Source organism: Pseudoduganella sp. SL102, from assembly GCF_027856995.1.
GTDB lineage: Bacteria > Pseudomonadota > Gammaproteobacteria > Burkholderiales > Burkholderiaceae_D > Rugamonas > Rugamonas albidiflava.
In genome coordinates, this window is sequence record NZ_CP115554.1 from 3,901,237 (window position 1) to 4,131,922 (window position 230,686).

General features: G+C 64.3%; 191 protein-coding genes, 1 tRNA gene, 1 pseudogene and 1 other annotated feature (2 of these 194 running past the window's edge). Of the genes and pseudogenes, 81 read left to right on the forward strand and 112 right to left on the reverse strand.

Annotated elements, in window-relative coordinates; translation table 11 throughout:
* On the reverse strand, positions 1-513 hold the 5' portion of the coding sequence (locus OU994_RS16480) for an EamA family transporter (protein WP_281606734.1). It extends 399 nt beyond the left edge of the window; only the first 513 of its 912 coding nucleotides appear in the window; it begins with the start codon at positions 511-513; the stop codon falls past the left edge of the window.
* Positions 514-730: 217 nt separating this feature from the next.
* Here OU994_RS16480 and OU994_RS16485 point away from each other — a divergent pair, with 217 nt between their 5' ends.
* From OU994_RS16485 to rrtA, 9 genes are all read left to right on the forward strand, one after another.
* Positions 731-2,494: a tannase/feruloyl esterase family alpha/beta hydrolase gene (locus OU994_RS16485; RefSeq protein WP_281606735.1), complete on the forward strand. Its 1,764-nt coding sequence runs from the start codon at positions 731-733 to the stop codon at positions 2,492-2,494.
* A gap of 148 nt (positions 2,495-2,642) precedes the next feature.
* Positions 2,643-3,476: a p-hydroxycinnamoyl CoA hydratase/lyase gene (locus tag OU994_RS16490; RefSeq protein WP_281606736.1), complete on the forward strand. Its 834-nt coding sequence runs from the start codon at positions 2,643-2,645 to the stop codon at positions 3,474-3,476.
* 90 nt (positions 3,477-3,566) lie between these two features.
* A complete protein-coding gene (locus OU994_RS16495) occupies positions 3,567-5,012 on the forward strand; it encodes an aldehyde dehydrogenase (protein WP_281606737.1) in 1,446 nt (481 codons plus the stop codon).
* A 9-nt stretch (positions 5,013-5,021) separates the two neighbouring features.
* Positions 5,022-6,893 carry a feruloyl-CoA synthase gene (locus tag OU994_RS16500; RefSeq protein ID WP_281606738.1) on the forward strand — a complete coding sequence of 624 codons (1,872 nt, stop codon included), beginning with the start codon at positions 5,022-5,024 and terminating at the stop codon, positions 6,891-6,893.
* 22 nt (positions 6,894-6,915) lie between these two features.
* A complete protein-coding gene (locus tag OU994_RS16505) occupies positions 6,916-8,118 on the forward strand; it encodes an ABC transporter substrate-binding protein (protein ID WP_281606739.1) in 1,203 nt (400 codons plus the stop codon).
* A gap of 77 nt (positions 8,119-8,195) precedes the next feature.
* Positions 8,196-8,828, forward strand: a complete 633-nt coding sequence (locus OU994_RS16510) for a DJ-1/PfpI family protein (RefSeq protein WP_281606740.1) — start codon at positions 8,196-8,198, stop codon at positions 8,826-8,828.
* Positions 8,829-8,958: 130 nt separating this feature from the next.
* The gene (locus OU994_RS16515) at positions 8,959-11,829 is read left to right on the forward strand and encodes a carbohydrate-binding protein (RefSeq protein ID WP_281606741.1); all 2,871 of its coding nucleotides are present in this window, start codon (positions 8,959-8,961) and stop codon (positions 11,827-11,829) included.
* 120 nt (positions 11,830-11,949) lie between these two features.
* Positions 11,950-12,774, forward strand: a complete 825-nt coding sequence (rhlP, locus tag OU994_RS16520) for a rhombotarget lipoprotein (protein ID WP_281606742.1) — start codon at positions 11,950-11,952, stop codon at positions 12,772-12,774.
* The gene (rrtA, locus tag OU994_RS16525; RefSeq protein WP_281606743.1) at positions 12,767-13,345 is read left to right on the forward strand and encodes a rhombosortase; all 579 of its coding nucleotides are present in this window, start codon (positions 12,767-12,769) and stop codon (positions 13,343-13,345) included. The genes rhlP and rrtA overlap by 8 nt, the downstream gene beginning before the upstream one ends.
* On the opposite strand, the gene fabF is transcribed toward rrtA, so the two are convergent.
* The gene (gene fabF, locus OU994_RS16530) at positions 13,314-14,585 is read right to left on the reverse strand and encodes a beta-ketoacyl-ACP synthase II (protein WP_281606744.1); all 1,272 of its coding nucleotides are present in this window, start codon (positions 14,583-14,585) and stop codon (positions 13,314-13,316) included. The two genes, rrtA and fabF, sit on opposite strands and share 32 nt — an antisense overlap.
* A gap of 167 nt (positions 14,586-14,752) precedes the next feature.
* Between fabF and OU994_RS16535 the strand changes: the two genes are divergently transcribed.
* Entirely contained in the window at positions 14,753-15,784 is a 1,032-nt protein-coding gene (locus OU994_RS16535; protein WP_281606745.1) for an AraC family transcriptional regulator, read from the forward strand.
* 11 nt (positions 15,785-15,795) lie between these two features.
* Here the strand turns inward: OU994_RS16535 and OU994_RS16540 are convergent, their stop codons facing one another.
* From OU994_RS16540 to wrbA, 13 genes are all read right to left on the reverse strand, one after another.
* Positions 15,796-16,857: a DUF418 domain-containing protein gene (locus OU994_RS16540; RefSeq protein WP_281606746.1), complete on the reverse strand. Its 1,062-nt coding sequence runs from the start codon at positions 16,855-16,857 to the stop codon at positions 15,796-15,798.
* Positions 16,854-17,435 (reverse strand): TetR/AcrR family transcriptional regulator, encoded by a 582-nt coding sequence (locus OU994_RS16545; protein WP_281606747.1) that lies wholly within the window; start codon positions 17,433-17,435, stop codon positions 16,854-16,856. The genes OU994_RS16540 and OU994_RS16545 overlap by 4 nt, the downstream gene beginning before the upstream one ends.
* A 376-nt stretch (positions 17,436-17,811) precedes the next feature.
* Positions 17,812-18,189, reverse strand: a complete 378-nt coding sequence (locus OU994_RS16550; RefSeq protein ID WP_281606748.1) for a hypothetical protein — start codon at positions 18,187-18,189, stop codon at positions 17,812-17,814.
* 117 nt (positions 18,190-18,306) lie between these two features.
* Positions 18,307-19,278 carry a thymidylate synthase gene (locus OU994_RS16555; protein ID WP_281606749.1) on the reverse strand — a complete coding sequence of 324 codons (972 nt, stop codon included), beginning with the start codon at positions 19,276-19,278 and terminating at the stop codon, positions 18,307-18,309.
* 69 nt (positions 19,279-19,347) lie between these two features.
* Positions 19,348-20,811, reverse strand: coding sequence for a DEAD/DEAH box helicase (locus OU994_RS16560; protein WP_281606750.1), 1,464 nt, complete (start codon positions 20,809-20,811; stop codon positions 19,348-19,350).
* Positions 20,808-21,923 (reverse strand): low specificity L-threonine aldolase, encoded by a 1,116-nt coding sequence (locus OU994_RS16565; RefSeq protein ID WP_281606751.1) that lies wholly within the window; start codon positions 21,921-21,923, stop codon positions 20,808-20,810. The genes OU994_RS16560 and OU994_RS16565 overlap by 4 nt, the downstream gene beginning before the upstream one ends.
* Positions 21,916-23,763, reverse strand: coding sequence for an ABC transporter transmembrane domain-containing protein (locus OU994_RS16570; RefSeq protein WP_281606752.1), 1,848 nt, complete (start codon positions 23,761-23,763; stop codon positions 21,916-21,918). The genes OU994_RS16565 and OU994_RS16570 overlap by 8 nt, the downstream gene beginning before the upstream one ends.
* Positions 23,764-23,778: 15 nt before the next feature.
* Positions 23,779-24,915: a carotenoid 1,2-hydratase gene (locus OU994_RS16575; protein WP_281606753.1), complete on the reverse strand. Its 1,137-nt coding sequence runs from the start codon at positions 24,913-24,915 to the stop codon at positions 23,779-23,781.
* The gene (locus OU994_RS16580; RefSeq protein WP_281606754.1) at positions 24,916-27,519 is read right to left on the reverse strand and encodes an ABC transporter permease; all 2,604 of its coding nucleotides are present in this window, start codon (positions 27,517-27,519) and stop codon (positions 24,916-24,918) included. It lies immediately after the preceding gene.
* Positions 27,510-27,935, reverse strand: a complete 426-nt coding sequence (locus OU994_RS16585) for a DUF4124 domain-containing protein (protein ID WP_281606755.1) — start codon at positions 27,933-27,935, stop codon at positions 27,510-27,512. Before OU994_RS16585 ends, OU994_RS16580 begins: the two co-directional genes overlap by 10 nt.
* Positions 27,932-29,350: an FAD-binding oxidoreductase gene (locus OU994_RS16590; protein WP_281606756.1), complete on the reverse strand. Its 1,419-nt coding sequence runs from the start codon at positions 29,348-29,350 to the stop codon at positions 27,932-27,934. The genes OU994_RS16585 and OU994_RS16590 overlap by 4 nt, the downstream gene beginning before the upstream one ends.
* Before the next feature lie 5 nt (positions 29,351-29,355).
* Positions 29,356-29,763 carry a DUF2069 domain-containing protein gene (locus OU994_RS16595; protein ID WP_281606757.1) on the reverse strand — a complete coding sequence of 136 codons (408 nt, stop codon included), beginning with the start codon at positions 29,761-29,763 and terminating at the stop codon, positions 29,356-29,358.
* On the reverse strand, positions 29,763-30,371 hold the full coding sequence (gene wrbA, locus OU994_RS16600; protein WP_131145902.1) for an NAD(P)H:quinone oxidoreductase: 609 nt from the start codon (positions 30,369-30,371) through the stop codon (positions 29,763-29,765). The genes OU994_RS16595 and wrbA overlap by 1 nt, the downstream gene beginning before the upstream one ends.
* A gap of 48 nt (positions 30,372-30,419) precedes the next feature.
* Between wrbA and OU994_RS16605 the strand changes: the two genes are divergently transcribed.
* The gene (locus OU994_RS16605; RefSeq protein ID WP_281606758.1) at positions 30,420-31,820 is read left to right on the forward strand and encodes a YihY family inner membrane protein; all 1,401 of its coding nucleotides are present in this window, start codon (positions 30,420-30,422) and stop codon (positions 31,818-31,820) included.
* Positions 31,821-31,950: 130 nt separating this feature from the next.
* Positions 31,951-32,406, forward strand: coding sequence for a CBS domain-containing protein (locus OU994_RS16610; protein ID WP_131145900.1), 456 nt, complete (start codon positions 31,951-31,953; stop codon positions 32,404-32,406).
* Between the two features lie 241 nt (positions 32,407-32,647).
* Here OU994_RS16610 and OU994_RS16615 read toward each other — a convergent pair whose 3' ends face one another.
* On the reverse strand, positions 32,648-34,882 hold the full coding sequence (locus OU994_RS16615; protein ID WP_281606759.1) for a bifunctional diguanylate cyclase/phosphodiesterase: 2,235 nt from the start codon (positions 34,880-34,882) through the stop codon (positions 32,648-32,650).
* A gap of 220 nt (positions 34,883-35,102) precedes the next feature.
* Between OU994_RS16615 and aroC the strand changes: the two genes are divergently transcribed.
* Positions 35,103-36,206: a chorismate synthase gene (aroC, locus tag OU994_RS16620; protein ID WP_281606760.1), complete on the forward strand. Its 1,104-nt coding sequence runs from the start codon at positions 35,103-35,105 to the stop codon at positions 36,204-36,206.
* A 64-nt stretch (positions 36,207-36,270) separates the two neighbouring features.
* Here the strand turns inward: aroC and OU994_RS16625 are convergent, their stop codons facing one another.
* Together OU994_RS16625 and OU994_RS16630 are read right to left on the reverse strand one after the other, a co-directional pair.
* Positions 36,271-37,797: an HDOD domain-containing protein gene (locus OU994_RS16625; RefSeq protein WP_281606761.1), complete on the reverse strand. Its 1,527-nt coding sequence runs from the start codon at positions 37,795-37,797 to the stop codon at positions 36,271-36,273.
* Positions 37,794-39,524 (reverse strand): bifunctional diguanylate cyclase/phosphodiesterase, encoded by a 1,731-nt coding sequence (locus OU994_RS16630; RefSeq protein WP_281606762.1) that lies wholly within the window; start codon positions 39,522-39,524, stop codon positions 37,794-37,796. The genes OU994_RS16625 and OU994_RS16630 overlap by 4 nt, the downstream gene beginning before the upstream one ends.
* Before the next feature lie 560 nt (positions 39,525-40,084).
* On the opposite strand from OU994_RS16630, the gene upp reads away from it, so the two are divergent.
* From upp to OU994_RS16645, 3 genes are all read left to right on the forward strand, one after another.
* Positions 40,085-40,735: a uracil phosphoribosyltransferase gene (upp, locus tag OU994_RS16635; RefSeq protein ID WP_131145896.1), complete on the forward strand. Its 651-nt coding sequence runs from the start codon at positions 40,085-40,087 to the stop codon at positions 40,733-40,735.
* Positions 40,736-40,752: 17 nt separating this feature from the next.
* Positions 40,753-41,106 carry an Hpt domain-containing protein gene (locus OU994_RS16640; protein WP_281606763.1) on the forward strand — a complete coding sequence of 118 codons (354 nt, stop codon included), beginning with the start codon at positions 40,753-40,755 and terminating at the stop codon, positions 41,104-41,106.
* Between the two features lie 578 nt (positions 41,107-41,684).
* The gene (locus tag OU994_RS16645; RefSeq protein WP_131145893.1) at positions 41,685-41,888 is read left to right on the forward strand and encodes a cold-shock protein; all 204 of its coding nucleotides are present in this window, start codon (positions 41,685-41,687) and stop codon (positions 41,886-41,888) included.
* 310 nt (positions 41,889-42,198) lie between these two features.
* Here OU994_RS16645 and OU994_RS16650 read toward each other — a convergent pair whose 3' ends face one another.
* The gene (locus tag OU994_RS16650; protein WP_131145892.1) at positions 42,199-43,107 is read right to left on the reverse strand and encodes a LysR family transcriptional regulator; all 909 of its coding nucleotides are present in this window, start codon (positions 43,105-43,107) and stop codon (positions 42,199-42,201) included.
* A 116-nt stretch (positions 43,108-43,223) separates the two neighbouring features.
* Here OU994_RS16650 and aceB point away from each other — a divergent pair, with 116 nt between their 5' ends.
* Complete coding sequence (gene aceB, locus OU994_RS16655) at positions 43,224-44,813, forward strand: malate synthase A (protein WP_281606764.1); 1,590 nt, start codon at positions 43,224-43,226, stop codon at positions 44,811-44,813.
* Positions 44,814-45,091: 278 nt separating this feature from the next.
* Here the strand turns inward: aceB and OU994_RS16660 are convergent, their stop codons facing one another.
* A complete protein-coding gene (locus OU994_RS16660; protein ID WP_165497663.1) occupies positions 45,092-45,739 on the reverse strand; it encodes a 2-hydroxychromene-2-carboxylate isomerase in 648 nt (215 codons plus the stop codon).
* An 11-nt stretch (positions 45,740-45,750) separates the two neighbouring features.
* Positions 45,751-46,581: a hydroxyacylglutathione hydrolase gene (gene gloB / locus OU994_RS16665; RefSeq protein ID WP_281611655.1), complete on the reverse strand. Its 831-nt coding sequence runs from the start codon at positions 46,579-46,581 to the stop codon at positions 45,751-45,753.
* 182 nt (positions 46,582-46,763) lie between these two features.
* Here gloB and OU994_RS16670 point away from each other — a divergent pair, with 182 nt between their 5' ends.
* From OU994_RS16670 to OU994_RS16695, 6 genes are all read left to right on the forward strand, one after another.
* Positions 46,764-47,534 carry a class I SAM-dependent methyltransferase gene (locus tag OU994_RS16670; RefSeq protein WP_281606765.1) on the forward strand — a complete coding sequence of 257 codons (771 nt, stop codon included), beginning with the start codon at positions 46,764-46,766 and terminating at the stop codon, positions 47,532-47,534.
* A complete protein-coding gene (gene rnhA, locus OU994_RS16675; protein WP_131145887.1) occupies positions 47,527-47,967 on the forward strand; it encodes a ribonuclease HI in 441 nt (146 codons plus the stop codon). The genes OU994_RS16670 and rnhA overlap by 8 nt, the downstream gene beginning before the upstream one ends.
* 142 nt (positions 47,968-48,109) lie before the next feature.
* Entirely contained in the window at positions 48,110-48,808 is a 699-nt protein-coding gene (dnaQ, locus tag OU994_RS16680) for a DNA polymerase III subunit epsilon (RefSeq protein ID WP_281606766.1), read from the forward strand.
* A gap of 79 nt (positions 48,809-48,887) precedes the next feature.
* Positions 48,888-48,962: transfer RNA gene (locus tag OU994_RS16685), tRNA-Val, on the forward strand.
* A 360-nt stretch (positions 48,963-49,322) separates the two neighbouring features.
* On the forward strand, positions 49,323-50,072 hold the full coding sequence (locus OU994_RS16690) for an IS1595 family transposase (RefSeq protein ID WP_281606767.1): 750 nt from the start codon (positions 49,323-49,325) through the stop codon (positions 50,070-50,072).
* A gap of 326 nt (positions 50,073-50,398) precedes the next feature.
* On the forward strand, positions 50,399-50,908 hold the full coding sequence (locus OU994_RS16695) for a GNAT family N-acetyltransferase (RefSeq protein WP_281606768.1): 510 nt from the start codon (positions 50,399-50,401) through the stop codon (positions 50,906-50,908).
* Positions 50,909-50,980: 72 nt separating this feature from the next.
* On the opposite strand, the gene OU994_RS16700 is transcribed toward OU994_RS16695, so the two are convergent.
* Positions 50,981-51,970 (reverse strand): zinc-dependent alcohol dehydrogenase family protein, encoded by a 990-nt coding sequence (locus tag OU994_RS16700; RefSeq protein ID WP_281606769.1) that lies wholly within the window; start codon positions 51,968-51,970, stop codon positions 50,981-50,983.
* 116 nt (positions 51,971-52,086) lie between these two features.
* Here OU994_RS16700 and OU994_RS16705 point away from each other — a divergent pair, with 116 nt between their 5' ends.
* The 4 genes from OU994_RS16705 (at position 52,087) to OU994_RS16720 (ending at position 56,537) form a co-directional block, all read left to right on the forward strand.
* Positions 52,087-52,968, forward strand: coding sequence for a LysR family transcriptional regulator (locus tag OU994_RS16705; protein ID WP_281606770.1), 882 nt, complete (start codon positions 52,087-52,089; stop codon positions 52,966-52,968).
* A gap of 274 nt (positions 52,969-53,242) precedes the next feature.
* A complete protein-coding gene (gene xerC, locus OU994_RS16710) occupies positions 53,243-54,196 on the forward strand; it encodes a tyrosine recombinase XerC (protein WP_281606771.1) in 954 nt (317 codons plus the stop codon).
* 133 nt (positions 54,197-54,329) lie between these two features.
* On the forward strand, positions 54,330-55,349 hold the full coding sequence (locus tag OU994_RS16715; protein WP_281606772.1) for an aldo/keto reductase: 1,020 nt from the start codon (positions 54,330-54,332) through the stop codon (positions 55,347-55,349).
* 45 nt (positions 55,350-55,394) lie between these two features.
* Positions 55,395-56,537: a hypothetical protein gene (locus OU994_RS16720; RefSeq protein WP_281606773.1), complete on the forward strand. Its 1,143-nt coding sequence runs from the start codon at positions 55,395-55,397 to the stop codon at positions 56,535-56,537.
* A 171-nt stretch (positions 56,538-56,708) separates the two neighbouring features.
* Here OU994_RS16720 and OU994_RS16725 read toward each other — a convergent pair whose 3' ends face one another.
* The gene (locus tag OU994_RS16725; RefSeq protein WP_281606774.1) at positions 56,709-57,263 is read right to left on the reverse strand and encodes an FxDxF family PEP-CTERM protein; all 555 of its coding nucleotides are present in this window, start codon (positions 57,261-57,263) and stop codon (positions 56,709-56,711) included.
* A 158-nt stretch (positions 57,264-57,421) separates the two neighbouring features.
* Positions 57,422-59,716, reverse strand: coding sequence for an FdhF/YdeP family oxidoreductase (locus tag OU994_RS16730; RefSeq protein ID WP_281606775.1), 2,295 nt, complete (start codon positions 59,714-59,716; stop codon positions 57,422-57,424).
* 118 nt (positions 59,717-59,834) lie between these two features.
* Here OU994_RS16730 and OU994_RS16735 point away from each other — a divergent pair, with 118 nt between their 5' ends.
* On the forward strand, positions 59,835-60,509 hold the full coding sequence (locus OU994_RS16735) for a hypothetical protein (RefSeq protein WP_281606776.1): 675 nt from the start codon (positions 59,835-59,837) through the stop codon (positions 60,507-60,509).
* Between the two features lie 118 nt (positions 60,510-60,627).
* Here the strand turns inward: OU994_RS16735 and OU994_RS16740 are convergent, their stop codons facing one another.
* Both OU994_RS16740 and OU994_RS16745 read right to left on the reverse strand, forming a co-directional pair.
* Positions 60,628-61,098: a DUF1854 domain-containing protein gene (locus OU994_RS16740; RefSeq protein ID WP_281606777.1), complete on the reverse strand. Its 471-nt coding sequence runs from the start codon at positions 61,096-61,098 to the stop codon at positions 60,628-60,630.
* A complete protein-coding gene (locus OU994_RS16745; RefSeq protein WP_373922461.1) occupies positions 61,085-63,367 on the reverse strand; it encodes an ABC transporter ATP-binding protein in 2,283 nt (760 codons plus the stop codon). The genes OU994_RS16740 and OU994_RS16745 overlap by 14 nt, the downstream gene beginning before the upstream one ends.
* A gap of 249 nt (positions 63,368-63,616) precedes the next feature.
* Between OU994_RS16745 and cphA (OU994_RS16750) the strand changes: the two genes are divergently transcribed.
* From cphA (OU994_RS16750) to OU994_RS16775, 6 genes are all read left to right on the forward strand, one after another.
* Positions 63,617-65,794 carry a cyanophycin synthetase gene (gene cphA, locus OU994_RS16750; RefSeq protein WP_281606778.1) on the forward strand — a complete coding sequence of 726 codons (2,178 nt, stop codon included), beginning with the start codon at positions 63,617-63,619 and terminating at the stop codon, positions 65,792-65,794.
* Positions 65,795-65,843: 49 nt separating this feature from the next.
* Positions 65,844-68,414: a cyanophycin synthetase gene (cphA, locus tag OU994_RS16755; protein WP_281606779.1), complete on the forward strand. Its 2,571-nt coding sequence runs from the start codon at positions 65,844-65,846 to the stop codon at positions 68,412-68,414.
* A 236-nt stretch (positions 68,415-68,650) separates the two neighbouring features.
* Positions 68,651-70,003: an acetylxylan esterase gene (locus OU994_RS16760; protein WP_281606780.1), complete on the forward strand. Its 1,353-nt coding sequence runs from the start codon at positions 68,651-68,653 to the stop codon at positions 70,001-70,003.
* A gap of 62 nt (positions 70,004-70,065) precedes the next feature.
* Entirely contained in the window at positions 70,066-70,728 is a 663-nt protein-coding gene (locus tag OU994_RS16765) for a hypothetical protein (RefSeq protein WP_281606781.1), read from the forward strand.
* A 110-nt stretch (positions 70,729-70,838) separates the two neighbouring features.
* Positions 70,839-71,210 (forward strand): DUF2784 domain-containing protein, encoded by a 372-nt coding sequence (locus tag OU994_RS16770; protein ID WP_281606782.1) that lies wholly within the window; start codon positions 70,839-70,841, stop codon positions 71,208-71,210.
* A 52-nt stretch (positions 71,211-71,262) separates the two neighbouring features.
* A complete protein-coding gene (locus OU994_RS16775) occupies positions 71,263-72,444 on the forward strand; it encodes a tyrosine-type recombinase/integrase (protein ID WP_281606783.1) in 1,182 nt (393 codons plus the stop codon).
* A 177-nt stretch (positions 72,445-72,621) separates the two neighbouring features.
* Here OU994_RS16775 and OU994_RS16780 read toward each other — a convergent pair whose 3' ends face one another.
* From OU994_RS16780 to OU994_RS16800, 5 genes are all read right to left on the reverse strand, one after another.
* Complete coding sequence (locus tag OU994_RS16780) at positions 72,622-72,999, reverse strand: hypothetical protein (protein WP_281606784.1); 378 nt, start codon at positions 72,997-72,999, stop codon at positions 72,622-72,624.
* A gap of 118 nt (positions 73,000-73,117) precedes the next feature.
* Positions 73,118-73,699: a hypothetical protein gene (locus OU994_RS16785; RefSeq protein WP_281606785.1), complete on the reverse strand. Its 582-nt coding sequence runs from the start codon at positions 73,697-73,699 to the stop codon at positions 73,118-73,120.
* Between the two features lie 38 nt (positions 73,700-73,737).
* On the reverse strand, positions 73,738-74,139 hold the full coding sequence (locus tag OU994_RS16790; RefSeq protein ID WP_281606786.1) for a hypothetical protein: 402 nt from the start codon (positions 74,137-74,139) through the stop codon (positions 73,738-73,740).
* Between the two features lie 196 nt (positions 74,140-74,335).
* Positions 74,336-74,779 carry a hypothetical protein gene (locus OU994_RS16795; protein ID WP_281606787.1) on the reverse strand — a complete coding sequence of 148 codons (444 nt, stop codon included), beginning with the start codon at positions 74,777-74,779 and terminating at the stop codon, positions 74,336-74,338.
* A 113-nt stretch (positions 74,780-74,892) separates the two neighbouring features.
* Complete coding sequence (locus OU994_RS16800) at positions 74,893-75,345, reverse strand: hypothetical protein (protein WP_281606788.1); 453 nt, start codon at positions 75,343-75,345, stop codon at positions 74,893-74,895.
* A 170-nt stretch (positions 75,346-75,515) separates the two neighbouring features.
* Between OU994_RS16800 and OU994_RS16805 the strand changes: the two genes are divergently transcribed.
* A complete protein-coding gene (locus OU994_RS16805) occupies positions 75,516-76,298 on the forward strand; it encodes a MerR family transcriptional regulator (protein WP_281606789.1) in 783 nt (260 codons plus the stop codon).
* A gap of 9 nt (positions 76,299-76,307) precedes the next feature.
* Positions 76,308-76,730, forward strand: a complete 423-nt coding sequence (locus OU994_RS16810; RefSeq protein WP_281606790.1) for a hypothetical protein — start codon at positions 76,308-76,310, stop codon at positions 76,728-76,730.
* A 188-nt stretch (positions 76,731-76,918) separates the two neighbouring features.
* On the opposite strand, the gene OU994_RS16815 is transcribed toward OU994_RS16810, so the two are convergent.
* From OU994_RS16815 to OU994_RS16830, 4 genes are all read right to left on the reverse strand, one after another.
* Complete coding sequence (locus tag OU994_RS16815; protein WP_281606791.1) at positions 76,919-77,503, reverse strand: DUF6624 domain-containing protein; 585 nt, start codon at positions 77,501-77,503, stop codon at positions 76,919-76,921.
* Positions 77,504-77,705: 202 nt separating this feature from the next.
* On the reverse strand, positions 77,706-78,503 hold the full coding sequence (locus tag OU994_RS16820; RefSeq protein ID WP_281606792.1) for a phosphate/phosphite/phosphonate ABC transporter substrate-binding protein: 798 nt from the start codon (positions 78,501-78,503) through the stop codon (positions 77,706-77,708).
* Positions 78,500-79,465 (reverse strand): fatty acid desaturase, encoded by a 966-nt coding sequence (locus OU994_RS16825; RefSeq protein ID WP_281606793.1) that lies wholly within the window; start codon positions 79,463-79,465, stop codon positions 78,500-78,502. Before OU994_RS16825 ends, OU994_RS16820 begins: the two co-directional genes overlap by 4 nt.
* 185 nt (positions 79,466-79,650) lie before the next feature.
* Positions 79,651-80,217 (reverse strand): hypothetical protein, encoded by a 567-nt coding sequence (locus tag OU994_RS16830; RefSeq protein ID WP_281606794.1) that lies wholly within the window; start codon positions 80,215-80,217, stop codon positions 79,651-79,653.
* 86 nt (positions 80,218-80,303) lie between these two features.
* Between OU994_RS16830 and OU994_RS16835 the strand changes: the two genes are divergently transcribed.
* Positions 80,304-81,083, forward strand: coding sequence for an AraC family transcriptional regulator (locus OU994_RS16835; RefSeq protein WP_281606795.1), 780 nt, complete (start codon positions 80,304-80,306; stop codon positions 81,081-81,083).
* A 259-nt stretch (positions 81,084-81,342) separates the two neighbouring features.
* Positions 81,343-82,359 (forward strand): IS110 family transposase, encoded by a 1,017-nt coding sequence (locus OU994_RS16840; RefSeq protein ID WP_281606659.1) that lies wholly within the window; start codon positions 81,343-81,345, stop codon positions 82,357-82,359.
* 129 nt (positions 82,360-82,488) lie between these two features.
* Here OU994_RS16840 and OU994_RS16845 read toward each other — a convergent pair whose 3' ends face one another.
* From OU994_RS16845 to OU994_RS16925, 17 genes are all read right to left on the reverse strand, one after another.
* Complete coding sequence (locus tag OU994_RS16845) at positions 82,489-86,976, reverse strand: hypothetical protein (protein WP_281606796.1); 4,488 nt, start codon at positions 86,974-86,976, stop codon at positions 82,489-82,491.
* A gap of 73 nt (positions 86,977-87,049) precedes the next feature.
* Positions 87,050-89,413 (reverse strand): phage tail protein, encoded by a 2,364-nt coding sequence (locus OU994_RS16850; protein ID WP_281606797.1) that lies wholly within the window; start codon positions 89,411-89,413, stop codon positions 87,050-87,052.
* Complete coding sequence (locus OU994_RS16855) at positions 89,410-92,067, reverse strand: hypothetical protein (protein WP_281606798.1); 2,658 nt, start codon at positions 92,065-92,067, stop codon at positions 89,410-89,412. The genes OU994_RS16850 and OU994_RS16855 overlap by 4 nt, the downstream gene beginning before the upstream one ends.
* Positions 92,064-94,625, reverse strand: coding sequence for a baseplate J/gp47 family protein (locus OU994_RS16860; RefSeq protein WP_281606799.1), 2,562 nt, complete (start codon positions 94,623-94,625; stop codon positions 92,064-92,066). The genes OU994_RS16855 and OU994_RS16860 overlap by 4 nt, the downstream gene beginning before the upstream one ends.
* A gap of 5 nt (positions 94,626-94,630) precedes the next feature.
* On the reverse strand, positions 94,631-95,026 hold the full coding sequence (locus tag OU994_RS16865; protein ID WP_130189617.1) for a GPW/gp25 family protein: 396 nt from the start codon (positions 95,024-95,026) through the stop codon (positions 94,631-94,633).
* A gap of 2 nt (positions 95,027-95,028) precedes the next feature.
* Positions 95,029-95,355, reverse strand: coding sequence for a hypothetical protein (locus tag OU994_RS16870; RefSeq protein WP_281606800.1), 327 nt, complete (start codon positions 95,353-95,355; stop codon positions 95,029-95,031).
* Positions 95,352-95,927 carry a phage baseplate assembly protein V gene (locus OU994_RS16875; RefSeq protein ID WP_281606801.1) on the reverse strand — a complete coding sequence of 192 codons (576 nt, stop codon included), beginning with the start codon at positions 95,925-95,927 and terminating at the stop codon, positions 95,352-95,354. The genes OU994_RS16870 and OU994_RS16875 overlap by 4 nt, the downstream gene beginning before the upstream one ends.
* Positions 95,927-97,075: a hypothetical protein gene (locus OU994_RS16880; RefSeq protein WP_281606802.1), complete on the reverse strand. Its 1,149-nt coding sequence runs from the start codon at positions 97,073-97,075 to the stop codon at positions 95,927-95,929. Before OU994_RS16880 ends, OU994_RS16875 begins: the two co-directional genes overlap by 1 nt.
* 1 nt (position 97,076) lies before the next feature.
* Positions 97,077-97,349 (reverse strand): LysM domain-containing protein, encoded by a 273-nt coding sequence (locus OU994_RS16885; protein ID WP_281606803.1) that lies wholly within the window; start codon positions 97,347-97,349, stop codon positions 97,077-97,079.
* 50 nt (positions 97,350-97,399) lie between these two features.
* Positions 97,400-98,068: a hypothetical protein gene (locus OU994_RS16890; RefSeq protein WP_130189612.1), complete on the reverse strand. Its 669-nt coding sequence runs from the start codon at positions 98,066-98,068 to the stop codon at positions 97,400-97,402.
* Entirely contained in the window at positions 98,065-98,331 is a 267-nt protein-coding gene (locus OU994_RS16895) for a hypothetical protein (RefSeq protein ID WP_281606804.1), read from the reverse strand. The genes OU994_RS16890 and OU994_RS16895 overlap by 4 nt, the downstream gene beginning before the upstream one ends.
* Positions 98,328-100,604, reverse strand: a complete 2,277-nt coding sequence (locus OU994_RS16900) for an ATP-binding protein (RefSeq protein WP_281606805.1) — start codon at positions 100,602-100,604, stop codon at positions 98,328-98,330. The genes OU994_RS16895 and OU994_RS16900 overlap by 4 nt, the downstream gene beginning before the upstream one ends.
* Positions 100,601-101,755, reverse strand: a complete 1,155-nt coding sequence (locus OU994_RS16905; RefSeq protein ID WP_281606806.1) for a DUF4255 domain-containing protein — start codon at positions 101,753-101,755, stop codon at positions 100,601-100,603. Before OU994_RS16905 ends, OU994_RS16900 begins: the two co-directional genes overlap by 4 nt.
* Before the next feature lies 1 nt (position 101,756).
* Positions 101,757-102,602, reverse strand: coding sequence for a hypothetical protein (locus OU994_RS16910; protein WP_281606807.1), 846 nt, complete (start codon positions 102,600-102,602; stop codon positions 101,757-101,759).
* Positions 102,599-103,300: a hypothetical protein gene (locus tag OU994_RS16915; RefSeq protein ID WP_281606808.1), complete on the reverse strand. Its 702-nt coding sequence runs from the start codon at positions 103,298-103,300 to the stop codon at positions 102,599-102,601. The genes OU994_RS16910 and OU994_RS16915 overlap by 4 nt, the downstream gene beginning before the upstream one ends.
* 53 nt (positions 103,301-103,353) lie before the next feature.
* On the reverse strand, positions 103,354-103,872 hold the full coding sequence (locus OU994_RS16920) for a phage tail protein (RefSeq protein ID WP_131145845.1): 519 nt from the start codon (positions 103,870-103,872) through the stop codon (positions 103,354-103,356).
* A gap of 10 nt (positions 103,873-103,882) precedes the next feature.
* Positions 103,883-105,901 carry a phage tail sheath C-terminal domain-containing protein gene (locus OU994_RS16925; protein ID WP_281606809.1) on the reverse strand — a complete coding sequence of 673 codons (2,019 nt, stop codon included), beginning with the start codon at positions 105,899-105,901 and terminating at the stop codon, positions 103,883-103,885.
* Positions 105,902-106,328: 427 nt separating this feature from the next.
* Between OU994_RS16925 and OU994_RS16930 the strand changes: the two genes are divergently transcribed.
* Positions 106,329-107,363 carry a sigma 54-interacting transcriptional regulator gene (locus OU994_RS16930; RefSeq protein WP_281606810.1) on the forward strand — a complete coding sequence of 345 codons (1,035 nt, stop codon included), beginning with the start codon at positions 106,329-106,331 and terminating at the stop codon, positions 107,361-107,363.
* Between the two features lie 22 nt (positions 107,364-107,385).
* On the opposite strand, the gene OU994_RS16935 is transcribed toward OU994_RS16930, so the two are convergent.
* The 3 genes from OU994_RS16935 to OU994_RS16945 all read right to left on the reverse strand — a co-directional run bounded on the left by OU994_RS16935 (position 107,386) and on the right by OU994_RS16945 (position 110,298).
* Positions 107,386-108,606, reverse strand: coding sequence for a DUF4157 domain-containing protein (locus tag OU994_RS16935; protein WP_281606811.1), 1,221 nt, complete (start codon positions 108,604-108,606; stop codon positions 107,386-107,388).
* Between the two features lie 70 nt (positions 108,607-108,676).
* Positions 108,677-109,045, reverse strand: coding sequence for a hypothetical protein (locus tag OU994_RS16940; protein WP_281606812.1), 369 nt, complete (start codon positions 109,043-109,045; stop codon positions 108,677-108,679).
* On the reverse strand, positions 109,045-110,298 hold the full coding sequence (locus OU994_RS16945; RefSeq protein WP_281606813.1) for a DUF4157 domain-containing protein: 1,254 nt from the start codon (positions 110,296-110,298) through the stop codon (positions 109,045-109,047). Before OU994_RS16945 ends, OU994_RS16940 begins: the two co-directional genes overlap by 1 nt.
* Positions 110,299-110,626: 328 nt before the next feature.
* Here OU994_RS16945 and OU994_RS16950 point away from each other — a divergent pair, with 328 nt between their 5' ends.
* Positions 110,627-111,787 carry an AraC family transcriptional regulator gene (locus OU994_RS16950; protein ID WP_281606814.1) on the forward strand — a complete coding sequence of 387 codons (1,161 nt, stop codon included), beginning with the start codon at positions 110,627-110,629 and terminating at the stop codon, positions 111,785-111,787.
* A 441-nt stretch (positions 111,788-112,228) separates the two neighbouring features.
* Positions 112,229-113,398 (forward strand): class C beta-lactamase, encoded by a 1,170-nt coding sequence (gene ampC, locus OU994_RS16955; protein WP_281606815.1) that lies wholly within the window; start codon positions 112,229-112,231, stop codon positions 113,396-113,398.
* Between the two features lie 303 nt (positions 113,399-113,701).
* Here ampC and OU994_RS16960 read toward each other — a convergent pair whose 3' ends face one another.
* Entirely contained in the window at positions 113,702-114,007 is a 306-nt protein-coding gene (locus tag OU994_RS16960; RefSeq protein WP_281606816.1) for a hypothetical protein, read from the reverse strand.
* 110 nt (positions 114,008-114,117) lie between these two features.
* Here OU994_RS16960 and OU994_RS16965 point away from each other — a divergent pair, with 110 nt between their 5' ends.
* The 3 genes from OU994_RS16965 (at position 114,118) to OU994_RS16975 (ending at position 120,347) form a co-directional block, all read left to right on the forward strand.
* Entirely contained in the window at positions 114,118-115,659 is a 1,542-nt protein-coding gene (locus tag OU994_RS16965; protein WP_281606817.1) for an alpha-N-arabinofuranosidase, read from the forward strand.
* A 169-nt stretch (positions 115,660-115,828) separates the two neighbouring features.
* On the forward strand, positions 115,829-117,109 hold the full coding sequence (locus tag OU994_RS16970) for a hypothetical protein (RefSeq protein WP_281606818.1): 1,281 nt from the start codon (positions 115,829-115,831) through the stop codon (positions 117,107-117,109).
* A 121-nt stretch (positions 117,110-117,230) separates the two neighbouring features.
* Entirely contained in the window at positions 117,231-120,347 is a 3,117-nt protein-coding gene (locus OU994_RS16975; protein WP_281611657.1) for a TonB-dependent receptor, read from the forward strand.
* A 255-nt stretch (positions 120,348-120,602) separates the two neighbouring features.
* Here the strand turns inward: OU994_RS16975 and OU994_RS16980 are convergent, their stop codons facing one another.
* The 5 genes from OU994_RS16980 to OU994_RS17000 form a co-directional block, all read right to left on the reverse strand.
* Positions 120,603-122,855, reverse strand: coding sequence for a PhoX family phosphatase (locus tag OU994_RS16980; protein WP_281606819.1), 2,253 nt, complete (start codon positions 122,853-122,855; stop codon positions 120,603-120,605).
* A 344-nt stretch (positions 122,856-123,199) separates the two neighbouring features.
* On the reverse strand, positions 123,200-125,068 hold the full coding sequence (locus OU994_RS16985) for a glycoside hydrolase family 5 protein (protein ID WP_281606820.1): 1,869 nt from the start codon (positions 125,066-125,068) through the stop codon (positions 123,200-123,202).
* 141 nt (positions 125,069-125,209) lie between these two features.
* Entirely contained in the window at positions 125,210-128,281 is a 3,072-nt protein-coding gene (locus OU994_RS16990; protein WP_281606821.1) for a family 43 glycosylhydrolase, read from the reverse strand.
* Positions 128,282-128,374: 93 nt separating this feature from the next.
* Positions 128,375-129,904: an alpha-N-arabinofuranosidase gene (locus tag OU994_RS16995; RefSeq protein ID WP_281606822.1), complete on the reverse strand. Its 1,530-nt coding sequence runs from the start codon at positions 129,902-129,904 to the stop codon at positions 128,375-128,377.
* Between the two features lie 139 nt (positions 129,905-130,043).
* Positions 130,044-131,117, reverse strand: a complete 1,074-nt coding sequence (locus OU994_RS17000) for a non-reducing end alpha-L-arabinofuranosidase family hydrolase (protein ID WP_281606823.1) — start codon at positions 131,115-131,117, stop codon at positions 130,044-130,046.
* Between the two features lie 573 nt (positions 131,118-131,690).
* Between OU994_RS17000 and OU994_RS17005 the strand changes: the two genes are divergently transcribed.
* Both OU994_RS17005 and OU994_RS17010 read left to right on the forward strand, forming a co-directional pair.
* A complete protein-coding gene (locus OU994_RS17005) occupies positions 131,691-133,136 on the forward strand; it encodes a nucleoside hydrolase-like domain-containing protein (RefSeq protein ID WP_281606824.1) in 1,446 nt (481 codons plus the stop codon).
* Positions 133,137-133,692: 556 nt separating this feature from the next.
* The gene (locus tag OU994_RS17010; RefSeq protein ID WP_281606825.1) at positions 133,693-134,928 is read left to right on the forward strand and encodes a glycoside hydrolase family 27 protein; all 1,236 of its coding nucleotides are present in this window, start codon (positions 133,693-133,695) and stop codon (positions 134,926-134,928) included.
* A 782-nt stretch (positions 134,929-135,710) separates the two neighbouring features.
* Here OU994_RS17010 and OU994_RS17015 read toward each other — a convergent pair.
* Both OU994_RS17015 and arsN2 read right to left on the reverse strand, forming a co-directional pair.
* The gene (locus tag OU994_RS17015) at positions 135,711-136,298 is read right to left on the reverse strand and encodes a hypothetical protein (RefSeq protein WP_281606826.1); all 588 of its coding nucleotides are present in this window, start codon (positions 136,296-136,298) and stop codon (positions 135,711-135,713) included.
* 136 nt (positions 136,299-136,434) lie between these two features.
* Positions 136,435-136,896: an arsenic resistance N-acetyltransferase ArsN2 gene (gene arsN2 / locus OU994_RS17020; RefSeq protein ID WP_281606827.1), complete on the reverse strand. Its 462-nt coding sequence runs from the start codon at positions 136,894-136,896 to the stop codon at positions 136,435-136,437.
* Positions 136,897-137,110: 214 nt separating this feature from the next.
* Here arsN2 and OU994_RS17025 point away from each other — a divergent pair, with 214 nt between their 5' ends.
* The 4 genes from OU994_RS17025 to arsH all read left to right on the forward strand — a co-directional run bounded on the left by OU994_RS17025 (position 137,111) and on the right by arsH (position 139,971).
* Complete coding sequence (locus tag OU994_RS17025) at positions 137,111-137,434, forward strand: helix-turn-helix transcriptional regulator (RefSeq protein WP_281606828.1); 324 nt, start codon at positions 137,111-137,113, stop codon at positions 137,432-137,434.
* A gap of 109 nt (positions 137,435-137,543) precedes the next feature.
* A complete protein-coding gene (locus tag OU994_RS17030) occupies positions 137,544-138,824 on the forward strand; it encodes an arsenic transporter (RefSeq protein WP_281606829.1) in 1,281 nt (426 codons plus the stop codon).
* Between the two features lie 9 nt (positions 138,825-138,833).
* Complete coding sequence (gene arsC / locus OU994_RS17035; protein ID WP_281606830.1) at positions 138,834-139,262, forward strand: arsenate reductase (glutaredoxin); 429 nt, start codon at positions 138,834-138,836, stop codon at positions 139,260-139,262.
* On the forward strand, positions 139,255-139,971 hold the full coding sequence (gene arsH / locus OU994_RS17040) for an arsenical resistance protein ArsH (protein WP_281606831.1): 717 nt from the start codon (positions 139,255-139,257) through the stop codon (positions 139,969-139,971). Before arsC ends, arsH begins: the two co-directional genes overlap by 8 nt.
* A gap of 137 nt (positions 139,972-140,108) precedes the next feature.
* Here the strand turns inward: arsH and OU994_RS17045 are convergent, their stop codons facing one another.
* A complete protein-coding gene (locus OU994_RS17045; protein WP_281606832.1) occupies positions 140,109-140,243 on the reverse strand; it encodes a hypothetical protein in 135 nt (44 codons plus the stop codon).
* Between the two features lie 50 nt (positions 140,244-140,293).
* A complete protein-coding gene (locus tag OU994_RS17050; protein WP_281606833.1) occupies positions 140,294-140,557 on the reverse strand; it encodes a hypothetical protein in 264 nt (87 codons plus the stop codon).
* A 238-nt stretch (positions 140,558-140,795) separates the two neighbouring features.
* Here OU994_RS17050 and OU994_RS17055 point away from each other — a divergent pair, with 238 nt between their 5' ends.
* Complete coding sequence (locus OU994_RS17055) at positions 140,796-144,287, forward strand: patatin-like phospholipase family protein (RefSeq protein ID WP_281606834.1); 3,492 nt, start codon at positions 140,796-140,798, stop codon at positions 144,285-144,287.
* A gap of 140 nt (positions 144,288-144,427) precedes the next feature.
* Here OU994_RS17055 and OU994_RS17060 read toward each other — a convergent pair whose 3' ends face one another.
* Complete coding sequence (locus tag OU994_RS17060; protein ID WP_281606835.1) at positions 144,428-146,632, reverse strand: OsmC domain/YcaO domain-containing protein; 2,205 nt, start codon at positions 146,630-146,632, stop codon at positions 144,428-144,430.
* A 297-nt stretch (positions 146,633-146,929) separates the two neighbouring features.
* On the opposite strand from OU994_RS17060, the gene OU994_RS17065 reads away from it, so the two are divergent.
* A complete protein-coding gene (locus OU994_RS17065) occupies positions 146,930-148,402 on the forward strand; it encodes an acyltransferase (RefSeq protein WP_281606836.1) in 1,473 nt (490 codons plus the stop codon).
* Positions 148,403-148,531: 129 nt separating this feature from the next.
* Entirely contained in the window at positions 148,532-150,517 is a 1,986-nt protein-coding gene (locus tag OU994_RS17070; protein ID WP_281606837.1) for an LTA synthase family protein, read from the forward strand.
* A gap of 66 nt (positions 150,518-150,583) precedes the next feature.
* Here OU994_RS17070 and OU994_RS17075 read toward each other — a convergent pair whose 3' ends face one another.
* Positions 150,584-150,997, reverse strand: a complete 414-nt coding sequence (locus OU994_RS17075) for a type VI secretion system tube protein Hcp (RefSeq protein ID WP_281606838.1) — start codon at positions 150,995-150,997, stop codon at positions 150,584-150,586.
* A gap of 287 nt (positions 150,998-151,284) precedes the next feature.
* Here OU994_RS17075 and OU994_RS17080 point away from each other — a divergent pair, with 287 nt between their 5' ends.
* On the forward strand, positions 151,285-152,733 hold the full coding sequence (locus OU994_RS17080; RefSeq protein ID WP_281606839.1) for a Gfo/Idh/MocA family protein: 1,449 nt from the start codon (positions 151,285-151,287) through the stop codon (positions 152,731-152,733).
* Between the two features lie 36 nt (positions 152,734-152,769).
* Here the strand turns inward: OU994_RS17080 and OU994_RS17085 are convergent, their stop codons facing one another.
* The 3 genes from OU994_RS17085 to OU994_RS17095 all read right to left on the reverse strand — a co-directional run bounded on the left by OU994_RS17085 (position 152,770) and on the right by OU994_RS17095 (position 157,842).
* Entirely contained in the window at positions 152,770-154,365 is a 1,596-nt protein-coding gene (locus OU994_RS17085; protein WP_281606840.1) for a PQQ-binding-like beta-propeller repeat protein, read from the reverse strand.
* Positions 154,366-154,567: 202 nt separating this feature from the next.
* Entirely contained in the window at positions 154,568-156,154 is a 1,587-nt protein-coding gene (locus OU994_RS17090; protein ID WP_281606841.1) for a PQQ-binding-like beta-propeller repeat protein, read from the reverse strand.
* Between the two features lie 125 nt (positions 156,155-156,279).
* Positions 156,280-157,842: a TerC family protein gene (locus tag OU994_RS17095; protein WP_281606842.1), complete on the reverse strand. Its 1,563-nt coding sequence runs from the start codon at positions 157,840-157,842 to the stop codon at positions 156,280-156,282.
* A gap of 173 nt (positions 157,843-158,015) precedes the next feature.
* On the opposite strand from OU994_RS17095, the gene OU994_RS17100 reads away from it, so the two are divergent.
* Together OU994_RS17100 and OU994_RS17105 are read left to right on the forward strand one after the other, a co-directional pair.
* Positions 158,016-159,986, forward strand: a complete 1,971-nt coding sequence (locus tag OU994_RS17100) for a U32 family peptidase (RefSeq protein WP_281606843.1) — start codon at positions 158,016-158,018, stop codon at positions 159,984-159,986.
* On the forward strand, positions 159,983-160,474 hold the full coding sequence (locus OU994_RS17105) for an arsinothricin resistance N-acetyltransferase ArsN1 family B (RefSeq protein WP_281606844.1): 492 nt from the start codon (positions 159,983-159,985) through the stop codon (positions 160,472-160,474). Before OU994_RS17100 ends, OU994_RS17105 begins: the two co-directional genes overlap by 4 nt.
* Positions 160,475-160,480: 6 nt before the next feature.
* On the opposite strand, the gene OU994_RS17110 is transcribed toward OU994_RS17105, so the two are convergent.
* Entirely contained in the window at positions 160,481-161,356 is an 876-nt protein-coding gene (locus tag OU994_RS17110) for a M48 family metallopeptidase (RefSeq protein WP_281606845.1), read from the reverse strand.
* A 174-nt stretch (positions 161,357-161,530) separates the two neighbouring features.
* Between OU994_RS17110 and OU994_RS17115 the strand changes: the two genes are divergently transcribed.
* Both OU994_RS17115 and OU994_RS17120 read left to right on the forward strand, forming a co-directional pair.
* Complete coding sequence (locus OU994_RS17115) at positions 161,531-162,013, forward strand: hypothetical protein (RefSeq protein WP_281606846.1); 483 nt, start codon at positions 161,531-161,533, stop codon at positions 162,011-162,013.
* 76 nt (positions 162,014-162,089) lie between these two features.
* Entirely contained in the window at positions 162,090-164,546 is a 2,457-nt protein-coding gene (locus OU994_RS17120; protein ID WP_281606847.1) for a bifunctional diguanylate cyclase/phosphodiesterase, read from the forward strand.
* Here OU994_RS17120 and OU994_RS17125 read toward each other — a convergent pair.
* Positions 164,536-165,102 carry an SRPBCC family protein gene (locus OU994_RS17125; RefSeq protein WP_281606848.1) on the reverse strand — a complete coding sequence of 189 codons (567 nt, stop codon included), beginning with the start codon at positions 165,100-165,102 and terminating at the stop codon, positions 164,536-164,538. The two genes, OU994_RS17120 and OU994_RS17125, sit on opposite strands and share 11 nt — an antisense overlap.
* 336 nt (positions 165,103-165,438) lie before the next feature.
* Positions 165,439-167,547 carry an elongation factor G gene (gene fusA, locus OU994_RS17130; RefSeq protein WP_281606849.1) on the reverse strand — a complete coding sequence of 703 codons (2,109 nt, stop codon included), beginning with the start codon at positions 167,545-167,547 and terminating at the stop codon, positions 165,439-165,441.
* Between the two features lie 164 nt (positions 167,548-167,711).
* Between fusA and OU994_RS17135 the strand changes: the two genes are divergently transcribed.
* Positions 167,712-168,779 (forward strand): phospholipase A, encoded by a 1,068-nt coding sequence (locus tag OU994_RS17135; RefSeq protein ID WP_281606850.1) that lies wholly within the window; start codon positions 167,712-167,714, stop codon positions 168,777-168,779.
* Between the two features lie 31 nt (positions 168,780-168,810).
* Here the strand turns inward: OU994_RS17135 and OU994_RS17140 are convergent, their stop codons facing one another.
* From OU994_RS17140 to mltG, 10 genes are all read right to left on the reverse strand, one after another.
* Positions 168,811-169,833, reverse strand: coding sequence for a serine hydrolase (locus tag OU994_RS17140; protein ID WP_281606851.1), 1,023 nt, complete (start codon positions 169,831-169,833; stop codon positions 168,811-168,813).
* Positions 169,834-169,952: 119 nt separating this feature from the next.
* A complete protein-coding gene (locus tag OU994_RS17145; protein ID WP_281606852.1) occupies positions 169,953-170,150 on the reverse strand; it encodes a hypothetical protein in 198 nt (65 codons plus the stop codon).
* Positions 170,151-170,288: 138 nt separating this feature from the next.
* Positions 170,289-171,206, reverse strand: a complete 918-nt coding sequence (locus tag OU994_RS17150; protein WP_281606853.1) for a methyltransferase domain-containing protein — start codon at positions 171,204-171,206, stop codon at positions 170,289-170,291.
* Positions 171,207-171,364: 158 nt separating this feature from the next.
* Positions 171,365-172,093, reverse strand: a complete 729-nt coding sequence (locus tag OU994_RS17155) for an ankyrin repeat domain-containing protein (RefSeq protein ID WP_281606854.1) — start codon at positions 172,091-172,093, stop codon at positions 171,365-171,367.
* The gene (locus OU994_RS17160; protein ID WP_281606855.1) at positions 172,093-172,875 is read right to left on the reverse strand and encodes a TatD family hydrolase; all 783 of its coding nucleotides are present in this window, start codon (positions 172,873-172,875) and stop codon (positions 172,093-172,095) included. Before OU994_RS17160 ends, OU994_RS17155 begins: the two co-directional genes overlap by 1 nt.
* Positions 172,876-173,094: 219 nt before the next feature.
* Positions 173,095-173,610, reverse strand: a complete 516-nt coding sequence (locus OU994_RS17165; protein WP_281606856.1) for a GNAT family N-acetyltransferase — start codon at positions 173,608-173,610, stop codon at positions 173,095-173,097.
* 26 nt (positions 173,611-173,636) lie between these two features.
* Positions 173,637-174,026: a PilZ domain-containing protein gene (locus OU994_RS17170; RefSeq protein WP_281606857.1), complete on the reverse strand. Its 390-nt coding sequence runs from the start codon at positions 174,024-174,026 to the stop codon at positions 173,637-173,639.
* Positions 174,027-174,115: 89 nt separating this feature from the next.
* On the reverse strand, positions 174,116-175,141 hold the full coding sequence (locus OU994_RS17175) for a DNA polymerase III subunit delta' (protein ID WP_281606858.1): 1,026 nt from the start codon (positions 175,139-175,141) through the stop codon (positions 174,116-174,118).
* Between the two features lie 2 nt (positions 175,142-175,143).
* Positions 175,144-175,788 (reverse strand): dTMP kinase, encoded by a 645-nt coding sequence (tmk, locus tag OU994_RS17180; RefSeq protein WP_281611658.1) that lies wholly within the window; start codon positions 175,786-175,788, stop codon positions 175,144-175,146.
* A 71-nt stretch (positions 175,789-175,859) separates the two neighbouring features.
* On the reverse strand, positions 175,860-176,852 hold the full coding sequence (mltG, locus tag OU994_RS17185; RefSeq protein ID WP_281606859.1) for an endolytic transglycosylase MltG: 993 nt from the start codon (positions 176,850-176,852) through the stop codon (positions 175,860-175,862).
* Between the two features lie 153 nt (positions 176,853-177,005).
* Between mltG and OU994_RS17190 the strand changes: the two genes are divergently transcribed.
* Genes OU994_RS17190 through OU994_RS17200 form a run of 3 tightly spaced genes read left to right on the forward strand, consistent with a single transcriptional unit; the run spans position 177,006 to position 179,129 of the window.
* Entirely contained in the window at positions 177,006-178,013 is a 1,008-nt protein-coding gene (locus tag OU994_RS17190) for a folate-binding protein YgfZ (protein WP_281606860.1), read from the forward strand.
* A 13-nt stretch (positions 178,014-178,026) separates the two neighbouring features.
* Positions 178,027-178,314 carry a DUF4936 family protein gene (locus tag OU994_RS17195; protein WP_281606861.1) on the forward strand — a complete coding sequence of 96 codons (288 nt, stop codon included), beginning with the start codon at positions 178,027-178,029 and terminating at the stop codon, positions 178,312-178,314.
* Positions 178,305-179,129: an NRDE family protein gene (locus tag OU994_RS17200; RefSeq protein WP_281606862.1), complete on the forward strand. Its 825-nt coding sequence runs from the start codon at positions 178,305-178,307 to the stop codon at positions 179,127-179,129. Before OU994_RS17195 ends, OU994_RS17200 begins: the two co-directional genes overlap by 10 nt.
* A gap of 361 nt (positions 179,130-179,490) precedes the next feature.
* Here the strand turns inward: OU994_RS17200 and nfsB are convergent, their stop codons facing one another.
* Both nfsB and OU994_RS17210 read right to left on the reverse strand, forming a co-directional pair.
* Entirely contained in the window at positions 179,491-180,144 is a 654-nt protein-coding gene (gene nfsB / locus OU994_RS17205; RefSeq protein WP_281606863.1) for an oxygen-insensitive NAD(P)H nitroreductase, read from the reverse strand.
* Between the two features lie 83 nt (positions 180,145-180,227).
* Complete coding sequence (locus OU994_RS17210; protein WP_281606864.1) at positions 180,228-181,235, reverse strand: zinc-binding alcohol dehydrogenase family protein; 1,008 nt, start codon at positions 181,233-181,235, stop codon at positions 180,228-180,230.
* Positions 181,236-181,340: 105 nt separating this feature from the next.
* On the opposite strand from OU994_RS17210, the gene OU994_RS17215 reads away from it, so the two are divergent.
* Positions 181,341-182,267 (forward strand): LysR family transcriptional regulator, encoded by a 927-nt coding sequence (locus OU994_RS17215; RefSeq protein WP_281606865.1) that lies wholly within the window; start codon positions 181,341-181,343, stop codon positions 182,265-182,267.
* On the opposite strand, the gene OU994_RS17220 is transcribed toward OU994_RS17215, so the two are convergent.
* Positions 182,264-182,566, reverse strand: coding sequence for a hypothetical protein (locus OU994_RS17220; RefSeq protein ID WP_281606866.1), 303 nt, complete (start codon positions 182,564-182,566; stop codon positions 182,264-182,266). The genes OU994_RS17215 and OU994_RS17220 overlap by 4 nt on opposite strands.
* Positions 182,567-182,773: 207 nt before the next feature.
* Here OU994_RS17220 and OU994_RS17225 point away from each other — a divergent pair, with 207 nt between their 5' ends.
* Both OU994_RS17225 and OU994_RS17230 read left to right on the forward strand, forming a co-directional pair.
* Entirely contained in the window at positions 182,774-183,511 is a 738-nt protein-coding gene (locus tag OU994_RS17225) for a 3-oxoacyl-ACP reductase family protein (RefSeq protein ID WP_281606867.1), read from the forward strand.
* A 48-nt stretch (positions 183,512-183,559) separates the two neighbouring features.
* A complete protein-coding gene (locus OU994_RS17230; RefSeq protein WP_281606868.1) occupies positions 183,560-184,609 on the forward strand; it encodes an alpha/beta fold hydrolase in 1,050 nt (349 codons plus the stop codon).
* A 3-nt stretch (positions 184,610-184,612) separates the two neighbouring features.
* Here OU994_RS17230 and OU994_RS17235 read toward each other — a convergent pair whose 3' ends face one another.
* The 4 genes from OU994_RS17235 to OU994_RS17250 are packed head-to-tail and all read right to left on the reverse strand — an operon-like array spanning position 184,613 to position 187,168.
* A complete protein-coding gene (locus OU994_RS17235; protein ID WP_281606869.1) occupies positions 184,613-185,038 on the reverse strand; it encodes a GNAT family N-acetyltransferase in 426 nt (141 codons plus the stop codon).
* Between the two features lie 11 nt (positions 185,039-185,049).
* Positions 185,050-186,045: an NADP-dependent oxidoreductase gene (locus OU994_RS17240; protein ID WP_281611659.1), complete on the reverse strand. Its 996-nt coding sequence runs from the start codon at positions 186,043-186,045 to the stop codon at positions 185,050-185,052.
* A 39-nt stretch (positions 186,046-186,084) separates the two neighbouring features.
* Positions 186,085-186,864, reverse strand: coding sequence for an SDR family oxidoreductase (locus OU994_RS17245; RefSeq protein WP_281606870.1), 780 nt, complete (start codon positions 186,862-186,864; stop codon positions 186,085-186,087).
* Position 186,865: 1 nt separating this feature from the next.
* Complete coding sequence (locus tag OU994_RS17250; protein ID WP_281606871.1) at positions 186,866-187,168, reverse strand: Dabb family protein; 303 nt, start codon at positions 187,166-187,168, stop codon at positions 186,866-186,868.
* A 283-nt stretch (positions 187,169-187,451) separates the two neighbouring features.
* Between OU994_RS17250 and OU994_RS17255 the strand changes: the two genes are divergently transcribed.
* Entirely contained in the window at positions 187,452-189,164 is a 1,713-nt protein-coding gene (locus OU994_RS17255; protein ID WP_281606872.1) for an MFS transporter, read from the forward strand.
* Between the two features lie 279 nt (positions 189,165-189,443).
* A complete protein-coding gene (locus tag OU994_RS17260) occupies positions 189,444-189,947 on the forward strand; it encodes a GNAT family N-acetyltransferase (protein WP_281606873.1) in 504 nt (167 codons plus the stop codon).
* Between the two features lie 6 nt (positions 189,948-189,953).
* Here the strand turns inward: OU994_RS17260 and hisC are convergent, their stop codons facing one another.
* From hisC to queE, 8 genes are all read right to left on the reverse strand, one after another.
* Complete coding sequence (hisC, locus tag OU994_RS17265; protein ID WP_281606874.1) at positions 189,954-191,012, reverse strand: histidinol-phosphate transaminase; 1,059 nt, start codon at positions 191,010-191,012, stop codon at positions 189,954-189,956.
* Positions 191,013-191,040: 28 nt separating this feature from the next.
* Positions 191,041-191,919 (reverse strand): carboxylating nicotinate-nucleotide diphosphorylase, encoded by an 879-nt coding sequence (gene nadC, locus OU994_RS17270; RefSeq protein ID WP_281606875.1) that lies wholly within the window; start codon positions 191,917-191,919, stop codon positions 191,041-191,043.
* Positions 191,920-191,929: 10 nt separating this feature from the next.
* On the reverse strand, positions 191,930-193,084 hold the full coding sequence (nadA, locus tag OU994_RS17275) for a quinolinate synthase NadA (RefSeq protein WP_281606876.1): 1,155 nt from the start codon (positions 193,082-193,084) through the stop codon (positions 191,930-191,932).
* Between the two features lie 185 nt (positions 193,085-193,269).
* Positions 193,270-194,868, reverse strand: a complete 1,599-nt coding sequence (locus tag OU994_RS17280) for an ABC-F family ATPase (RefSeq protein WP_131145779.1) — start codon at positions 194,866-194,868, stop codon at positions 193,270-193,272.
* An 89-nt stretch (positions 194,869-194,957) separates the two neighbouring features.
* Positions 194,958-195,875: a muramoyltetrapeptide carboxypeptidase gene (ldcA, locus tag OU994_RS17285; protein WP_281606877.1), complete on the reverse strand. Its 918-nt coding sequence runs from the start codon at positions 195,873-195,875 to the stop codon at positions 194,958-194,960.
* 32 nt (positions 195,876-195,907) lie between these two features.
* Positions 195,908-196,486, reverse strand: a complete 579-nt coding sequence (gene tadA, locus OU994_RS17290; RefSeq protein ID WP_281606878.1) for a tRNA adenosine(34) deaminase TadA — start codon at positions 196,484-196,486, stop codon at positions 195,908-195,910.
* Positions 196,479-196,925 (reverse strand): 6-carboxytetrahydropterin synthase QueD, encoded by a 447-nt coding sequence (queD, locus tag OU994_RS17295; protein WP_131145777.1) that lies wholly within the window; start codon positions 196,923-196,925, stop codon positions 196,479-196,481. The genes tadA and queD overlap by 8 nt, the downstream gene beginning before the upstream one ends.
* A 12-nt stretch (positions 196,926-196,937) precedes the next feature.
* On the reverse strand, positions 196,938-197,573 hold the full coding sequence (gene queE, locus OU994_RS17300; protein ID WP_281606879.1) for a 7-carboxy-7-deazaguanine synthase: 636 nt from the start codon (positions 197,571-197,573) through the stop codon (positions 196,938-196,940).
* Between the two features lie 412 nt (positions 197,574-197,985).
* Between queE and OU994_RS17305 the strand changes: the two genes are divergently transcribed.
* Both OU994_RS17305 and OU994_RS17310 read left to right on the forward strand, forming a co-directional pair.
* Positions 197,986-200,016, forward strand: a complete 2,031-nt coding sequence (locus tag OU994_RS17305; protein WP_281606880.1) for an integrase arm-type DNA-binding domain-containing protein — start codon at positions 197,986-197,988, stop codon at positions 200,014-200,016.
* Positions 200,017-200,446: 430 nt separating this feature from the next.
* Positions 200,447-201,625 carry an integrase arm-type DNA-binding domain-containing protein gene (locus OU994_RS17310; RefSeq protein ID WP_281606881.1) on the forward strand — a complete coding sequence of 393 codons (1,179 nt, stop codon included), beginning with the start codon at positions 200,447-200,449 and terminating at the stop codon, positions 201,623-201,625.
* Between the two features lie 270 nt (positions 201,626-201,895).
* Here the strand turns inward: OU994_RS17310 and OU994_RS31760 are convergent, their stop codons facing one another.
* The 3 genes from OU994_RS31760 to OU994_RS17320 all read right to left on the reverse strand — a co-directional run bounded on the left by OU994_RS31760 (position 201,896) and on the right by OU994_RS17320 (position 203,499).
* Complete coding sequence (locus OU994_RS31760; protein WP_373922463.1) at positions 201,896-202,117, reverse strand: cold-shock protein; 222 nt, start codon at positions 202,115-202,117, stop codon at positions 201,896-201,898.
* A complete protein-coding gene (locus OU994_RS17315) occupies positions 202,110-203,159 on the reverse strand; it encodes a reverse transcriptase family protein (protein ID WP_281606882.1) in 1,050 nt (349 codons plus the stop codon). The genes OU994_RS31760 and OU994_RS17315 overlap by 8 nt, the downstream gene beginning before the upstream one ends.
* A gap of 145 nt (positions 203,160-203,304) precedes the next feature.
* Positions 203,305-203,499 (reverse strand): hypothetical protein, encoded by a 195-nt coding sequence (locus OU994_RS17320; RefSeq protein WP_281606883.1) that lies wholly within the window; start codon positions 203,497-203,499, stop codon positions 203,305-203,307.
* A 1,558-nt stretch (positions 203,500-205,057) separates the two neighbouring features.
* Here OU994_RS17320 and OU994_RS17325 point away from each other — a divergent pair.
* Positions 205,058-207,151 (forward strand): bifunctional diguanylate cyclase/phosphodiesterase, encoded by a 2,094-nt coding sequence (locus tag OU994_RS17325; RefSeq protein ID WP_281606884.1) that lies wholly within the window; start codon positions 205,058-205,060, stop codon positions 207,149-207,151.
* A 436-nt stretch (positions 207,152-207,587) separates the two neighbouring features.
* Here OU994_RS17325 and OU994_RS17330 read toward each other — a convergent pair whose 3' ends face one another.
* The gene (locus OU994_RS17330) at positions 207,588-207,917 is read right to left on the reverse strand and encodes a hypothetical protein (protein WP_281606885.1); all 330 of its coding nucleotides are present in this window, start codon (positions 207,915-207,917) and stop codon (positions 207,588-207,590) included.
* Between the two features lie 409 nt (positions 207,918-208,326).
* Positions 208,327-208,533 (reverse strand): hypothetical protein, encoded by a 207-nt coding sequence (locus OU994_RS17335; RefSeq protein ID WP_281606886.1) that lies wholly within the window; start codon positions 208,531-208,533, stop codon positions 208,327-208,329.
* A 422-nt stretch (positions 208,534-208,955) separates the two neighbouring features.
* Between OU994_RS17335 and OU994_RS17340 the strand changes: the two genes are divergently transcribed.
* Positions 208,956-209,249 carry a hypothetical protein gene (locus tag OU994_RS17340; protein WP_281606887.1) on the forward strand — a complete coding sequence of 98 codons (294 nt, stop codon included), beginning with the start codon at positions 208,956-208,958 and terminating at the stop codon, positions 209,247-209,249.
* Between the two features lie 255 nt (positions 209,250-209,504).
* Here OU994_RS17340 and OU994_RS17345 read toward each other — a convergent pair whose 3' ends face one another.
* The gene (locus OU994_RS17345; protein ID WP_281606888.1) at positions 209,505-210,506 is read right to left on the reverse strand and encodes a 2-hydroxyacid dehydrogenase; all 1,002 of its coding nucleotides are present in this window, start codon (positions 210,504-210,506) and stop codon (positions 209,505-209,507) included.
* Between the two features lie 88 nt (positions 210,507-210,594).
* Between OU994_RS17345 and OU994_RS17350 the strand changes: the two genes are divergently transcribed.
* The gene (locus tag OU994_RS17350; protein WP_281606889.1) at positions 210,595-212,187 is read left to right on the forward strand and encodes an aspartate:alanine exchanger family transporter; all 1,593 of its coding nucleotides are present in this window, start codon (positions 210,595-210,597) and stop codon (positions 212,185-212,187) included.
* Positions 212,188-212,351: 164 nt separating this feature from the next.
* Here OU994_RS17350 and OU994_RS17355 read toward each other — a convergent pair whose 3' ends face one another.
* A complete protein-coding gene (locus tag OU994_RS17355; protein WP_281606890.1) occupies positions 212,352-213,482 on the reverse strand; it encodes a sensor histidine kinase in 1,131 nt (376 codons plus the stop codon).
* Positions 213,483-213,629: 147 nt separating this feature from the next.
* On the opposite strand from OU994_RS17355, the gene OU994_RS17360 reads away from it, so the two are divergent.
* Complete coding sequence (locus tag OU994_RS17360) at positions 213,630-213,791, forward strand: ATP-binding protein (RefSeq protein ID WP_281606891.1); 162 nt, start codon at positions 213,630-213,632, stop codon at positions 213,789-213,791.
* Positions 213,792-213,982: 191 nt separating this feature from the next.
* Positions 213,983-214,402 (forward strand): annotated as a pseudogene (locus tag OU994_RS17365) (transposase); the annotation flags it as partial.
* Positions 214,210-214,339: a sequence feature (AL1L pseudoknot), on the forward strand. (Overlaps the previous pseudogene by 130 nt.)
* Before the next feature lie 1,803 nt (positions 214,403-216,205).
* Here OU994_RS17365 and OU994_RS17370 read toward each other — a convergent pair.
* From OU994_RS17370 to OU994_RS17385, 4 genes are all read right to left on the reverse strand, one after another.
* Complete coding sequence (locus OU994_RS17370) at positions 216,206-217,885, reverse strand: cation acetate symporter (protein WP_281606892.1); 1,680 nt, start codon at positions 217,883-217,885, stop codon at positions 216,206-216,208.
* On the reverse strand, positions 217,882-218,238 hold the full coding sequence (locus OU994_RS17375; protein ID WP_281606893.1) for a DUF485 domain-containing protein: 357 nt from the start codon (positions 218,236-218,238) through the stop codon (positions 217,882-217,884). The genes OU994_RS17370 and OU994_RS17375 overlap by 4 nt, the downstream gene beginning before the upstream one ends.
* A 307-nt stretch (positions 218,239-218,545) precedes the next feature.
* The gene (locus tag OU994_RS17380; protein ID WP_281606894.1) at positions 218,546-219,403 is read right to left on the reverse strand and encodes a Crp/Fnr family transcriptional regulator; all 858 of its coding nucleotides are present in this window, start codon (positions 219,401-219,403) and stop codon (positions 218,546-218,548) included.
* A 3,150-nt stretch (positions 219,404-222,553) separates the two neighbouring features.
* Positions 222,554-222,913, reverse strand: coding sequence for a response regulator (locus OU994_RS17385; RefSeq protein WP_281606895.1), 360 nt, complete (start codon positions 222,911-222,913; stop codon positions 222,554-222,556).
* A gap of 955 nt (positions 222,914-223,868) precedes the next feature.
* On the opposite strand from OU994_RS17385, the gene OU994_RS17390 reads away from it, so the two are divergent.
* Together OU994_RS17390 and OU994_RS17395 are read left to right on the forward strand one after the other, a co-directional pair.
* Positions 223,869-224,033 carry a hypothetical protein gene (locus OU994_RS17390; protein ID WP_281606896.1) on the forward strand — a complete coding sequence of 55 codons (165 nt, stop codon included), beginning with the start codon at positions 223,869-223,871 and terminating at the stop codon, positions 224,031-224,033.
* A 34-nt stretch (positions 224,034-224,067) separates the two neighbouring features.
* Positions 224,068-224,283 carry a hypothetical protein gene (locus tag OU994_RS17395; protein ID WP_281606897.1) on the forward strand — a complete coding sequence of 72 codons (216 nt, stop codon included), beginning with the start codon at positions 224,068-224,070 and terminating at the stop codon, positions 224,281-224,283.
* Positions 224,284-224,472: 189 nt separating this feature from the next.
* Here OU994_RS17395 and OU994_RS17400 read toward each other — a convergent pair whose 3' ends face one another.
* Complete coding sequence (locus OU994_RS17400) at positions 224,473-225,498, reverse strand: chemotaxis protein CheB (protein WP_281606898.1); 1,026 nt, start codon at positions 225,496-225,498, stop codon at positions 224,473-224,475.
* Between the two features lie 1,125 nt (positions 225,499-226,623).
* Between OU994_RS17400 and OU994_RS17405 the strand changes: the two genes are divergently transcribed.
* Both OU994_RS17405 and OU994_RS31765 read left to right on the forward strand, forming a co-directional pair.
* Positions 226,624-227,118 (forward strand): FxDxF family PEP-CTERM protein, encoded by a 495-nt coding sequence (locus tag OU994_RS17405; RefSeq protein WP_281606899.1) that lies wholly within the window; start codon positions 226,624-226,626, stop codon positions 227,116-227,118.
* A 923-nt stretch (positions 227,119-228,041) separates the two neighbouring features.
* Complete coding sequence (locus OU994_RS31765; RefSeq protein ID WP_373922464.1) at positions 228,042-228,479, forward strand: PleD family two-component system response regulator; 438 nt, start codon at positions 228,042-228,044, stop codon at positions 228,477-228,479.
* Here OU994_RS31765 and OU994_RS17410 read toward each other — a convergent pair.
* Positions 228,413-228,652, reverse strand: coding sequence for a hypothetical protein (locus OU994_RS17410; protein ID WP_281606900.1), 240 nt, complete (start codon positions 228,650-228,652; stop codon positions 228,413-228,415). The two genes, OU994_RS31765 and OU994_RS17410, sit on opposite strands and share 67 nt — an antisense overlap.
* A gap of 448 nt (positions 228,653-229,100) precedes the next feature.
* On the opposite strand from OU994_RS17410, the gene OU994_RS17415 reads away from it, so the two are divergent.
* The 3 genes from OU994_RS17415 to OU994_RS17425 all read left to right on the forward strand — a co-directional run bounded on the left by OU994_RS17415 (position 229,101) and on the right by OU994_RS17425 (position 230,565).
* A complete protein-coding gene (locus OU994_RS17415; protein ID WP_281606901.1) occupies positions 229,101-229,337 on the forward strand; it encodes a hypothetical protein in 237 nt (78 codons plus the stop codon).
* A 287-nt stretch (positions 229,338-229,624) separates the two neighbouring features.
* Positions 229,625-229,957, forward strand: coding sequence for a hypothetical protein (locus tag OU994_RS17420; RefSeq protein ID WP_281606902.1), 333 nt, complete (start codon positions 229,625-229,627; stop codon positions 229,955-229,957).
* Complete coding sequence (locus OU994_RS17425) at positions 229,933-230,565, forward strand: hypothetical protein (RefSeq protein ID WP_281606903.1); 633 nt, start codon at positions 229,933-229,935, stop codon at positions 230,563-230,565. The genes OU994_RS17420 and OU994_RS17425 overlap by 25 nt, the downstream gene beginning before the upstream one ends.
* A 78-nt stretch (positions 230,566-230,643) precedes the next feature.
* Here OU994_RS17425 and OU994_RS17430 read toward each other — a convergent pair whose 3' ends face one another.
* Positions 230,644-230,686, reverse strand: the final stretch of a protein-coding gene (locus OU994_RS17430) for a diguanylate cyclase domain-containing protein (RefSeq protein WP_281606904.1). Its footprint extends 839 nt past the window's final position; only the last 43 of its 882 coding nucleotides appear in the window; its start codon lies beyond the right edge, outside the window; it ends in the stop codon at positions 230,644-230,646.

The window sequence follows — 230,686 nt, forward strand, 5'->3', positions numbered from 1 at the left end:
CAGGCAGGCATAGGCGCCCCATGTGGCGCCGATCACCAGGTAGACCCAGTGCTGCAGTTCGCCGCTGCGCTGGATCAGTGCAAACACCGCGGCAACGATGACCGCCAGCGCCGCCTTGCGCATCACCCCCATCGGGTCGCCCAGGGCCAGGGCGCCGACGGCAATGGCCACGAACGGAGCGATCAGGTAACCCAGTCCGCTCTCGATGACGTGACCATGGATCGATGCCCAGATGAACGTGCCCCAGTTGACCACGACCAGCAAGGCCGCCACGGCATGAATGGCCAGGATGCGCCATCCGAGCCGCGCCCCGAGGTCCCGGAAGCGCCCCAGCAATGCCGTGACGAGAAGGAGGATCGCCAGCGACGACAGGATCCGGTAGCCCACCAGCGTGGCCGGCGGCAGCGCCGCCAGCGCCTTCCAGAACAGCGAGGAAAAGCCGAGCAGCAGGTTGGCGGCGACGCCGGAAAGAATGGCCAGCAGGTTGCCGGTTCCAGCGCGCGTGGGGATCATTGCCGGTGTCGCTCCGATGTGCGTGACGGCCGAGCGTAGCACGCTTGCGCGGGCTGGATACTCTCCAAATCTATCGCCAGCGGGAAGGCTCGCCGGGATGCCACGTGTTGTAAAAGTCCCGCTGTAAAAGTCCCCCTTGTCACCAGGGGGTGCCCGGAGTTACCATGAAGCTAATATCAGGACGCCTGATAACGACACCATAATGACCGGAGACCCCATGCACAACCCATCCTTCCGCACGCCCCTGACGGCGATAGCGCTCGCCGCGGCGCTGGCCGCGTGTGGCGGCAGCAGCACCCAGGCCACGTCCACGCATCTCGCCGCGGCTACCGGTGCAACGCTGTCCAGCTGCACCGACCTCGCCGCGAAGGCGGCCTTCGCCAACACCTCGATCACGTCGGCCACGCTGGCGCCGGCCGGCAGCGTGACGCAGACCCTGAACGGCGTGGCCACGCCGATGCCCGAACATTGCGTGGTGCTCGGCAAGATGAACGAACGCACGGGCGTGGATGGCCGGCCGTATGCGATCGGTTTCGAGATGCGCCTGCCGCGCGACTGGAATGGCCGCTTCTTCTACCAGGCCAACGGCGGCAACGACGGCAGCATCAGCGGCGGCAACGCGGCGTTCGGCAACCTGCCGGGAGGCGGCCCGTCCAGCAATGCGCTGCTGCAGGGCTATGCGGTGATCAGTTCCGACGCCGGCCACGTGCCCGATGCCACCCGGCCGGGCGCGATCGCCGGGCAGGTGTATGGCCTCGACCCGCAGGCGCGGCTCGACTATGGCTACAACGCGGTGGGCCAGCTGACGCCGATGGCGAAGAACCTGATCAAGGCGGCCTATGGCAAGGGGCCGGACCGCTCGTACATCGTCGGCTGCTCGAACGGCGGCCGGCACGGGCTGGTGGCGGCCAGCCGCTTCGGCGACCAGTACGACGGCGTGCTGGCCGGCGCGCCCGGCTACAACCTGCCGCAGGCGGCGGTCACGCAGATGTGGGATGCCCAGGCCCTGGCCAGCGCGGCGCCGCGCGGTGCCGATGGCCGGCCGAACATCGGCGCCGGCTTCTCCGACCCCGACCTGCGCCTGGTCGCCGGCAAGATCGTCGAGCGCTGCGATGCGCTCGATGGCGCCACCGATGGCATGGTCGGTGACACCGCGCGCTGCCAGGCCACGTTCTCGCTGGCGAACGACGTGCCCACGTGTACCGCGTCGCCGGACGGTACGTGCCTGACGGCCACGCAGAAGGCGGCGCTGCAGAAGGTCTACGACGGTCCCAAAGACTCGGCCGGGAAAGCACTGTATGCGCGCTGGTCGTGGGACCCGGGCCTGGCGGCGGGTGGCTGGCGCGTGTGGAAGCTGGGTTCGGCGACCGCGCCGGGCCTCACGGCCACGCTGGGCGCGCCATCGATGGCACTGATTTTCTCGACGCCGCCCGCGGATCCCGCCGCGCTGACCTCCAGCGGTACGGCGCTGCTCGACTACGCGCTGAACTTCAACTTCGACACGGATGCCGCGAAAATATACGCGACCACGGACCGGTTCAAGGAATCGTCGATGTCGTTCATGACCCCCGCCACGCCGGGCCGGCTCGACACGCTGCGTGGCCGCGGCGGCAAGGTGCTGGTGTTCCACGGCGTCAGCGACCCGGTGTTTTCGTTCGACGACACGGTAAAGTGGCTCGACGCGCTGAAGGCGAACCATGCCGACACGCCATCGTTCGCCCGCGTGTTCGCGGTGCCGGGCATGAACCACTGCTCCGGCGGCCCGGCAACCGACCAGTTCGACATGCTGACCCCGCTGGTGGACTGGGTGGAGAAGGGCGTCGAACCGGAGGCGATCCGTGCCACGGCACGCACGGCCAGCGCCAATCCGGGCCTCGGCACCATTCCCGCAGGCCGGTCGCGGCCACTGTGCAGCTGGCCGAAAGTGGCGACCTACGCCGGCGGCAATATCGACGACGCGGCCAACTTCGCCTGCAAATAAGCAGGCAGAAAAACAGGCAGAAAAACAGGCAGAAAAAAATACTTGTCAGGCTGCCTGATTAGGACTAGTATGAACTTCATATCAGGTAGCCTGATAAACGAGGCGAACCTGACAAACCAGACAAAGCAATGACACCGAGGAGACAGGCATGAGCAACTACGAAGGACGCTGGCAAACCGTGAAAGTGGACGTGGCGGACGGCATCGGCTGGATCACGCTGAACCGTCCGGAAAAGCGCAACGCGATGAGCCCCACGCTGAACCGCGAAATGATCGACGTGCTGGAAACGCTGGAACTGGACGACGACGCGCAGGTGATCGTGCTGACGGGCGCCGGCGAATCCTGGTCGGCGGGCATGGACCTGAAAGAGTACTTCCGCGAGACCGACGGCAAGCCGGAAATCACCCAGGAACGCATCCGCCGCGATTGCTCGCAATGGCAGTGGAAGCTGCTGCGCATGTACAGCAAGGCCACCATCGCGATGGTCAACGGCTGGTGCTTCGGCGGCGCGTTCTCGCCGCTGGTGGCGTGCGACCTGGCGATCGCCGCCGACGATGCCGTGTTCGGCCTGTCGGAAGTGAACTGGGGCATCCCGCCGGGGAACCTGGTCAGCAAGGCCGTGGCGGACACGATGGGCCACCGCCAGGCGCTGCACTACATCATGACGGGCGAGACCTTCACCGGCAGGCAGGCGGCCGAGATGGGCCTGGTCAACCGCAGCGTACCGAAGGAAGAGCTGCGCGACGCCGTGATCGCGCTGGCGCGCAACCTGCTCGAAAAGAATCCGGTGGTGCTGCGCTACGCCAAGCAGGGCTTCAAGCGCGCCCGCGAGCTGACCTGGGAGCAGGGCGAGGATTACCTGTACGCGAAGACCGACCAGTCGAACTACCGCGATCCGGAAAAGGGCCGCAAGGAAGGCCTGAAGCAGTTCCTGGACGACAAGACCATCAAGCCGGGCCTGCAAGCCTACAAGCGCGGCTGATCGCGCGCCGCGCAAGCCATCCTTTATAGTACGGGCCGGCCACAAGAGTCACGACGACCTGCCGGCCCGCGAGAATACCGAGGAGACACCATGTTCGAGACCGATCTGCTGGTGGACGGCCGCCCGTCCGCCGCTTCGAACGGCGCCGCGTTCGAGCGCCGCAATCCCGCCAACGGCGACACCGCCACCCGCGCGGCGGCAGCCACCGTCGACGATGCCCGGCGCGCCGCCGATGCAGCCCAGCGCGCCTTCCCCGCGTGGTCGGCCATGCCGCCGGCCGAACGCCGCGCCCTGCTGCTGAAGGCGGCCGACACAATGGAAAAATACCGCGCCGAGTTCGTGGCGCGCGGCGTCGCCGAAGCGGGCGGCAGCCCGATCTGGTACGGCTTCAATGTGACGCTGGCGGCCAACATGCTGCGCGAGGCGGTCGGCATGACGACGCAGATCGCCGGCGAAGTGATTCCGTCGGACGTGCCGGGATCGCTGGCGATGGGCGTGCGCCAGGCCTGCGGCGTGGTGCTGGGCATCGCGCCGTGGAATGCGCCCGTGATCCTGGGCACGCGCGCGGTGGCGATGCCGCTGGCTTGCGGCAATACCGTGATCCTGAAAGCCTCCGAACAATGCCCGGCCCTGCACCGGCTGATCGGCACCGTCTTCGAGGAAGCGGGCTTCCCGGCCGGCGTGGTCAACGTGATCACCAATGCGCCGCAGGATGCGGCTGCCGTGGTGGAAACGCTGGTCGCCCACCCGGCGGTGCGGCGCATCAACTTCACCGGGTCGACCCACGTCGGCCGCATCATCGCGCAGCAGGCGGCGAAACACCTGAAGCCGGTGCTGCTGGAACTGGGCGGCAAGAACCCGGTGGTGGTGCTGGACGATGCGGACATCGATGCCGCCGTCGAGGCGGCGGCGTTCTCGTCGTTCTTCAACCAGGGCCAGATCTGCATGTCGGCCGACCGTATCCTGGTCGACCGCAAGATCGCGCCGGCCTTCCTGGAAAAATTCGCCGCCAAGACGGCGACGCTGAAGGCGGCCCACGCCGATGCGCCGCTGGCCGGCATGGTCGACCCGGCCGCCGCGCAGCGCGTGGCGGCGCTGGTGCGCGATGCGGTGGAGCGCGGCGCGACCGTGCTCCCGGCGGTGCCGAGCGCCGATGGCAACCTGCTGCAACCGGCGATCATCGACGGCGTGACGCCGGACATGGCCGCGTACCGCGAGGAAGCGTTCGGGCCGGTGGTCTCGATCGTGCGCTTCGATGGCGACGAAGAGGGCATCCGTCTGGCCAACGACAGCGAATACGGGCTGTCCGCCGCCGTGTTCAGCCGCGATATCGGCCGTGCGATGGCAGTGGCGCGCCGCATCGAATCGGGCATCTGCCACATCAACGGGCCCACCGTGCACGACGAGGCGCAGATGCCGTTCGGCGGCGTGAAGGCCAGCGGCTACGGGCGCTTCGGCGGCAAGGCCGCGATCGCCGAATTCACGGACCTGCGCTGGATCACGGTGCAGACCACGCCGCGCCACTACCCGATCTGAGGAGGGCACATGATCGCATCTCAGATGCCGGGGCGCTGCCGCCCCGTGGCGATCGGCCGCCCGCAGGTCTCGGTACGGCGCTCGGGCGACGCCTGGTACGTGGACGCGGAAACGCCACTGGGCGAGGTGCCGCGCCGCTTTACGGATTGCCTGGTGCGCGGCGCCCGCGAGTTCCCCGAGCGCATGCTGGTGGCCCGGCGCGGGCCGGACAACGAGTGGATCCGCATCACCTATGCCGGCATGCTCGACCGGGCGCGCCGCATCGGCCAGGCCTTGCTGGAGCGCGGCCTGTCCGCCGAGCGGCCGCTGGTGATCCTGTCCGGGAACGACCTGCAGCATTACCAGCTGGCGCTGGGCGCCATGTATGCCGGCGTGCCGTACGTGCCCGTGTCTCCCGCCTACTCGCTGGTCGCCACGGATTTCGGCCGGCTCGGTGAACTGGTGGCGCACCTGACGCCGGGCGCTGTCTACGCATCGGACGGCAACGCCTTCGGCCGGGCGATCGCCGCCGTTCTCCCTCCGGATGCGGAGCTGATCCTGGATAGCGGCGACGTCGCGGGCGAGCTGTCCCCATTCCCTGCTACCCGCTTCGCCAGGCTGCTGGAGGCGGAGCCATCGTCCGTCGACGCGGCCAATGCCGCCGTCGGGCCGGACACGATCGCCAAGTTCCTGTTCACCTCCGGCTCGACGAAAAAGCCGAAGGCGGTGGTGACCACGCACGGCATGTGGAGCAGCAACCAGCAGATGCTGTTGCAGACCTTCCCGTTCTTCGGCGAGGAACCGCCGGTGCTGGTGGACTGGCTGCCGTGGAACCACACCTTCGGCGGCAGCCACAACGTGGGTATCGCGCTGTACAACGGCGGCACGCTGTACCTCGACGACGGCCGGCCCACGCCCGCCGATATCGGGCGCACGCTGGCCAACCTGAAGGAGATCGCGCCCACGGTGTACTTCAACATCCCGAAAGGCTGGGAAATGCTGACGGATGCGCTGGAAGCCGACGCCGGCCTGCGCGACACCTTCTTTTCGCGGGTGAAACTGTTCTTTTGCGCAGGAGCCGGGCTGTCGCAGGCCGCGTGGGACCGGCTCGACGCGATCGCGGTGCGCCATTGCGGCGAATCGATCCGCATCATGACCGGGCTGGGCATGACGGAGACGTCGCCATCGTGCACTTTCGGCACCGGGCCGATCGTGCGCGCCGGCTACGTGGGCGTGCCGGCGCCCGGCTGCCGGGTGAAGCTGGTGCCGGTCGGCGGCAAGATGGAGGCGCGCTTCAAGGGGCCGCACGTGATGCCGGGCTACTGGCGCATGCCCGCGCTCACGGCCGAAGCGTTCGACGAGGAAGGCTACTACTGCACCGGCGACGCGCTGCGCTTCGCCGATCCCGCGCAGCCCGACCTCGGCTTCATGTTCGACGGGCGCATCGCCGAGGATTTCAAGCTGGCCACCGGCACCTTCGTCAGCGTGGGGCCGCTGCGCGCGAAGGTGATCAGCATGGGCGCGCCGTACGTGCTCGATGTGGTGGTCACCGGCATCGACCGCAACGCCATCGGACTGCTGGTGTTTCCGCGCATGGAACACTGCCAGGCGCTCTCCGGGCTGGGGGGCGCGGCGACGCCGGCCGAGGTGCTGGCCAGCGCGCCGGTGCGGGAGTTCTTCGCCGGGTTGCTAAGGCAGCTGAACGCCGGGTCGACGGGCTCGTCGAACGCCGTGGCGATGCTGCGGCTGCAGGAAGAGCCGCCGTCGATCGATCACCGGGAGCTGACGGACAAGGGCACCGTGAACCAGGCGGCAGTCCTGGCGCGGCGTGCCGCGCAGGTGGAGGGGATGTACGAGGGTGGCGATCAGGCGACCATCCGGGCCGGACAACAAGGCAATTAAAAACATCATTGGAGGAGACACCATGAAACTTCGCATCGCATCCCGCAAGACAGCCCGCACCATCGCAGGCGCCATCGCCATCGCCTGCCTGTCGCTGGCCGGCCAGGCCCAGGCCCAGGACACCATCAAGATCGGCGTGATCGCCGCGCTGACCGGCCCGTTCGCCAACATCGGCAAGCCGTTCGAGGACGGTATCCGCACCTACCTGCACCAGTATGGCGACCAGGTGGCCGGCAAGAAGATCGAAGTGATCTACCGCGACGACGGCGGTTCCAACGCCGACCATTCGAAACGGGCGGCGCAGGAACTGATCGCCCGCGAGAAGGTCGACTTCCTGATCGGCTTTTCGCTGACGCCGAGCGCGCTGGCTGTCGCGCCGCTGGCCACGCGCGCGAAGACGCCGATGATCGTGATGAATGCCGTCACCACCGGCATTACCGACAAGTCGCCGTACATGGTGCGCACGTCGATGACGATGCACCAGATGACGGAACCGTTCGGCACCTGGTCCGGCAAGAACCGCATCGGCAAGGCGATCGGCACGGTGTACACGCTGGTCAGCGACTACAGCACGGGCGCCGATGCGGAGGCCAAGTTCATCAAGGGCTTCAGCGAGGCGGGCGGCAAGGTGGTGGGCTCGGCGCGCGTGCCGCTGGCGAACCCCGACTATTCGCCCTTCGTGCAGCGCGCCAAGGACCAGAAGCCCGATGCGCTGTTCTTCTTCGCCCCGGGCGCCGAGGATGGCACCGCGCTGCTGAAGGCTTTCACCGACAAGGGCCTGGACAAGGCGGGCATCCGGTTCCTGGGCGTGGGCGACATGACCAGCGATTCGCCGACGCTGGAAGCGCTGGGCGAGCGGGCGCTGGGCGCGGTGACGGTGCTGAACTACTCGACGGCGCTGGACAACGATGCCAACAAGGCGTTCCTGAAAGCCTACGCGGCGGCCAATCCGAAGCGGCCGGCGGCCACCTTCGTCACCGTGGCGGCCTACGACACGATAAGCATGATCGCCGAGACCGTGCGCAGGCTCAATGGCAAGGTTACCGGCGACACGGCGATCAAGACCCTGGCCGGCATGAAATGGAACAGCCCGCGCGGGCCGATCAGCATCGATCCCGCCACCCGCGACATCGTGCAGAACATGTACATCCGCGAGGTGAAGAAGGTCGATGGCAAGCTGGTCAACGCGCCCATCGGCGTGCTGGAGAACGTGCCGCCGCGCTGAACTGGCCAGCCGCTCATGGGCTGCCGCCGCGCCCGGCATGGCGATATACTGGCATGCCCTACTGACAAGGAGAATCCATGAGCGCTTACCTGGTGGTGGTCGATACGCTGGCCGATTGGGAGATCGGCTATTTGACGGCGGAGCTGCACAGCCGCCGCTTTTTCGCCAACCCGCTGGCGGACTTCAAGTTCCACAAGGTGGGCGTGACGATGGACGAGGTGACCAGCATGGGCGGCGCGGCGCACACGCCCGACCTGGCGCTGGCCGACCTGGTACTGGACGAGGGCGACGTGCTGATCCTGCCGGGCGGCGAGCGCTGGGACCAGCCGGAGCTGCGCCCCGTGCTGGAATTCGCCCGCGACGCGCTGGACGCCGGCCGCAACGTGGCGGCGATCTGCGGCGCCGTCGATGGCCTGGCCAGCGTCGGCGCGCTCGATGCGCGGCGCCACACCAGCAACGACCTGGGCTTCCTCAAGCAGGCGTGCCCCGACTATCGTGGCGAAAAGCTGTACCGGCAGGAGCCGGCGGTGCGCGGCGACAACCTCGTCACGGCGTCCGGCCTGGCCCCGCTGGAATTTTCCGCTGAAGTGCTCAAGATGCTGAAGGTGTGGCGGCCGGAGACCATCCGCGCCTGGTACCAGCTGCACAAGACGCGCAAGGAACGGTGGTATCACGCGCTGGTGGCGTCGATGGGGCCGGCCCAGGAGTGATCCGGCGCGGCGGCGGCGGCGGGGAAATTCGCTGGCGGCTTTGGCGATTTTCGTAATTGCCGCTGCGCCGCGATGGCGGGAGAATCCAGGCGGTGCGCCATGCCGGCGCGCTCCCGTCTCCAGGATCGCCATGAAGCCATTGCGTGCCGCTGCCATCATCCCCGTTCTCTTCCTTGTCGCGTTCCCGCTCGTTTCGCACCCACTGTCCGCACAGGAAAGCCGCTCCGGCGCGGAGGTCCCCGCATACGCCGTGAACGGCACCACCGGCGCGCCGCTGGGCGGCTTCGGCGCCGGCGCAGTCAAGTTCGATGCGAACACCGGCACGTTCGCGGCGATGCTGCGTCCACCGGCCGATGCCTACGATTTCGAGCGCCTGAAGCATGCCGGGTTCGCGCTGTTCACGCAGCGCGCCGGCAAGGTGGCCACCGTGGGCACGCTGAAGGCCAGGCAGGCGGACGGCACGCCGGACGACGATGCGATCTGGCCGCTGCACCGGGTGAATTTCGGGTCGACGGCCGGCATCGCCGTCCGGATGACGGCATTCGCGCCGTTCGACCGGCGCGATCCGGGCCGCATGAGCCTTCCCTACGCCTTCTATGAATTCACGCTGGTCAACGAAGGGGCGACGGCGGCGGAAGCCGCGCTGGCGCTGCGGCTCGACGTCGGGGATGCCGCCGTTCATGCCGTGCCCGGCAAGGGTTTCCGTTCCAGGGCCTGGTCCGTCTACGCCGCGGCCGAAGGCAAGCCGGCCGTCATCAGCGCCGGTGGCGAGGCGGGCTTCCTGGCGCGCGGACTGGCCAGCGACGAGGGCGCCGGCGGCGTGACCGGCACTGCGGTCAAGGTGCCGCTGGCGGCGGGAGAAACCCGGCGCGTCCGCTTCGTGCTGGCGTGGTACGAGGATTCCGATCCCGAACGGTCGTGGTACCTCGGGCAGCACCGCGATTCCTCCACCGTCGCCGATGCCGGCCTGGCGCACTTCGGCGCGCTGCGGGCGAACGCCGCGGAGCTGGTGGACCGGATGCGCGCCTCGAACCTGCCGGACTGGCTGAAGAACCAGACGCTGAACACGCTGGTCAACCTGTCCACCAATTCGATGTACAAGAAGGATGGCCGCGTGGCGTTCGCCGAAGGCCAGTGGACCTGCTTCGGCACGATGGACCAGATGTGGCACGCGCGCCAGATCATGGGCCAGCTGCTGCCGTTCTTCGCCTGGGAGGAGCTGAAGTACTGGGCGCGCACGCAGATGAAGAATGGCCAGATCCACCATGACACCAACAAGATGGACGTGGGTGCCGACCGCGCGCTGCGCTCCGTGATGGTGGACTGGGACGATACCGAGCATGCCGACTACCGCGATATCGCCAGGTGGGTGGACCTGAACGCGGGTTTCATCGTTTCCGCCTACGAGACCTATGAAGCGACGGGCGACCGCGCGCAGTTCGAGGCGATCTGGCCGAACGTGAAGCGCGCGGCGCAGCGCATCCTCGACCAGGTCGAGCTGTATGGCAGCAAGCAGTACCCGTACACCTTCGACCACTCCGAGAATTCGTATGACGCCGGCGGCGATCCGAATCCGTTCAACGCCAGCCTGTCGGCCGTCGCCTACAAGCTGATGACGCGGCTGGCCACGGAGCAGGGCGAGGCCGCGCTGGCGGCGCGCTACCAGACGGCCTACGACACGGTGGTGGCATCGTTCCGCGCGCGCTACCTGAACGAGGCGGGCTTCCGGCTGGGCAAGCACAGCGAAGGATACTTCGGCGGCCAGTGGCTGGCGCTGACCATGAAGCTGGGCGAGATCTGGCCGGCCGCGGACCACGACTTCGTGCTCGCCAGGCTGAACGACTACTACCAGCCGTACTACCGGGGCCTGGGCTACGCGGACGGCACTTATGACGAATGGACGCCGTACATCGTCACCCATTACGGCGGCCTTCTGCTCAATTCAAGGCGGGCCGGCGAGTGGGCAGCGCTGCAGAAAGACGCGTACCAGCGCCAGTACCTGGACCGCAACCATGTGTTCAATCACCCGCTGAACATCCTGCCGCTGGTGAAGACGCCGGTGCCGGTGGCGACGGAAATCCGCAGCAAGAAGCAGTACATCAGCCTGCCGGCCCTGTGGCGCAACTACTACGACATCGTCGGCTACCACCGCGATGCCCGCAGCAAGGCGCTGTGGCTCAAGCCGATCGTGCTGCCGGAGATGAATGGGCGGATGACGGAGGCGCTGTACGCGTCGCCGGACGGCTACGGCACCGTCAGCGTTACCACGAGCGGCCCGCATGGCCAGGACAAGGAACTGCTGTTCAAGCCCGATGCGCCGGTGGAGGTACGCACGCTGCACCTTGCCGACGACTTTGGCGACGATGTGTCGGTGACCGTGAATGGCCGCAAGCTGCCGGTCAGGCGCACCGGCAGCGGATATGCGAAGGAACTGGCGGTCGACTGGCATGGCACGGTCGACACATCCGGCTTGAAGGTCACCGTCTCCGGCTCGCCGGGCGCGGCGCCGCCACCGCCGCCGGCGAAGTCCACCCGGCCGGCGCCGGTCGACTCGAAGAGCCTCGCCAGGATCGATCCCTACAAGCCGGTGCAGGCGTCGAAAGCCGGCAAGTCGGCGGGAACCTCCGTGGAAGTCGATACGACCGGGCGCTCCTATGTGTCGTCGATCAACAACTTCGACTGGCTGCAGTTCTCGCGGGTGGACTTCGGCGCGGGCGGTGCGACCAGCTTCACGGCGACGGTGATGGGCGCGGTGCCCGGCGCCGGCATCGAGATCGTGCTGGACGACGTGGCCGGCTATGCGATCGGCTCGCTAGTGGTGCCGGCCGGCGCCGACGGCAAGGCCTGGACCACGGTCTCCACGCCGGTGAAGCGCGTGACGGGCGTGCACAATGTCTTCCTGCGCTTCCACGGCAGCTCGCAGGACAGCCTGATGAACCTCGACCGGGTGAGTTTCGGCGCCGCGCCGGCCGCCGCGGGTGGTGGCGCGACAGGGCGGTAGCGCATTCCGATACCGCCGGTCGCGCCTTGCGCGGCTGTATCGCTTGCCCATTTGTTCTTCCGCAAGCCGATGTGACAATTCCCGACCGGCCGGCCTTCGGCCCAGCACGGAAGGGAAGACATGAACCTCAACAGAATCGTCTGGTGCGCGCTTGCCGTGCTGGCCCTGGCCGGCTGCGGCTCGATGGCGGGCGAGCGCGGCATCCGCCAGGCGGGCAGCATCGTCGACTACCTGTACCCGGATGCCAAAGAGGCGCCGAAGCTGGAACCCACCGTGACGCGCCTCCGCCTGCCGCTGCGCGTCGGCATCGCCTTCGTGCCGGGCGGCGGCCGTAACGGCGGGTTGAACGAAACGGCGCAGCGCCAGCTGCTCGATCGCGTCAAAGGCGCGTTTGCGCAGCACGATGCCATCAGCGGCATCGAGGTGATCCCGGGCACCTACCTGCGTGCGCGGGGCGGCTTCGACAACCTCGACCAGGTGGCGCGCATGTTCGATGTCGACGTGATCGCGCTGGTGTCCTACGACCAGGTGCGCTTCAACGATACCAGCCGCCTGGCCGTGCTGTACTGGACCGTGGTGGGGGCCTACGTGATCAAGGGCGACCGGTACGACGTGCAGACGATGGTGGACGCCGCCGTGTTCGACGTGCGCAGCCGGAAGCTGCTGTTCCGCGCGCCCGGGACCAGCCAGGTGAAGGGATCGTCGACGATGATGGGCTACAGCGAGAAGATCCGTGGGGCGCAGACCGATGGCTATGCGCAGGCCGTCGACCAGCTGATCCCGAACCTGCGGGCCGGGCTGGCCAGCTTCAAGGAGCGCGTGAAAGCCGATCCGGGCATCCAGGTCGAGCACAAGCCCGGCTCGCGCGGCGCGGGCGGTACTGGTTGGCCGGTGGCGCTGGTGGTGGCCGGCGTGGCGGCTTGGGCGGTGCGGCACCGTGGCTGAACGCGTGCGCGTGACGCCGGTGCTGGCTGCATTGTGCGTGGCGGCGCATGGCCTGGGCGACCAGGTGGCTGCCGCCCTTGCCTGGGAGCGCGCCGCGATCCTGCACGGGGAGGCGTGGCGGCTGTGGACCGGTCATCTCGTGCATTACTCGCTGTCCCATGCGGCCGCGGATGCGCTGGCGCTGCTGGCGGCGGGGCTGCTGGCGGAGTCGATGCTCGGCGCGCGCCGCTTCGCCATCATCCTGGCAACCGGCGCCGCGTGGATTTCCATTGGCTTGCTGGCGTTCGCGCCGGCGTTGATCGAGTACCGCGGGGTTTCCGGGCTGGCGATGCTGGTCGCGGCGCTGGCTGGCGTGCTGGCATGGCCCGATCGGCCGGCACTGCGCTGGCCGGTTGCCTGCGCGGCGGCGGTGCTGGTGGCGAAAATCGTCTGGGAAGCAAGCGCGCCGGCTGCGACGGTGGCCGGCCTGCCGGCCGGGGTGGCGGTGGCGTGGCAGGCACACTGGCTGGGATTGCTGGCCGGCGCGTGCGCCGCGGCGTTTATATCCTGCCGAACACCAGGCTGGCGTTGACGCCGCCGAAACCGAAGCCGTTCGAGATGGCGTAGTCGGTCGACAGCGCGCGGGGCGCGCCGCTGACGATGTCGATGCCCTGCGCCGCCGGATCGGGCTGTTCCAGGTTCAGCGTGGGCGGTGCCAGCTGGTCGCGCAGTGCCAGTACGGTGAAGATGGCTTCCACGCCGCCCGCCGCGCCCAGCAGGTGGCCCGTCGCCGACTTGGTGGCCGATACGGCCGGCCCCTTGCCCGTGCCGAAGATGGCCCGGATGGCGGCCAGCTCGCTGGTATCACCGACCGGTGTGGACGTGGCGTGCGCATTCAGGTGCCCGATCTGCGCGGGGGCCAGGTTTGCCTGGCGGTTGGCCCGCTCCATCGCACGCCGCCCGCCGGCGCCGTCCTCGGGTGGGGAGGTCATGTGGTACGCGTCGGCGCTGGTGCCATAGCCCAGCACTTCGGCGATCGGCGTGGCGCCGCGCGCCAGCGCGTGCTCCAGTTCCTCGATGACGAGCATGCCGGCGCCTTCGCCCATGACGAAGCCGTCGCGCCCGGCATCGAACGGGCGGGACGCGCGGGCGGGTTCGCCGTTGAAGCCGGTCGACATGGTGCGGGCGGCGGCGAAGGCGCCGAAGCTGACGCGGTCGATGCAGGCCTCGGCGCCGCCGCACACGGCGACATCGGCTTCGCCGGCACGGATCAGGCGCAGCGCGTCGCCGATGGCCTGGGCGCTGGCGGCGCAGGCGGTGACGGGCGCGCCGAGCGGGCCGCGGAAGCCGTGGAGGATGGAGATGTGGCCGGCCGCCATGTTGGCCAGGAAGCTCGGCACCGTAAAGGGCGACAGCCGGCGCGGTCCGCGGCCATCGGTGGTGCGCACGGCATCGACGATGGCGCCGAAGCCGCCGACGCCCGAGCCTCCGACGATGGTGGCCGTGCGTTCACGGGCCTCGTCGCTCTCCGGGTGCCAGCCAGCCTGGTCCAGCGCTTCCTGGGCGGCGGCCAGCGCGAACACGCTGAAGCGGTCCATTTTCTTGAGATCCTTCGCTTCCACGGCGAGCGCCGGGTCGAAACCCCATGGGCAGTCCGGCGACAAGGGCGGCACCACGCCGGCCACGCCGGAAGCGATACCCTCGGTGATCTCGCCGGGCAATGTCACGAGCCCCGACCGGCCATCGAGGAGCCGGCGCCATACGGCCTCGACGCCACTGCCCAATGGCGACACCAGGCCCATGCCCGTCACGACGATGCGTCTCGTATTCACATGCACTCCTCTCAACCGATGAATCGGCAAAAATAGATAAAAGACGCCACACACAGGCTGACGCATGCGCGAGTCGGCATCGAATCCAGGCGCCAGTATAGGGAAGCATTGCAGGGAAGGTTGCCGTATCGCGCCAAAGAATATGCAAAATGCGCCATAATCGCCGTATGCAGCACTCTCCGCCCGGCACCCTGACCGTTTCCGCGCATTTCCTGCACGGGATGCTGCACTTCGTCCGCACCCGTCACGGACAAGATGTGGTGGCGCAGGTATTGGCCAGCGCCGCCATCCCGCATTCGCTGCTCGACCAGCCGGACGCGCGCCTCACCCGCCAGCAGTACGCGGCGCTGTATCGCACCGTCGCGGCGACGCTCGATGACGAAATGCTGGGCCTGTGGTCGCGGCCGATCCGCACAGGCACACTGAAATACCTGATGCTCAGCTTGCTGGATGCACCCACCGTGCTGGTTGCCATGAACCGTTTCGTTCGCTTCTGGAACCTGCTGCTGGACGACTACCGCCTGCAGATCTCGACCAGGAACGACCTGGTGCGGCTGGCGCTCGTGCCACGAACGGCCGGGACGCCGGTGGTACCGCTGGGGCACGAGCTGATGATGAAGCTGGCGCATGGCATCGCCAGCTGGCTGCTCGGCCGGGAGATCGGCCTGCACCGGGTGGAATTCGGATTCGCGAGGCCCAGGCATGCGGAGGACTACGCCTTCCTGTATCCGGGCGAAGTGCATTGCGATGCGGACCAGACGAGCGTCTACTTTGCCTACGCGGATTGCACGGAGGCGTTCCAGCGCGAGAAGCATGAGCTGTGGGCGTTCCTGAAACGCGCACCGGAAGACTGGACGTTTACGGCAATGCACCGTGCCTCGATCTCGGCCAGGACGCGCGAGTATCTGGAACAGAACCTGGCACGGCCGGTGACGATCCAGGAACTGGCGCAGGCGTTGCATGTGTCCGTCCGCACGCTGAACCGCCGGTTCGCCGAGGAGGGAACCCACTTCCAGGCCGTGAAGGACGGGCTGCGGCGCGATATCGCGGTGCACCGGCTGGCCAGCTCCAATACGGGCATGGCCGCGCTGGCCTTCGACCTCGGATTTTCCGACGCCACGGGTTTTTGCCGCGCCTTCAGGCACTGGACCGGCAGCAGTCCGTCGGACTACCGGAAGGGCACGCGGCAGGGAGAGTGAGCCGATTTTTGTTACGCGACACTGCCTTTGCTGGAACGCGCAGTGAGTTTTCTCATTAATAATTCTATTGGCCCATGCTCCCGGACACCTGCCCACGCGACTGAAAAGAAAGTTGCTACGAGCAGGAATATCGATGCACACCACACTGTAGTCATCAATCCGGCAGATCCGTCGAGTAGATCAAGGTATTCCAATATGCTCATTCCTATCAAAATGTGAGCTATGTACAAGGTCAGTGTCATCTTGCCTGCCTTTGCCATCCACCCCAAACAAGGCATTCTCGCAGCAAGCCAAAGGCACCCTCCGATCAGGAAACTTGCAGTGCCAATTCCCATCAGGAAATACAGTGGCCCGGGCGGCATTGGCGTTGTTGTGAACAGCCATCGGGAGGAGTAGGACTCGAAAAACGGGGCGATCCTGCTGGTGCCTGCCATCATGATGAGGCCAACTATTGCAAGGAAGACCTGCACATGATTTTTCTCGAGCTGCAAGCGCGCCAAAAGCAGGCCGAATATCAGGAAAGCAAACCATGGAAGTACTGGGTGGAATCCATTGAAGAACAAATTGCGCAGGAAGCCCGACCATGTCCAAAGGTCTTTATATTCAAGTGTTGTCCAGTTCCAGGCCGTGCTGTAGTCAAATGTGAGCTGCGCCCAGAGTGAAATCACCGTGACGACAAAAATTAATATCACTAAAATGCGTGAACGTGCGTGCATGAGAGCCAGTGCCAGCAAGAAGTACACGCCATAATAGTGGAGGATATCTGCAGGAAAGATGCATAAGTTGCCGCAGCCTGCGACAAACAGGAAAAGCGCACGCCGTGCAATCGATACACGCGCCCTGGCAGGATCCATTGAACGCGTTGCCAGTGTCAGGCTAATGCCAGCCAAAACGACAAACGTTGCAGACGCTTTCCCTTCGAGGACCTTGAACAGCGTATTCAGCCAATCCTGATGGGCTGCTTGAGCATGCATTGCTAAATGAAAATTTACGAATACCATGCCGGCGAGGGCAATATAGCGGGCTACATCGATGCCGGCTAGCCGGTTGGGGTGCCGTATTGGATCATTCATGCCAATAATAAACAGCGCAGGAGTGGGCTGGAAATAACTGCAGAGCTACTACTTTCTTCGTCCGCTATTGCGTGACGCAATGCTTCGGCCTCTACCCCATCAAGTAGCAATTGCGCAATGGCGAGCGGCTCGGCAGCTGGCCTCAAGCTGCCAGTATCCGCGCCCCGCTCGATGGCGGAAGCAAATGTATTTAACAGGAGAACCCGATTTTCGGCGAAGGCCGAGCGTAGTACCGAAGTTCGGGTCAGTTCCGCAAGACATTCCGCAGAAAGTATCGCCCATTCAGGTTGAAGATTCAGGGCCCGATACTCTGTCAGAATGCGCACGACATCTTCGATCCTCGGTGAAACAATCTCATCAAGACTCTGGAGAATCGGTGCCAATCCCTGTCGCTCCAATTCTGCGACCTCGGCGATCAACTGCTGCTTGCCCGGAAAATAGGTATATAAATTGCCCAAGCTTACATTGGCTTGTTTGGCTATATCGCGCATGCTGGTTGCATGAAATCCCTTGCGAATAAAGCAGGCGATTGCTGCTTCGATAATTTTGTCCTGTCGGGCTGGAGCCTGGTTTTTCATGCGTCGATGATGAACGAACGTTCGTTCATCCGTCAACCTTTCTTCGTATCCTCAAGGTTGTTCGAGGTCTTTCTACAACAACGAGTCGCTTCTGCGCGTCGCCGCACACTTTCGATAGGTACCACCGAGATTCTTGCGCGCGACGACCGAAGCAGCCGGCCGTCGATCCTTGCCGTCGAGCTGATCATGAGGAAAATATCGACCTGATGCTTGCGCAGGTCTCAATTACCCCTGGCGCGGCCCAGCAGTGCGAGCGCAACTGGGAGCCCTGCATTTTCGCCAGGTAACCGGCAGCGTGTGCTTGTCGTCCCATACGTTTGCGCCAGGATCCTGGACCAAAAGCGCAAGGCACCGCGAGTGTCCGGTTCAAGGCCGCCTAGCGGCTGCTGCGCTCGATCGACACCAGGTCGACATGGAAGGAACTGGTGCCGGGCTTTTGCCGGAATCGGAAAACTGCGTGCGCACGTCCCCATTTTCCCGACAGCGGCAAAGGGTGCTTCAGCAGGTACTCCGGGAAGGCCACCTCTTCGAGGCTGGGGCTGGCCGACTGCGTGAGCCCGTGCGGGGACGTAACCGGCGCATCGCCACACGCGTCCCGCAATGCACGCCGCAAACCGTCCTTGCTCCACCGCTGCGAAGTCGTATCCAGCTTGCCGAGTGCCTGGCCGTATTCGCCGCTGGCAAGGTGCTCGATGAACTGGCGGGCAAACGCGAGAAATGCCTTCCCGGGACTGTACGGGGTGCCGGCGATCATGGCGATGCCGGCTTGCGGACGTTGCGCTGGCCGCTCGACGTGGTCATGGCTGACGATACGCGAGATCCGCGACTGCCATGTTCAAGCGGTACCCGCCGCGTGAAGCTTGCGCGCTTCTCACACCGCCATCGGCGCGGTGAGCGGCGGATGGTGCCGGTAGCCTTCCAGGCTGAAGTCGGACGGTTCGATCTTTTCCAGCCACTCGGGTTCGTATTTGCCGGTGCGGGCGAATTCCGGCACGCGGTCGGCGATCACGAGGCGCGGCGCGTCGTACGGTTCGCGCTTGAGCTGTTCCTGCACCATCTCCATGTGGTTCTCGTAGATGTGCGCATCGCCGATGAAGTAGGTGAACCAGCGCGGCGTGTAGCCGGTGAGGCGCCCGACCAGGTGCAGCAGCGCGGCGCCTTCGGCGATGTTGAACGGCGTGCCCAGGCCGATGTCGTTGCTGCGCACGTACAGGCACAGCGAGATTTCCTTGGTCGTCGCGTTCGGGATGAACTGGTACAGCAGGTGGCAGGCGGGCAGGGCGACCTGGTCCAGCACGGCCGGGTTCCAGCCGTGGAACAGGATGCGGCGGCTGCCGGGGTTGTTGACGATCGTGTCCAGGCACTCGCGCAGCTGGTCGATCGCCTTGTACAGCAGGACTTTCTCGACGCCGTTTTCCACCAGAGGCGCCACCTCGCTGAACCCGTTGCGGAACGCGTCTTCCCGCTGCGCGGTATTGGCGGCGTCGACCAGCTTGTAGCCGGGCCACTGGCGCCACTGCACGCCGTAGACCGGACCCAGGTCGTCGACACCCTCGCGATAGGGATTGGCCAGCCATTGCGCATTCTCGTTGGCGTTCTGGTCCCACACCTTGCAGCCCAGCGCGCGGAAGTCCGCCGCGCTGCGCGATGCACGCAGGAAGGCGCACAGTTCGCCGACGACGGACTTGAAGGCCAGCCGCTTGGTCGTCACCGCCGGGAAGCCCTGCGCCAGATCGAAGCGCATCATCGCACCCGGCACGGACAGCGTGCGGATGCCTGTGCGGTTGTCTTGCCAGGTGCCCTGGGCAAGGACGGTCTCGATCAGTTGCTGGTACTGCTGCATGCGGTTCTCCGGCTGAAAACGGGCGATTCTATCAGGTCAGGGCGAGGTCAGTGCCCGGTCAGCGCTTGCTCAACGTTTTTTGCGGCCACGTTCCGGCCCTCTATTCGGGGGCTGCACTGGTGGCTTCGCGGCTGACTTGGCCGCCGACTTCGCGCCCCGGCCGGCCGCCACGACGACGACGCCTTGCGGCACGCGTTTCGGGGCCTTCGGCCGCTCCGGCGCGGCCGATCCGAAGCCGCCGGCAGGACGCGGCGTGACGGGTACGGCGGTTGCCGGAGCGTGTTTCGGCGCCGGGTTCGAGACCGGCCTGGAGGCCGGCTTCTTCGCCAGCGCGGATGCCGGCTTCGCGGCAGCCTTGCGCCCGCCCGCCTGGGCCGGCGTTCCCGTCGATGGCACGCGGTGATCGGCTTCGAAGCCCGCGATTTCCTCGCGCGGCAGCACTTGCCGGATCACCGTTTCGATGGCGCGCAGCAGCTCGACTTCATCGGCCGCCACCAGCGAGATCGCTTCGCCCGAGGCGCCGGCCCGGCCGGTACGGCCGATGCGGTGCACGTAGTCCTCCGCCACAGTGGGCAGGTCGTGGTTGACGACCAGCGGCAAGCCGAGGATGTCGAGGCCGCGGGCGGCGACGTCGGTGGCCACCAGCACCTGCACGTCGCCGGCCTTGAAGCGGGCCAGCGCCCGCAGGCGCGCGGGCTGCGGCTTGTCGCCATGGATCGCATCGGCGCGGATCCCTTCCTGCTGCAGCACGCCGACCAGCTGGTCGACACCCTTGCGGGTCTTCGCGAACACCAGCACCTGGCCCCAGCCGCGCTCGCGCAGCAGGTGCAGGAACAGGTCGGGCTTGGATTTCTTGTCGGTGGTGATGACGAGCTGGCGCACCGTCTTCGCCGCCGCGTTGGCGGGACTGGCCTGCACGGACAGCGGATCGCGCAGCAGGCGGCCGGCCAGCGTGCGGATCGCGTCGGGGAAGGTGGCCGAGAACAGCAAGGTCTGGCGCTCGGCCGGCAGGGCCGCGAACACCGCATCCAGGTCGGCGGCGAACCCCAGGTCCAGCATGCGGTCGGCTTCGTCCAGCACCAGGGTTTCCAACCGGGACAAGGTCAGTGCGCCCTGGCGCTGCAGGTCGAGCAGCCGGCCCGGCGTCGCGACCAGCACGTCCAGGCCTTTCCTCAGCTTGGCGACCTGCGGTTCGATCGGTACCCCGCCGTAGGCCACGCCGTAGCGCAGCGGCACGTGCGCGCCATACTTGCGGAAGCTGTTGAAGACTTGCTCGGCCAGCTCGCGGGTCGGCGCCAGCACCAGGCAGCGCACGCCGAGCGGTTCCACCGCGCCTTCCAGCGTGAGGCGGTGCAGCAGCGGCAGCGCGAAGCCGGCCGTCTTGCCGGTACCGGTCTGCGCGGCGGCCATCAGGTCGCGGCCCGCCAGCACGGCCGGAATCGCCCGCTTCTGCACCGGCGTCGGCTCGTCGTACCCCAGTTCATCGAGGGCGCGCAGCAGCGGATCGATCAGCTTCAGGGAACGGAACGTCACAGTGCCGCCTCCAGTGCCGCGTTCCAGAGCGCCAGCGCGAAGTGGACTTCCTCGTCGGGCAGGTCCAGCAGGTGATCGCCCACGTACCACTCCGTGTAGCAGGTGCCGTCGAGCTGCCCGTGGTGCACGGCATTGTGGAGCCAGATGCCGTGTTCGCGGGCGATGTCGTTGCGGATCTCCAGCGCGCGCTCGCGCTCCACCGGCAGGTGCAGGTGGAACAGGTTGGCGTGCGGCTGCAACGGATTCATGCGCAGCATCGGATAGGCGGGCAGCGCCTCGAACAGCCATTGGGTGCGGCGGAACAGCGCCGGCATCGCCGCCAGCCGCTCGTCGATCCGCATCGCCGCGGCCACCACGTACGGCGTGCGGTGGATGATGCTGCCGCCCTGGCGGCGGTACCATTCCTGCGCGCGGGCGACGAAGGCGGCGCTGCCGGCGAGCAGCGCGCCGCCGATCCCGCCGATGCCCTTGTACAGCGAGACATAGACGGTATCGAAGCCGGCCGCGACTTCCGCAGGGCTGCGGCCGAAGCCGGCGGACGCTTCCCACAGCCGCGCGCCATCCATGCGCAGGTGCGTGTTCCGTTCCCGGCACCAGGCCTTGATCGCTTCCAGCTCTTCCCAGGCCGGCGATATCCCGCCGATCTCGCGTGCAGGCAGCTCCAGCGACACCGCGCCCAGGTGGTCGGGAATGGCGTCCAGGTCGGCCATCGTGAATGGCCGGTGCGGGCTGCCGACCTGCAGCGCGTGGAAATGATCGAGCAGCTGGTGGTTGCCGCGCTCGTGCTTCAGGATGTGCGCGGTGGCGTGCAGGGCCACCAGGCGGCTGCCGCGGTCGGCGCAGGCCAGCCGCAAGGCGGTGGCCTGCGCCATCGTGCCCGTGATGCAGAACGTGGCGGCTTCCTTGCCCAGCAGCGCGGCCACCTTGCGCTCCAGCGACTGGATCAATTCACCTTCGCCGTACACGTCGTGCGCGATGCCGTGCCGCTCGCACCATGCGCCCATCGCCGCGAAGGCCTGCGCCGGCGTCTGCTGCCGGTGGCCCGGCAGGACGGTGGCGCACTGCTGGCGCAGGTCGGCCTCCGTTGCTGCCGGCTTCGCGGGATTATTCATGATGCTGCTCGACGTGGCCGTTGTGGAATTTCAGCGCCGCAATGTTGACATAGCTGCCGCCCCGCGCCACCAGCGACTTGTGGGTGCCGGTTTCGACGATGCGGCCGTCTTCCATCACGATGATGCGGTCGGCACGCTGCACGGTGGCCAGGCGGTGGGCGATGATGACGGTGGTGCGGCCGACCATGGCCGCCTCCAGCGCCGATTGCACCAGGCGTTCGGATTCGGCGTCGAGCGCGCTGGTCGCTTCGTCGAGCAGCAGCAGCGGGGGATTCTTCAGGAGCGCGCGGGCGATGGCGATGCGCTGGCGCTGGCCGCCGGAGAGGCGCACGCCGCGCTCGCCGAGGAAGGACTTGTAGCCGTTCGGCAGCCGCTCGATGAATTCATGGGCGGCCGCCAGTTTCGCAGCGTGGATCACTTCCTCGTCGGTGGCGCCGGCCCGGCCGTAGCGGATGTTTTCCATCGCGTCGGCCGAGAAGATCACGGTATCCTGCGGCACGATGCCGATCGCGCCGCGCAGGTCGTGCAGGGCCAGGTGGCGGATGTCCACGCCATCGAGGCGGATGGTGCCCTGCTGCGGATCGAAGAAGCGCAGGAACAGCTGGAACAGCGTGGTCTTGCCGGCGCCGGACGGGCCGACGATGGCCACCGTTTCGCCGGGCCGGATGTCCAGGTTCAGGTGGGCCAGCGCCGCGGACTCGGGCCGCGACGGATAGGAGAAGGTGACGTCGGCCAGGGTCAGGGCCGCGCCGTTGGCGGCGCGCGGCGGCAGCGCCAGCGGCTGCGCGGGCTCGCGGATGTCGGACTGGGTCGCCAGCAGTTCGAGCAGGCGCTCCGTGGCGCCGGCCGCGCGCTGCGCCTCGCCCATCACTTCGGACAGCGCGCCGACCGCGCCGGCCACGATCGAGGCGTACAGGATGAACTGGCCCAGTTCGCCGCCGGACATGGTGCCCGACAGCACCGCGTGGGCGCCCAGCCATAGCACGAACACGATGGTGCCGAACACCAGCACGATGGCCAGCATGGTCAGCAGCGCGCGGGCGCGGATGCGGCGCATCGCCGTGCCGAACGCGCCTTCGACCGCGCCGCCGAAGCGCCGCGTCTCGATGTCCTCGTGGGTGAAGGCCTGCACGGTCGGCATCGCGTTCAGGATCTCGCCGGCCACCGCCGACGCATCGGCGATGCGGTCCTGCGAATCGCGCGACAGCTTGCGCACGCGCCGGCCGAACATCACGATCGGCAGGATGGTCAGCACCAGCAGGGCGATGATGATGCCGGTCAGTTTCGGGCTGGTCACGAACAGCATGACCAGGCCGCCGATGAACAGCAGCGCGTTGCGCAGCGCCATCGAGATGCTGGTGCCGACGACTGCCTGGATCAGCGTGGTATCCGTCGTGATGCGCGACAGGACCTCACCGGTCTGGGTGGTTTCGAAAAATGCGGGACTCTGCCGCACCACGTGGCGGTAGACGGCGCTGCGGATATCGGCCACCACCCGTTCGCCCAGCCACGACACCGTGTAGAAGCGCGCCGCCGTGGCCAGGGCCAGCACCGTGGCCACGGCGAACAGCGCGAGGAACACGGCATTCACGTGCTCGGCGCTGTGCACGCCGGCCTTGGCGCCGAAGCCCAGGTCGATCATCTGCTTGAACGCGTACGGGATCGCCAGCGTGGCGCCGGCCGCGACGACCAGCGCCACGCCGGCCATGGCGAAGCGCGCCCGGTAGGGTTTCAGGAATGGCGCCAGGCCCCGTAACGCGGCCAGGCTGCCTTTTTTCAGTTCGCGGGCTTCAGTGGAAGACACGGATTCGCGGGCGCTGCTGGTGGTGCTGTTGCTCATTCTATGACGTCGTTCTTATAGTTTCATCGGCCGGACATAGCCGGTCAGCTCGAGGTAGCCGCGGCCGGCCGGCCTGCCGCCGCGCTTCACGGTGACCGCCCCTTCCCAGTACACCGCGCCGGTCGAGCGGCGCGAATCGAGTTCCTGGTCGGGCTGCAGCGGGTCCAGCTGCCAGCGGGTGCCGCCCGTGTCGATCGTGACGGCCACCGGGTAGTCGGCGCCCGTGCGGGGCGAGCGCCAGCGGGTGCGCGGCGTGAATTTCACGTCGCCCGGGCCGAAATGCGTGATCTTACCGGATGCGTCGCGCCACGTCGCGTGGGCCCACAGTGTAGCATCGCCGCTCTCGCCAGTGCCGGTGCCCTTGCCATTGCCGGAGCCTGCACCGCCTTTGCGGCGGATGCGGAAGGCCATCAGGGAACCGCCGTCGTCCAGGTTGGCGCCCACCCAGTCCCAGCCGGCCGCCTCGGGATCGAGCACCTGGCTGGACCATTCATGGTCGAGCCAGGTCACGCCCGTGACCGCGCTGCGCTTGCCGTCCGCGCCCACGATGGTGCCGGAGGTCTTCAGGTGCGGCTTGCTGTAGTAATAGCTGGCCTGCTCGGGGCGCGGGCCTTTCTGCGAGTAGCCGCCGCGGCCCTGCAGCAGCACCGGCTGGGTCGGTTCCAGCGCCAGTTCCAGCGTGAAGCCGGCGGCGGGTATGCTCATCCGGTAGCGCCCGTCGGCGCCGCGCACCATGCGCCAGTCGTCCAGCCTGACGTCGGTATCGGTCTCGCTGGCGTAGGCCAGGCCGAAGCCGGCGCGGGCGCTGCGTTCGTCGTGCAGCAGCTTGCCCTGCGCCGGGTCGGACAGCGCGGCATGGCCGATGACCAGCTGTTTCGGCGCGAACTTGCTGGGGTTGGCGTCATCGGTCTCCGTGCGGCTCCGGAAGAACGTGACCTGGTAGCCCACCGATTTGCCGGCGGCCGTGGTCAGCCACCCGGTGGCATACCACCACTCCGTGCGGAACGACGGGTGCGCGCCGAAGTCGCGCGGGAAGGCCAGTTGCCGGCCGTTTTCCAGCGGGACCACGGCGGAGAATTGCGGGGGCTGCGCGGCCGGTGCCGCCAGCAGCGGCGCGCACAGCAGCATGACCAGGGCCCACAGGATACGCATCTACCAGTCCTCCCGCACGGCGCGGATCGGGTCGCCGGACAGCGCCTGCCGGCCGGATGCCAGCGCCGTCAGCATGCTGGCCACCAGCAGCGCGGCGGCCACGGTGCCCAGCAGCGGCCACGGATAGTGCATTTCCATGGTCCAGTGGAACGATTGCGGATTGACGACGTGCACCAGGATCAGGCTGATCGCCCAGCCCAGCGCGAAGCCGGTGGCGATGCCCAGGCCGGTGAGCGCGCCGCCTTCGAACGCCAGGATGCCCAGGATCTGGCGGCGCGTGACGCCGATGTGGCGCAGCATGCCGAACTCGCGGGCCCGCGCCAGCGTCTGCGCAGAAAACGTGGCGGCCACGCCGAACAGGCCGATGACGATGGCGATCGCTTCCAGCAGGTACGTGACAGCGAAGCTGCGGTCGAAGATGCGCAGCGACAGCGCGCGGATGGCCGACGGTTCCTCGATGCCCAGCGTGGCGCCGAACGGCAGCCGCTTCAGCGCCACGGTCGCGTCGGCGGCGCTGGCGCCCCGGTCGAGCCACAGCGCGGCATCGCTGGCATCGTGGTCGCCCGTGAGCCGAACGTAGTCGGCACGTTCGAGCATCACGGCCCCGGAAACGCGGGCGTAGTCGCGCCAGATCCCGGCCACGAAGAACGGCACGGCGGCACCGGCCAGCGGCAGCGGCAGCGTGTCGCCCGGACGGATGCGGTACAGGTCCGCCATCGCCTCGGAGACCCACGCGCGCGGCAGTTTGCCGCCGGGCTGAGCCACCTGCTCGCCGACCAGCACCATGGCTTTTTCCGGCTGCGCCGGGTCGATGTCGCGCGCCAGCAGCGCCACGTTGGGACGGTCCGCCGCCAGCGAGACGGAGCGCAGCCGGAGGAATTCGGCGCGGGCGATGCCGGGCGCGGCGCGGATCGCTTCCTGTTCGCGCGGCGTCAGGCCCGCCGTGCCGCCCGCGCTGGCGATGCGCGCATACAGGTCGGCCGGCAGCACCTGCAGGATCCAGTTGTCGACGGAGACGCGGAAGCTGGCCACCATGATCGCCATCGCCACCATCAGCGAGAAGCTCGACAGCACGCCGCCCAGCGCGATGCCGGCCTGGCCGGAAGCGTTGGCCAGGCGTCCCAGGGTCAGCGTGGGTACCGCAGGGATGGCCCGCTGCCCCGTCGCGGCGCGGCTGGCCATGGCGGCCGTCCAGCGCTCGTGCGCGGAGCGGAACGCGGCGGCGGCGATGCGCGGCATCAGTGCGATGCCGCCCAGCAGCAGCAGGGCGATCGACAGGTAGCCGAACACCGGCAGGCCGGCCACCGGCGGCAGGCGCGACATCACGGCGGCCACGGCCAGGCAGGCCAGCGCAGGCCAAGGCCGGGCCAGCCGGGCCAGCGCCACTTCATCGGCACCCGATTTCAGCGCGATGGCCGGCGCGGCGCGGGCCGCTTCCCATGCCGGCGCCGCGCAGCCGAGCAGGGCGACGCCGACGCCGAGCGCGAAGTAAACCATGGCGGCCACGGGGGTGAATTGCGCCTGCGGCTGGACGCCCGCGAAGTAGCCGGCGCCCAGGTCGCCGCCGAAGAAGCGCAGCGCGGCCGCGGCGATCGCATAGCCGCCGGCGATGCCGAGCAGGGAACCGACGACGCCGAGCGTGGCGCCTTCGACCAGAACCTGCCGCAGCAACTCGCGCCGCTCGAATCCCAGCACGCGCAGCAGTGCGAACTGGCTGCGGCGGCGCATCACCGACAGCGCCTGGGTGGAGAACACCAGGAACGCCCCGGTAAAGAGCGCGACCAGTGCCAGCACGCTCAGGTTCACCCGGTAGGCGCGGCTCATGTTGCTGGTGCGGCTTTCCTGGTCTGCATCGTTCGGCTGGGCGACGCGGAAGCGGCCCGGATAGTCGCGCGCGAGTTCGCGCGCCAGCGTGGCCTGGAAGGCGTTGCGGTCCACTCCGTCACGTAGTTTCAGGTCCACGCGCGACAGCTTGCCGAGGCGACCGAAACGCCACTGCGCCGCGCCGATGTCCATCACTCCCAGCCGCTGGCCGACGCGGGCGCGCTGCAGCGAGCCGGCAACGCGCAGCGTGACGGTTTCGGTGCCGGTCATGAAGGCGATATTGCTGCCGTCCCGTGCATTGAGCCATTGCTGCGCGGCGGGCGACAGGAACAGCGCGTCGCTGCCCAGCGTGTCGCCGGCTACGCCGCTGGCCGGCGCGCCGACCAGGTCCGGCGTGATGAAGCCGGCACGGAACACGTCCAGACCGAGGAGCTTCAACGGTTCCTCGCCGCCCGGCAGCGAGGCACTGATTTCCAGCACGGGCGAGGCGACCGCCACTTCCGGGCGCCCGGCCAGCCGTGGATAGATGTCTTCGTCGAACAGCGCTTCCGTGCCCGAGACCTGCACGTCGGCCTGGCCGGACAGGCTTTGCACGGCGGCCGAGAATTCGTTGAACGCGGCGGCGTTGATCAGGTGGATGGCGAAACCCAGGGCGACACCGACCGTGATCGCGGCGACCGCCGTCAGCGCCCGCACCGGGTGCGCGCGCCATTCGCCCAGCAGCAGCCAGCGCATCAGGGTGCGCGTGGCGCCGGCGGTGGTTACCGGCCTCACTTGCATGCGGCGGCGTGGCGCTCGGCGGCGCGGCGGGCGGCAATGCGGGCCGTGTCGATGGTGCGGTGGCTGGCGCGGCGCACGTCGTCCTCCGCCCATTTGCGGGCCAGCTGCAATTGCGTGCAATGCTCGCGGCGCCGCGCGGCGCGCTGGTCGTGCAGGGCATCGGCATGGTCTTCCCGTGCTTCCCGTGCATGGCGTGCCGCCTCGAGCTGGGCCGATTGCTGTTGCAGGCGCGCCAGTTCCGCGGCTTCGGGCCGGCTCGCCGGGGGATCGGGCGGCGCCATCAACGTTTGCGCGCCGCGTGCGCACGGCGCTTCGCTGTACGTGACTTTCTCGCCATGTGTGCACTTGTACATCTGCGCGTGGGCGGGCAGGGCGATGGCCGAGGCGAGGGCCAGTGCGTGCAACAGCGGCCTCACAGGATCTTCCCCGGATTCATGATGTTCAGCGGATCGAGCGCCGCCTTGATCGCCCGCATCAGGTTCAGCTCCACCGGCGACTTGTAGCGCGCCAGTTCGTCGCGCTTGAGGGCGCCGATGCCGTGTTCGGCCGAAATCGAACCGCCGAAGGCGGCGACCGCGTCGTGCACCACGCGGTTCACCGCGGCCTGGTTGACCAGGAAGGCTTCGTTGTCGATGCCCTGCGGCGGCGCCACGTTGAAGTGCAGGTTGCCGTCGCCCAGATGGCCGAAGCAGACCAGCTGGCAGCCGGGAAACGCCTGCTGCAGCAGCGGTTCGGTGTGCGCGATGAAACGGGCAATGGACGATACCGGCAGCGAGATGTCGTGCTTGATGTTCTTCCCGTCCGCCGCCTGGGCCAGCGGGATATGCTCGCGCAGGTGCCACAGGCCGCGCGACTGGGCGACCGAGGTGGCGACGACGGCGTCCAGCGCGATGCCGGCCTCGAAGGCCGCGCCCATCGCCCCTTCCAGCAGCGCCACCGCATGCGCCTCCGACTCGTTCGAGGAAATCTCCAGCAGTGCGTACTGCGGCGACGGCCCCGCGAACGGGCGGGGCAGGGCCGGGAAATGCTTCGCGACGAGCGCCAGGCAGAACGCCGACATCAGTTCGAAACCGGTGAGGCTCGCGCCGGCGCGGTCCTGCGCCAGCGACAGCAGCCGCAGTGCGTGCTCCGGCGAGGGCAGCGCGGCCAGCGCGGTGACCGATGCCTTCGGCGCCGGATACAGCTTCATCACGGCGCCGGTGATGATGCCGAGCGTGCCTTCGGCGCCGATGTACAGGTCGCGCAGGTCGTAGCCGGTGTTGTCCTTGCGCAGGCCGCGCAGGCCGGACCAGATCTCGCCCTGCGGCGTGACCACTTCCAGGCCCAGGCACAGCTCGCGCGTGTTCCCATAGCGCAGCACGCCGGTGCCGCCGGCGTTGGTGGACAGGTTGCCGCCGATCGTGCAGCTGCCTTCGGCCGCCAGCGACAGGGGAAACAGGCAATCCGCGGCGGCTGCCGCTTCCTGCACGTGCTGGAGGATGACGCCGGCATCGACGGTGACGGTGCGGTTGACCGCATCGAGGCTGCGGATGCGGTCGAGGCGCGCTAGCGACAGCACGACGGCCGTGCCGCTGGCATCGGGCACGCTGCCCAGCACGAGGCCCGTGTTGCCGCCCTGCGGCACGATGGGCACGCGTTCCTCGGCGCACAGGCGCACCAGCCGGGCCACTTCGTCGACGCTGCCGGGGCGCAGCACGGCCAGCGCATTGCCCGTGAAGCGGCCGCGCCAGTCGCGCAGGTAGGGCGCCATGGCGGCCGCCGAATCCAGCACGTACTGGAGTGAATCAGCGGCGCCGGCGATCGCGCGGCAGCGGTCCAGGAATGCCGTCATGGCGCTTACTTGTGGCCGTTCCGGCTGCGGGCAACCTTGTCCAGCAGTTCGCGCGCGGCCTTCTTGGCGGCCCGCTTGTACGGGTGCACATAGAGCAGCGCGCAGCAGAAGAACACGAAGACCAGCGCCGCCTCGGCCCAGCCCAGCCAGGGCATGGTCTTGTCGCTGTAGCCGCGCACCACGCCTTCGGCCAGGTAGGCCAGGATCATCATCGACGACCATTGCAGCGTGTACAGGTCGCGCTTCAATACTCCGATCAGCGGGAACAGCAGCGGCACGGCCTTCAGCGCCAGCCAGGAACCGCCGGGCTTGAGCGGCGCCAGCACGGTTTCCCACAACAGGCACAAGGCGATCAGCGCGGCCACGCTGACCAGCGCCCCCCACCACAACACCTGCTGGCGCGCGCCGTACATTACCGGCCCCGCAGCTTGACGGCCGTTTCGGCCAGCCGCTTGCCGAGCGCCACGGCGATGCGCTTTTCCTCGTCCGTGACGGGCTTGCGGCCATCCACGCCGGCCCAGTGGCTGGCGCCATACGGCGTGCCGCCGGACGAGGTGGTCATCAGGTCCGGGTGCGTGTAGGGCAGGCCGATGACCATCAGGCCGTGGTGCAGCAGCGGGATCATCATCGACAGCAGCGTGGACTCCTGGCCGCCATGCAGGCTGCCGGTGGAGGTGAACACGCAGGCCGGCTTGCCCGCCAGGCTGCCGGACAGCCACTGGCTCGACGTGCCGTCCCAGAAGTATTTCATGGCGGAAGCCATGTTGCCGAAGCGGGTGGGCGAACCGACGGCGATGCCGGCGCATTCATCGAGGTCGGCCAGTTCCACGTAGGGCGCTCCGTCGACCGGCACTTCCGGCTCGGTGGCCTCGGTGACGGTGGACACGGCGGGCACCGTGCGCAGCCGCGCATCGCAGCCGGGCACGCTTTCGATGCCTTGCGCGATCAGCTCGGCCAGCCTGCGGGTGGCCCCATGCCGGGAATAGAACAAAACAAGGATAATCAGATTGGGCGCGTTCATCGTTGGTATTATAGAACGCTTTATCGCGTCGACAGGGACAGGAACCATTTGAAGCAACGTATCAACACCCTCTACCGTTTCGTCGTCAACCGCTGCGGCGACGGGGTGGCCGAGCTGCGCTCGCTGTCCTGGGCCGAAGTGCGCGACCTGGGCCTGTTCGCGCGGCGCCGGCTGCGCGAGGAAAGCCTGCCCCAGGTGGCCGGCGGCCTCACCTTCACCACCGTGTTCGCGCTGGTGCCGGTCCTGACGATCGCGCTGGCCATCTTCACCACCTTCCCCATGTTCATGGCGTTCCGCACGGCGCTGGAAGCGTATTTCATCCAGAGCGTGATGCCGAAGGCGATCTCGGAAACCATCCTGTCCTATCTCACCACGTTCGCGGCGCAGGCCACCGGGCTGTCGGCCATCGGGGCGGTGACGCTGGTGGCCACGTCGGCGGCGATGATGGGCATGATCGAGCGCGTGTTCAACCGCATCTGGGGCGTGAAGGCGGAGCGGCGCTGGACGCGCCGGCTGCTGGTCTACTGGGCCCTGATCACGCTGGGGCCGCTGCTGGTGGGCGTGTCGATCTCGCTGTCGACGGATGTGTTCTCGGCCACTTCCAGCCTGGTCGGCAATGTCGCCGGCGCGCTGGCGTATTCGGTCCTGTCGCTGGTGCTGGCGACGGCCGGCTTCACGTTCCTGTACATGGTAGTGCCGAACAAGGCGGTGGACTGGCGCGATGCGCTGGCCGGCGGCGTGCTGGCCGGGCTGGCCTTCGAACTGGCCAAGCGTGGCTTTGCCGTATTCATCACGGAATTCCCCACCTACTCGAAGATCTATGGCGCGCTGGCGGCGCTGCCGCTGTTCCTGCTGTGGGTCTACCTGTCGTGGCTGATCACCCTGCTGGGCGCGCTGCTGGCGGCGGCGCTGCCGGTGATCAAGTACGAGCGCTGGTGGTACGAACCGGTGCCGGGCGGCGCCTTCGTCGATGCGCTGGCCGTGCTGAAGGTGCTGCACGGCGCCAGCCGCTACGGCGATACGGCGCTGGTCTCGTCGGGCGCGATCCGGGCCCGCACGCGGATGGGCTTCGACGAGCTGCATACCTTGCTGGACCAGATGCAGGACAAGGGCTGGGTCGGCCGCGTGCGCGTGGAACCGGCGCCGCGCATGCAGTTCGGCAAGCGTGTCGACGATACGGGCGACAACTGGGTGTTGCTGGCCAACCCGGAGGTGCTGACGCTGGCCGAGGTCTACCGGCTGTTCGTGTTCGGCGGCATGCCCGTCAATGCCGGCGTGGCGCAGGAATCGAGCGACCCGCGCGACGTCGCGGCCCGGCGCGACGCGGCCCGGCTGGCACGCCATGTCGAGGATGCCGTGGAAGCGGGCCTCGGCCTGTCGCTGGCCGACCATTTCGGCCCGGCCGTGGACCGTGCCGCGGTGCCGCTCGTGCAGGATGGGCACGGATGACCGCCGATTGCCACGAATAGCCCGCAATGACGACTATTACGGTGCCACGCTGGATTTTTTCACGGGCATACGCTACATTGCGCCAGAAGGCATAGAATGAAAATCACCCATCACGGACAGGACGGCCACCATGAAAGTCTCAGAAATCCTTCAAGTCAAGGGTAACATCCTCTACACGATCACGCCGGACCAGCCGCTGGTGGAAGCTGCCACCACGATGGCCGAGAAGGACATCGGCTCGCTCGTCGTGATGGAGTATGGCGACCTGGTGGGTATGCTGACCTTCCGCGAAGTGCTCAAGGCGCTGCACGCGAACGAAGGTTCGGTAGGCGGCGGCACGGTGCGCAAGCACATGGACGACCATCCGATCACCGTGACGCCCGATACCGAGGTCAACGAAGTGCGCCGCATCATGCTGGAGAAGCACGCGCGCTACCTGCCGGTGATGAATGCCAAGACCTTGCTGGGCGTGATCTCGTTCTATGACGTGGCACGCGCCGTGCTCGAAGCGCAGAGCTTCGAGAACCGCATGCTGAAGGCGTATATCCGCGACTGGCCGGCCGAGCAGGACGAGACGACGAACTGAGCCGTTTGATCGCGCCCATGAAAAACGCTGCCTCGGCAGCGCTTTTTATTGCCTGCAAATTGAGTACGTCCCCATGGCCGCTCAGTTAAGCGTTGCCCGACACATTGAAAGCACATGCATTCACCCCAACAGCGAAGGACTGGGGTCAGACCCGGCGGGTCTGACCCCGGAATTTGCACTTGGGTGGACTCAACTTGATCGACCAGGGTCTGTCCCTATTTTTCGGGAATTTTTCCCGGTGTTAGGCGTTCTGCGCGGGCTGGCTGGCCAGCCAGCCGTACAGGTCCCCGGCGGCCATCGGCCGGGCGAACAGGAAGCCCTGGGCCAGCGGGCAGCCCAGCTCTTGCAGCACGCGCGCCTGCAGTTCGTCCTCGACGCCTTCGGCCACCACCGACAGGCCCAGGTTGCGGCCCAGCTGGATCACCATCTCGGCGATGCTGCTGCCGCGCGAGGCGCCGCTGATCTCGGTCACGAAAGCGCGGTCGATCTTCAGGCGGTCGAGGCGCAGGCGCTGCAGGTGCGACAGCGACGAGAAGCCGGTTCCGAAGTCGTCGATCGCGATGTGCACGCCGGTTTCCTTGACCTGCGCGAGCATCTCGATGAACGTGTCCGGCTCTTCCATTGCCATGGATTCGGTGATTTCCAGTTCCACATGGCGGGGCGGGGCGCCCGTGTCGGCCAGCGCATTGCGCAACACCTGCAGGAATTGCGGATGGCGGAACTGCACCTGCGACACGTTGATCGACATCGTGAAGTCGTGGTGGCCCGCCGCGCGCAGGCGGACCAGTTCGGCGCAGGCGGTGCGCAGCACCCATTCGCCGATGTCGATGATCAGCCCGGAATACTCGGCGATCGGGATGAAGCGGTCGGGCGGCACGAAGCGGCCATCGGCGGCGCGCCAGCGCAGCAGCGCCTCGGCGCCCACCGCCCGGCGCGTGGCCAGGTCGATCTGCGGCTGGTAAGCGAGGAACAGCTCGTGCTTGCTGAACGCGGTGCGTAGCGCGTGCATCATGCGCACCCGTTCGCGGATCTCGACGCCCATATTGCGCGTGAAATAGAAGTGGCCGGCGCGTTGTTGCGTCTTGGCGCGCTTCAGGGCGATATCGGCATCCTTCAGCGCATCGGTGCCGCTGCCATCGTGCTCGGCCAGCCGTACCAGGCCCAGCGTGGCCGAGACTTGCACTGTCTGGCCCTCGATCTCGAACGGCTGCTGGAACAGCGCGAGGATGGCGGCCGGGTTCACCTGCGCGGCATCGCCCAGCACGCAGAAGATGTCGCCGCCGATGCGCGCGACGGTGAGCTGGCGGTCCAGGCTGTCGCGCAGGCGCGCCGCCACGGCGGCCAGCAAGCCGTCGCCGAACGCATGGCCCAGCGCATCGTTGGTCTCCGCAAAATGGTCCAGGTCGACCAGGCACAGCGTGGCGGCCTCGCGGGCCGGGCTGGCCAGCGTGGCATCGAGGATCTCGATCACGCGCGTGCGGTTCGGCAACTTCGACAGCGTGTCGTAGAACGCCGCGTCATGCAGGTGCGACACCAGCTCGACGTTGTCGAGGCCGACGGCGACATTGGCGGCGAACACGTCCAGCAACTTGCGGTCCAGTTCCGAGGGCAGGCACGGCACGTCGATCAGCGCGGCAAAGGCGCGGCATGCCTTGCCGGCCAGGTGCAGCGCGACGGCGTCGTCGCCGAATACATTGCACCGCCCGGCCAGCGCGCGGGCCAGGGCGGGCGGCATTGGCGGATCGGTATCGGGACCCAGCACGCGGCCCTCGGTGGCCTGCCAGGTTCCACAGGCCGCGATGACCTGGGCGGTGCCGCCTTCGCCACCCACGCACAGCAGTCCGCTGGCGGGCTGGCCCAGCAGCGCGGCGGCCTGGACCAGGGCCCCGGCGGCGAAGTCGCGCATGCCGTGCAGCGCCATCAGCGCGCTGCCGGCTTCGACAATGCGGTTCAGGCCACGGCGGTTGTCGTCCAGGCGGCGGATCTGCTCGTACGAACGGATCGCCGCCGTCACGGTCGTGTACAGCTTGATGCGGGTGAGCTCGGACTTGGTCTTGTAGTCGTTGATGTCGAAATCGCGGATCGCGTCGATTTCCGGCGCGTAGCCGGGCTGGCCGGTGCGCAGGATGATCCGCACGTCGGCCAGCTTCAGCGTTTCGCGGATGTGGCGCACCAGGTGCAGGCCGGCATGTTCCTGCTCCATCACCACGTCGAGCAGGATGACGGCGATGTCGCGTTCGCGCGCCAGCAGTTCGCGCGCTTCCGCGGCCGAGTAGGCGTGCACGAACTCGAGCGGGCGGCCGCCCATGTCGAGGTTGCCCAGCGCGAAGGTGGTGGTGGAGTGCACATCCGCGTCGTCGTCGACGATCATCACCCGCCAGGCGCCGCGCGGCGCCGCGGCGGGTTGCCGGGGCGCCTCGTCCAGGAACACCAGTTCATCCTGTCCAGTGCCGATGGGTGTGCTCGTTGGGGGCATGCATCCTTCTCCAAAGGGTGTCGACCGGTCCCTTTATAGCGGATTGGGCGGGATTCCGGCGCAGCGTCCACACGCGTCGTCACATTATAATGCCGGCCCCGAATTGCTGTGCAGAAATTGTTACATTTGTGGCGCGACGGCCGCGCTTCCCGTATGTCTGGCTCGCGGCATGCTAAAGCGGTAAAATTGCCAGTTCCTTCCGCTCTTTCAGATTGATCTCATGTCCGGCAATTCCTTTGGCAAGCTGTTCACGGTAACGACTTTTGGCGAATCACACGGACCGGCGATCGGTTGCGTCATCGATGGCTGCCCGCCGGGCCTGGCGCTCAGCGAAGCCGATATCCAGCCCGAGCTGGACCGCCGCAAGCCCGGTACCTCGCGCCACGTCACGCAGCGGCAGGAACCGGATGCGGTGCAGATCCTGTCCGGCGTGTATGAAGGCGTCACCACCGGCACCCCGATCGCACTGCTGATCCGCAACGAGGACCAGCGCAGCAAGGACTACGGCAACATCGTCGAGAGTTTCCGCCCCGGCCATGCCGACTACACGTACTGGCACAAGTATGGCGTGCGCGATCCGCGCGGCGGCGGCCGCTCGTCGGCGCGGCTGACCGCTCCCGTGGTGGGCGCGGCGGCGATCGCCAAGAAATGGCTGAAGGAGCAGTACGGTACCGAATTCGCCGGCTGCATGCGCACGCTGGGCGAGATCGACGTGCCTTTCCAGGATTTCGCGCACGTGCCCACCAATCCGTTTTTCGCGGCCACGGCCGACGCGGCGCTGATCGCGCGGATGGAAAGCTACATGGATGAGTTGCGCAAGTCCGGCGATTCGATCGGCGCCCGCATCGACGTGGTGGCGCGCAACGTGCCGGTGGGCCTGGGCCAGCCGATCTACGACAAGCTCGATGCCGACATCGCCTACGCGATGATGGGCATCAATGCCGTGAAGGGCGTGGAAATCGGCGCCGGCTTCGCGTCGGTCGCGCAGCGCGGCTCGGAGCATGGCGACGAACTGACCCCGCAGGGCTTCGTGGGCAACCACGCCGGCGGCGTGCTGGGCGGCATCTCGACGGGCCAGGACATCACGGTATCGATCGCGATCAAGCCGACCTCGTCGATCCGCACGCCGCGCCGCTCGATCGACAAGGCGGGCAATCCGGTGATGGTGGAAACGTTCGGCCGCCACGATCCGTGCGTGGGCATCCGCGCCACGCCGATCGCCGAAGCCATGCTGGCGCTGGTGCTGATCGACCACGCGCTGATGCACCGCGCACAGTGCGGCGACGTGTGCGTGGCCACGCCGGATATCGGCCGCCAGGGCTGAGCGGCAGGGAAAACAGGACGGGCCGCCGGCAGGGCGCCGGCGCTTGCCGGAGACCGGCGGCGCCTCAGGCGGCGCGGCTGCTCACCAGTTCGAGCTGGTGCCGGCGTTCGATGGCCTTCACCACCAGCCCGCGCAAGTCGTTCAGCAGGGCGAACTCGGTGGGCGACAGCTGGATCTCCGGGAACGTTTCATCCCAGTCGCCATACAGGAAGCCGGTCGGCTGGCCGTTCGCCGACAGCGGCAGGATCACGAAGCTGCGCGCTTCGGCCAGGCCGGTCTTCCACCATTGCGGCAGCTTGGCCGCGAATTTCGGGTCGCGCGCGTTCTCGATGAAGATCACGCGGTCGCTGTTCAGCGCCGCATGGAACACGTTGGGTTCATACGCATCCTCGAACGACATCGCCGCCAGCTGTTCCTTCGGCAGCGAGCCGAAGCACATCCGCGCCGCATAGCGGTTCTCGCGGCGATTGCGCACGAACGCCACCGCACGCGAGAAATCAAGTCCCTTGTACACGGTTTCCAGCGCCGCCGAGACCATCTGCCCGGGGCTGGCGCTGTCGACCATGTCGCGCATGTCGGCCAGGCCGCTTTGCAGGATGCGGTTGCCGGCGGCGCGCTGGCGCGTCTGGGCCATGGCGCGGGCGCGGCGTTCGAGCGGTTTCGACAGCGGCGCGATCGCCAGCTCTTCGGCCGCGGTTTCGCGGGCCTGGGCGATGGCGCCGCGCACCTGCTCCAGCTCCAGCCCCAGCAGCGGTGAAAACACGGCACTGATGCGGGCCACCTCGGCGGCGCCCGCTTCGTCGTCGTTCCACAGCGAGGCGGCGCAGTGCCGCGACAGCGTGGCGATGCCAGCGACCCAGTCCGATGCCGGCAGCGCGGCCGGTGTGTCATTGGCCGGCGCGTCATCGGCCGGCGCATCATCGGACGGCATCGCCACGCTGCGCATGCCGGTTACCAGGTTGCCCGGCAGGTTCCAGCGCTGGGCGGCGGCCATGCCGATTTCCTCCAGCGTGATGCCCAGCAGTTCGCGCGCCGCCGCGTCTTCGTTGCCGCTACCGCCGCGCTGCTGCAGCTTTTGCCAATGCTCGGGCAGGTAGAAGGTAACCATCATGCGGCCCAGCGTGTGCAGCATCGAGCAGACCACGGCCAGTTCCGTCTGCGGGCTGCGCACGGTGGCGGCGATCTCGCGCGCCACCAGCCCGGCCAGCACGGCCTTTTCCATTTCCACATGGGCCTGGGTGGAATCGCTGGCCCCGGACGACAGTTCCTCGACCAGTTTCAGGCCCAGCGCCAGGTGGCCGATGGCTTCGGTGCCCAGCACCAGCACGGCCTTGCTGACGGTGTTGACGTGCTGGCCGAATGCCGAATACATGCTGCTGTTGGCCAGGCGTAGCACCTTGTTGGTGAGCACGGGATCGGACAGCACCGTTTCGGTCATGGAAAACTCGCCATCTTCCTCGCCGCGCATGGCGCCGAGAACGGCACCGATGGCCTTCGCGAAGGCGGGCATGTCGCCCTGGCGGCGCGTGCGCTCCCACAGCAGGGCCAGGGTCTGCTCGCCGAGGTGGCTGTTCGTCGTGCCGCCGGTCATTGCACCACCCGCGCCACGTCGCCGCGCCGGATTTCCTCGAAGTGCCGTTCGCTCAGCGCCGCGAGCGCCGCGTTGGCGGCCATCGGCTTGCCGGTCAGGTAGCCCTGCACGTAGCGGCAGCCCCGTTCGCGCATGTAGGCCATCTGCTCTTCGGTTTCCACGCCTTCGGCGACCACGGAGAGCGACAGGTGGCGCGCCAGGTCCAGCACGGCATTGCAGATCGCGCCATCCTTTTGCGAGCCGGGCAGGTCGCGGATGAAGGCGCGGTCGATCTTCAGCACCGAGATCGGGAAGCGCTTCAGGTAGGCCAGCGACGAGTAGCCGGTCCCGAAATCGTCGATCGCGATCCGGGCGCGGCGTTCGGCCATCTTGCCGAGGATGGTCTCGGCGTGGCCCGGGTCGATCATCAGCGTGCCCTCGGTGATCTCGAGCACGAGCTGGTCGCCGGACAGGCCGGAATAGGAAATGGCGTCGTCTAGCACGTCTAAAAACTTGTCACTGCGAAATTGGCGGGGGCTGATATTAACAGAGATGTATAGCGGCCGTTTCGCTGCTTCCTGGAACTGCCTGAGCTGTACGCAGGCCGCCTTCAGCGCCCACGCCCCCAGCAGGTTGATCAGTCCGTTGGTCTCGGCAATGGGGATGAAGCGCGCCGGCGACACCATGCCGAGGGTGGGGTGCTTCCAGCGCATCAGCGTTTCAAAGCCTTCGATCTCGCGCGTGCCGGCATCGACGATGGGCTGGTAATGCAGCACGAATTCGCCTTCGCGCACGGCCTGGAACATGGCCGCTTCGAGCGAGATGTCCTCCTCGGTCGGGCTCGAGTGGCGCGGGCTGTACACCACGCAGCGCGCCTTGCCCGTTTCCTTGGCGCGCGACAGCGCGGCATCGGCCAGCGCGACCAGCCGCACCTCGTCCTCGGCATGCTGCGGATACACCGCCACGCCGACCGATGCGCCGATATAGATAGTGTGCGCGTCGATCTCGAACGGCGCCTGCAGTGTGGCGAGCAGGCGGCCGGTAACCAGGCGGATCTGCTGCTCGTTGAAGGTGCCGGGCAGCACGGCCACGAATTCGTCGCCGCCCACGCGCGCCAGCGTATCGCTGTCGCGCAGCGTCTTGCTCAGCCGTGCGGCGGCCATCTTGAGCACCGTGTCGCCGACCGGGTGGCCCAGACCGTCGTTGACCTTCTTGAAACTGTCCAGCCCGATGGCGGCAACGGAGAAGCCCTGGCCGGAACGGCGCGCCTGGGCAATCGTCATGCGGATGCGGTCCGACAGCAGCAGTCGGTTCGGCAAGCCGGTGAGAAGGTCGTGCGTCGCCATGTGCCGCAGGCGTTCCTCGGCGGCTTGCTGTTCCGACAGGTCGCGGCCCACCACCAGCAGCTGCGCCGATCCATCCGCGCCGGCAAAGGTGGAAAAGCGCAGGTCGAACCAGACGTCGCTGTCGGCCGGCTGCAAGCGAAGTTCCAGGCGCGCCACGCCGCCGTTCGCCAGCCCCGCCAGTGCGCCCTGCAGGGCGGACCGATCCAGTTCGGACACGAACACCGCCAGGGCGCGGCCCACCACGGTGCGTTGCGGGCCCAGCACCGTCATGGCGCGGCGGCTGGCGAACAGCACGTTTCCCGCTGGATCGAGCCGGAACACGATATCGCCGGCTTCTTCGAGCATGGCGTCGAAAGCAAGCCGTGCGGAGTCGGGCGGTGGCGTCGTGGAACTGGAAAGCATGGCGATGCTGCGGTCTTTTCTGGTATCTCGTGCTGCGGCGGGCGATTCAACCCTGTTGATACGCGATCCGGGCGAGACGGGCGGTCACGTTGCGTGAATGTATCACTTTACCGCAAGAATTACATGAAAGTGAGCAACATTTACCCTGCTTGAGAGAAAAACTGTTGCTCCATGAACTGAAAGAAGGCATTCGCGGGGCATGGCGGCGCGCCTGCCTGCGCAGCCGTTTCGTCGCGCGACTGACGGGTGTCCCAGGATCGCCGGCACGGATGAATTCGATGCGCGCGGGCTGGCCGAGCGCATCGTGCTCGCCGTGCAGGCCGGACTGCCGCTGCTGCACGCGCCGGTATTCGTGGCGGACGCCTTCGTCGCGTCGCGGCCGGCGCGGGTGCGGGGCAGGGCGCATGGCCGGCTGCCCGCCGGCACCGAATGCACTGCGATCGTAGGGCGCCTACTGGCGAACGCTGACTTGCCCGTTCGGTTTTTTCCGCCGCGGCATGGACAGCGCGCATCGCGGGCTGTGATAATGCGGGACACAAACCGTCTGCACTTTAGTCAACATGAAACAAGATCCGCGCTTCCCGAACCTTTTCATTACCGATCATCCGCTGATCCAGCACAAGCTGAGCCACATGCGCGACAAGGCAACGTCGACCCGCACGTTCCGCGAACTGCTGAAGGAAATCACGCTGCTGATGGGCTATGAAATCACCCGTGACCTGCCGCTGACGACGCGCGAGATCGAAACCCCGCTGATGACGGTCGACGCCCCTGTGATCGCCGGCAAGAAGCTGGCCGTGGTGCCGATCCTGCGTGCCGGCATCGGCATGAGCGACGGCTTGCTGAACCTGGTGCCATCGGCCCGCGTCGGGCATATCGGCGTGTTCCGCGATCCGGCAACGCACCAGCCGGTCGAGTACCTGGTGCGGTTGCCCGACCTGGTCGACCGTACGTTCATCCTGTGCGATCCGATGGTCGCCACCGGCAATTCGGCCGTCCACGCCATCGAAGTGCTGAAGAACCGCGGTGTGACGGACGACCAGATCATTTTCCTGGCGCTGGTGGCCGCGCCCGAAGGCATCACGGTGGTGCAGAAGGCGCACCCGGGCGTGAAGATCTACTGCGCGTCGCTGGACTCGCACCTGAACGACCACGCCTACATCGTGCCCGGCCTGGGCGATGCGGGCGACCGCATCTTCGGCACCAAGTAAGCGGCGCACCGACACACGTGGCCGCGCCGCTCGATCCCCAGTACCGGCAACGGCTGCAGGCGCTGTCGGACATGTTCGCCGCCACCATTCCGGCACGCATGGGTGAGATCGCCGATGCCCTGGCCGCCGCCGGCACGGCGCCCGGCCCCCAGGAACTGGAACGGCTGCACCAGGCACTGCACACGGTAGCGGGCTCGGCCGGTTCATTCGGCTTTGCCGCGCTGGGCGAGGAAGCCCGGCGGCTGGAGCAGGCGGTGCGCGGCCAGCTGGCCGGTGAATCCGGCTGGGCCGCATTGGTCTTGCAAATCCACGCCTATCTCGACCAGGTCAGCCGGGATCCCAAGTCCCCCGCTTTTCGCGCGCACGATTGATATTAATCAAACAGCCACTGCCGATATTGTCTATAGTTACACATATGCCGAACGACGCGAGGGCACTCTTGCGAGGCGGGCATTTCGAGGGTGGTTGAAGTTAAGTTGAAGTTGGCTTGAAGTTGGCTTGAAGTTGGCTTGAAGTTGGCTTGAAGTTGGCTTGAAGTTGGCTTGAAGTTGGCTTGAAGTTGGCTTGAAGTTGGCTTGAACTTGGCTTGAACTTGGCTAGAAGTTGTACTGGAGCTGAAGTCAGCTTTGGTTCCGATGCGATTTCAAAATCAATTGTTCCCATCGATTTGTCGTCTCCCGAGCTCCGGAAGTGGCAAGAATCATTGTTCGAGAGCATTTTCCAGGCGTTTTTCCAGGATTTTGCAGCTCATTCATGTGATTCTCATCACTTTTCACTCGACAGTAGCGAATATTTTCGCAAAATCGTGCCTCACGACGTGCTTTTGGCGCTGTATTCGGTATAATGCGGGATCGTTTAGATTCAAGGGTAGTGCAGTTTGTCTGCCATTGCATACTTGCTTCAAACGATATCACGGGCGCAAGCTCATTTAACTGTAATAGGAATTGTAATGGCAACTGGTATCGTAAAATGGTTCAATGATTCGAAGGGTTTTGGCTTCATCACCCCTGACGAAGGCGGCGAAGATCTGTTCGCTCACTTCTCGGCGATCCAAAGCAATGGCTTCAAATCGCTGCAAGAGAACCAGCGCGTATCTTTCGATGTAACCGCTGGCCCGAAAGGCAAGCAAGCATCGAACATTCAGCCTCTGTAATACGCTGGATCTAACGACACAAAAAATCCTCGGTTTCCGGGGATTTTTTTTCGCCTGTCGCTGTTGAATCAGCGATCGGCAAGTGGACTTCCTTTGCGCTGGCCAGCCCATGCAACGGCCGGTTTCCGCCCTCTGCCAGCACCAGCAGTTCTCCACGTTCCGCGTTCCCCAGCTGTTTGGATGGCGATTCGTGCACCTCAGACGTTTTTCCCGCTTACTTGCCGAGTGCTGGCGTTTCATCGCTGATCTTTGGCCGCGTACTTTACCGCGTACCTTCACGGCGTACCCCTGACCACCGGCCTTTTGCGGCCTAGCCTTTTGCCCAATATCCCGGCTGTGCGTAGGTGCGCCGCAGGAAATCGACAAACGCGCGAATCCGCAGCGGCAGGTGGCGCCGCTGGGCAAATACCGCATAGATGTTGTCGTTGCCGGGCGCGGCGTACTCATCGAGGACGGTGACCAGTCGGCCCGCTTCGATGTCGACCCCCACTTCCCACATCGACCGCCAGCCCAGGCCTTTGCCGGCCAGCACCCAGTCGTGCAGTACGGCGCCGTCATTGCAGCTCATGTTGCCCGCCGTGCGGAGCGTGACATTCTTGCTGCCGTCGCGGAACGTCCAGCCGCGCTGGCTGCCGGCGCTGCTGATCGCCATGCAGTTGTGGCGCGACAGGTCTTCCAGGGTTTTCGGCACGCCGTGGCGCTGCAGGTAGGAAGGGGCGCCGACGACCACCCGGCGGTTGTCCGCCAGCTTCAGGCTGACGAGGTTGGAATCCTCCAGCGTGGCGATGCGGATGGCCACGTCCACCCCTTCGCCGATCAGGTCGACCACGCGGTCGTTCAGGTTCAGTGTGACGGTCACGTCGCGGTGCTCGGCCACGAACGATGGAATCAGCGGCGCTACATGGTGGCGGCCGAAACCCGCCGGTGCCGAAATGAGCAGGTGGCCAGTCGCCCGGGCACTGCGTTCCGCCGCGGCCGCTTCCGCGCTCTCCAGGTCCGCCAGGATACGCTGGCAATCTTCGAGGAACGCGGCGCCTTCGTCGGTCAACGCCAGCTTGCGCGTGGTACGCTGTAGCAGCTTGACGCCCAGGCGCTGTTCCAGTGCATCAAGGCGGCGGCCGATCACGGCTGGTGCGATACCTTCGGCGCGCGCGGCGGCAGACAGACTGCCCCGCGCCACCACTTCCACGAACGTGGAGATCTGCTTGAACTGATCCATAACCTCGATTTATGACAAATCCGCACAGATGAAGTGATTATTTGTCTTGTTTAGATAAGTTTGCAGTCAATATACTTCAAGGCATCCAATTTCACCAGAGCGCAAAGGAGATCGACATGAGCATCACGTTACCGGCAGGAATGGAAATCACGGGCGAGATCAAGCCCGGCTATGAAAGCGTTCTGACGCCGGAAGCGCTGGCTTTGGTGGCAAAACTGTCGCGTGCGTTCGAGCCGCGCCGCCAGGAATTGCTGGCTGCCCGCGTGGAGCGTGCGAAACGCCTCGATGCGGGCGAGCGCCCTGACTTCCTGGCTGAAACGGCGCATATCCGCGCTGGTGACTGGACGATTGCGCCGATCCCGCAAGCCTTGCAGTGCCGACGCGTGGAAATCACCGGCCCGGTCGAGCGCAAGATGGTCATCAATGCGCTCAATTCCGGTGCCGACAGCTACATGACGGACTTCGAGGATTCCAACACGCCGAACTGGGATAACCAGCTCACCGGCCAGCTGAACATGATCGACGCCGTGCGCAAGACGATCTCGCTCGAGCAGAACGGCAAGTCCTACAAGCTCAACGAGAAGACGGCAACCCTGGTCGTGCGTCCGCGCGGCTGGCACCTCGATGAAAAGCATGTGCTGGTCGACGGCAAGCGCGTCTCCGGCGGCGTGTTCGATTTCGCGCTGTTCATGTTCCATAACGCCCGCGAACAGCTGGCACGCGGCGCCGGCCCGTATTTCTACCTGCCGAAGATGGAATCGCACCTGGAGGCGCGCCTGTGGAACGATATCTTCGTCATGACGCAGGACGAGCTGGGTCTGCCGCAAGGCACGATCAAGGCCACCGTGCTGATCGAAACGATCCTGGCCGCGTTCGAGATGGACGAGATCCTGTATGAGCTGCGCGAACACAGCGCCGGCCTCAACGCGGGCCGCTGGGATTACATCTTCAGCTGCATCAAGAAATTCAAGGTCGACAAGGACTTCTGCCTGGCCGACCGCCCGAAAGTGACGATGACGGCGCCGTTCATGCGCGCCTACGCACTGCTGTTGCTGAAGACCTGCCACAAGCGCAATGCGCCGGCGATCGGCGGCATGTCGGCCCTGATCCCGATCAAGAACGATGCGGAGAAAAACGAAACGGCGATGGCCGGCGTGCGCAACGACAAGGCGCGCGATGCTACCGATGGCTACGACGGCGGCTGGGTCGCCCACCCGGGCCTGGTCGGCCTGGCCATGACGGAATTCACCAAGGTGCTGGGCGACGCGCCGAACCAGATCGGCAAGCAGCGCCCGGATGTCGAGGTGACGGCGGCGGACCTGCTGAACTTCCAGCCGGAAGCGCCGATCACCGAAGCGGGCCTGCGCTACAACATCAACGTGGGCATCCACTACCTGGGCAGCTGGCTGGGCGGCAATGGCTGCGTGCCGATCCATAACCTGATGGAAGATGCTGCCACGGCCGAGATCAGCCGGTCGCAGGTGTGGCAATGGATCCGTTCGCCGAAGGGCGTGCTCGACGATGGCCGCAAGGTCACGGCCGACATCGTGCGCTCGATGATCGCCGAAGAACTGCCGAAGGTGAAGGAGTCCGCACCGGACGGCACCAGCCCGAACTACGATCGTGCCGCGCAGATCTTCGAGCAGATGTCGACCTCCGAATCGTTCGCGGAGTTCCTCACGCTGCCACTGTACGAGGAAATCTGACCGGGGACATTTGACGGCGGGGCCGGTTCAATGCCCGCATCCGGTGGCATCGGGGCCTCTGATTCGCATCAGGGGCCCCTTTCTTATCACGGGCCCATTCTGCATCACAGGCCCATTCTGCATCACAGGCCCGTTCTGCATCGCAGGCCCGTCTCGCATCAGAGGCTTCCACTCGCATCAGAGGCTTCCACTCGCATCAGAGTCTTCCATTCGCATGAAAGGCTTCAATTCGTATGAGAAGCCTCTTTTCCTGCCACAGGGAGAGGCCTCTTTCGTGCCTAGGCCTTACGCTCCGCCAGCGCGGGGCGGGCCAGGAATTCCTTCAGCCGCGCCTCGTCGATCCGGTGCCCGGCAATGCGCCGCAACAGCAGGTCGATGCGGTCGCCTCCCCAGAACAGCTCGCCCATGTAGCTGAACGTCGGCACGCCGAATACGCCGGCCGCCGCGGCGCGCTCCGTCGCGTCGATCAGTGCCTGCTTGATCGCGGGCTCGCTTGCAGCCGCCTGCAGCGCTTCGCCGTTCAGGTCGCACTCGGCGGCCAGCGCCTTCAGCACGGCAGGGCTGGAAAGATCCAGGCCGCGCTCCCAGCATGCCTGCGACAGCATGAACGTGAAGCGGCGCCGGCTCGTCAGCGAGGTAATCGCCAGGCACATGCGCAATGCCAGCAAGGGATTGAAGGGATGGCCCGGCGGTCCGCGGAATGGCAAGCCGTGCGAATCGGCGATGCGCATCACGTCACGAAACAGGAATTCCCGCTTGGCCGGCACTTCGGCCGGGCCTTTCGTGCCATGCGCCTTCAGCAAGCCCGCGAGCAGCACGGGCTCCATCTCGAGGTGCACGCCCGCCGCTTCGATGCGGGCAATCTGTTTCGTGGCCAGCCATGCATATGGGCTGATCGGGTCGTAGTAGAAACGGACTTTTTCCATATCTGTTCCTGTCAAAAATGGTTCTTCCATTCGCGCAGCGCCGCGAAAACGGCGAGCGGGGCGGCATTGGCCGCCACCTTTCCCGCCGCGGCGAGGCGCTGTGCGATCCGTTCGTCGCGGTAGCGCAGGAAGGGATTCGTTGCGCGCTCGACGGCAATCGTGCTCGGCACGGTGGGTACACCATGTTGCCGCTTCTTCGTCTCCGCTTCCATGCGCGCCCGCAGTGCTTCGTTACCCGGTTCGATCTCCAACGCGAACCGCAAGTTCGACAGCGTGTACTCGTGCGCGCAAAAAACCTCGGTCTCGGGCGGCAGCGCCGCCAGCTTGTCCAGCGAGGCCGCCATCTGCGCCGGCGTTCCTTCGAACAGCCGGCCGCATCCACCCGCGAACAGCGTGTCGCCACAGAACAGCCAGTGCGGTCCCATGCCGGGCGCCCCATCCGCCCCGCCGGCGTAATACGCGATGTGGCCATGGGTGTGCCCAGGCACATCCAGCACGGCCAGGTCCAGGCCGATACCCGGCACCGCGATCCTGTCGCCTTCTCCCAGCGGCTGCGTGACGGCGGCGATGCCATCGTTCCGCGGGCCGAACACGGGCACGTCGAACCGCTGCAATAACGCCGGCACGCCACCGATATGGTCACGATGGTGGTGGGTGAGTAGAATGGCGGTAAGCGTCAGCCCGCGGTCGCGCAGCGCAGCAAGGATGGGTTCGGCATCGCCGGGGTCGACAACGGCCGCGTGGCTGCCGTCATGGACCAGCCACAGGTAGTTGTCGTTGAAGGCCGGCACGGGCAGCACTTGCAGCGCAGCTCCCGCGGGAGTCGATATTGAAGCTGGCATTGAAGCTGACTCTGAGCCCGGTGCGGAAATCGCAGCGCAAGTGGGGTCGATCGAAGTCATCGGCAAGACGGCGTCATGGAACGCGGCATCATGGAACACGGCATCATGGAACACGGCATCATGGAACACGGCATCACAGGGAACACGGGGTCATCCTCACTGGGGTACTACCAAGGGAACGCATGGATAGCGCAGCATCCGAAAAATCCATTATAGCGCTGGACAGCTGGCTTCAAACGCCGGCCGGCCGCTATGTGCGCGCCTGGGAGCAGAACCGCCTGGATGCGCTGACAGCCGATATCTTCGGCTATAACGCGCTGCAGATCGGCATGCCGCAGATCGATGCGCTGGCGGCCAGCCGCATGCCGCACAAGTGGCTCGCCGACACACTGCCCGGCCGCACCGTCGACACCGGCGGCCGGCCGGTCTCGCTGACGCTGGACCCGATCGAGCTGCCATTCCCGTCGCAGAGCCTGGACCTCGTCGTCATGCCGCATGTGCTGGAATTCGCGGCCGAGCCACACCAGGTGCTGCGCGAAGTGGAACGTGTGCTGATCCCGGAGGGCCAGCTGATCATTTGCGGCTTCAATCCGGCCAGCCTGTGGGGTTTGCGGCAGATGCGGGGCAGGGTGACGGGCACCCGCTACCTGCCGCGCGGCGAGCAGATTTCCATGCCGCGCATGAAAGACTGGTTAAAATTACTCAACATGGGCGTGAGCCACAGCCACTTCGGCTGTTATGCTCCCGCCTGCCGCACGGAACACTGGCTGGCCAGGTATGCGTTCATGGACCGCGCCGGCGAGCGCTGGTGGCCGTACTTCGGCGCCGTGTATCTTGTCCAGGCGATCAAGCGGGTCAAGGGCATGCGGCTGATCGGGCCGGCGTGGAGCAAGAAGAAGGCGAAGTCGCCCGTGGCGGTACCTGCAACGAACAAACACAAGGATCATGGATAAAGTCGAGATTTTTACGGACGGCGCGTGCAAGGGCAATCCCGGCACCGGCGGCTGGGGCGCGCTGATGGTGGCGGGCGAAGCGCAAAAGGAACTGTTCGGCGGCGCGCTGAATACCACCAACAACCGGATGGAGCTGCAAGCCGTCATCGAATCGCTGAACGCGTTGAAGCGGCCCTGCGAAGTCGTGCTGCATACGGACAGCCAGTATGTGCAGAAGGGCATCAGCGAATGGATCCATGGCTGGAAGGCGCGCGGCTGGAAGACCTCGACGAAGGAGCCGGTGAAAAACGCTGACCTGTGGCAGGCGCTCGATATCGCACAATCCGTCCACAAGGTCGACTGGCGCTGGGTGCGCGGCCACAACGGCCATCCGGGCAATGAACGGGCCGACATGCTGGCCAACCGCGGCGTGGACGCGGTGCGCGCGAGGTAGATGGGGAAAGGGCCCGAGGTGATGAAAAGCGCCTGAGGCAGGGAATGAGCCGAAGTGAGGGAGTAAGCCGGTGGGGCAAGCCGGCTTCTTCGCTGTCTTTCTTGCTATACTGCACGGCTCATCCAGAACAGCACTTCGCACCATGCGCCAGATCGTCCTCGATACCGAAACCACCGGTATCAACCCCAAGCTGGGCAACCGCGTCATCGAGATCGGTTGCGTCGAGCTGGTCAACCGCAAGCTGACCGGCAATAACTTTCACCGCTACATCAATCCGGACCGCGACTCGGAAGAGGGCGCGCTCGCCGTCCACGGGCTGACAACGGAATTCCTGTCCGACAAGCCGCGGTTCCGCGAGATCGCCGAGGAGTTGCGCGAGTATATCCGCGGTGCCGAGGTGATCATCCACAATGCGCCATTCGACCTGGGTTTCCTGAACCACGAATTCCGCATGCTCAACCTGCCAGCCTTCGACGAGCATATCGGCGGCGTCATCGATACGCTGGTGCAGGCGAAGGAACTGCGGCCCGGCAAGCGCAATTCCCTCGACGCACTGTGCGATCACTACGGCATCTCGAACGCCCACCGCAAGCTGCACGGCGCTTTGCTCGATGCCGAACTGCTGGCGGACGTATACCTGGCGATGACGCGCGGCCAGAACAGCCTCGGCATGGATATCGAAGTGGAAGAGGTGGCCACCGGCCTGCACCTCGAACAGGTGGCGCTGGCCGAGATCCTCGTCGTCCGTGCCTCGGCCGAGGAGCTGGCCGCGCATGAAGACCTGCTCAACGGCCTGGACAAGGCCGTGAAGGGCACCAGTGTGTGGCGTACCGCCGCCTGACGCGACGGGGGCAACGTGCCAGCCTTGCTCAGCAGGCGCTTGACCTGGCGCAAGGCGGCACCTATAATACTGCTTCTTCGGGAGGTTAGCTCAGGGGTAGAGCACTGCATTCACACTGCAGGGGTCGCAAGTTCGAAACTTGCACTTCCCACCAGGATTCGTTTGACCAGCGTGGATTGGTCAGCCAAGGCTTGCAACGTTGCGTTGCAAGCCTTTTTTGTTGGCGCTGTGAGCGGTAATTAAGCGAACTTCCCGCCGGCATCACGGTCTGACTTCCTGTTGAGATACTTCATGTATATCAGGAGGCGACATGGGCACGGCGGAGGTTCGAGTACTGATCGAAGCGTTGATGCAGCAACCGCTTTCAGAAGATCAGGTCGCATTGCTGCAGGGCTTTCTTGCGCGCGTCGAGCAACCAGGGCAGTGTCATCGCCTCATCGAGGAAGCCGCCGGAAAGCCGCCGTGTCCGCATTGCGGCCGCGAGAAGTCTCACCGTTGCGGACAGGCTAGTGGCTTGCAGCGCTATCGCTGCGTGGCATGCCGGCGCAGCTATAACGCCCTGACCGGCACACCGCTTGCCCGTTTGCGCCTGCGCGACAAGTGGCTGCAATACTTTCAATGCCTGATCGAGTCGACCCCTGTGCGCTCGGCGGCCAGCCGCGTCGCGGTGGCCAAGTCGACTAGTTTTCGATGGCGTCACCGTTTCATCGCCGCCATGCTCCGGGCGCCCCGTCCGCAGCTGACTGGCATCGTCGAGGCCGATGAAACCTACCATCTGGAATCACAGAAGGGCTCGCGCCACCTGGATCGCCCGCCCCGCAAACGCGGCGGGAAGGCCAGCCGGCGCGGCATCAGCAGCGAGCTGGACTGCATCCTCGTTGCCCGTGACCGCAACCGGCAAACCTGTGACTTCGTCACAGGCCGCGGCCCGGTCAGCGCCAGCCAGCTGATGAAACACCTGAAGCCTGTGCTGGCGCCCGATGTGTTGCTCGTGACCGATGCGGCCAAGGCGTACCAGGCATTTGCGAAGCAGGCCGGCATCACGCACGAAGCGATCAATGTGCGTGCCGGCATCCGGGTGCGCGGCGCACTCCATATCCAGGGTGTCAACGGATGGCATAGCCGCTACAAGACCTGGCTGCGGCGATTCAATGGCGTGGCCAGCCGCTATCTCGCCAATTACACCGGCTGGCAGCGCGTGCTCGATGCCGCCGAGCTGACGGCGCCGCGCCAATGGTTGCACATTGCCGTGGCGTCAGACTAGCTGATCAGCTCTCTTGTCGCGCTCGGCATGCAAGAAAGTTTCGTGCTCAACGGCAAAGCTACTCAACGCGAACAGCGCCTTTTTGTTTGCGCGAATCGGGTGCGAACGTCGCTGTGTGGCCCGGTCCGGGCTCTCACGGTCGAGGCATCGGAGCTGTACGGCGCTCATGCATATTGCCTCGAGGCGGCCAGTGCGAAGGCGGCCCCCGCCAACGGCGCACGGAAGAACATGCCACAGCAACGCCGCGGGAACTGCGGCGAGAGCCGGCGCCAAGCCTTACCATCCGGCACCGACACAAGCTTTTATCGAACAGACGGAGCGTCATCATGAACGACTTTGACTTGCGCGACGCAACCATTGCCGATGCGGGTGCGATGCTCGCGCTCCTTCGCTCGGTAGCAACCGAGGGTGATAGTCTGCCATTCATGAACGATGTGGAAAGGGGCTTCATCGATAGCCAATGGTTGGGCGCTCGGGGGTGTGTGGTCGCCTATCGGGGCGACCTGCTACTCGGCATGTACCGCTATGGCGCCAATATGCCGGGGCGCGGTTCGCATATCGCGACAGCGACCTTTTTGGTCGCCCAACAGTCGAGAGGGCAGGGCGTTGGACGTTCGCTGGTGCGGCACTCTATCGACTCGGCGCGAGCTTCCGGATTTCGCGCCATGCAGTTCAACCAGGTGTTGGCCACCAACACCGCCGCGCTCTCGCTCTATCGTTCACTGGGCTTTAAAAGGGTGGGCAGGATACCCGAAGCATTCGCCCACCCCAGGGACGGTTATGTCACGGCGTATGTGATGTACCTGGACTTGCGCCAGCCTCGCTGCGGGGATTGAGGCAGCTTTCAGTCGTGCTGGCGCTGGCCGGACGCGCCCGCGCCGGCTCGCATCCGATCCGGCGTCATGCCTTCACAGGGTAACGACGATCTTGCCGAACTGGGCATTCGACGCCATGTACCGGTGTGCCGCCACCATTTCATCGAATGAAAATGTCTTGGCGATCACGGGGCGGAAGACGCCTGCGCCGACCCCGTCCAGGATAAACCGCTGGGCCGCCGCCAGCCGATGCGGATCCGTCAGGATTTCGTGAACGAGATAGCCGCGCAGCGTCAGGCTCTTGCTGAGTACGGAAAACAGCGGAAACGGCGTTGGCTCCTTGCTGAGCCCACCGTATTCGACGAGGATACCGCCTGGCCGCATCGCCTCGGTCAGGGGATCAAAAAGCGGGCCGCCCACCGGATCGAATACGACACGCACACCGGCGGGTCCGGCGTGCGCCACCAGGGCCGCAGCCATGTCTTCGTCGTCCATGGTGACTACATGCGCTGCCCCAGCCTCCAGCAGCTCTTGCTTCTTCCGTGCCGTGCGTGTGACCGCGATCGGTATGGCACCGACATGACGAGCGATCTGGATCGCAGCGAGCCCGACGCTGCTGGATGCTGCCGTGATGACGACCTGGTCATCGGGCTGCAATTTCGCAATGTCGACCAATGCCCCATAGGCTGTCAGGTACGCCATCCAGAGCGCCGCCGCGCTCTCCCATCCCAACCCGGGGGGATGCTTGACGACATGGTCGGCAGGAACATTCACGATCTCCGCGTACGTTGGCCACCGGCTCATCGATACAGGCGGCACCACGCTGACAGCGTCCCCGAGCGCGATCGACGTTACGCCGGCACCGAGCATCGTGACGATACCCGCAGCTTCCAGGCCGAGCCCGGAGGGCAGGGCAGGCGTCTCGATGTACGTACCTTCCCGCATCAGCGCTTCGGCGCGATTGAGTCCCAGCGCCTTGACGGTGATCTGTACCTGCCCCGGTGCTGGCGGGGCTACTTCTGCCTGTTCGATCCGCAATACTTCCGGGCCGCCATGCTGATGAAACCGGATAACGCGTGCCATCGTCGACTCCCAATCGTTAGTGTGGAAATCAGTCTAGAGCTGCGCAGCATTGCGATAAACTGGCAGTTAATTTCTTCAGCAATAACCAGGAGTGGGGAATCGACCGACTAACCAGCATGGCCGTCTTCGTGCGCGTGGCCGATCTGGGCTCGTTCGCGGCCGCCGCCGACGAGCTGGCGCTGTCCGCCACGATGGTCGGCAAGCATGTACGCTTTCTTGAAGAGCGCCTGCGCGTCCAGCTGATCCATCGAACGACGCGCCAGCACTCGCTGACCGAGTTCGGCCGGACCTACTACGAGCGTTGCCGGGCGATCCTGGCGGAGGCCGACGCCGCGGACGCGATGGCGACGGATCAAACGCATGCACTGCATGGTCGCTTGCGCGTCACCGCGCCCGTCCATTTCGGCCGGCACTGCGTTTTGCCCGTCCTGCTCGACCTTGCGCGCCACTATCCCGGGCTCGAGCTCGATCTGTCGTTCAGCGACCGCCTGGCCGACCTGGCCGAGGATGGCTACGATCTCGCAGTCCGGACGGGAACGCTGGAACCGATCCCCGGACTTGTCTCGCGCCGTGTGGCCAGCCAGGCAATGATCGTCTGCGCGGCCCCCGGCTACCTGGAGCGCCACGGTCGTCCAGCCACGCTGAACGAACTCATTCATCACGATGCCCTGGCTTACCGGCGCAGTGGGCCGGTGCCGCCCTGGATATTCCCCGCCGACGGCTGTGCACTATCCGAGATCAATCCGCCGAGCCGGATTCGTCTGGATGATCTCGATGCCATCGCGGATGCGGCGGTCGCCGAAGCCGGGCTCGCATGGCTGCCGCGCTGGCTCGTGCGGGAGCGGCTGCGCAGGGGAGAGCTGGTTGACGTGTTTCCCGACGAGCCGGGCTACATGTATGACGTTCATCTGGCCTGGCAGCAGACGCCGCATCTGGCACGCCGCATCCGGGTCGCTGTCGAAGCACTGGCAGCCGCTCTTCCAGAAACGATGGCGTAGGCGGGTATGGATGGAGCCAAAGGAAGCCGGACTAACCAGTTCGCGGTCAACAGGTACAGGACACGGAAGCCTGGTTCGACAAGCACACCACGATAGACATCGGGCAGCGTCAGCCGGCCTTGTCCAGAAAATTGCAACTAACCGAAGAATAAACAAACCTCCCGCATCGAATTTTCACGACTCCCCAAGCACCAGGTCTACAAGGAAAACCTCGCATCGGCCCAGGCGACATGAACCCTGGACAATGGCAGGGCAATGGTAAGATCGCCGCACCATGAACATCTCCGCCTGGGACCGCAACCCCGTCATCGCATTCGATGAATTCCTCCACAGCGCCGCGTTTGCCCAGACGGCCAAGCGGGCGGCGCCGCCGCTGTCGACCGCGTCGGCCGAGGTGTACACCTTCATGTTCGGCCGCTTTGCCAAATGGCTGCGCGCGCACGGCCGCACGATGTCCGGGTTGCAGCCGGGGGACTTGCTGGAGTTCCTGGCCACGCGCGACGCGCGCGGGCGCCCGCTGCACAGCAAGATCGCCTACCGCTACCTGCGCCTGATCGAACGGTGCTACGAACATATCGGGCGGCTGCCCAATCCGGCCAGCGCCGCCATCGCGATGATGGCGGCCGACCGGCCGGTGCGCGATCGCGAGATGGTGGCGCTGTCGCCGGTCCAGGCGGGGCAGGTGGTGGCCACGAAACCCGAACTGAAGTCGTGGAAGCGGCAGCGCGACCGCGCCATGCAGCTGGTGATGCTGTGCGCTGGCTTGCGCGTGGCCGAGGCGATCGGCCTGCTGACTGGGGAGGTCGCCAGTGCGCCGGAAGAAGACGGCACCCTGCGCATCACGCTGACGCCAACGGCCAAGCAGCCGACCAGCTATCCGCATGAAACGTTCCTGCAGCCGCATGCCGTGCAGGAGGTGCTCGATTGGCTGGCGACCCGCGAACGGCTCGGCATTCCGGGCAACCTGGCATTTCCCGCCGATCCGGAAGGCGGGCGGCTGCATAAAAGCACGGTGTATCGCCAGGCGCGCAGTGCGTTGACGGAAGCGGGCGTGGCGATCCCGCACGTGGGCGGCCGCACCCTGCGCAATGGCTTTGCCGTGGTGGAGCTGAATGCCGGGACACCGGAGGAGGCGATGCGCAAGCGCCTGGGGCTGGCGCGCGCCCCGGCGCTAGATGCCTACCTCAGCGCCGCGCGCAGGCAGCGCGAAGGCAAGGGCTCGTCGTGAACGGGCATTTGCGTCGGGCACGCTTGTACCGGCAGGTCCCGCGCGGCGCGTGAATCGTGCGCACCCTGCCGCGGTGTAGCATGAGCCCGCGGCGAATCGCCGCGCCTCCATCAACGCGAAGAAGGGATGCACCGTGAACCAGCGTTATCGACCGCAGCGTTATCAACCGATTACGCGCCTCGGCCTGGGCGGCACCGGGTTGGGCGACATGTACCATGCCACCACCGACGCAGCCGGCGAAGCGACCGTCGATGCCGCCTGGGATGCCGGCATCCGCTATTTCGACACGGCGCCGCATTACGGCACCGGCCTGTCGGAACTGCGCTTCGGCCAGGCATTGCGCCGGCGCGCGCGGCACGAATACACCTTGTCGACCAAGGTCGGCCGCCTGCTGGTGCCGGACGTGGCCGGCGACATCGCCAGCCCGTTCGTCTCCTCGCTGCCGTTCCGGCGCGTGCTCGACTACACGGCCGACGGCGCCCGTCGTTCGGTGGAGGACAGCCTGCAGCGCCTGGCGATCGGCAGCATCGACATCGTGTACGTGCATGACCTGTCGATCGATGCCCTGGGCAACGAGTTCGAGCATTACTTCCGCATCGCCGCGGGCCCGGGCGGTGCCTTCGAGGGGCTCGTCAAGCTGCGCGAGGAAGGCCTGATCAAGGGCTGGGGGCTCGGCGTGAACACCATCGAACCATGCCTGCGGGCGCTGCGTCAATCCGATCCGGACATCTTCCTGCTGGCCGGCCGCTACACGCTGATGGAACAGACACCGCTGGAAGAGCTGTTCCCGCTGTGCGCCGAGCGGGGCGCGCACGTGGTGCAGGGCGGTCCATTCAACTCGGGTTTCCTGGCCGGCGGCAGCAACTACGACTACGGGCCAGCCAGTCCGGTGCAGCACGAGCATCGCGACCGGTTGCGCAAGGTTGCGGCCCGCCACGGCGTCGACCTCGCCGCGGCCGCGCTGCAGTTCGGCCTGGGGCATCCGGTCGTCGTGGCCACGATACCGGGCGCCAGCAGCCCGGAACACCTCCGGCGCAATGCCAGCCTGTTGAGCGTTGAAATCCCCGAACAATTTTGGCAGGAACTGCTGGCTGGAGGCCTGTTGCCGCCGGATGCGCCGGTGCCGCCCCGCACGGCGCCGCAAGACACCTGACGGAACGCCGCCCGCCGGACCGGCCGAACGCAACCGCGCCAGGCGATGCCAATCGATGCCGACTGGTATCGCATGGCAACGGCCACGCAACCAGCGATGCCGGTTTTTCCGATGCGGCGCGCCACCGTACAGCGTCCCGGCGCCGCGTTTCGCGCAAAAGTCGTACGCTACAGTATGCGCGAACATTCCTCCATTCCACCAGGACCACAAGAACCCCCAGAACCGGCCGAACCGGCCGCGCCGCCGGGAACGTCCGCGACGCGAGCGGATGCCGCGGCTGCGCCGGGAAGTCCGGCGGACCTTCCGCCATCCGGCTTCGCCACCGGTGCCGGCCATCCCGATTTCGCCCTGCCCGAAACGGCGGCATCGGCCGAAGACGCGCCGGCGGCCCGTTGGCGGCAGCGCTTGCCATGGATTTTGCTCGGCATGCTGTTTCTGGCGATCGCCGCGGCCACGCCCTCGCTGGTGCGCAAATGGCAGGCCGACCAGGCGCTGTACAAGCTTGCGCGCATGGCGCCGCTTCCAGCGCCCGCGGTGCCGCCCCCCGCGACAGGATCGGTGCCAGCGCAGTCTGGCTTGCAGGCCGCGGGCGCGCCGCCTGCGCTGCCGGCCGGTGATCCGAACGCGGCGGGCGCGCCGGCAAACGCCGTTGCGCCATCGACTGCTGTTCTGCCTGTTTCAACTCCTGGCACGCCAACCCGGGCGGTGGGAGCCGGTGCAGCAATAGCAGGCCCGCCCGTCGGCGCTTCGGCTGACGTAGCAGTGGCGGGGGCGAGCGCAGGCGTGCCCGGCAAGCCGGGTCAGGAACAGGCCGCGTCCATCACTGCCGCCCAGCCCATCGTGCCCGCGCCACCTGTGCCGCCGAACGCCGATGGCAAGGCGGCCAGCCTTGCATCGGCGGGACCAGCGGCCGGCAGCGCGAGCGTGGCGGAAGCACAAGGCAAGGCAGACACGGTGAAAGACGCTGCTCCGGAACCGCGAAAGCGCAACCGGGCCTCGCGGGCGGCAAAACGCAAGGCCGCACCCGAGCGCCGCGCCGTGGCGAAGAACACGGCGCGAAGTACCGGCACGTTCAGGCGCTGCCCGCCGCTCGGCACGAGAGGGGCCGTGATGTGCCGCTGGCATATCTGCAATGGCGGCGCCGGCAAGGAAGCCGCCTGCCGGCCCTACCTGGAGCGCCGGCCTTGAGTCCCGCGTCGCGACACGTCGAAGACCCACGCGAACGAGTACGGCAGGAGGAGTACGGCAGGAGGAGTACCGCAGAAGTACCGCAGGACTGCGGCAGTGAGCCGGGGCACGGGGCTACCGCGGTGGCCACCGCATCAAGCCACCGCTTCAAGCCACCGCTTCAAGCCACACTCAGCGCCGCCGCCGCGCCAGCATGGCCAGCACACCGAAGCCGCCGATCAGCATGCCATACGTCGCAGGCTCGGGCACAGCCGGGGTGAACGACAGCGAGATGTCGAGCGATGCGTCGCGCACCGCGTTGCCGGTCGCAACCAGCGTATAGATGCCTGGGCCCAGGCTGCCCAGGAAGCTCGAGTGCGCGAAGCCGCCGAGCACACCCGTGAACTCATCGCTGGCCACCACGGTCGATTGCGAATCGAGGATGTCGATGTTGACGCCCACCAGGCGGGGGCCTTGCCCGTCGGCTGTATCGATGATCCAGCCGGCCAGGCCGTTGAAGTCGGCGGCGCTCTCCAGCGTAAACGTGGTGATCTGGCTCAGGGCGCCGTGTTCGCTGGTGAAAGTGTCGACAAACAGGTTGTCGCCGGGTGAGAGGGGCGTGGCAACCACGGCATTCGCAGTGAGGTTGCCGTAATGGACCGATTCGGTATCGGCAAACGCGGGGCTGGCGGCGAGCGCGGCAAACGCGGTGGCTCCGGCCCATCTGGTCAGGACAGATGCGGGCATGATTCCTCCATCGAGGTAGCAGGGTTTGATAGCAGGGTTGTCGGGTCCGACGGGTGCGCGCTGACTTCAGCCTAGCTCCCGTGGACCCTTTGTCAACCTTGCGACCCTATTATTTTTTAAGGAACCTCAACCGCCCCGAGCTGTCTGGTACGACGCGGTCAATGCAGGCTGGCGCGGCGCACCAGCACGTCGATGGATTTCGCCGCCGGCACCTTGCTGTCGATCGCATGGTGCCATAGCGGAATCAGCGGATTGCATTCCGGGTAGTAGCCGGCTACGCTGCCTTCCGGGATATCGTACGGGACCACGCTCAAGCCGCGGACCAGGCGTGGCGCGTCGTCGCTGACGGCGGTGACCAGGTCGACCAGGTCGCCCGCGGCCAGACCCAGGCGCGCCATGTCGGCACCCGCCATGAAAAGCACCATGCGGCTGCCGCTCACGCCGCGGAAGCGGTCTTCATTGCTGTAGATCGTCGTGTTGAACTGGCCGTCGCTGCGCACCGTGAACAGCCGCAGCGCCGCCGGATCCCGGCTGTCGCTGTCTGGATCGACTTGAAGCGACTGCGGCACGGTGAATTCGGCCCGCTTGCTGGGGGTGTCCCACACCCGCTCGGCGGCGCCCAGCGGCTTGCGGAAGCCGCCCGGCGTCCACATCCGCGCATTGAAATCCTTGAAGATGGCGGGGTAGGTGGTCTCGATCGCATCGCGGATACGGCTGTAGTCGGCCACCCAGGCGTCCCAGTCCACCTTGGGGTTCGGCGGCAGGGCCGCCTTGGCCAGGCCCGCCACGATGGCCGGTTCCGACAGCAGCGTTGCCGCGGCCGGTTCCGCCATGCCACGCGAGCCGTGCATGCATGCGGTGCTGTCTTCCACCGATACGGACTGCGGAATGCCGTGCTGGCGGTCGATCTCGATCCTGCCCAGGCAGGGCAGGATGTACGAGGCCTTGCCGTGGATGACGTGATTGCGGTTCAGCTTGGTTGATACCTGCACCGTCAGCGGCAGCTCGCGCCAGGCCGCTTCCATCCGCACGGTATCCGGCACGGCACGCACGAAGTTTCCTCCCAGCGCGATGAAGGCCGGTACCTTGCCCGCCAGGATCGCCTCGCAGGCTTCCACCGTGTTCATGCCCGGCTTGCGGGGCGGTTCGAAACCGTATTGCTCCTTCAGCTTGTCGAGCGGCGCCAGTTCCGGCTTTTCCGTGATGCCCACCGTGCGCTGGCCCTGCACGTTCGAATGCCCGCGCACCGGGCAGATGCCGGCGCCGGGCTTGCCGATATTGCCGCGCATGAGCAGGAAGTTCACCAGCATCGTCACGTTTTGCACGCCGTGGCGGTGCTGCGTCAAACCCATGCCATACACGCCCATCACCGCGGCGGACTTGCAGTAGACATCCGCCGCCGCTTCGAGCGCGGCGCGCGGCAGCCCGGATTCCGCCTCGATGGCGTCCCACGCGCAGCCGCGCACGGATTGTTCGAATGCCTCGAAGCCATGCGTGTGCTCCTGCAGGAACGCCATGTCCAGCACGCGCTGGTCGCCGGCGGCATGGGCCGCGTCGTCCCGTGCCAGCACGGCCTTGCACAGGCCCATCAGCGCTGCCGTATCGCCGCCGGGCAGGAGCTGGTGGTACTGCGTGCTGATCGGCGTTTCCTGCCCTGTCAGCATCTCGAGCGGGGATTGCGGGTTCGTGAAGCTGACCAGGCCACGCTCGCGCAGCGGGTTGAAGGTGATGATTTGCACGCCACGCTTGCGGGCCTCCTGCAGCTGGTGCAGCATGCGCGGGCTGTTGACACCCACGTTCTGGCCGAAGAAGAAGATGCAGTCGGTGTGCTCGAAGTCGTTCAGCCCGACAGTGCCGACCGCCACGCCGATGGTCTTCTTCAGGCCGACGGAAGTGCTTTCGTGGCACATGTTCGAACTGTCCGGCAGGTTGTTGTTGCCGTACATGCGGGCCATCAGCTGGTACATGTACGACGCTTCCAGCGAGGCCCGCCCGGAAGAGTAGAACACCACGTGCTCGCGGTCGCACGCGCGCAGCGCCGTGCCGATCTCGGCGAACGCCGTGTCCCAGCCGATCGGGCGATACTTGTCGCTGGCGGCATCCCAGCGCAGCGGTACCGTGAGGCGGCCCTGGTCTTCCAGCGCATGGTCGCTCCAGCTCTCCAGCTCGGTGACCGTGTGGCGCTCGAAGAAATCGGCGCCGATCGCCTTGCTGGTGGTTTCCCACGCGGTGGCTTTCGCGCCGCTCTCGCAGAACTCGAACGGGTGCGGATTGGCCGGCTTGGCCCAGGCACAGCTGACACAGGCATAGCCATCCGGCTTGTTCTGCTTGAGCAGCAGCCGGCTGTCCTTCAGCGGCACGTGCTCGTGGAACAGGATGTTGGTGACTTCCTTCAACGACCCCCAGCCGCCGGCCGGCATGTCCGCCGACTCGACCTTCAACTTTTCGCTCATGGTATCTCCTCGATGACGACCCACGGTAGCGCGGCACTGCCGCTCGGTCGGTGCGCAACCGCACAGTGATACCCGGCGTTGTATTTCCTATCACGCGCTCCTCGTGTATCCTCTCGGGATGGAACCCGACACCCAACCATCCGGAGCGGAAACGCACGACCCGGCCTCTGCCGAAGGGGCGCCCGCATCGACCAACGCCCGCAAGATCGCCTGGGCCGGTGCCGCCGTGCTGGCGGCCCTCACCGTCGCCGCGGCGGTCTGGGGCGTCCAGGCATGGCAGACCAACCGCGCCATGGAGAGTGTCGAGAATTCGCTCTCCGGCCGGGCGCTGGCGGCGCCAGGCGCACCGGCCGCGGCCGCGGCGGGGGCGACAACCGTGCCAGCGCAGGCCGAGCCGGCAGGGGAAGTGGCGCCCGTGCCGGTTGCGCCGTCGGCCGATCGCCTGCCGCCACTGGTCTTGCCTGGCCAGCCCGTGCCCGACGCCGTGCTGCGCGACCTGCCCGACTGGGTGGCCGCCGAAGTGGCGCCCGGCCACACCCCGGCGCGGACAGCGGTGCGGGCAGCGGTGCAGACGTCCGGCGCATCCGGCGATGAATCGGCGGCGCCCGCAGTGGTGCCGGCACCAGCCAGGCCACAGCGCGAGCGCGCCGAGGCGGCACCCCGCAAGGACCGTTATGGCACCGTGTTCGCGCGTTGCCCCGGGCCCGGCGAATCGGGTGCCGTGGAATGCCGCCGTGCCGTGTGCGATGGCGCCGCGAAAAAGACGGCCGCCTGCGCGCCGTACCTGAAGTAGGGCGGTAGCCGGTCACACGGGCCGCGGCCAGGCCGCGGCTCAGCGCTTCACAGGAAGCACAGCATCCTACGAAGCACATCCCAGGAAGCGCAACACAGGAAACGCTTCACAGGAGGCTTCACAGGAAGCGGTCGAGGATTTTCTTGCTGTGCTTGTCCAGCGCGTACTGGTTCCGCACCAGGAACTGGATCCCGTGGGTATCCGAGATGAGCAGGGCTTCGGTACCGATGCGGCGGATGTCCTCTTCGCCGCGCAGCACGAAATCGGCCGTGCCGCGGTCGGTGTCCACGGTCCACGTGCATGGCGTGGCGAAGCTCGTCACATCGACGATGCGCCGGATCTCCGGCATGAACTCCCGTCCCGACAGTTCCTCGCGGATCAGCGCCGCGATCTCCGCCGGGAGGTCGTCCAGCGTATCGATCCAGATCACTTCCTTGCCATCCGTATTCACCAGGGCCAGCCCTTCGTCGGGGGCCTGGATCGGGAAAGCGCGCACCGGCGCCACGCCTTCGTGCACGGTGCCGGCGGCGTCGATCAGGGAAAGGCGGCCGAACGGGTCGCGCCGCAGCTGGAAATCAATTGTCGTCATCGCGTTGCGCATCCTTGTCATCCAGGTCGGTATCGACGTTGCGGGCCTGCGCCTGGTACAGGCGGTAATAGGCGCCTTCGTTGGCCATCAGTTCCTCGTGCGGGCCTTCCTCGACGACCTTGCCGCGGTCCATCACCACCAGCCGGTTGGCGCGCTGCAGCGTCGACAGGCGGTGCGCGATGGCGATCGTGGTGCGGCCCGCCACCAGGTTGTCCAGCGCCTTCTGGATTTCCTTCTCCGTCTCGGAGTCCACCGACGCCGTCGCCTCGTCCAGGATCAGGATGCGCGGGTCGATCAGCAGCGCGCGGGCAATCGAGATGCGCTGGCGTTCGCCGCCTGACAGGCCCTGGCCCCGTTCGCCCACCATCGAATCGTAGCCCTGCGGCAGGCGCAGGATGAAGTCGTGGGCGTGCGCGGCACGCGCCGCGGCCATGATCTCGGCGCGGCTCGCGTCCGGCTTGCCGTAGGCGATGTTCTCGGCGATCGTGCCGAAGAACAGGAACGGCTCCTGCAGCACCAGCCCGATATTGCGGCGGTAGTCGGACACGGCCAGCGAGCGGATATCGACCCCGTCGAGCAGGATCGCGCCTTCGGCCACGTCGTAGAAGCGGCAGATCAGGTTGACCAGCGTGGACTTGCCCGAACCGGAATGGCCCACCAGGCCGATCATCTCGCCGGCCTTGATCTCCAGGTTCACGCCCCGGTTGACGGCGCGGTTGCCATAGCGGAAGCCGACTTCGCGCAGCGTGATGTTGCCCTCCACCTTGTCCAGCTTGACCGGGTTGGCCGGTTCGGGCACGGAAGACACATGGTCCAGGATGTCGAAGATGCGCTTGGCGGCGGACGCCGACTTCTGCGTGACCGAGACGATCCGGCTCATCGAATCGAGCCGGCTGTAGAAGCGTGTCGAATACGTGAGGAAGGCGGTCAGCACGCCCACCGTGACATGCGACTGGGAGACCTGGAAGATGCCGAACACGTAGATCACCAGCAGGCCCACCTCGGTCAGGAACGACACGGTGGGCGAGAACAGCGACCACACCTTGTTCAGCTTGTCGTTGACGGCCAGGTTGTGCTTGTTGGCGATGCGGAAGCGCTGCGCCTCGCGGGCTTCCTGCGCGAAGGCCTTCACCACGCGGATGCCGGGGATCGTATCGGCCAGCACGTTGGTCACCTCGCCCCACACGCGGTCGATCTTCTCGAAGCCGGTGCGCAGGCGGTCGCGCACCAGGTGGATCAGCCAGGCGATGAATGGCAGCGGTACCAGCGTCACCAGGGCCAGCCACGGATCGATCGTGAACAGGATCACGCCCGTCATGATGATCATCAGGCAGTCGGAAGCGAAATCGAGCAGGTGCAGCGACAGGAACACGCAGATGCGGTCGCTCTCGCTGCCGATGCGCGCCATCAGGTCGCCGGTTCGCTTGCCGCCGAAGTACTCGAGCGACAGCCGCAGCAGGTGTTCATAGGTGGACGTGCGCAGGTCGGCGCCGATCCGTTCCGACACGAGCGCCAGCACGTAGGTCTTGCCCCAGCCGAGGATCCACGCCAGGATCGCCGAACCGAGCAACGCCGACATGTACATCGTCACCAGGCTGGTGTCGACCGGCTGGCCGTTCTGGTAGGGGATAAGCACATTGTCCATCAGCGGCATGCTGATATAGGGCGGGATCATGTGCGCCGCGGTGGACAGCAGCATCAGCGTGAAGCCGCCCGCCAGCGGCCAGCGGTACGGGTGCGCGAAGCGCCACAGCCGCAGCAGCGTCCAGGTGGACGGTGGCGTGTGCACCACCTTCGTGCAGATCGGGCATTCGTCCTGGTCCGGTTCCAGCGGGGCCTTGCAGGTGGGGCAGGCGTGCTCTTCGGGGCGCGCCACGGGCTGGCCCGTCAGCGCCGCTTCCATCAGCGGGGTAAAGGCTTCGGCCAGCTTGATCGCATGCAGGTTCTGGCCCAGCGTGAAGCGCCAGGCGGCCAGGCGGCCGTGTTCGTCGAACAGTTCCAGGTGGCCCACGCCGGCGTGGTCGTGGAGCTTGAGCAGCATGCCCTGGCGATAGGGCCAGGCCTGCCAGCCCTGGCCCGGCGCGCGGGACAGGAGACGGCGATCCGTCAGCAGAACGATGCCCTTGGCGAAATGCAGTTTGTCATCGAGGTCAACCTCCAGCGCACTTTGCACGTTTTCCCCAGGAGCAAGCTGCATCTGCGTGTCCGAATGCCAGTGTTCCGGCAATTCGATGCGGGCCAGCCCAGGGGGAAGATCGGTTCTTGTCATTGTCTGGATTGCTCCGAATAGCTTGCTGGGCGGCTTTGCCGTTTGGCAAGAATGTAAAATAGATGGGAAAATACCAGGATGTAACGGCTCAGGTTATCAATGCGCTGACACGATTAGCGCACCGGAGAGTGGGCCCGGTTTTTATTTATTGTATTCTTCAGGCACGATTCGGAAGAGGAAGCCGCTACCTTTGAGCACCATGGTGGCGCAGTGGGCGCAGTATACAGCAAGAGGTACTAGAGCAAAAACATGACAAAGAAGAAAGATATCGACGTTCTCCGCGTGACGCACCTGCGTGGCCCGAACATCTGGACCTACCGCCCCGTCATCGAAGCCTGGCTCGATATCGGCGAGCTTGAAAACTTCCCCTCAAACACGATTCCCGGCCTGTACGAACGACTGACCGCGCTGCTGCCGGGCATGGTGGAGCACCGTTGCGGCGTGGGCGAGCGCGGCGGCTTCTTCGAACGCCTGCGCGAAGGTACCTACGCCGGCCACATCCTCGAACACGTGGTGCTGGAACTGCAGAACCTGGCAGGCATGCGTACCGGCTTCGGCCAGACGCGCCAGACCGCGGAGGGCAGCGGCATCTACAAGATGGCCTTCCGCACCCGGCAGGAGAATGTCGGCCGCGCCGCGCTGGCCGCCGGCCGCGACCTGTTGATGGCCTGCATCGAAGACCGGCCGTATGACCTGCAGGGCGCCGTCGACAAGCTGACCGACATGGTCGAACGCCTGTGCCTCGGCCCGTCCACCAACAGCATCGTCGAAGCCGCGACCGACCGCGCCGTGCCGCACATCCGCCTGACCGACGGCAACCTGGTGCAACTGGGCCACGGTGCCCGCCAGCGCCGCATCTGGACCGCGGAAACGGACAATACTAGCGCCATCGCCGAAGGCATCGCCAGCGACAAGGACATGACCAAGGGCATCCTGGCTTCCTGCGGCGTGCCGGTGCCCGAAGGCGCGCTGGTCGACAGCGAGGACGAAGCCTGGGAAGAAGCCCAGGACATCGGCCTGCCCGTCGTCGTCAAGCCGTCGGACGCCAACCACGGCCGCGGCGTGACGCTGAACCTCACCAGCGAAGCGGATGTGCGCAAGGCCTTCCACATCGCCATCGAACGGGGCGACAGCTCGTCGGTGATCGTCGAGCGCTATGTGGTCGGCGACGAGCACCGCCTGCTGGTTGTCGGCCGCAAGGTGGTGGCCGCGTCGCGCGGCGAATCCGTGTGGATCACGGCCGATGGGCAGTCCACGGTCACCCAGCTGGTGAATGCGCAGATCAATTCCGACCCGCGCCGCGGGCCGAACGAGGAACATCCGCTGAACCCGGTCGAACCGGAAACCTCGCCGGAAGTGCAGCTGGTCCTGAAAGGCCAGGGCCTGGCGCACGATGCGGTGCCGGAAGCGGGCCGCAAGGTGCTCATCGCCATCAACGGCAATGTCGCCAACGACGTGACCGACCTGGTGCATCCCGCCGTCGCCGAGATGGCCGCGCTGGCCGCCCGCGCCGTGGGGCTGGACATCGCCGGCATCGACCTGGTGGCGCAGGACATCTCCCGCCCGCTGGAAGAGCAGGGCGGCGCCATCATCGAAGTCAATGCCAGCCCGGGCCTGCTGGCGCACCTGAAGCCTGCGCCGGGCGGCACCCCGCGGCCGGTGGGCGCGGCGATCGTCGAGGAGCTGTTCGCGCAGGGCGAAAATGGCCGCATCCCGATCGTCGGCGTCGCCGGCACCTGCCACACGGCGCTGATCGCCCGCCTCACCGCGTGGCAGCTGCAGGTCTCCGGCCGCTATGTCGGCGTGGCCTGCGAGGAAGGCGTGTACCTGAACGGGCGCAAGATCGCGCGCGGCCCGCTCACCGAATGGGAATCCGGCCAGCGCCTCCTGCTGAACAAGAACGTCGAATCGGCCGTGTTCGCCAACGGCAACCGCATGATCCTGACCGAAGGCCTGGCCTACGACCGCTGCACGGTCGGCGTCGTGACCGACACGCGCGGCCACGACCGGCTGGGCGAGTTCTATATCGACGAGCCGGAGCAGATGTACCGCGTGCTGCGCACGCAGGTCGACGTGATCCTGTCCGATGGCGTGGCCGTGCTCAATGCCGGCGACGACCAGGTCGCGGACATGGCCCGCCTGTGCGATGGCGACGTGCTGTTCTACGCCGTCCACGAAGATGCCGCGCCGCTAGCGGCGCACCGGGCCGAAGGCGGGCGGGCCGTGTTTGGCCGCGGCGGTTCCTTCGTGATGGCGATCGGCGCCGACGAGGTGGCCGAATTGCCGGCCAGCTGCCTGCCGAACGACGCCGACGAGTGCCGCGAAGCCGTGCTGGCCGCGATCGGCACCGGCTGGGCGCTCGGCCTGTCGCCGGACCTGATCGCCGCCGCGCTGCGCACGTTCGAATGGAAGAACCGGGCAGCATGATCGCACCGACCACCGCCCGCAAAGAAGAACACCACACAGGAATCAGTACATGGAAGTGATCCGCACCCGCGCGCTGCGCGGCCCGAACCTCTGGAGCCACCATACCGCCATCGAGGCGATTGTTTCGTGCACGCCGGAAGAACTGGCGGCCGACCGGCTGCCCGGCTTCGAAGTCAGGCTGCGCGCGCGCTTTCCCCGCATCGGCCAGTTCCAGCCGCACGGCCACTCCGAGGCCGTGCCGCTGGCGCACGTGCTCGAGCTGACGGCGCTGGCATTGCAGGCGGAGGCCGGGTGCCCCGTCACGTTCAGCCGCACCACCGCGACGGTCGAGGAAGGCATCTTCCAGATGGTGGTCGAATACACCGAGGAAGAAGTGGGCCGCCTGGCCGTGGAGCTGGCCGAGAAACTGGTCAATTCCGCGCTGCAGGATACGCCGTTCGACCTGACCGCCGCACTGACCGAACTGCGCGACCTGGACGAGGACGTGCGCCTTGGGCCCAGCACGGGCGCGATCGTGTACGCCGCCGTGGCCCGCAAGATCCCTTACCGCCGCATGACGTCCGGCTCGATGGTGGCCTTCGGCTGGGGCAGCAAGCAGCGCCGCATCCAGGCCGCCGAAATCGATTCGACCAGCGCGATCGCCGAGAACATCGCGCAGGACAAGGAACTGACGAAGAAACTGCTGGACGCGGCCGGCGTGCCGGTGCCGGTCGGCCGCACTGTCGACAGCGCCGAGGAAGCGTGGACCGTGGCGCAGCAGATCGGCCTGCCCGTGGTGATCAAGCCGAAGGACGGCAACCAGGGCAAGGGCGTGACCGTCAACATCACCACCGAGGAACAGACGCATGCCGCCTTCAACACGGCACGCGAATTCCGCGACGACATCATGGTCGAGCGCTTCCTGCCCGGCCATGACTACCGCCTGCTCGTCATCGGCAACAAGCTGGTGGCGGCGGCGCGGCGCGATCCGCCGCACGTCGTTGGCGATGGCGTGCATTCGGTGCGCGAACTGGTCGACATCGTCAATGCCGACCCGCGCCGCGGCAGCGGCCACGCCACCTCGCTGACCAAGATCCGCTTCGACGACATCGCCCGGGCGCGCCTGGAACAGCAGGGGCTGGCCGCGGACTCGGTGCCGCCGCAGGGCCAGCGCGTCATCCTGCGCAACAACGCCAACCTGTCCACCGGCGGCAGCGCCACCGACGTGACGGACGACGTGCATCCCGAAGTGGCGGCACGCGCCGTGGAAGCGGCGCAGATGATCGGCCTGGACATCTGCGGCGTGGATGTCGTCGTCGATTCCGTGCTGCGCCCGATCGAGGAACAGAACGGCGGCGTGGTCGAAGTCAACGCGGCACCCGGCCTGCGCATGCACCTGTCGCCGTCGTACGGCAAAGGCCGGCCGATCGGCGAGGCCATCGTCGGCACGCTGTTCGGCGAGGGCGAGGATGGCCGCATTCCCGTGGTGGCGGTGACCGGCACCAACGGCAAGACCACCACCGTGCGCCTGATCGCCCACCTGATCGCCTCGTCCGGCCTGCGCGTGGGCATGACCAACACGGACGGCGTGTACGTCAACGGCCGCCAGATCGACAGCGGCGACTGCTCCGGCCCGCGCAGCGCGCGCAACGTGCTGCAGCACCCGGACGTGGATGCGGCCGTGTTCGAGACGGCGCGCGGCGGCATCCTGCGCGAAGGCCTGGCCTTCGACCGCTGCAAGGTGGCCGTGGTGACCAATATCGGCGCCGGCGATCACCTCGGCCTGAACTACATCACTACGGTCGAAGACCTCGCGGTTCTGAAACGCGTGATCGTGCAGAACGTCGATGAAAACGGCTGGGCCGTGCTGAACGCCACCGACCCAATCGTGGCGGCCATGGCCAGCGCCTCGAAGGGCAAGGTGATGTTCTTCGGCGCCGACCGCTATCATCCGGTGGTCGCTACGCACGTGGCGCAGGGCCGCCGCACCGTGTTCGTCGACCGGGGCGACCTGGTGGCCAAGGAAGGCAAGTTCGAGCAGCGCATCGCGCTTGCCGACGTCCCGCTCACCCGCAACGGCACCATCGGCTTCCAGGTCGAGAACGCGATGGCGGCGGTGGCGGCGGCCTGGGGCGCCGGCATCGACTGGCAATCGATCCGCCTGGGCCTGAAGACCTTCAACACGGACAGCCACAACGCGCCGGGCCGCTTCAACGTGTTCGACTACCGCGGCGCCACCGTGATCGCCGACTACGGCCACAATCCGGATGCGATGCTCGCACTGGTGCAGGCCGTGGAATCCATCCCGGCCAGGCGCCGCTCGGTGGTGATCTCCGGCGCCGGCGACCGCCGCGACGAGGACATCAGCCAGCAGACGGAAATCCTCGGCAAGGCGTTCGACGAGGTGGTGCTGTACCAGGACCAGTGCCAGCGCGGCCGCGCCGACGGCGAAGTGATCGCGCTGCTGCGCCAGGGCCTGGCCGGCGCCACCCGCACCTCGCATGTCGACGAGATCGATGGCGAATTCGTCGCGATCGACACGGCCATGGAGCGGCTGGGCGAGGGCGACCTGTGCCTGATCCTGATCGACCAGGTGGAAGACGCGCTCGCGCATATCGCCAAGCGGGTCGCCGCGGGCTGACCGCCCAGCGCGGCGGCCGGTAGCGCCTTTCAGAGAAGCCACCCCCGGTGCAAATTCAGGGGTCAGACCCGGTGGGTCTGACCCCGGCAGTTCGTCCTTGGGGTGAATGCCTGCGCTACAGACATATTAAGGTCCCACCACTCCGCCTCGCAGCCGGCTGACTATTTGCATGCCCGGCATTGACCACGCACCGCGACGCCTCTAGGATTCCCGCATCCCGACTACCAAGGTGATCCATGATCCGTCGTCCCCTGCGCCTCCTGGCGATTGCCGCACTGCTCGCCGCGAGCCAGCCTCATTTCGTCGCGAACGCGGCACCCTCCGAAGTCCGCCTGCTGAAAGCGGCACCCGCCGCCAGTCCGCTTTCCGTCACGCTGGACCGCCCCGACTGGACCTACAAGACCGGCGAGCGCGCCACCGTGCGCATCCGCCTCGATGTGACGCCGTATCCGTCCGAAGGCATCCCGGTGCGCTACCGCCTGGGGCCCGACATGCTGGAAGGCCAGGAGCGCACCATCGTGGTACCGAAGGAAGGCGTATCGCTGCCCATGCCGGCCCAGGAGCAACCCGGCTTCGTGCGCGCGCTGGTCGAGGCGAGCATGGACGGCAAGGCCGTGAAGGCAATTGCCACCGCGGCATTCAGCCCGCTCGACATCCGTCCCGTGCAAACGGAGCCGGCCGACTTCGACGCGTTCTGGGCGGCGCAGAAGGAACAGCTCGCGAAGGTGGACCCGCAATGGACCCTGGCGCCCGCGCCGGAGCTCTCCACCGCGGCGGTGGAAGTGTCCTATCTTCATTACCAGAACGTGGGGCAGGGTGGCCGACCGACGCGCATCTATGGCGTGCTGGCCGTGCCTCGCGCCGAAGGCCGGTACCCGGCGGTGCTGCACGTGCCCGGCGCCGGCGTGCGCGGCTACAAGGGCGCCGTGGACCAGGCGGCAAAGGGCGCGATCACGCTGCAGATCGGCATCCACGGCATTCCCGTCAACCTGCCGGACGAACTGTATGAGCAGCTGCGCTACGGCGCGCTGGAAAGCTACAACCGCTACAACCTGGACGACCGCGACGCCTATTACTATCGCCGCGTGTACCTGGGGGCGGTGCGCGGCCTGGACTACCTGGTCCAGCACGGCAAATGGGACGGCAAGACGCTGGTCACGCAAGGCGGCAGCCAGGGCGGCCAGCTGGCCATCGTCACCGCCGCGCTCGACCCGCGGGTGACCGCCACCGTGGCCTCGTATCCCGCCTATGCCGACGTGACCGGGTACCTGAAGGGCCGCGCGGGCGGGTGGCCCGGCCTGTTCCGCAAGGACGATGCCGGCAACGTGAAAGACCAGCCCCTCGCGCCCAAGGTGATGACGACCGGCTACTATGACACCGTGAACTTCGCGAAGCGGCTGCGCGCGCCCGTGCTGTTCTACGCCGGCTACAACGACATGGTGACGCCGCCGACCTCCACCTTCGCCGTCTACAACGTGATCCCGTCGCCGCGCGAGATCGTGATCGAACCGGAACAGGTGCACCATACGTCGGCGGCACACCAGGCCACCCAGCAGGCGTGGATCCTGAAGCAGGCCGGCAAGCGGTAAGGGCGCTTTGTTTTGGCGGCGCGCCAATCGAAAGCCGCCATGCCGCATGAAAGGAGGCAACCATGCATCCGATTGGACGGGATACAACGAGCGGGAAGCACCGTACGGGCGGCGTGGTGTGGGACCCGGCCTATCCGCTGGACTTCTCCATGTCGGCGGCGCCGGTCTGCCTGGTCACGGATGCGGGTAGCGGGACGCTGAGCGGCTTCGGCTTCGTGACAACGCTGAACGGCGCGCCACCGTCCGTCTTCATTCCCGGCGGCGAGCTGACATTCTCATTCAGCGGATTCGTGCCGGTATCGTCATCGGCGGACCTTGCCTGGACGTCGTACATGGGCGGGCGCGTCGACTTCTTCACCCGGTTGGGCTCTTCCCATATTGAACGCAGCGATCCGCTGGCGATGAACGCCGATGCGATGGGGCAGGGGGCGCCATGGTTGAGCCTTGTCGGCAGCATCTTCAGCGGCGCGACATTGCGCACCACCGTCAACGCGGTCTCGCCGCCTAATTTGGCCTGCCTCGGCCAGTTGCTGGTCGTGGGTGGCGTGGCCGCGCCATGCTTCACGACGCATACCCAGCCCGGCGGTGCTGACCTGGCGTTTTCCGGCAGTTTCACGCAGCCGCAGCCAGGCGACACCAGCCGCGTGTTCGGCACCGCGAACTTCTTCGGCGCGACCGTGACTGGTCCAGCGCGCGAGACGGTATCGTCCGGCGCGATGCGGTAAGGTCGCATAGTTCCGTAGCAGTCGTCGATACCGAAAAACGTTACAGTCGGTATCGAGAAGCCGTGGCACCGCCCGGCCCTCGATGTACATCTCTTCCAAGGCACTGCACCATGTTCTACGCGATGGCTGCCACCGGTGTATTGGCGATCCACCTCGCCTTCATCGCCTTCGTGCTGTTCGGCGGCCTGTTCGTATCGCGGCGCCGCTGGATGGCGGCCATCCACCTCCCGGCCGCGGCGTGGGGATTCCTGGTCGAAACCACCGGCGCCGCATGTCCGCTGACGTCGTGGGAAAACGCGCTGCGCGAACGTGCCGGCATGGCCCGCTATACGGGTGACTTCGTCGAGCGCTGGCTGCTGTCCGTGATCTATCCGGATGGGCTGACCCGCAACGTGCAGTTCGTCCTGGCCGGAACGGTCATCCTGCTCAACCTGCTCATCTACGCGTGGGCGTTCCGCCGGCGCAGGCCGGAACACCCCTGAAAACACTGTATGGAATACTGTACAATACTGTTCATTTACACAGTATTTCGTGATGAGCAAATTCGCGCCAATCGACCTGCAACCGTTCGACCCGCATTCGCGCACTGCACGCGGCCACGGTGGGCTGGCCCTGCGCGATATCGACCCGGAAGCGTGGCGCGACATCCCCGAAGACGTGCTGACCGATGCTCGCACCGACAGTGAAATCGCCCGCGAGTACATCAGCCACGGCGAGCTGCGCCCGAAGTCGGTGGCCAACACGCAGAAGGAGCTGTACCGCTTTCTCACGTGGTGCCGCGAGGAAGCCGGCAAGTCGCTGCGCCAGCTGGGCGTGGCGGACCTGAACGCCTACAAGGAATTCCTCAAGGCGCCCCCGGCGGACTGGATCTCCACGACCAAGTGGCCGCGCAGCGACGAACGCTATCGCCCGTTCTCGGGCCCGCTGTCCGATGCCAGCCGGCGCCAGGCGATGATCGCCGTGAAAGGCTTGCTGGCCTTCGCCGAGCAGACCGGCTACCTGCGCCGCGATCCGGGCGCGCTGGTGAAGAACGTGCGGACCGCAAGCGCCAGCCGCATCACGCGCTACCTGACGCAGGAAGCGATCGGCCTGGCCCTCGCCACCGTGGAATCCCGCCCGGCCGAAACGCCGGCGGCGCTGCGCCGGCGCGAGCGCGACCGCTTCCTGCTGATCGCCTATGCGCATACGGGGGCGCGCCTGAACGAGATCGTTGGCGCCGGCATGGGAGCGATCTACAGCGAAGGCAATGGCCGATGGTGGATCGACGTGGTCGGCAAGGGCCGCAAGCCGCGCCGGCTGCCCGTGCCGGCCGACATGCTCGACGCCTTCCGCCGCTACCGCACCGCCTTCGGCCTGCTGCCACAAACGGGGCGCACCGATACCACGCCTCTGGTGCTGTCCAGCCGCGGCAAGGGCTTGCAGCGCATTACCGATGAAGCGGCCTCCGAAGCACTGAAAGCCGTATTCACTGCCGCGGCCAGCGCGGCCGCCGCGCGCGGCGATAGCGACTCGGCCGCCCAGCTGCGGCAAGCCTCCGCGCACTGGCTGCGCCACAGCATGCTCACCAATCACGCCAACAATGGGGTGCAGTTGAAGACGCTGCAGGAAACCGCGGGGCACGCAAGCATTGCCACCACCGCTGCCTACCTGCACAAGACCGACAATGAGCGGCATGACGAGATCATGGCGTCCGTCGCCGGGAAGAATGTTCTTTGAATCCTGCCGATGGTCGGGCCGGGAGTTGATCATTAGCCCCGGCTAACGTGTGCCTGACAAAAGGGACCAGACCATATCGCGAGGAAGTGCTTGGGCCAAGGCATCGGTTCAATTGCGAATACAGCCGTCATCTTGGTGCCCGGACCGCGGCCATTCTCCTTGCAGGGTTTCAATTGATCACGGTACGTAGACCATATGTACAGTGACGGAACAGCCACTGTCCCCTTCACGAACGCGGACCTGAAGCACAAGGTCACTACGACCTTCTTCCTCGGTCCAGAGATCGACCAGCGCGTCCCAGTGATCCTTCATCCGGATACAAACCGAGGACGCCCATGATTCTTCTGGCAAAGGGATCAGCGTTGCTCCGTACTCTTCGATGTATTCGCGAATCTGCCTGGCTGTCTCTTCGGGCAATGGAGCGACGCCAGGGATCCCGGTCAAAAGGCCGTAGTCCTGGCGAACGAATGCATCGACGATGCTCTTCAGGATTGGACGCCATGCTGACGGTATCGGCCCTTCGCGCTCGGAATTTTTGATGACCTGGCTAGTCATGTGTTCGTCTTGCGGATGCATTGGCATGGCTGGGAATCCTGTGGTGTACTTGCCGCAGTCCTGCTTCGGGTTGGTTGCTGTCGTAAAGTGCGTGTCGGCTTCCGCCCGGAATCGGTCGTTACTGATCGTAGCTTGCTAACCAGCCATCAGTTTCTCGATGCTTCCCAAGCCCAACTGTATTGAATTGATCTCTACCATCGCGCGGCCGCACACCAAGCCAGGCAAGAGCATCATTGATAGCGTTGTCTGAGATGTTGACACCCGCGCCTGTACCGTTTTTTGAAATCAGAACATGAGCTTGCGCGCCACTTCCGCCGAAGAATTCCGCCTCGATATAGGCACTGGGCCGTTGAGAACCCAGCGTCGAGTGCAGTTTCAATATGGCCGCCGGCAACTCCTCGCTGCCTTCATCTGTGAGCGGCAAAAATGGGATGCCGTAGAGCATACGTGTCGTGCTTCCGATAGGGATGATCTCCACTCCAGCATCGAGCCGGATCACTGCCAGTCCATTGGACGGATCGGCGTTAAAAGTGCCCTGCAGAGCGACGAAGGCCTGGATTGAATAACTCATAAGAAAAAAATAGAGCCTTGATATCGCAACAGAAACGCCACGACGGCTGTTGGCTGGTTGCTGCCGTCCAGGTGTACGACGGCTATCGCCGCCAAGCGGACATTTGCATGCGAGTGTTCGCCGCATCATCCCCGCTTCGTCTCGAGCCAGCCGGCGCGATAGAGTCATCAGTCGAACATCGCTAACAGATCGTTTACCAAGTCGGTCCGCCACTCTTCGTCCATCCCGGCCTCAGCAGTCATTAGAAGGAGGTCATATCCTTGTTGAACTTCCCTCGCATCCAGATAGTCGATCTTCTCCAGGATGCGCATCGCTTCGTGTGAAACCTCCCAATTCCCATGGCAAACGAGCTTTGCTAGCCAAAGAAACTTCCCTGAACAGTCGAAGCTCCCAAGACAATTGACTAAGGTGCCTCGTTCATTCGCCAGCTCGTGACGGTCAATAAGTTCGACCAGGATCTTCGGCACTGCCGGATCACCAGTTTCTGCTGCCTTAACCGCAAGAGCGTTTCTTTCAAGGCTGTTGTCCGCAGTGCTCAACTTGTCCAACAATTCGCCTAGGCTATCCATATCTCATCTCGTCACGACACGGCAGCAATGCATCAATGTCCGCTTCTGGCCGAACTCGGCAGTTCGCCGCAGCAAAGCAGGTTGCCGAACCGGAAAAGTCGCATACTGCCACGATGGGCAGCTCCCGCCCCAAAGCAGACCTTGTCGCTGCTACTGATCGGCTTACGCCCAGCGTTTAAATTCAACCATTGAAATGCTAAAACTCGACATGACGCACAGGAACGCCATGCTGCAATGCCAGAGCAAATACCTCTCTGGCTATTGCATCATCCTCGATCAGTAGCACCGTTTGGGACACCTCATTAGTTGGAAGATACCGAGGAGCCTTGATAACGGCTTCTAATACGCACAGGCCTTGTCGGCGACACGTTGCAGCAACATTACGTGCCTCATCTGACAGGAATCGTCCTAGGGGAAGAGTGTGACGGCCACGCAATTCTGCAAGTACCTCATTGAGCGGCAATGACGCGTACTCAGGCACTGTACGTCGCGCAGCCATCAGTTCGGCGTTCGACGGCCCTACGGAACCGAAGGTCAACGAAAGATCGACATAATGGCCACTGAGGCATTGCAGTACCCACCCTGGCTGAGAGCCGTCCCATAGGTATTGATAATTTTCCACGCTTGGAATTTCGTTCATGATCAGCTATTCATGCAGTGAACTTGAAGGTCCGCTCCTGGGCCGATTGCTGCCGTCCAGTGTACGGCAGCACCGCCCCCATTGCGGACATTCGCCAGTCGACAGTACCGTACCTATCGCGTCTGGGGCGTTTGCGTCTCATATGCTGCGTACGGGCCGATGAAAACGAAGTTGGCCCGCAATGCCTCGATCATCTTTGACTGCGTGGGAAACTCCGTAACGAAATCCGGCCAAGCCTCTATGACGAAGGCGTCCCACCGGTACGGGTCAAGTTCATGAATTTGGCCATCAGCAATGTCGATGAAGTTGAAGCCACGGATTCTCACGTCCGCGACTGCCTTGAACGCTGCAGCCTCACGACTATCAGCGCCTACGAAAACTGGAACATACGCTCCAATCAAGTTAGCGGGCATTTCGGTGTTCGTGCCACGTCCGACATGCAATGTCATGCGATACAACTTATCGCTTTTTACGGCAGATTTTTGCTCGAAAGATTTGAACATTTGACAAGCGAGGTAGGTATGTGAACGACTGCTCCCGGCCGGTTTCGGGAGGTCAAGCAGCATAACAGGTTGCCAAGCTGAAAAACTATCAGACTGTCACGTCAGGCCGCTCCCGACCCTGAGAGACGTTGCCGCGCTTGCTGCTGAAGCCGCTCGACGGGCCAGATTCGACCCGCCACATAAATCCCATTACCGCTTGACGTTGACGTTACGTCAGGCAATACAATGAATTTATGGCTGATCTACTTGACATCACTGAAGTCACCCGAATGACGGGGCTGACTGCGCGGGCGCTCAGATTCTATGAAGCCCGAGGGCTTTTGCAAGCTGTGCGAGATTCCTCCGGACGCCGGCAGTACGGGACAGCGCAGCTCGAATCGCTACACCGCATCATGGCAATGAAACGTGCCGGGTTAACGCTGGCGCAAATTCAATCCATGACTGCAGGCCCGCGCCCCGACTTGCATTCGATCGTGGCTGCCCAAATCCAGGTACTCGAGGCGCGCGAGCGCGAAGTCGCCGCCGCAAGAGAATTGCTTGCATCCATTTTGTCCCGCATCGAGCGTAGCGAGCCAATCGATGTCGCGACATTCTGCTCGCTGATACGACAAGGAGAAAACGCGATGTCTCAAGTAAAACTCGATGCACTGGCTTCCCAATACATGAGCCCCGAGCAGAACCTGGCGTTCAAGGAAGCAGTGCAAGCACTGCCGGCCGACTTCGATGCCGAAGCCCATGACAAGAAGTGGCAGGCGCTCAGTGCGCGGATCAAGGCAGCGCTTTCACTCGATCCAGCGAGCCCCGCTGCCCAGGCCTTCCTCGATGAATGGGATGAATTGGCTGCGCCCTACATCGCCGCATGTTCGGCAGAGGCATTGAAGGGCGTCAGCAACATGCATGAGCACATCGAGGAATGGGACCGCGAAATCGACGGGCCATTCGATGCGGAAGTGTTCAGGTTTCATCAGGCGGCGCAGAGGGCACGTGACGTGATGCACGGACCTGCGGATCGATAGGGGCGCGAAATGCGTAATACGAGTAAGACATTAAGCAGCCTTGTCGTAGGCCTGATAGCCTGGATGGCCCTTGCGGCTCTTGGTAACCTGGCACTACGCATCGGTGTGCCAGGTTACGCGCTGGTCGAACCGGCCATGCAGTTCTCGTCAATGATGCTCTGCATGCGCTTGTTGGTGGGCGTGGCCGCAACGCTGACGGCGGGAATGCTCGCGGGATACCTCGACCGATCAGGAAATGCTGGCCTTCTGCTGGGGGCATTGTTCGTGCTGCTGTTCGGCGCAAATCATGTCTACCTTTGGACCGAATTCCCTGTCTGGTTCCACCTGACTTTCCTCGCTTACCTGCTGCCCGCTACAGTAGCCGGAGCCAACGTGGGCAAGCAAATGCGCAGACAGCGCCACGCATGTCGGCAGCCTTCGCAACGAGCCTAGGTCATTGTCGATCGGATAAGCTGCCTGCTCATCGAGAGCAGGTAGCAATCGTCCAATAGCAATTTCCTCAGCAGCGAACGCCGCTTGCAGATCATTGGTCTGCTCTTGGCGGTTCGCTGAAGTCCAGCGGACCGCAGCTGCCGCCCCATCGCATATGCACTCACGAAGCCGTGCGGTATGCTTCCAGTCTATTTGCCCGGGCGCGGAGCCGGCACAGCATATTCCCCGCATATCCTGGAGACAATCGAAATGTACTCGGCCATCGTTGGCAGGCCGACCTCGGCGCGACGTTTGTCAACGCCGGCTTCGTTCTCGATCGGGCGTGGCACCCATCGGGTAGAGTCCACGCAGGTGCCCTGGGTGCCATACCGCTGCGGTTCATGGACGCGGTCATACAGGTAAGCATATTCCTTGCGGGTGGCTTCGCCGGAGTCGAGCAGTTTCTCGATCCGCGCCAGTACGTCGACCTGGAACGCCCGGTCCTGGTCTGCATGCTGGGCCAGCAACCAGGCAGCTCCCGCTGCGTCACCACCGACCAGCGAGATGGTTGGCCAGCCAACCTGTGCGACGATCTCCTTGAGCCGCGCCGTATTTGCCGCATCCACGCGTCCCATTGCCTGCGGATCCATGACGCCACCCACGCCGCGTGCGCGCTGGTCTTCTGCGCGCATGCGCAGGAGTTCCTCTCGCAGGTCGGGCCGGGCCGGCGTGTCGGCAGCATGAAGAGGTGCGGCCACTAACAGCAGACAAAACAATCCCGAAGCTTTCGTCATGAAAGTATCCTTCTGGCAACTAATTAGTGTAAGTCTGCCACAAGTCTTTTAAACACGACAGAAGTCGCCACGCTGTGCCAGCGGCAATACCGCTCAGCACACACGGTTGCTTCGTTGAAGACGCAGCCTGAAACCGGGCCCGGAAAGGTGCTGGGATAGTGGAGAAAAAGACACTGACGACCATGCGGATGATCGCGTTGATTCAGCGCAGTTCGGCGTAGCCGTGGTGGGCAGCGTCCCGTTCCAGTCCGGCGATCCTGGCGTAGTCGCTCACGCCGCGATGGGCAAAGCCCCGTATGCGCAGCCCGCTCATCGCCTCCCGCAAGCGCGGACCCGGGTCCAGCAGCGCGCTGCGCAATTGCCGCACCAAGGAATGTGGCACGGCACTTCCGGCGATCAGCGGCAGGCCCGGCGAAGCGGCGGTGAATCCCAGGACTACCAAACCAGCCAAGGCGGCCGGGTCTTCCTGCTGCAGGTAGGCATGCGTGACGCAGTCGATCGCGGCTACGTCCGCCACACCCTCGCGCACCATGCGCACGCTGGCCGCATGGCTGCCGGACCATTCGATGGCGCCGAAGAAGCGGCCGTCCCGGGCCAGCGGCGCCACCGCGTGCCGCAGCGCGTTCATCCCGCTGTTCGAATGCCGCTCGTTCACGGCGGCGACCTTGCCGCGTGCATCCTCCAGCGTACGGATGCCGCTACCGGCGCGTGCCACCAGCACGCTGGAATAGTCGCTGCCGGCGCAGCCGGGGACGTCGAAGCAGGGCGTGGCGACCAACGTCGCGTGGCATCGCAGGGCCACCAGATAAGGATAGCCGCAAGTTTGCGATACCAGCAGGTCGGGCCGGCGCCAGAAGTCCAGCAGCGCGCCGGGGTCGTCGACCAGCTCGACCGCGGCGGTTACGTCGGCCTCCACCAACAGGACTTCCAGCAGGGCGTTGTATCCCTCCCGCAGCCGGGCCGAGACGTTGTACATCGGCAGGGCGGCGCGCCATGTCATGTCGGCACTCCCGGGTGCACCGGCGCGTCGACCGGCCGCAAGCCGTAACGGCGCATCAGGCCGGCGTAGCCCTGCACGTGGAACCCGCCGCTGCGGGCCTGGTAGGCGGCGCGCCGCGCCCGGTACACGCGGGGCAGCAGATACCAGGGCAGCGACGGCAGGTCGTGATGCACCAGGTGCAGGTTATTGTTCAGGAACAGCAGCCGCAGTATCGGTCCCGCTTCGTTCAGCACGATGCGCTGCTTGTGCTGCGCGGCGGGCCGGTGTTCGTAGTACGAGCGGATCATCGACAGCGATTGCGCCGGATAGGCGATCGCCAGCAGGTAATACACGGGCGTCACGCCGAAGCTGCGGTCGATCCACCACAACAGCGCGGCCAGCATGGCGAAGTGGCCGAGCCACATCGGCACGTAGCGCCAGTCGCCGCGCAGTGGCTGGCGTACCGCCTCGGCCAGCATGGTCGCGATCGAGATCGCCGGCCCCACCAGCATGCGCCCCGCGAACGTCTTGTTGAACCAGTACAGCCGGCGCAGCGGCGTGCTCATGTCCGCCCAGTCGGCCGGCGCCACGTAATAGCTTTCGGTATCGAGGGCCGGCAGCGTCAGATGGGCATCGACGTGATGCTGCAGGTGGCTGTCCCGGTACAGGCGGTACGGATACCAGACTGCCAGCGGCGCCAGGCCGAACAGGCGGTTGACGGCGGGCCAGCTGGTCGGGTGGCCGTGGATCAGCTCATGCTGCAGCGACAGGTACCACGCGCACCACCAGATCATCAGCACCGTGCCGAGCGGTGCACCCAGCGATTGCCAGGACGCGAGCGTGCCCAGCCAGCCGCCGTGGATGACGGCGATGAGCAGCCAGGTCGGCCATTCGGCCAGCCACAGCGGTCGCGCGCGCTCCGCCGCCACCTGGCGCCGGTGGGCGTCGTCCAGGTATTCCGCGCGGTGCGGACCGGCGCACACATTGCCCCCGCGGAGCGAGAGTGGCTGTGTGGCGTCCGATCGGCCCCGGGCAAGTGAAGCTTCATCCGATTTTCCTTATGCGTTTTTCACATGTGGCGAGCTTCGCCATGTGTGGAAAAAGTATAAGTAACGGACGGCCCTGTTGAATACGAAGATTAACGCGCGTGCTTATGCGTGTTTCGGCATTAGGGCAGCGCCAGCATGCCGCCCACGATCGCCGTGCCGGCCAGTGCGCCCGCAGCGCCGGACACCAGCGCGGCCGTGCGCGCCGGCACCGCGAAGAGCCGGCCGATGCCGAGACCCGCATGCAGGCAGACGGCCGCCACCGCCAGGAAGTAGTAGGGCACGAAGAATGCGATCGCCGGCCAGGCCTGCAAGCCCGCCGCGGCAAAGCTGATATCGGTATCGAGCCCCAGGCCCAGCCGGCCCCACAGGACCGCGGCCACATGCACGAGCAGGAAAAACAACAGATAATAGCCACTGGCCGCGGCGAGCAGTCCGGCACGGCCAGCGCTCGTGGTGCGACGCCGGGCCAGCACGGGCCCCGTCGCCAGCTGCGCCAGCACCGCAGCCAGCAGCAGCGCTTCCACCAGCGGCTGGCGATAGATGCGCCGAAAGACGTCCATGAAGGCAAACGCGCTGGCCGCATCGATGGCCAGCAAGGCATGGTTGACGAGATGAATGCACACGAACGCGGCCAGCACGAGGCCGGCGCAGCGGTGGAGTACCTGGAGGGCGGGGCGGTCGGGCATGGGGTGGTTTCCGGTCATGAAGACGGAGGCATCGTATGACGGCACCAAGCCCCGGTCTTGAACGATTCCGACATGCGGAGACCGGCGTGCTGCTGCCTCCTCCCGGGCACGGCGCCGCGATACGCGCCTACATCCGGCGCGACACCGGCGCCGGATCTACCGCGCACTTGAACCGCTTCCCGGCGCAGCCGTTCTGCACCGTCACGTGGTTCTTGTCGGGCACGGTCCACGATGGCGTGTCGGCGGACGCGCCCGCGCTCGACGCCATCGTCGTCGGTGGCCCGTTCACCCGGCCGGCGAGGACCTTCAGCGCCGGGCGCATCCACGCGTTCACGGTGGTCTTCTTCCCCGACGCCTTCGCGCGCCTTTCCGGCCTCGCACCGGCCAGCCTGGCCGACCGGCTGCTGCCTGCGCGCGACGTGCTGCCGGCGGCGTGGCACGCATTCCTGGACGACATTGCCGCGGCCGGTGATGACGGCCACCGCGTCGCCCGTATGTCGGCATTCCTCGCCGCCAGCGGCGAAACGGCGCCGACGTCCCAGTTCAACTGGCTGCGCCGGTTACGCGAAGCGGCGGGATTCGACCGGCTGTGCGAACGCCAGGTGGAACGCAGGATCCAGCAAGCCACGGGCCAGTCGTTGCGGGCGCTGCGCCGGGCCGAGCGCCTGGAATTGGCACTGCTGGACGCCCGGGAGGCCGCCGCGCACGGTACGCTGCACTGGGCCACATTGGCCGGTGCCAGCGGCTATTCCGACCAGCCCCATCTCGGCCGCGAATGCCGGAAGCTGGCCGGCACCGCCCCGGCCGAGCTGGTCGACCGGCAGGCGCGGGACGAAAGCTACTGGCTGTTCCGCTGCTGGCGGTAAGGACCTGCCGGGAATTCCGCTTGGATAAGCGCACCCCAAGTGCAAGTTCAGGGGTCAGACCCGCCGGGTCTCGTATCTTGAGCGTACCGGCAATTCAGTGGATACTTCCGCTGCAGTTCCGGCCAGGCAAGGTCACACCGCTCGGGATTAAGGCTTCGAGCCTGTGGGTCAGATAGGTGGCCTTGCCTGTTTTTTCATTGAAGTCCGTACGGTATCTTGGGACGGCGTTCTTACGCTAAGCCCGCATACGAGAGAGGAAATGATGGAAATGGCAGTAACCCCGGTAGTTGGCGTTGATGTGAGTAAGAAGAAGCTCGATATTGTTCTGCTGGTCAGTGGCAAAGCGAAATCGAAGACGCTCAGCAATACGCCGGAGGGTTACCAGGAACTGGTTCAATGGTTGGTCAAGCAGAAGGTCTCTCCAGACAGCGCTCACGTGTGTCTGGAAGCGACCGGTGTCTATAGCGAGCCGCTTGCTCTGTGGTTGCACGATGCGGGCATCATGGTGAGCGTCATCAATCCAGGCTGCATCAAAGGTTTTGGGCAGTCCGAAAACATCCGCAACAAAAACGATCAAATTGACGCCGGGCTGATCGCCCGATTCTGTGCTGCGAAGAGGCCGCCAGTTTGGGTGCCACCTCCAAAGGAACAGCGTGAACTCAAGGGTTTGAGCGATCGGCTGCTTGCGCTCAAGGACATCAGGCAACAGGAAAAGAACCGGATGGAAGCTCATGATTTTGCCGGTCAGGGCGACTTGGTGAAAAACGTCGATGAGCACGTAAAATGGCTCGATCAAAAGATCACCGAGCTGGAAAAGGAGATCGACGATCACATCGACAGGCATCCTGGCCTGAAACATGACGCCGATCTGATGCGCAGTATTCCGGGCATTGGCAGCACTACGATAGCTAAGGTCCTGGGCCACATTGGTGACATTAGGCGCTTCGGATCGGCCAAGGCACTTGCGGCATTTATTGGAGTCAGTCCAAAGCAAAAAAGCTCTGGAACATCAGTGCGCGGTCGGACAAGCATGAGCAAGATCGGCAACAATGATCTGCGTAGTGCACTGTACATGCCTGGCATGGTCGCCAAGCGGTACAACACCTTGCTGAAGACCTTTGCCGAGCGCCTGAGCGCCAATGGCATGGCTCCCAAGGCCGTCACCGGCGCCGTCATGCGCAAGCTGGTTCATCTGATTTACGGCGTGGTTTGCTCTGGCAAGCCATTCGACCCGAATTTTTTGAATTCGGGCCTTGCAAAACAAGACGGTATCTGACCCCAGTCCTCCGCCGTTGGGGTGGATGCAGGCGCTTCAACCGTACTCGGTAACGCTTAACTGAAGGGCATTCGCGCTTGCCGGGCACTTCAGCCAACTTCCGCTAGACTTCCAGCCCGCCCGCGCGCCTCAACCCAATATCCGCCGCGCCAGCGCGATCAGCTGTTCCGCTGCATCCACGCCGCCGGCCAGTTCGGCCAGCACGTCCTTGTCGGTTTCCAGGATTTCCTCCACGTCGTCGATTCCTCCCTTGCGCAGTTGCTGTTCCAGCGCGGCATCGAGCTTCAGCTTGCCCAGCGCCGTGCGCCCTGGCGCCCGCGGCAGCACCAGCCACAGCCGCACATCCGCGCCGGGCGCCAGCGTCACGCCTTCCCGGCTCGTCAACACGACCTTCCCCGTGTCGTCCAGCACGCGCGGCAGCAGCATGCCCAGTCCCGCCAGGCGTGCCGTTTCTTCTCCATCGAAGGTGGTGGCGAAGTTTCCGTTGCCATCGGTAACGCCGACGTTTGCCACAGGCGCGCCTCGCGCATCGGCCAGTTCGATGCGATAGCCGGGCTGGCCCTGGTCTGCCGCATCGACCAGCCTGCCGCCCAGCGACGAGCCCTTGCCGTCCGGCGGCGCCTGCGGCGCCACGGCGGCGGACGAGACGGCCAGCACCTGCAGCGTGGCCATCGATGCTTCGGTCTGCGTTTTCACCTCCAGCACCTTCGGGTGGTCGGCGCCCAGCTTGGCCTCCAGGTGCAGCGTCTCGGCCTGGTAGGCGCGTGTCAGCGCCGCCTGCGTGGTGGCGACATGGGTGACCGACTCCACCGTATAGCGCCTGGCCAGCGGCGCCAGTTCCCTCTCTGGCAAGGCATCGGCCTCGACCGTGCCGCCCAGTTGACCGGCATGCGCCGCCAGCGCCGGGGCGGCGAACGTGCCCACGGTGGTCTGCCCGCCCGCGGCATTGCGGCAGAAGGAGGGATCGAAGATGTGGTTCGGCGCGTCGACCGTCTGCGGGACGTGCGGGCCGGTCCTGGGCGGGAAGGCGAAGATGCAATGGTCGGCCTGGTTCAACGCCGTCATATTGCCCCGTAACCCCAGGCTCAGCATCGACAGCGTGCGCACGGCCTCTTCGCGCAGGCGGCCGCCGGTGGCCCGCACGGTGTCGCCGATCAGCACCGTATTGCAGAAGAAGGGTTCGCGCCGCATCACGGAACTGGTGTTGCTGGCATAGCTCACGTCGTCCATGCACAGGATGGCTTGCGACATCAGCGAGCGATTGACGGTATCGAGCCGGGCGAAGTTATCGTCATAAATCGTTTCTCCGCCGGGCAGCGAACGTTCCGCCTGCACGCTGTAGCTGCCCGGGTTCTCCAGCTGGTCGCCCAGCAGCCGGGCGATCAGCCGGTGGATGCCGACCAGGTTGACGATCAGCACGCAGCCGAACGCCGCATCGATGAAGCCGAAGCGCCCCGTGAACTCGCTGCTGAAGTGGTTGTTGGCGACCGACACGGGACCGAACGCGAACGCCGTCAGGGCGCGCCCGGCCGGCTGGTCGACACGGTTGTCATGCACGCGCAATGCCGGCTTGCGGCCGCTGGAGGCGGACAGTTTTTCGCTGAGCGCGCCCGCGAAGCGCAGGTAGATGCCGCCGCGCAGGCCGGCACGGCGGCTGTCCTCGAAGCCGGCGGTGGTGGCGCCGTTGGCGGTCAGCGTGTTGTCGGTGATCTCCACGTCGTTGCCCCAGCCGACGAACACGCCGCACGCCGGGTCGGCCGCGCTGGCGCCGTTTTCGGTGACATGGTTGCCCGTGATGACCAGCGAATCGACGATCGCCAGCGAAATGCCGCCCCGGCCGATTTCCTGGGCCTGTTCCAGCATCGCGTCCGTGAAGGGATTGCGCAGGTTGCGGTACAGCCGGTTATTCAGGATCACCAGGTCGCGCACCGGATCGGTGGCGCGCAACAGCGGCGCGAGCGCGAGATTGAACAGTGCCGCATCGATATAGTCGAGCAGGTTCTGCTTCGGCGTGCCCGTCGGCGCGGCGCCGCCGCCCGTCGCCAGCCTGGCCCCCGTGCGCAGCGCGAAGCCGATGCCGGACAACCCCATCAGCGTGACCTTGTTGGCTTCGATGGTAATCTCGTGCAGGAAGCGGGCCCGCGGCGCGCGGTCCTGCTGGCGCGGTGCGACGACGATCACATGCAGGATGCCATTTCGCTCAGGCACCGGGGTCACGCTGACGATGCGGAAGGATGGCGCGACGGCCAGCAGGTTCGGGCCCGGCGTGGTCATGATGCCGACCCGGCCGTTCGTACCGCTCGGCGCCATGCGGGCTTCGTCGACGGTCGGTCCCACATACACGGCGACGCCGGCGAGGGCCGTCCCGGCTTCGTCCTGCACCAGGCCGCGGAACTGGCCGCGCTCGCCCGCGTCGACAGCGACCGGCGGATCGTCGTCCGGCACCGGTTCCGGGTTTGGCGGGGGTGGCGGATCGAGGTCGCCGCCCAGTACGATGCCGTCGCCGGCACCGCCGGTGATCTCGTTTTCCAGCAGGCGCACCCGCTCGCAGCCGACCCGCAGGTGGATGCCGCCCAGCGCCCGGTAGGGCTGGCGCAGCACCAGCAGCGCGAGCACGTAGGTCCATGCCAGCTGGGCATACGCCAGCACCAGGTGGGGGTGGCGGTACAGCACCTCCGGCCTGGCGCATGGATCGGCGGGGTCGCGCGTGGGATCGTCGTCGGGTCCGTCCGGACGGTCCGGCCGGTCCGTAAACGGCAGCAGCACCAGCGTGTTGCGCTCGACAAGGCTGTCGTCCGCTTCCAGCGAGATCGTCGTCAGCCCCTCGGCGGTATCGAGCAGGTGCAGGCGGTTATTGTCGATGTGGAGTCCGGCCGAGGCATTGGCGCGGATGCAGTGCAGCCGGCCCAGCATGCGCGTGGCGTCGATCCGCACATCGCGGCTGGCGTCGACGAGGATATCGATACCGTCCAGGGTGAGCAGGTCGACGGTATGCACGCGGATGCCGCTGCAGTCGACGAAGTGCAAGATCGGCTGGAAGCGTGTTTCCGTGCGCGGCAGGATCGCCGTGCGGCGCGAGCAGCCGTGGATGGTGATGTCGCGGCGGCCCTCCAGGCGCAGATTGGCGCGGTGCAGGCCGGGCAGCAGGCACAACTCGCCGCCGGCCGCCGGCAGGTGCATGGCGGCCACCTCCAGCGAGTTGAAGTCGCCGAAGGTGCGCACGCCGTCGCCGATCAGGAAGGTGCAGCAGGTCTTGCGGGTCAGCGCGCCGAAGCGGTGACGGCAGTCCTCGATGACGGGCATGAAGTTGTTGCGCGGGCCGGTCCAGTTCAATTCGGCCAGCGGCACGCGGTGGTACACGATGCCAGTGGGCGGCGCGTCGTCGACCAACACCTGCGGGTTGGCGATTTCGCCGGCGCGCACCGTGAATGTCCAGTAGTCGCCGGGCCGGTAATTGCCGGCCGCCGGCGCGTCGAACGCGAGCCGGATACCGTCGCGCAGCTCGGCCGGGTTGGCCACGTCGGGAAAATCGGCGATGTTGGCGATGCCGTTCCACAGCCGGATGAACACCGGCTCCGTGGTGGCCGGCAGGGTACCGAAGGTGGCTGGCGCGGCCAGCTCCAGGTCGTGGTCCGTGTTCAGCGTGGCCAGCGTGCCATAGACGACCTGCCAGGCGCCGATCAGTTCATCGTATTCCAGCGCTTCCAGGTAGAACTCGGTCAGCCCGGAATGCACGATCGGGGCGCGGCCCGCGTCGAGGATGATGCGATCGGGGTTGGTGCCCGTCTCGAAACGGCCGCGGCCCACCAGGCCGCCGTTCCACTGGCTCCACTTGAAGCGGGGCGGCGTGGCGGGGGGCACGTCGGCCACTTCGATGCGATACAGGTTGTGCTCGAAGCCCGTGTAGCCGCCGCCGCCCACCACCGGGCAGTCGCCGGCGATGGCCACCACCGGGGCCAGCGAAGCCGTCAGCCGGCCCTTCGATGCCGGGTCGTCCGCCAGCCGGCCGCGGATCGACAGGCAATCCTCGCCGGGCTCCAGGCGCAGCAGCCGGATGCGGAAATTCACGAACGCGCGTTCCGACGTGTCCGGCCCGCCCAGCGCCGGCTCGATCAGCCGCTGCGGATACTGGAAGCCGTGGATGGATTCTTCCGACACCTCCAGGATCACCGCATCGCGCACGCCGTCCTCGATCGACGCGGGCGTGGGCAGCGGCGTGGCCAGCGGCGGGCCGAAATAGCTGGCCAGGCGCTGCACCGGTGCCGCCGGATCGGCCGCCTCGCCCGCCAGCCGGGTCAGGATGCCGTCGGCCCACGCGTGGCCCGGCAAGAGCGATACCAGCACGTTGCCGCCGCTGACCACGGCCGACACCACGCTGAAGCCTTCCGGCTGCGTGGCCGGCACCGCGCAGATGCCGGCGCCGATGATGTCGCGCCCGGCCTGGCCGTTCCAGCCCAGTTCCAGCAGTTCACCCTCCGTCAGGTCCGCGTCGGACATCACGCGGCCCTGCTGGTGCAGCACGCCGCTGAGATTGCGCAGCACGCCATCGGCCGGTTCGTCCACGCCGCGCTCGTGCTGGTGGGGATCGAAGTTCAATACCGAGAAATCGCCTTGCATAGCATCCCCCTGTTCTGGCGCCGCCGATGTGGCCGCGCATGTGACCGCTCATGTCGATCGGTCTTCTCACTGCTCATGTCACCTGCAACACCAGCGGTCGCACGCCCACCGGCATGAATTCACGCAACCTGATCTGCAGGTTGGCCCATTTGTGCGCCTCCAGCAGGAAGCCGAAGGCCCCCATCGCGTCGTCGCCCGGCCCCAGTTCGCGCACCCGCCGGTCCGTGGCGCGCGCCAGCTGGCCGTAGCCGGGATCGTTGAACCGTTCGGAGGTGAAGACGATGCGCGCGTCCGGCGCATGCACGCAGTAGTGATGCGGCGGCAGGCGGTCGGCATCGTCGGAAAATGCCGTCCACTTGATGCAGCCGTGCTGGTTGTCGAGTACTTCGAAGCGCTGGCTGAAAATGCCGCCAAGCCCGCCCACCGCCGCCACCCGCGCGGCACCGAAGCAGGTCAGCCCGTCGAAATCGAGCCGCGCTCCCCAGCCTGTAGTCGGGTCGGTCGCCGCGCCGATTGCCAGCACACCCGCCGGCGCGTCGCCGAAACCCAGGCCGGCGTCGACGATGCTGTCGGCGATGGTGAGCCGGTAGCGTTCGTCCACGGCGATGCTGCCGGTGACCGAGCGCTGGATCACGATGTCGGGCGTCGGCACGAAATCGTCCTCGTCGCCCGGGTCGGCGAAGCCGTAGCCATTTTCCAGCCGCAGCGCGGGCTGCATGGCGGCGCGGCTGCCATCGCGCAGCCCATGCCCGCCGGGTGCCAGCGTGCAGCCGAGGATTTCCAGCCGTGCCACGGCGGCGCGATCGACCAGCGCGGCGCCGGCCGGGAAAGCGGCGCCCGGCGCCAGGTAGAGTCCTTCCAGCCGCACGGCCGGCGTATCGGGCGTGGCGTCGCCCGCCACCACCGGCCGCAGCGACAGCGGCTGCGCCAGCCGTATGATCGGGCGCTGTCCGCTGGCGGCCCGGATCGTCAGGTCGTTCGCCAGCCGCAACGATTCGGTGCCGTCGATCGCGGTGCCGGGCACCAGCGCCAGGTCGATATCGTGCACCAGGCTGTCCGCGATCTCGATGATCACTGGCGCTGTCGCGATGTCGAGGTTGTCCAGCGCCGCCTGCAGTGTGATCCCGCCGGGCACGGCGCCGACCGTGCGCAGGTCGGCCAGGACTGGCGAAGGGGCGGCGCGCCGCGGCACCGGATGGGCACCCACCGGCCCCGCCGCGCCATACGTAAAGCTGGCGAACATGCGCGACACGGCCTGGCCGCCATCCAGCACGATCAGTTCATCGGCCTGCGTGGCCGTGTCCAGCCCGACCAGCACGCGGCCGATGCGCGGGTCGACGACGATCTCGCCGCCCCGCAGCGGCCGCCGCAAGCCCGTCTCCCACGCGCACAGGTTGTCGCCCCGCACCAGCCAGCGCCATTCGGTGGCCGGCGGCACGGGCACCAGCAGCGCTTCCAGTGTCTCCGGCATGAACAAGTGCAGGCCCACGTCGGCCAGGTCGAAGCCGTCGGGCGGCGTGCCGGCGGCATTGAAGAAATCCACGGCAACGTAGGCTTCCGGATGACCGGCCGGGGTGCCGCTGTCGAGCCGCGCAGCCAGGATCGGGCCCGGCACGGCATCGGGCGCGGTCAGCGGTGCCGCCGTGCCGCCCGACAGGGCCGGCCCAGGACGCGCCGTATTGAACAGCTGGACGGGCAGGTCGAGCGGGTGCAGGTCGAAGCGCAGCGCAAAGCTGGCGGTGCCGGCCGGCGCCGGTGTCAGGTCGACGACCGGCTGGGCCAGCGGCCGGACCGGCGGCAGGCGGTAGGCGGCGAGGCGCCACAGGAAGATGGCCAGGTTGGGCAGGTTGACGTGGCGGACATCGGCTTGCGCGGCCTTCACGTCCGCGGTGTAGGCAAAAGTGTCGAACGGGGTGCCCAGCAGGGACAGCGCGGCCGGATCGCGCAACGGCGCCGTGCCGCCACGGGGAATGTGGAAACGGGTCAGGGCCGGGTCGGCATACGGCGGCCGGCCACCCGCATCGGGACGCTGGTGGTTCAGGTGCTGCGACCAGCCGAGGTTTTCGCGCAATTCGACGCAACGGCAGGCCCAGCCCGTGAGGTTGGCGGCCAGCCGCTCGATGGCGCCCAGCGTGCCCTTGCGCCGGCGCAGGGCGATGGTATCGGCCACGTCCGCACGCAGCGTGCGCGGGTCGCCCTGCAGGTGGGATGTGCCCAGCAGGTCGGCCACGTACGGGATCACCCAGTCGTCGCAGGTATCGATGAACAGGTCTTCGTACAGCTGCGCGATGTCGGCATGCAGGGCGCCGAACGGCCCCTCGACGGCGGCCAGGTAGGCGCGCAGCTGGTTGGCGGGCTCCTGTTCCGCGTCCCGCGTGCGGTAGATCTCCGGCAGACGCTCGTACAGGGGAACGGGCGGGTTCGAGGTGGTGCTCATGCGCATTCTCCCGCCGAAGGTTCGGCCAGCGCCGTCAATGTTAGGTGCGATGGCGCCAGTTGCAGCAGCTCGCGTGCGCCGCACGGCAGCACCAATCCGGCCGGGCGCGGCGCTGGCGGCAGCAGCAAGGCTTCCGGCTCGGTCGCGTTGGGCGGGAAGCGGCCGAGGGCCGTCACCTTGCACCACAGCACACCTGGCACGTTCTGCAGCCGGCCCTCGATGCGGCTGGCATACTCCCGTTCGCCCAGGCGCCGCGCGCGCAAGCCGAACAGCCCCGTGCGCTCGGCCGCCGGATCGCCCGCCAGGCCCAGCGCCGCGCGCAGGGCCGCCTCGACGTCTTCCTGGCGCCAGGAAGGGTCGCGCGCATAGCCGATGTCGACGAACACGTAGCGCAGCAGCGCCTGCTGCACGACCAGCGGGAAACGGTCCGGGCCGCGGCAGCGCTGGGCGTGGGCGAGCGTCGCCCGCACGGCCGAGAACTCGCCTTCGCGGCCCGCTTCCAGCAGCACGCGCAGGATCAGCGCCGGCACGCCCACGTGCAAATCCCACGCCGCCGCCGCCGTGACCACGCCCGGCACGCCCAGCGTCTCGGTTTCGTAGTCGCGGATGCTGACCAGGCGCCCCAGGCTCTGCACCTTGCCGGGCGCCGCCTCGCGGGCCTTGTCGGCATCCTCGGCATCGGCGCCGCCCGAGACGATGCCGGCCAGCGTCACCTTGTCGAAGCCGGGCGGGCGTTCGGCCGTGGTGGGCTTGGTGTCCGGCTTGAGCGGGCCGCGTGCGCCGGCGCCGCTGCGGTAGCGCGCCATCACGTTGCCCAGGCCCGACGGCAGGCGCGACCCGGCCTGGCCGTCGCCGAACTGCACGAAGCTGCGCCCTTCGGCATCCTCGCGCACGATGTAGACCTGCTCTTGCGGGCCATGGCCGAAGAAGGCATCCACGCGCTGCCAGAGCCGGCCATCGACGTAGATCTCCAGCGCCGGCGCCCATGGCGGCACGCCGTCGGACGACAGGAAGTAGCTCAGCGGCGTCTTGGGAATCGCGAACGTCTGCCAGCCCTGGCGGGCGTCGCCGTTGCCCAGCACCACGTCGCCTTCCGCCTTGCCCTGCGAAGCGTCGACGAGATTGCCGTACACGGTCACGGTGGGCGCCGTTTCGTCGAAATCGGCGTGGCGGAACGGCGCGGGCAGGCGGTCGAACACCAGCGGCCACATTGCCGGCGGGTCGACAGCCAGCGTTGGGAACTCGCTGGCCGCGCTGGTGCACGCCAGCTCGACGCTGCGGCCATCGTCATGCGCCAGGAACAGCCGGCGGCCAGCCAGCAGGCGCGCCTGCGCCGCCGTGCCGTAGAAGTGCAGGGTATCGTGGGTGGGCGTGAACCCGCCGTTCCTGCCATGCGCCACGGGTTGCAGGCGCAACGCGGGGCTGGTGACTTCATGCAGCCGGAAGTCGCGCACGTCGCTCGTATAGGAATACGCGATCGTTTCGTCGACGAGCGGCCGGTCCAGCGTCAGCAGCGTGCCGGGGCCATTGACGTTGCCGAAGCCGACCGTGCGGAATTCCACCGCCGTCACGCCGCGCAGCAGGCTCACGTTCACCGGCGTGCCGTCATCCCGGCTGATCCGTGTCTGGATCACCAGGCTGCCGCCGGGATGCAGGTCCGCCACTTCCACGTCGAGGGGGAACAGCTCGGGCGGCAGGCCGAGCGACGCCTCGGTATCCGTACACTCCCACGTCAGGTGGCGCTGGTACCGGGTGTCGTATTGCGTCGCCCCGGTGATGGTGCCGCTGGCCGGCGTGGTGCTGACCGTTTTCGGCGGCGCGTTGTGGCCCAGGTGGCGGAACGTGCGGTTGATCCGGTAGGCGGCCACCGGCGTGGCCCATTGGCGCAGGATGGGCGTCTCGGCCTCGACCAGCAGGCGGCCCAGCAGCCGCGTGACCGTCTTCACCTTCACGACCTGCGCGCGGGCCTGGTTCGCGGGAACGCCGCCGTTCGAAGTCCATGGCGGCTCGGGCGGCAGCAGCATCAGCCGGTCGCCCGGCTTCAGTTCGAAGGCGGCCAGGCTGGCGGAATCGGCGGCGCCGGCAACGCTGGACACTTCGAAAGTAAACGTGCCGGCGGCCAGCGTGGCCGCGTAGGCGCGCGGCCGGTACAGGTGGAAACGGCCCAGGTGCGGCCAGGCTTCCAGCGGCGCATCGGTCTGGAAGTCGGCGGGCACCGGCAGGTCTTCCAGCTCGACCTTGACGGGAAAGCCCGCGGCGATCGGCACGGGCTTGTCGCCGCGCGCCTCGAAGGCCAGGGTGGCACGGCCACGAATGGCGGGGGACAGCCGGTAGCCGGTCAGCCGCACCAGTTCGGCCACGCTGTCGCGCCACGCCGCCGTGCGCAGGTAGGCTTCGTTCGCGTAATGCTCCTGGTAGAACGTCAGGATATCGCCCAGGATCGCGGCGCCTTCCAGCAGCGCGATGGCGGGATCGTCCGCTTCCCGATGGGTCCACGCGGCCAGTTCGGGTGCCGCGTCGATGCCCCGGATCATCGCGGCCAGGAAATCGGGATAGCGGCCGATGCGGTAGTCGATGCGGGGCAGGCCGGGCCGGTTGAACGCGCGGCGCGGGAACAGCACGGGATCGAAGATCAGCGGATTGCAGGCCATCATTGCCTCCCGCCCTGGATCTCGAAGCGGATGCTGCCCCGCTCCAGGTGGGCCGGATCGTTCGCCAGCAGCAGCACTTCGTCGAACGCCATGTCGAGTACCTCCCGTCCCGGCAGGCCGGGCTGCGGCGCCGAAAAACGCTTCATGGTGATGCGCACGACATGGCGGATGCCGGCGATGTGCCCGATGCGGCCCTCGATGGCGCTGCGGTGCAGGGCCTGGCCGAAGGTCCACTGGTCCGGGTGGAAGAAGCCGCGCCGGCCATCCGGCGTCCACGTGTCCGAGAACTCCTGCTCCAGTACTTCGCGGATATCCTCGCGCCAGTAGGTATCGGCCACGCACACCACCACCAGGATTTCCAGCGGCACGTAGCGGGGCGGCCGCAGTTCCAGGTCTTCGCCGATCAGCCGCACCGCCTCCAGGTGGCTAGCGATGCGCGGCGACAGTTCCGCCCACAGCATGTCCGACACTTCGTCGCCCGCCACGGCAAAGCCGGCCGGATCGATCGCGATGCGCACCGTGCGCCAGCTGCCCGTCCACGCATAGCGGGCCACGGCCCGGGCCACGCCGGGTACTTCCTCGGCACGGCGCACATAATCCGCCAGCGTCACGGCGCGCAGCTGGCGGACCCGGAACGCTTCCGGCGCGTTGCGGCGAACCTGTTCCGCCGGCTCGGGATCGCTGCCATCCGTGACATCGAACGGATTCGTGACGGCCACCACCGCGCCGGTCAGTGCCCCGGTCAGCGCCCGGCTGTTGACCAGCTGGTCCGCGCCGATATTGCCGGCATGGCCGCCGCCTACCTGCAACTCGGCGTGGACGATGGCGCCGGACGGCAGGCCACGGCCGTTGGTGCCGTTGCCGAAGCGCAGCACGCTGCGGCGCAGTTCGTCCGTTTCCACCATGTAGTGGTCGCCGTTCTCGGCCGAGTCGTCGCTGTGCACCAGGCTTTCCACTTCATCCCAGCGGTCGCGCACGCCGCCTGGGGGCTCGACTTCCACGTACAGCGTGGAACGGGCCGCCAGCTCGCCAGCCGCGCGGATCCCCGGCGGCGGCGCCAGGTAGGCCAGCGGCACGTCGTCCGGCAGGCTGGCGAAGGCCCAGTCCGCACCATTGCCGAAGCGGTCCAGCCGGGAGTAGTGGCGATGCAGCACGGTGGCGCTGCCGGTGGGCAGCGTGCTGCCCGGTTCCTGGAAATGCACCTCCAGCAGGCGTCCTTCATGCGCCATCACGAGGTTGCCGTAGAAGACCGATACGTGTTCGACGGTCGCCGGCGGCGGCCCGGGGCAGAAGGTGGTGAAGCTGAAATCGAAGCGCAGCGCGTCTTCCGGGCGCCAGTGCACGCGCACCAGCCAGGTGCCCGTGACCGGATCGAACACGGATTGCGCGGCGCCGCGCGCGGCATCGGTACCCGGCAGCAGCCGCAGCAACTGGCGCCGGCCGCGCCGGTAGCCGGCCAGGTTGCCGGTCCACGGGTTCAGCACCTCGGCGACCAGCATCTCGCGCCACAGGCCGTCGCGCACCAGGTCGCGCAGCGCATCGGCGTCCGCCTGCGAGCCCAGTCCGCCCTCTGGCACGAGGTCCGCGCTGGTACTGCCGGCCGCCAGCGCCGGCTGCGCGTTGCGCCACGTGTGCAGGTGCAGCCGGTTCAGCAGGGGATCGAAGCGCTGGCGTTGCGCGGGCGGCAGGCGGCGCTGGCGCGTGGCGAAGAACACCGCGTCTTCCCGCGCCGGCTCGCTGCCGGTCCATACCAGCAATTCCTGGTTCGCCAGCGTGAAGGGCGCCTGGCCGGCTAGGATGTCCAGCGCAAGCCAGGTGCTGGCCTGGTACCCTTCGTGGAGGTGATAGTCCATCAGCCGGGCATGGCGCGCCAGCGAGACGCGCTTGCGCGTGGTGCCCAGGTAGGCTTCCGCAATCACGCGGTCCTGGAAGTCGCTCAGTTCATCGGCCGCCGCGGCGAACAGGCCGATCAGCACCTGGTCATGGTCCGCCTCGCTCGTGCTGGCCCAGCCGGGCACCCGCGCCGCCATCGCCACCATCAGGGCGTGACGGAACGAGTCGTAGTCCTTGGCCAGGTAGTCGATCTCGGGACTCGCCGCTGCCGGCCGCCCCCCCGGCGCGGGAGCGCAGTCGTTCGTAAAACAGCCGGGGCGGAACTTGAAGCCGATCGCACTGAAGAAAGGGTCGATCGCGCTGGCGTCCCACACCAGTTCCAGCGTATAGGTCGAATAGTCGCCGACCGGCGCCACCCGTATCGCCAGCCGTGTGGCGTCGATGGCGGAGGCGGCGATGACCTGCACCTGCCCGGTCGCGCTGCCGGCCACGATGCGGGTGCCGCCGCGGATCCGAAAAATTTGCCGGGCGAGCACCGGGTCGCCGCCGATGTCGGCCAGGATCGCCGCGAGATGCAAGTCGTTGAAGAGATGCAGCTCCAGGTCCGCATGGGGCGGATCGGCGCCGGGCGGCAGCGCCACCAGGACCAGCTTCAGCCCGTTCAAGCCGCTGCTTTCCAGCACGTCGGCCCGGTCGTCGACGTAATCGGGGTAGAGGATGGCGGTCATGGCGCTTACCTCGAATTGCGCTGGAAGCGCACGATGCGCGCGTCGGCGCTGCCGGCCGGCAGGTAGCTCACCGTGACTTCCAGCGTGGCGCCCGCGTCGTCCCATGTCACGTCGACCAGCTGCACGGTAAGCCGGTGGCCCAGCCAGCGCGTGAGCGCATTGGTGATGCGCGCCTTGACGACGCCGCGCAGCGTTTCGGAAGCCGGTTCGAACACCAGCCGGCGCACGCCGCCGCCGAATTCGGGCAGGAACAGCCGCTCGGCGGGGCTGGTCAGCAGCAGCTGCAGCACCTCGTCGCGCACGTGCGTATCGTCGCTGGCCGGCGCCACCGTGCGCCCGTCGGTGCCGATGCGGAACGGGAAGGCCAGGTGGCGGCCGTTCGACAGGGTGTGCTGTGCCATCGTCATATCCCCTTGCCCTGTTGCTGCACCTGCACCACGATCGCCGTGCCCTGCGGCGCCTGGGCGGCATTCAGGCACAGTCCCACGCTGTTCTGCAACAGCATCGGCACGCCGCGCACGCTGGTTTGCGTGGCGCCCGTGACCCACTGGATCGTCAGGCACGGCGAATAGGCCACCGGCGTGAACGGGCAGCCGACGATCGGGTGTACGTCCGTCTGCAGCAGGGCCGGCGCGCCGGCGATCACCGCATCCGTGTTGCTCGTGATGAGCAAGGCCTGGCCGCCGTGCGGGCACATCACCGTACTGGCCGTGGTGAGAATGGGGATCATGGCGGCACCCCGAACGCCATCGCGCCGTTGACCAGGCTCACGCCAGCCAGCCCCACCTTGATCAGGCCGTTATTCAGCGAGATCTCCTTGTTCGTGATCTTCACTTCGCAGGCGCCGCACGTGATGGTCACTTCCGTGCCCGTCATCTTGATCTCCGGGCCGGAGCCATGCGTCAGCAACAGCTCGTCGCTGTCGTCGTCCATCACCAGCTTGTGGCCCTTCTTCGACACGAAGACCCGCTTGCCGGGGCCCTGCGGGTTCGGCCGCTGGCCTTCGGCCCACCAGGCGCCCGACCACAGCGGCCGGTCCAGCTGGCCCGCTTCGAACTCGATCCACACGCCGGCGCCCACTTCCGGCAGCAGCACCACGCCGTGTCCGTCGCCGGCGAAGGCGGCCACCGGCAAGGCCCAGCCGCACGGCTGGTCGCCCAGCACGGCCGGCACCCTGGCGCGGATGCAGCACTGGTTGGCGGGATCGTCGACATCCGTGACGATGCCCCGGTACTTGCCGAAGTAGCTGCCGCCGACCCGGTCGACCAGCCGCTCGACCAGTGTTTCGGTTGTATTGCCCATCAGAAGATCCCTCCGCTCAAGGACACCGACAATTTCAGCCCTCCGCCCAGCGCCTCGGCTACCGCAGCGTCTGAAATCTCGGTCACGGAGTCCGTCTTCGCTTCCAGCTCCTGCACATACAGCGAGGGCGTGATGCGGTGGACCACCTGGGTGATCAGGTAGTCGCCGCTGTACGCCGTGGCGCCGGCGTCCACGCGCACCTTGTTGTAAGGGGCTAGCACCGCCCCGTAGCAGCCGGGCACCACGCGGCTGCTCAGGCGGTACACGTAGCCGCTGCGGCGTGCCTGGGCGGTGGCGGCCGCCGCGGGATCCTCGCGCGTGTTGTCCGCCGGGTGCAGCAGGCGGCGCGGCGTGAGGTCGGCGGGCCGGGCCGGCAAGGCGCGCATCAGCCCCAGGTCCGCCGCGCTGGTCTCCAGCGTCGTGACGCCCTGGTCGCTCACCCGCAGTACCTGCGCCTGGGTGCGTTCGCCGCCCAGCGGGTCCTGCGTGATCTCGGCGTTCGACAGGTTGCGCCCGGCGCCGATCAGCACCAGCGGCGGCAGGCCGGCCGGGCCGTCCGGATCGGCGCGGAAGCAGCCGATGCTGGCGCCCGGCAGCTCGCCCGGCAGCACGTAGGCATGGCGGTCGTTGACCCGGCCCAGTTCCCTCAGGAACTGCAGGGCGGTGCTGCGCCGCGTGGTGGTCTGCGGCTTGCCCGTGGTGGCCTCGATGTCGACGGACCGGATGACATCGGTGAACTGGTCGAAGATGGCGGCGGCGATCTCGCTGGCGCCCTGGTTCTCGTAGGTGGGGTCGATCATTTCATCGCGGTCGAGGAATGCGCTGTCGTCGCGCACCACCATGGTGGCCGTGCTGCGGCCCGGCTGCGAATCGAGGTCGGCGTCCACGCTGACGAGGGGGCCGTCGATCAGCGCGGCGAAGCGGCCGTCGCCGATGTCGATTTCCACGCGTACGCGCGAGAACGGCGTCGCGGTGTCGCCTGGCCAGTGCTGCCACGTGCCTTGCGCATCCAGGCACAGGACCATGCGCAGCCGCGCTTCCCAGAAGGCGTCCATTTCCTGCGTCACCTCGATTTCCTCGATGCGCCGCAGCTGTTCCGCCGTGGCCGGCTCCTTGCCGAACCATACCCGGAAGCGTTGCCCTGGCATGTCAGGTCTCCGGCAAGGTGATGGTGACGCCGGGACGCTCGACGAGCGTGCGGCTGTCGAGGGCCGTGTTGGCATCGGCCATGTGCCAGAACTGCGTGGCGTCGCCGCTGCGGGCTTGCGCGTACAGGTCCAGCCGGTCGCCGGCGTGCACCGTGTGCGGCTGCCCGCCAGCCGGCGTGAGGTGGCGCAGCTTCAGGGCCACCACCGTGGCCCCGGCCGATGTCGTCGTGGTGACCGTGGCGACCTTGGCGTAGCGTGAATTGGGCAGGAACATGGGCTCTCCGGGCAGCGTGTCGGGATAATCGGATAGGAATAGGCTCAAGATCAAAGGGGAATCAGGTCCACGGCCTGTTCCGCCGTGTTGGCCAGGTTGGCGATCGCCTGGGCTTCCTTGGCGATCGTCGAGTAGGTAAGGGCGCCCTTGGCCAGGATGTCGTCGGAGCAGTCGTCCACGTCGATCACGCTGAGGGCGATGTCGACCTCGGCGCGCAACGGGTTCAGGATCGCGTCGTAGTCCAGTTCCGTGATGCTCATCGAGTCGATCGTGACGGGCAGCACGCGCGTGGGGCCCCAGATGAACAGGATGCGCGGATAGGTCTCGCGCGGGATCGGCTGGGCCGGCTCCGGCGTGTCGCCGCCGCCCAGCGCGCTGCCGATGGCGTCGATCGCGGCGCCGATCAGCCCCGCCAGTTTCGCGCTCGGCAGCACCATCTTTTCCAGCGCCGCCAGCTGGGGGCCGATGCCGAACAGGTCGGCCAGCACCTTGCCTTCGTCCAGCATGTTGGCCGCGCTGAAGTGCGCCTTGAAGGCGATGCGCTCGAACGTCTTCTCGCCGGCCTGCGTGGTTTCGCGGCGCGTGCTGCCGGTCGGGCGCGCCGGGATCTGCAGCGTGCGCGCCAGGGATTCCGGGTTGTACTGGAAGATCACCACGTTCGGGATCGGCCCGATCAGCGACGTGCCGTACTCGATCAGGGCGCCGCGCAGCAAGGTCATGACGATTCTCCCCGGACGGTGGTGGCGATGCGCGCGGCGATCCGACCGGCCAGCCCGCCGGCATCGGTCGACGCGGGCGCAGTAACGCGCCCGGCGTCCAGTTGCCCGGCCGGAGACGGCGGTGCTGCGCCGGCCCGCATGGCCAGGGCCTGGGCCAGGGCCGGTCCCAATGCGTGCGCCATGGCGCTGGCCGTGGCGGGCGCGATGCCCCGCAGGTCCAGTTCCAGGCGATCGATGCGCAGGCGTGTGCGGGTAGGTGTCATCGTACGATCCTTTGCTCCGCCACCAGGGCGGCATAGGGCCCGAACTGCTCCAGGCTGTTGGCGCGGTCGAGCTTTTCATATTCGCGCTGCACGGCCAGTACCACGGCTTCCATCGTGAGGCGCCGCGGCGCGCCCTCGGCGGCGCTTTGCAGGCATGCCTGGAACACGATGGCGCGGATATGACCGCCGGCCAGCGCGAAGCGCTTCGCCAGGAACTCGATATCGAGCGCGCTGGCGTCGACGCCCGGCGGAATGACGCTGCGCCAGATGTGTGCGCGCACCGGCGCTTCCGGCAGCGGAAACTCGACGACGAAGCGCAGCCGGCGCAGGAAGGCCTCGTCGACATCCTTCTTGCGGTTGGTGGCCAGCAGGGCCAGGCCCTTGAAGCGCTCCATCCGTTCCAGCAGGTAGCTGATCTCCAGGTTGGCGTAGCGGTCGTGCGCATCCTTCACTTCCGTGCGCCGGCCGAACAGCGCGTCGGCCTCGTCGAAGAACAGGATCACGTCGGCCGAATCGGCCGCGTCGAACAGGCGGCGCAGGTTCTTTTCCGTCTCGCCGATGTACTTGTCGACCACCTGGGACAGGTCGATCCGGTACAGGGGCAGGTCCAGCGCGGCGGCGATGGCTTCGGCGGCCATGGTCTTACCAGTGCCGGGCGGCCCGGCGAACAGCGCCGTGAGGCCGCCTTCGTTCCACGCCCGCGCCGTGCCCCACTCGTAGTGCACGCGCGTCAGGGCGGCCATGGCGGCCACGATCTCGTCGATCTGCCGAGCCTGCGGCGGGGCCAGCATCAGTTCATCCCGGCTGAAGCGGGGCTTCACGGGCTGCGCCAGCGTGCCGAGGTCGAGGTCGGCGCGCGCGGCGGCCAGCATCTCGGCCTCGCCGGGCGGCGTTTCCAGCGCGGCCAGCTCGGCGCCGACCCGCGCGATGGCCGTGCGCTCGTAGCGGAAGCGGCGCGCCAGTTCCGGCAGCAGCGGGCCGGCCTGCGGCAGCGCGCGCTGCCACGCCGCCAGCCGTTCGCGATAGCCCAGCGCGGGCACCACGAGCGCCGGCATCACCTCTGCCGGACCATTGGCGCCCAGGCCACGCAGCGCGGTGCGTTCGTGGCCGCCGACAAACACCGCCAGCGGCAGGCCAGGCAATGGCAGCGGCCGCAGCGAGCCGTCGTGGCCTCCCGGGTCCGCCAACGTGCTGGCCGGCAGGTAGACGGCATGGCCACGCAGCCAGGCCGCACTCAGGGCCTGCGCCAGCTGCTCGGGTGGCAGCGCGGGGCTCGGCTGCACGGTACGCACGCCGGCGAGTTCCGTGCACGCCGCCGCGACTTCCGCCAGCGGCGCACCGCGCACGCCGATGACGGGCACGATGCGCATGCCGCGGCGCGGTGCCGGCGCGCCAATGTTCGTGACCAGGGACGCGGCGCGCGCCATCGCGGCGGCGTCCGGCGACTCGGGGAGCTCCCCTGCAGCGATAGCCTCCAGCGCCGCCGGCAACGGCGCGCCGTCAAACAGCAGTTCACGGGCCACCAGCGGCGGCACGGACAACGGCGCCTGCCAGTCGATCGGGCCGGCACCGGCCAGCAAGCCGTGGCGCAACAGGCTGTGGGCCGGGTCGAAGCAGCGCACCAGGGCTCCCGGATCGTCCCACAGGCGTTGCGCAAGGGCGAAAGTGGGCGCGGTGCGCGACGGTTCGTTGAGGCAGCACGCGATCACGTGGCCCGCCGCGCTGTCCAGGACCGGCAGCAGGGCCACCGCCAGCACGAAGCATTCGACCGGTTCCAGGTCCAGCTCGTGCGCGACCCAGCCGAATGAACCGCGCCGCGCATGCCCGTCCGGCCGGGGTGGCGCCGCCGTGCCGATCCGGTCGCTGAGGTGCCGTGCCGTCACGTCGCCGGCGAAGAACGCCTGCTTGTCGTGCTCGTAGCGCAGCAGGTCGAGCGCGGCGAGGGCCCGGTCGGCCGGTGGCGGCAATGCGGACGCCGGGAGATCGGTGGCGGCCTGCCAGTCCCGTTCGCGCCACAGCCAGCAGATTTCCCGGCGCAGCCGCAGCGTGACCTGGCCGAGCCAGTACGCGGCGAACGGCTCCTGCGCGGACAGCCCGGGCGTGAAGGTGGCTGGTTCGGCGGCGGATTCGGGCGCAGGTTCGACCACAGGTTCGACCGCCGCAGCGCTGGCTGGTGCGGCAGATGGCTTGGCCGCCGCGACCACTTCTCGTGCGCCAGCCGGATCGGCGGGCGGCGCGGCGTGCCGGGCGGCGGCGGGCGGTGGCAGCGTCATGGCACCACCACCAGGGGAGCGGCCTTGGCCTGCTGGTTGTTGACCCGCAGGATCACGCGATAGGTGCCGGCCGGCAGCGCCGCCTGGGCGCCAGCCACGGTGAGCGTCTGCTGGTCGGCGCTGACGGTGACGGTATCGAACAGGTGGATCGACATGCCGTCGGTTTCGCGCACGATGAGCACCATCACGTCGTCCGTGGCGGTGCCCAGCAGCAGGCCCTGCAGGCGCAGGTCGCCCGCCACCAGCGCCGCGCTGGCGACCTGGGGCAGCAACCGGGCGGCCAGCAGGTTGCTGCCACGGGTGTGCGTGGCGGACAGGCGGCGGCGCACCACCAGCGGCACTTCGCCGGCCGACAGCGTGGTGCCGGACGCGATCGGCGTGCCGGGACTGCCTTCGGCCGTGACGACCAGGTGGTCGCTGCGCCGCTCCACCAGTATCAGCATCACGTCGCCCAGCATGACTTCGAGGTCGCCGCCCAGGTCGGTGCCGAACACACGGATCGTGGTGCCCGGCTCGAAGCGCGGCGGTTCGATGCGGTCGAGCCGCGCGCCCAGCGACGGCAGCACGTCGATCTGCACGCCGTCCTGGCCGATGATGGTTTCCGGCACCGTGCTGTAGTCGACGCCGACCAGCAGCGCATTGCGCGGCAGGCTGCCCGGCACGATCATCACGGGGCGCACCTGGAACGCGACCGACAGGCGGAAGCGTTCTTCATTACCCTGCATGAGCTTGGTCAGCAGGTCGGGACTGGATTCGTCGAAGCTCAGCTTCAGCGGCTCGGGGTTGTAGCGCAGCGCGGGATCGACGGCCGGCGGGATGGTCAGGAAACTCATCTGGTGCAAGGCGGCCATGCCGCTGCCCAGCAGTTCGTGCGCCGCGGCCGTGTCGCTGCGGCCATCGGCATCGAAGGCGGTCAGCAGGTACCTGAGTACCAGCCACAGGGGCGGCGGTTCGCCTTCGTGGAGCGGCACGTTGCGCAGGTAGGGATCGAAGACCGTCTCGTACAGAAACAGGTTGACCTTGGCGTTGGCGTCGTTCGACGCGGCATCTTCCGGCTTGCCGACCGTGACGCCGAAGCCGGCCGCAGCCAGGCGCTCGCGCAACAGGCGTGTCACCGCGCCGATCGCGCTGAGGGAGTCGCCGAGCGACATGTCAGATCCTGCGCAGCGAACGCCGCGCGAGGGCACTGCGCGGTGGCGTGGCGGCCGGTACCGCCGGCGCCTGCGGCAGTGCCACGGTCTGGGCGGGCGGCGCGTCGACCCGGACCTGGATCGTGCCGATCGAGATGTCCACGAAATCGTCGCGGCGCGCCGGGGGCACGGCGAACGGCTCCGCGGCGGCAGGGTGAACGGCATGGCTCATCGCCGGGAGTGCCGGTTCCAGCGCGACCGGCGCCGGGCTGGCGATGCGTTCCACCAGGGGCTCGGCGCGATGCGGCGATGCCACCGCTGCCTTGCCGCGCGCCGCGGACGCCGGCGCCACCGGGGCGGGCGCCGCTGCCGGGTCGGCGGCAACCCACTGCAGGACCGCCTGCAGCGGCGAGGGCAGCGCCTTCTCGTGCGCGATGGATTCGGTACCAGCTTCGCCAGGCGCTTCGACAGGAGCTTCAACACGGGGCGCGGTACTGACCTCGGTAGCCGTCGCGGGAAGGATGGACTGGGGCGCGGGATTGATCGCGGCAGGGCCGGCCAGCGCCGCCTGGGGCGCAGGCGCCTCTAACGGCACGACTGGCGGCCCGTACTTCCCGGCTTGGCCAGCTTGCATGGCGGGCGCCCCGGCCAGGTCGACGATGGTGACGTTGCCTGGCTGCGCTGGCGCCGCGCCGGCGTGCGCCAGCGGCACCCGCGCGCCGGTTTGCGACGGGGCTTCCTCGTCAGCCGGCGCTTCCATTTCGAGGCCGGATGGGGCCAGCACCGCTTGCGCCAGTCGCCCCGGCGCCAGGGATGCGCCGGCATCCAGGCCACTGGCCCGCAGCAATGCGCCAAAGTAACCGCTCATCGTTCTTCCTCGATCAATGCCAGGTAGTGGGCCCGGCGTGCCGGCGGGATGGCCAGCACCTCGGCTTCGGTCCAGCCATAGTGCGCGGCGCAGCGGTGCACCTCCAGCAAGAGCGCCCGTTGCCGCGCCGCCAGCCGGGTCAGCGCCAGCGTCTCCAGGTCGAGCGCCACCTGGTTCGCCGCGCCGCACGCGGGACACGCGCAGGCCACGGCGAAATCGACCATCGGATCCAGCTCGGCCAGCGCGGCCGACAGCCCGGCTTCGTCTTCCGGCCCCGCCGCGCCGTCGAGCAGCAGCGTATCGAGCATCATTCGCAGCGCCTCCGTCCGCGTTGCCGGGTGTGCCGCCCGCCAGCGGCGCAGGTCGTCGCCGGTGGGCCGCCGCAGCGTGACGGTACGCCCGCCGGGCAGCGCCACGCGCAGCGGCCCGGCATCCTGCACATCGCCCGGCAGCGAGCGCAGCGGCAGGTCGAATGCAAACACCTGGCCGCAGGCCGGCGCCGTGCACGTCGAGTTCATCGGCATCTCGCCGCGCGCATCGGTCAACGCCACCAGGTGCAGCAGCGCCGTCGTACGCAGGCCGACCGGCTGGTGCCACCAGAAGGCCGGGTCGGACGGCGCGCAGCATTGCGCCAGCACGCTGGTGACCAGGGCAGGGCGGTCCGCCTGGCTGAAATCCACGTCCAGGTCGGGAGCCATGCCGAATGGGCGCATCGGCGCAGGTGGCGATGCGGGTCCCATGGCAAGCGGCGTCAAGCCGTCAGCACCGGTTCGGTCGGTTCGCTGACATCCCGGTCGCGCTCCCATCCCTCGTTCTCGAGTTTCAAAGTCTGGATGGCGATCGCGTTGGCATTCGCGTCCAGGTCCGGCATGGCCTGGAACTCGGATACCCAGCAGCGCAGGATCTTGTAGGCCAGCACCACCTGGCCGGCCTCGTTGTATACCTCGAGGATCAGGTCCTTGCGGAAGTCCTTCAGGCTGACTTCGGCGCCGAGTCCGGCGCCGCCGAGCCAGATCTTGTTGGCCCAGTTTTCGAATTCGAGGTCGTGCGTGACGCCCCGCTCCAGCGTGATGGCCTCGTACTTGGACCGGCCCGGCGACTTGCGCGAGGTGGACGGGTCGCCCCCTTCGCGATGCTCGACGACCTCGGTGGTGCGCTTGAGCGCGCCGACCTTGCTGATGCCGGCCACATACCGGCCATCCCACTTGATGCGGAACTTGAAGTTCTTGTACGGGTCGAAGCGATGCGTGTTAACGGCGAACTGGGCCATAGTCTTCTCCTTATTGCAGGTCGCCGGCGATCTGCTGGATGGTGAGCACCACGAACTCCGCCGGTTTCAGCGGCGCGAATCCGACCAGGATATTGACGATGCCGAGGTTGCGGTCCGCCTGCGTCGTGGTCTCCTTGTCGCACTTGACGAAGTAGGCTTCCTGCGGCGTCTTGCCCTGGAACGCGCCCTGGCGGAACAGGCCGTTCATGAACACGCCCACATTGAGCCGGATCTGCGCCCACAGCGGCTCGTCGTTGGGCTCGAACACCACCCACTTGGTGCCGCGGAACAGGCTTTCCTCGATATACAGGGCGAGGCGCCGGATCGGGATGTATTTCCACTCGCTGGCCAGCGTGTCGGCCCCTTCGAGCGTGCGGGCGCCCCAGGAAATATGGCTGTAGCCGGGGAAGGTGCGCAGGCAGTTCACGCCCAGCGGATTGAGTGCGCCGTTCTGCAGGTCGGTCAGCGCATACGCCAGCGCCTGCACGTTTTCCAGCTTGGCGTCCGTACCGGCCGGGGCCTTCCATACGCCGCGTGTCGCATCCGTGCGCGCATACAGCCCGGCGATCGTGCCGCTGGCGCCGATGCTGCGCAGCCGGTTGCCGTTCGCCGGGTCGGGCACGAAGGTGCGCGGGAAGTACACGGCCGCGTCGCGGCTGCGCAGGGAGTCGTTCTCCGTCATCCAGGTCTGCATCGCGTCGAGCGTGGCGGTGGCCGGCGGTATGTCGATGAGCAGGAAGCCGCGCCGCGACGCCATGTACACGGCCGCCTGGTCATACACGGCGCGCATGTTGGTGCCATCCAGGTCGGCCGCGTGGGGAATGCACAGGATGTTCACGAGGTCGACGTCTTCCAGCGCGTAGATGCCGGTCTTCGGCGCCTCGCTGCCGATCAGCGCCACGTCGTCGACGGGCAAAAGTCCGTCGAGGCCGTCGGCCAGCTGGTACTGCTGCACGTTGGCGATCGAGCCGGTGGGGAAGCCCATGTCCTGCGCGATCGCCGTCTCGATGGTGAGGGTGGAGCCGGCAAGATAGTCCGGGCTGCCTCGTCCGCCCTGCACCACGAACCGGTACGGGCTGGCGGCGGTGCCCTTGCCCAGCAGGCGCACCGTGGCGCCGGCCAGCAGCGAGCGTTCGGTCTCGGCCAGTGCCGGCAGGGCCAGGGCCCGGATGGCCGATTCGATGTAGGGCCGCAGCGCCTGGTACGTGAGGGGCGCTGCGCCCGCATAGCTCAGCGTCGCGGTGTGCGTGGCACGGGGCACGGCCGGGTCGGTGTCGTTGGCCACCGTGACATCGAAGGTCGACGTGTTGGGCGGTATCGCGGGGGGCATCGGCAGGTCCGCGCCTTCGCTGCCGGAGACGGCCGGCCGCGGGAACGGCGCAGTGGTCGGCAGGGCGGCCAGGGCGGTGCCGGTGAGATCGAAGCGGTCGAGCTGGACGATGCGCGAGGTCTCGTTGACGGTATCGACCGCATAGTTCGGCGCGGCCAGTTCCATCGTCAGGTTGCGGAACACTTCGTTGCGCAGCACCCGCCGCCGGCCGTTCTCGATGACCTGCTCGGTGATCGACAGGTTGAAGGTCTCGGTCGGCGCGCTGGTGTCGTAGTCGACTTCGAGGAACACGTGATTGCCCCAGTCGCCGGGGTCGGTGGCGATGGCGCCGCGCAGGCGCCGGCCGGCCAGCACGCGGAACATCGCGGTGCCGAGGCTGTCCTCGACCATGGCGCGCGCTTCGATGGCGTTCTCGGCGGCCGTGGCCGAGTCCAGCGTGGCCACGCGCACCACCCAGCACTCGGCGCCGCCGTTCTGGAAGAACTGCTTGATGCCGTAACTGGCTTCGCTGGTGGTATGGATGCCGCCGAACTCGCGCTCGAAGTCGGCATAGCCCAGGCATTGCACCGCTTCGTTCAGCGGGCCGCGCGGGAAGCTGTCCACGAACGCGGCGATCGACGTGGCCACGCCGGTGATGGTGCGAACCCCGCTGGCCCGCTCCTCGATATAGACGCCTGGGTAAGTCAGGGCACTTGGCATGGTGGGTCCTTTCAGGGCATGCGGGAAGTAGGCTTACGGACAACGCGGGTGCACGGACTAGGTGGACGCACGTTCCGAGTGGGCGCCCCGCTCACGCCGTGTATTGCGACACCGGCTGCAAGAGCCATGCCACGGGCGCCTGCCATGAGCGTCCTGCAAGCGCGTGTCGTGCCCGGCACAACGGCGGACGGCGGGACTGTAGCAATCCCCCTGCGGGCCGTGTCGGCGCCGCCACGGGTGTGCGTGAAACGCACACGGCTTGATCTGCCGGGCGTCCCTCCCTATACTGGATCGCACGCTGCGCACGAAGCTGGATGACTGGCTGGTTCCCCCGAATGTGACTCCGAATGTGACTCCGAATGTGACTCCGACTGTGACTCCGACTGTGACTCCGAACGTGACCCTGCAAGGAGGCCGAACGATGCCCATGACCGATTCCGTCCATGGTGCCGCGCTGCTGAGCAACTTCGTCGGCGCATCGCCCGCGTTCCTGGAAGCGATCGCGCTGATCCGGCGCTTTGCGCGGTCCAGGGCTCCCATCCTGATCACCGGCGAAAGCGGCACAGGCAAGGAGCTGGCCGCGCATGCGGCGCACGCGCTGAGCGAGCGCCGCGATGGCCCCTTCATTCCCGTCAATTGCGGCGCGCTGCCGGACGCGCTGATCGAAAGCGAATTGTTCGGCCACGCCAAGGGCGCGTTCACGGATGCCAGCCGCGCGCGGCACGGGCTGGTGCGCGATTCTGAAGGGGGCACGCTATTCCTGGACGAGATCGAGGCACTGTCGGCGCGCGGCCAGGTGATCCTGCTGCGCTTCCTGCAGGACGCTTCGTTCCGCTCGGTGGGAGAAGAGCAGCGGCGCTACGGCAACGTGCGCGTGGTGGCGGCATCGAACGTGGACCTGCGCCGGCTGGTGGAACGCGGCGGCTTCCGGCCCGATCTGCTGTTCCGGCTGGACGTGCTGTCGGTGCGCATGCCGCCGCTGCGCGAACGCGTGGAAGACCTGGGCATCCTCGTCCCGCACCTGCTGGCGAAGGCGGCGCGCGGGGAGGGCGGCAAGCCGAAAGGCCTGTCCTCCGCGGCGCTCGACCTGCTGTGCACGCACCCCTGGCCCGGCAACGTGCGCGAGCTGGAGCACGTGCTGCTACGCGCCCACCTGCTCAGCAGCGGCGCCTGCATCGATGCGGACGACCTGCGCCGCTGCTGCTCGGCATTGCGCAGCGTGCCCGTGCAGGGCCTGAAAATCGACAGCAACCTGCTGCGCAACGAGAAGCTGCGCGCGGTGCGCGAAGTGGAGCGGCGCTTCGTGGAAAGCGCGCTGGCGCAAACCAACGGCAACATCAGCGAGGCGGCGCGGCTGTGCAATATGGAGCGCGCCACGCTGAGCCGGATGGCCAAGAAATACCGCAGCGGCGAATTCTCCGCCCTCGGCGCCATCCAGGGCGCCACGGGCAGCATCCACTGAGGTGCCTGCTCAGCCTCCTGTATCAGCCCCCTGTATGGCCCGTGCAGTTTTCCGCCGCGACCTGGCCGGACGCGCGCAGCGCGAACGATTCGTAGCACAGCGCGTCGGCACGGCGCAGGGCAGTCGGCGCATGCTGCGCCATATCGAACCAGATGTGCAAGGGTTCGTGCAGCAGCGTGAGCCCACGCAGGCCCGGCTCATCCCAGAAGGCCTGGCAAAGCACGATCAGCCGATTGCCCGGGCACGTGAACGCCACGGTGTCCACGCAATCGCCCGCCGTGCAACCCACCAGTTTCGTCGTGGGGCCACTCCGGCACATATAGCGCAGGTAGCCGCTTTCCAGCGTTTCGCGGACGCGGCGATAGCGGCCGGCCACCTGTCGCACGAGCGGGAAATGGGCGGGGTTCGATAGCGTCAGCCCGAGTTCTTCCTGCAGGATGGTGTCGAAAGCCGCGTCCGGGGCGGCGCCGCCCTGGACACTGGCCAGGTTCGTCGTCAGCGCGTCCTCGGCGACCTGTGCCAGCCCGATGGCTTCCGTGTCCGCCGCTTCGAGCGCCGCGACCACTTCGTCGCCGGTCAGGTCGGGATTCGTGAGCCCGGTGGCCTGGCAGGTCACGTTCTCGCGCCGCACGCGCCGCTGCACGCGCGCGACGGCCGGACCCGCGGCGGATTGCTGCACCACGTGCGCCAGTTCGTGGGCCAGCAGGTGCCGGCCTTCGGGCGTGTGCGGTGCCAGCCGGCCGCTGTCGAACACGATGTCGCGGCCGACCGTGTAGGCCAGGGCATCCATCTGCCGGGCCGACTGCGCCGCCGCGCTGTCCGCATGCACGCGGACGCCCGAAAAATCATGGCCATAGCCCGATTCGAAGAAGTCGCGCGTCGGACCATCCAGCGCCTGGCCGGGCGAGCGCAACACGGCATCGACGCTGGCCGGCGCCGCGGGTTCGCCGCCGGTGGCGGGCCCGCCCGGAGCCGCGGCCAGCGCCGGCACGTGACCCCGGCCCGGCTTGCGCATGACTTGCTCCGCCGCCGCGTCGGCCTGCCGTTCGCCGGCATCGCCGCTGGCGCCTATGGTGAGCGCCGACCTGGCCTGGCAGCGCGGGCACGATCCGCCACAGGCGCAGGCTCCCGCGCGTTCCGGAGCCGGATCGGCGTGCTGGCCGCGATCGGGTGTTCGCCGCTGTACGCGTTCGTTCGCTGAACGGCCGGGCCGCTTGGTTGCCTTCTGTTGCAGTGCCAGCATGGCGGTCTCCTCCCAGGTCACCCACTTTGTGAAGCAAGAAGCGTGACAGTATCGTCCGAGCATGCCCGGCTCAAGCTTCCGGCGCTTTGATTACCTCGCATGCGTCCTTCGGGAAGTCGCGTGCGTTGCGCAGCAGGCCATGCACGCGTTCGGCCAGCGTCCTTTGCAGGATGGCATGCCTGGCTGCCGCCGGATCGGGGAATACGGGGTCGAAGGCCGTCAGCAACAGGTGGACTTCGCCGTGGTAAGCCGGCGTCACGGAATCGAGCAGGATACTCTCGGGAACCAGGCTGATTGGCGCGGTGGCGCAGGCCAGCAGGCGCTGCATCGCCACGATGTCGTCTACCCGGTAAGCGTGCCACTGCATGCCGGCCTGTTCATGGACGATGAAATCGCCTGCCGCGCATTCCACGGCACCGGCCGGGAAGGCCATGGGCATCACAGGCACTCCGCGCAGCTGACCTGCTCGATCATGTCGCTGCGCACCTTGAAGAAGGGCCGGCCGCCAGGCAGCTCGGCGGGCTGGTCGTCGTCGTCGAGCGCCCGTTCGCGGGTGGCAGGCCTGAAACTGGGCCCGGGTGCGGGGCCGTGGATGGGCCGGCGGCCGTTCTTGCTGTAGACGGCGGGCTCGCCGCCGGCGGCGTCCATGCGCCCGGCGACGATATGGAAGTCGGGCCGCGCGGCGCGCAAGACGTTCCCCTGGGCGTCCTCGGGATGCATATTGTATTCCCACAGCCAGAACTTGACCTCTCCCGGCAAGCAGGTGTCTGCCGGGCTGTAAGGGGGAGTGAACCGCGCCTCCATGTCGGAGTACACAGCGGACGGCGGGGAAGTGTCTTCGTAGCTGCGCAACGCCAGCCCGGCGCAGTTGTAGGTGAGCCGGTTCTTCGCCGGGTCATAGCTGGGATAGGCGCTGCACGGCGTGCGGGGCACGCGCCGGATCTGGCGCGACAGCTTGCCGCTGGCCTGCTGGACGACGTGGGTGAGTTCGTGCGCCAGGAGGCGCTGGCCCGCGCCCGACGCTGGCGCGTATTCCGACCGCCCGAAGAAGATGTCCTGGCCCAGGGTAAAGGCGCGTGCGTCGATCTGCCGGGACAGGGCGTCGGCCTGCGCGTCATGGTGCACACGCACGCCGGAGAAATCATGGCCGAAGCGGCTTTCCATGAAGCCGCGTGTCGCCGCCGGCAGGGCGCTGCCGCCCCCTTGGACGGCACGCTGCAGCGACCGTTCGTAGCCGGCCGGGACAGCCAGCGCGCCATCGGCGGCACTGGCCGTCTCCTTGCGCTGCAGGCTTGCTGGACCGGCATCATCATCGCGCAGGATTTCTTCCTCCGCCGTGCCAGGAGCGGCATGGGCGCTGTCGTAGACCTCGTCGGGATGGAGCACCTTGCGGTACAACCTGGTCTGCAGGGCAGGAGAGCCTTGCCGGATGGACGCGCCATGCTCGCCGCGCATCACGGCATCGGCCACCCGATCGGCTTCCTGCTCATGCGCATCATTGGCGGCGCCGATCGTCAGGCTGGACCTGGCCTGGCAGCGCGGGCAGGTGCCGCCACAGGCGCACGAAGCGGCCGAGCGTTCGCGCTGGATCGCGGGAACGGCCAGCCGGCTGGAAGAGTGTGGGGATTCCATCGCCCTGGAAGCACCCGGCCGGGTAGACCGGTTCGCGAGCGTGGCAAGCGAGGTTGGCATGGCGGTTCTCCTCGTGAACGTGGCGGTTGGCTTGCCGCCAAAGCCTGCACGTGGCCATCGCATCGCGTCTCTGCCGGGTCCATAAACTCAAGCACGGGCACGACCGGCTATCAACGCAGTTTAGCATCCGCTGCTGGAAAGTCCCGGAGTTTCACAGGCACGGCTGGCGCGGCAAACAGCGTGGAACCCGCCCGACATCCGTCTTCGGCATGCAACAGCCTCATAATGACAAACCGGCATGGCATGCTGTACATTGCGGAGCTGACAACTGCCGCCGCACCGGCGCCCGGCGGGCTCGCTGCTGTCCGGCCATTCAACTGAACTTTCTATGCACGCGTTATATTCAAAGGCACTGCTCAGGCTGATCCTCCTTCTCGGCGTGAGTATCCTGTTCGGGTATCTGTGCGTCAGCCGCAGCTATCATCGCGTCGCCTTGTTCGAGCAGGACGATTTCTCCTGGCAGCTGCGCACCCACAGCACCAGGGACGCGACGACGAACGTGAACGCCCGAGTCGATGCCGAGCGCCTGATCATGGAATTCGTCCTGTCGGGCAGCAATCCCCATTCCTATATCTCGACCGGCCTGCTGTTCACGGACCGCAAACGCAAACCGGCATTGTTCGACTGGTCCCGTTTCGGCAAGATCAGTTTCGAGGCACGCTGTTTCCCCGCTGGCACCATCCGCGTCGGCCTGACCACGTTCGATGACAGGCTGTCCAAACCGGACGACCTGATGACCTACCGCCCGCCAGGGGCATACGTCAAATGCAACCAGGACGGGTCCCGCGTCGAACTCGACCTGGCACATCTGACCATCCCGGATTGGTGGGTCGACATGAACAAGCTCAACCCATCCGATCTGGGCTACTCGCTGGCCAAGGTTGCGCAGATCGAATTCGGCACCAGCAATGCCAGCCCCGTCGGCACCCTGTCGCGCATTGAGATCGCGGGAATCGAAATGCACGAGCGCAAGTATGGCTACCTGTATTTCCTGGCCGCGCTCCTCATCCTCGCGTGGACTGGTTTCGCGTTCTGGTTCGCCAAGCAATATGCGTTGGCCCTCGCTAATGACCTGCGCGCACGGATGCAGAAAGACCTGCCGCTGGTGGCGTACCAGCAGCTGGCGCTGGAGCCGCACCGGGAACGGGAAAAATCCGCCATTTTGAGGTTGCTGGCGACACGCTACGCGGATCCGGAACTGGATATGGAAACCGTGGTCTCGGAAACCGGCGTCAATCGCAATAAGGTCAACGACATACTGAAGAGGGAAATGGGGTACACCTTCGTCGGTTACCTGAACAAGCTCAGGTTGACCGAAGCATCGCGCCTGCTGGTTGAAAACACCAGCGCCAGCATCGCGGAAATCGCCTATTCGGTCGGCTACAAGAACTCCTCGTATTTCAACAAGCTCTTCAAGGAAGAATACGAATGCACGCCCAAGGCATTCCGGGAGGTGTGCAAGAAGGAAGCACGGGAGCCCGCTTCCTGAAGCCAGTATTTCGCTGGCGGCGCCAAGTGTAGCCGGATTCCTTCTATGTTAGCCAGCGGGGTCAATAGCGGCCATTTCACCAAGCGCGCGCAAATAAATGCGCCATAGTTTCCGGAGCACCCATCTGGCAATGAGGAATTCATGCCTTGCTGCTTCCCTTCTGCCGTCCGGCCTCCTCCCTGAAATGCGCCACATGGATAGCGCACATTTCCTCCAGCTCACCCTTAATATTCCGGGTACCGATCAAGGGCTCCTCGACTGATGGCGAACTCCCGGAGCCCATCCCGAACATGGGCCGCTTCGTCCCATTTCCAGCCGACGCGCCGTGCTTCGGTACGATAATCGCTTCAAGTGGCGGCGTCGCACTGCTTCTCGTTCCTGGGGCGAACGCGTCACCACGAAGCGTTTGTTCGTTCCCGATATTAAAAGAGGCCCTGCGCTATGCAATTCAATTCCCGTGGTTCACCCGCTCTGCTGTTCATTTCAGGCTTATTGTCAGTCTCTGTCTGCCAGGCCGCCGAGGTCGACAATTGCAAGGTCAAGGCTGCGGTCGAGCAGGTAGTCAAACCGATCATGGAGAAAAACGCACTCCCTGGCATGGCGGTTGGGGTGAGCGTGGATGGCCAACGCTGCGTTTACAACTTCGGCGTCATGTCGCGGGATACGAAACAGAGCGTGACCGACGACACCCTGTTTGAAATCGGCTCGATCAGCAAGATGTTTACGGCAACGCTGGCCACCTATGCGCAAGCCGACGGCGAGCTTGCCCTGACCGACAAAGCCAGCGAGTATGTGGCCCAGCTCCGTGGAAGCGCGTTCGACAAGGTCAGCATTATGAACCTGGGTACCAATACCGCAGGCGGCTTGCCGCTTCAAGTGCCGGGCGAGGTGCAAGACGCCGATCAGCTGATGGCCTATTACCGTAACTGGAAGCCCGACCATATCGCCGGCTCGTCGCGCACGTATTCCAACCCCAGTTCCGGCCTGCTGGGCATCGTAGTCGCCGCCAGTCTGCAGATGCCGTTCGATGTGGCAATGGAAAAGCAGCTCTTCCCCGCCTTCGGGCTGACGCACACTTACCTCAGTGTGCCGGCCGACCAGATCCAGAACTATGCGCAAGGTTATACCTGGAAGGACGAGCCGGTCAGGCTCAGTGCGGGCCCCGTGGCGCTGTATGCCTATGGCGTGAAGACAACCGCGACCGACTTGCTCCGCTTCTTGGAGCACAACATGCACCCCGGGCAACTCGACGCCAAATGGCAACGCGCAGTCCGTGACACCCAGGTTCCGCATTACCAGATCGGCCCCATGACACAAGGGTTTTCGTGGGAAATGTATCCATATCCATTGAAACTCGATGTGCTGTTGGCGGGAAATTCAGAGCAAATCGTATTCAAGGCAAACGCCACTGCCAAACCGGAAATATCGCAAACGGCGCAGGTCGAGTTGCTGGTGAATAAGACCGGCTCGACTGCTGGCTTTTCCAGTTATGTGGCCTTTGTTCCGGCAAGGCGAATCGGTGTCGTCCTGCTCGCGAATAAAGCCTATCCAATGGCGGACCGGGTCACCGCGGGTTACAACATTCTTGAGCGCCTGAACAGCAGTCAGTGAACCCTCCTGTTGCCGGTCTCCAGCCATCGACATCGATGTGAGTACGCCGCCGTCGATGGCGGGCACCGGTACCGAAGTTACGCCGAGCCGTTCGCTCGGCTGTCCATGAGCGCCGTCTCGCGACATCGATAATGCCGCGCTGCCTGGTCGGCACAATCCTTCTCTGTTTTCCGTGACCGACGGGGCAGCGCCGATCAAGGCCTGCTTGAACCGATACGCTCGGCACCTGGTCCTCCAATAAAAGTGTGTAACCGACCGGTCCGCCTGCGGCTTTGGCAATCCAGTGCGGTGCCGTGCGACGTGCTATTGCGCGTTCGCCGGCGCTGACTGCCAGGCTCCAAGAACCAACCAGGGACCGGCAACGGCATAACGCATTTGGTGAAGAGATTTCAAGGTGCAGATAATCGTATTGATACTGCACTTCATGCAATCGACCTGCCGCGATGGCGGCGCGGCCACCGGCGCAGAGGGAGTGGCCGGATCGAGTGGCGACCCGTCCCAGCGAACAATAACAAAAATTGCACGAATGCCGGTTCCGCCCGTGCGGATTTTTTTCGCCGGGCCGACATCGCTCGAAATGGCGTATTTCGCCCCGTATTTTTGACGCATTGATTGGGATAGACTCCGCCGAATTGCCGGGCAAGAGAGCGTGCTCTCCGTCCTGCAATCGACAGCAAAGCTGCCAATCGACAGCATTAAAAAAACGGAGTGGAGAAGACATGAGTGTAGTGAAGAGCAGTGTGATGGCGCTTGCCATGCTGGCGTTCGCGCCAGTATTTGCGGCCGTGACCATCGACATCGATCCGGCCAGGCCGGGTGCCGTCATCAACAAAAACATTTATGGCCAGTTCGCAGAACATCTGGGCACCGGAATCTATGAAGGCATGTGGGTTGGCCCTGGCTCCACGATTCCGAATATACGGGGCTGGCGCAAGGACGTGGTCGGTGCGTTAAAGGAGCTGCGTGTACCGCTGGTGCGTTGGCCGGGCGGCTGCTTTGCCGATGAGTACCATTGGAGAGATGGTATCGGCCCGCGTGACAAGCGCCCGGTCAAGGTCAACACCAACTGGGGCGGCGTGGAAGAAAGCAATGCGGTCGGCACCCATGAGTTCTTCGATCTCGCCGAAATGCTGGGGGCTGACACTTATGTGAGCGGCAATTTGGGCACGGGCTCGCCGCAGGAAATGTCGGAATGGATCGAGTACATGACATCCGACAGCAAGTCGACCCTTGCCGAGCTGCGCCGCAAGAACGGCCGCGCCAAGCCGTTCAAGGTGGATTTCTTCGGCGTCGGCAACGAGTCGTGGGGTTGCGGCGGCAATATGACCCCGGAGTACTACGTCAATCTGTACAACAACTACGAAACCTTCCTGAAGGCACCGGCGCAATACCGCCCGAAAATCGTTGCCAGCGGCGGCCACACGAACAACCGGTGGACCGACGTGCTGAGCAAGGGCCTGAAGGGCCGCACCGCCGGCATCAGCTACCACTACTACACCATCCCCACCGGGAACTGGGACGTCAAGGGCTCGGCCACCGGCTTTCCGGAGGCGCAATGGATGTCGACCCTCGTGAACGCTTTGAAGATGGACACGAGCATCAGGGAAAACGTCGCGGCGCTCGAGAAGAACGATCCGGAAAAGAAGATCGGCTTCCTGATCGACGAGTGGGGCACCTGGTACGACGTGGAGAAGGGCACCAACGCCGGCTTCCTGTTCCAGCAGAACACCCTGCGCGACGCCGTCGTCGCGGCGCTGCACTTCAACATCTTCCATGCCCATGCCGACCGGGTCACGATGACCAATATCGCGCAGATGGTCAATGTGCTGCAGGCGATGATCCTCACCGACAAGGACCAGATGCTGCTGACCCCGACCTACCATGCCTACAGGATGTATGTGCCGTTCCAGGATGCGACCTCGTTGCCGGTGACCCTGCGCGACAACGTCGAGTACCGGGTCGGCGCGGCCAGCATCCCGATGATCAGCGCCTCGGCGGCGCGCGCCAGGGACGGCAAGCTGTACCTGGCGATCGTCAACACCAACCCGAACGAGGCGTCGGACGTGGCGGTCAATGTCGCCGGACAGAACGTCTCCGGCGCAAGCGGCCAGGTGCTGACAGCGGCGGCGATGGACGCCCATAACACTTTCCAGCAAAAGGATGCGATCAAACCCGCGCCTTTCAAGGCGAAGGCGGCCAATGGCACCTTGCGCCTGAAGATCCCGGCCAAGGCGGTATTGGTTGTCGCGATCGAGAGCTGACCTAACAGCCACACGTTCCTCCAGCGCACGCCGGTGCGCAGGAAGAGGCGGATTCCATCTGGTCGGCAGCGTGGCCGGTGACATGTCACTTGAAGTCGACCCGATGAAGCAGATCCACTGAAGCAGACCCAATGGAGAGGAAGCAAAAAATCATGAGGGGACAACAAGCATGAGAGTACAGCAAACGGCTATCGGGCTGGCATGCGCCGCGCTGCTCGCCGCCTGTGGTGGTGGTGGTGGTGGTGGTGGTGGCGATAACGCCGGCGAAGGCGGGATGGCGCAATCGGTTTCCTTCCCATTCCCGGGCGGCGAGACGCTGGCTATTCCGCCGACCATCGCGACCATTGAGCTGAAGGCCACAGCCAGTTCCGGCGGGGAGATCGCCTATGTGTCGAACACGCCAGGCACGTGCAGCGTGAGCGGCTCCACGCTGTCTTTGCTGAAAGCGGGCGAGTGCTCGGTGAACGCCAACCAGGCCGGCGGGAATGGCTATGCCGCTGCTACGGCGCGCCAGCTGTTCGTCATTCCCAAGCAGCCGCAGGCGATCCGCTTCCGCAATCCGGGCAAGCAGCCCCTGGATGGTACGCCAGTGCCGCTGGCCGCGGCGTCGAGCCTGGGCTTGCCGGTCGTCTTTGCCTCCAGCCCCCCCGCGGTGTGCTCGGTCGACGGAAGCTCCCTGCATAAGCTCGCCGATGGGCTGTGCATCGTCACCGCGACCGCCGACGGCGGCGAGATCTACGAGACGTCGAAGCTGGAAAGGACCATACCGATCGGCACCGCGGCGGCGCCCGAGCTGACGTTCTCGAGCGGCTACAGGAGTGCGACGCTGACCAACGAGAACGGGAAAGTCGAACAGGGCGGCGGCAGCAGCCTGCGCAACTGGTGGTGTGACGGCTGGTGCGACCTGCGCCTTTCGGCGGACGGCAGCACCGTCAGCAATACCTACAGCTGGCAGCAAGAGCCTCCCAGCGGCGGCTGGTGGCACACCTGGGCGCAAATCGACGTGTACGCGCCTGGGGTGGCGAGCAAGTCGACTGCCGGAAACACGGCCGAAGGCATGCGGATCGATGCCCAGTCGGAGCTCAGGTTCACCCTCGGCCTGAACCAGGAATGGTTCGATTCGACCAACAACCAGGTCAACGTCGACCTGGTCCTCGGCCACTACAACAGGAAAGCCAACAACGATCACTGCAACGTGACGCTGCGGGCGACGTTCAAGCCAGGCTCCGCGGAACTGACGAACTACACGATCCGCCTCAAGGACTTCGCCGTCGTGGATGGCGGCTGCGAGCTGGCGGAGCTGGATCCCTGGGTCGAGCTGCAGGACTATCCGATCGTCCTCGTTTCGTTCGCTTCGACGGAAGGCAACGTCAATGTGCCGAGTACCACCGCGCCGGCGCCGAACTACCCGACCACGGTCAATCTGAAAGGCAAGATCACCCTCCAGTGATGGCGGACGACGATGTACTCCGCGCCGCCCGGCGTGGTGGGCAACCAGGGCACAACAAGAATTCAACAGGATGGAGACAATGGGGACAATTGGAACAATCGGAAGGCGGCAACCCTTGCGGATGACCGCACTGGCGTTCGCGGCGGCGCAGCTTGCCATGCTGTACAGCGGCCAAGCACAGGCACAGGCCGCGCTTGAGACGCCGTCCGCCAACGACGAAGAAGTCACGACCGTGGTCGTCAGCGGGCAGCGCGCGGCCATGAAATCGGCTGCGAAGCTCAAGCAGAATGCCGAGGAAGTGGTCGACGGCGTCGTCGCCGAAGAGGCGGGCAAGCTGCCGGACAGGTCGATCACCGAGGTGCTGCAACGCGTTGTCGGCGTGACGATGGACCGCAACCGCTCGCGCGGCGACCCGGAACATTTCTCGGTCGAGGGTTCCGGCATTTCGGTGCGCGGCCTGACCTGGGGTTCGTCCACCCTGAACGGCCGTGAATCGTTCTCGGCCGGCTACCCGGGACGTGAATTGAGCTGGGGCGACATCCCGGCGGAACTGATGTCCGCGGTGGTCGTGCACAAGAACCCGCCGGCCGAACTGATCGAAGGGGGCGTCAGCGGACAGGTCGACTTGCGCACCGCCCTGCCTTTCGACTACAAGGGCGACAAGTTCGCAGCCTCGACGTACGTGAACCACAACGAGCTCGGCAGGAAAACCTCACCCGCGCTCTCCGGCCTGGTCTCGCATCGCTGGGAAAACAGCTTCGGCCAATGGGGCGCGCTGCTCAACCTGTCCGGCAACCAGAACAACAACCGCAACGACACGATCCAGCTGGACGCCTACTTTCCCCGCATCGACATCATCGACGGGCGGACCGTGTGGGTGCCCAAGTCAGGCTCGTGGCGTACCAACACCAGCAAGACCGACCGCGTCGGCGTGTATGGCGCGCTGCAGTGGAAGAAGGGGGGCATGGAATCCGCGCTCACCTATTTCCACTCCGGCTACAAGGAAACCGGCACCGAGAACGCGCTGTATACGGGCGTGGAGGACGCCTACAAGTCCGTGCTCGTGAACCCCCAGTTCGACGGCAACGGGGTACTCCGGTCGGCCAGGTACACGTATCCGATCGGCGGCCGCGGTGCGAACAACTTCGCCGCGGGTGGACTGGGCTTCAGCAGCAACCAGGCCTATGGCGACAAGCGCTCGCAGACCCGGGAAATCGCCTGGAACGCCAAGTGGAATATCGACCAGCGCTGGCTGGTCCAGAACGACCTGCAATGGGTCCATGCCTCGAACAAGAGCATCGGCGGCAACCTGACGCTGGCGACCTACGTGCCGAGCATGGACATCGACCTGACCGGCAAGCCTGGCCGGATCACTTTCGACGATACGGCAAAGGCGTTCCTGCGGAACCGGTCGAACTACTACCTGGATGTCGCGGTACCGAACCTGAGCAAGGCGGAAGCCGACCTGTATGCGTGGAAGACCGATGTCCGCTTCAAGTTCGACCATCCGGTCATGCGCGACATCCGCTTCGGCGTGCGCGCGACCAAGCGCACGATCGAGAACATCGAGTCGATGGGCTCGCGCTGGATGTCCGCCGCCGAGCCATGGGGTGTCAAGAATACCTCCATCGCGGGGCAGCCTGCTGTCAAGTCGGACTTGCCGGGCTGGGCGTCGCGCGCCAATCTCGGTTACCTGAGCGATCCGAGGTATGGGGCCCTGGTGGAGACCACGACCTACGACTTCGATAACTTCTTCAGCGGCAAGGTGCCGGCGCCCGGCGCCCTGGTGGTGCCGACCATGGCCGCGGTCAGGGACTACGGCAACATCTACAATATCGTCAACGCGGCCAGGAAGCTGATCTGCGAGGATGCCAACGCGGCGCGCTTCGCGGACCAGCAGGATTGCTCGAAGTTGTCGGATCCCGCATTGCCGCTCGTCTTCGAGGGCAACCCGGAACGAACCAGCCGCCAATCGGAACGGACCGAAGCCGTCTACCTGTCGACGCGCTTCGGCTTCGACGACCTGCGCTTTCCGGTCGAAGGCAGCGCCGGCGTGCGCGTGGTCCATACCCGCGCGGATGCCCAGGGCTACACCATCCTCAGGGTGCCCCGCAATCCGCCGCCATCGGTGCCGAGGTTCGCACCGATCGCCCAGGAGAACAACGACGGCCGCAGCGCCGTCGACGTGCTGCCAAGCTTTAACCTGAAGATGGAATTGACCCCACAGCTGCAGACGCGCTTCGGGTTCGGGCAGACGATGTACCGTCCGGGCTTCAACCAGCTGAGGGAGTACACCGAGGTCGAGCAAAAGCTCGTCACCGTTCCCGGCACAACGATGCAGAACGTCGGCTACGAGGGCTTCAGCCATGGCAATGTCAAACTGCGGCCGATCAAGGCGCGCAGCTATGACTTGACGCTCGAGTGGTATCCCAAGACTGGCGGGTCGCTGACGGCCGCGCTGTTCCACAAGCAGGTGCGCGACATCATCATGAACGCGGCCTATACCCGCGACTTCAACAGCATTGCCGGCAACGCGCAAACTTTCCTGATCACCGCGCCGGACAATGTCGCGGACGGCAGCGTGACGGGGCTGGAGCTCGCTGGCCAGGCCTACTTCAATGATGTGCCAGCGCTGGCGCGCGTCTTGCCGGAATGGGCGAAAGGCTTCGGCGTCGCGGCGAACTACACCTACATCAAGAGCAGGCAGACCCTGCATCATCCCTTCAACCTGAAGTACTGCCCGGCCAAGGATACGTTCAACAACAGTTCCCTGAGCCTGTACGGTTGCGACACCAATGGCTTGCCGTTCACTGAAATGCCCCTGCAGTACCTGTCGCGCAACGCCTACAACCTGACCTTCCTGTACGACAGGGGACCGCTGTCGATGCGCCTGGCCTACAGCTGGCGCGGCCGCTTCCTGCAGGGCGTGAGCGTCAATGGCACGAAGGGCGACGACGGCGCCACCAGCGCCGACCCGACCCGGGCAACGGTCGTCGATGGCAAGACGGTGTATCCGCACGACGTGGGCTGGGGCTTGCCGACCTGGCAGGAGGCTGCCGGACAGCTGGACCTCGGGTTGGACTACAGGATTACCGAGCGCGTCCAGGCCAGTTTCTCGGCAACCAACCTCACGGATACGGTCGTCAGGCAGACCCAGCAGCAGTACATCGGCAACATGGCGCGTGCCTGGTTCGAGCCAGGCCGCAGCTATCGCCTGGCGCTGCGCTACACGTACTGAGCCATGGCGCTGTCCCGGCATCAGGTCGATCGCCATGCAGGCGCAATGAACCCTCCCTAGTCTCCTGCCGCTTTGCCGGTGGTTTCAGGGGCGGCTACGGCCGCCCCTTTTTTATGCCGCTGTCCTCGCAGACTCGGCAAGTTTCCTCCTGAAGTCTGATTTCCTGTTGTCAGGGCTGCACGATCATGGATGCGCGGTCGTCAGCCTCGCCATCGATTCGGTTCCTGCCACCGGCAGCCCTTGAGGAAGCACTGCTTACGTTCCGATGCGCCCACCGTCATTCTTGGTAATGACAATGGTCGCCGAACGGGGGCGCTTCCCGGCACCGTAGCCCGCGTTGGCCGGCCACTGGCTCTTGTACCTGGCCGGATCGCCAATGTCGGCTCGCGCGGTGTAAAGGCCCGGGTGCATGATGTTGATGAACAGCGCCTTGCCGTCAGGGGTCTCGGTGATACCGGTGATTTCCGAGTTGGCCGGACCGACCAGGAAGCGCTTGAGCGTATCCGCGGTAGGCTTCTTGCCGACGAAGGTGTCGACATCGAGCTTGCTGCCGTCGGCCTTGTCGTACGCAAGCGTGGTCCTGGCGCCATCGCCGACCTGGCCAGGCACCGCCGCCAGCATCATGTTGTTGGTGACGTCGGCGTAAGCGTCGTCGTCGGTCTGGATCCAGCAGATGCCGGTGCTCTTCACGAAGGCCAGCCCGTCCGGGCTGGAGTGGTCCTGGTCGGCGGTCAGGCCCGACAGGTTCACCCTGGTCGCGTCGGCGCCGCTCTCCGCTGCGAACAGGTAGACGTCCCAGGTGAAGCTGGTGGCGGCCGATCCACCCGTGCCTTCCTTGAAGCGGATGATATGGCCGTTCGGGTTGCCGTTCTGGGCGGCGGCGCCCTGCATATCGGTGTAGACGCGCGGGTTGCCCGCGTCCGGCAACAGCGCCGGCGCGCCGCCCGGGTCGACGCTGCGGTTCGAGTTGTTGGTCAGCGTGTAGTAGATTTCGCCGGTGACCGGGTGTACCGAGCACCATTCCGGGCGGTCCATGCGGGTCGCGCCGGCAGCGTCCGCCGCCAGGCGGGCGTTGACCAGCACATCGGCCAGGTCGGCGAACGGGTAGGCGGTGTAGGCGGAGATCAGCGGGTTGGCGAGCGACAGTTCGATCCACTGGCCGGTGCCGTCGGCATTCACCCTGGCCACGTACAGCGTGCCTGAATCGAGGTACTTGTCCCCGGTACCGATGCGGTCGGCCGGGGTCGCGTCGCTGGCGTTCCAGACTTCCTTCGAGACGAACTTGTAGATGTATTCGTTACGCGAGTCGTCGCCCATGTAAACCGCCAGCGGCTGGCCGGCGACCGGATTGCCGAACGCCCCGCTCTCGTGCGCGAAGCGGCCCAGCGCGCTGCGCTTCCTGGCCGTCCTGGTCTTGTCGTACGGGTCGACTTCGATGATGTAGCCCTGGCCGTTCATTTCGTTGCGGTAGTCGTCGCTGCCGTTCGCCGATGCGCCTTTCCTGCTGATGTCCCAGCGCTGGTACCGGTCGTCCGCGCCGCCTGTTTCCCAGCCGTGGCGCGATGTGGCGCCCTGCCTGCGGCCATAGCGGCGCAGCGCAACGACGCTCTTGTCGTTGCCCCGTGCGGCATCGTCGGCCGCGCCTCGCACGAAGTAGCCGGCCCAGTTTTCTTCGCCGGACAGGTAGGTGCCCCATGGTGTACGGCCGCCGCCACAGTTGCTCAGGGTACCTCGGGTGCGGGTACCGGCCGGCGAGTATTGGGTCACCAGGAGGGCGTTGCCGCGCGCCGGACCGGAGATCTCGACGTCGGACAAGGGAGTCAGCCGGCGGTTGAAGGTCGAATCGACGATGCTGGACCAGGTGCTGCCGGTCTTCCTCACTTCGATCACGCTGATGCCGTACACCGCGACTTCCTTGTCCACTTCGGCGGCAGGACGCGGAAGGGTGGCGGTGCCGCCGTCGGCATGGAGAAAGTGCGAGGCAAGTCTTTCGGCGGTGGTCGCTTCGTGATTCATGGCCAGCACGCCGCGCTCGGCGCCGGAGGCCGATGGGGTACCGCTGGCCGTCAGGCCGAAGTACTCCATGCCGTCATGATGGTCGCCGGCGCGGTTGTCGAAATCAGTGTCGGTACCGTCGTTCTTGTAGGCTGGGGTGGCGGCGCGCAGCGGGTCGCCCAGCGCGTACAGGATGGTCGCGGTATAGCCGGCCGGTACGGCGACGGTATCGGCCAGGCTTTTCGGTACCGCGGCAAACGCCAGCAGCTTCTCGGCCGGAACGGGTAGTGCCGGGGGGACTGCTACCGGGTCCGGATCGCCGGAACCGCCGCATGCGCTCAAACCCATGGAGCCCATGACGGCGCTCGCCGCCGTCGCGAAGCCGCCGCGCAGCATGCTGCGGCGGGACATGCGCGCAGCCAGCACGGCATTGAAGTGGTCGTTCGATGAGTTGTTGCAGTTGTCGTCATCCGGCACGGTCGACGGACGAATCGGATCATGAGGCTTGGTCATTGTTGTCTCCTGATGGGCGTCTTTTATTGTTGGATTTCCGCCGCGATCAAAACGCGGGATTGCAGTATTGCTAACGCAGGAGACATCAGTAAAATCGTTTCGGGTGATATGTCGTATCGCAAAGGCGGATGCGTGCACGCGCCTGTTTTACGCGTGGTAGCCGTTCGGCATTGGGGGGATGGAGCAGGTAGGGATGTGGGCCGCGGCGGTGGCGACGCTTGTGCCGCAGCCAGTGCTGCCACCGCACAAGTGCCCCGTTGAAGGCTTTGGTTCGCCGGCGAGTACGACAGGCCGAAGCGCGCGAAGCCGGCTCCTTACGCAAAGCCGGCTCCGGCGCCGCAATGTTATCGAGCGAATCTGATACTGGCTCTTTGAATGGTCACGGAACCTGCTGTGCCAGCGAACTGGATGCCGACCCCCAGGGCTTTGGGCATGTTAAATGCGGAACAGTTGAATTCCGTGTCCTGGTTTGCCACCAGCACTTGATTGGCGGTCCAGCACTTGAAATCGGAAGCAGCCCAATTGGAGCGGTAGGTGTAGAACTGGAGGATAGGGTCGATTCCGCCGCGCCGATTCGAAACAAACGTCTCATCGAAACGCAGGACCACTTTCAGGGTCGCACGGTGCCAGTCGACGGGATTGGCGAACGTATAGCCGGCAGTGGCGCCCGCCTGGGTGAGCGTCAATGCCATATTCGAGGCTGAACTGGTATTCGAAGCGCCACCGCTCAAGGTCCAGCTGTTCGGGGCAGTACTCAACGCGACTGCTTTGCCAGCTCCAGCGAGAAGCCCATCGTAAATTTGCGGGTCACCCACCGCTGGCGTACCACGGTCGAATAGCAGACCGGGATTCATTCCGATCTCCCAGTAGAAGGGCAACATGCCGTGCGCCAGTGCCGATTTGGCGACATGCTGCGCGTAATAGGCCCGCGAGGCGCGATGCATGGGCATGTCGGCGCAAACTGTCTCGGGACGCAATACCGCGGCAAACTCCCCCAGCACGACGGGAATTCCCTGGTCCGCGAATTTCTCCTTCATTTTTGCGAACTGCGCATCGGTATAAGCCTCTTCCTCCCGGGTCGAGTTGCGATAGGTATCGGTGGTCGAATGGTGGCCGTTACCCCAGTAACAGAACACCTGGGAATAGTCGGCATCTTCCGGCTGGTTCGTGAAGCTCCAGGGGTAGTAATGGACTTCGGCCATCTGGCGGCCCGCCACGGTGTCCGACGGCATGGCGTGCCAGTCGTTGAAAGCCCTGTCGATGTCGGTCAAAGGCGCCTGGATCACCAGCACGCGATGCGCGTTCCTGCCACCTGTCGAACGTACCGCGTTGACGAATGTCTGGTGAAAACTGTCGAGAACGGCGATTTCCTCGGCGGTCCTGGCTTCGGGTTCGTTGGCACTGGCGAACAAGACATGCTCGTCGAAGTCACGCAGATGCGTGGCAATCTGTTCCCAGTAGGCTTTCTGCCTGGCGTTGACGGCGACTTTGCTGGCTTCGTTGATATTCCTCTCCAGCCAGCCACCGTCCCAATGGATGTTGACGATGACGTAGAGCCCGTTATCGACCGCTTGCTGCACCACCTGTTTCACGCGGTCGAGCCAGGCGTCACTGATTTTTCCAGTGACCTGATCGGCATACTGATCCCAGGATACGGGGATCCGGATCGCGTCAAAGCCGCTGTCCTTGACCAGTTTGAGGTAAGCCGCGGAAACCACCGGATTGCCCCAGCATGTTTCCGACGGCGTATTGCAACCCCAGGCCTCCATCGTGTTGCCAATATTGGTTCCCAGCCTGATCTTCGCGGCCAACTGCACAGCGTTACTGTGCATGCCGCTTGCATTGGGGGGGACCGGGTTGGTGTTGTAGTTGGGATAGGCCGTGATTGCAAAGGATTGCGTAGTCTGTGCGCCGCAACTATTGGTATGGACGGCGGTTGCCGTACAGCTGGCGCCTGGCGACACGAATTGCTCTCGCGAAGAACCCGCTGTCCCACAACCGCTCCATGACCAGGACCCGCCGCTGACTGGCTGCGGTCCCAATCCAATCGTGTTCCCGGTATTGATCGCCGCAGCCGCGGTCATATTCCAGGCGCCATCCGAATGAATATAGGGAGTTACCGGCGTTGGCGTGCACGTCTGCGCCTGGACGTCCACGGCGCCTCCCGATAGAGCCATCAGAAGGGATGCAATGCTGAGAGGTTTTTCGTTCATTTCACTTATCTCCGTTGTTGGTAGGTTTGTGTACATGGAACGCCTGTCCGAAAGACAGCCATGTTTGGGGCGTCTGGCTTTGGGACGCCTGGCTTCCGTTTGCCGCGCAGGTACAGGCCAGCCTGCCCGGCGAGCCGGCGGTCACGGGGAGCCGCCGCTTCGCCCTGTCCGGTAGTAGTCGAAGTCGACACGGCCGCCGGGTGTTCTGGTCGAATAAAAGAAGAGCGCGTAGCGGTAACCCATGAAATGGGGAAAGGTGTAGGCCAGGCGCGAGGGACGACCGATGGGGAGCCAGGATTTACCGTCGAGGCTATAGGAGAAGCGGGCCAATTCCGGCGCCCCGGGTATGCCGTAGATCTTGGCGCCGCCCTCGTCGAGGCCAAAGCGCGCGTCATCGGGCGCGGACTGGAATTGGGCGTCGACCTTCAGGTGAACGGTATTGCCGGCGAGGGGAATGGAAGCGATCTCCTCGGGCTGGCCGGCGTCGGCACTCGCCATGACGAGCGATCTGGCGCCGCCGCGCACGGTGACGCCGACAAAACCATACTGTTTCTGGAAAGCGGACAGGCCGGCCCAGTCGCCGTCTTTCATGCGGCTCACGTCGATGCTGGTGGTCGCGAAGCTGTCGGGCCCGAACATGCGCTGGGTGAGGGTATTCCTGGCCTCGGGCAGGCTGGCATCGATCCGGCTGGTGACGAAGCTCATGTATCCAGGGCGCCTGGTGAGCGACCAGTCGCGCGGCTCGGGATTGTGATTCCACTGCCAGGCCAGCGGCAGGGCCGGGGCGCCGGAAGGGCGGTCGAATTCGTCGGAGGCGACGATGCCGGACGCGCCGGACGCGCCTTGTCCGCCGGCGGGGATGTCGAGCAACATGGGCACCTCGCCGTCCTGGCCGAGCACGGGCCATCCGTCCTGCCACGTCACGGGCACGAGGTAGGGGATGCGGCCAACCGCGCCGTTGTCCTTGAACAGATAGGCATACCATTTGCCCTCCGGGGTGTCGACGAGCCCGCCCTGGGCGATACCGCGGTCATCGAGCACGATGCGGCCCTCGTAGGGCCCGTCGATCGCGTCGGCGCGGTGGACGATGACGGAGCGCGCCCACCTCGTCTTCGGCGAGGCGATGTTGAACAGGTAGTAGCGGCCATCGACCTTGGAGAGCTGCGAGCCCTCGCCGCACAGCCCGCCCTGGTCGGCACCGAACAGGGCGTTGACCTGTTCGATGATGGGCTTGTTCACGCCGCCAGGCTTGACGCCGGTGAGGTCGCGTTCGAGCTCGGTGAGCATGATCTTGTTGCACCCCCAGACCATGTACACGCGGCCGTCGTCGTCGAAGAACAGGCTGTGGTCGTTCATCAGGGGTTCGAAACTCGTCTCCTTCCACGGGCCGCGTTCGGGATCGCGTGTGGTGAAGACGTGGGTGCGTCCGCCGGCGGTGGGGGTGAACGTCGAGGCATGGAACACGCCGTCGTGGTAACGGATGCTGCTGGCCCACGAGCCGGCACCGTAGGCGTCCTTGCCGTTCTCGAGGCGGAAGGCTTCGCTGTCTTCGAGCGTGCCATAGGCATAGGAGGCCATGCTCCAGTTGACCAGGTCGGCCGACTTCATGATCGGCAGGCCCGGGCTCATGTGCATCGTCGTGCTGCTCATGTAGTAGGTTTTTCCGACACGGATGATGGCGATGTCGGGGACGTCGGCCCAGATGATGGGGTTATGGGCAGGCTTCAAAGGGGCCGCCGGAGGGACCCGGGACGCCATGGGGTCGCGCTGCAGGAATCGCCAGTAGTCGAACTTGAACAGTGCATCCCCGGCCGCACCGCGAAACACGAAGACGATATCGTGGACGCCGGCGGCGCCGGAGACCGGCACGGACTGCCGCGCCCATTCGCCACCGGTTCCCGAGACCGGCAGCGTGCCGATCAACTGGCCGTCGAGCTTGTCGAGACGAATTTCGATCGCCGCCCCGGAAGCCGTTCCCGCCTTGGCCGTGCTGGACAGGCTGGCCGTGAAGGCGCGCGCACCAGCCGCGCCGAAATCGACATTGCGCACCCGGATGTGGTCCCCGTCGTGGATGTCGCGCACATTCTGGCCACCCGCGCTGCTGGGCTCGATCTTGACACCGGAAGACCAGGCGATGGTCTCGGCTTCCACGCGCCTGTAGGGATCGAGGGTGGCGGCCGGTGCCGGCCCTTCCTTCGTCGGCTGCACCGGCTGGACCGATCCATCCTGGTTGAACGTCAGCTCGTCGACCGCCACGGAGCGCTTGAAGCCGTCGCCTCCCGGGAGCGCGGCGGTGTGATAGAAGAGGTAGGTCTTGCCCTTGAAATCAACCACGCCCGGGTGGTTGGTGAAGGCGCTTTGCGGGGCCATGACGACGCCGCCGTAGGTCCACGGGCCTTCGGGTGTGGGACCGGTGGAGTAGGCGAGGTGCTCAGGGATCGGACCGCCGGCAAAGAACAGGTAGTGGAGGTTCTTGCGTTTATAGAGCCAGGGGCCTTCTTCGTACGATGTACCGCGCAGGGCAGGCTTTGGCAGCGTGGTGCCCCTGGAGTCCGGAGGATTGCGCTCGCCCAGGGCCTTGACCGTCATCGGATGGCGGATGATGCCCTGCTCGCCGACGCTGGTGTCGTAGGAAATCATGTCCTTGTTCAGCTTTACCGACCAGAGATTGGGATTGCCCCAGGCGAGATAGGCCTGGCCCTTGTCGTCGATGTAGACCGTGGGATCGATGCTGTCATGCAGGCCGCCGGCGTGGCCGGCGATCAGCGGCTTCTTGATGGGATCGATGTAGGGACCCAGTGGATTATCGGCCACCAGCACGCCGATGCCCCGGCCATGCACGGGGGCATACATATACCATTTGCCATCCCTCTCGATCACCTGCGGCGCCCAGGCGCCGTTGTCGAACCCCTCCCAGCCCGAATTCTCCTTGGAGGCCCACGGAAAATCCCGGAGGGAGGCGACCACGCCATGCTGGGTCCAGTTCACCATGTCCGTCGTCGTGGCGAGCACCCAGTTCTTCATGTTGAAGCTGTTCTTCGCGCCGACGTCTTCGTCGTGGCTGGAAAACAGGTAGAGCGTGCCCTTGTGGACCATGGGCGCCGGATCGGCGGTGTACATCGTTTGAATGACCGGGTTGAGCGCGAACGACGTCGCGGGCAGCATGGCCAGCACGGACAAGAGAACGACAGCGGAGCGGATGGTTTTTTTCATGAAGGCCGGAGAAGGCGGAGTGAATCGGACAGGCGCATCGTGCGCAGGGCAACCGTGCTGAAAGGGATCACGAAGCCCATGCGCGGGAGGCGTTCACTTTTCCAGTGCGACGACCATCACGGCCTTGGCAGGCACCTTGATCGACAGCTTGCCGCCAGCGGCGCGCGTGCTGAACGGCGCCGGCCCGATGGCCTGCGGATGCTGGAAGGTGTTGTGCGCGTCCATCGCGGCCGCGGTAAGCACCTTGCCGGCCGCGCCCTGCAGCTTCGTGCCGGCGACGTCGACGGCGACATCGACCGCCCTGGACGGATCGGTGTTGACCAGCGCCAGGTACAGCTTGCCGTCCCTGGCGCGTGCCGCCGATGCGCTCACGCCCGGAATGGTCACGGTTCCCAGGGTGTAGCTGGTGTTGTCCTTGATTGCCAGCGGCAGCGACTCGGCATCCTGGAACGGCACATACATCTGGAAGGCGTAGTAGGTCGGGGTCAGGACCATCTTTTCCTTGTCGGTCAGGATCATCGCCTGCAGCACATTGACCATCTGGGCGATGGTGGTCATGGGAACCCGCTCCGCGTGCCGATGGAAAATGTTGAAGTTCAGCGCCGCCACGAGCGCGTCGCGCAGGGAGTTCTGCTGGAACAGCGCGCTTCGGCCGGCTGCTTCGTCATACCAGGTGCCCCATTCGTCGATCATCAGCCCGATCGTCTTATTGGGATCGTTCCGGTCCAGCACGGCCACGTGATCCTTGATCATCTGATCCATTTTCATGGTGTTGGCCAGGGTCGAGATCCACTCGTCTTCCTTGAAGCCGAGGTCCTTGCCCTTGACGTCCCAGTTGCCGGTCGGGACGGTGTACTGGTGGATGCTGATGCCGGCCGTGCGGTCCTTCAGTTCCTTGCTCAGGACTTCGGTCCATACGGTGTCGTTGCCGCTGGCGATCATTTTCGGCCTGGATTGCGCGGGCGCCCTCAGGAAATGCTCGTAATTGCTGTACAGGCTGGCGTAGTACTCGGGCTTCATGTTGCCGCCGCAGCCCCACAGCTCGTTGCCGATACCGAAGTAGGCGACCTTGAACGGCTTTTCGCGTCCGTTCCGCGCGCGCAGCCGGGCCAGCGGCGAGCCCCCGTCCGCGGTCATGTACTCGATCCAGTCGGCCATCTCCTGCACGCTGCCGGTACCGACGTTGCCGTTCACGTAGGCTTCGGCGCCCAGCATCTCGATCAGGTCGAAAAATTCGTGGGTGCCGACGGCGTTGAACTCGTCCACGCTGCCATTGGCGTGGACGTTGCTCGGGCGCTGGTGCTGTGGCCCGATGCCGTCGCGCCAATGGTAGGTGTCGGCGAAGCAGCCGCCGGGCCAGCGCACCAGCGGCACGTGCAACGCCTTGAGCGCGCCGACGACGTCATTGCGCCAGCCCCTGGTGTTCGGGATGGTCGACTTCGGGCCGACCCACATGCCTTCGTAGACGCCGGTGCCGAGGTGCTCGGCGAACTGGCCGTAGACGTTCTTGTTGATGACCGGGCCGGGTTTGCCGGCGTCGATGCTGATGCTGACCGGGCGGGCGGCGAAAGCCGGTGCCGCGATCATGGCGAGGACGACGAGACTGCACTTGACGATGTTCATACGGGGAGGGCGCTCCAGATTGTGATTGCCAGGATTGCTACAGGGCCGCCAGCGGCGCGGCGGCGTTCGCAGGAAGCGTCTCGCGCTGGCCGCATTGGGCGCAGCGCCGGAACGATTCCCGCAGAGATGACGCAGTACGTCAGCGACAGAGTGCGCTGACCGGGTTTTCACCTTTCGCCGTGATCACGCCCAGGCGGTAGGGGATCTTGACGTAGTCGTCAACGCGCACCGTGGGGTCATTCCCCTGGAAAAGGTATTCCAGCGGCCGGCAGGGATCGATCGTCATCGTCTGGTCGGTATTGGTACGGACCAGTTCACCGTGCGAAATGCCTTCCGACCAGATGCGTTCAACGTTATCGCGTGTGGCGAAACCGTTCATCGGCGCGGAAGAGAAGGGCTCCCATTTGCCGTCCAGGCGATCGCTCTTCCAGATCCGGAAGTAGCGGCCCTGTGGCGAAATCGCTTCCACCAGCGTAATGTAGGTATCGGTCCTGGCGACCCTGTAGGTATTGCTCGCCTCGAACACGTCTTCCTTTTTCCCGGTCATCACGGCGACGGTGTTATGGAAGCCGTTCGGGAAATTGGCCAGTTCGGTTTCGGACCGGAGCAGACGGCCATTATCGTCGGTAGCGAACATATAGCATTTACTGTCATCGCAGATTACCCAGAAGTCCAGCCAGCCAACGCCTTGCGGCGGCTTGACGATGTCGGGTTCTACTGGAAAGAACTTTTTTGGCGCGCTCCAGGACAAGGGATCGCCGATATCCTCCGAGGTTGAATACAGCGGATCGGCACCTTGATAGACGAGATACCATGTTTTCTGCGGAGCGAAATAGAATACTTGCGGCGCCGCGCGATAGCCCGGCCCCATCGGGGACTTGTCGAGCGGGATAATCTTTGCGGCCGGCGCGTCCGACCATTTCTCGAAGCTTGTATACGCGAGCCCCCAACCGGCGGATCCGGCCGTTGTGAGAAACACGTGATATTTACCGTCCGCGAAAACGATCGAAGGATCTTTCACGCCGTGGATTGTCTGGCCTGGATCCGGTCGAGGCGCAATGAGCGGCGGGGTCGACGTCCAGTTGAATGCCGGCTTGGCGGGCGACACCGCTGGCTCGGCCGGGCTATTGGCCAGTGCCTGCTTCCCACCCCAACCACATATTGCCAAGGCAACCCAAACGGTTCCCCCGATTCCGCATCCTGCTCGATTCATTACATTCTTCCTCTGTTTGGCGCGTCGACAAGCGACTGGGGAACCCCACAGTCTTCCTGGAGTCTGCCGGTTCCGTCTCGAAACGGAGCATAGGGCGGAACATGTGCATGCCGATAAAACAGAGTGCAGTGACTTCTGCATTCGCTGATTTTTGCAGGAAGTGTGCGAAAGGTGCTACGTCGCATACCCGCCGGCGCGCCGCCCACCGCTCCCTCCGAAGGGCACGGTCTTCGCTCATGGTCCGCTTCGCTGCCGATGCCGAAAGAAACGTAGGGGTGGCTGCCGACACGCTTGGAACCTTGGAAAAGCGGCAATAACTCTCAAGGTCATACGATTATCCGCACACTGCTAGCATTTTCTGGAAAATCGCTACCGATGACTGCACCGTTATTCCTATGCTGGCTCGGCCTGGGAAACGTGGGTAGCCTGATCGGCTGGCGGAATAACACAGTCCTCGACACAGACTTTCCCGGTGCGCTGTTGAACGCGCAATCCGCCAGCTGCCCGGGCCCATGACCAGCGAGCCGACTGGAAAGCCGTAATTTCATTCCAATATTCCAATTCCATACTGAGATGATGCGACTATTTTCAATCACGGCGATGCTGGCGGCTTTACTGGCATGTGTGCCGGCCCCTGGCTTCGCCGAACCCCGACAACGCCTGGTTGTCCTCACCGATATAGAGGCCGACCCCGATGACAGCCAGTCACTCGTACGATTGCTGCTGTACGCGAACCAGATCGATATCGAAGGTATCGTCGCCACGACCTCGACGCATCAGAAGTCGCGTATCGCACCGGCCTCGATCCACGCGATCATCGACGCCTACGGCCGGGTACAACCCCGGTTGTTGAAGCACGAACCAGGTTTTCCGAAAGCGCAGGCGCTGAAAGCGGTGGTGCATGCCGGTTCGCCGGTCTACGGCATGCAGGGTGTTGGCGACAGCGGGGACTCGCCGGGATCGAACGCCATCATCAAGGCCCTGGAGAAGAACGATCCGCGGCCACTGTGGATCGCGGTCTGGGGTGGTGCCAATACGCTCGCTCAAGCGCTGTATCGGATCGGCCATGACAGGACGCCGGAGCAGACCGCTCGGCTGCTAAGCAAGCTGCGCGTCTACACGATCTCCGACCAGGACGATTCCGGAATCTGGATACGCACCCGGTTTCCCGATCTGTTCTACGTTGTCAGCCCCGGCGGGTATGGCAACGGCACCTGGACTGGCATCAACGTGACCGAGCCGGGATTCGACAGCACGGAAGTGAGCAACAGCTGGATCGCCGCGCATATTCAACAGGGGCATGGGCCACTGGGGGCGATCTATCCGGATGTCGCTTATGGCATGGAGGGCGATACGCCATCCTTCCTGTCCTTGATACCGAATGGCCTGAATGCGCCCGAGCATCCCGATTGGGGCGGCTGGGGAGGGCGCTACGAGTTGTACACCCCGGCGTTGGAAACGACCGATCCGAAAGGCTTCACCGGCAACGTACCCGTATTGCAAGAGCCTCGCGCGATCTGGACCAACGCCGTGGATAGCTACACACCGATGGTCCATAACGACTTCTTCCGCGCAGTGCGCGCCCACGACAAGGTTTCCAAAGGGTACAGGACCACCATCCTGCGCTGGCGCAAAGACTTCCAGAACGATTTCGCCGCCCGCATGGACTGGTCCACCAAGCCATACAAAGAGGCGAATCATCCCCCGGTCGTAAAGCTCGGCCATGGCGACCGGCTGACCATCAAATCGGGCGAACGTTTTACGCTGAGCGCCGCGGGCAGCTCCGATCCCGATGGGGACAGCTTGAGCTACCTGTGGTTTCACTATCCCGAAGCTGGCAGCTACAGGGAGCAGGTCAAGCTGGGCGACGCGGAAAATCTTCATACCGTCTGGGGGCAGGCGCCGGTGGTAACCAAGGCGGAGACCGCCCACTTCATCGTCAAGGTGATCGACAAGGGCAGTCCGGCGCTGACGCGCTACCGGCGCATCGTTGTGACGTTCGTGCCGTCCGCCCCCTGAGCAAGCACGGAAAGAGCGGCGACCCCAGCGCCTGCCGCGGCGTTTCCTGTCGCCTGGAAGGGCTGGCGCCGGGAACGTTTCGGGCTATGGGTGGAAGAGGGCGCCACGCCGGATGAACCTGTGGGAGTGGAGCGCAAGGTGACTGCCAGCGACGTGCTTGCGCTGTACCTGGCGTCCATCAGAGCGTCGCGCTCGTACCGAATGCCCTGACCATGCGGGCCTTGCCGATCCGATTCATCGGCAAGGGGAATTTCGGAAACCCTGGGCATCACCGCACGATGATCGAATTGCGAATATTGCCTTGCCAGGGATACTCCCGAAAGAATTCGTATTTTTTACGTCGATACCGGGTAATGGCTGCTACAGCAAGCAGGATGCAAATCAGCCTTATTAAACTCGACATTACAGTTAGTAATGTCGAGTTTAATAATCGGCCGCGCCCTGCGCTTCGGCTGCGAGCCAAGCGGTATTTCAATTGCGGAATCAGATAGAAGTGCAGTAATCATTACACGCTTATCAAGTCAACTTATAACATCGACAGAATAGAGGATTCACGATGAACATGAAACACACTGCGCGGCTCGTCGTAGGTGGCTTGCTGGCTGCCGTCGCATGCGCCAACGGCTGGGCCCAAAAGTTCGAGGGGCTGGCAAACACCCCGCAAATGGGCTGGAACAGCTGGAACAAGTTCGCGTGCGACATCGACGAGCGCCTGATCCGCGAGACCGCCGATGCCATGGTCCGGCAGGGCTTGAAGGACGCTGGCTACCAGTACGTGAACATCGACGATTGCTGGCAGGGCCAGCGCGACGCGGACGGCAACATCCAGCCCGACTCCAAGCGCTTCCCATCCGGCATGAAGGCGCTGGCGGACTATGTGCATGGCAAGGGACTCAAGCTGGGCATCTACTCGGACGCGGGTGCGACCACCTGCGGCGGCCGTCCCGGCAGCCGCGGCCACGAGTACCAGGATGCGCGAACCTACGCGAGCTGGGGCATCGATTACGTGAAGTACGACTGGTGCGACACCCCGGGCTTGAATGCCGAGGCGGCCTACACCACGATGCGCGACGCGATCGCCAAGGCGGGCCGTCCAATGCTGTTCAGCATATGCGAATGGGGCATGAGCAAGCCGTGGGAATGGGCTGGCAAGGTCGGCCATTCTTGGCGGACCACGCCCGATATCTATAACTGCTTCGACTGCCAGTTCAGCCCCGGCTTCTCGACTGGCCTGGGCGTGCTGCGCATCCTCGACAAGCACGCCGAGGCAGGCCTGCGCAAGTTCGCAGGGCCCGGCCATTGGAACGATATGGACATGCTCGAAGTGGGCAACGGCATGAGCGACGATGAAGACCGCGCCCATCTGTCGATCTGGGCCATGATGGCATCGCCCCTCATCCTGGGCAACGACCTGCGTTCCATGTCCGAGGCGACCCGCCGCATCCTGACCAACCCAGGCGTGATCGCGGTGAGCCAGGACAAGCTCGGTGTGCAGGCGCTGCGCGTCCTGGCCGACGGTCCGCTGGAGCTCTATGCCAAGCCGCTCGACGGCGGAGAATGGGCACTGATGTTCCTGAACCGCTCCAACCAGCCCGCCGACGTTCATCACGACTGGAAGAAGCAAGTGCTGATCGATGACCTGAGCAAGAGATCGGTCGATTTCAGGCAGACCGTCTACCGCTGGTCCGACCTTTGGAGCAAGAAGACGGGCGACACCACCGCGAAACTGGAAACGCGGCTGGCGCCGCACAGCGTGCTGATGCTGCGCCTGACTGGCCCTGCCAAGCTCTAGGGGCGCGCGGGTGTGAACACTGCCACATGAACGCAGCCATGAAGACACCACCGGCAAGACCGCAGTAAGCCGACACAAGTATCGACGGCTGGATCGATCCCGGTGGCGGCAATGCGGTAGAATTCGTGCATCGATATTGCTGAAGTGATAAGCAATCCATCCCAGGAAAGCAGGGTCATCGGATCATGAATTCAAAAACCAAAAAGCCAATGTATCGAATCTGGACAGCTGCGCTAGTGGTTGGAGCATTGTTCATCGTTGCGAACGCGGCGAATTCTTCTTACCTGCACCACCAAATGACCCAGCACTGCTTACAGGGCAGGATTGCGTCATACAGTTCTCTACTGGGATCTGGTTCATGTGCACCAGCCCAAAAGCCTGATCGACGAATTAGTCACACGGATTGATGTGGTGCAGCCGGCAGCTCGCCAGTGGGCTTTGCACCATGCCGACATGCCTGCCGCCCAGGCCGGTCCAGCTGACCAGCCAATTCTTTCTACCCATCGGAATGTCGCGCGGGGTGCGTTCAAGACGATTCGTGTCGGGGTACCTACGACCGTACTGCAACCGCCCCGATTCAGAATGCGCACAGTTCGCATTTGACATAATATAGATTATGCGAAGTTGCGTGGTTGGGATCGCAGCAGCTCTTTAGCTCCTTGTAGTTGGCTCCCTGACGAAGTCTCCTGTTCCGTTTGCAGGCAACTTTGGCAGCCACGCTGGTTCGCAACCATCCAACATTTCCCTCCGACCCGAATCGCACCAGCGCATGCATGCGTGGATCAACCGGCATGCGTAGCATCGAATTCGCCGGCGCGGATGATTCCCCTGTTCGTGACAATCTTCGCGCAATAGAACTCTTTTGGAACCAGTAACTCCCATTGAGCGGCGGCGTTTCGCTTCACATTCGGGTAGTCTCCAGGTCCACCCTTGAGGAACGGAACGATCTTGACGATGCGCTTGCAACCATTGCGAGTCTGCAGCAGTGTTTCCTGTTCCGAGATGAAGGCGTCCCATGTGACCTCATGTTCGTATCCGTCACCCTGGTAAGCGGCAAAACGCGTCTGGTCCGCGACCCGCACATATTCGACGGATGACCGCATGCGATTCTTGTCCTTGTAATAGATCCGTTCCTTCACCCAGCCACCGGAGAATTGCGTCGTGGCATGCCAGGCGAAGTCCTGGCGCGCAACCGAACCAATCAACAGCAACAGCGCATAGCCATCGGCCATCAGGTGGCGAGAAAGGCCGAGCCGGTCGGCGATTTGCTGAGGCTCCTGTTCTGTTACCTCGGCAAGTTGCGTGACAAATCCCCCCTTCGAGCAATATTTGAATAGTCGGGGCCTGGTATCTGCGGAACTATTTGACATGTCGCTGCTCCCTTCATCAGTCTCCAACCCTCGATGTCTTGAGTGTATGCGTCGGGGCCGCGGTGTCAACGAAAGACGGTTGCTCAGTTCTCCGTGCCTGGCGCTCCCGATTGTCCAAGCCGCGCATGCAACGCCGTCACCGAAGTCCCGGTTCAATGAACAGCGAGGCCGCCAAGCAGGTCGCGGATGCCGGACAAACGCCCTGGAATTGATGGGATGTGTGCAGCTCGGCAGGCGCGGTATCGCGTCCGACGACCGTGAATCCGTGCCGTGAAAAGAAGTCGGCGGCGGTCGTGGTGAGCAGGTACAGGTGCCGAACGCCCTGGGCGCGCGCCCTCTCCCTGATCGCTTCCAGCAAATGCTCGCCGATGCCCTGACCACGGTATCCGTGAGCCACAGCTACCGACCTCAGCAACGCTACTTCGCCATAACGTTCATAGCCACCGACGCAGCAGATAGCGCCGCCGCTTTCACCGATCAGGAAATCCTCGAGGTTGTCGCGGGCGCCGTCCAGGGGCAAGCGTGCGGCCCCCAGCAGCTCCTCGATCGGTGGCCAGTCCTGCGCGGTGGCAGATCGATATGTCACGAACTTCTTCATGATGTCTCCTGATTACGGTGTCGATGTCGAGCCGGATGTAAGCACCGCTCAGCTGTAACACTGGTCACAGGATGGCCGGGCTCAGGGCTCACTCGGCAGAAGACATTACGGCCCCTGTTACAACGCCGTCAAGTTAATTCGATAATGGTTGAACTGTCGAATTTTTGTTGTAAGATCCTTCAACGATTGTCGAATCATCGAATGGATCATGAGCATGCAGACGAAGGAAGTATTGGCGGCGCTGTCGGCGCTGGCCCAGGAAAGCCGGCTGGCTGTGTTCAGGCTCCTGGTGCAGGCCGGGCCGGCAGGACTGGCGGCGAGCAAGATCGCCGAGGAGCTCGATATCGCGCCGTCTTCGCTGTCGTTCCACCTGAAGGAACTCACCCATGCGGGGCTGTTGACCTCCCGGCACGAAGGCCGTTTCGTGATCTATTCCGCGGATATGCCAACGATGAACAGCCTCATCGGCTTCCTGACCGAGAACTGCTGCGGCGGCATTCCGTGCGGCCCTCGCAATGACCAGGCAAGACCATGCTGACGGTGATTCCACGATGCCAACGGCGCTCGGCCACCGCGGTATTGACCGCCCTCCCCGTTCTCTTCGACTCCCCAACCACAATGATGAACGCACTGTTTAGGACGGACCCGTGCTGCTCGCGTTCCTGATCTTCCTCGTCACGCTCATTTTCGTCATCTGGCAGCCGCGCGGCCTCGGCATCGGATGGAGCGCAGCGGTCGGCGCACTGGTCGCCCTACTCGCTGGCGTCATCCATATCGCCGACATTCCGGTCGTGTGGAACATCGTCTGGAACGCGACCGGCGCCTTCGTGGCGGTCATCATCATCAGCCTGCTGCTGGACAAGGCCGGCTTCTTCGAGTGGGCCGCGTTGCACGTGGCGCGCTGGGGCAAAGGCAATGGCAAGCGCCTGTTCGCGATGCTGGTCCTGCTCGGCGCGGCTGTCGCCGCGGTGTTCGCCAACGATGGCGCGGCGCTGATCCTGACGCCGATCGTGATCGCCATGTTGCACGCGCTGCGCTTCAACGCCCGCTCCACGCTTGCCTTCGTGATGGCCGCCGGCTTCATCGCCGACACGGCCAGCCTGCCGCTGGTGGTGTCCAACCTGGTGAACATCGTGTCCGCCGATTACTTCGATATCGGCTTTGCCCGCTACGCGGCGGTGATGGTGCCGGTGAATCTGGTCTCGGTAGCCGCGACACTGGGCCTGCTGTTGCTCTTCTTCTGGAAGGACATTCCCGCCAACTACGACCTGGCGCAGCTGAAGCGCCCCGACGAAGCCATCCACGACCGCGCGACGTTCGTCACCGGCTGGTGGGTCCTGGGCCTGCTGCTGGTCGGCTTTTTCTGGCTCGAATCGCTGGGCGTGCCAATTAGTGCCGTCGCGGCCGCGGGCGCCGCGTTGCTGCTGGTCGTCGCGGCGCGTGGCCACAAGATCTCCACACGTGAAGTCCTGCGGGGCGCGCCGTGGCAAGTGGTCGTCTTCTCGCTCGGCATGTACCTCGTCGTCTACGGGCTGCGCAATGCCGGGCTGACCGGCTACCTGACCGCGCTGCTGAACCGCTGCGCCGAACATGGCGTATGGGGTGCGGCCCTGGGCACCGGGCTTATTACGGCGATCCTGTCGTCCATCATGAACAACATGCCCACCGTGCTGATCGGGGCGCTGTCGATCGATGCCACCAGCACCCAGGGCGTGGTGCGCGAAGCGATGGTCTACGCCAACGTGATCGGCAGCGACCTGGGGCCGAAGATCACGCCGATCGGCAGCCTGGCCACGCTGTTGTGGCTTCACGTCCTCGATAGCAAAGGCATCCACGTTTCGTGGGGCTACTACTTCCGCGTCGGTGTCGTGCTGACATTGCCGGTACTGCTGATTACCCTGGCCGCCCTGGCCGTTCGCTTAGCCTGAGGAGACATCATGAGCGTCACAATCTATCACAACCCCGCGTGCGGCACGTCCCGCAACACGCTGGCCCTGATCCGCAATGCCGGCATCGATCCCGTAGTCATCGAGTATGTTCAACATCCGCCGAACCGTGCGACGCTGGTCGAACTGATCGACCAGGCGGGGCTGACCGTGCGGGAAGCCATCCGCGAGAAAGGCACGCCCTATCTCGAGCTGGGCCTGGATGACCCGGCCTTCAGCGACGAGCAACTGGTCGATGCCATGCTTGCCCATCCGATCCTGATCAACCGTCCATTCGTCGTCACGCCCGCCGGCGTGCGGCTATGCCGCCCATCGGAACTGGTGCTCGATATCCTTGCCGAGCCACAGCGTGGCGCGTTCACGAAGGAAGACGGCGAACCGGTCATCGACGAGAAAGGCCAACGAATTCATCATGGATAAGATTCCAAACCTGCCCAACATTCGCGCCGACCAGCTGGACATCCCGGCGCTGCCGAAGCTCGATCCCGTCGGCGACATGGACCATCCGCCGCGCTTCCTGCTGCTGTACGGGTCGCTGCGCGAGCGTTCATTCAGCCGCTTCCTCATCGAAGAGGCGGCCCGCATCCTCGAGCATTTCGGTGGCGAAGTCAGGATCTTCGATCCCACCGAGCTGCCGATGGCCGGCAGCGTGCCCGAGGATCACCCGAAGGTCGTCGAGTTGCGCGAACTGTCCCTGTGGTCCGAAGGGCACGTGTGGTGCAGCCCCGAGCGGCACGGCGCCATCACGGCCGTGATGAAGAACCAGATCGACTGGATCCCGCTGGAACAGGGGGCCGTCCGCCCCAGCCAGGGCCGCACGCTGGCGGTCATGCAGGTTTGCGGTGGTTCGCAGTCGTTCAACGTGGTCAATACGCTGCGCCTGCTGGGCCGCTGGATGCGCATGTTCACGATCCCGAACCAGTCGTCGGTACCGATGGCGTACAAGGAATTCGATGACGATGGCCGCATGCGCCCTTCCGCCTATTACGACCGGATGGTCGACGTGATGGAAGAGCTGTTCAAGATCACGCTGCTGATGCGAGGCCGCACCGATTACCTGACGGATCGCTACAGCGAACGCAGCGAGCGCGCGATGAAGGCGATCGACAGGCAGTTGCAGAAGATCTGATGGCTGGACAGCAGTGATGCGGCCGGGCGCTCACTCGTGTGCCAAATACACTGGCCGCGAAGACATCGCGAACAGATAAAGTGTCCAAAAAAAATAAAGGGCGGCCGTGGCCGCCCTTCTCTTCTATCTGCCGCCGCTTAGAAACAGCAAGCCAGCATCTTCAGGCAGCACTCGATACTGCCGCAGCAGCCGTTCGCCGCGGCGAAGGCAGCGGTGGATGCAGCCAGCAAGCCGGCCGCGATCGTGATTTTGACGAGTTTCGATTTTTTCATGATGGATCTTCCTGTGAGTTGAGAACATGGGTTAGTGAGAACGCCATGCTTCAATCAGGTGGAACCCAGATCGTTCGGTAAGGCGACGGCAAGACACCGCCGGGGTCGGAAGGCTGAACAGCGCTCGCCGCGGTGACCGCCCAGCTGGCAAGGGCCGGCGGCGGCGCAATCGCCGGCGCGCCAGGAGCGCAGCCCATGGCGATACAGTCGACCGGACAATGCTGGTCCGCACAACAGTCATGCGGCCCGCGCGGTCCAGCAACGGCGCTCGCGCACAGCCAGATGGTCAGGATCAGCATCAGGATCGCTTTCATCGCCCCATTATAGTGTTTCTGGACTACGGGGCTGGAGCAACAGGGCGGCGTAATGTGGCAAGCGCGATCCTGGCCTTGCTTGCGCAGCCATTGTGCCGGCCCGGCTGTCGGCATTCCTTACACTAAGGAGTGAATGGAAAGTCCTGATGAGCGGTAACCCATTGATCTGGCTCAAAGCCAGCCGTTATGGCATATATCTTGCGCGTCAGTTCTGGTCGCCCGTCTCAAGGAGATTCGCATGTCCCCTCCCGAGCTACCGGATTCGCCCGGCGAACAGGCGAATATGCGGCGCAAACTCGAGCAACTCCACATCGATTGCAGCAAAGAGCTTGCCAAGGGGCTCGAAGAATTCAACAGCCGTTTCGATAAGGCGCCGGCAGACCAGTGGCGCGCGCTGGACGACGAGGCCGGTAGCACGTTCAGTGAAGTCTTCCGCTTCGAGCTCGACGCGCTCGGCGGCAATGTGCCGAAGCATGCAGGGCCTGCCGACCTGACGGACGTCTACGCAGCAGCCCACGAGGCCGGGCTTGCCGGCCTGGCCTTCTCGGGCGGTGGCATTCGCAGCGCCACGTTCAACCTGGGTGTCGTGCAGGCATTGGCGCAATCGCGCGTGCTGCATGATTTCGATTACCTCTCCACCGTTTCCGGTGGCAGCTATATCGGCGGCTGGCTGTCGAAATGGATCCACCATCTGCAGGGGGACGTGACCCGGCTGGAAAGCGAGATGGCGGGCGCGGTACCTCGTTCGCCTGACCCGGACGCGGCGGCGCCTTCGCCTGGCTCGGACACGGTACCGCCCTCGCCTGACGCGAACGAGGAGCAGACTTCTCCCGGCCCGGTCAAGCCGGCGACGCGCGCGGAACCACGCCCCGTGCAGTATCTGCGCCGCTACAGCAATTACCTGACGCCCCGCACCGGCATGTTCAGTGCGGACACGTGGACTTTGGTCTGCACCTATGTGCGCAACACCCTGCTGAACTTGCTCATTCTCATGGCCTGGCTATCAGCAGTGTTCCTCCTGCCGCGCCTGCTACTGCCCGGTATCGCGGCCGCAATGGCGGGCACCGAATCGATCTGGCCATTCGCCGTTGCCGTGTTCCTGCTGGCGGTGGCCGGCATCGCATTCAGCATTTCGCGGCGCGATCCGCGGCCGTGGCAAGGCTGGGGCCTGCAAGGCCAGGGTGGCGTACTGGTGGGCGTCTGCATACCGCTGCTGCTGGCGGGGCTGCTGGGCAGCATGGCGCTGCGGCAGGAGCAGGCTTCGCTGGCCACGTTCTGGGATGACTTGCCCGATTCGCTGAGCCCGGAATACTCGTTCATGCTCCTGCCTGGACTGTGCTATTTCCTGGCGTGGGGGCTGGGATGGTCCTCGGCCCAATTGCTGAACTGGCGCGACGCCAAGCGCGCCGCAGCGGACAAGGCGGGCAAGGCGGGCAAGAAAGCCGAGGCAGGCACGCCGGGTGCGGCAGGCAACGCTGGTAATGCCGGTGAGACCAACGAGAACGACAAGGTGGCGAAGTCCGAGCAGTCCGCCAACTGCCACAACGCCGGGAAGTCCGAGAAGTCCGACACGTCCGACACGTCCGTAAACTCCGGCGCGGCCGGTACAACCGGCACCTCCGATAAGTCCGACAACTCCGCGGCGTACCCGTTCTCGCTGCGCAAAGTGTTCCGCGAAGGCTCGGTGCACCTGATCAGCGCCGCTATCGCGCTGGCGGCCGGCAGCATCCTGCTGCTGAAGCTGGTCTCCCTGGTACAGGCTTCCGCCTACCGCGATGTCAATGCCGTACGCCTTGCCACGTTCGGCATGCCGATCATGCTTTGCCTGTTCGGCGTGACGATCACGCTGATGATCGGGCTGGTCGGGCGCGAGTACCGCGACGAGAGCCGCGAATGGTGGGCGCGCCAGGGCGCCTGGACCGTGATCTTCGCGCTGGGCTGGCTTGGCCTGTTCGCCTGCACGTTCTACCTGCCGCCGCTGCTCGACTGGGCGTGGGACACCTATCTGGCGACCACTTTGATCGCAGGCGCGGTCACGACGGCGTTGACGCTGGCCGGCCTGAAAGCGGGCAGCGGCAAAGCCACTGGCGAAGGGTCGACATCGTCCTGGAAGGAATGGGTCGCGCTGGTGGCGCCCTATGCGTTCAGTATCCTCGTGATCGCGCTGCTCACGACCTGGCTGCAGCGCGTCGTTGCGCCAGTGACCACACCGGCCGCCAATGCGCCGGCAGTACAGGTGCACGCGTCACGCGGCGAGCTGGTCATGCGCTGTGCGGCGCTGCCGGACGGTTCCTCGCCGCCCAGCCGGGAATTGGCATGCAAGATGACGCTCGCCACGCCCGATGCCGCTGCCGGTGACGGCAAGCCTTCGTTGCCGGCATACCTGAACCTGTACACGCGCCGCAGCAGCGAAGCGAAATGCACGATGGATGAACTGGCGCGGCGCCCGCCCGGCGCCACGCCGGCCTGTGCTGCCGACGGCATGTCCCCGTTCGTGCTGTTCGCTGGCTGCCTGGTCGTGGCGTTTGTCGTGTCCTGGCGCGTGGACATCAACAAATTCTCGCTCTACATGATGTACCGCCTCCGCCTGGTCCGGGCCTACCTGGGTGCGAGCACCCCCAAGCGCGCGGCGCATCCGTTTACAGGGTTCGACCCGGAAGACGACCTGCCAATGCCCAGGCTGCTGCGGCAGTGGTCTGGCGACACGGCGGTCGATGTGGTACAGCGGCCGTATCACCTGATCAACGCAGCCGTGAACCTGGTGGGCGGCAAGGAACTCGGCTGGCAAAACCGCAAGGCCGGGAACTTTGTCTTTTCTCCCGCTTTCTGCGGCTTCGAACTGCCGGCCATGCCCGGAACCGATGACGCGCGCCCGCAACTGCGCGGCGCCTTCCGCCCCTCGGTCAAGTATGCGGCGGACGAAGCGGCGTTGCGCGACAACGATGCCGGCGTGAAGCTGGGAACGGCGGTGGCGGTTTCCGGTGCCGCGGCCAGCCCCAATATGGGCTACCACTCGTCGCTGCCGCTGGCTTTCCTGATGACGCTGTTCAACCTGCGTCTTGGCCGGTGGTCGCCCAATCCGATACGCAAGGACTTGTGGCGCCGCCCCGCACCCTATATCGGCTTGTTCAGCATCATTTCCGAGCTGCTGGGCCAAACCGATTCGGACGCCAGGTTCCTGTACCTGTCCGACGGCGGCCACTTTGAAAACCTCGGTGTCTACGAACTGGTGCGGCGGCGCTGCAAGCTGATCATCGCCGTCGATGCCAGCGCGGACACCCGTTACGCGTTCGACGACCTGGGTAACGCCGTGCGCAAGTGCCTGACGGATTTCAACGTGCCGATCGATTTGAAGCCCGGCAAGATCCGGCGGCTTGGCGAAGGCGAGACGGGAGCCTGCTTCGTCGCCGGCACGGTAAGGTATTCACAGGCCGACGGCGAGTGCGAGGATGGCGTGCTGCTGTATATCAAGCCGGCCATCGCCGGTGGCGAGAATGCGGATCTGCTCAACTACAGCAGGGTCAATCCGGAGTTCCCCCATCAAAGCACGGCGGACCAGTGGTTCGATGAAAGCCAGTTCGAGAGTTACCGGCTGTTGGGGTACCAGGCCGGCATGAGTGCACTGGCCGATGTCGTGGCGGCGCTGAAGAAGGATAGCCTGACCGAGCGCCGGCAGCGGCTCGCGCGCATGCGCGATGTGCTGCGACCGCGCACGGACACGAAGAGTTGAGGGCCGCCGCGACGGCGCCGCCGGGCAACGCGAGTTCCAAGTGAGTCAGCGTGCCCGGCGCATGAGGCTTCCCAAGGCGGCCGAGCAGGTGCGCGAAATGAACATCTCACCGCGCGTCGACCTTCCTGGCCATGTCGGCACTAGCGCGTCGCAGCCGCCGCGGCAGCCCGCGCCTTGTGCAGTTTCCGGTAGCTGTCGAGCAGCCGCTCGTGACGGTCGAGGCCTTCCAGCTTCATGCTGGTCGGCGTCAGGCCATGGAACCGCACCGTGCCGTCCACCGATCCCAGCACGGCGTCCATGCGCGCGTCGCCGAACATCCGGCGGAAATTGACAACGTAATCATCCAGTTCCAGGTCTTCGTTCAACACCACTTCGAGCACCACGTCCATGGCCTGGTAGAACAGCCGGCGCTCCGCCGTGTTGTCGTTGTATTGCAGGAAGGCCTTCACCAGTTCGTGCGCTTCCTCGTACTCATTCAGGGCGAGGTTGATCAGCAGCTTGAGCTCCTGGATCGTCAGCTGGCCCCAGTCGGTGTTCTCGTCGAAGTCGATGCCGATCAGCGTGGCGATGTCCGTGTAGTCATCCAGCTCGCTCTCTTCCAGGCGCTCGAGCAAGGCTTCCAGCGCGGCATCGTCCAGCGAATGCAGGTTCAGGATATCGGCGCGGAACTGCAGCGCGACATTCGTGTTATCCCAGACCAGGTCGTCGACCGGATAGATTTCCGAATAGCCGGGCACCAGGATCCGGCATGCGGTGGCACCGAGGTGGTCGTACACCGCCGTATAGACTTCCTTGCCCATCTCGGCCAGGATGCCGAACAGTGCTTCGGCTTCCTCGGCATTGGAGTTGTCGCCGTGGCCGGAGAAATCCCACTCGACGAAGTCGTAGTCGGCCTTGGCGCTGAAGAAGCGCCACGACACGATGCCGCTGGAATCGATGAAGTGTTCGACGAAGTTGTTCGGCTCCGTCACCGCGTTGCTGGCGAACGTGGGTTGCGGCAGATCGTTCAAGCCTTCGAAGCTGCGCCCTTGCAGCAATTCGGTGAGACTGCGCTCCAGTGCCACCTGCAGGCTCGGATGCGCGCCGAACGAGGCGAATACGCCGCCCGTGCGGGGATTCATCAGCGTGACGCACATGACCGGGTACTTCCCGCCCAGCGACGCATCCTTCACCAGCACCGGAAAGCCCTGCTCTTCCAGGCCCTTGATGCCGGCGACGATGCCCGGATACTTCGCCAGCACGTCGGCCGGGACGTCGGGCAAGGCGATTTCGCCCTCGATGATCTCGCGCTTGACCGCCCTTTCGAAAATCTCGGACAGGCATTGCACCTGCGCTTCGACCAGCGTGTTCCCGGCACTCATGCCATTGCTGACGAACAGGTTTTCAATCAGGTTGGACGGGAAGTACACCGTCTCGCCATCGGAGCGGCGCACATAGGGCAGCGAGCAGATGCCGCGCTCCACGTTGCCGGAATTGGTGTCGACCAGGTGCGAGCCGCGCAATTCGCCATCGGGATCGTAGATATCCAGGCAGTATTCATCGAGGATTTCGGCCGGCAGCTTGTCGCCGCGGCGCGGCTTGAACCAGCGCTCTTCCGGATAGTGCACGAAGGGTGCGTTGGCGATATCCTCGCCCCAGAACACGCCGGCGTAGAAGTGGTTGCAGCTCAGTCGCTCGATGTACTCGCCCAGGGCCGATGCCAGCGCGCTTTCCTTGGTCGAGCCCTTGCCGTTGGTGAAGCACATCGGCGAATGCGCATCGCGGATATGCAGCGACCAGACATTGGGCACGATATTGCGCCACGAAGCGATCTCGATCTTGATTCCCAGCCGGGCCAGCACGCCGGACATGTTGGCGATGGTCTGTTCCAGCGGCAGGTCCTTGCCGAAAATGTAGGTGCTGGTCGCCGCATCCGGGTTCACCGTCAGCAAGGCCTGCGCGTCGGCGTCCAGGTTCTCCACTTCCTCGATGATGAACTCGGGGCCGGCCTGCACCACTTTCTTGACGGTGCAGCGGTCGATCGAGCGCAGGATCCCTTCGCGGTCCTTGGCGGAGATGTCCGCCGGCAGTTCGACCTGGATCTTGAAAATCTGCTGGTAGCGGTTTTCCGGGTCGACGATATTGTTCTGCGACAGACGGATATTCTCGGTCGGGATATTGCGAGTCGAGCAATACAGCTTCACGAAATAGGCCGCGCACAAGGCCGACGAAGCCAGGAAGTAATCGAACGGACCAGGCGCCGAGCCATCGCCCTTGTAGCGGATCGGCTGGTCGGCGATGACCGTGAAATCGTCGAACTTGGCTTCCAGGCGAAGCTTGTCGAGAAAGTTGACCTTGATTTCCATGGGAGTGTTCCAGTAGTGCTCGAATCGAGTGAGGCCGCCATTATCCGTTGTTTCCGGCGAATGGCATAGGCTGTCGGTTCTCCGCGCACGGATGTCGTGGCGGCTGCCCTTGTCACGGCTGCGCCGAGTGCCCCTACTCTCTTGCAGGCGGTACTACAGTTGCTGGCCACCCTTCGATTTGTAGACCCGGTCTTCGATTACTTGTTGGCTTTGTAATCGACCGCGTCGAAATATCCTTCGGTTAGTTGCAAATCTGTTTGGAGAGGCGGCTCGTGGGAGCGTGCTGCCGGCCCGGATATGACTGCGTGGGAACCGTATTTTACTTTCTTTCAATATTGCCTGGGTAGCTTCCGTTCGCACCGTTATTTGCAGCCCGGATCCGGCCAAGGCTGGCATGCGTCGCGCCGCCCTGCTTCCCGCACTGGCCTCACAGCTCGGCCATTGATGCGCGGCCCTGTTCGTAGTACCTTCCGGCAGCGTTTGTCGGGCCTTCGCCGGACCGCATTCCCGGCGGAGATTGCCATCACTGAAAAGAACCTTCCCCTGCCGGTGGCCGCTCCCCTGGCTCATGGCACCGATCGTTCGCGTGCGCCGGGCATCGACCTGCTGCGCGCCGCGGCCATCGTCGCGGTCATGCTCTATCACATCACCAGCCACGGCATCGCCCTGCCCGCGATCGTGGAACATGGCTGGATGGGCGTGGACCTGTTCTTCGTTCTCAGCGGTTACCTGATCGGCTGGCAGCTGTGGCGCCAGTACGCGCAGGGTGCCACCCCGGACTGGCGGAAGTTCATGGCGGGGCGGGCGTTGCGCATCCTGCCGGCTTACTACGTGGTGCTTGTGCTCTATGTCCTGTTACCGGCATGGCGCGAAGGCGGCGACCTGCAGCCGCCGTGGAAATTCGTCACCTTCACATTGAACCTGCTCCCCGACTGGGAACAGGGCACTGCCTATTCCCATGCATGGTCGCTGTGTGTGGAAGAGCATTTCTACCTGCTGTTCCCTGCCGTTGCCTGGCTGCTGGCGCGCCGGCCGGGCGCCCTCCCCGCCGCCGCCACCGCGGTTGGCCTCGTTGGCGGCGGGATGCTGCTCAGGGCATGGCTCTGGCGGGATGGTGTCGCGCCATACCTCGATGCCGGCGACACCGGCACCGCCATGCGCCAGTATGTGGCGACGATCTACAACCCGACCTGGTCGCGCCTCGACGGCCTGCTGATGGGCGTACTCCTGGCGGCGGTGCGTGCGTTCCGGCCAGGATGGTGGGCATGGCTGATGCGGCGCGCCTGGTTGTCCCTGGCGATCGGTGCGGTGCTCCTGGCCTGCGGCACGCGCATCGCCCCCATGAGCGCCGCGGGCGCGGTCGTGCTGTTTCCCCTGGTAGCACTCGGCTGCACCTGCCTGCTGGCCGGCGCAGCGAGTCCGGCCACGTGGATCGGCCGGCGCGCGCTGCCCGGGGTCGCATCGCTCGCCATGCTGGCCTTCAGCCTGTACCTGACGCACAAGCAGGTCTATGGCTGGCTCGATGCCGCGTTACCGGGACTGGGCCGGCAGGCGCCCGTACTTGCGCTGCTGGTCTACGCTGGCGCATCGGTCGCGGTGGCCGCCCTGCTGTACCTTGCCATCGAACGGCCGTTCCTGCGGCTGCGCGATCGCTGGCTGTCAGAAAAGGCGGATTCGGCTGCCGCCGTCATTTCGTCCGTGGCGCCTGCCGGGGTTGCGGGATCCCCAGGCCCCTCGTCCGCGCCTCGTGCGACGCCATCGGACTCTTAACAGGAACTTAACCACCGCTTAACTGAGCCGCGACGCCTGGTCCGCTACCGTGCGGAGTGGCGCGCGCCGCGTACAACATTCCCGTTGTATGCCGGCGGCGCGCACTACCGACCCAGGCACATCGATCACATGACCCAGGCAAGCTCCCGTTCTTCTCTCTCCGCATCCGACCCGACGCGCTGGTGGCAGCGCACCGGCCCCTACCTGAACCTGTTCTGCCTGCTGACGGCGGGCCTGGCCTTGCTGTCGCTGTCGCGGCTCGCGCTGGTCGCCTGGCAGCGCGACCGCGTGGCGGCCGCCGGCATCCTCGGCGACATGTTCGTGCAGGGTATCCGGGCCGACCTGATCGTGCTCGGCTACCTGACGATCATCCCGCTGGCCCTTGCGCCCCTGCTGGCACACCGCCGCACGGCCAAACTGTGGACCGGGCTGACCGGCTGGTGGGCCACCGCGGCGCTGGCGTTCATCGGCTTCATGGAGCTGGCGACCCCGCAGTTCATCGTCCAGTACGACATGCGGCCGAACCGGCTGTTCATCGAATACCTCGGCTACCCGGCCGAAGTGTTCGGCACGCTGTGGAACGGCTACCGGCTGGCACTGGTCGGTACAATCGCGGCGACCGTGCTGCTGGCCGTGCTGGCGCACCGGATGCTGGCCGCCGCGTCGCGGCGCATGGTGCTGTGGCCGGCCCGCCGCCTGCTGCTGACGTGGCCGCTGCTGGTGCTGGTGGTCGCACTGCAGATCCGTTCGACGACGGCGCATCGTCCCGCCAATCCGGCCATGTTCGCGCTGAGCGGCGATGCGCTGGTCAATTCGCTGGTCATCAGCTCGGCCTGGTCCGTGCTGGACGCCATCGGCGCGATGCGCAAGGAAGCCCGGTCGTCGGAAATCTACGGCACGTTCGCGCGCGACAAAGTGCTGGCGGGAGTCCGGTCGGCCCCGTGGCTGGGCGATTACCGCTTCCCGTCCGCCGAACTGCCCACGCTGCACCACCAGCAGGCGGCGTACCGGCGCGACAAGCCGCTGAACCTGGTGATCGTGCTGGAGGAGAGCCTGGGCGCCACCTTCGTGCAATCGCTGGGCGGCCTGCCCGTGACACCGGAGCTGGAAAAACTGAAGGAACAGGGCTGGTGGTTCGAGCAGCTGTATGCCACCGGCACCCGCTCGGTGCGCGGCATCGAGGCGGTGGTGGCCGGCTATGCGCCCACGCCGGCGCGCAGCGTCGTCAAGCTGTCGCTGGCACAGCGCAATTTCTACACGCTGGCCCAGGGTCTGGGCCGGCAGGGTTACCAGACCGAGTTCGTGTACGGCGGCGAAGCGCATTTCGACAATATGCGCAGTTTCTTCACGGGCAATGGCTTCCAGAGCGTGGTCGACCGCCGCGCCATGCATCCCCGCTTCGAAGGCAGCTGGGGCGCCTCGGACGAAGACCTGTTCGACACCGCGCTGGCGCGGCTGAAGACCCTGCACGCGCAAGGCAAACCGTTCTTCAGCCTGGTTTTCACGTCGTCGAACCACGAACCGTTCGAGTTCCCCGATGGGAAGATCGCGCTGCATGACCACGACAAGCAGACCGTCAACAACGCCGTCAAGTATGCGGACTTCGCCCTCGGCAAATTCATCGCGGCCGCCAGGCAGCAGGACTACTGGAAAGATACGGTGTTCCTGATCGTGGCCGACCATGACAACCGCGTGTACGGCGACAGCCTCGTGCCGATCAACAAGTTCCACATCCCGGGCCTGATCCTGGGGGCCGACGTGCAGCCGCGGCGTATCCGCACGCTGGCCAGCCAGATCGACCTGGCGCCGACGCTGCTGTCGCTGATGGGCGTCTCCAGCGACCATCCGATGATCGGCCGCGACCTGGCGCGCGACAGCGCGACCCCGGGGCGCGCGATGCTCCAGTTCGACAACTACTTCGCGTGGCTGGAGGGCGACTCCGCCACCATCCTGCGGCCGCAGCAGGCGCCGCTGGCCGGGCGGTACGATCCCGCCAGCGGCGCGCTCACGCTCGATAGAAAGCCGCCGGCCGCGGCACTGGTCGAACGGGCCATGGCGCACGTGATGCTGCCGTCGCTGCTCTATCGGGAGCAGCGCTACCGGGTGCCCGAGTAGCCGGCCAGCCGGCGCCCCCTGCCGGCATCGTGTCCGGCGAGGCTGCCGGCGCCGGCCGCGCTTCCGCTACGCTGGTCCCCCAGGCTGTCCGTCCCGCGGGCTGGACGTGAGCCGGGCGTGCCGGAAGGTCAGCACCACCGTCTCCATCAGCGCTTCCTCGCGCCGGGGACCGGTGGCCACATACCCCACGGTCACGTCTTCCACCTCGATCTCGTAGCACTTGACCAGGCTGCCATCCGGCGCGACGCGCAGGAAGTCGAAACGGGCGCGCGCCACGCTGGCGGCGGTCACGCACAGGCGGGCCAGCACGGGCGACGCGGCATCCTCCGGCTTGACGAACCGGATCTCGGACAGGCCTTCCGGGCTGCCCGCGCCGTGCAGCGACCAGCTCACCGAATCGCAGGCAATCCACCCCTCGTACCCGCTGTCGGTCGAGCCGCCCGCGACGCCGTCGATCCGCAAGTAAGAGTGCATCGGCATCCACGCCTCCCAAGGTAATAAATCCTAATGATGATCAGTAAATTCCTACGTGACGTGATCATATCGTCAATCCGAAAGTAAATATCAAAAAATAATCCGGCGGTTACAAAGACCATCGGGGGGCGCCCCCCGGCGTTTGCTCACCAAGTTGATTGGTCCGTCCGGTTACCACAAGTGGTCTTGCCACATCGCGCGATTGGACCTACCATCGGCTTAGCCGACGCCAACAATCAACTCTCTCCAGAAGGGTGATGGCGCCGTTCCACACAACCTATGGAGACACTTCGATGAGCGAAAACAATGCCGGTCCGTTCGATCGCCGCACCGTGCTGAAGGCCGCGGGCGCGGCCGGGATCATGATGGCCACCAGCGCCTTTGCCGCGACCCCGCGCAAGCGCTATGCGGTGGTGGGCGTGGGCTCGCGCGCCCGCATGTTCACGGGCGCGATCACCGGCAAATACCGCGACGGCAACGAGATCGTGGCGATCTGCGACAGCAACCCGGGCCGCGCCGCGCTGGCCGTGCGGACCGTCACGGCCACCGGCGCCAGCCAGCCGAAAGCCTACAAGGCCGCCGATTTCGACCAGATGATCCGGGAAACCAGGCCCCAGTACGTGATCGTCACCACGCCGGACGCCAAGCATGACGAGTACATCGTGCGTGCGCTGGAGGCGGGTTGCGACGTGATCACCGAGAAGCCGATGACGACGACGGCGGAAAAGGCCCAGCGCATCCTCGACGCCGTGAAGCGCACCGGCCGCCACATCCGCGTGACGTTCAACTACCGCTATACGCCGCCCCGTTCGCAGGTGAAGGATATCCTGATGAGCGGCGAGATCGGCGACGTGATGTCGGTCGATTTCACCTGGCTGCTCAACACCGTGCACGGCGCCGACTACTTCCGCCGCTGGCACAGCAAGAAGGCGATGTCGGGCGGACTGATGATCCACAAGTCGACCCACCATTTCGACCTGGTGAACTGGTGGCTGGGCGCGCAGCCGGAGCTGGTGCACGCCTTCGGTTCGCGCCAGTTCTACACGCCTGCGACCGCGAAGCGGATGGGCCTGGCCGGCGCGCATGAACGGTGCCTCACCTGTCCGGAAAAGCAGAAGTGCACGTTCTACTTCGACCTGGCGGCCGACCCGGGCCTGAAGGCGCTGTACCTGGACAATGAAAAGCACGACGGCTACTACCGCGACCAGTGCGTGTGGCGCCCGGAAATCGATATCGAAGACACGATGAACGTGATGGTCCGCTACGACAACGGCGCGCAGCTGAACTATGCCTTGTCCGCCTACGATGCGTGGGAGGGATACCACGTGGCCTTCAACGGCACCAAGGGCCGGCTGGAGCACCGGATCGTCGAGCAGGTGGGCGCGGCCGGCGCCAGCGAAGTGCAGAGCCGCAGCGACCAGGTGCAGATCCGCGTGATCCCGCTGCGCGGCGCGCCGCGCGACATCGAGCCCTGGACGGGTACGGGTGGCCACGGCGGCGGCGATGCGGTGATGCTGGAAGAGATTTTCGGCACTGCGCCGGCCGACAAGTACAAGCGGCTGGCCGACGAACGCTCGGGGGCTTACTCGATCCTGATCGGCGTGGCCGCCAACCAGTGCTTCGAGACGGGCCAGTCGGTGAAGATCGCCGACCTGGTCACCGGGCTCAATCCTCCGGACCGCGCGCCGATGCCGACGCGCGAAACGCCGGTGCCGATGCCGCTGCGGCGCAAGATTCCGTAAGGAGAAGGCGAAAGACCTCGTCTTTCGCCGCTGCGATCAGCGCAGGTTGACCGCGTTGATCTTCCCGGCCCGGCCGCCTATGTACAGGACGCCGCGGTCGGAGATCGACAACGAGCCACCGGCAGGATACGACCAGACGATTTTGTGCGTGGCGAGATCGATCGCTTGCGTGAGCAATTGCTCGCTGACGAAGACCAGGTTCTCCGTGACGATCACCCGGGCCTGTGTACTGCCGTGCCTGCCGATGCCCTTGCTCCAGAGGAGCTTGCCCGACGCAAGGTCACGTGCTTCCAGGCTGCTGCCGTTCACCGCGTAGACAATGCCCTTTGCAACGGCGGGAGCGCCCACGAACTCGCCCTCGATCACCCACGCCCGGGTTCGCGTGGCGAGGTCGAACCCGACCAGGCGGTCGCTGCTGACGACGACGGCCGACCCTGGCCCGGCAAGCGCCACGCTGCCAATCCGTCCCCCCTGTGTCACGAAGCCCGTATCGGCGATGGAATAGACGGCGATGCCATCGTCCCTGCCGACGACCTGTAAAACGGAGTCCACATACATGTAGACATAGGAACCGTCGATTGCCGGCGTCCAGTCCCAGGACTCCTCGACACGGTCGATCTGCCACGTGGTGCCCAGCGTGGCGGCGTCGACCCGGGACGTGCCATTCCCGCTGGCGCTGCCGACGAAGACACTGTCGCCGTGCAGCACGGGAGCGTAGGTTTCATTGGACCCGTTGACCCAGGTCTCAGCCAGCAGTTGGCCACTGGCCTGGTCGTACACCTGAAGCTTGTACGCACCCGCTTTGACGACAACATAGACCTTGCCATTCGCAGCGGCCGGAGGTGACATCTTGTCGATCCCGTTCAAGTCCTTTCGCCAGACCGTCTGGCCGGTCTGCTCGCTGAAAGCCCTCAAGGAGAATTCGGGCCAGTTGCCGGAACTCCGTTCGGCGATGAATGCCCGGCCATTGTCGACCGCTACTGGATTGTTGTGAGCGATATCGCCGGTTTCCGGATACCCCCAGCGCCTGGAGAAGCGCGCCGGGTCGAAGCTGGCCGGCGCGTAGCCGCTGTGCGCGGCATTTCCTTGATACGTCGACCATGCAGGGATGCCGGGTACCTGTTCCAGTGCGGTCAGGTTGGTGGCCTTCATGACGGTCACACTCAAGGGGATGTACCACGGGGAGCCAGGAAGCGGCACCTTGCACACCTGTGGATCGTCCTCGCAGACGCGCACCTCGAGACGCGTCGCGTGCGTCCCGACGGGGAGGGTCGGTTCGGTACTCAGGACTGCTTCGTACTGGAGGGGCACGAACTGCTGGATCTTGACTTCCTTTGCGACCACGCCCTTGCTATCGACGATCGCGACATTGAAGGGTTTTTCGAAGGTACGGGTAGCCGTCGCAATCATGCGGAACCTGAAGGGTTCTCCTTCGAACACGGTGATATCCGCGGCGGGCGGATTAAATTTGAGCCAGGACTGGTCCGCCTGACTGCCGCCGGAAGCATCGCCCGCCCCGGTCGCTGTGCCGGTGGCCGGATTCGACCCGCCGGCGGACGACCCGCCACCGCCACACGCGGACAACGCTACAGCGCAAGCGGCGATGGCAAGGCCATTGGTAAATCTGTTCATGAATATCCCTGGATGGTTTCTCTGCCACGCGCAGTTTGTCTTGAAAACCCGGGATATTAACGTTCGGCCATGGTATTTGCCAATAGACAATTAGAAGGAGCGCACTGGCCACGGCGACCAGCTGACAGCGCCGCTGATCACCTGCGCCCTCCTGCTCCCCACTGGAGGCCGCGGACACGCGAGAGTGTCCGCGGCCGGGGATTTACCGCAGGTTGATCGCGACCACTTTGCCTTTCTGGCCGGCGATGTACAGCACGCCGCGGTTCGAGATGGACAGGTCACCGGCGAACGGGTACTCCCACACCTTGCGCTGGGTGGCCAGGTCGATCGCCACGGTCCGTTCCGCCGAGCCGACGAACACCAGGTTGTCGGTGACGACCAGCTGCGTGTAGGGGCCGGTGTCGAGCGATTCGGAGGTCCACAGCAGCGCGCCGGTGGCGGCCGCATGGGCTTCCACCACCGTGCCACGCGCGTTCAGCACATACACCACGTCCTTGGCGAAGGCCGGCATGCCGACGGCGGTGCCGTTCGCCTTCCAGGCGATCTTCCGGCCGGCCAGGTCGAAGCCCAGCAGGCGCCCGCCGTTGACGGCGTATGCCATGCCGCTGCCGGACAAGGCCAGCGTGGTGCCGTCATAGCCGCTCCACTGGTTGTCCGAATCAGCGATGGTGAATGCCGTGCTGCCGTCGGCCGTGGCCAGCGCATACAGGGTGCCGTTGACATAGGTGTAGGCATGACTGGCATCGACCGCCGGCGTCCAGCCGTCGTACTGCGGCAGGCCGGCGAACCAGGCCTTTTCAAACGTCGTGGTGCTGAACTTCGTCATCCCGCCGTAGTAGCCGCTGTTGGTATAGACCGCGTCGCCATAGACGGTCGGCGCGAGGTACCGTTCCCATTGCGAATCCATGCTGGTCTTGCTGAGCAGCTTGCCGGTTTCCTGGTCGAACACCCAGAAGAACGTGTCGCCGTGGCCGGACGTGGCCAGGTACACCTTGCCGTGCGCGGCGGCGGGCGGGTTGACCCGGTGGACGGCGCCGAAGTCCATGCGCCACAGTTCCTTGCCGGTGTCTTCGCTGACCGCCACCAGGATCGACGACGTGGCGAAATAGCCGCTGAACACGGCAAAGGTACGGCCGTTGTCGTGCGCGATTCGAGCGTTCTCGCCGTTCGTGTTCGACACTGGCAGGACCCAGCGGCGGGTAAACTTGCTGACGTCGAACGTCGCCGGCACGTAGCCAGTGTGGGATGCGTTGCCCTGGTAGGTTCCCCAGTTCGCCACGTTGGGCAGGTAGCTCAACGGCGTCGGGTTCGTGTCGGGCTGGACATCGACTTTCACCGGGATCAGCCACGGCGAGCCGGACAGCGGCGACTTGCACACCTTCGGATCGTCTTCGCACAGGCGCAGTTCCAGCGTGGCCGTGCGCACCCCCACCGGCAACACGGTCGACGTCTGCAGGTCGGCGCGGTATTCGAGATCCGACAGTGCGGTGACTTTCACATCGGTGGAAAACACGCCGGTCGGGTCGACGATGGCGATATTGACGGGCTTGGCGAAGGTCTTGCTCGACTTCGCGGTGATCGAGACCGTCGCCATTTCACCCACGAACGTGGTGACGTCGACGCTGGACGGAGTCAGCGTCAGCCACGACTGGTCGGGCTTGACGACCGGTGGCGTCGTCGGTGTTGCCGGCGGCGTGGACGTGCTGCCGCCCCCACCACCTCCTCCTCCGCAAGCAACCAGCGCAAGCGCACACGTGGTTCCTCCCACGAACCTGGAAAATGTATTCATGACTACCCTTGTTGATCTACGTGCCGAGCGTATCGGGCCACGTTCATTGTTAGAACTACAAGTGTATCATGTCGGAATGAAAGCTTTCCAGGGGTTAAGCTTGCTTTGGCTGGCTGGAACGGCCTTCAGCCTTCACCTTGTTGCGCATCCGCATCGATCCGGGTAATCAGCACGGTGGCGATGCGGCGCTCGCGCACTTCCGCCACTTCCAGCCGCAGGTCGTCCAGCACCAGCAGCTGCCCCACGTGCGGCAAGGTGGCGAAGCGTTCCAGCATGAAGCCGGCCAGCGATGTGTAGTCGTCCGTGGCCACGCCCAGCGCATCCGACTCGAGCACCTGCTGCAGGTAATGCAGGTCGGCGCCGCCATCCACGCGCCAGCGCCCGTCGCCCAGCGGCTGCACCACCGGCTGTTCGTCCTCGTCGGGGAATTCGCCGGCGATCGCTTCGAGGATGTCGATCGGCGTGACCAGGCCCTGGATCGTGCCGTACTCGTCGGCGATCAGCACCAGCTGGCCATGCGAGCGTTTCAGCGTTTCCATCACTTGCAGCACGCCGGCCGCATCCGGCATCACGATCGGCGGCCGGATGCTGCGCGCCGGATCGATGTGGCCGCCGTCCATCAGGTCGGCGATCACATCCTTGGCGCGCGCCACGCCGACGATATTGTCGAGCTGGCCGCGGCCGGCCGGATAGAAGCTGTGCGGGGCGTCGAGCAGCTGGGCGCGGATCGAGGCCGGGTCGTCGTCGAGGTCGACCCAGGAAATGTCCGAGCGCGGGGTCATGATGGAGCGCACCGGCCGCTGCGACAGGCTGAGCACGCCGCTGACCATGTGGCGCTCGGCCGATTCAAAGGTGGGCTGTTCGCTTTCCTTCCCGGCGGCGGCCGGTGCCTCAACGCCGCCGTCGTCGGTCTTCTCGCCCATCATGCGCAGCACGGCGTTGGCGGTGCGTTCGCGCAGCGGCACGTGTTCCTGCTGCCGGGCGAAGTTGCGCCGCGCCAGCTGGTTCAGCGCCTCGATCGCCACCGAGAAGCCGATCGCCACGTACAGGTAGCCCTTGGGAATGTGGAAGCCGAAGCCCTCGGCGATCAGCGACAGGCCGATCATCAGCAGGAAGGACAGGCACAGCACCACCACGGTCGGGTGGGCGTTGACGAAGCGGGTGAGCGGCTTGGAGGCGAACATCATCACCGCCATCGACACGATCACGGCGGCGATCATCACGGCCAGTTCGTCGACCATGCCGACCGCCGTGATCACGGAATCGAGCGAGAACACGGCATCGAGCACGATGATCTGGCCCACCACCGCGGCGAAGCTGGCGTAGGCCACGGGGCCGCTGTTCACCTGCGCCTGCCCTTCGACCCGCTCGTGCAGTTCCATCGTGGCCTTGGCCAGCAGGAAGATGCCGCCCAGCAGCAGGATCAGGTCGCGGCCCGAGAAATCCATGGTGCCGATGTGGAACAGCGGTTCGGTCAGCGTGACGATCCAGGAAATCACGCTCAGCAGCCCGAGGCGCATCAGCAGCGCCAGCGACAGCCCCAGCAGCCGCGCCTTGTCGCGCTGGTGCGGCGGCACCTTCTCGGCAACGATCGCAATGAAGATCAGGTTGTCGATGCCGAGCACGATCTCCAAGACGATCAGCGTCAGCAACCCAATCCAGATATTGGGGTCGGCCAGCCATTCCATGTGGGTGTCCCGGGGGCTATGATGAAAGAATTGTACGGGAATCGCCAGGATGGGCGAGCCCGGCAGCCTGCCGGTGCCGGCACGCCAACCCCGCCCGCCGGTGACAGTCCTGGTGCGGAAAGCTATAATCTGCCCCTTCGCCCAGGTTTGTTCCCCTCCACCCAGGATTTTCCATGTCTCTCCTCGCCCACGAACTCGAACTGCTGTCGCCCGCCAAAACCGCCGAGATCGGCCGCGAAGCCATCCTGCATGGCGCCGATGCCGTCTATATCGGCGGCCCGGCCTTCGGCGCGCGCCACAACGCGAGCAATCCGCTGGAGGACATCGCCGCGCTGACCACCTTCGCGCACCGCTACCGCTCGCGCATCTTCGTGACGATGAACACGATCATGCACGACAGCGAGCTCGAGCTGGCGCGCAAGCAGATCTGGCAACTGTACGAAGCGGGCGTGGATGCGCTGATCATCCAGGACATGGGCCTGCTGGAACTCGACCTGCCGCCGATCCAGCTGCACGCCAGCACGCAGTGCGACATCCGCACCGTCGAGCGGGCGAAATTCCTCGGCAACGTGGGCTTTTCGCAACTGGTGCTGGCGCGCGAACTGACGATCGAGCAGATCAGGAAGATCCGCGCCGAGGTCGATACCCCGCTCGAGTACTTCATTCACGGCGCGCTGTGCGTGGCGTTTTCCGGCCAGTGCTATATCTCCCATGCGGACACGGGGCGCAGCGCCAACCGGGGCGACTGCTCGCAGGCGTGCCGGCTGCCATACACGCTGTCCGACGGGCAGGGCCGCGTGGTGGCCTACGACAAGCACCTGCTGTCGATGAAGGACAATGACCAGAGCCGCAACCTGGAGGCGCTGGTCGATGCCGGCATCCGCTCGTTCAAGATCGAGGGGCGCTACAAGGACATGGGCTACGTAAAGAACATCACGGCCCACTACCGCCTGCTGCTGGACGAGATCCTGGAACGCCGCACCGAGTTCGTCCGCGCGTCGAGCGGCCGCACCCAGGTGCTGTTCACGCCGGACGTGGACAAGAACTTCCACCGCGGCCATACCGATTACTTTGCCGGCGGCCGCCAGGACGATATCGGCGCCTTCGATTCGCCGAAATACCTGGGCGTGAAGCTGGGCACCGTGACCCGGCTGGGCGGCGACCATTTCGACTTGCTGACCGATGCGCCGATGGCCAACGGCGATGGCCTGAACTTCATGGTCAAGCGCGCGTCCGCCGGGGTGCAGGCCAATACCGTGGAAAAGCTGGGAGAGAACGAGGAAGGCCAGCGCTGGCGCGTGTTCCCCAACGAGCCGATGGCCACCCTCGCCGGCCTGAAGGTCGGCACCGAAGTGCACCGCAACCGCGACCACCAGTGGGAAGCCGCGCTGGCGAAGAAATCGTCGGAACGCAAGGTCAGCGTCCACCTGGTGCTGTCCGAGCGTGCGGATGGGTTGACCTTGTCGGTCACCGACGAAGACGGCATCGCCAGCGCGACCTCCGCGGCGCTGGCATTGCAGCCCGCCCAGCAGGCGGCGCAGGCCGAGGCGGCGCTGCGCACCAGCCTGGGCAAGCTGGGCAACACGATGTTCGAAGCCGGCAGTATCGAGCTGAAGCTGTCGCAGCCGTGGTTCGTGCCGTCCGGCGCGATCAATGCGCTGCGCCGCGACGCCATCGCCGCCCACGAAGCGGCCCGGCTCGCCGCGTGGGAACGCCCGCCGCGCAAGGCGCCGGCCGAACCGCCGGCGGTCTACCCGGACACGCAGCTCACGTACCTGGCCAATGTGTACAACGAGAAGGCCCGCGCGTTCTACCACAAGCATGGCGTGCAGATGATCGCCGCCGCCTACGAGGCGCACGAGGAAGCGGGCGAAGTACCGCTGATGATCACCAAGCACTGCCTGCGCTTCTCGTTCAACCTGTGCCCGAAACAGGCCAAGGGCGTGCAGGGCGTGCAGGGGCAGGTCAAGGCCGAGCCGATGACGCTGGTCTCCGGCAGCGAGACCTATACGCTGCGCTTCGACTGCAAGCCGTGCGAGATGCACGTGGTCGGCGCGATGAAGCCGGGCATCCTGAACTCGCCGCCGCCGTCGGCCGTGCCGTACAGCCCGATGGTGTTCCACAAGCAGCGCCCGCGCGCTTGATCCGCGACGCCCACTCGGGCGATGGCGCCGCCGTCGCCGCCATCTACAACCCGTACATTACCGGCACGGCCATCAGCTTCGAGGAAGATGCCGTGACGGCGGATGACATGCGGGACCGCATCGCCGCCGTGCAGGATGGCGGCTTGCCGTGGCTGGTGCTGGAGGGTGCCGATGGCGCGATCGCCGGCTATGCGTACGCGACGAAGTGGCGCGTACGTCACGCCTACCGCCATTCGGTGGAGACGTCGGTCTACCTGGCACTGGGCAGCGAGAGGAAGGGGTACGGCACGGCCTTGTACGAGGCCCTGCTCGAACGGCTGCGCGCCCACGGTTGCCACCTGGCGATCGCCGGCATCGCGCTGCCGAACCAGGCCAGCGTGGCGCTGCATGAAAAGCTGGGATACAAAAAAGTCGCCCACTTCGGTGAAGTGGGCTTCAAGTTCGGCCGCTGGGTGGACGTGGGTTACTGGGAACTGCGGCTGGCGTAACCAGCTTTACCGCTTCGTGGCCGCCTGTTTCGCCACCGTCTGCTTGCCTGCGGCCTGCGGCGCCGCGGCCTGGTAGAGCGGTGTCACCTTCGGCAGCATCGCCGTCAGGTCGGCGATCCGCGTGTCGTGCGACGGATGGGTCGACGTGAACTCGGCCGGCTCGCTGTCACCGGCCTTCCTGTCTCCCGCTTTCTTGTCCAGCGCCTGCATCTTGCGCCACACGGCTACCGACGCTTCCGGGCGGTAACCGGCGCGCGCCGCCAGTTCCAGGCCCATCGCGTCGGCCTCCGATTCGTTCTGGCGCGAGTTCGGCAGCGTGTACAGGTAATGCGCCACCGTGTTGGCCGCCTCGATCTGCGCCTGGCTGTTCGGCGCCGCCATCAGCGCCGTGGTGCTCAGCGCGTTTTGCGCGTAGGCGCGCGAGACGCGCTCGCGGCCATGCTCGCGCAGTGCATGGGCAATCTCGTGGCCCATGATGATGGCGATCTCGTCGTCGGTCAGCTTCAGCGTGCGGACCAGGCCCGTGTAGAACGTGATCTTGCCGCCCGGCGCGCAGGTGGCGTTGATCACCGGCGCGTCGATCAGCGCCAGCTGCCAGTTCCATTTCGCCGCGTCGTCGCGGAACGACGTCACGTGTGCCTGCAGGCGGTCGGCGATCTTCTTCAGCCGCGCATACTCGGCGCCTTTCGTGACCAGCTTGCCCCGGGTCTGGGCATCGCGGTTCTGCTGCGTGTAGTTCACCAGCGCCATCTGCTCCACTTTCTCGGCCGATACCAGCATCAGCTGCTGCCGCTGGACGCCGACCGTGCCCGGCTTCGTCGTCGACGCGCAAGCCGTCAATACGGAAACGGCAGCGCAAATCACCATCGTCTGCATCTTCATGGGGGACTCCCTGTCATGTGGGGCTCCCACTGTCATGGATTGCTCGCAGGCAGTCAATTTCCAATCGCCAAGTGTTTTACCGCCATCAAACGTGCATCGAATTCACCGAAAGAGCGCGCCATGCTTGCGCTCTCGCTATAATTGCCGCGCTATTAACAATCTGGGGAAAATGGCATGAAATACGCACTGCTGGGAGCCATGCTGACGCTTGCACAGGCGGGGGCGCACGCCAATCCGTTCGGCGTCATCGAATCGCAGTCGCGCAGCGAGCTGTGGGTGAATCCCGGCTTTTACTCGTATCACTTCGACCGCGGCGAAGGGCTGGACGATACGAACCCGGGCATCGGCGCCGAATACCGCTTTTCCACGGTGGCGTCGGCCACGGCGGGACGTTTCCGCAACAGCGACCGGGCCATCTCGAACTATGCCGGCATCTACTACCAGCCTTTCTCGCTGGGGCCGTTCCGGCTGGGCGCCGTGGTCGGCGCGTTCGACGGCTATCCGAAGCACCGCGACGGCGGCTGGTTCCCGGCGCTGATTCCCGTCGTCAGCGTGGAGTACCAACGGGTGGGGGTGAACTTTGCTATCGTACCGTCGTACAAGGATCGCCTGCACGGCGCATTGACCATCCAGCTGAAGTTCAAGCTCAAGGATTGACACCCGCTCCCCCCAAAGTGGCAGGACGACCGCGGCGCGGGGTGCCACGATGGGATGATGTGAAACGAATGCCAATATGAACCATATCGCCCCCCAGGAACAACAGGCGCTGCCGGTCGAGGGCGAGCAGGATGGCTTGCCGGCCGAACTGGTGCGCCTGGCCGGCTACGTGTGTGGCGCCAGCGTGCCGCCGCAGGCCCTGGCCGACGAAAGCGCCCTGCTGGCCTGCGCGCCGGCCGCGATGGGCGCCGAGCAGCGCCAGGCCCTGGCCGACCTCGCCGCCACCGCGGCGGCCTGCCGTGAACTGAAGCGCAAGCTGGCGCGCGCCGAGAGCTTCCTGTCCGGCTTCGCCGAGCACTCCCCTTCCCCGCTGTGGATCAAGGATCGCCATGGCAGCTACGTGATGGGCAACGCCGCCCTGCACGGCTTCTTCGGCGTGCCGACCGTGGTCGGCATGGACGACAGCCACTTCTGGCCGGAAGACATTCGGCACAGCCTGGAAGAACAGGACCGCGCCGTGCTGGAAAACGGCGAAACCATCAAGACGATGGAAACCTCGCACGACGGTACCCGCCACTGGCTGGTGCACAAGTTTCCCATCGACGTGGGAGGCGAGCCCTTCCTCGGCGGCTCGGCGATCGACATGACCACCGAGGTGGAAAAGGAACGCGCGCTGATCCGGCACGACAATTTCTACGTGCTGCTGTCGCGCCTGTCCGCCATCATTACCCGCGCCAAGACGCTGGACGCGCTGTGCATGGATACCTGCCGCTTCGCCTGCCACCAGCCGGGCCTGGAAATCGTCGACATCCGCCGCGTCAATGACGCCAGCGGCGCCCTGGAACTGTTCACATCCGCCGCCCGCGACGGCACCGAGCACCGCTGGCACGAGCGGGACGGCGCATCCCCTGCCGAGGTGGTGGCGGACTGGTTTCCGCCCGAACTGGCCGCCGCTGCGGCGGCGAGCGGCCGGCTGCAGGTGTCGAACCACCAGCCCGGCGCCGGCCACCGCGTGGCCTCGTCCATGGCGATCCCCCTGTTCGTCAACAGCAAGTGCTGGGGGGTGATCTCGTTCTACTCGCACCGGCCGGCCTTCTTCGACCATTTCTATCGCGAACGGGCGGGCGAACTGGGCAATGAACTGAGCTTCGGCATCGAGCGCCTGGTCAACGCGCAGGAACTGTTCCGGCTGGCGCGCACCAACGCGCTGTCCGGCCTGCCCAGCCGCCTGCACTTCGACGAGGAAATCGCCGGGCTGGCCGCCGTCAATGCCAGCGGCACGGTCCTGCTCATCAACATCAACCGCTTCGACGAGATCAGCTCCGCGTATGGCAACACGGCAGCGATCGGGCTGATGCGGCAGGTGGCGCAGCGCCTGAGGGAAAAGGTGGCGGACCGGATGGCGCTGTCCCACGTGGGCATCGGCCGCTTCGCGCTGTTCTATCCGGACGACGAGGAACGCTCGCCGCGCAAGTACGCGCGCGACACGATCATTCCGCTGCTGGAGGGTTCCTATCAGGTCGACCAGCACAAGATCTGGTGCACCGTGAACGTGGGCGCGGCCATGCTGCCCGAGGACGGCACCAGTGCCGACGAACTGCTGGTCAAGGCCTGGGATGCGCTGGCCGGCTCGCGCGCGCAGGAAGAGCAGATCGGCTTCTACGACCGCGACGCCGACCATGCGCTGGCGCGCCAGATCAGCATGGAGGCGGAATTGCGCGAGGCGGTCGAGCGCGGCGAATTCGTCAACTTCTACCAGCCGAAGATCGACCTGAAGACCGGCAAGCTGGCCGGTGCCGAAGCGCTGGTGCGCTGGCGCCACCCTCAGCGCGGCCTGATCCAGCCCACGGAGTTCGTGCCCGTGCTGGAACGCAGCGGCCTCGTCACGCAGGTGGGCCGCAACGTGATGCAGCAGGCGATGGAAGACTGGCGCGCCTGGCACGACGCCGGGCTGAAGCCGCCGCAGATCGCCGTCAATGTGGCGCCGGCGCAGTTCCGCTGCGATTCGCTGTTCGACGACATCGAACGGGCGCTCAACACCGCCGAGGCGGCGTTGAAGCCATTGTCGATCGAGGTCACGGAAAGCGGCCTGGTGGCCGACCAGCGCCGCGTGGTGGATATCCTCAACCGCGTGCGCGAACTGCACGTGCCGGTGGCGATCGACGACTTCGGCACCGGCTACTCGTCGCTGGCCTACCTCGTCACGCTGCCGGTGGACGTGCTGAAGATCGACCGCTCGTTCGTGGTCAAGATGACGCAGGATGCCAACTACATGGGCATGGTGCAGACCATCGTGCAACTGGCGCACACGCTGGAACTGAAGGTGGTCGCCGAGGGGATCGAGACGGAAGAGGAAGCGAAGTTCCTGGAAACTGCTGCGTTGCGAGCAGGGCCAGGGCTACCTGTACGGGCGGCCATTGCCGGCCGAGGAGTTCGCCAGGCTGCTGGGGAAGTGAATGCCGGGCGAACGCCCGGCATTTCTTTCAGTACGTCCGGTCAGTGCATTGGATTAGTGCGTCAAATCAATGCGTGACCCGGGGACCGTCCGGACCCTCCTGGATCGTGCCGCGCCACGCGCCGGTTTCCTTGCCGCGCGATTCGATCAGTTCCTTGAAGCGTTTCAGGTTGTTGCGCGCTTCCAGGCCGACCGCGCCGATCAGGTCGCCGGCCGATTCCACCGCATCGGTCGGCGTATAGCTCATCTCCAGCACGATCTTGGTGCGCGAAGCACCTTGCGGCTCGAAGCGCACCACGCTGCTGTTCGGCGTGCCGGTGGTGCTGCGCCAGGCGATGCGCTTGTCGGGGATCTGCTCGACGATCTCGGCATCCCATTCGATCGGCTTGCCCAGCACGTCGGCCTTCCAGTGCAGCCGCTTGTCGTCCAGCTGGCGGATCTCATGCACGCTGCTCATGAATTTCGGGAACTCCTCGAACTGCGTCCACTGGTCGTAGGCCGTGCGCACCGGCACGTCGACGGTGATTTCCTCGCGCGCCGTCGAGCCGGCCTGGGCATTGCCCTTGCTCTTCAGGTACTTGGCGAGATAGGCGCTGCCCGCGGCGACGACCGCGAGGGTAAGTAGTCGTTTCATCGTTTCTCCTTGGCTTGGTGAATTAGTTTGATGTCGCGAATAGGCTGGATATCACAAATGTGCTGGCCAATCCGGCGCCGTGCGGCAGCACTAGTGGCCCGACCTTCAATCCTAGCCCCGTCCGGGGTCGGAGCCTATTGGGTGTATTCCGATCCGGATGTAGGTCCATGCTGGCAAGGCGTGAAATTTCTTGTGCCCCTCGGCAGCGTCGGTGGCGGCACCCGGTGGGTTCATGCGGTCCCGGCCGGGTGCGGGGGCATAACGTCGCGCGGCAGAGCGCCGCGATGACAACCCGGGGTTGCCCCGGGTCTTGGCGCGTCTCTACACAGCTCTTCGTCAGGCCCTGATCTTCGTCGTCGCGATCTGCTCGAGGATATGCTTCGGCACGCCGGCGTAGTGCTTGAACTCCATCGTGTACGTGGCGCGGCCCTGCGTCAGCGAGCGCAGGGTCGTGGAATAGCCGAACATCTCGGCCAGCGGCACCAGCGCGCGCACCAGCTTGCCGCCGCCGCCGGGGATCTCGTCCATGCCCTGCACCATCCCGCGCCGCGTCGTCAGGTCGCCCATCACGTTGCCCATGAATTCCTCGGGCGTCTCGACCTCGACATCCATGATCGGTTCCAGCAGTTGCGGATCGGCGCGGCGCATGCCGTCCTTGAACGCCATCGAGCCGGCCATCCGGAACGCATTCTCGTTCGAGTCGACGTCGTGGTAGGAGCCGAACGTCAGCGTCGCGCGCACGTCCACCACCGGATAGCCGGCCAGCACGCCCGAGCGCAGCGTTTCGGTGATGCCCTTGTCGACCGCCGGGATGAATTCGCGCGGCACCACGCCGCCCTTGATCGCATCGACGAATTCATAGCCCTTGCCCGGTTCGAGCGGTTCCAGCTTCAGCACCACGTGGCCATACTGGCCCTTGCCGCCGGACTGCTTGATGAACTTGCCCTCGACATCGGCCACGGCCTTCTGGATGGTTTCCCGGTAGGCCACCTGCGGCTTGCCCACCGAAGCCTCGACGCCGAATTCGCGCTTCATCCGGTCGACAAGGATTTCCAGGTGCAGCTCGCCCATGCCGGCCATGATGGTCTGCCCCGATTCCTCGTCGGTATGCACGCGGAACGACGGGTCTTCCTGCGCCAGGCGGGACAGCGCAATGCCCATCTTTTCCTGGTCCGCCTTGGTCTTCGGCTCCACCGCCTGCGAGATCACCGGTTCCGGGAACACCATCTTTTCCAGCACGATCACGTGGTCGGGATTGGACAGCGTGTCGCCGGTGGTCACGCCCTTCAGGCCGACGGCCGCGGCGATGTCGCCGGCAAACACTTCCTTGATTTCCTTGCGCTCGTTGGCATGCATCTGCAGGATGCGGCCCAGCCGCTCGCGCTGCCCCTTGGTCGGGTTGTACACGGTGTCGCCCGAGTTCACCACGCCCGAATACACGCGGAAGAACGCCAGCTGGCCGACGAAGGGATCGGTCATGATCTTGAATGCCAGCGCGGCGAACGGATCCGAGTCGCTCGGATGGCGTTCGATCTCGTTGTCGTCCTCGTCGTGGCCGGCGATCGCCGGCACATCGAGCGGCGACGGCAGATATTCGACCACCGCATCCAGCATCGCCTGCACGCCCTTGTTCTTGAACGCGCTGCCGGCCAGCATCGGCACGATCTCGCCGCGCACCGTGCGGGCCCGCAGCGCCGTCTTGATCTCGGCTTCGGACAGCGTGTCGCCGTTCAGGTATTTCTCGGTCAGTTCCGGTGTCGCTTCGGCGGCCGCTTCCACCAGGTTGTCGTGCCACTTCTGCGCCAGTTCCCGCAGGTCGGCCGGGATGTCCTCGTAGGTGAACTTCACGCCCTGGCTGGCATCGTCCCAGATGATCGCGCGCATTTTCACGAGGTCGATCACGCCCTGGTAGTGGTCCTCGGCGCCGACCGGGATCTGGATCGGCACGGCGTTGCCCTTCAGGCGGTCGCGGATCTGCTGCTGCACGCGGAAGAAGTCGGCGCCCACGCGGTCCATCTTGTTGACGAAGGCGATGCGCGGCACCTTGTACTTGTTCGCCTGGCGCCACACGGTCTCCGACTGCGGCTGCACGCCGCCCACGGCGTCGTAGACCATCACGGCGCCGTCGAGCACGCGCATCGAGCGTTCCACCTCGATCGTGAAATCGACGTGGCCCGGCGTGTCGATGATGTTGATGCGGTGTTCCGGGAAATTGCCGGCCATGCCGCGCCAGAAGGCCGTGGTGGCCGCCGACGTGATGGTGATGCCGCGTTCCTGTTCCTGCTCCATCCAGTCCATGGTGGCCGCGCCGTTGTGCACCTCGCCGATCTTGTGGTTGACACCCGTGTAGAACAGGATGCGCTCGGTGGTGGTGGTCTTGCCGGCGTCGATGTGGGCGCTGATGCCGATATTCCGGTAGCGCTCGATGGGGGTCTTGCGGCTCATGGCATTCTCCTTGGACGGCGCGACCGCGTGGTCGCGCTCAAAAATTGTAGCAGCATCGGGTCGGCGAAGCTGGCGGCCGGTTTCTTTTTTTCAAGCGCAGCCGTGCGACCGACGGTTGCCATTCTGCATATACTCGCGCGATGCCCAAAAACAAGATCATGACAATGAAAAAACATTTTGCCCCCTGCCTTTCGGCCATGCTGGCCCTCTCCCCTTGCGTCGCCGGCGCGCAGGACGCGCCGGCCGCGATCGATCCCGCCATGGGCCGCTGCTCGATGATGTCCGATCCGACCGAGCGCCTCGGTTGCTACGATGCGCTGGTCAACCGGCCGAAGGATCCGCCGCCGGCGGCCGCCGCCAATCCGGACCAGCAGCAAGGCGCCTTCCCCGGAGGGCAAGTGGCGAAGACGGCCGAACCTGCCGCACCGGCGGCGGAGAAGCCGGTGGTGTCGGTGCAGGTGCCCCTGTGGGAGCTGGACCAGGACAGCAAGCGCGGCGTCTTCAACTTCCGGCCGCACCGCGACACCTACCTGCTGCTGGCGAACTACAGCAACAGCACCAACAACGCCCCCTTCAACGAGGTCACGCCGGGCGGCATCGACGCCAAGCACGTGGAACTGGCGTACCAGCTGTCGTTCAAGATGAAGATGCTGGAATCGATCGCCGGCTCGCCGGTCGATCTGTGGTTCGGCTACACGCAGCAAAGCTTCTGGCAGGCCTACAACCGCGATGAATCGAGCCCGTTCCGCGAAACCAACTACCAGCCGGAAGTGATGGCGATCGCGCCGATCGGCAAGCGGCTGGGCGGCTTCGACTTCCGCTACGCGGGGCTGGGCTTCGTGCACCAGTCCAATGGCCAGACCGCGACGCTGTCGCGCAGCTGGAACCGCGCCTACGCGGAACTGGGCGGCGAATACGGCAAGCTGGCCGTGACGGCGCGGATCTGGAAGCGGCTGGACAATTCGCGCTCGGATAACGACAACCTCGACATCACCGATTTCATGGGCCATGGCGACGTGCGCTTCGTCTACCGCGACGGTGGCAACGAATACTCGCTGATGGCGCGGCGCAACCTGCATACCGACCACGGCGCGCTGCAGCTGGGCTGGGCGATGCCGCTGCGCTCGAACCTGAAGGGCTACGTGCAATTCTTCTCCGGCTATGGCCAGAGCCTGATCGACTACAACTACTCGCAGATGTCGCTGGGCGCCGGCTTCCTGGTCGGGTTCTGAGGCCTGTGCGGCAGCGCATCCCGAGCTCAGCCTACAGGCACAGCCGCACCGAGTTGCACAGCAGGGTAAGGACGTCCACGCCCAGCACGGGAGACTGGAAAAGCTTGTGCTCGCCGGGCAGGATTCGCCCGGTCAGCGGTTCGGCCAATGCCAGGCCATTCTCGCTGCTGGTCAGCATGACCAGGCCATCTCCCGTGCCGAGCGAGGCGATGGCGAAGGCTCGGTAGCCGGGATTGTTACCCCATTGCCAGATATACGCATCGTCCCGGCCACGCTCGATGCCCCAGCCGAGGCCCCAGTCGAGTGCCAGGTCCGCATCGACGGGAACGGGCGACGCGGTGACCTGCTGCATCGCCGCGCCATCGTGCAGCAGCGCGGCAAGGAACCTCCCGTAGTCCGCCGCGCTCGTGTGCAGGGAAAAAGCCGCATTGGCTTCCTGCAGCGCCAGGGTCTTCCTGGGAGCCCCGTTCGCCTTGGTGCCGCCCAGCAGTTGGGGCGCGAGGCGCTCATCGAGCACATACGCGCTGTGGCGCATGGCCAGCGGCTCGAACAGCCGGGATGCCATGAACCGGTCGAGTAGCTGGCCGGTGACGGCTTCCACGGCACGCTGCAACAGCACGTAGCCTTCGCCGGAGTATTGCCATCGCGTGCCGGGCGCCGCATCGAAGCGCAATGGCCCGGAAGCCCAGTTCGGCAAGCCGGCGGTGTGGTTCAGCACCATCCGGGCGGTGACCGCCTGCAGCCGGGGATCGGTGACCACTTCGGCAGGCTCCGGCTTCAACGGTGCATGCCGATGCCGGTAGCCTTGCGGCAGATAGCCTGCCAGCGGCGCATCAAGATCCAGTTTTCCTTCCCGCGCCAGTTGCAGGACCGCATAGGCAAACAAGGGTTTGCTGAGGGAAGCCGCCTGGAACACGCTGTCCGCGCCGGGCGGCGGCGCCGCCCGGCAACCCGCCGCGGCATGGACCGTCTCCAGCTTGCGCTGCCGGATGACGGCCACTGCGACGCCGCAGACCTTGTGTTGTTTCGCCAGGATCGCCAGCGCTTCAGGCATATCCAGCGCCGTGACATCCGGTGGCGGGACCGATGCACAGCCCGACAGCAGAACGGTGATTGCTGCTACCGGGAGCAGCGATGCCAGAGTGCGTGCGTGCGCGCCGCGGTTCACGCACCTCACCGGCGGCCGCCGCCCAGCACGCGAGCCGGCAGCATCACCACCGCGCGCAGCAGCTCGAAGACGGCATCGACACCGATGCCGATCAGCCGGAACGGCAGCAACAGCAGCCACAGCACCGGGTACAGCAGCAGCGCCAGCAGGGCGAGCGGCCAGCAGAGCAGCAACAGCACCAACCACAGGATAAAGCCCAGCATGGCGTCCTCGCGACAATGATCGAAACGCCATGGTGCCAGCCGCGGAGGCTGCCCTCCACGGCGGCGCGACGGATCGCCGGATAGGCCGACCGAACGTAGAAAAACGGGGATGAATCGCGTGGCCGGGTGGCCCGCACTTCAGGCGTAGGCGACGACCTGCGGCTGCAACGCGGCCTGGTACAGCAGGCGGGCCGTGAGGCGGGCCTGCAGGGACGGGATCGAGCCGCCGGCGCGGTAGGCGAAACCCACCTGCAGCACGTCGCCGGCCTTGACCGCGACGGGCTGTTCCAGCGGCAGCGACATGAAGTGATTCAGCCAGTCGATCGTGGTGGCGCGCTCCTGCACGACGGACAGGATGGTCTTGGTGATGAAGCGGATGGCACTGACGGTACCGTCGCGGTCGATGACGAACTTGCCTTCCCAGCTGTAGCTGGTGTCGTTCGCCTGGGTAAAATCGATCACCGAATACACGGCCGGCTGGGCCATCTCCACCGTGCCGGGATGCGCGGCGCCGGGCTGCTGGAATTGCACGATCGGCGCATGGAAGCCTTCGAAGTCGTATTCCTGCTGCATCGGCTGGGCCGCCATCAGCACCGCCTCGGGCAGGAACACGGGCAGCGGGCCGCCGAACTTCTGCAGGTAGCGGCGCTTGAAGTTCTCGATGAGTTCCACCTGCTTTTCTCGCAGCATGGCCACGTGCAGCATCTCGCAGATGACGACATCGACCGGCTCGGGCGGCAGGTATTCGAAGGCATCGGCATGGATCACCTCCACCTTGCCGGCGCAGCGGTTCAGGGCGAGGAAGCGGCGCGCTTCCTGCACCATGTCGGGGTTGAAGTCGATGCAATAGACCTTGTCGGCCCGCTGCGCCGCGAAGAACGACAGCGCCCCGGTACCGCCGCCCAGCTCCAGCACCTTCATGCCGGGTTGCACCACGTGCGCGATCGCGGCACGGAAATTGTGCATGCGGTTGGTGTCCATCAGCATGTTGTGATGGTAGTGGACGGGGATGAACTGGCCCAGGTAGCAGCTCTCAAGCTCGCGTTCCGACAGCATGGCATTTCCTTCTCGTGGCGACAGCGACATTATGTGCAACGAGCGGCTCCGGCAAAACGCGGAGGTCGGCGGGAAAAATGGCTTAATTCGGCGGGCTTGATTGGCCGAGCTTGAGCCGGCGGCCCGGATTGGATGACTGGTGCGCCGGGCCGCGCGGGTCAGCGCGACATGACCTGCTCGGCCTGGTGCTGGCGGATCGCCTTGGCGATCCACGGCTTGTCCGCCCGCTCGGCGAATTCGGCGGCATCGCTGCGGAAGCCGGCATCGCGCAGGCTGGCGTCGGCGCCTTCCTTCAGCAGCAGCTTGACGGCGTCTTCCTGGCCTTCGCGCGCGGCCAGCATCAGCGGCGTGACCTTGGTCGGCGAGTCGGCGTCGATGTAGGCGTGACGTTCCAGCAGCAGGCGCATGATGTCGAGCGCGCCGGCCGCCGCGGCGTAGTGCAGCGCCGTCCAGCCGGGGCGGTTGACCTGCGCGCCCTTGGCCAGCAGCGCCTTCACGGCCGGCATGTTGTTCTTGAACGCGGCCATCATCAGCGCGGTGTTGCCGTTGCCGGCCTGCGCTTCGAGGTCGATCTTCGGTTGCGCCAGCAGCAATGCGAAGACATCCATGGCATCGTTGCGCAGCGCGACGATCATCCCGGTCTCGCCCCGTTCGGGGTCGCGCTCATTGGGATCGAGGCCGCGCGCCAGCAGCGGCTTGATGCGGCCGGCGTCGTTGACCTGCGCGGCGCGGAAGAACGACACGGCATCGTCGGCGGTGGCCGGCGCGGGCGAGAACACGGAAGCGACGGCCACCGTGGCCACGCCGAGGCGCAGCGCGATCCGGTTGCGCAGCCGGGCGCGCAGTTTGCGCAGCCGCTTGGCGAGGCCCCGCAGCGAGATCCGCATCAGGCCTCCGCCGCCGCGAACAGCTTGAAGAAGTTGGCGCTGGTGGCCGCCGCCACTTCGTCGACCGTGACACCTTTCAGCTTCGCGATGAACTCGGCCACGTGGGCCACGTAGCCCGGTTCGTTCGTCTTGCCGCGGTAAGGCACCGGCGCCAGGTAGGGCGAATCCGTCTCGATCAGCATCCTGTCCAGCGGTACTTCCAGCGCCACGGCCTGCAAGTCCCTGGCGCTCTTGAAAGTGACGATGCCCGAGAACGAGATATAGAAACCCATCGCCATCGCGGCGCGGGCTACGTCGAGCGATTCGGTAAAGCAGTGCATCACGCCTGCCACGCCGCCCTGGTCGGTGCCGGCGCCCTCCTCGGCCATGATGCGGATGGTGTCTTCGCTGGCCGACCGGGTGTGGATGATCAGGGGCTTCTTCGCTGCGCGGGAGGCGCGGATATGCGTGCGGAAGCGCTCGCGCTGCCATTCCAGGTCGCCTTCCAGCCGGTAATAATCGAGGCCGGTTTCGCCGATCGCGACGATCTTCGGGTGCCTGGCCAGCTCGACGAGCTGCTCGACAGTGGGTTCGGGCGTGTCTTCGTAATCGGGATGCACGCCGACGGACGCGTAGAAATTGGGGAACTGCTCGGCCAGCGCGAGCACGCGGGGAAAGTCCGGCAAGTCGACGGACACGCACAGCGCATGCGTCACCCTGTTTTCCGCCATTTTCGCGCGGATTTCCGGCATCCGGGCTGCCAGCTCCGGGAAGTCGATGTGGCAGTGTGAATCGATGAACATGGGTCGATTGTAGCCGATCCACGAAAACCGGTGACAGGCGCTGATGCCGTTAAGTTAAGCCGCACCCCAACGGCGAAGGGCTGGGGTGAATGCATGCGCTTCCAATGTGTCAGGTAACGCTAACTTAACCGCATTAGTGATTGGCACCGTTTTCCAGGAAATGTTTCCCGATAATCGGAGCCTGTCACCGGTTTTCGGGTACCGCTGCAACAGCCGGGTTCAGGCGACGCGCTTGCCCAGGATGATCAGGTCGCGTTCGACGCCGTCCAGGTTGGCGACGCGGGGGAAGTGGGCCCATTCCTCGAAGCCGAACTTGCGGAACAGGGCCAGGCTGGCGCCGTTGTGGCCGAAGATGAAGCCGAGCACGGTATGGACCTTCACTTCCGGCGCGAAGGCGATCGCTTCGCTCAGGGCGTACTTGCCGATGCCCTTGCCGCGCCACGCTTCGTGGATGTAGATCGACACCTCGGCCGTGCCCGAATAGGCCGGGCGGCCATAAAAATTCGAATACGAGATCCAGCCGAGGATCTCAGGGTGCGCCGAGGCGTCGCCGGCGCGTTCGATGACCCACAGCGGGCGGCGCTCGGGCTGGTGTTCATGGAACCAGTTCAGGCGCGACTCGACGGAGACCGGTTCGGTATCGGCGGTGACTTCGCGCGACGCGATGGTGCTGTTGTAGATGGCGACGATGGCTGGCAGGTCGTCGAGAGTGGCGAGACGGTGTAGGAAAGACATGTGGCGAAAGACCCGGAGGCCGGCGGTTACAGTGTATGGGTGGCGCGCGAAGAGCGCAGGGCCGCGCCGAGGATTTCCTCGATGCGCGCGCGGGTGCGCTGGCCCGCTTCGTCGTCCGGGAAATGGACGCCGATGCCCTGCGCCTTGTTGTTGTTGGCACCCGCCGGCGTGATCCACACGACCTTGCCGGCGATCGGGTACTTGTTCTGGTCATCCATCAGCGACAGGATCAGGTAGATCTCGTCGCCGATGCGGTAGCTGCGCGTGGTGGGCACGAAGATGCCGCCGTTCTTCAGGAAGGGCATGTAGGCCGCGTACAGGGCCGCCTTTTCCTTGATGGCCAGCGACAGCACGGCCGGCCGGGTGGCCGGCCCGGCGTTGCCGGCTGCATTCGGATCGGGAGGTACGGTACTCATCGGCACTTGTCCATCATCGGCATCGGTCCATCGTCACTCATGCATCGTCATTCAGGCATCTTCAGTCCGGCATCTTCAGTCAGGCATCGTCAGCGGCAGCACGACGTATAGTCGAGCAGCAGGTCTTCCAGGAACAGCTTCGGCGACAGCGGATGGTCCGACGTGGCGCGCCGCTCGGCCGTGCTCTTGATCGCCGCCAGCAGGCCGGACACCGGCACCCGGTCCGCCAGCCCCTTCAGCTCGCGCTGGTAGCGGGGATAGTAACGGATCCGGCCGGACAGCTTCAGCGAGAACAGGTCGTACAGCCAGCGCTGCTGCCACGCCACCACGGACGTCAGCGGCACCTTCTGCATTCTGTCTGCCGTGCGCAGCGCATTCTCGACCGACGGGTGGGCCAGGTACTGCAGCAGCGTGTCCATGTCCTCGCGGCTGCCGGTTTCCGCCTGGGCCAGCGCGGCCAGCGGTGCGCCGCCCTGCTCGCTCAGCCAGCCATCGGCCTGCGCCACGCCCTGCGATTCCAGCCAGGCCAGCGCCTCGGCGTGGGGCGGCATCGCCAGCGCGAACTTGCGGCAGCGCGACAGGATGGTCGGCAGCAGGCGGTCCAGGCTGTTCGACGACAGCAGGAACACGGTGCCCGGCGGCGGTTCTTCCAGCGTCTTCAGCAGCGCATTCGAGGCCGGCATGTTCAGCGCCTCGGCCGGGTACAGCACCACCACGCGCAAGCCTTGCCGGTGCGTGGAAATGTTCATGAAATCGGCCAGCGAGCGCACCTGCTCGATCTTGATTTCCTTGGAAGGCGCCTTGCTCTTCTTCTTTTCCTCGCCCTCCTCGCCCTCGCCCGCGCCATCCTCCTCGAGTGCTTCGGGTCGGATGCGCCGGAAATCCGGGTGGCTTTGCTGGACGAACCAGCCGCACGACGCGCACGCGTTGCACGGGTGTCCGTCGGCGCGCACGTTCTCGCACAGCAGCGACTGGGCGAAATGCTCGATGAAGTCGGCCTTGCCGATGCCGGCCGGGCCGTGGAACAGCACCGCGTGGGGCAGGCGCTGGCGCACCTGCTGCAAGGTCTGCCACGCATCGCGTTGCCACGGATAGATCGCGGAAGTCGTTTCCATGGTCACTCCAGTGCGGCGACGATGGCCGCCAGCTGTACGCGGATCGCATCGATCGGCTGGGTGGAATCGATCACCCGGAAGCGCCGCGGTTCCTGCGCGGCGCGGCGCAGGTACTCGTTGCGCGCGGCCAGGAAGAAGTCGGCCTTTTCCTGCTCGAACCTGTCGAGCTGGCGGGTGGCGTCGAGCCGGGCCCGCGCCACCTCGAGCGGTACGTCGAACAGGATCGTCAGGTCCGGCCACAGTTCCGGGTGCACCCAGTTGGCCAGCGTGTCGAGCTTGACGAGTTCCAGTCCCCGGCCGCCGCCCTGGTAGGCGAAGCTGGCGTCGGTGAAGCGGTCGGAAATGACCCAGGCGCCGCGCGCCAATGCCGGCTCGATCACCTGGGCGATGTGTTCGCGGCGGCTGGCGAAGACCAGCAGCGCTTCCGTTTCCAGGTGCATGGCTTCGTGCAGCACCAGTTCGCGCAGCTTCTCGCCGAGCGGCGTGCCGCCCGGTTCGCGGGAACTGACCAGCTCCACGCCGCGGGCACGGATCAGCTCACCCACGTACTGGATGTGCGTGGACTTGCCGGCACCGTCGATCCCCTCGAACGTGATGAACTTGCCGCGTGCCGCCGGGTTATGCTGGTTCACGATCTCCCCGCTCATCGACTCCTGGCTCATCAACTCCTGGCTCATCGACTCCCCGCTCTTAGACTTCCCATCCATTGCCCTTCCACTCATTGCTTGCGCTGGTACTGGTTGACCGCCCGGTTGTGATCGGTCAGGTTATCGGAAAAATGGCTCGTGCCGTTGCCGCGGGCGACGAAATACAATGCCGTCGTCCTGGCCGGCGCCAGCGCGGCACCCAGCGATTGCACGCCCGGCAGCGCGATCGGCGTCGGCGGCAGGCCGTTGCGCGTGTAGGTATTGTACGGGGTGTCCGTTTCCAGGTCCTTCTTGCGGATATTGCCGTCGAATTTCTCGCCCAGGCCGTAGATGACGGTGGGGTCGGTCTGCAGCATCATGCCCAGCTTCAGGCGGTTGACGAAGACCGCGGCGATCATCGCCCGCTCGGCCTTTTGCCCGGTTTCCTTTTCGACGATCGAGGCCATCGTCAGCGCCTGGTACTTGTCCGCATACGGCAGGTCGGCGGCGCGCTGCGCCCACGCGGCATCGAGGTGCTGCAGCAGCGCCGTGTGGGCCTGCTTGTAGATCTGCAGTTCCGACGAGCCCTTGGCGAACAGGTAGGTGTCGGGGAAGAACAGCCCTTCCGGCTGCTTGTACTCGGAACCGAGTTTTTCCATCAGCTGGGTGTCCGACAGGCCCACCGTATCGTGCTTGAGGCCCTTGTGGGCGGCGATCGCCTGGCGCATCTGGCGGAAGGTCCAGCCTTCGATGATCGTCAGCGATTCCTGCGCGAACTCGCCGCGCACCAGCTGGTCGATCAGCCGCAGCGGCGTGGTGCCCGGCTTGAGTTCGTACGAACCGGCCTTCAGCTTGCCGCTCTTGCCGGTGAAGCGCGCCAGCAGGTTGAACAGGAGCGGCTGGATCGGCACGCCCGCTTCGGCGATCTGCTGGCCGGCGGCGTGGGCGCCGCTGCCCTTGTTGATGGTGAACGGGATATTGTCTCCCTCGCCAACGATCGGCTGCTCCGACCACCAGGCGAAGCCGCCCGCCGCGGCCGCCGCGACCAGCACGCCGAGCGCCAGCGTTTTTGTTATGAATGCCATGTCGTATGCTCCCCGCGCGGGGCCGCGCGACCCGTTTTGGGGGTGGCCGGCGCGTTTGGCGCGGGATCTTTATAATGAGCCCGTAATCATAATGCCTTCGCAGGCAACTGAGTGGGCCTTCGTGGGCAATATCTAGCCAAAGTATCTAAAAATATGAACAACTGGAATCAACTCCTTGCAGCTCCCGCCGAAGCGCCCACGCGCACCGCGCTGGCCGCCGGCTTCGTGGCCCCGGTCACCGACCTTGGCCTGATCGCCTTCAGCGGCGACGATACGGCCGCGTTCCTCCACTCGCAGCTGACCAACGATGTCGAGCACCTGGGGGCCGGCGAAGTGCGCCTGGCCGGCTATTGCTCGCCGAAGGGACGTCTGCTGGCAAGCTTCCTGATGTGGAAGGACGAGCAGTCCGTCTACCTGCAACTGGCGCGCGACATCCAGCCGGCGATCCAGAAGCGGCTGCAGATGTTCGTGCTGCGCGCCAAGACCAAGCCGGTGGACGTGACGGAACAGCGCGTGGCGCTGGGCCTGGGCGGCGCGCTGGCCGAAGCGGTGCTGCAAACCTGGTTCGACGCGCTGCCCGCTGCGCCGTACACGAAGCTGGACCATCCACTGGGCACGCTGCTGCGCGTGGCCGATGCGTTCGGCGCGCCCCGCTACCTGTGGCTGGCCACGCCCGAAACGGCCACCACCGTGGCGCCGGAACTGGCCGACCGGCTGGTCGTCGGTGGCAACGCGGCGTGGCGCCTGTCGGATATCCATGCCGGCGTGCCGCTGATCACCGCCGCCACGCAGGAACAGTTCGTGCCGCAGATGATCAACTTCGAGCTGCTGGGCGGCGTGAACTTCAAGAAGGGCTGCTACCCGGGCCAGGAAGTCGTCGCGCGCAGCCAGTACCTGGGCAAGCTGAAACGCCGCACGGCGCTGGTGACGATCGACGATGCCACGATCGCATCCGGCACGGAAGTCTTCACGCCGGCCGATCCGGGCCAGCCGTGCGGCATGGTCGTCAACGCGGCGCCCAACGGCGGCGGCGGCGTCGATGCGCTGGTCGAGATGAAGCTCGATGCGCTGGAAGCAGGCGAGGTGCGCGCCCGCGTCGCGGACGGCCCCGCGCTGGCGTTCCAGCCGCTGCCCTACGTGCTGGACAAGCTGGAAGTGTGACGGACCGGTGCTGATGGACCTGTATGTCTATTACCGCGTTGCCACGGGCGACGCGGAAGCACTGTTGCCGCGCGTGCGCGCGCTACAGGCGCAACTGGCTGCCGCGCATGGCGTGGCGCCGCAACTGAAACGCCGGCCGGACAGCCCGGACGGCGTGCAGACGTGGATGGAAGTCTACCCCGCCACCACGCCTGGTTTCACGGCAGCGTTGACGCAAGCCGTCGCCGCTGCCGGCCTGGACACGCTGATCGCGGGTCCCCGACATACTGAACTCTTCATGGATATCCCCTCATGTGCCTGATCGTTTTCGCCTGGCGCGTGGTACCCGGCGTGCCGCTGATCGCCGCCGCCAACCGCGACGAATACTATGACCGCGCCAGCGCCGCGGCCGGGCCGTGGGAAGAAAACCCGCAAGTCATCGCCGGCCGCGACCTCAAGGCCGGCGGCAGCTGGATGGGCGTGACGCGCCCGGATGGCCCGGACTGCCAGTGGGCCGCCAACGTCTCGCCGCTGCGCGCGCGCTGCCACGACGGCGGCTTCGCGCCGGTCGACAGCGATGGCAAGGCGCCGTCGCGCTTTGCCGCGATCACCAACATCCGCGCGCCGCACGACCACGACCCGCAGGCGCCGTCGCGCGGCATGCTGGTGTCGAACTTCCTGTCCGCGACGATGAGCGCGCGCGACTATGTCGAGCAGATCCGCCCCGGGGCCGGCGCCTATAACGGCTTCAACCTGGTGCTGTGCGATGGCGAGGAACTGGTGTGGTTCTCCAACCGCGGCGAGGCGGACCCGCGCAACGGGCTGCCGCTGGGCCCCGGGGTGTATGGCCTGTCCAATGCGCTGCTCGACTCGCCGTGGCCGAAGGTGCTCAAGACCAAGGCGCAATTCGCCAGCCTGCTGTGCCTGGGCGCGCCGGAAGAAGCCTATTTCGAGATGCTGGCCGACACCGCCCGCGCGCCCGACCAGCGCTTGCCGGACACGGGCGTTCCGCTGGAGCGCGAGCGGCAACTGTCGGCCGTGAAGATCGAATCGCCCGACTACGGCACCCGCACCTCGACCCTCGTCAAGCTGTACGCCGAAGCCCCGGCCGTGCTGCACGAGCAGGTGTTCCGCTGATCGAAAACCGGTGACAGGCTCCGATTACTTTCGAAAGCTTTTCATAATCGGTGACAGCCTCGGATTAGCTTCGCAAGCCTCTCGAAAGCCTATGGAAGGTCTCTCGAAAGCGTCTCGAAATCGGAGCCTGTCCCGGGTTTTGCATCGAAGTCCACCACAGGTTCGCTACGACGCCTGATGTGAACGTACCCTTGCTTGGCCAGCAGGCGGCCAGCTCCATCTTGAAAGAACGGTGACCAGCGCCGAAAACCGGTGACAGGCTCCGATTATTTCGAAAGCTTTTGGTGAGCGGTGCCTGTCACCGGTTTCGAACGAAATTGGAGCCTGTCACCGGTTTTTTGCCACCGGTTTTTCTGCCTCATCAGATGTCGGTAAACACCTGCTCGGCGGGCAGACGCGATTTGGGCAGTTTGGCGTTGAAGTCTTCGCCGCTGCTGTAGCCCAGCGAGACGATCACGGTGCCCGTGAAGCCCTTGTCGCGCAGGCCCAGTTCCCTGTCCAGCACTTCGGCATTGAAGCCTTCCATCGGCGTGGCGCCCACGTCGAGCAGCGCGGCGGCCTGCAGCAGCGTGCCCAGCGCGAGGTAGGTCTGCTTTTCGTACCAGAACGGGACGTCCTTCTGCGTGAACCGGTGCAGGTTGGTGTACGACATGCGGCCGGCATGCTGCGCCGACTTCGCCGCGTCGTTGACGAAGCGCCCGTCGCTGGCTTCCTGTTCCAGCACGGCGGCGAGCTGCGCCTCGTCCGGCGCCACCTTGGTGGCCAGCACGATGACGTGGGAGGCGTCGCGGATCTTCGCCGCGTTGTACTGGAAGCCCGCCTCGGCGGCCCTGGCGATGCGCTCCTTGCCTTCCGGCGTGGCGGCGACGACGAAGTGCCACGGTTGCGAATTGACCGACGACGGCGCGAGGCGCAGCACCTCGCGCAGCTGGTCGATGATTTCCGCCGGAACCTTGCGTTCGCGGTCATACGATTTCACGGTGTAGCGCTGGCGCGCCTTGGCAACGATATCCATTCGGGACTTTCCTGTTGAAGAATAAAAAACGGGCGCCATGGTACCGCGTCGCGCGCGCTGGCGGCAACGCGGCACCGGCGCGTTCAGAAACCGGCCAGCACCAGCTTGCCGCGCGCCTTGCCGCTCTCGATGATGGCGTGGGCGCGGCGCAGGTTCGGCGCATCGATCTTGCCGATGTGTTCGCCGACGGTGGTGCGCAGCTCGCCGCTGTCGACCAGCGCGGCCACGCGGTCGAGGATGTCGCGCTGGCGCGCCATGTCGGCCGTTTCAAACATCGAACGGGTGAACATCAATTCCCAGTGCAGCGAGATGCTCTTGCGCTTGAGCGGCATGGCATCGAGCGTGGCCGGATCGTCGATCAGCGCGAACTGGCCTTGCGGCGCGAGGACGTCGACGATGTCGGCGTAGTGCTGGTCGGTGTGCGTCAGGCTGATGACGATGTCGGCATACTTGAAGCCCAGTGCCTGCAACTGCGCCTGCATCGGCCGCGCATGGTCGATCACGTGGTGCGCGCCCAGTTCACTGACCCAGCCGGCGGTTTCCGGCCGGGAAGCGGTGCCGATCACGGTGAGTCCAGTGAGCTTCCTGGCCAGTTGCGTCAGGATCGAACCGACCCCGCCCGCGGCGCCGATGACCAGCAACGTTTGCCCGGCACCGCCGCCCTCGGGCACGTTCAGCCGGTCGAACAGCAGCTCCCATGCCGTGAGAGACGTCAGCGGCAATGCCGCGGCATCGGCAAAGCCCAGCGCCGCCGGCTTGTGCCCGGCGATCCGCTCGTCGACCAGGTGCAGTTCGCTGTACGAGCCGGGCCGCGTCAGCGAACCGGCGTAATACACCTCGTCGCCCGGCCGGAACGCGGTGACGTCGCTGCCCACCGCTTCGACGACACCGGCCACGTCCCAGCCCAGCACCCGGGGCTGCGCGACGGCCGCACCGCGGCGCACCTTGGTGTCGACCGGATTGACGGACACCGCGTGCACCCGCACCAGCAGGTCGCGCGGACCGGGCACGGGGTCCGGCAGAACCATCTCGACCAGCGACTCCGGGCCCTCGATCGGCAAGCCATGGCGGGTATAAACGATTGCTTTCATGTGCTGGTACTCCAGTTGAGTTAATGGGGACCATCATATGGCGGGAGTGGCAACGCAAAAAGCCATATAATCGGGTAGCACTTTCTCTCGCCGAATGAAAATCGCATGGCCATCCGCTTCGAAGATCTCGCGCTGTTCGTCCGCACCGCCGCCTGCGGCAGCTTCACCAAGGCCGCGCGCGAAGCGAACCTGCTGCCGGGCCAGGTCAGCGCCGCCATCATGCGGCTCGAGCGCGACCTCGATGTCCGTCTGTTCGCCCGCTCCACGCGCAGCCTGCGCCTGACCGACGAGGGCGAACGCTACCTCCCCTATGCCAGGGAAGTGATCGACCTGCTGCACAGTGGCCGCGACGAGCTGCACCGCGGCACCGACACGCTGGCCGGCGCGCTGCAGATCGCCGCGCCATCGGACTTCGGCCGCAACGTGCTGCTGCCGTGGCTGACGGCGTTCAGGCGCCGGCATCCGAAGCTGGAGCTGCGTGTACAGTTTTCCGACCAGGTGACGGACGTGTTCCGCGACCCGGTCGACATCGCGCTCCGCTACGGCACCGTGCAGGATGCCAGCTTCGTGGCGCTGCCCGTCGCACCGGACAACCGGCGCGTGCTGGTGGCCGCGCCGGGCTATCTCGAGCAATGCGGCACGCCGCAAACGCTGGACGAGCTGCCGCGGCATTCCTGCCTGCTCTGGCACATGGGCGGGCGGCTCTACGACAAGTGGGGCTTCCCGCTGGACAAGGGCCGCCGCACCGTGCAGGTGAAAGGCCCGCTGGCCAGCGACGATGCCGACGTGGTGCGCCGCTGGGCGATCGCCGGCGAAGGCATCGCCTACAAGTCGTGGCTCGACGTGAGCGGCGACGTGCAGGCCGGCCGGCTGGCCGTGGTGCTGCCTGGGCAGCCGGGCGAGGCGGCGCCGCTGCAGCTGATCTGCCCGCACCGCCGCCAGTTCTCACCGGCCGTGCGGCAACTGCACGCGCTGCTGGCGGAGCGCTGCACAGAAATCGGGATGTTGCCGCCGCCGGGCGCGCGCGGCTAGGCCCGGCGCGGCGGCAGCGACAGCCCGGCCGGCGCGGCATCCCAGCGGCGGCTGCGGTGCTCCACCGCCTCGGGGTCCACCTCGAGCACGACACGTTCGATTTCGCGGCCCAGGTCCAGGCCCGGTTCGCCCGCCAGCTCGCGGGCGATGGCCAGCGCCTTGGCCAGCCCGTAGCCGTATTTTTCCACCAGCAAGCCCGCCAGTTCGCGCGTTTCGGCACCTCGCGCCACGTCCTTCAGCCGGTTGGCGGCATAACGCCGCAGTTCGGCCAGCAGTCGTTCCTGCAGCACATCCATCATTTTCTCCCTTCTCCGGACGCCGCCATCGTCGCAGCGTCGGAACAGGATGGGCGCACGGATGCCCGGCGGATTTGTATCTCAACGTACCCGAGCCACTGAGAGACACACCCGCTTGCATAAACGGCCGAACGCGACATTGCATGGATACATTGCGGCGCTGTAATGGAACCGTTGCATCGACAACGTCTTCCACCAGAAAGGACCAACATGCATTCCAGCTCGACCCAACCTAGAACCGCGCTTGTCTTCGGCGGCTCGCGCGGCATTGGCGCCGCCATCGCCACCCGCCTGGCGCGCGACGGCGCCAATGTCGCGCTCACCTATGCGGCGGCCGCATCGAAAGCCTCGGAGGTCGCCGGCGCCATCGAAGCGCATGGTGTGCAGGCACTCGCGATCAGGGCCGACAGCGCCAATGCCGATGCATTGACGGACGCCGTCGCACGCACGGTCGCGCGTTTCGGCGCCATCGATATCGTCGTTGTCAACGCCGGCATCCTGCACATAGCCGACATTGCCGCGTTCAGCCTCGATACGCTTGACCGTATGCTCGACGTGAACGTGCGCGGCGTATTCGTCGCCATCCAGGCCGCGCTGCCGCACATGCGGGCCGGCGGGCGGATCGTGACGATCGGCAGCAACACGGCGGTGCGCAGCGGACATCCGGGCTCCAGTGTCTATTCGATGACGAAAGGCGCCGTCGCGGTCATGGTCAAAGGGCTGGCCGTCGACCTCGCACCGCGCGACATCACCATCAACAACCTCCAGCCGGGGCCGATCGAAACGGACATGACGGCCGAGATGATCGGCGAGGTCAAGGAAAGCATCCCGCTGAGACGTGTTGGCCAGCCGGCCGAGGTCGCCGGCCTGGTGGCTTACCTGACCGGCCCCGAGGCGGGATACATGACTGGTGCCAGCCTGACGATCGATGGCGGCATGTCGCTGTAGCACGCCACATCAGTTACTACACATCATTGCAACGACAAGGAGCACACCATGCAAGACACTTTCAACCAGCGGCGCCGCAATTTCCTGAACACCGCCGCCCTCGGCATCGCCGCCAGCCAGGCCGGCCTGATCGGCGGCGCGGCCGCAGCGCCGTACGCCGCACCGCACGGCGCGGACGACATTTCCCCTGCCAGCAATACGTTTACCGGTCTACGCCAGGTCCGCGCCGGGGTACTGGACGTCGGCTACGTCGACACCGGCCCCGCGGATGGCCATCCCGTAGTGCTGTTCCACGGCTGGCCGTACGACATCCATGCCTTCATCGACGTAGCGCCGATCCTCGCGGCGGCCGGCTATCGCGTCATCATCCCGCACCTGCGCGGCTATGGCACCACGCGCTTCCTTGCCGCCGACACGCCGCGCAACGGGCAGCAGGCCAGCTTCACCGCCGATGCGCTGGCATTCATGGATGCGCTGAAGATCGACCGGGCTATCGTGGCCGGCTTCGACTGGGGCGCACGCATCGCCACCACGCTGGCTGCCCTGTGGCCGCAGCGCTTCCACGCACTGGTGTCCGTCAGCGGCTACCTGATCGGCAGCCAGGAAGCCAACCGCAAGCCGCTGGCGCCACAGGCCGAGCTGCAATGGTGGTACCAGTATTACTTCGCCACGCCGCGCGGCGAGCTGGGGTACCGGGAAAACACCCATGCGTTTGCCCGGCTGATCTGGGCGCTGGCTTCGCCGCAGTGGAAGTTCGATGACGCGACATTCGCCCGTTCGGCGGCATCGCTCGACAACCCGGACCATGTGGCGATCTCCGTCAGCAACTACCGCTGGCGGCTCGGGCTGGCGCCCGGCGAACGCCGCTACGACAATCTGGAGCGCCAGCTGGCCGCGTTCCCCGACGTGACGGTACCGACGATCACGATGGAAGGCGACGCGAACGGCGCGCCACATCCCTCCCCGGCGGCCTATGCGAGAAAATTCACCGGCAAGTACCAGCATCGCCACCTGGCCGGCGGCATCGGCCACAACCTGCCGCAGGAAGCGCCGCGCGCTTTCGCCCAGGCGATCCTGGATGTGGGCAAGCTGGTGTGACGCTCAGAACGCGCGCCGCATCGCCACGTGGGCGATGCCCGCTTCGAGGAACTCGTCGCCCACCTGTTCGAAGCCGTGCGCGCGGTAGAACGGGGCCGCATGGGTTTGCGCGGACAGCTCCACCTCGGGGTGGCCCCGTTCGCGGGCATGCGCCATCAGGCCGCGCAGCAGCGCGCTGCCGATGCCGGTGCCGCGCGCGTCCTTCATGACGGCCATGCGGCCGATATGGCCGTCCGGCAGCAGGCGGCCGGTGCCCACCGGGGTGCCGGCCGCGTCGTACGCGACGGCGTGCAGGCAGACGGCATCCTTCTCGTCCATTTCCAGTTCGGCGGGAACGTTCTGTTCCTGCACGAAGACGGCGATGCGGATCACCTGCGCGTCGGCGCTGAGCGTGGCCCAGTCGCCGTAACGGATTTCATGGGAGTTCATGCTCACCTCGTTCACATCAGTTTCACCAGTTGTTTGCCGAAATTGCGGCCCTTGAGCAGGCCGATGAAGGCTTGCGGCGCCGACGCCAGGCCTTGCGCCACGCTTTCACGGTACTTGAGCCGCCCGGCGGCCACCAGTGCGCCCAGCTCCGCCAGCCCGGCCGGCCAGCAATCGAGGTGCTCGGTGACGATGAAGCCGCGCAGCGTGATGCGGTTCGCCAGCAGCAGGCGAACATTGCGCATCGGGATGTCCGCGCCGTCATAGCCGGCGATCATGCCGCACAGGGCGACGCGGGCGAACGGGTTGGTGCGTGCCAGCGCCGCGTCGAAGACTTCGCCGCCCACGTTCTCGAAGATGCCGTCGATGCCGTCCGGCGCCGCGGCCTTCAGGTCGGCGCGCAGGTTGCCGGCGCGGTAATCGACGCAGGCATCGAAACCCAGTTCATCGACGACGTAGCCGCACTTTTCCGGCCCGCCGGCAATGCCGACCGCGCGGCAGCCGCGCAGCTTCGCCAGCTGGCCGACGGCGCTGCCCACCGCGCCGCTGGCCGCAGAGACGCAGACGGTCTGGCCGGGCGCCGTCTCCAGGATGCGGTTCAGGCCATACCACGCCGTCATGCCCGGCATGCCGACCGCGCCGAGGTAGGCGGACAGCGGCACCGCGGCCGTGTCCAGCTTGCGCAAGCCGGTGCCGTCCGACACGGCCAGTTCGGCCCAGCCACCCATCGCGGCGACGAAGTCCCCTTCGGCAAAGGACGGGTGGCGCGACGCGACCACTTCGCCGACGGTACCGCCGATCATGGTCTCGCCCAGCGGCTGTGGCGCGGCGTAGCTGCGCGCGTCGCTCATGCGGCCCCGCATGTAGGGATCCAGCGACAGGTAGTGGTTGCGGACCAGCAGTTGCCCGGCCGCGAGTTCGGGGACCGGCACGGTCTCGAGCCGGAAGTGTTCCGGCGTCACTTCACCCTGCGGACGGGCCGCCAGCACGATCCTTTGATACGTCGTCATCTGCTTCTTGAACCTTTGTTTCGTCTGCATTCGTTGTCTTCAGACGGCGGAAACGCCGCCGTCGATGGCCAGTACCTGGCCGGTGATGTGCCGCCCCGCCGCCGAGGCGAACAGCACGACGGCCCCCTTCAGGTCGTCATCGCCGCCCAGCCGGCCCAGCGGGGCCTCGGCGGCCAGCCGCCCGCCCATCTCGTCCAGCAGTCCACGCGTCATCTTCGACGGGAAAAAGCCCGGCGCGATGGCGTTGACATTGATGCCGTAGGCGCCCCACTCGCCCGCCAGCGTGCGCGTGAAGTTCACGATCGCACCCTTGGATGTGTTGTAGGCCAGCGTCTTCATGGTGCCGGGCGGGTTGCCGGCCAGGCCGGCGATCGAGGCGACATTGATGATGCTGCCCGCGCGGCGCGGGATCATCGAACGGCGGCCGATGGCTTGCGTGAGCAGGAACACGCCGCGCACGTTCAGGTTCATCACGCGGTCCCACGCCTCGGGCGGCGTGTCCTCGGCTGGCGCGGCCCAGCTGGCGCCGGCATTGTTGACGAGGATGTCGACGTGGCCGAGCCGGTCCAGCGCCGCCAGTGCCAGGGCGTCCGCCGCGGCCGGGTCCGCAAGGTCGGCCACCACGGCGTGCGCCACGATGCCCTGGGCCGCCAGCGTGGCCAGTGCTTCGTCGAGCCCGGCCTGCCGGCGCGAGGCGATCACCACGGTGGCGCCCTGTTCGCCCAGCGCCATCGCCATCTGCAAACCCAGCCCGCGCGAGCCGCCAGTGACCAGGGCGGTCTTGCCGTGCAGGCTGAAGAGCTCGCGCACGGCGGTCACGTCACACCTCGTAGTCCATGCACTGGCGCGCCTCGCGCACGGCGCCGATGAACGGTTTCAGCGCCACGTGCTGCGGATGGTCCAGGTAGGCATCCAGCGCGGCCTTGTCGGCGAACTCGGAGTACAGCACCACGTCGTACGTCGCTTCCAGACCCGGCTGGGCCAAGACCACCTCGAAGGTGCCCATGCCCGGCACCAGGCCGATGCAGGCGTCCAGCAACTGCTTCATCTTGCGCGCGTTGGTGGCACGGTCGGCGCCTTCCGCCTCGTCCTTCAGCTTCCACATCACGATGTGCTTGATCATTCCTGCATCCTTGTCGTTTGCTTAAGTCTATAAGCGCGGGAGGATACCACACCGCTCGCGCAGGGTTCCATGCCTGCGCGACCAGCCGATGCAGCCGACCACCGCGGCGGGCTGGCGTTGCCGGCTCCACCTGATACCGGCTGCGGCGCGCAGCGGATGGCGCCTTGTAAGTTTCACGTAAGTTTCATGAAAGAATCGCGTAAGTTTCGGCGCCCACACTGGCCTGGCCAAAATAACCGGAATTTACCCGGACGGCACAACCGATAAACTGGAGACTACTATCATGGCTAGCACATCTGGCACCGCGGATCCGCGGAACCTTGGGGGCAAGGGCAAGTCGACGGCGATGACCAAGGAGGAGAAAAAAGTCATCTTTGCTTCTTCGCTCGGGACCGTATTCGAGTGGTACGACTTTTACCTGTACGGTTCGCTCGCATCGATCATCGCCAAGCAATTCTTCATCGGCGATCCCACCACCACCTTCATCTTCGCGCTGCTGGCCTTTGCCGCCGGTTTCATCGTCCGCCCGTTCGGTGCCGTCGTGTTCGGCCGCCTGGGCGACATGATCGGCCGCAAGTACACGTTCCTGATCACGATCCTGCTGATGGGCCTGTCCACGTTCATCGTCGGCCTGCTGCCGGGCCATGCCTCGATCGGCATCGCCGCGCCGATCATCCTCGTCACGCTGCGCATCCTGCAAGGGCTGGCGCTGGGCGGCGAGTACGGCGGCGCCGCCACCTACGTGGCCGAGCACGCGCCGGAGGGCAAGCGCGGCCTGTTCACGTCGTGGATCCAGACCACCGCCACGATGGGCTTGTTCCTGTCGCTGCTGGTGATCCTGGCCACCCGCACGGCCGTCGGCGAGGAAGAATTCCAGGCCTGGGGCTGGCGCATTCCATTCCTGGTCTCCGTGCTGCTGCTGGGTATCTCGGTATGGATCCGGATGGCCATGCAGGAGTCCCCGGCGTTCGCCAAGATGAAGGCGGAAGGCAAGACCTCGAAGGCGCCGCTGTCGGAAGCATTCGGCCAGTGGAAGAACCTCAAGATCGTCATCCTGGCGCTGGTCGGCCTGACGATGGGCCAGGCCGTGGTGTGGTACACGGGGCAGTTCTACGCGCTGTTCTTCATGGAAAAGACGCTGATGATCGAATCGGCCACGGCCAATATCCTGATCGCGGTGGCGCTCCTGCTGGCCACGCCGTTCTTCGTGATCTTCGGCGTGCTGTCGGACCGCATCGGCCGGAAGTGGATCATCATGGGCGGCTGCCTGATCGCCGCGCTGACGTACTTCCCGATCTTCAAGGCGCTGACGCACTACGGCAATCCCCAACTGGAAACCGCGCAGACCAACGCGCCGGTGGTGGTGGTGGCCGATCCGGCCTCCTGCCACTTCCTGTTCAACCCGACCGGCACGAAGAAATTCCCGTCGTCTTGCGATATCGCGACGAGCGTGCTGTCGGCTTCCTCGGTGAACTACACGCGCCAGGATGCACCGGCCGGCACGGTCGCCATGATCAAGGTGGGCGACAAGGAACTGACCTCGTTCAACGCCGCCATGACCGCGGATAACCTGAACTTCGATGCGGCCAGCAAGGCGCAGGAAACCGCCTTCAAGGCGCAGGTCACCACCGCGATCCGCGAGGCCGGCTACCCGGCCAAGGCCGATCCCGAGCGGATCAACAAGCCGATGATGGTGCTGCTGCTGTTCATCCTCGTGCTGTACGTGACGATGGTGTATGGCCCGATCGCCGCGATGCTGGTGGAGATGTTCCCGACCAAGATCCGGTACACGTCGATGTCCCTGCCCTACCACATCGGCAACGGCTGGTTCGGCGGCCTGTTGCCGACCACGGTGTTCGCCCTGGTGGCGTTCAAGGGCGACATCTATTACGGCCTGTGGTACCCGATCGTGGTGGCCCTCGTCACGTTCGTGATCGGCGCACTGTTCGTGCGTGAAACCAAGGACCGCGACATCTACGCCGCCGACGCCGACTGATTCCAGGCGCCTCGACCGAACGCAAGGCCACCTTCGGGTGGCCTTTTTACTGCCGTGCTGGTCGCGGAGCGACACCGGGACAAGCCAACCCAGATGCAAATTCCGGGGTCAGACCCGCCCGGTCTGACCCCAGCCCTTCGCTGTTGGGGTGAATGCATGCACTCCCAATGTGTCGGATAGCGCTTAACTTAATAACATGAGCGACTGTCCCCGATTTTTTGGCAACAGCTGTGACCCGGCCGCTACAATGGGTTTCCGAGAACTCGACAATCAAAGCCCATGACCGAACCCTCCTGCACGATCCGCCCCTTCACGGCCGCCGAGTGGCCGGCATGGCGGGCGCTGCGCCTGCGGGCGCTGGCCGATTCGCCGGATGCGTTCGCGGCGACGCTGGCCGATGCTCAGGCGCGCGCGGACGAGACGTGGCAGGCCTTGCTGGCGCAGACGGTGGCATCGGCGCGGCACCTGCCGCTGCTGGCCGAGGTGGGCAAGCAGCCGGCCGGGCTGGCGTGGCTGAACATGGAGGGCGACACCGCCACGCTGTACCAGGTGTGGGTGGCGCCGGAGCATCGCGGGCGCGGCATTGCGCAGGCGCTGCTGGCGCGGGCGATCGGCTGGGCACGCGAACGGGGTGCGGCGGCGGTGGCGCTCGAGGTCACCGCGGGCGATACGCCGGCCGTTCGCCTGTACAAGCGGATGGGTTTTAACGAAACGGGAGCGCCGGTCCCGATGGCGAACCGGGATGGACTGCAGGAGCAGGCCATGCGCCTGCTCCTGGCCTGAGGCGGGTCAGGCCACCAGTTCGCGCAAGGCGGCGACCAGCTTGTCGCACTCGGCGTCGGTGCCGATCGAGATGCGCAGGAATTGGTCGATGCGGGCTTGCCGGAAATGGCGCACCAGGATGGCCCGCTCGCGCAGCGCGGCCGCCAGTGCCGCGGCGTCATGGCGCGGATGGCGGGCGAACACGAAGTTGGCCAGCGATGGCAGGACGTCGAACCCGAGTCCGTCAAGCGCGGTCGACAGGCGCTCGCGGCTGGCGATGATGGCGGCGCGCGTCTGTTCGAAATAGTCCGTGTCCTCGACGGCGGCAACGGCGCCTGCCAGGGCCATCTGGCTGAGCGGATAGCAGTTGAAACTGTTTTTCACCCGTTCCAGCCCGGCGACGAGGTCGGCGTGGCCCAGCGCGAAGCCGACCCGCAGGCCGGCCAGCGAGCGCGATTTCGAGAACGTCTGCACCACCAGCAGGTTGTCATAGCGGTCGATCAGCGTGGCAGCGCTCTGCGCCCCGAAGTCCACGTAGGCTTCGTCGACGACCACCACGCGATCCGGATGCATGGCCAGCAGCCGTTCGATATCGGCCAGCGGCAGCGCATGGCCGGTCGGAGCGTTCGGATTGGCCAGGATGATGGCGCCGCACGGTTGCTCATAATCGGCGACATCGATTTCGAAGCGCTCGTTCAACGGCACGGTGCGCTGGGCGATGCCATACAGCTTGCAGTAGGTCGGATAGAAGCTGTAGCTGATGTCCGGCGACAGCAGCGGCAACTCGTGCTTGAGCAGACCCTGGAATACATGGGCCAGCACCTCGTCCGAGCTGTTGCCGACGAAGACCTGCTCGCGGCGCAGCCCGTGGCTGGCCGCCAGCGCATCCTTCAGCGCGGTACCGTTCGGATCGGGATACTTGCGCAACTGGGCACTGGCCGCTTCGCGCATGGCGTCCAACGCGCGCGGCGATGGACCATACGGGTTCTCATTGGTATTGAGCTTGACCAGGCCGGGCATCTGCACCTGTTCGCCCGGCGTGTACGGGCTCAGGCGATGGACGGCGTCACTCCAGAACCGGCTCATTCACGTCCTTTCAGATTTTTCGACATGCTCACCCCGCGGCATCGCCGACGATGCGCAGCGAATAATCGGTGGCCCTGACATCCTTGGTGAGCGCGCCGATCGAGATCCGGTGCACGCCCGTTTCGGCGATTGCCCGTACCGTGTCGAAATTGACGCCGCCAGACGCTTCCAGCAAGGCGCGGCCGCGGTTGACCTGCACCGCTTCGCGCATCAAGGCGAGATCGAAGTTATCCAGCAGGATCGAGGTGGCGCCGGCGGTGAGCGCCTCTTCCAGCTCGACGAGATTTTCCACTTCGACCTGGATCGACACGTTGCCGCCCGCGCTCTTCGCGGCCACCAGCGCGGCGGTGATGCCGCCCGCCGCCGCGATATGGTTTTCCTTGATCAGGATGCCGTCGTACAGGGCCAGGCGCTGGTTCTGGCCGCCGCCGACGCGCACCGCATATTTCTGCGCCAGGCGCAGGCCCGGCAGCGTCTTGCGGGTATCGAGGATGGCGGCGTGCGTGCCGGCGATCGCATCGACATAGCGGCGCGTGGCCGTGGCGACGCCCGACAGCAGTTGCAGGAAGTTCAGCGCCGAGCGCTCGGCGGTGAGGAGCGCGCGCGATGGGCCGACCAGCGTGCACACCGGTGAATCGGCCTTCATCTGCTCACCCTCGGCGTAATGCCACTCGATGCCGATCGCCGAATCCAGCGCATGCATGATGCCTTCGAACCAGGGGGCGCCGCACAGCACGGCATCCTCGCGGACGATCACGCGGGCCACGGCGCGGCTGGCCTCAGGGACCAGCTTGCCGGTCAGGTCGCCGGTGCCCACATCTTCCAGCAGCGCGGCCAGCAGGTTGCCCTCGAAGGCGCGGGTCAGCGCGGCGTCGAACGGCGCGAAACGATTTACCAATGTGCTCATAATGAAATACTCATGCAGGTCCGATTCCCGAAAACAGTTTGGCTTCTTGTGCAAGATCGGCGCCCGGCGCCACCCTGGCCTTCTTCGCCGCGGCGAAATCGAGCATGCGGTTGATCGATACCTTGGCCTGCTCGCCCACGGCCGGATCCACGTGGATTTCGTTCGACAGGTTCTCCAGCACGTCGGCCAGGTTGCGCAAGCCGTTCATGGCCATCCACGGGCAATGCGCGCAGCTCTTGCACGTGGCGCTGTTGCCGGCGGTCGGCGCTTCGATGAAGATCTTGTTGGGCGCGGCCAGGCGCATCTTGTGCAGGATGCCGTTGTCAGTGGCGACGATGAACTTGGTGGCCGGCAGGCTGACGGCGGCCGCGATCAGCTGCGACGTGGAACCGATCACGTCGGCCTGGTCGACCACATTGGCCGGCGATTCCGGGTGCACCAGGACTTTCGCATCCGGGTGCTCGGCCTTCAGCAAGTCCAGCTCGACGCCCTTGAATTCGTCGTGCACCAGGCAGGAACCCTGCCACAGCAGCATGTCGGCGCCGGTCTGCTTCTGGATGTACGAGCCCAGGTGTTTGTCCGGCGCCCACAGGATCTTCTTGCCCTGCGCGTGCAGGTGCTGGACGATGTCCAGCCCGATCGACGAGGTGACCATCCAGTCGGCGCGCGCTTTCACGGCGGCGCTGGTGTTGGCATACACGACCACGGTGCGGTCCGGATGCTGGTCGCAGAACGCGGCGAATTCGTCCGGATCGCAGCCCAGGTCCAGCGAGCAGGTCGCGTCCAGGTCCGGCATCAGGATGGTTTTTTCAGGCGACAGGATCTTCGCCGTCTCGCCCATGAATTTCACGCCGGCCACCACCAGCGTCCGCGCCGGATGGTCGCGGCCGAAGCGCGCCATCTCCAGCGAATCGGACACGCAGCCGCCGGTCTCCTCGGCCAGGTCCTGCAGGTCGGCATCGACGTAGTAGTGGGCCACCAGCACGGCATTGCGCTCGCGCAGCAGCGTGCGGATGCGCTCTTTCAGCAGGATCTTCTCGTCCGCCGGCACCGGTGCCGGCGTGCGCGCCCAGGCATGGGCCACGCAGCTGCCGCCCTGTTCGTTCTGCTCCAGCAGCGGCTTTTCGTATTCGACGGTTTTGATTGGTATGGCTACGCTGTTCATCGCTCAAATTTTTAGCAAAATAATCCGGTAACGCTACGGAACGGCAATGATCCCGGAACGTCTCGGGGCCTCGAGAAAGCGTAATGAGCGGCGTCATACCTGGTTGAGGAACGGAACCGTACTTTAGTACGGTGAGTACCGGAGACCAGCGTATGGCGTCGCGCAATAGCTTTATCGAGGTCCCCTCAGCTGATGCCTTGGCTGGTGAGGTATTCCTCGTAGTTGCCGCGGAAGTCGACCACTTCGTTTTCCTTGATCTCGATGACGCGGTTGGCCAGCGACGACACGAATTCACGGTCGTGCGACACGAAGATCAGGGTGCCGGCATATTTGTCGAGCGCGATGTTCAGCGATTCGATCGATTCCATGTCCATGTGGTTGGTCGGCTCGTCGAGCAGCAGCACGTTGTGGCGGCCCAGCATCAGCTTGCCGTACATCATGCGGCCCTTTTCACCGCCGGACAGCACGCGCACCGACTTCTTCACTTCGTCGCCGCCGAACAGCAGGCGGCCGAGGATGGAGCGCACGGCCTGGTCGTCATCGCCCTCTTTCGTCCAGCGGCCCATCCAGTCGGTCAGGTTGGCGTCGGTGGCGAATTCCTCGGTCGGATCCTGCGGCATGTAGCCGACATTGGCGTTCTCGGCCCATTTCACGAAACCGGTGTCGGGCTGCAGGCTGGCCAGTTCGCCGGCGATACAGCGCAGCATCGTGGTCTTGCCGGCGCCGTTCGCGCCGATGATGGCGATGCGCTCGCCTGCCTCGACCATGATCGAGAAGTTCTTGAACAGGGTCTTGTCGTAGGTTTTCGAGATGTTCTCGACTTCCACGGCCAGGCGGTGCAGCTTCTTCTCGCCCTCGAAACGCACGAACGGATAGGCGCGCGAGGAAGGCTTGATGTCTTCCACCTTGATCTTGTCGATCATCTTGGCGCGCGACGTGGCCTGGCGCGCCTTCGACTTGTTGGCCGAGAAGCGGCGCACGAAGTCCTGCAGTTCGGCGACCTTTTCCTTGGCCTTGGCGTTGTTGGCCAGCTGCTGGTTGCGCGCCTGCGTGGAAGCAAGCATGTAGTCGTCGTAGTTGCCCGGATAGATCTTCAGCGTGCCGTAATCCATGTCGGCCACGTGCGTGCACACCTGGTTCAGGAAGTGGCGATCGTGCGAGATGATGATCATCGTCGAGTTGCGCTGGTTCAGCACATCCTCGAGCCAGCGGATGGTGTTGATGTCCAGGTTGTTGGTCGGTTCGTCGAGCAGCAGGATATCCGGGTTCGAGAACAGCGCCTGCGCCAGCAGCACGCGCAGTTTCCAGCCCGGCGCCACGGCGCTCATCGGACCCTGGTGCAGCTCGATCTCGACACCGGCGCCCAGCAGCAGTTCGCCGGCGCGCGCTTCGGCCGTGTAGCCGTCGTATTCGGCGACCTTGCCTTCCAGGTCGGCGGCCTTCATGTAGTCGTCGTCGGTGGCTTCCGGATTGGCATAGATCGCGTCGCGCTCCTGCATCGCGGCCCACATCTCGGTGTGGCCCATCATGACCACGTCCAGCACGCGCATTTCCTCGTACGCGAACTGGTCCTGGCGCAGCTTGCCCAGGCGTTCATTCACATCGAGCATGACGTTGCCGGCCGACGGCTCCAGGTCGCCGCCGAGGATCTTCATGAAGGTGGACTTGCCGCAGCCGTTGGCGCCGATCAGGCCGTAGCGGTTGCCGTCGCCGAACTTGACGGAGATATTCTCGAACAGCGGCTTGGCGCCGAATTGCATGGTGATGTTTGCGGTGGATAGCACTGATGAGCCCTTGCGTAGATGTGTTTCGATGAACCGCGCATTTTATCATTTCCATTGCCGGCCTGGCACGGGGCAGGCGGCGCCGGCTGTCACAGGTACGGCTGGGCCAGCGTCGGGTAGTCGCTGACGGTGAGAACGAAGCCCTCGGCATCCGATGCCAGGCGCGCCAGGCCGCCATATGGCAGCGTGCAGTGGTGCTTCACGTGCCCGAACGGCAGCCCGGTGAGCACGGGGATCGGCAGCGTTGCGCGCAGGTAGGCCAGCATGGCGTCGAAGTCGTAGCCGTTGTCGAAGGGGGCCAGCCGGTAACCGGAAAAATCGCCCAGCACCAGCGCACGCTGGCCATCCAGCGCGCCCGCGTACAGCAGCTGCAGCACCATCCGCTCGACGCGGTACGGGTGTTCGTTGATGTCTTCGATGAACACGATGCCGCCCGCGATGGGCGCGAAATATGGCGTGCCGAGCAGGTGGTTCAGCATGGCCAGGTTGCCGCCCCACAGGCGCCCTTCGACATCGACGGCCGGGTTGCCGGTTGCGCTGCCGCTCACGGCGTGGGTGGGGCCGCGCAGGCATGCGCTGAACTGGTCCAGAGTGTACGCCACCGGTTCGTCACGGATGAGATCGGCGCACACCATCGGGCCGGCGAAGCTCTTTCGGCCGGTGGCGGCCATCAGGCCCATGTGGAATGCCGTGAAATCGCTGTAGCCGACGAACAGCTTGCCGCTGTCGGCCATGGCCCGGAAATCGATGCGCGGCAGGATGCGCGAGAGCCCGTACGAGCCGCGCAGCGCCATGACCACCTGCACGTCCGGATCGCGGGCAGCCGCTTCCAGCTGCGCCAGCCGGCCGGCATCGGTGCCGCCGAAGCGCTGGTACTTGTCCGCCGGCTGGTAATAGTTATGGACGGTGCAGCCCTGCTGCTCGAGCCGGGCAATGCCGCGCGCCAGCGCGTCATCGTCCAGCGCACTGCCGCTCGGGGCGACGATGGCGATAGCGATTTGGTTCAAGATGGATCCCGCGAATAAGAGGCGGGGCCATCTTACTCGCCGGTGCCGCCCCCAGCAAGACGCGCGGCGACGATCGCCGCCCGCTCGGCCTCATTCCGGCTTGCCACCCGCGCGGCGCGGGCTGCGGCGCGGCGGCTGGCAAAGAAGGCCTTCAGCAGGTTGCCGCATTCCTCGTCGAGCACGCCGCCGACGGCCGCCGTATGGTGGTTCAGCTGTTCCGACGCGAACAGGTCGACGACGGAGCCGGCCGCGCCGGTCTTCGGGTCGCGCGCGCCGTACACCACCTTCGCCAGCCGCGCGTGCATCATCGCGCCGGAACACATCACGCAAGGCTCCAGAGTCACGTACAGTTCGCAGCCGGGCAGCCGGTAGTTGCCCAGGACCCGGGCGGCGGCGCGCATGGCGACGATTTCCGCGTGCGCGGTGGGATCATGGCCGGCGATCGGCTGGTTGAAGCCGCGCGCGATGACGATGCCGTCCTTGACGACGACCGCGCCCACCGGGACTTCGCCCAGGTCCCAGGCGCGCTGCGCCTCGGCCAGCGCTTCGCGCATGAACGATTGCCCGCCGCTGCCGGCGGTGCAGCCGTCGCCCGCCCCTGCCTCAGGCATCGGTGATCTCGGCCCAGCAGTTCGGGGTTTCGTGCAGCACCAGCTTGTGCAGCTTCAGGCCGGTGCCGTAGCGGTCCTTGTAGGCCGCCTTCAGGATGCCGAAGGCCACGGCGGCCAGGTTTTCCACGGTGGGGATGCGGTCGATGACGACGGTCTTGTGGCCTGGCAGCGACGCCAGGAATTCCTTCACGGCGCTATCCTTCTCGTAGACCAGGAAAGCATGGTCCCAGACGTCGACCAGGTGCTCCTTGGCCAGCGCCTTCACGTCGGAAAAGTCCATGATCATGCCGTTGTCGGAATTGCCTTCGGCCGCGATCACTTCGCCGGTCAGCGTGATCTCCAGCGTGTAGCGGTGCCCGTGCAGGTTGCGGCACTGGCTCTTGTGGTCGGGAATGCGGTGGCCGGCATCGAATTCCAGCTTGCGGGTAATGGTCAACATGGGAGGAGCAATTCAGGGAATGTTCAGGAGTTTGTGGGTCTGCAGTGACAGGTTCCATTTCGGATGCCGCTTGCATGTCTCGATCGCCAGCGTGGTGTTGAAGGCCGCCAGCGGGCCATCCATCGGCTGCACGAAGAAGTTGTCGAAGTCCAGGTGCTCGTAGTCGCGCAAGTCCTGGCTGGCTTGCGGGATCACCACCTTCAGTTCGTTGCCTTTCGCAACGACGAGCTGCGCGCCCACTTTCGGGCTGACGCAGACCCAGTCGATGCCGGGCGGGACGGCAACCGTGCCGTTGGTTTCGATGGCGATCGTGAAGCCGGCCGCATGCATGGCGTCGATCAGCGGTGCATCGAGTTGGAGCAGCGGTTCGCCGCCGGTGAAGACGACGTACTTGCTGGCGGGATAGGTGTCGGGCCACAGGCTGTCGATCACCTCGGCCAATGCCTGCGGCGTGGCGAACTTGCCGCCCCGTTCGCCGTCCGTGCCGACGAAGTCCGTGTCGCAGAACTGGCAGGTGGCGCTGGCGCGATCGCTTTCGCGGCCGGTCCACAGGTTGCAGCCGGCAAAGCGGCAAAACACGGCCGGCCGGCCGGCGTGGGCGCCCTCGCCCTGCAGCGTATAGAAAATCTCTTTGATACTGTAAGTCACGATGAATCCTGGTGGGCCGGCCTGGCCGGCCGGACTGGCGGGGCTTGGCCGGATGGCGAACCCTCGATTATATGCCAAAGCGCGGCGACCGGCGGTGGCGGCCACTGATGGTTGTCTTTAAGTAACATCAGCTGTGCGGGGTACAGCGACCGTGGCCGGGCAACTGATGGCTGGTGGTGCGACAGTGGCAGCAGGGTCGCCTGGCCGGTGACTGGCCGGGCCGGTATTCCGCCCGCTTTTCGACCGGGTCCCGTCTTCGGCCAATCCGCCCAGCCCGCTTACCGCACATTTGTTCCCGATCAAACGCCGGCCCGATACCGCAATGCACAATCAAGATTCAGCACAACAAATGCTGAAATAACGGAGCAATAAGATAACGCCGTCCAACGCGATCGACTATCCGGGCCCGCCAATGATGAACTCGCAGAAAACAAGCAACGCGCACAAAGTGCACCACCTGATCGATGGATCCCGCTCCGGCCAGCCCGACGGCGATGCGTTCAGGCTGCTCGAGCTGCTGGCCATTCCCGCGTTCGTGCTCGATGCGCGCGGCCGGGCGATCGCGTGGAACCGTGCATGCGAGCGGCTGACCGGCGTACCGGCCAGCGACGTGCTCGGCACCACCGATACGTGGCGCTGTTTCCACCGTACTCCGCATCCGACGCTGGCCGACCTGGTGGTCCAGCAGCGCACGCACGAGGCGCCGGCGCTGTACGACGCCCATGCCCAGCCCTGCGGGGAACCGGGCCACCTGAGCGCCGAAGGGTGGTGCGACATGCCGCGGGGCGGCCGGCGCCGCTACCTGGCGGTCGACGTCAGCCCCATCTGCAACGAGTTCGGCGGCCTGGCCGCCGTGGTGCAGACGCTGCGCGACATGACCGAGGAAAAACAGGCCCAGATTGCGCTCGAACAGCTGGCCACGCGCGACGCGCTGACCGGGCTGGCGAACCGCCGCTGCTTCGACGATACGCTGCATGCCGAGTGGCAGCGCGCGCTGCGCCAGCAGCAGCCGCTGTCGCTGCTGATCAGGAATCTCGGGACGGCTCACCATAGCTCAGATGGCACGCTTCTCACGGGGAAAAGAGCGCGTCGTTCAAGTCACGCGTCTCCAGATGGCTCACGAAATATCACGCAAGCGCGTTCTCATTTGTGGGCAGGTTTGTGGGACACTTTTGGGGGCAGATTTGTGGGACGCTCTGAAAACGATTTTGTGGGCAAAGGCCATGGAGAGATTGATATGGCAAGGCATCGCAAGCAAGCGTTAACGGCCTTGGGCATCCAGGCCAAAAAAGAGCCGGGCTACTACGCTGACGGTAACGGCCTGTACTTGCGCGTGGCGCCGGGCGGCACCAAGTCATGGATCTTCCGCTACATGTTACGTGGGCGCGCCAGGGAGATGGGCCTTGGTTCAGTGCTCTACAAGCCGCTCGCCCAGGCCAGAGAGGAAGTAGTGCAATACCATCAGCTCCTGTTGGCATACATCGACCCGATCGAGCATCGGAAGGCGCAAAGACAGAAGGTAGATGATGCCGCGCGCAAACTGCAGACCTTTCGCCAGTGTGCTACCAGGTATCATGCAACGCACAGCAGCACTTGGCGCAACCCCAAGTCACGCAAGCAGTGGTTCGATTCATTGGTGACATACGTCTTCCCCACTCTCGGCGAACTGGACATTAATGCGATCGGCAAGGGAGAGATACTGGCGACACTCGAACCCATTTGGTTCACCCGCACCGACACGGCAAACCGCGTGCGCCAACGCGTGAAAGCAGTGCTGGATTGGGCGTCGGCACGCGACCTGCGGACGGTGCACGATCCACTTCTCTGGGACCAGATTGCCCTCGCGCTTCCTGCAATCAAAGATTTGCACAAACCAACTCACTTCCCGGCCTGCCCCTATGTGCAGGTTGGAGCTGTCATCAGGACGATACAAACCTCTGCGGCACCCGCGGTTGTGAAGCACGCGATGGAATTTGCCATCCTGACCGCAGCGCGAATCGGCATGGTCCGGCTAGCAACTTGGGACGAATTCGATCTCGACGAGGAAAGATGGGTTCTCTCTGCAGCGCGCATGAAAGCCGGCGTCGAATTCCGTGTGCCGCTTGCGCCACGCGCCTTGGAGATTCTGAAGGTGCGTAAGAACGAGTGTGAAGACAATGCCAGCCCAAGCAACCTGGTATTCCCTACGCCGGACGGCAAGGCGTTCTGGGAGAACAAGTTTCTACTACTCCTTCGCGAGCAGGGAATGAAATTTACTATGCATGGCTTCCGCTCGACATTCCGAGACTGGGCTGCCGAGCAGACCAATTTCCCGCGGGAGGTGTGCGAAGCGGCCCTTGCGCATTCAGTAAAGAATTCAACTGAGGCAGCGTATTTCCGGAGCGACCTCTTCAATAAACGCCGAGAATTAATGTTAGCGTGGGCAGAGCAATGCTCTCGATAAAATGCACAGCACCTCAATAAATAACATAGAACTCACCGCGCGCGGCAAGCCCACACTCATCCATTCACAGTGACTCTCGTCCTTGATCGCCATCCGTAGTGCAAAACATAATACGACAAAATTTAAGCCAGTAAGCGTAGCGGAGAACTTAGCATCTTCTGCCCTAAGCCAAATCGATTATCATAGTCTTCGCATTTTTTAGTGCCGCTAGCATAATGCATTTTGTTGAATTATGTCTAAACGGATTCGGTTGCCGCCGTCTCCACCAACCTTACGTTTCACATTGTTTCAGATGTGCCTAAAAGCCGCCTCCTTCATAGGGAGAGCGGCTTTTTTGTTGTTTCACACGGTATCATTTCGGTTCGTTAGATACCGTCGCTTCTCACGGTACTTCTGACGGTACTCAGCCTTTGATAACTTTAGATACCGTATGCCGCTCACAGATCTCGAACTTAAACGCGCCAAGCCCCGCGAGAAACCCTATAAGCTTACTGACGGACAGGGTTTGCATGTGCTCATCAAACCTACCGGGAGTAAATACTTCCACTTCGACTTCAAATTCGATGGGAAGCGCGGTACGACTTCCTTCGGGGTTTACCCCGATGTTTCGTTGGCCGTAGCGCGCGAACAGCGCAGTGAATGGCGGCGACTACTCGCCGAAGGCATTGACCCCAGGGTCCTCGAAAAAGATGCTGAGAAGGCATCTGCCAGAGCTGCTGCAAATAGCTTTGAAATTGTGGCCCGCGAATGGTTTGCGAAGCAAGCGCTACGTTGGGTCCCAAGTCATGCAGATAGAATTCTGAGCAGGTTAGAGCGTGACATCCTTCCTTGGCTCGGACCGCGACCAATAGCAGGCATCACCGCTGGGGAACTGTTGAAATGCTTAGAGCGCATTGAAGGCCGCTCCCCAGAGACTGCACGCAGAGCGCTCAGCGAGTGCAGACAGATTTTTCGATACGCAGTCGTCACTCAACGCATGGAACGTGATGTGTCTGCGGACCTGCAAGGGGCGCTGAAACCGGTAATGAAAAAGCACTTCCCAGCGATCACCGGACCGGCCGAGGCATCGCAGTTATTACGGGCTCTTCATTCTTACCGGGGATCAATTGTGACTGAGTGCGCCTTACGACTTGCTCCGCTCGTATTTGTGCGCCCAGGCGAGTTGCGGAAGGCCGAGTGGAGCCATATTGATCTGGATATAGGAGAGTGGAGGTTTATCTCTTCCAAAACAAAAACACCTCACATTGTCCCGCTAGCGAAACAAGCTGTTGAAATCCTCCGTGACCTGCATCCAGTTACGGGGCGGGAGCCTTATGTTTTTGCCGGCCCTAGAACTAAACGCCCTATCAGCGACAATACGCTTTTACAGGCATTGCGTAGCTTAGGAATAGAAAAAGACAAAATGACGATCCATGGCTTTCGCGCTATGGCTCGGACAATTATGGATGAGGAACTTGATTTTCGACCCGATCTAATTGAGCACCAGCTTGCTCATAAAGTGCACGGGCCGCTCGGCAGAGCTTATAATCGCACCTCTCACCTCGCAAAGCGCAAGGAAATGATGCAGCGTTGGGCAGATTACTTAGACACGCTTCGTACAAAAATATAACGCCATCACCAAATTGGGGGCGTAATTTTCAAATTTAAGCTCCCATCTTGATGACGCCGCAATTAACTTTCTAACGCCAGGGTGCCAGATAGCGTAGCACTAGTTTCCATTCCGCCAAATTAACATAATGCATATGTCCCATGCGACAGCCCTAATATCACCTACAACTTGCAGCATTCGAGTATAACATTCCAAATTCGTCGCCACATAGCTCGCGCTAAAGCTTGTGCGCTAAGGCAACCTGACATTGTTTTCTTCTTAAGCCTAATATTAGCCGACAACAGTTACATTCTTTGCTCTAGGCAGTCTGCCATCCCCCTCCTCCACTTCATATTCGATAACGGTTCCAAGCGTTACACCGCTATCGCGATCTGGCCCAATAAAAGAGCTGTAGTGCACGTACACATCTTTCCCGTGATCCCTATGCACGAACCCATAGCCTTTTATTGGATCATATACATGCAGAATGCCGCGTATTACTTTCTCAGGCATAAATTCCCTTCAAAGTTTGCGTGGGTCGAACTTTATTTATTTGGCCCTGTAATTTTTTGGCTACCGCAGGGTGAGTCCGTTTTACGATCCCAATTTGACTCTGAATTCTGTAGAATTTCTTTATATATCCAAGACCATCTGTATCAACTCGTTTTCGGCAAAATCTGTCTACAACGAGTGAAATCTTTGCTACCGTTCTATCATCATGGAGAGGAACAACGTCAGTTAGCAGTTTTCGCAAACGTTCAGCACGTGAATGATTCAATCGACAAAGCAATGCAACCTTCCCAGAAATCGAATTGTAGTCCTCATGGTAATTCTGTGAATAGCGGCCTTCAGCTAGAGCTCGCTTGTAGAGCTCTATAACTTCCTTCGAAATGGAACTGCGTTTTTCACGCAATATTTTCGGCGCGCCCCGGTTTAACCAGAGCCCTGTAACCAAAATTAGTTCTTTTGGATTCGACCGCGATTTCACACTAGTCTTATCCGGATGAAGTTGAAATCCATACGAAGTTACCATTTTTGATACTTGATTTATTATCTTAGTAACCCTCGTGGGTGATATAAGCTTAGTACTACTAATAGTAATATCATCAATAAGCCTGGTGTAAACGAAACCCTGAGCCTCCAGAGTGGAAGCCAGTTTATACTCTTTTTCGAACATTACTATGTTCGATATGGCAGAACTTGTAGGACTTCCTTGCGGCAACTGATCATTCAAAGTGACCAATTTCGACAACATGGAGGCAACAGACATAGGAAATCGGCAAAGGTGCATAAGCGACTTTTGCACAAGTGATTCCTGAACTGATGGAAAGAAGCTTCGAATGTCAAGCGCGATCACAGCCTCAGCTTTCGAATGCGCTGCAGCATTTGAAAGGAAGTCACGAGGATCGGCGGCCTTCACTCCACCATGGAGGTAATGAGGAAATTGGATATGGCAGAGTATTCTACTCAATATCCTTTTTTGCAGAATTTTTAACTCTGTCTGGGGTTCGCACAAAGTGCGATCCTTACCTTTGATCTTCTTTTCAAAAATCAAGTAATTCTTTTCGCCTCGTCTTGCCAATCCGGCTAGCCGTTGCTCTGTGACTCCGAGAGTTCTTGCCAACACAGATACGCTTCCGATGGGAGCGCCTGTGTAAAATATTCTATGAGTACTAGCCATGGAAAATCAGTGAGAGGTGTTAGCTGATATTGAAGTTAGACATCCACTTATGTACTTCGCTAACGAAAACGGGCAAGTAAGCACAAACTACGCTTACAAGTACCGATTTCAATTTGCCAGCGCTGGCGGGTTTGTCGCCGCCGTCAACCTTCCGGTTAACGACGACCAAGTTTTTTACAACAATGTTGACCACGTGAAAGTTTTTCTCTTGCATGTTAGCATTCTCCAAAGTGAGGACATCATTTCTGATGTCGGGCCACTGCACGATTGCAGTAGCTTGCCTAACATTGAATATTGCTACCGAAGGCAAAAACCAGCGCGGCAATTCCCTCTCACGTCATTACGCCTAACTGGGGTAGACCCCTAGGTCGGCTCCGAATCAGCAAGGCGTCGCAGAATTCGTTGAACGCCCAGCTCCCGGTCGTGATCTCGTCCAAAGGATTTGATCGTCCCAAAATGCGGGACACGTATCCTCCGGTGCGCAGTCAACACCTAAACACCCTCAGGCATCCACCTGATAGGATTATCGTACCAAATAAATTTCTGAAATTCAAATAACTTTTCAGTAAGCAACGGACACGTCGAAATGTTGCAGCCTTTTTACGACGCTCGCGTGCGGCGGCTCTCTGAGCCTTATCACTAGGGCAGGGTCTAACGATACGGTCGGAACGGGTTACGCGCGGCCGGTCCTACGGCATCAAGCATGGTCGGTGCGCCATCGGTGCAGGCGCCGCACGGAGCATCTTTGCCAAAATCTCCCAGCCGATATGGCCCTCTTGCTGAAGTAAATGTGCGCCCGCTCTTATATACTCAGTCACATGGATGCCTATGCCAGTTAGATCAACGCCCTGAGCCTGTTCATTGGCTGCGCTGCTCCATCGGCCGGCCACGTAGGCGCTAGGGTATTGACTCGGTCGCGCAATCGGACGACGTGTGCCCCCAGTTCACCTACATTTCTCGGAACGTGGCGCTGTTATCCCATCCCACGGCTCTCGAGACTGTGTGCTAGATGCTTACCTGGCAACTGCAAGCAGTGGCGAGATAGACGCTGCCGTGAGGACTGCCTGCTTGCTAACGATCTACCAACTTGGTCATACATGCCGCTGACCGGAATCACACTACAGAGTGTCAAAAACGTCGTTTTTCCAAAAAGTACCGTTAAAAGTACCGACAAATCCAGCTGGTTCTTGAGTTCGATTCCTGTTGTCAAATTTTCACTGTTGCGGCGGCATCATAATGACACGAGTCCACTAGAGGGCATCCTGGCTACCCGACGCCATGCCGGCGGCGCTGACGCCCATCAGCAACAAGCTCGCGCGGCTCGGTTGCCTGCACCGCTTGACAGACATTGTGCTGCTGTTCTCGTATTCGCCTAAGCTGGCAGGAACCCACCTGACATCGCTATGGCGCTTGTCTTCCGTGGCGGAGGCCTCGGCCAGCCACCCAGGTTGGTACTGACAAGCACGCCAAATGTTTCAGTAGTCAGGGCGAAGAGCGCGGCCTGTCGGGCCACCAGTTCCTCGATATCACGAAAACTTAGCGAAAACCGTAGAGTCAAACCACGTGGCTGACGATCTCGCAGAGGTAGCAAAGGACGCAGTAAGGTTGGCAGTTTGCCATTCAAGCTTTTTTTCAAAACTCAGCGCGCTGGTTAGTTGACAGTGCCCTTCTCCATACATGCTCTGCGCTGGCGGGCCGGCCGATCCACACATTGCATGCGGCGATGTGCTACTGTCGGAGAGCAAACATCCACAGCTGGGACATTGATAAAAATGAAGATCCTTGTCGTCACCACCGATGCGCGTGACCGCCTCAGACTCGACGGCTTTCAGCACGGCCGCTCGGATTCCGACGTTCATTTTGCCTTCCGCTACGTGGACAGCGTCGCTGGGGCCACTGGCAATGGCCTCAAGCCGTGGCCCGATCTGATCCTGCTAAACCCGTTACAGCTGGATTACTCGCCAGACCAGGCTTTCGATGAGCTAGCCTTGGCGTTCGATGCGATTCCTATTGCTGTTCTTACCCAAGATAGCGCTGCGCTTGGCAGGCATCCTGCTGCCGGGGGCACACATCGGCCCCATATTGTGCTGGATACCGCCAACTGGCAGTTGCTGCAGGAAGTATTCTGCTGCCTTGTGGCGGCGGCAGTACAACGGCGCGATGCTTTGCAGCGCCGCAGCCATGAGGGCAGCATCCTCGATGCAATCGCGGATGCCGTCATCAACACTGACGTGGAAGGCAAAGTACGCTATCTGAACAAGGCGGCGATGCGGCTAATGGCATTGACGCCAGAGGCGGCTGCAGATGTGCCCATCACCGCACTGATGGAACTGCATGACGGCACCACGCTTGCGCCACTGGCACACCCGGTGTCCCAGGCACTCGAGACAGGGCAGACCGTCCGCCTACCGCGTGGCACCATCATGCTGCGCACAGACGGCACCGAGATCATCATCGAGGATGCCACTGCGCCCGTCATATCTGAAACCGGGGTGGTCAACGGCGCCGTCATGGTGTTCCATGACGTGACGGATGCCCACGAGTTGCAAGCCCAGGTAGATTACCTGGCATGGCACGACTTTCTGACCGGACTGCCGAACCGGTTCGCGGCGCAGCGGCACCTCAATCGCATCCTGCTCGAAGCGCAGGCGCGCGACCTGCCATTGGCCGTCATGTTTCTCGACTTGGACAAGTTCAAGTCAGTCAACGATACGCTTGGTCATGCCGTCGGCGACGCCGTGCTCGTCTCGGTTGCGGCGCGGTTGCGCAGCTGTTTCCGGATGATCGATCTCGTCAGCAGGCAAGGCGGCGACGAGTTTGTGGTGCTGATGGCGCCGGGAGCAGGCGCCGTGGATGCGACGCACGCGGCGGAGCGTATCTTGGCCGCAGTGGCAATGCCGCACGACATCGACGGCTCAGAGCTGCATGTGGGCACTAGTATCGGCATTGCACTGTACCCCGAGCATGGCGTGACCGGGGAAGCGCTGCTGCACCATGCTGACACTGCGCTGCACGGTGCGAAGAAGGCGGGCCGCAATGGCTGGCGCTTCTTTTCCCAGGACCTGCTGACCTCTGCGCTCCAGCGCAAGCAGATGGAGGACGGCGTCCGGAACGGGCTGGGCGCCGCCGAGGTCGAGTTGTTTTACCAACCGAAGATCCGCATGGCGGATGGCGTGCTGTGCGGGTGCGAAGCGCTGTTGCGCTGGAAGCATCCGGAGTGGGGCTGGGTCAGTCCGGCGCGGTTTATTCGCAGTGCCGAGGAAACCGGCATGATCGTGCCGTTGGGCCGCTGGGTGATGGCAGAAGCCATCAAGCAGGCCAAACAGTGGCAGGCGGATGGCCGCCTGGCGGGGGCGATCGCGATCAATGTCTCTGCGCTGGAGCTGCGCCAGCCTGGTTTTGTCGATGGTATCGAGGCGCATCTGGCCGATGCCCTGCTCGCGCCTTCCTGCTTGCAGATAGAGCTGACGGAATCGACTCTGATGCGGGATATCAACGATACTGCCGGCGTATTGCACCGGCTTAAGAAACTGGGCCTGTCGCTGGCAATCGACGATTTCGGTACCGGTTATTCCAGCCTTAGTTACCTTGCCGAGCTCCCGATCGATCTGCTGAAGGTTGACCGCAGTTTCGTGCATGGAATTGACCGAGCATTGCCGCGCAAGCAGGCATTGCTGCGGGCGGTACTCGTGTTGGCCGACAGCATGGCATTGCCGACGGTAGCCGAGGGTATCGAAACGGGCGCCGAAGAACGCTTCCTGGCGGACTCCGGATGCACTCAGGGACAGGGCTATTACTACAGCCAGGCCATGGATGCGGCAGCCTTCGAAAGGGCCTACTTGATGCTGGCACCCGGCGTGGCCTAAGCAGCGCCACGGCGTCTCCCGTGCGGCTCGTACAGCACGCGCATCACGGTCGCGGTAGACAGGCCGTAGATGCGCAACAAGCTTTCAGCATACTGCCTGCCTTCCGTCGCGGCCAGCTCGATAGCACGTTCTACTGCATACGCGGCCGCTACGTTGGTGCGCGGTATGGCAGCAGCCAGATCGTCGTCGGCAAGCGAGGCGGCGCGTTGACCGATGCCGCCTTTCGGCCCGCGGGGTAACGCATCCCGGACGGCGGGATGTTGGGCGTCGGTACGGCGCCGCGGCCCTCCACGATCCAACACCCGTAGTGCCACCGCACGTGTAGTACCGCGCGCCCGCAGATAATGCCATGCGCTCACGCAGCCCCACAGCGCATCGATCCGGAGCGCTGCATCGACGCGTTTGGCTTGGTCAGCGTCGCTCCGCCTGTCTATGCTCATTGAGGCACTATGTTACCGGGCCTTGCATGGCGCACGTAAGCGACAGCATCGTCCAGTTTTTCGTAGCGATAGGCGCCGACGCTGAACCGTCCTGCAGCAAAGCCGATGTCCAGATCGCGCATCTGGACCTCCTGCGCTTCATCCGGAGCGAATTTGGGCAACCATTGCGGTTGGAACACCGAATCTTTCATGAAGCCAGGCGCACGGTGCTGGGCGCTGGCGTAGCGCAGTGCATCGTCCAGATGGTCATAACGGTATTGCCGGAAATGATAGTGGCGTCCGTCGAAGGTGACTTCAAGCGCGGCGCCGATGTCGGCTGGGTTCATAATTTGTTCCGATACGTCTTATGACGCTGGTAGGTGGCGAATCGTTGCCTGGTCACGCGCGAACGACGGGCACTGCGTGACTAATCGCAGCGAAAGGAATGAGCGCTTTAAGCGGTGTAGCATCGTGTGGCCACAGGAGCCACGTACAATGATGCCTTGTCCTGGTCACTGCTATCGCTCCTGAAACAAACTACAAAGTAGTTGCCGTGGTGAATGACTCGCCCTTTGTGCCGACGGAAATAATGATGAGGTTACTGATTCGTTCGCCCTACCGGTTCAACGACACCGAGCCAAGCATTGAAGGACTAGCAGAAACGTAAGTCCGACTTATTCTTTAAACGCATCTATGATCAGACGGAACTTGACAACTGTGCCGTAAGCATTTTATCTCGAGATCTGGCTCGCAAGATCATGATTCGAACTCTTTTAGTTTTCCAAATGCTGCGTTTGTCTTTGCGCGTGCAGCGTTGACACGTTCAAACAGTTCTCTCGCTAGCAGGTGATAAACATCAATCTTTGAACACTGCGCCAACTCATGCGCTACAGCATGCTCTTCCGCTGCTGCAATAGCATAGGCGTGAAAAGCAGATTGGCCATTGGAACGATAAATTTGCATATAAACCTCAGTATTTGTGCATCAGAACTGCCGGCGCACTCAGGGAGTCGCCGTCGAGTTTCAAGAAAAACGGTATACAATGAAAACTAAATGGTGATGAATATCGTTTTTGCAAGCAAAATCGAAATGAATTTACGGAAATGTAAAGAATTCAATCAGCACGGGGTGCAAATTTGCATGTTATAAATTATGGCGGAGTAGTCGTAAATCGGCCAATCGGCAGCCTAGAATTAGGCTGTCAGAAGCAAACCAGATTGTGGGCACAGCTACCTTGATGATCTATAATACGTACGTCAAACTAGCTTTTACGGATAGCACGCATGAACTCAACCCCAAGAATCCTGGTTTTTGTCGCGTTAGCCAAGTGCTTACACAGTAGAACGTGTACTTAGGGAGTGCTGATTTAATCGAGACTGAAGGGAATGTATTCGCTGGCTCTTGGGCTGGCGGAATTCGACGTCAGGGTCAAGCTGATTAAACCGGGATACGGTCCCACCACGCGTTTCGCTGCGAACAGGGCAGAGCGTATGAAAGACCTCATTCCCGAGCCTTACATGGCTTATGCGCAATCGGTCTTTACCGGCTTCAGTGCGATGTCATTATCCACCACTGAAGCCGCTGTAGCTGAGGCAGTCTGGCACGCCGCGAATGATCCGGCCACAACGCTGCGGTACCCAACGGGCGACGATGCCGTTGCACTAGCCCGGGCGCGATAAGCGACGAGTTGCGCGACGAGAAAGGCATCAGCTTACCTCTTCGGCACCCGTATTAATCACTCACTATCACGACTGTCGTCTCCCGCCCCAAAGCGGACGATTCATTTCCATCCAAGCTTGATCTGAAGTCCCACGGTCGCTGAACTAGGTAAACGCCGATATAGACAACGACCCGTTTGGGCCCAAGTCAACTACTAACCTAATCTGGAATGTAGACGCTAGATGTTCGAGCCCAAGTGCTGAGGCACAGCCTCGTCAAGGTTCAGGCGCCGGAATGCGGTTCGTCAGAGCTTCGCCGCGCTCCAGGGCGCCAATGCTCTCGAGCGTGGTTTGCATGATCTGGTCAACAGCCTCCACTGTGAAGAAGGCCTGGTGGCCGGTGACGATCACGTTTGGAAAAGACACCAGACGCTGGATCACGTCATCTGTGATGACGGTAGAGGACAGGTCCTGGAAGAACAAGCTTGCCTCCTGCTCGTAGACGTCGATCGCCAAGCCGCCAAGTTGGCCGGTCTTCAGCGCCGCGACGGCGGCCTCGGTGTCGATCAGGCCGCCGCGACTGGTGTTGACTAGAATACTGCCCCGCTTGGCCCGAGCCAATGAGGCGGCATTGACGATATGATGGGTGTCTTCGTTCAAAGGGCAATGCAGCGACACGACATCGCTGCAATCGAGCAGCGCATCGATATCTACATAACGTGCCCCAAGCGCTTCAAAGCCGGGATTTGGATACACGTCGTGGCCGACAACTGTGCAGCCGAATCCGAGCATGATGCGTGCGAAGATCATGCCGATTTTGCCGGTCCCGATCACCCCAACCGTCTTGCCGTACAGATCGAAGCCCATCAGCCCGTCGAGATCGAAATTACCATCGCGTGTACGCACGCTGGCACGCGCGATTTTACGGTTGACCGCCAACAGCAGGCCAACGGCGAATTCCGCCACCGAGTGCGGCGAGTAATCCGTCACCCGCACTACGTCGATGCCAAGGCGCTCGGCCGCAACCGCATCGATGTGATTGTAACCGGTCGACCTCGTAGCAACTAGCCGGGTGCCCTGCCGGCCCAGCAGGTCCAGCACCTCCGCGTCGACATTGTCGTTCACGAAGACGCAGACCGCCTCGCAACCCATCGCCAGCACTGCGGTAGCGGGGGTCAGACGGTCCTCAATGAAGCGCAGCTCGTGTCTGGCCTGAGCGTTTGCCCTGGTTAGCATGGTCCTATCGTAGCGCCGCGCGCTAAATACTGCTGTTTTCATTCGATCTCCCGTTTATGTTCGGATTCCCTTACCCAAGAATACCTGCTGCCACTAGAATCGTATTAACTCTTTTTCAAGAAAGTCCGCCATGCTTCCGGACCTCGCCCTGTTTCTCACAGGACAACCATTGCTTACACTGTTCCTGGTGATCGCGGCTGGATATCTGCTCGGCGCAGTGACGGTCAAGGGCTTTTCACTGGGAGCCGGCGCCGTGCTGTTCGTCGGCCTGGCCGTAGGAGCAGCCGTCCCGAATCTCTCCTTGCCGCCCCTACTCGGAAACCTTGGCTTGCTGCTGTTCTTGTATGGCGTGGGCATTGCTTACGGCAGCCAGTTCTGGCGCGGCCTCACCAGCGCTGAAGGCGTCAAGGCGAACCTAGCGGCTGTAGTGGCAGTTGGATGTGCACTAGCGCTAACGCTGCTTATGGTGAGATGGTCTTCTGCGCTGGGCCTCGGGGAGGCACTAGGCGCCTTCGCCGGCGCCGGCACTAGTACCGCAGCGTTGCAGGCTGCACTGGCCGATTTCGGCAGTGCTCCCGCTACCGGATATTCGGTCGCCTACCCGCTCGGGGTCGCCGTGCCGATTCTGATCCTGGGACTTTACAATGCGCTACGCAAACCGACCATTGCGCAAGGTAGCGCCGCGGCATTGCATATCGAGGAAATCGACGTTGACGAGTTCAGCGTGCTTAACACAACCCTGGGTGAAGCTGGAAGCCGGCTGCCTGCGGGGATTACGATCGCCGCCATCCGCCGTGGGCATCGCAACCTCGTCGCGGACGATGCGATGCGCATCGAGCATGGCGACGTTCTGCTGCTCACCGGAATCGATCCGAAGGTCCTACATGACGCGGCAACCCGCTTCGGGCGCGCCCATCCGGGCAGGATGATGCGCGACAGGAGTGACCTCGACTACGAGCGCTTCTTCATATCGAACCCGGCGCTTATCGGCAGGGTCATCGCCTCTCTGGCGCTCCCACCCGAACTTAATGCCCGCATCCTTCACCTGCGTCGTAGCGACGCTGACCTACCGCTGACCCCGCAGCGCGTACTAGAAGCCGGCGACCGCATTGGGGTTCTCGCTCCACGCGCCAGCTTTCCCGCCCTGCGCAAGCTGTTTGGCGACTCGGTTCGCAGCACCGGCGACGTCAGCTATATCGGCATCGGCGTGGGTGTCACGCTGGGACTCGGCTTAGGGGCCATCCGCTGGCCATTGCCGCTGCTGGGCCAGTTCTCGTTGGGGTTCGCGGGACTGCTGCTGATAGCGCTGTTGCTGGGCTGGTGTCGCCGAACTGGGCCTCTTTATTGGGCGATGCCGATCTCGGCCAACCTCGTGCTGCGCAATTTCGGCCTGACTCTCTTTCTGGCGGTTGTCGGCCTGTCCTCGGGCGCGACCTTCGCGGCGACTATTGCCGAGGACGGCGTGCTGTATCTACTGCTCGGCAGTACCATTGTGGCGACGCTGGTGGTGGTGACGATGACGATCACCCTTCTGGTGTTCCGCCTGCCCTTTGACAGCGTAGCAGGCATCGTGGCCGGCGTGACCGGCAATCCGGCGATCCTCGGGTTCGCTAACCGGATTGCACCTACCGATCGCCCCGACATTGGCTACGCCATGATCTTCCCCTCGATGACGGTCCTGAAAATGCTACTCGTTCAGCTGGTCGGGGTATGGAGTACATGAGTAATGGGGTTGCCATCAGCTTTACAGCTTGCCAGCATTACATCCCGATGGTGACATCTACTAACAGCTCGATTGTGACTGGCTGCTACCGCCCCAAAGCGGCCCCTCTGCGGTACATAAAAAGGAGAGCGGTATACCGAAGAGTCTCTGCGGCATGGGGAAGGCTAAGACATTTGCGGTAAGCGCACCGTAAACTCTGTTCCCGCCACTTCGTTAGATGTCACGTCGATACTTCCGCCGTGCGCGATAGCGATCTGTTTAGCGATGAAAAGGCCCAAGCCTAAGCTGCTTCGAGGTCGTTCGTTGCCGGGCTGTTCCGGCAACTGCACCAGCGGCGAGAAGAGGTTCGGCAGAGCTTTCATTGGAATCGTAGCTCCTTCATTGCGAACCTTGATGAAAGCATGACGTTCCTCACACCCGACTACGATGATTATTGGCTTGCCTGGCGTACCATATTGGGCTGCGTTGTTCGCCAGATTCGTTACCAATTGCTGCAAGCGCAGCTGGTCGAAGTTCCCAATCAATTCTCGCGGAGCCTCCAGTTGGAAGATCGCGAGCGGGTGGCCCGCGTTCGCATCCCCGATTGCCCATCGGGACATCTCTACGAGGTCGCACTGTCGGCGTTCGACAGCGATACCATCGCCCAACTGAGTGCGCGCCAAAGCCAGTAAGTCATCAACCATGCCCGACATTGTCACCGCGCTGCGCTTAACCCGCAAACCAACTTGGCGCACCTCCTCGTCATGGCGTCCCGGTTGGGCGAGGTAAGTTCCCGCTGTCATAGCTGCCGCCAAAGGACTGCGAAGGTCATGCCCAAGGATTGCCAGGAACATGTCGCGTGTTTCATTCAGCTTTTCGGTGTATGCGACTGCTGCCTCGGAAAGAGACTGATCGATCGCCTCGTTGAAGCGTGTCATGTCGCCCAGGCGGTCGGTAGGGTCTATGTCACCTTCCTGTCGCCATAGCCGCAGGACACTAGCACGCAGAGCGCGGTACTCAGCAATAAGTTGAAGTAGCGTAAAGCCGCTCGCGTAACGCATCCGGCCATGGATGGCGGAAGCGCTGTCGTCACACTCCAGACGGGGCGTTACGCCGCTGCGAGACTTGCTTGTGGCCTGTTCCGCGCTCTCTGCGGTGGCGATATCTTTTGCGACGAAATCGAGGATTTGCCGTGCATGATTACGTAAATCAACACTGGACATGTTGCTGGTCACCGCGCCAAAAGTTTTTGCGAATACCTCCCATTCCATGAGAATCGATTCTGTGCGGTTTTGGATGAAGTCTGAGATGTTCATAGCGGGCTATTTGAACCGATATAACGGTAGCGGCAAGGCATGACGTAACTCAGGATAACTCACTCCCACCTTGCGCCGTGCAATCTTTCGTGACGACTGCGCTCATGCAGGCTCGGCCGCTTTTCGAACAACGGGGCCACGTATTCCATGGAGCTGCCTGACACGAGCGTCGTGGTCAACATGGATCCTACTCGGTTGGCCCAAGTGTTCGGCAACTTACTCCACAACGCGGCGAAATACACGCCCGACGGCGGCTCGATCGCCATCCGCGTCGCGTTTGAGGATGGCCGGGCAGTCGCGCGTGTTTGACTCCTGCTCGGGCGCGCCGCCAGGCATGCTCAACTCCATCTTTGAGCTCTTTTCCCAACTTCCGGGCTTGGTCGCTCCGACGGAGGCCTATGAATCGCCCCGCGTTTTGTGGAGAGGCCATTCCTTGAGGAAATCGAGCTATGAAAAAGTAACCCAACTATTCCCCCGAAGTCATCGAGCGCGCCGTGCGCATGGTCAGCGAAGCCGGCAGCCAGTACGATTCACAGTGGGCACCGTTTACATCGATCGTGGCTAAGATTGGCTACACGCCGGAAACACTGCGCCGGTGGGTACGCCAGCAGGAGCGCGATATCAGCCAGCGGCCTGGGCTGACTACCGCTGAAGAGGAGCGCGTCAAGGCGCTCGAGCGGGAAGTGCGCGAACTGCGCAAGGCAAATGAGATCCTGCGCTTGGCGAGTGCATTTTCGCCCAGGCGGAGCTCGGCCGCCACTTCAAACCGTGAGAGCGTTCATTGACCGGTACCGCAATACCCACGGTGTCGAACCTGGCCGGTCGCACCGATCTGCAAGGTAATGCAGGTCGCGCCGTCAGGTTACTGGCGCCACGCTGCGCGGCAACGCAACCCCGAACTGCGCTGTGCCCGTTGCCAAGGCTATGCCAAAATTGAAACCGCGCTATCGGAAGTCAACGCGCTCGGCCTGCGCCACGCTGTACTGAAGTTCCCAAAATGGCAGTGAAATAGTCGACCCTTGCATAGGAGGAACATCGATGTTTTCAATATCTTCACAATGCTGTGGACTTACCCCAAAAGAAATCGCGCAACGACGTGATGGCATGCTGTACGTGCACGATCGGCTCAGCAAGGCCGAGTGGACCCGGGATCCTGTCGCAAAGGAACTACTGGGACGTGAGCTGTCTAAATCCCTGGAGGAAATTATCCAGGGCCGTCATCTACCCTTTGAATGGAACAAACATGGGTCACTATAGCTACGAAATAACTGGGCGAGCAGGTCCCCCCACTTGGGCGGCGGCTGGGACTTACACTTTCTGAAGGATGGCAAGGAAGTAAGCCACAGTGTGTTCGCCGCGCCGGTAGGGACCAATGCAGAGGTGGCAGCATGGTGGGATGAGATCAGCGTTGTAGAACGTGTCAATTGGCTGGACCGTAGCTGCGTCACCAGCATAGCCGAGGCGTACAGGTTTTACGCAATGACTGAGTCCTATGCGCAAGCTGAGGCCGAAGGGCAGAGTTGGGCGGCCCGACATCAAGGGCACATGAATACGATTTTTGGTGACGCACCGTACCTGCGGATGGTACATAACAGCCTGCAATCGTTAGGCTTTGACCCTAGATCGACAGGGAGAACTTCGAACTGCCGAGCTGGTCGGAATCACCTTCTTGACCCGTGACGCGTTTGGTGTGGCGCGGGCTTACCGATACGCCTATCTCGCCGGCATTAACACCGACCTTATTACCGAGGTATTCGCCGACCCAAAACTGCTTCGGGGCTATGCATTCCCTGTCTACCGCGTAGGAGGCCGGCTATGTACGTCGTGTCCGACGCACGCAGATCCTGTCCGCCCACATCGAAATACTCAAGGGTTGATAGCATAGCCCCATAGGGAATTGGAGCAGCCAATGAATGATGCTAACCGAAGAGCAACAGACTCGGCTGATAATGGTACAGCACAATTAAGGGCAGACCGTCTTCGCGCCGAACAAGTTGAAGTTGGCTTGGTCATGCAGGAGATGCTCGGCACGCGGGCTGCGGCTAGCTATCTCTGCGAGAAGAACGTTTCGCTCGACATCGCGACGAGGGTACTGACGCGACCTTGGCAGCGCAGATGGCGCCCATCTGTTAATGACGCGGCGTTCGAAGCTGCGCCTGCATTAGTCCAGCCATAATCAACTAAATAATTTTATAAAATGTCAACGAAATCACTGCTTGTATGTTGAAAGCTAACAGCCGGCTGTTTTAGCACGCGGTCAAGTCACCGGGAGCTAAAATGATTCGACAAAATTTACAAGTGGCCACACTCGTTGATGCCGCCGTGATCCTAAAGGAGGTATTTGGTTCCTCGTACGCCAAAGCACTTCTAGGAGCTGCGGCAGTCTGTCGAATTCTACGCTGCCGAACAGCGGACGCATAACCACGAAAGGAGGCCAAGTATTGTTACCAGACTGTTCGCTCAGATCGATGATCATCGCACAGGCCTGTGACATGCCGGGCATTGCCTGCGCCTCATCGTAGAAGCGTTTCAGATATGGCGTAATCGAGGCGATCAAAGCCCCCGGGAGGCTCGATGTCGGCCTATTCGACCGGGAGTGCCCGGTCGCGTAGCAAGAGAGGCGCAACCGGAAGGCCAGTAGGACCCGAGAGGGCAAGGTTTCGATGATGCGTTCCTCATGTTCTGCATAGCAATCACTGCTCAGGCCCGGCGCCGCGCAGGCATCAGTGCCCGCTGGCTCCCTCCGCACCGATACCAGTTTCCGAACGCACTTCCTGTGCTTCGAAGCCGGCCTTGTCGATGGCGGCCCGCGGGCTCCTGTCGGTCACCGAAAACAGCCAGATGCCAGCAAAGCCGACCGTCATCGAGAACAACGCTGGCGACGTATAAGGGAAAATTGCCTCGGCATTGTTGAACACATCGACCCACACCGATTTCGACAGTACGGTCAGGGCGACAGCACTAAACAAGCCAAGGAAGCCGCCGACGGTGGCGCCACGGGTTGTGCACTTGCTCCACAGCACTGACATGAACAGCACCGGGAAGTTGGCCGACGCGGCAATGGCGAACGCCAGCGATACCATGAAGGCCACGTTCTGCTTCTCGAACACGATCCCGAGCAGCACAGCAATTACACCCAGCACGACGGTGGTGAATTTCGACACGCGCAGCTCGCTGCCCGGTGCCGGCTTACCCTTCTTGATCACCGTGGCATATAGGTCGTGAGACACGGCCGAGGCACCGGACAGCGTCAGGCCGGCAACCACCGCAAGGATGGTTGCGAAGGCCACGGCTGAGATGAAGCCGAGAAACAGGTCGCCACCGACGGCTTTCGACAGGTGCACAGCGGCCATGTTGTTACCGCCCAGCAGCGCGCCTGCGGAATCTTTAAAGTCCGGATTTGTTCCCACCAGCACGATCGCGCCGAAACCAATAATGAAGACCAAAATATAGAAGTAGCCGATCCAGGTGGTGGCCCACAGCACCGACTTGCGCGCTTCCTTGGCGCTCGGCACGGTAAAAAAGCGCATCAGGATGTGCGGCAGGCCGGCCGTGCCAAACATTAACGCCATGCCAAACGAAATGCCGGAGATCGGATCCTTGATAAAGCCGCCCGGCCCCATGATCGCATCTCCCTTCGCGTGCACTTCGACAGCCTTGCCAAACAGCGCCGATGGGCTGAAATCATATAGGGCCAGCACCGCGAACGCCATGTAGCTGGTGGCGACCAGCAGCAGCACCGCCTTGATGATCTGCACCCACGTGGTGGCGGTCATGCCGCCGAATAGCACATACACCATCATCAGCACGCCAACCAGCACTACGGCGATCCAGTAGTCAAGCCCGAACAACAGCTTTATTAGCTGGCCGGCACCGACCATCTGGGCGATTAGGTAGAACAGCACCACGACCAGCGTGCCAGACGCAGCGAACATGCGCACCGGTGTCTGGGCAAAGCGGTAGGCGGCCACGTCGGCAAAAGTAAAGCGGCCCAGGTTGCGCAGCCGTTCGGCCATCAGAAAGGTGAGCACCGGCCAACCAACCAGAAAGCCGATTGCATAGATCAGGCCGTCGAAACCACTGGCAAAGACGGCAGCGGAAATGCCGAGGAATGAGGCGGCCGACATGAAGTCGCCGGCAATCGCCAAGCCGTTCTGGAAGCCGGTGATGCCGCCGCCGGCCGTGTAGAAGTCCGATGCCGAGCGGGTGCGCTTGGCCGCCCACTTGGTGATGAAAAGCGTCGACAGCACGAACCCTGCGAACATGCTGATCGCTGTCCAGTTAGTGGGTTGCTTAGTCGCTTGGCCCAAGTCTGGCGCCGCCAGCGTGATGCCGGCCATGGCAAGCAACACTAACGCGGCGGCCGCATGGGAAAAGAAGCGGCAATGCAGGCTGCTGTTCATTTAGGCACCTCCGCGCACTGGCTTGCTTTGGCCGCGGCCCCAGACTGTTGGACGACATTTTTGTGAATGGCGTCGGTCAGTACATCAAATTCGCGGTTCGCGCGGCGCACGTAGATTGCCGTAACCCCGACGGTAAACACGATCACGAACAAGCCGAGCGGCACGCCCCGGGACATGACGCCGTCGCCGATCTTGGCTGCCATGAATTGCTTGTCAAATGCGTTCAGGGCGGTAAAGCCGTAATACACGATCATTACAGCCCAGGTCAGCATCCACCCGTAACGGGAACGTGTCTTGACTAGTTTCTGATAATTAGGGTCATTCTTGACCTGCTGAACAACGGACGGTTCCATGTCTACCTCCATTCGATATTAATCCACCATGCAAGGCTGCGGATAGCAAATTTGGCAGCGTTTAATTTTTCGTTTAACGGTGATGGACCGCAGGCTCATATCCCTTTAACCAGCTTGCATAACCCATCAGCCTCCACATAGTGGTTTCGCTAGCAGCACTGATGACAACGACTACTCATCGCTCTTATTTCTGCCATTATGAGATGAAGTTTCTGCGTTAGCTCAGCCTGTGGCGGTTTCCAAGGAGGGATCTCAGCGGCATCCACCGGCTTCTCTGCTTTTGGTAAGGAGATTGCCCCCCTTATTGCTAAACAAATGTAAATTCGGCTTGCTCACTGACATGGACTAGCGTGCAGCTCGCAACAGCCTTCCGCCGGCGTTTTTCTCTATTTAAAGGAACTACAGTGAGCCTGTCTCCAGCACACCAAGCGCTCTTTTCTCTTGCCACCATGGCTGGTAGTTCCGGTAGAAGAAGTAAAGTGGCACCGCGCACAATGGCATAGCATTCACATACGTGCTCATTCAAGCCTACGCGGTTGAGAATGGTCACATAGCCGCGTCGCCATTTTATGATTCCAAGCTTCTTTAATAGCCGGGCTGCGTCCGTAATGCTTTCCCGACGTACGCCGAGCGCAGCGCCGATTTCCTCTTGGGTGACCGCCATCTCATCTGCCGATGACCGGTCCTGCATTTGTAGCAGGTAGCCGCAAACCCGTTGTCTTGTCGTATGATGACTATTGCATACTGCTAGTTGTGAAATCTGCGTCAGGCGCACTTGGGTGTAGCGCAGCAAGAGCTGGAGCATCGGCCCCTTATGGTAGAACTCTTCCATCAGGCGCGCGGCGCTTATCCTATACGCGTAACCGGCCGCCTGTACCAAGGCGCGCCCTGCAGAACTCTGTCCGCCCATGAACAACGCAACACCAAGCATCCCGTCATTGCCGACTCGAGCGATCTCGGACGTACCACCATCCTCGAGCAGGTAGTCGATCGAGATCGTAGCGGTGGTTGGAAAATATGCATACACCATCTTTCCTTCCACCTGATAGAGTACTTCCCCGTGGGCTAGGGTAATTAGCTCCAGATAGGGCAACAGCCGGTGCAATTCACTGTGCTCAAGCCTCGCCAATAGCCGATTCTGGACCGGGTTATGAAGAGCATCCATAAAAATGAATCCTTTCCCGGCGTAAGCGGACAAAAGGACAAGCGAGTCGTACTATATTAGCCATGAGTGCTCCTGGTTTCAAATGTAGCGGTTGTGAAGTGGATGGCTCATTTAGGCAATAGCGCCTTAGTCCACGCTGTAGTTTTCAAAAATGTCGATTCCACTTCTTCGAACCTTGGTTAACCTGATGCCTTTTGTATCTTTCCCATTCCGGCAGGGAAGCGCGGAGCAACTGCTTCGCCGTTGTACGCCGACTATTCAATATCGGCACCCGCGATGACTGCCTTTGCAAAATGGGATGTATGCAGGCCAGAGCAAGGTGGACGGAAAAGATTGACGGATAGTAAGAGAAAGGATAGCGTGGGCACTTGCCAGAACGGATTCGTGGAACGAAAAGACAGGCCGCAGCAATCGCCCTTCGATTCGGCTCGAATGTAGTCGCGTCTTAATGGCAGTATGCGCTGATATGTGCCATTGTGGTCAATTACTTATCAGCATCCAAGATTAGTGCCATAGACAAGCGGCAGCGCACCAAGAGTCTGGCTACAATGCATGCTCACGGTCAATACATTCAGCCATCGTATGGTGGTATTTCCGAGCAAGAGTGCGAAAGTGTGCAAGCATACAGATGCAGGTGGGTGTGCCGCATAGGCTGTGGTCTCACTCTAAAAGGAAGGCCAATCATGAAAACGGTGTCCAGCTTCAGCAGGATGTCTGACCGAACTCGACTGGGAACCATCAATTACGCGGCCGGTATTGGCGTAGCGGTCAAGGACGGTATCGTGATGCTCAGCGGAGACGCTACTAGCTTTTCTGAAAGTGCGATGCAGCTAGCGCAGCTCAGTGAGTCGGTGGCCTGCGGGCTTCCACGGTCGCGATAGAGGTGGAGTTACCGTAGTCAAGCAAGCACACTGATGTAGACATCGCGTGCACGGTAGAGAACGCCCTGCGCTGGTGTATACGGTGCCTAAGGATGCCACCAGGAAAGTAGGGACTATCTTGGAGAGTGAAGTTGAACATGACAGGCTCGGGCGTAGCGCGAACTACCCGCTGATTTAGCGAAAGTTGGCGCAGCAGGCGAGCGAGCCAAGTGTGTCCGTCAAATCGTGGGAAGCCCATTTCGATAGCTACAGCGACGGAGACTCCTTCACCGCCTCACTTGAAACGACCTTGCTCCGGCTGAGTTTATGTGGGTAGTTTACCGCACGATGACGTTGAATCAATTTGGTTAAGCTGCCTGTTCGCTGACTTGGAGCAGTCTTCAAATGATAACCCGTACAGACGTGCTTAATGCACAACATCTACAAGTCGCACTCGTGTTCAAGAAAATGCTGGGGCTCGAAGAAGCTACGGCGTATTTGCGTTCTGTTCGTGTTGAGCAGAGTCTAATCGACCGCGTGTTTCTTAGTGACAACCATCGACACTTCCCATCCCCCGCGCAAAGCGATACGGGTACTAACGCGCGCAACGATTAGCCTGCAGTGAGCTACATCAGAATTTGGCATGGCGAAACGCAATCTTGTGCCGCGCCGTAGGGCTGACTACCGTAAGCCGCGACGTCTCGAAGCGCGCTCCCCGCTTTCGTCATGGGATATCATGCTCTAAAATTCAGAGATTTGGGCTGTCTCATGTTCGAACACACCGTGGTGGGCTGCCGTCGTCACAAATTCGTGCAAGCAGCGGTTGTGCAGGCCGTTGCTAAGCTGTTGCCTAAAATTAGCGAGAATCGGGCTCTCAAGTTGCTTACCGATGAGCAGGTACCAATCCATGTAATTGAACGCGTCCTATCACCGCTCGGCTGTAGACGCGCGATGATCTATACGCGCTTACCGATGCCGGACATTTCAGGGCATTTCGGTTGGCGGCGCCGTTCGCATGCCTCGCCAGATCAAACCCTCGCTGCGATATGGCTCGGCCGATCCCTGTACTGATTCTGAAACGTTGCACATTACCTTCCAAGCCTGCGTCGGCTGTACGCAACCTTGAGGCCGTTGGTACGAAGCGAGATGATGCTTGCCAAACCGCTGGGGAACGTAGTTTTCCCGGCTACCTCGGTTATCGCCAGGCTGGTGTCTGCCACGCTTTTACCGAGCCTGAGCCAAAGCAGGCTGTCGCAATGGCTCATTTCACGATGTTGCGGCACTTTTTGCGACCGATGAGCCTTCTAGACCGCCCTAATTGATAACAGGGGTTATCATGCAAGGCACTTGCTGTCTCGCGTCGCACGATGAGGGCACGCGCCTGATTGCTGAGCGTTTCCCAGCGGTAGGGTGCGACGCCTGAGGAGCTCACTACGGATAATTCTAAGAAGCGAACGAAAATATCCGAAGAGATGACATCACGAAATGAGCGAGAAGGTAAGTATTGTGGTCGAACATCAGTTCACGAGCGTGCGTTACGCAAGCACATCAGGAGCATGCATTGCAACGGGCACCCCTTAAGCACCGCGAGCGCGAACCTCGAGAGCGTCTGTCGGGTCATACGGCGCGGGCAGAATAATGCCACGACTGCGGATACGATTACCGGGTCGTATAATAAGCGGATCTCGCATCCATCCAAAAAATGAAAATGTATGTACGTTGGATGACCGGTCCAAATCAACACACGAAGTTCCACATGCTTAGCACTGCCTCCCGCGCGGCCTTAGGCGCCGCAATGGCACAGGCTGGCGTTGCAGCGCTCGAAGCATTTCCCCTACAGACGAAATGCGTAGTCGAGTGCCGTCAAAGCATGAATCTATGGACGACCTCCCATCAGCGGCAACAGCGGAAATATGCAGCGTGTGCACGAGGTTGATGATCAGCTGACCGCAGCCCAGTTGGCGGAGTGATCACGGCCTGGAATGGCGGCAACCCGCAGAACGGTGGCTCGATCATTGCCTGCGGCAATCCAATCCTTCTCCGCCAGCTACTACCTTTGATCGCAGGATCGAGCAAAGCGGTCCTAACGAATCCTTTTCCCGGCGCCTCGACCGACTCTGCAAGGCTGAGCGCGGCGGTTGTGATGTGCCCAGTCAATCGCAGCATCGCTTGAAGCATGCAGACACCTCACTCCCCCGCCGGCGATAAGTGTTAGCAATTTCGCTTCATCATCAAGGATGCCTGCCGCCCAAAGCCCATCCATTTCGCCCGCAGCTGCCGCGCAACGTCCTCACTGAGCGACGTCGAGGAGATCGCGAAAATCGGCCGGCTTGATAAAGTGCCGGTCAAATCCTGCTGCTTTGCTTTTTTCGCGAGCGGCAGCGTCGTTCCAAGCGGTTAGGGCCACGATTTTGACGCGGTGGAAAGCCTCGTCCGACCGCAAAGCCATTGCAACCTGATAGCCGTCCATCACAGGCATGCCAATGTCCAAGAATATGGTACTGGGCGCGGTGGCCTTGGCCGCCGCCAATCCTTCTGGCCCGCCATACGCCACGTTCACTTCGAGCCCATATAGACGCAATATTTCCGCAGTCAGATCGGCCGCGTCCACGTTGTCATCGACGATCAATATCCTCTTTGATGATGTCATGTTACCTCCGACCCGGCTCGGCTTCGACCCCTCGTGGTCGCGTTGCGTCAACCAGCGTCTTTTTGGCCGTTTATAAGGCGGGTGAGTTATTCTAAGCGCGCGGCGGGCCGCGCAGCGTTTACTACGCATAGCCCATCTACTAGCAGTCACATATTCTTGCCCAAATATCGGTTAGCGCGGGACGCCTGCCTGAATATTTCGGGTACTAAGCAGCGCCCATACTAGTCGTGACGCACTAATGAAAAGCATGTGACAGGACATTCGTCTTGATGATAAATGGTATCGCTAGAATAAATTGGCCATGCAATCTACTGAATGAGAAGATGCACATGTCTCCTCTAGCTCCTCCAAAGAACTAGATTCAGCCGGCCCAGAGCCGGCTATTTTTTTGCCTGGGGAAACCTCCCCGTCAGACGTGGAAAAACCGCCCGAACGAGTGAGCGACATGGGTAGTGCGATCCCAGACTGCGCGGAATCATCAGACGACAGTTTCTCCAGCCGAACCGGCGTTAGCACACGAGGCTTGAAGTTCCCATCTTAGGCTTCCCCATGCATACAGATAGGCGGTTTCTTGATAATTCCGCTTCTTGCCTGTCTACTGCCTTCAAGTGTGGGCAGCTTCCGCCCTATTGCGGACCTTCAGCCGTCGCGGTTCCCTGCACTGACAAGCGTCTAACAAGATGCGTCCGACAAATAGTTGTGGTTAGCGCAACCCTCACTTCTCGCAACGGCCGTTATGCATGTCGACTTGATGACCCGGTTATCAAGTGAGAGTCACGCTTCAGGTGAGACCATGTTCAAGCAACGTGCGGAAGTCTGGTGACCTAGCAAATGTGATCTTGCCGCCAGAATTACATTACAAACTTGTATCGGCTCTATTTTGTAAGCTGTCGAGAACTTGACGCGGATCAATTACTGCTGAACGAACATGCTTACCCTGAGAGCAGGAGGCGTCATGGAACACCTTAAACGAATAACGATTGAAGCCGGCGGCAATGCGCTATGCAACCTGGCGGCAGAGCTGGATGAGACGCATGCGGCGCCGTTCCAGGCGTGCTTTTTTGACGAACACTGGGAGGCTATCGAGCGGGCGCTCGACAAGCTGGTAAATACTTACTGACTGCAGAGCCTAAGTGGAACTCTGATATCTCGCGGTGGAAGCAATTGGCCGAGGCATTCTGTGGCCGACGCCGCTCGCCAAGCGGAGACAGCACGCGGGTTTGCACGGCAAAACCGATGCCTTCCGCGCGCAAAAGCACTGGTGCACGAGCCAGTCTTCCATCCACAGCAAAACGAATGGCGGCTTCGACAACCGCCGCGTGAACGTAATTTTTGCGGCGTTCTGTAACCATAACTTCGACCTGTATTGAGTTTCTCAGATGGTACCAGAGGGGCAGACACCGGAGCGCATGCCTTTGATAAACAGCCGGAAAGCCGAGTGTAGACGAGCCGTTTCAGGGCGGCTTTTCACGGCTGTGGCCCGTTGAGGTCAAGCAGCGAAGCGGGATATCTGCTCCCGCCCAAAAAGCAGACATTCACCGGTGGACATAACGGCCCACTCACTCGCTGGGAGAATGGCCGAAGAATGCCGGGTCCAGCACCAGATCGCGCAGTAGCTTCAGGCGTGTCTCGGTATCGTCTGCCTGCTGCTCGAATTTGAACGCCATGTTTGGGCGGCCAGCTTCCAATTGCAGCGCTGCGATTTGCCGCGCCAACAAAATACGCTCTTCGACACTACGAATCGCTTCCCACAAACCGTTGTCAATCTCGGCATTTATTTCCGCCATCAGGGAAGCCGGAGAAAACGCATGCCCAGTATGACAGCGGAACCGTACTAGCGGGCCTTCTTTGATTTCCACCAGAACGCCGTGGCAGTCGGGGCAAGTATACTTCGACACCGAACCCAGAGCCATGATCCCTGCTGCCAGGCCATTGCCTTCCAACGCTATCGTCACCTCGGCATTCGCTCGCTCCGCTTGCTGCTGATCAGGCTGCGAAGCTGGGGCGTAGCTCCCTACCGAAGCGATAATCCGGTCTGCAATCTCATGCATGGAGCCTACGCAATCGACCTGTACATGCTCGATTGCACTCTCTGGCATCGAGGAAAAGCTGGCTTCCTGCGGATCTTGGGCAAAGGCCAGTCCGCCGCGATCCTTGATCGCCCATAAACCTGCCGTGCCGTCGTCGAGCGCTCCGGAGAGCACTACACCAATCACGCGCGAACCATAGGCAACCGCGGCTGACCTGAACAGCACATCGATTGACGGACGAGAGCGGCTTTCCTTGGGGCCGCGCGTGATTCGGATGCCCTGCTTGGTAATCATCAGGTGCCGATCGGCACTTGCGGTATAGATTGTCCGCGGCAAAAGTTCGTCACCGTCTCGCGCGACCTTGACATGCATCGGTGTCCGTCTTGCCAATATCCTGTCCAGCTGACTCGGGGCAGATGGCGGGAGATGCAGGACGACCAGAATTGCAGCGTCCAGATCGGCTGGCAGGTAAGCCAACAATCCCGACAGCGCTTCGACGCCGCCGGCGGAGGTGCCTACTACTACGATGTTTCGTACACCATCCGCAAGCCGCATTCTGTTCTTTCTAAAGTGATAAGTTTTACATCGCTGCACTTCCAGGCGACGTGGCCAATCTAGACCGTCCGATTTCGCTCTTAAACGGCATTGAAGGTGCTGCTCAGCTCCCGCGAGTCTTTGTCTCTGGACGCCAGTCCGTCGTAGTTCGACGCCCGTGCAGAGTTAATAGCCTCCTCCAGATCTCGCGCTGAGTCGAGCAGAATATTCCGAAACTACGTTGGTCCATTCGCTTTTTTCAGGAATCAGTTAAGGAAATGCCTGTACGGCCGGGTTTATGATGTGTTCAAGTATTCCACCTATCACCCTGCCAAAAGTACGCTTCAACTACTGCGCTTGCTCAGCAGGAAGCCTAGCCAATGCATTCCCTGAGGCGAAGTCCAGCGCGGCCACTGCATGAATACCACCATCTCGTAGCTTGAGCACTTTCGATTGTTGGAAAGACCATATTACCTCTCTTACCGTCAAGCTGCCTCGGACCCAAATACTTACAAATCACGCATAATTGTTAATTAACTATGATGAAAAAATTTCATATTTTTAATTGGAATTTTGCATGTAAAATTTCTTAAAGGAAGCAATCGTTGGGATGAAGGTGACTAAGGAAAGAAAAGACAAATTAACTTCGCAGCGGGTTGAGGTCGGGCTCGTGTTCCATCAGATGCTTGGTGAACAGGAGGCGAAAGAATACATGCTTAACGTAGGCGTCCCGGTGACGGTAGTCAACCGTGTGCTAGGAAGCCGTAGAGGACGTCGGGAGAGCCCAATAGATGAGGTGGAAAAGCTTTAATGTGATGGGCTTTACACTGCTCTCTACCAAAATGAACACAGCCTATCGGTCGAGGCAGTCTGCTGAGTGCTACGACAACCTACGTAACGTCCAGCCTCATCGGCATCAGCCAGAACGCTCCTAACACAGCGTCGGGCACCTTCTGCTTGCCAAACGCTGGTGGCGACAGATTTCGCACAATACCGAACGCTCGTATACACATTCGATGCACCGATATAGTGTCGGCCACATACAAGGCAGATGTTTTTTTAAGGAAAATTTAATAAATGTTTGACAACTAATGTTGCGTGTACTATCTTAACTACTCAACAACATCTAGTACTTGAGAGAACAAAATGAAACTGCAATCCATCGCCTTGGCAGCAATCCTGAGCACCGCATTTGGCGGCGCAATGGCTGAAAACTACACCTCGCCGACGATCGTCCTGAAAGCTGGGGACGTGAACTGGACCGCTGACTTTGGCACCAGCCATACGATTGGCAACTTTACTGACACGTTCACGTTTAGCTACAGTGGCATGTCCGCCGATGCAACCGGCTTCGCTCGCAACGTGCAAAACAAGAAATGCAATATTGACTTCTACTCCGCAACGCTGAACGGCGTAGAGCTTGACCTGACGAACGGCGCCAAGTATTCCGATATCGATTTCTCGGATCTGCCGGTCAACGGCACACTGACCCTGGTCATTACTGGCAAGGCATTTGGCGACGTCGCCAGCTATGCTGGGACGATCGACGTGACCTCGGCTGTTCCTGAGCCTACCACCTACGGGATGCTGCTGGGCGGTCTGGGGGTCATGGGCTTCCTGGCTCGTCGTCGCAAGGCTTAATTGCACGGTACTCAGCTAGATGGAAGACGCTTCGGCGTCTTTTTTTAAGTCTATTGGTTGGACATCTTCCCTTCGTCACGCGCGCTTGTGAGACGGCTGGCAGCGCTCGAGAACTACACTAACAAGACCGCTACCCACTGCTGCTTTTGGCCGACCTTGACCGTTCGGCGCAGCAAAGCAAGTTACCAACCGGAAAAGTCGCAGACTTTCAGGGCAGGCAACTATCGGCCAACGCGGACCTATATCCCTCTTTTCCCAACGTGCAAGTTTATGAGTTATCCTCGGCGACATATTTATTTCCATACCTCGCTAGCAAGGATGCCCATGTACGTTAAGTCCGACGAAAGCAGGTCCTCTCCACTGGCATCCTAATGTCCAATACCTATATAGCATGGACGCATATAATTCGGAGCAGGCCAATGAAGGATGCTAGACGAAGAGTTACGGACTCGGCCGATGACGGTACACCGCAATCGAGGGCGGACCGTCTTTGTGCTGAGCAAGTCGAGGTTGGCTTGGTCATGCAGGAGATGCTCGGTACACGGGCTGCGGCTACCTATCTCTGCGAGAAGAACATTGCAATCGACATAGCAGCAAGAGCACTGACGCGACCATGGCAGCGTAGATGGCGCCCATCTGTCAATGACGTATCGTTTGAAGCCGCTCCCGCACTACTCTAGCTCTTGAAGAGGGGTTCTGCTTAGCGGACATGCTGCTGCTTTCACCCCAAAGTGGATAAGACTGTGTCCGACGGTGAGGTAGCGCCGATTTCCTCTTGCCTTGCTAAGGGTGTAAGCTGGTCATCCTATGATCCAGCGTCACATCCTGCTAGTTGACGACGAACCTCACGTGGTTCGTGTGCTCCGCCTTTCACTCGAACGAGAGGGATACGACGTGGCCACCGCGATCGATGGCCACGATGCTTGGCAAAGATGACAAAGCGCTGTCGTGATGTACTCATTACAGACATTAACATGAACGATATGGATGGCCGAACGCTGTGTCCTCTGGCGCGAAAAATGTATCCGGACAGTTCGCTCCTCATTCTGGTGATGACTTCGTTGACGGCTTTAGACGAACGCTCCTGGGTGCGACAGGTGAGCAATGCTGACTTTCTAGAGAAGCCTCTTTCGCCTCGACAATTGGTTGCCAGGCTAGCTCGCTACTTTACGTCAGCGTCGTTGCTTCTTGCGCGTGAGGACCGTGGAATTTGTCGCAATTGGGAGCAAGGTCCTGTCGACCTTTGTGAACAGGCCTCAACATTGGAGGCGTCTCGATTGAGCGCTACCACGAGTTATGCAGACTGGTCAACGCCTTTTTCTTGCGCCGCATGGATCATGTACTCACAAAAGCGAACATAAGACACCATTTCTTGATACGGCATTCGCCCATTGATAAAGTCCTTTTGCATTTCTTCGAGGACTTTCCCTGGTGAGCCGACGGCAGCATTGAATTGATCAACCAAGTTCTGGCGATCGGCTGTCAAAGCAACATCGTCCAGAGGTTGACCATCTAGGGAGAGTAACTTGCTCAAGTTGGGAGCCCGGACGTAGTTCATGTAAAACGGAAACAAAAGAGTTCACGAGAGAGCCGTCTGCAGGAAGGGGCTAGCTATGGGTCTTGTCAGCAGCGGTTCGGTCATCATACTGTCGAACCTAGCCGAGTGCCTAGTCTAGTAAACCAAGCAAAGTAGCATTGTCACCTCAGCGGACGAGTGGTGGAGCGCATCCGAGTCAGCCGTCACGAGGCCACTCCCTGCTCAGTTGCCGGCCGTCGAAGATCCACTCTTGACCGGTTGCCACCGTCCAGTGAACGACAGCTCCCGCCTTACTGCGGACGCTCGATCATCCTTGGATTTGCGTGAGCCAGTTGTCCAAAGTAGCGTTATGTCGACTCGAGTAGCCCACTTCAGCCCCTGTCTCACACTTTGCTATAAACTGTCGGACAGAATCGAATTCTAGAGATAACGATAAATGCAAAGTGTGAGTATCGAGACCGCTAAGCGCTTAGTTAGCGTCAATGCCGTCAGCCGGGTTGCCATCGAATGCTTCGACGGCCGCCGCTGGGCCATCGTCCTGCGCGGGCGCGAGGACTTCATTTTGCGATCCGCTCGCCAGGATCCCAAGGCCTACGCCAAGATAGAGACTGCCCTGGCTGAAGTGAGAAGCCTTGGCCTGCGCTTTGCTGAGGTGGAGTTTTCGAAATGGCAGCGTGAGTAGAAGACACTCGGATGAAGTTCGCCTACCAAATCGACTCCTTCGCCAAAAACTTGGGAAATGGATGGGATCTTCGAATACTGAAGGATGGCGAAGAAGTCTGGCATGAGGGGCTTTGGTGCCTGCGCCCAGCCTCGATGAACTTATGACTTGGTGGACCTCCTTGAGTTCTGACGAACAGGCTTCCTGGTGAGATCAGTCCGCAGATCATCGCCCGGCAGGTGCGTACGAGCTCCACATGATGGAGGAAGCTTTTGTTCAAGCTTGACCGCCGCGCGTAGGTGGCTAACTTGCAACAATTTATCATCACCATGAACCGACGCAAAGATCTTCGTACCGCTGAACTCATCGGCATTGCTGTTCTAACCCGCGATGCCTTTGGTATCGACCGGGCATATCGGTATGCCATCCTGGCCGGTCTGAGCGGTACGCTCACCACCAACGTCCTGACCCGGAACAAAACCGCCTTGCGCCACGTGGAAACGATAACCGGCCCCCTCGATCGCCGCCAGATAAGCAATGTCGATAACGGGAAGCGGTGCCGTGAGGATTTTTCGAAATCCAGTACGGGTGCCTCGCCCTCACAGTCAGGCAGCCGATGGATCTCCTTCAATCCAAGCTGATCGTTAAAGCGATTGCCTGGCGGCGCGAGCATGGCTATGCTGGTCGGGGTGGAATAGTTGTTGTGTTTAACGACACAATCGCTGGATGGATGAACGAACTTCGAAATCCTGAACATTGCGAGCCTGGTGCCGTTGCTGTCGACGAGCTGGGGCATACCTGGCGCGCAGTCGGTGGCGATTCTAAATGCGGTGCTGCGCTCTGGATGCCTACGAGTTCAGCAACCTGGCGACGTATGAAAGTGACGATGGTACGGGACCATCGAAAAGCTCGGCCACCCGTGGCAAATACATCCATGGAGGGGGAGCTGGACTTGCATTACAGGTATACGATCGAGCCGCGCTCGGATCACGTGGGCGTCGGGTGGCTACTGCGCTTTTTCGCGGGTGAAGAAGAAGTCGGTGGCGGTATATTCGCTGTGCCAGCACACGATCCGGTCGAGTGCATGAAATGGTGGAACAGGTTGAATGAAGACGATCGTGCCTATTGGCTGAAGCGCGCCATCGAACCAGCAGTGGCCGAAGCCTTCAATGTCTACTTAACAGAGGCGTCCTTTACGGATGCAGAGACCATGGCCCATGCTTGGCTAGAAGATCACGGCCAACGATGAGATAAGCATTAACTCAACATTGAAATGTGATGCGACACCTCGACATTGCCTTAGCCGCTTGGCAATGTCGGGAGGTAATTAGCCCGCCCCAAATACAGCGTGGCAGTCGCGCCCATCCCTC

Coding starts and splice junctions, on each gene's coding strand:
- OU994_RS16485 (WP_281606735.1), top strand. CDS start 731: ATGCACAACCCATCCTTCCGCACGCCCCTGACGGCGATAGCGCTCGCC.
- OU994_RS16490 (WP_281606736.1), top strand. CDS start 2,643: ATGAGCAACTACGAAGGACGCTGGCAAACCGTGAAAGTGGACGTGGCG.
- OU994_RS16495 (WP_281606737.1), top strand. CDS start 3,567: ATGTTCGAGACCGATCTGCTGGTGGACGGCCGCCCGTCCGCCGCTTCG.
- OU994_RS16500 (WP_281606738.1), top strand. CDS start 5,022: ATGATCGCATCTCAGATGCCGGGGCGCTGCCGCCCCGTGGCGATCGGC.
- OU994_RS16505 (WP_281606739.1), top strand. CDS start 6,916: ATGAAACTTCGCATCGCATCCCGCAAGACAGCCCGCACCATCGCAGGC.
- OU994_RS16510 (WP_281606740.1), top strand. CDS start 8,196: ATGAGCGCTTACCTGGTGGTGGTCGATACGCTGGCCGATTGGGAGATC.
- OU994_RS16515 (WP_281606741.1), top strand. CDS start 8,959: ATGAAGCCATTGCGTGCCGCTGCCATCATCCCCGTTCTCTTCCTTGTC.
- rhlP (WP_281606742.1), top strand. CDS start 11,950: ATGAACCTCAACAGAATCGTCTGGTGCGCGCTTGCCGTGCTGGCCCTG.
- OU994_RS16535 (WP_281606745.1), top strand. CDS start 14,753: ATGCAGCACTCTCCGCCCGGCACCCTGACCGTTTCCGCGCATTTCCTG.
- OU994_RS16540 (WP_281606746.1), bottom strand. CDS start 16,857: ATGAATGATCCAATACGGCACCCCAACCGGCTAGCCGGCATCGATGTA.
- OU994_RS16545 (WP_281606747.1), bottom strand. CDS start 17,435: ATGAAAAACCAGGCTCCAGCCCGACAGGACAAAATTATCGAAGCAGCA.
- OU994_RS16550 (WP_281606748.1), bottom strand. CDS start 18,189: ATGATCGCCGGCACCCCGTACAGTCCCGGGAAGGCATTTCTCGCGTTT.
- OU994_RS16555 (WP_281606749.1), bottom strand. CDS start 19,278: ATGCAGCAGTACCAGCAACTGATCGAGACCGTCCTTGCCCAGGGCACC.
- OU994_RS16565 (WP_281606751.1), bottom strand. CDS start 21,923: ATGAATAATCCCGCGAAGCCGGCAGCAACGGAGGCCGACCTGCGCCAG.
- OU994_RS16570 (WP_281606752.1), bottom strand. CDS start 23,763: ATGAGCAACAGCACCACCAGCAGCGCCCGCGAATCCGTGTCTTCCACT.
- OU994_RS16575 (WP_281606753.1), bottom strand. CDS start 24,915: ATGCGTATCCTGTGGGCCCTGGTCATGCTGCTGTGCGCGCCGCTGCTG.
- OU994_RS16580 (WP_281606754.1), bottom strand. CDS start 27,519: ATGCAAGTGAGGCCGGTAACCACCGCCGGCGCCACGCGCACCCTGATG.
- OU994_RS16590 (WP_281606756.1), bottom strand. CDS start 29,350: ATGACGGCATTCCTGGACCGCTGCCGCGCGATCGCCGGCGCCGCTGAT.
- OU994_RS16595 (WP_281606757.1), bottom strand. CDS start 29,763: ATGTACGGCGCGCGCCAGCAGGTGTTGTGGTGGGGGGCGCTGGTCAGC.
- wrbA (WP_131145902.1), bottom strand. CDS start 30,371: ATGAACGCGCCCAATCTGATTATCCTTGTTTTGTTCTATTCCCGGCAT.
- OU994_RS16610 (WP_131145900.1), top strand. CDS start 31,951: ATGAAAGTCTCAGAAATCCTTCAAGTCAAGGGTAACATCCTCTACACG.
- OU994_RS16615 (WP_281606759.1), bottom strand. CDS start 34,882: ATGCCCCCAACGAGCACACCCATCGGCACTGGACAGGATGAACTGGTG.
- aroC (WP_281606760.1), top strand. CDS start 35,103: ATGTCCGGCAATTCCTTTGGCAAGCTGTTCACGGTAACGACTTTTGGC.
- OU994_RS16625 (WP_281606761.1), bottom strand. CDS start 37,797: ATGACCGGCGGCACGACGAACAGCCACCTCGGCGAGCAGACCCTGGCC.
- OU994_RS16630 (WP_281606762.1), bottom strand. CDS start 39,524: ATGCTTTCCAGTTCCACGACGCCACCGCCCGACTCCGCACGGCTTGCT.
- upp (WP_131145896.1), top strand. CDS start 40,085: ATGAAACAAGATCCGCGCTTCCCGAACCTTTTCATTACCGATCATCCG.
- OU994_RS16645 (WP_131145893.1), top strand. CDS start 41,685: ATGGCAACTGGTATCGTAAAATGGTTCAATGATTCGAAGGGTTTTGGC.
- OU994_RS16650 (WP_131145892.1), bottom strand. CDS start 43,107: ATGGATCAGTTCAAGCAGATCTCCACGTTCGTGGAAGTGGTGGCGCGG.
- aceB (WP_281606764.1), top strand. CDS start 43,224: ATGAGCATCACGTTACCGGCAGGAATGGAAATCACGGGCGAGATCAAG.
- OU994_RS16660 (WP_165497663.1), bottom strand. CDS start 45,739: ATGGAAAAAGTCCGTTTCTACTACGACCCGATCAGCCCATATGCATGG.
- gloB (WP_281611655.1), bottom strand. CDS start 46,581: ATGCCAGCTTCAATATCGACTCCCGCGGGAGCTGCGCTGCAAGTGCTG.
- OU994_RS16670 (WP_281606765.1), top strand. CDS start 46,764: ATGGATAGCGCAGCATCCGAAAAATCCATTATAGCGCTGGACAGCTGG.
- rnhA (WP_131145887.1), top strand. CDS start 47,527: ATGGATAAAGTCGAGATTTTTACGGACGGCGCGTGCAAGGGCAATCCC.
- dnaQ (WP_281606766.1), top strand. CDS start 48,110: ATGCGCCAGATCGTCCTCGATACCGAAACCACCGGTATCAACCCCAAG.
- OU994_RS16695 (WP_281606768.1), top strand. CDS start 50,399: ATGAACGACTTTGACTTGCGCGACGCAACCATTGCCGATGCGGGTGCG.
- OU994_RS16700 (WP_281606769.1), bottom strand. CDS start 51,970: ATGGCACGCGTTATCCGGTTTCATCAGCATGGCGGCCCGGAAGTATTG.
- OU994_RS16705 (WP_281606770.1), top strand. CDS start 52,087: ATGGCCGTCTTCGTGCGCGTGGCCGATCTGGGCTCGTTCGCGGCCGCC.
- xerC (WP_281606771.1), top strand. CDS start 53,243: ATGAACATCTCCGCCTGGGACCGCAACCCCGTCATCGCATTCGATGAA.
- OU994_RS16720 (WP_281606773.1), top strand. CDS start 55,395: ATGCCAATCGATGCCGACTGGTATCGCATGGCAACGGCCACGCAACCA.
- OU994_RS16725 (WP_281606774.1), bottom strand. CDS start 57,263: ATGCCCGCATCTGTCCTGACCAGATGGGCCGGAGCCACCGCGTTTGCC.
- OU994_RS16730 (WP_281606775.1), bottom strand. CDS start 59,716: ATGAGCGAAAAGTTGAAGGTCGAGTCGGCGGACATGCCGGCCGGCGGC.
- OU994_RS16735 (WP_281606776.1), top strand. CDS start 59,835: ATGGAACCCGACACCCAACCATCCGGAGCGGAAACGCACGACCCGGCC.
- OU994_RS16740 (WP_281606777.1), bottom strand. CDS start 61,098: ATGACGACAATTGATTTCCAGCTGCGGCGCGACCCGTTCGGCCGCCTT.
- OU994_RS16745 (WP_373922461.1), bottom strand. CDS start 63,367: ATGACAAGAACCGATCTTCCCCCTGGGCTGGCCCGCATCGAATTGCCG.
- cphA (WP_281606778.1), top strand. CDS start 63,617: ATGACAAAGAAGAAAGATATCGACGTTCTCCGCGTGACGCACCTGCGT.
- cphA (WP_281606779.1), top strand. CDS start 65,844: ATGGAAGTGATCCGCACCCGCGCGCTGCGCGGCCCGAACCTCTGGAGC.
- OU994_RS16760 (WP_281606780.1), top strand. CDS start 68,651: ATGATCCGTCGTCCCCTGCGCCTCCTGGCGATTGCCGCACTGCTCGCC.
- OU994_RS16765 (WP_281606781.1), top strand. CDS start 70,066: ATGCATCCGATTGGACGGGATACAACGAGCGGGAAGCACCGTACGGGC.
- OU994_RS16770 (WP_281606782.1), top strand. CDS start 70,839: ATGTTCTACGCGATGGCTGCCACCGGTGTATTGGCGATCCACCTCGCC.
- OU994_RS16775 (WP_281606783.1), top strand. CDS start 71,263: ATGAGCAAATTCGCGCCAATCGACCTGCAACCGTTCGACCCGCATTCG.
- OU994_RS16780 (WP_281606784.1), bottom strand. CDS start 72,999: ATGACTAGCCAGGTCATCAAAAATTCCGAGCGCGAAGGGCCGATACCG.
- OU994_RS16785 (WP_281606785.1), bottom strand. CDS start 73,699: ATGATGCGGCGAACACTCGCATGCAAATGTCCGCTTGGCGGCGATAGC.
- OU994_RS16790 (WP_281606786.1), bottom strand. CDS start 74,139: ATGGATAGCCTAGGCGAATTGTTGGACAAGTTGAGCACTGCGGACAAC.
- OU994_RS16795 (WP_281606787.1), bottom strand. CDS start 74,779: ATGAACGAAATTCCAAGCGTGGAAAATTATCAATACCTATGGGACGGC.
- OU994_RS16800 (WP_281606788.1), bottom strand. CDS start 75,345: ATGCTGCTTGACCTCCCGAAACCGGCCGGGAGCAGTCGTTCACATACC.
- OU994_RS16805 (WP_281606789.1), top strand. CDS start 75,516: ATGGCTGATCTACTTGACATCACTGAAGTCACCCGAATGACGGGGCTG.
- OU994_RS16810 (WP_281606790.1), top strand. CDS start 76,308: ATGCGTAATACGAGTAAGACATTAAGCAGCCTTGTCGTAGGCCTGATA.
- OU994_RS16815 (WP_281606791.1), bottom strand. CDS start 77,503: ATGACGAAAGCTTCGGGATTGTTTTGTCTGCTGTTAGTGGCCGCACCT.
- OU994_RS16820 (WP_281606792.1), bottom strand. CDS start 78,503: ATGACATGGCGCGCCGCCCTGCCGATGTACAACGTCTCGGCCCGGCTG.
- OU994_RS16830 (WP_281606794.1), bottom strand. CDS start 80,217: ATGCCCGACCGCCCCGCCCTCCAGGTACTCCACCGCTGCGCCGGCCTC.
- OU994_RS16840 (WP_281606659.1), top strand. CDS start 81,343: ATGATGGAAATGGCAGTAACCCCGGTAGTTGGCGTTGATGTGAGTAAG.
- OU994_RS16845 (WP_281606796.1), bottom strand. CDS start 86,976: ATGCAAGGCGATTTCTCGGTATTGAACTTCGATCCCCACCAGCACGAG.
- OU994_RS16850 (WP_281606797.1), bottom strand. CDS start 89,413: ATGAGCACCACCTCGAACCCGCCCGTTCCCCTGTACGAGCGTCTGCCG.
- OU994_RS16855 (WP_281606798.1), bottom strand. CDS start 92,067: ATGATGGCCTGCAATCCGCTGATCTTCGATCCCGTGCTGTTCCCGCGC.
- OU994_RS16860 (WP_281606799.1), bottom strand. CDS start 94,625: ATGACCGCCATCCTCTACCCCGATTACGTCGACGACCGGGCCGACGTG.
- OU994_RS16865 (WP_130189617.1), bottom strand. CDS start 95,026: ATGGCACAGCACACCCTGTCGAACGGCCGCCACCTGGCCTTCCCGTTC.
- OU994_RS16870 (WP_281606800.1), bottom strand. CDS start 95,355: ATGATCCCCATTCTCACCACGGCCAGTACGGTGATGTGCCCGCACGGC.
- OU994_RS16875 (WP_281606801.1), bottom strand. CDS start 95,927: ATGGGCAATACAACCGAAACACTGGTCGAGCGGCTGGTCGACCGGGTC.
- OU994_RS16880 (WP_281606802.1), bottom strand. CDS start 97,075: ATGCCAGGGCAACGCTTCCGGGTATGGTTCGGCAAGGAGCCGGCCACG.
- OU994_RS16885 (WP_281606803.1), bottom strand. CDS start 97,349: ATGTTCCTGCCCAATTCACGCTACGCCAAGGTCGCCACGGTCACCACG.
- OU994_RS16890 (WP_130189612.1), bottom strand. CDS start 98,068: ATGACCTTGCTGCGCGGCGCCCTGATCGAGTACGGCACGTCGCTGATC.
- OU994_RS16895 (WP_281606804.1), bottom strand. CDS start 98,331: ATGACACCTACCCGCACACGCCTGCGCATCGATCGCCTGGAACTGGAC.
- OU994_RS16900 (WP_281606805.1), bottom strand. CDS start 100,604: ATGACGCTGCCACCGCCCGCCGCCGCCCGGCACGCCGCGCCGCCCGCC.
- OU994_RS16905 (WP_281606806.1), bottom strand. CDS start 101,755: ATGTCGCTCGGCGACTCCCTCAGCGCGATCGGCGCGGTGACACGCCTG.
- OU994_RS16910 (WP_281606807.1), bottom strand. CDS start 102,602: ATGAGCGGTTACTTTGGCGCATTGCTGCGGGCCAGTGGCCTGGATGCC.
- OU994_RS16915 (WP_281606808.1), bottom strand. CDS start 103,300: ATGGCTCCCGACCTGGACGTGGATTTCAGCCAGGCGGACCGCCCTGCC.
- OU994_RS16920 (WP_131145845.1), bottom strand. CDS start 103,872: ATGGCCCAGTTCGCCGTTAACACGCATCGCTTCGACCCGTACAAGAAC.
- OU994_RS16925 (WP_281606809.1), bottom strand. CDS start 105,901: ATGCCAAGTGCCCTGACTTACCCAGGCGTCTATATCGAGGAGCGGGCC.
- OU994_RS16930 (WP_281606810.1), top strand. CDS start 106,329: ATGACCGATTCCGTCCATGGTGCCGCGCTGCTGAGCAACTTCGTCGGC.
- OU994_RS16935 (WP_281606811.1), bottom strand. CDS start 108,606: ATGCTGGCACTGCAACAGAAGGCAACCAAGCGGCCCGGCCGTTCAGCG.
- OU994_RS16940 (WP_281606812.1), bottom strand. CDS start 109,045: ATGCCCATGGCCTTCCCGGCCGGTGCCGTGGAATGCGCGGCAGGCGAT.
- OU994_RS16945 (WP_281606813.1), bottom strand. CDS start 110,298: ATGCCAACCTCGCTTGCCACGCTCGCGAACCGGTCTACCCGGCCGGGT.
- OU994_RS16950 (WP_281606814.1), top strand. CDS start 110,627: ATGCACGCGTTATATTCAAAGGCACTGCTCAGGCTGATCCTCCTTCTC.
- ampC (WP_281606815.1), top strand. CDS start 112,229: ATGCAATTCAATTCCCGTGGTTCACCCGCTCTGCTGTTCATTTCAGGC.
- OU994_RS16960 (WP_281606816.1), bottom strand. CDS start 114,007: ATGCGTCAAAAATACGGGGCGAAATACGCCATTTCGAGCGATGTCGGC.
- OU994_RS16965 (WP_281606817.1), top strand. CDS start 114,118: ATGAGTGTAGTGAAGAGCAGTGTGATGGCGCTTGCCATGCTGGCGTTC.
- OU994_RS16970 (WP_281606818.1), top strand. CDS start 115,829: ATGAGAGTACAGCAAACGGCTATCGGGCTGGCATGCGCCGCGCTGCTC.
- OU994_RS16975 (WP_281611657.1), top strand. CDS start 117,231: ATGACCGCACTGGCGTTCGCGGCGGCGCAGCTTGCCATGCTGTACAGC.
- OU994_RS16980 (WP_281606819.1), bottom strand. CDS start 122,855: ATGACCAAGCCTCATGATCCGATTCGTCCGTCGACCGTGCCGGATGAC.
- OU994_RS16985 (WP_281606820.1), bottom strand. CDS start 125,068: ATGAACGAAAAACCTCTCAGCATTGCATCCCTTCTGATGGCTCTATCG.
- OU994_RS16990 (WP_281606821.1), bottom strand. CDS start 128,281: ATGAAAAAAACCATCCGCTCCGCTGTCGTTCTCTTGTCCGTGCTGGCC.
- OU994_RS16995 (WP_281606822.1), bottom strand. CDS start 129,904: ATGAACATCGTCAAGTGCAGTCTCGTCGTCCTCGCCATGATCGCGGCA.
- OU994_RS17000 (WP_281606823.1), bottom strand. CDS start 131,117: ATGAATCGAGCAGGATGCGGAATCGGGGGAACCGTTTGGGTTGCCTTG.
- OU994_RS17005 (WP_281606824.1), top strand. CDS start 131,691: ATGATGCGACTATTTTCAATCACGGCGATGCTGGCGGCTTTACTGGCA.
- OU994_RS17010 (WP_281606825.1), top strand. CDS start 133,693: ATGAACATGAAACACACTGCGCGGCTCGTCGTAGGTGGCTTGCTGGCT.
- OU994_RS17015 (WP_281606826.1), bottom strand. CDS start 136,298: ATGTCAAATAGTTCCGCAGATACCAGGCCCCGACTATTCAAATATTGC.
- arsN2 (WP_281606827.1), bottom strand. CDS start 136,896: ATGAAGAAGTTCGTGACATATCGATCTGCCACCGCGCAGGACTGGCCA.
- OU994_RS17025 (WP_281606828.1), top strand. CDS start 137,111: ATGCAGACGAAGGAAGTATTGGCGGCGCTGTCGGCGCTGGCCCAGGAA.
- arsC (WP_281606830.1), top strand. CDS start 138,834: ATGAGCGTCACAATCTATCACAACCCCGCGTGCGGCACGTCCCGCAAC.
- arsH (WP_281606831.1), top strand. CDS start 139,255: ATGGATAAGATTCCAAACCTGCCCAACATTCGCGCCGACCAGCTGGAC.
- OU994_RS17045 (WP_281606832.1), bottom strand. CDS start 140,243: ATGAAAAAATCGAAACTCGTCAAAATCACGATCGCGGCCGGCTTGCTG.
- OU994_RS17050 (WP_281606833.1), bottom strand. CDS start 140,557: ATGAAAGCGATCCTGATGCTGATCCTGACCATCTGGCTGTGCGCGAGC.
- OU994_RS17055 (WP_281606834.1), top strand. CDS start 140,796: ATGTCCCCTCCCGAGCTACCGGATTCGCCCGGCGAACAGGCGAATATG.
- OU994_RS17060 (WP_281606835.1), bottom strand. CDS start 146,632: ATGGAAATCAAGGTCAACTTTCTCGACAAGCTTCGCCTGGAAGCCAAG.
- OU994_RS17065 (WP_281606836.1), top strand. CDS start 146,930: ATGACTGCGTGGGAACCGTATTTTACTTTCTTTCAATATTGCCTGGGT.
- OU994_RS17070 (WP_281606837.1), top strand. CDS start 148,532: ATGACCCAGGCAAGCTCCCGTTCTTCTCTCTCCGCATCCGACCCGACG.
- OU994_RS17075 (WP_281606838.1), bottom strand. CDS start 150,997: ATGCCGATGCACTCTTACTTGCGGATCGACGGCGTCGCGGGCGGCTCG.
- OU994_RS17080 (WP_281606839.1), top strand. CDS start 151,285: ATGAGCGAAAACAATGCCGGTCCGTTCGATCGCCGCACCGTGCTGAAG.
- OU994_RS17085 (WP_281606840.1), bottom strand. CDS start 154,365: ATGAACAGATTTACCAATGGCCTTGCCATCGCCGCTTGCGCTGTAGCG.
- OU994_RS17090 (WP_281606841.1), bottom strand. CDS start 156,154: ATGAATACATTTTCCAGGTTCGTGGGAGGAACCACGTGTGCGCTTGCG.
- OU994_RS17095 (WP_281606842.1), bottom strand. CDS start 157,842: ATGGAATGGCTGGCCGACCCCAATATCTGGATTGGGTTGCTGACGCTG.
- OU994_RS17100 (WP_281606843.1), top strand. CDS start 158,016: ATGTCTCTCCTCGCCCACGAACTCGAACTGCTGTCGCCCGCCAAAACC.
- OU994_RS17110 (WP_281606845.1), bottom strand. CDS start 161,356: ATGAAGATGCAGACGATGGTGATTTGCGCTGCCGTTTCCGTATTGACG.
- OU994_RS17115 (WP_281606846.1), top strand. CDS start 161,531: ATGAAATACGCACTGCTGGGAGCCATGCTGACGCTTGCACAGGCGGGG.
- OU994_RS17120 (WP_281606847.1), top strand. CDS start 162,090: ATGAACCATATCGCCCCCCAGGAACAACAGGCGCTGCCGGTCGAGGGC.
- OU994_RS17125 (WP_281606848.1), bottom strand. CDS start 165,102: ATGAAACGACTACTTACCCTCGCGGTCGTCGCCGCGGGCAGCGCCTAT.
- fusA (WP_281606849.1), bottom strand. CDS start 167,547: ATGAGCCGCAAGACCCCCATCGAGCGCTACCGGAATATCGGCATCAGC.
- OU994_RS17135 (WP_281606850.1), top strand. CDS start 167,712: ATGAAAAAACATTTTGCCCCCTGCCTTTCGGCCATGCTGGCCCTCTCC.
- OU994_RS17140 (WP_281606851.1), bottom strand. CDS start 169,833: ATGCCTGAAGCGCTGGCGATCCTGGCGAAACAACACAAGGTCTGCGGC.
- OU994_RS17145 (WP_281606852.1), bottom strand. CDS start 170,150: ATGCTGGGCTTTATCCTGTGGTTGGTGCTGTTGCTGCTCTGCTGGCCG.
- OU994_RS17150 (WP_281606853.1), bottom strand. CDS start 171,206: ATGCTGTCGGAACGCGAGCTTGAGAGCTGCTACCTGGGCCAGTTCATC.
- OU994_RS17155 (WP_281606854.1), bottom strand. CDS start 172,093: ATGCGGATCTCGCTGCGGGGCCTCGCCAAGCGGCTGCGCAAACTGCGC.
- OU994_RS17160 (WP_281606855.1), bottom strand. CDS start 172,875: ATGTTCATCGATTCACACTGCCACATCGACTTCCCGGAGCTGGCAGCC.
- OU994_RS17165 (WP_281606856.1), bottom strand. CDS start 173,610: ATGTCTTTCCTACACCGTCTCGCCACTCTCGACGACCTGCCAGCCATC.
- OU994_RS17170 (WP_281606857.1), bottom strand. CDS start 174,026: ATGAGTACCGTACCTCCCGATCCGAATGCAGCCGGCAACGCCGGGCCG.
- OU994_RS17175 (WP_281606858.1), bottom strand. CDS start 175,141: ATGGAAACGACTTCCGCGATCTATCCGTGGCAACGCGATGCGTGGCAG.
- tmk (WP_281611658.1), bottom strand. CDS start 175,788: ATGAGCGGGGAGATCGTGAACCAGCATAACCCGGCGGCACGCGGCAAG.
- mltG (WP_281606859.1), bottom strand. CDS start 176,852: ATGGCATTCATAACAAAAACGCTGGCGCTCGGCGTGCTGGTCGCGGCG.
- OU994_RS17190 (WP_281606860.1), top strand. CDS start 177,006: ATGAACAACTGGAATCAACTCCTTGCAGCTCCCGCCGAAGCGCCCACG.
- OU994_RS17195 (WP_281606861.1), top strand. CDS start 178,027: ATGGACCTGTATGTCTATTACCGCGTTGCCACGGGCGACGCGGAAGCA.
- OU994_RS17200 (WP_281606862.1), top strand. CDS start 178,305: ATGTGCCTGATCGTTTTCGCCTGGCGCGTGGTACCCGGCGTGCCGCTG.
- nfsB (WP_281606863.1), bottom strand. CDS start 180,144: ATGGATATCGTTGCCAAGGCGCGCCAGCGCTACACCGTGAAATCGTAT.
- OU994_RS17210 (WP_281606864.1), bottom strand. CDS start 181,235: ATGAAAGCAATCGTTTATACCCGCCATGGCTTGCCGATCGAGGGCCCG.
- OU994_RS17215 (WP_281606865.1), top strand. CDS start 181,341: ATGGCCATCCGCTTCGAAGATCTCGCGCTGTTCGTCCGCACCGCCGCC.
- OU994_RS17220 (WP_281606866.1), bottom strand. CDS start 182,566: ATGATGGATGTGCTGCAGGAACGACTGCTGGCCGAACTGCGGCGTTAT.
- OU994_RS17225 (WP_281606867.1), top strand. CDS start 182,774: ATGCATTCCAGCTCGACCCAACCTAGAACCGCGCTTGTCTTCGGCGGC.
- OU994_RS17230 (WP_281606868.1), top strand. CDS start 183,560: ATGCAAGACACTTTCAACCAGCGGCGCCGCAATTTCCTGAACACCGCC.
- OU994_RS17235 (WP_281606869.1), bottom strand. CDS start 185,038: ATGAACTCCCATGAAATCCGTTACGGCGACTGGGCCACGCTCAGCGCC.
- OU994_RS17240 (WP_281611659.1), bottom strand. CDS start 186,045: ATGACGACGTATCAAAGGATCGTGCTGGCGGCCCGTCCGCAGGGTGAA.
- OU994_RS17250 (WP_281606871.1), bottom strand. CDS start 187,168: ATGATCAAGCACATCGTGATGTGGAAGCTGAAGGACGAGGCGGAAGGC.
- OU994_RS17255 (WP_281606872.1), top strand. CDS start 187,452: ATGGCTAGCACATCTGGCACCGCGGATCCGCGGAACCTTGGGGGCAAG.
- OU994_RS17260 (WP_281606873.1), top strand. CDS start 189,444: ATGACCGAACCCTCCTGCACGATCCGCCCCTTCACGGCCGCCGAGTGG.
- hisC (WP_281606874.1), bottom strand. CDS start 191,012: ATGAGCCGGTTCTGGAGTGACGCCGTCCATCGCCTGAGCCCGTACACG.
- nadC (WP_281606875.1), bottom strand. CDS start 191,919: ATGAGCACATTGGTAAATCGTTTCGCGCCGTTCGACGCCGCGCTGACC.
- nadA (WP_281606876.1), bottom strand. CDS start 193,084: ATGAACAGCGTAGCCATACCAATCAAAACCGTCGAATACGAAAAGCCG.
- tadA (WP_281606878.1), bottom strand. CDS start 196,486: ATGCCTGAGGCAGGGGCGGGCGACGGCTGCACCGCCGGCAGCGGCGGG.
- queD (WP_131145777.1), bottom strand. CDS start 196,925: ATGTTGACCATTACCCGCAAGCTGGAATTCGATGCCGGCCACCGCATT.
- OU994_RS17305 (WP_281606880.1), top strand. CDS start 197,986: ATGATGAACTCGCAGAAAACAAGCAACGCGCACAAAGTGCACCACCTG.
- OU994_RS17310 (WP_281606881.1), top strand. CDS start 200,447: ATGCCGCTCACAGATCTCGAACTTAAACGCGCCAAGCCCCGCGAGAAA.
- OU994_RS31760 (WP_373922463.1), bottom strand. CDS start 202,117: ATGCCTGAGAAAGTAATACGCGGCATTCTGCATGTATATGATCCAATA.
- OU994_RS17320 (WP_281606883.1), bottom strand. CDS start 203,499: ATGCAAGAGAAAAACTTTCACGTGGTCAACATTGTTGTAAAAAACTTG.
- OU994_RS17325 (WP_281606884.1), top strand. CDS start 205,058: ATGAAGATCCTTGTCGTCACCACCGATGCGCGTGACCGCCTCAGACTC.
- OU994_RS17330 (WP_281606885.1), bottom strand. CDS start 207,917: ATGAACCCAGCCGACATCGGCGCCGCGCTTGAAGTCACCTTCGACGGA.
- OU994_RS17335 (WP_281606886.1), bottom strand. CDS start 208,533: ATGCAAATTTATCGTTCCAATGGCCAATCTGCTTTTCACGCCTATGCT.
- OU994_RS17340 (WP_281606887.1), top strand. CDS start 208,956: ATGTATTCGCTGGCTCTTGGGCTGGCGGAATTCGACGTCAGGGTCAAG.
- OU994_RS17345 (WP_281606888.1), bottom strand. CDS start 210,506: ATGAAAACAGCAGTATTTAGCGCGCGGCGCTACGATAGGACCATGCTA.
- OU994_RS17350 (WP_281606889.1), top strand. CDS start 210,595: ATGCTTCCGGACCTCGCCCTGTTTCTCACAGGACAACCATTGCTTACA.
- OU994_RS17355 (WP_281606890.1), bottom strand. CDS start 213,482: ATGAACATCTCAGACTTCATCCAAAACCGCACAGAATCGATTCTCATG.
- OU994_RS17360 (WP_281606891.1), top strand. CDS start 213,630: ATGGAGCTGCCTGACACGAGCGTCGTGGTCAACATGGATCCTACTCGG.
- OU994_RS17370 (WP_281606892.1), bottom strand. CDS start 217,885: ATGAACAGCAGCCTGCATTGCCGCTTCTTTTCCCATGCGGCCGCCGCG.
- OU994_RS17375 (WP_281606893.1), bottom strand. CDS start 218,238: ATGGAACCGTCCGTTGTTCAGCAGGTCAAGAATGACCCTAATTATCAG.
- OU994_RS17380 (WP_281606894.1), bottom strand. CDS start 219,403: ATGGATGCTCTTCATAACCCGGTCCAGAATCGGCTATTGGCGAGGCTT.
- OU994_RS17385 (WP_281606895.1), bottom strand. CDS start 222,913: ATGACATCATCAAAGAGGATATTGATCGTCGATGACAACGTGGACGCG.
- OU994_RS17390 (WP_281606896.1), top strand. CDS start 223,869: ATGGAACACCTTAAACGAATAACGATTGAAGCCGGCGGCAATGCGCTA.
- OU994_RS17400 (WP_281606898.1), bottom strand. CDS start 225,498: ATGCGGCTTGCGGATGGTGTACGAAACATCGTAGTAGTAGGCACCTCC.
- OU994_RS17405 (WP_281606899.1), top strand. CDS start 226,624: ATGAAACTGCAATCCATCGCCTTGGCAGCAATCCTGAGCACCGCATTT.
- OU994_RS17425 (WP_281606903.1), top strand. CDS start 229,933: ATGGATCTCCTTCAATCCAAGCTGATCGTTAAAGCGATTGCCTGGCGG.